General features: G+C 59.3%; 183 protein-coding genes, 3 tRNA genes, 6 pseudogenes and 2 riboswitches (2 of these 194 only partly in view). Of the genes and pseudogenes, 79 read left to right on the plus strand and 113 right to left on the minus strand.

Annotation, left to right across the window (positions count from 1 at the left end):
- Positions 1–2,093: the 5' portion of an OsmC domain/YcaO domain-containing protein gene (locus JFT91_RS19940; protein WP_201233590.1), read on the minus strand. The gene continues 112 nt to the left of window position 1, outside the view; the window shows 2,093 of its 2,205 coding nt (coding positions 1–2,093); the start codon lies at positions 2,091–2,093; its stop codon lies off the left edge, out of view.
- A 298-nt stretch (positions 2,094–2,391) separates the two neighbouring features.
- On the opposite strand from JFT91_RS19940, the gene JFT91_RS19945 reads away from it, so the two are divergent.
- The gene (locus tag JFT91_RS19945) at positions 2,392–5,037 is read left to right on the plus strand and encodes a bifunctional diguanylate cyclase/phosphodiesterase (protein WP_201233591.1); all 2,646 of its coding nucleotides are present in this window, start codon (positions 2,392–2,394) and stop codon (positions 5,035–5,037) included.
- 30 nt (positions 5,038–5,067) lie between these two features.
- Here the strand turns inward: JFT91_RS19945 and JFT91_RS19950 are convergent, their stop codons facing one another.
- Positions 5,068–5,283: a hypothetical protein gene (locus JFT91_RS19950; protein ID WP_201233592.1), complete on the minus strand. Its 216-nt coding sequence runs from the start codon at positions 5,281–5,283 to the stop codon at positions 5,068–5,070.
- A gap of 165 nt (positions 5,284–5,448) precedes the next feature.
- On the opposite strand from JFT91_RS19950, the pseudogene JFT91_RS19955 reads away from it, so the two are divergent.
- The 4 genes and pseudogenes from JFT91_RS19955 (at position 5,449) to JFT91_RS29720 (ending at position 9,524) form a co-directional block, all read left to right on the plus strand.
- Positions 5,449–6,272, plus strand: a pseudogene (locus JFT91_RS19955) (suppressor of fused domain protein).
- Positions 6,273–6,433: 161 nt separating this feature from the next.
- Positions 6,434–8,560 (plus strand): TonB-dependent receptor family protein, encoded by a 2,127-nt coding sequence (locus JFT91_RS19960; RefSeq protein WP_201204263.1) that lies wholly within the window; start codon positions 6,434–6,436, stop codon positions 8,558–8,560.
- Between the two features lie 164 nt (positions 8,561–8,724).
- A pseudogene (locus JFT91_RS29715) lies at positions 8,725–9,044 on the plus strand (SseB family protein); the annotation flags it as partial.
- A gap of 159 nt (positions 9,045–9,203) precedes the next feature.
- The gene (locus tag JFT91_RS29720) at positions 9,204–9,524 is read left to right on the plus strand and encodes an enhanced serine sensitivity protein SseB C-terminal domain-containing protein (protein ID WP_242489339.1); all 321 of its coding nucleotides are present in this window, start codon (positions 9,204–9,206) and stop codon (positions 9,522–9,524) included.
- Between the two features lie 36 nt (positions 9,525–9,560).
- On the opposite strand, the gene JFT91_RS19970 is transcribed toward JFT91_RS29720, so the two are convergent.
- From JFT91_RS19970 to JFT91_RS20010, 9 genes are all read right to left on the minus strand, one after another.
- Positions 9,561–9,956, minus strand: coding sequence for a GFA family protein (locus tag JFT91_RS19970; RefSeq protein ID WP_201233593.1), 396 nt, complete (start codon positions 9,954–9,956; stop codon positions 9,561–9,563).
- 266 nt (positions 9,957–10,222) lie between these two features.
- A tRNA-Leu gene (locus JFT91_RS19975) sits at positions 10,223–10,309 on the minus strand.
- 196 nt (positions 10,310–10,505) lie between these two features.
- A tRNA-Cys gene (locus JFT91_RS19980) sits at positions 10,506–10,579 on the minus strand.
- Positions 10,580–10,625: 46 nt separating this feature from the next.
- Positions 10,626–10,701 (minus strand) — tRNA-Gly (locus JFT91_RS19985).
- A gap of 60 nt (positions 10,702–10,761) precedes the next feature.
- Positions 10,762–11,322: a CDP-diacylglycerol--glycerol-3-phosphate 3-phosphatidyltransferase gene (gene pgsA, locus JFT91_RS19990; protein WP_008080159.1), complete on the minus strand. Its 561-nt coding sequence runs from the start codon at positions 11,320–11,322 to the stop codon at positions 10,762–10,764.
- 32 nt (positions 11,323–11,354) lie between these two features.
- Positions 11,355–13,178: an excinuclease ABC subunit UvrC gene (uvrC, locus tag JFT91_RS19995; RefSeq protein WP_201226020.1), complete on the minus strand. Its 1,824-nt coding sequence runs from the start codon at positions 13,176–13,178 to the stop codon at positions 11,355–11,357.
- Between the two features lie 2 nt (positions 13,179–13,180).
- Positions 13,181–13,822, minus strand: coding sequence for a response regulator transcription factor GacA (gacA, locus tag JFT91_RS20000; protein ID WP_024012761.1), 642 nt, complete (start codon positions 13,820–13,822; stop codon positions 13,181–13,183).
- A 127-nt stretch (positions 13,823–13,949) separates the two neighbouring features.
- Positions 13,950–14,393 (minus strand): GNAT family N-acetyltransferase, encoded by a 444-nt coding sequence (locus JFT91_RS20005; protein ID WP_201233594.1) that lies wholly within the window; start codon positions 14,391–14,393, stop codon positions 13,950–13,952.
- Positions 14,394–15,152, minus strand: coding sequence for a carbon-nitrogen hydrolase family protein (locus tag JFT91_RS20010; RefSeq protein WP_201233595.1), 759 nt, complete (start codon positions 15,150–15,152; stop codon positions 14,394–14,396).
- A 613-nt stretch (positions 15,153–15,765) separates the two neighbouring features.
- Here JFT91_RS20010 and JFT91_RS20015 point away from each other — a divergent pair.
- On the plus strand, positions 15,766–16,842 hold the full coding sequence (locus JFT91_RS20015) for a 3-deoxy-7-phosphoheptulonate synthase (protein WP_201233596.1): 1,077 nt from the start codon (positions 15,766–15,768) through the stop codon (positions 16,840–16,842).
- A gap of 55 nt (positions 16,843–16,897) precedes the next feature.
- On the opposite strand, the gene JFT91_RS20020 is transcribed toward JFT91_RS20015, so the two are convergent.
- On the minus strand, positions 16,898–17,977 hold the full coding sequence (locus tag JFT91_RS20020; RefSeq protein WP_201233597.1) for a hypothetical protein: 1,080 nt from the start codon (positions 17,975–17,977) through the stop codon (positions 16,898–16,900).
- Between the two features lie 231 nt (positions 17,978–18,208).
- On the opposite strand from JFT91_RS20020, the gene JFT91_RS20025 reads away from it, so the two are divergent.
- From JFT91_RS20025 to JFT91_RS20070, 10 genes are all read left to right on the plus strand, one after another.
- Complete coding sequence (locus tag JFT91_RS20025) at positions 18,209–19,180, plus strand: esterase/lipase family protein (RefSeq protein WP_518524888.1); 972 nt, start codon at positions 18,209–18,211, stop codon at positions 19,178–19,180.
- A gap of 96 nt (positions 19,181–19,276) precedes the next feature.
- Entirely contained in the window at positions 19,277–19,558 is a 282-nt protein-coding gene (locus tag JFT91_RS20030; protein ID WP_201148009.1) for a peptidylprolyl isomerase, read from the plus strand.
- A 135-nt stretch (positions 19,559–19,693) separates the two neighbouring features.
- Positions 19,694–21,562, plus strand: a complete 1,869-nt coding sequence (locus JFT91_RS20035; protein WP_201233599.1) for an extracellular solute-binding protein — start codon at positions 19,694–19,696, stop codon at positions 21,560–21,562.
- Entirely contained in the window at positions 21,562–22,623 is a 1,062-nt protein-coding gene (locus tag JFT91_RS20040; protein ID WP_003225430.1) for a microcin C ABC transporter permease YejB, read from the plus strand. Before JFT91_RS20035 ends, JFT91_RS20040 begins: the two co-directional genes overlap by 1 nt.
- The gene (locus JFT91_RS20045) at positions 22,623–23,645 is read left to right on the plus strand and encodes an ABC transporter permease (protein ID WP_201226027.1); all 1,023 of its coding nucleotides are present in this window, start codon (positions 22,623–22,625) and stop codon (positions 23,643–23,645) included. Before JFT91_RS20040 ends, JFT91_RS20045 begins: the two co-directional genes overlap by 1 nt.
- A gap of 13 nt (positions 23,646–23,658) precedes the next feature.
- On the plus strand, positions 23,659–25,233 hold the full coding sequence (locus JFT91_RS20050; RefSeq protein ID WP_201233600.1) for an ABC transporter ATP-binding protein: 1,575 nt from the start codon (positions 23,659–23,661) through the stop codon (positions 25,231–25,233).
- Positions 25,234–25,374: 141 nt separating this feature from the next.
- The gene (locus tag JFT91_RS20055) at positions 25,375–26,790 is read left to right on the plus strand and encodes a sigma-54 interaction domain-containing protein (protein WP_201233601.1); all 1,416 of its coding nucleotides are present in this window, start codon (positions 25,375–25,377) and stop codon (positions 26,788–26,790) included.
- A gap of 296 nt (positions 26,791–27,086) precedes the next feature.
- Positions 27,087–28,478, plus strand: coding sequence for a GntP family permease (locus tag JFT91_RS20060; protein WP_201233602.1), 1,392 nt, complete (start codon positions 27,087–27,089; stop codon positions 28,476–28,478).
- Between the two features lie 7 nt (positions 28,479–28,485).
- On the plus strand, positions 28,486–29,259 hold the full coding sequence (gene hbdH, locus JFT91_RS20065; RefSeq protein WP_201233603.1) for a 3-hydroxybutyrate dehydrogenase: 774 nt from the start codon (positions 28,486–28,488) through the stop codon (positions 29,257–29,259).
- A gap of 77 nt (positions 29,260–29,336) precedes the next feature.
- Positions 29,337–31,292: an acetoacetate--CoA ligase gene (locus JFT91_RS20070; protein ID WP_201233604.1), complete on the plus strand. Its 1,956-nt coding sequence runs from the start codon at positions 29,337–29,339 to the stop codon at positions 31,290–31,292.
- A 52-nt stretch (positions 31,293–31,344) separates the two neighbouring features.
- On the opposite strand, the gene JFT91_RS20075 is transcribed toward JFT91_RS20070, so the two are convergent.
- From JFT91_RS20075 to JFT91_RS20085, 3 genes are all read right to left on the minus strand, one after another.
- Entirely contained in the window at positions 31,345–34,698 is a 3,354-nt protein-coding gene (locus tag JFT91_RS20075) for a hypothetical protein (protein ID WP_201233605.1), read from the minus strand.
- A 110-nt stretch (positions 34,699–34,808) separates the two neighbouring features.
- A complete protein-coding gene (locus JFT91_RS20080; RefSeq protein WP_201233606.1) occupies positions 34,809–35,111 on the minus strand; it encodes a hypothetical protein in 303 nt (100 codons plus the stop codon).
- 136 nt (positions 35,112–35,247) lie between these two features.
- The gene (locus JFT91_RS20085) at positions 35,248–36,357 is read right to left on the minus strand and encodes a PilT/PilU family type 4a pilus ATPase (protein WP_201233607.1); all 1,110 of its coding nucleotides are present in this window, start codon (positions 36,355–36,357) and stop codon (positions 35,248–35,250) included.
- A 132-nt stretch (positions 36,358–36,489) separates the two neighbouring features.
- On the opposite strand from JFT91_RS20085, the gene JFT91_RS20090 reads away from it, so the two are divergent.
- Complete coding sequence (locus tag JFT91_RS20090; protein WP_201233608.1) at positions 36,490–39,027, plus strand: PAS domain-containing hybrid sensor histidine kinase/response regulator; 2,538 nt, start codon at positions 36,490–36,492, stop codon at positions 39,025–39,027.
- 52 nt (positions 39,028–39,079) lie between these two features.
- On the plus strand, positions 39,080–39,355 hold the full coding sequence (locus JFT91_RS20095; RefSeq protein ID WP_007912322.1) for a peptidylprolyl isomerase: 276 nt from the start codon (positions 39,080–39,082) through the stop codon (positions 39,353–39,355).
- A gap of 107 nt (positions 39,356–39,462) precedes the next feature.
- Here the strand turns inward: JFT91_RS20095 and JFT91_RS20100 are convergent, their stop codons facing one another.
- The 8 genes from JFT91_RS20100 to JFT91_RS20135 all read right to left on the minus strand — a co-directional run bounded on the left by JFT91_RS20100 (position 39,463) and on the right by JFT91_RS20135 (position 46,168).
- A complete protein-coding gene (locus JFT91_RS20100; RefSeq protein ID WP_201233609.1) occupies positions 39,463–40,398 on the minus strand; it encodes a sugar kinase in 936 nt (311 codons plus the stop codon).
- Between the two features lie 154 nt (positions 40,399–40,552).
- The gene (locus tag JFT91_RS20105) at positions 40,553–41,767 is read right to left on the minus strand and encodes an amino acid deaminase (RefSeq protein WP_201233610.1); all 1,215 of its coding nucleotides are present in this window, start codon (positions 41,765–41,767) and stop codon (positions 40,553–40,555) included.
- Positions 41,768–41,806: 39 nt separating this feature from the next.
- Entirely contained in the window at positions 41,807–42,571 is a 765-nt protein-coding gene (locus tag JFT91_RS20110; RefSeq protein WP_201226037.1) for an IclR family transcriptional regulator, read from the minus strand.
- 148 nt (positions 42,572–42,719) lie between these two features.
- Positions 42,720–43,109 (minus strand): RidA family protein, encoded by a 390-nt coding sequence (locus JFT91_RS20115; RefSeq protein WP_201233611.1) that lies wholly within the window; start codon positions 43,107–43,109, stop codon positions 42,720–42,722.
- Between the two features lie 30 nt (positions 43,110–43,139).
- A complete protein-coding gene (locus tag JFT91_RS20120) occupies positions 43,140–43,937 on the minus strand; it encodes an amino acid ABC transporter ATP-binding protein (protein ID WP_201226039.1) in 798 nt (265 codons plus the stop codon).
- Positions 43,934–44,596 (minus strand): amino acid ABC transporter permease, encoded by a 663-nt coding sequence (locus JFT91_RS20125; protein ID WP_201233612.1) that lies wholly within the window; start codon positions 44,594–44,596, stop codon positions 43,934–43,936. The genes JFT91_RS20120 and JFT91_RS20125 overlap by 4 nt, the downstream gene beginning before the upstream one ends.
- A 9-nt stretch (positions 44,597–44,605) precedes the next feature.
- Positions 44,606–45,268: an amino acid ABC transporter permease gene (locus JFT91_RS20130; protein WP_059405928.1), complete on the minus strand. Its 663-nt coding sequence runs from the start codon at positions 45,266–45,268 to the stop codon at positions 44,606–44,608.
- A 51-nt stretch (positions 45,269–45,319) separates the two neighbouring features.
- A complete protein-coding gene (locus JFT91_RS20135) occupies positions 45,320–46,168 on the minus strand; it encodes a transporter substrate-binding protein (protein ID WP_201226041.1) in 849 nt (282 codons plus the stop codon).
- Positions 46,169–46,510: 342 nt separating this feature from the next.
- Here JFT91_RS20135 and JFT91_RS20140 point away from each other — a divergent pair, with 342 nt between their 5' ends.
- The gene (locus JFT91_RS20140) at positions 46,511–46,939 is read left to right on the plus strand and encodes a thioredoxin family protein (protein WP_201233613.1); all 429 of its coding nucleotides are present in this window, start codon (positions 46,511–46,513) and stop codon (positions 46,937–46,939) included.
- Positions 46,940–47,050: 111 nt separating this feature from the next.
- On the opposite strand, the gene JFT91_RS20145 is transcribed toward JFT91_RS20140, so the two are convergent.
- The 6 genes from JFT91_RS20145 to cobW form a co-directional block, all read right to left on the minus strand.
- Positions 47,051–48,610 carry a TerC family protein gene (locus JFT91_RS20145; protein WP_201233614.1) on the minus strand — a complete coding sequence of 520 codons (1,560 nt, stop codon included), beginning with the start codon at positions 48,608–48,610 and terminating at the stop codon, positions 47,051–47,053.
- A gap of 384 nt (positions 48,611–48,994) precedes the next feature.
- Positions 48,995–50,641 (minus strand): phospholipase D-like domain-containing protein, encoded by a 1,647-nt coding sequence (locus tag JFT91_RS20150; RefSeq protein WP_201233615.1) that lies wholly within the window; start codon positions 50,639–50,641, stop codon positions 48,995–48,997.
- A 200-nt stretch (positions 50,642–50,841) separates the two neighbouring features.
- Positions 50,842–51,444, minus strand: a complete 603-nt coding sequence (locus tag JFT91_RS20155; protein ID WP_518524889.1) for a vWA domain-containing protein — start codon at positions 51,442–51,444, stop codon at positions 50,842–50,844.
- 53 nt (positions 51,445–51,497) lie between these two features.
- Entirely contained in the window at positions 51,498–52,502 is a 1,005-nt protein-coding gene (locus JFT91_RS20160) for a magnesium chelatase ATPase subunit I (RefSeq protein WP_201233616.1), read from the minus strand.
- 233 nt (positions 52,503–52,735) lie between these two features.
- Positions 52,736–56,584 (minus strand): cobaltochelatase subunit CobN, encoded by a 3,849-nt coding sequence (gene cobN / locus JFT91_RS20165; RefSeq protein ID WP_201233617.1) that lies wholly within the window; start codon positions 56,582–56,584, stop codon positions 52,736–52,738.
- A 3-nt stretch (positions 56,585–56,587) separates the two neighbouring features.
- Positions 56,588–57,667, minus strand: coding sequence for a cobalamin biosynthesis protein CobW (gene cobW, locus JFT91_RS20170; protein ID WP_242489324.1), 1,080 nt, complete (start codon positions 57,665–57,667; stop codon positions 56,588–56,590).
- Positions 57,668–57,766: 99 nt separating this feature from the next.
- A riboswitch (cobalamin riboswitch) is annotated at positions 57,767–57,978 on the minus strand.
- A 2,428-nt stretch (positions 57,979–60,406) separates the two neighbouring features.
- Positions 60,407–60,627: riboswitch (cobalamin riboswitch) on the plus strand.
- 124 nt (positions 60,628–60,751) lie between these two features.
- On the opposite strand from cobW, the gene JFT91_RS20175 reads away from it, so the two are divergent.
- The 4 genes from JFT91_RS20175 to cobM all read left to right on the plus strand — a co-directional run bounded on the left by JFT91_RS20175 (position 60,752) and on the right by cobM (position 62,900).
- A complete protein-coding gene (locus JFT91_RS20175; RefSeq protein ID WP_201233619.1) occupies positions 60,752–60,949 on the plus strand; it encodes a CbtB domain-containing protein in 198 nt (65 codons plus the stop codon).
- A gap of 11 nt (positions 60,950–60,960) precedes the next feature.
- Positions 60,961–61,662, plus strand: coding sequence for a CbtA family protein (locus JFT91_RS20180; protein ID WP_201225420.1), 702 nt, complete (start codon positions 60,961–60,963; stop codon positions 61,660–61,662).
- The gene (locus tag JFT91_RS20185; RefSeq protein WP_201233620.1) at positions 61,659–62,072 is read left to right on the plus strand and encodes a cobalamin biosynthesis protein; all 414 of its coding nucleotides are present in this window, start codon (positions 61,659–61,661) and stop codon (positions 62,070–62,072) included. The genes JFT91_RS20180 and JFT91_RS20185 overlap by 4 nt, the downstream gene beginning before the upstream one ends.
- 81 nt (positions 62,073–62,153) lie before the next feature.
- Positions 62,154–62,900 (plus strand): precorrin-4 C(11)-methyltransferase, encoded by a 747-nt coding sequence (cobM, locus tag JFT91_RS20190; protein WP_201225416.1) that lies wholly within the window; start codon positions 62,154–62,156, stop codon positions 62,898–62,900.
- Between the two features lie 209 nt (positions 62,901–63,109).
- On the opposite strand, the gene nfuA is transcribed toward cobM, so the two are convergent.
- The 3 genes from nfuA to JFT91_RS20205 form a co-directional block, all read right to left on the minus strand.
- On the minus strand, positions 63,110–63,694 hold the full coding sequence (nfuA, locus tag JFT91_RS20195) for a Fe-S biogenesis protein NfuA (protein WP_007912592.1): 585 nt from the start codon (positions 63,692–63,694) through the stop codon (positions 63,110–63,112).
- A 57-nt stretch (positions 63,695–63,751) separates the two neighbouring features.
- Entirely contained in the window at positions 63,752–64,774 is a 1,023-nt protein-coding gene (locus JFT91_RS20200; protein WP_201225414.1) for an acyltransferase family protein, read from the minus strand.
- A gap of 183 nt (positions 64,775–64,957) precedes the next feature.
- A complete protein-coding gene (locus JFT91_RS20205; protein WP_201233621.1) occupies positions 64,958–67,240 on the minus strand; it encodes a fatty acid cis/trans isomerase in 2,283 nt (760 codons plus the stop codon).
- 156 nt (positions 67,241–67,396) lie between these two features.
- On the opposite strand from JFT91_RS20205, the gene metH reads away from it, so the two are divergent.
- Positions 67,397–71,107 carry a methionine synthase gene (gene metH / locus JFT91_RS20210; protein ID WP_201233622.1) on the plus strand — a complete coding sequence of 1,237 codons (3,711 nt, stop codon included), beginning with the start codon at positions 67,397–67,399 and terminating at the stop codon, positions 71,105–71,107.
- A gap of 53 nt (positions 71,108–71,160) precedes the next feature.
- Here metH and JFT91_RS29725 read toward each other — a convergent pair whose 3' ends face one another.
- Genes JFT91_RS29725 through JFT91_RS29735 form a run of 3 tightly spaced genes read right to left on the minus strand, consistent with a single transcriptional unit; the run spans position 71,161 to position 78,409 of the window.
- Positions 71,161–75,729, minus strand: a complete 4,569-nt coding sequence (locus JFT91_RS29725; protein WP_242489340.1) for an NEL-type E3 ubiquitin ligase domain-containing protein — start codon at positions 75,727–75,729, stop codon at positions 71,161–71,163.
- Complete coding sequence (locus JFT91_RS29730) at positions 75,615–77,660, minus strand: DUF6543 domain-containing protein (protein WP_242489325.1); 2,046 nt, start codon at positions 77,658–77,660, stop codon at positions 75,615–75,617. The genes JFT91_RS29725 and JFT91_RS29730 overlap by 115 nt, the downstream gene beginning before the upstream one ends.
- Positions 77,657–78,409, minus strand: coding sequence for a dermonecrotic toxin domain-containing protein (locus JFT91_RS29735; protein WP_242489326.1), 753 nt, complete (start codon positions 78,407–78,409; stop codon positions 77,657–77,659). Before JFT91_RS29735 ends, JFT91_RS29730 begins: the two co-directional genes overlap by 4 nt.
- A 172-nt stretch (positions 78,410–78,581) precedes the next feature.
- On the opposite strand from JFT91_RS29735, the gene JFT91_RS20220 reads away from it, so the two are divergent.
- Complete coding sequence (locus JFT91_RS20220) at positions 78,582–78,800, plus strand: DUF2970 domain-containing protein (RefSeq protein WP_016983294.1); 219 nt, start codon at positions 78,582–78,584, stop codon at positions 78,798–78,800.
- A 6-nt stretch (positions 78,801–78,806) separates the two neighbouring features.
- Here the strand turns inward: JFT91_RS20220 and JFT91_RS20225 are convergent, their stop codons facing one another.
- The gene (locus tag JFT91_RS20225; protein WP_201233623.1) at positions 78,807–79,880 is read right to left on the minus strand and encodes an ABC transporter substrate-binding protein; all 1,074 of its coding nucleotides are present in this window, start codon (positions 79,878–79,880) and stop codon (positions 78,807–78,809) included.
- Between the two features lie 524 nt (positions 79,881–80,404).
- On the opposite strand from JFT91_RS20225, the gene JFT91_RS20230 reads away from it, so the two are divergent.
- Both JFT91_RS20230 and JFT91_RS20235 read left to right on the plus strand, forming a co-directional pair.
- Positions 80,405–82,063, plus strand: a complete 1,659-nt coding sequence (locus JFT91_RS20230; protein WP_201233624.1) for a nitrite/sulfite reductase — start codon at positions 80,405–80,407, stop codon at positions 82,061–82,063.
- Positions 82,047–82,541, plus strand: a complete 495-nt coding sequence (locus JFT91_RS20235; RefSeq protein WP_008080464.1) for a DUF934 domain-containing protein — start codon at positions 82,047–82,049, stop codon at positions 82,539–82,541. The genes JFT91_RS20230 and JFT91_RS20235 overlap by 17 nt, the downstream gene beginning before the upstream one ends.
- A gap of 64 nt (positions 82,542–82,605) precedes the next feature.
- Here the strand turns inward: JFT91_RS20235 and JFT91_RS20240 are convergent, their stop codons facing one another.
- Both JFT91_RS20240 and sohB read right to left on the minus strand, forming a co-directional pair.
- On the minus strand, positions 82,606–86,544 hold the full coding sequence (locus JFT91_RS20240) for a dermonecrotic toxin domain-containing protein (RefSeq protein WP_201233625.1): 3,939 nt from the start codon (positions 86,542–86,544) through the stop codon (positions 82,606–82,608).
- Between the two features lie 179 nt (positions 86,545–86,723).
- The gene (gene sohB, locus JFT91_RS20245; RefSeq protein WP_201233626.1) at positions 86,724–87,755 is read right to left on the minus strand and encodes a protease SohB; all 1,032 of its coding nucleotides are present in this window, start codon (positions 87,753–87,755) and stop codon (positions 86,724–86,726) included.
- A gap of 204 nt (positions 87,756–87,959) precedes the next feature.
- Here sohB and JFT91_RS20250 point away from each other — a divergent pair, with 204 nt between their 5' ends.
- The gene (locus tag JFT91_RS20250; RefSeq protein ID WP_201233627.1) at positions 87,960–88,670 is read left to right on the plus strand and encodes a histidine phosphatase family protein; all 711 of its coding nucleotides are present in this window, start codon (positions 87,960–87,962) and stop codon (positions 88,668–88,670) included.
- Between the two features lie 64 nt (positions 88,671–88,734).
- Positions 88,735–89,049, plus strand: coding sequence for an SCP2 sterol-binding domain-containing protein (locus JFT91_RS20255; protein ID WP_047598615.1), 315 nt, complete (start codon positions 88,735–88,737; stop codon positions 89,047–89,049).
- Between the two features lie 56 nt (positions 89,050–89,105).
- Here the strand turns inward: JFT91_RS20255 and JFT91_RS20260 are convergent, their stop codons facing one another.
- From JFT91_RS20260 to JFT91_RS20320, 13 genes are all read right to left on the minus strand, one after another.
- A complete protein-coding gene (locus JFT91_RS20260) occupies positions 89,106–89,471 on the minus strand; it encodes a hypothetical protein (RefSeq protein ID WP_201233628.1) in 366 nt (121 codons plus the stop codon).
- Positions 89,472–89,690: 219 nt separating this feature from the next.
- Complete coding sequence (locus JFT91_RS20265) at positions 89,691–90,743, minus strand: hypothetical protein (RefSeq protein ID WP_201233629.1); 1,053 nt, start codon at positions 90,741–90,743, stop codon at positions 89,691–89,693.
- Positions 90,744–90,755: 12 nt separating this feature from the next.
- Positions 90,756–91,283, minus strand: a complete 528-nt coding sequence (locus JFT91_RS20270) for a PAAR domain-containing protein (protein WP_201203231.1) — start codon at positions 91,281–91,283, stop codon at positions 90,756–90,758.
- Positions 91,284–91,326: 43 nt separating this feature from the next.
- The gene (locus JFT91_RS20275; RefSeq protein WP_201233630.1) at positions 91,327–92,946 is read right to left on the minus strand and encodes an ABC transporter ATP-binding protein; all 1,620 of its coding nucleotides are present in this window, start codon (positions 92,944–92,946) and stop codon (positions 91,327–91,329) included.
- Position 92,947: 1 nt separating this feature from the next.
- Positions 92,948–93,970: an ABC transporter permease gene (locus JFT91_RS20280; RefSeq protein WP_201233631.1), complete on the minus strand. Its 1,023-nt coding sequence runs from the start codon at positions 93,968–93,970 to the stop codon at positions 92,948–92,950.
- On the minus strand, positions 93,970–95,031 hold the full coding sequence (locus JFT91_RS20285) for a microcin C ABC transporter permease YejB (RefSeq protein ID WP_201233632.1): 1,062 nt from the start codon (positions 95,029–95,031) through the stop codon (positions 93,970–93,972). The genes JFT91_RS20280 and JFT91_RS20285 overlap by 1 nt, the downstream gene beginning before the upstream one ends.
- Positions 95,018–96,859 (minus strand): extracellular solute-binding protein, encoded by a 1,842-nt coding sequence (locus tag JFT91_RS20290; protein ID WP_201233633.1) that lies wholly within the window; start codon positions 96,857–96,859, stop codon positions 95,018–95,020. Before JFT91_RS20290 ends, JFT91_RS20285 begins: the two co-directional genes overlap by 14 nt.
- A 316-nt stretch (positions 96,860–97,175) precedes the next feature.
- Positions 97,176–99,830: a TonB-dependent receptor gene (locus tag JFT91_RS20295; RefSeq protein ID WP_201233634.1), complete on the minus strand. Its 2,655-nt coding sequence runs from the start codon at positions 99,828–99,830 to the stop codon at positions 97,176–97,178.
- A gap of 132 nt (positions 99,831–99,962) precedes the next feature.
- On the minus strand, positions 99,963–100,451 hold the full coding sequence (locus tag JFT91_RS20300; protein WP_201203223.1) for an RES family NAD+ phosphorylase: 489 nt from the start codon (positions 100,449–100,451) through the stop codon (positions 99,963–99,965).
- The gene (locus JFT91_RS20305) at positions 100,448–100,924 is read right to left on the minus strand and encodes an MbcA/ParS/Xre antitoxin family protein (protein ID WP_201205251.1); all 477 of its coding nucleotides are present in this window, start codon (positions 100,922–100,924) and stop codon (positions 100,448–100,450) included. Before JFT91_RS20305 ends, JFT91_RS20300 begins: the two co-directional genes overlap by 4 nt.
- A gap of 270 nt (positions 100,925–101,194) precedes the next feature.
- Positions 101,195–104,119, minus strand: a complete 2,925-nt coding sequence (locus JFT91_RS20310) for a TonB-dependent receptor (RefSeq protein WP_201233635.1) — start codon at positions 104,117–104,119, stop codon at positions 101,195–101,197.
- Between the two features lie 203 nt (positions 104,120–104,322).
- On the minus strand, positions 104,323–105,273 hold the full coding sequence (locus tag JFT91_RS20315; RefSeq protein WP_201233636.1) for a FecR domain-containing protein: 951 nt from the start codon (positions 105,271–105,273) through the stop codon (positions 104,323–104,325).
- On the minus strand, positions 105,270–105,776 hold the full coding sequence (locus JFT91_RS20320) for a sigma-70 family RNA polymerase sigma factor (RefSeq protein ID WP_201225371.1): 507 nt from the start codon (positions 105,774–105,776) through the stop codon (positions 105,270–105,272). Before JFT91_RS20320 ends, JFT91_RS20315 begins: the two co-directional genes overlap by 4 nt.
- A 296-nt stretch (positions 105,777–106,072) precedes the next feature.
- Here JFT91_RS20320 and JFT91_RS20325 point away from each other — a divergent pair, with 296 nt between their 5' ends.
- The 4 genes from JFT91_RS20325 (at position 106,073) to JFT91_RS20340 (ending at position 111,161) form a co-directional block, all read left to right on the plus strand.
- Entirely contained in the window at positions 106,073–107,791 is a 1,719-nt protein-coding gene (locus tag JFT91_RS20325; RefSeq protein WP_201233637.1) for a hydrogenase maturation protein, read from the plus strand.
- A gap of 175 nt (positions 107,792–107,966) precedes the next feature.
- Positions 107,967–108,830, plus strand: a complete 864-nt coding sequence (locus JFT91_RS20330; RefSeq protein ID WP_201225367.1) for a LysR family transcriptional regulator — start codon at positions 107,967–107,969, stop codon at positions 108,828–108,830.
- A 112-nt stretch (positions 108,831–108,942) separates the two neighbouring features.
- Complete coding sequence (locus JFT91_RS20335) at positions 108,943–110,088, plus strand: SRPBCC family protein (RefSeq protein WP_201233638.1); 1,146 nt, start codon at positions 108,943–108,945, stop codon at positions 110,086–110,088.
- Positions 110,085–111,161, plus strand: coding sequence for an SMP-30/gluconolactonase/LRE family protein (locus tag JFT91_RS20340; protein ID WP_201233639.1), 1,077 nt, complete (start codon positions 110,085–110,087; stop codon positions 111,159–111,161). The genes JFT91_RS20335 and JFT91_RS20340 overlap by 4 nt, the downstream gene beginning before the upstream one ends.
- A gap of 133 nt (positions 111,162–111,294) precedes the next feature.
- Here JFT91_RS20340 and JFT91_RS20345 read toward each other — a convergent pair whose 3' ends face one another.
- Both JFT91_RS20345 and JFT91_RS20350 read right to left on the minus strand, forming a co-directional pair.
- Positions 111,295–111,459: a hypothetical protein gene (locus tag JFT91_RS20345; protein WP_201203212.1), complete on the minus strand. Its 165-nt coding sequence runs from the start codon at positions 111,457–111,459 to the stop codon at positions 111,295–111,297.
- A gap of 109 nt (positions 111,460–111,568) precedes the next feature.
- On the minus strand, positions 111,569–111,811 hold the full coding sequence (locus JFT91_RS20350) for an HP1242/YdcH family protein (RefSeq protein ID WP_077573170.1): 243 nt from the start codon (positions 111,809–111,811) through the stop codon (positions 111,569–111,571).
- Here JFT91_RS20350 and JFT91_RS20355 point away from each other — a divergent pair.
- Positions 111,810–111,965 carry a hypothetical protein gene (locus JFT91_RS20355; RefSeq protein WP_201233640.1) on the plus strand — a complete coding sequence of 52 codons (156 nt, stop codon included), beginning with the start codon at positions 111,810–111,812 and terminating at the stop codon, positions 111,963–111,965. The genes JFT91_RS20350 and JFT91_RS20355 overlap by 2 nt on opposite strands.
- 52 nt (positions 111,966–112,017) lie before the next feature.
- Positions 112,018–112,539 (plus strand): DUF4142 domain-containing protein, encoded by a 522-nt coding sequence (locus tag JFT91_RS20360; RefSeq protein WP_201225359.1) that lies wholly within the window; start codon positions 112,018–112,020, stop codon positions 112,537–112,539.
- 57 nt (positions 112,540–112,596) lie between these two features.
- Here JFT91_RS20360 and JFT91_RS20365 read toward each other — a convergent pair whose 3' ends face one another.
- Positions 112,597–112,851, minus strand: coding sequence for a hypothetical protein (locus JFT91_RS20365; RefSeq protein ID WP_201233641.1), 255 nt, complete (start codon positions 112,849–112,851; stop codon positions 112,597–112,599).
- A gap of 253 nt (positions 112,852–113,104) precedes the next feature.
- Here JFT91_RS20365 and JFT91_RS20370 point away from each other — a divergent pair, with 253 nt between their 5' ends.
- The 6 genes from JFT91_RS20370 to JFT91_RS20395 are packed head-to-tail and all read left to right on the plus strand — an operon-like array spanning position 113,105 to position 118,532.
- Complete coding sequence (locus tag JFT91_RS20370; protein WP_201203207.1) at positions 113,105–113,956, plus strand: STAS domain-containing protein; 852 nt, start codon at positions 113,105–113,107, stop codon at positions 113,954–113,956.
- A gap of 4 nt (positions 113,957–113,960) precedes the next feature.
- A complete protein-coding gene (locus JFT91_RS20375) occupies positions 113,961–114,323 on the plus strand; it encodes an STAS domain-containing protein (protein WP_025112567.1) in 363 nt (120 codons plus the stop codon).
- Positions 114,320–114,724, plus strand: coding sequence for an anti-sigma regulatory factor (locus JFT91_RS20380; protein WP_201203206.1), 405 nt, complete (start codon positions 114,320–114,322; stop codon positions 114,722–114,724). Before JFT91_RS20375 ends, JFT91_RS20380 begins: the two co-directional genes overlap by 4 nt.
- Entirely contained in the window at positions 114,721–115,731 is a 1,011-nt protein-coding gene (locus tag JFT91_RS20385) for an ATP-binding protein (protein WP_201205247.1), read from the plus strand. The genes JFT91_RS20380 and JFT91_RS20385 overlap by 4 nt, the downstream gene beginning before the upstream one ends.
- Entirely contained in the window at positions 115,724–116,599 is an 876-nt protein-coding gene (locus tag JFT91_RS20390) for a sensor histidine kinase (protein ID WP_201203205.1), read from the plus strand. Before JFT91_RS20385 ends, JFT91_RS20390 begins: the two co-directional genes overlap by 8 nt.
- Positions 116,589–118,532: a PAS domain-containing hybrid sensor histidine kinase/response regulator gene (locus tag JFT91_RS20395; protein ID WP_201233642.1), complete on the plus strand. Its 1,944-nt coding sequence runs from the start codon at positions 116,589–116,591 to the stop codon at positions 118,530–118,532. The genes JFT91_RS20390 and JFT91_RS20395 overlap by 11 nt, the downstream gene beginning before the upstream one ends.
- Before the next feature lie 167 nt (positions 118,533–118,699).
- Here the strand turns inward: JFT91_RS20395 and JFT91_RS20400 are convergent, their stop codons facing one another.
- The 3 genes from JFT91_RS20400 to JFT91_RS20410 form a co-directional block, all read right to left on the minus strand.
- A complete protein-coding gene (locus JFT91_RS20400) occupies positions 118,700–121,333 on the minus strand; it encodes an excinuclease ABC subunit UvrA (RefSeq protein ID WP_201225353.1) in 2,634 nt (877 codons plus the stop codon).
- Between the two features lie 228 nt (positions 121,334–121,561).
- A complete protein-coding gene (locus JFT91_RS20405; RefSeq protein WP_201233643.1) occupies positions 121,562–123,673 on the minus strand; it encodes a hybrid sensor histidine kinase/response regulator in 2,112 nt (703 codons plus the stop codon).
- A gap of 134 nt (positions 123,674–123,807) precedes the next feature.
- A complete protein-coding gene (locus JFT91_RS20410) occupies positions 123,808–124,497 on the minus strand; it encodes a GntR family transcriptional regulator (protein WP_201203200.1) in 690 nt (229 codons plus the stop codon).
- A 139-nt stretch (positions 124,498–124,636) separates the two neighbouring features.
- Between JFT91_RS20410 and JFT91_RS20415 the strand changes: the two genes are divergently transcribed.
- From JFT91_RS20415 to JFT91_RS20445, 7 genes are all read left to right on the plus strand, one after another.
- Positions 124,637–125,722 carry an ABC transporter ATP-binding protein gene (locus JFT91_RS20415; protein ID WP_201203199.1) on the plus strand — a complete coding sequence of 362 codons (1,086 nt, stop codon included), beginning with the start codon at positions 124,637–124,639 and terminating at the stop codon, positions 125,720–125,722.
- A gap of 1 nt (position 125,723) precedes the next feature.
- Positions 125,724–126,641: an ABC transporter permease gene (locus tag JFT91_RS20420; protein ID WP_201233644.1), complete on the plus strand. Its 918-nt coding sequence runs from the start codon at positions 125,724–125,726 to the stop codon at positions 126,639–126,641.
- Positions 126,638–127,426: an ABC transporter permease gene (locus JFT91_RS20425; RefSeq protein WP_201203197.1), complete on the plus strand. Its 789-nt coding sequence runs from the start codon at positions 126,638–126,640 to the stop codon at positions 127,424–127,426. Before JFT91_RS20420 ends, JFT91_RS20425 begins: the two co-directional genes overlap by 4 nt.
- A 15-nt stretch (positions 127,427–127,441) precedes the next feature.
- On the plus strand, positions 127,442–128,494 hold the full coding sequence (locus JFT91_RS20430) for an extracellular solute-binding protein (RefSeq protein ID WP_201203195.1): 1,053 nt from the start codon (positions 127,442–127,444) through the stop codon (positions 128,492–128,494).
- Between the two features lie 153 nt (positions 128,495–128,647).
- Positions 128,648–129,844: an amidohydrolase family protein gene (locus tag JFT91_RS20435; RefSeq protein WP_201233645.1), complete on the plus strand. Its 1,197-nt coding sequence runs from the start codon at positions 128,648–128,650 to the stop codon at positions 129,842–129,844.
- Positions 129,841–131,328, plus strand: a complete 1,488-nt coding sequence (locus JFT91_RS20440) for a chlorohydrolase family protein (protein ID WP_201203193.1) — start codon at positions 129,841–129,843, stop codon at positions 131,326–131,328. Before JFT91_RS20435 ends, JFT91_RS20440 begins: the two co-directional genes overlap by 4 nt.
- A gap of 11 nt (positions 131,329–131,339) precedes the next feature.
- Positions 131,340–132,002, plus strand: coding sequence for a flavin reductase family protein (locus JFT91_RS20445; protein WP_201233646.1), 663 nt, complete (start codon positions 131,340–131,342; stop codon positions 132,000–132,002).
- Between the two features lie 99 nt (positions 132,003–132,101).
- On the opposite strand, the gene JFT91_RS20450 is transcribed toward JFT91_RS20445, so the two are convergent.
- The 8 genes from JFT91_RS20450 to JFT91_RS20485 all read right to left on the minus strand — a co-directional run bounded on the left by JFT91_RS20450 (position 132,102) and on the right by JFT91_RS20485 (position 140,899).
- Complete coding sequence (locus JFT91_RS20450) at positions 132,102–132,761, minus strand: DUF799 domain-containing protein (protein ID WP_201225328.1); 660 nt, start codon at positions 132,759–132,761, stop codon at positions 132,102–132,104.
- Positions 132,758–133,126, minus strand: coding sequence for a DUF4810 domain-containing protein (locus JFT91_RS20455; protein ID WP_201225326.1), 369 nt, complete (start codon positions 133,124–133,126; stop codon positions 132,758–132,760). The genes JFT91_RS20450 and JFT91_RS20455 overlap by 4 nt, the downstream gene beginning before the upstream one ends.
- Positions 133,127–133,155: 29 nt before the next feature.
- Positions 133,156–133,842, minus strand: coding sequence for a CsgG/HfaB family protein (locus tag JFT91_RS20460; protein WP_201234025.1), 687 nt, complete (start codon positions 133,840–133,842; stop codon positions 133,156–133,158).
- A 254-nt stretch (positions 133,843–134,096) separates the two neighbouring features.
- Complete coding sequence (locus tag JFT91_RS20465; protein WP_201233647.1) at positions 134,097–137,174, minus strand: error-prone DNA polymerase; 3,078 nt, start codon at positions 137,172–137,174, stop codon at positions 134,097–134,099.
- On the minus strand, positions 137,171–138,586 hold the full coding sequence (locus JFT91_RS20470) for a Y-family DNA polymerase (protein ID WP_201225322.1): 1,416 nt from the start codon (positions 138,584–138,586) through the stop codon (positions 137,171–137,173). Before JFT91_RS20470 ends, JFT91_RS20465 begins: the two co-directional genes overlap by 4 nt.
- Before the next feature lie 7 nt (positions 138,587–138,593).
- The gene (gene imuA, locus JFT91_RS20475) at positions 138,594–139,211 is read right to left on the minus strand and encodes a translesion DNA synthesis-associated protein ImuA (protein WP_053120911.1); all 618 of its coding nucleotides are present in this window, start codon (positions 139,209–139,211) and stop codon (positions 138,594–138,596) included.
- Entirely contained in the window at positions 139,211–139,828 is a 618-nt protein-coding gene (gene lexA, locus JFT91_RS20480; RefSeq protein WP_201233648.1) for a transcriptional repressor LexA, read from the minus strand. The genes imuA and lexA overlap by 1 nt, the downstream gene beginning before the upstream one ends.
- Before the next feature lie 153 nt (positions 139,829–139,981).
- Positions 139,982–140,899 (minus strand): LysR family transcriptional regulator, encoded by a 918-nt coding sequence (locus tag JFT91_RS20485; RefSeq protein ID WP_201233649.1) that lies wholly within the window; start codon positions 140,897–140,899, stop codon positions 139,982–139,984.
- A gap of 103 nt (positions 140,900–141,002) precedes the next feature.
- On the opposite strand from JFT91_RS20485, the gene JFT91_RS20490 reads away from it, so the two are divergent.
- From JFT91_RS20490 to JFT91_RS20500, 3 genes are all read left to right on the plus strand, one after another.
- Complete coding sequence (locus JFT91_RS20490; protein WP_201233650.1) at positions 141,003–142,745, plus strand: amidohydrolase; 1,743 nt, start codon at positions 141,003–141,005, stop codon at positions 142,743–142,745.
- Positions 142,746–142,890: 145 nt separating this feature from the next.
- Entirely contained in the window at positions 142,891–143,628 is a 738-nt protein-coding gene (locus JFT91_RS20495; RefSeq protein ID WP_201233651.1) for a TorF family putative porin, read from the plus strand.
- Between the two features lie 211 nt (positions 143,629–143,839).
- Positions 143,840–145,498, plus strand: coding sequence for a phosphoethanolamine transferase (locus JFT91_RS20500; RefSeq protein WP_201233652.1), 1,659 nt, complete (start codon positions 143,840–143,842; stop codon positions 145,496–145,498).
- A 131-nt stretch (positions 145,499–145,629) separates the two neighbouring features.
- Here the strand turns inward: JFT91_RS20500 and JFT91_RS20505 are convergent, their stop codons facing one another.
- The 11 genes from JFT91_RS20505 to JFT91_RS20555 all read right to left on the minus strand — a co-directional run bounded on the left by JFT91_RS20505 (position 145,630) and on the right by JFT91_RS20555 (position 156,387).
- Positions 145,630–145,908, minus strand: a complete 279-nt coding sequence (locus JFT91_RS20505; protein WP_201233653.1) for a DUF971 domain-containing protein — start codon at positions 145,906–145,908, stop codon at positions 145,630–145,632.
- Positions 145,905–146,867: a HEAT repeat domain-containing protein gene (locus tag JFT91_RS20510; RefSeq protein WP_201233654.1), complete on the minus strand. Its 963-nt coding sequence runs from the start codon at positions 146,865–146,867 to the stop codon at positions 145,905–145,907. Before JFT91_RS20510 ends, JFT91_RS20505 begins: the two co-directional genes overlap by 4 nt.
- A complete protein-coding gene (locus JFT91_RS20515) occupies positions 146,864–147,712 on the minus strand; it encodes an ABC transporter ATP-binding protein (RefSeq protein ID WP_201233655.1) in 849 nt (282 codons plus the stop codon). The genes JFT91_RS20510 and JFT91_RS20515 overlap by 4 nt, the downstream gene beginning before the upstream one ends.
- Positions 147,712–148,494 carry an ABC transporter permease gene (locus JFT91_RS20520; RefSeq protein ID WP_518524882.1) on the minus strand — a complete coding sequence of 261 codons (783 nt, stop codon included), beginning with the start codon at positions 148,492–148,494 and terminating at the stop codon, positions 147,712–147,714. Before JFT91_RS20520 ends, JFT91_RS20515 begins: the two co-directional genes overlap by 1 nt.
- Before the next feature lie 136 nt (positions 148,495–148,630).
- Complete coding sequence (locus JFT91_RS20525) at positions 148,631–150,034, minus strand: ABC transporter substrate-binding protein (RefSeq protein ID WP_201233656.1); 1,404 nt, start codon at positions 150,032–150,034, stop codon at positions 148,631–148,633.
- Between the two features lie 252 nt (positions 150,035–150,286).
- On the minus strand, positions 150,287–150,532 hold the full coding sequence (locus JFT91_RS20530) for a 4Fe-4S dicluster domain-containing protein (protein WP_003225615.1): 246 nt from the start codon (positions 150,530–150,532) through the stop codon (positions 150,287–150,289).
- A 27-nt stretch (positions 150,533–150,559) separates the two neighbouring features.
- Complete coding sequence (locus JFT91_RS20535; RefSeq protein ID WP_201233657.1) at positions 150,560–152,290, minus strand: fumarate reductase/succinate dehydrogenase flavoprotein subunit; 1,731 nt, start codon at positions 152,288–152,290, stop codon at positions 150,560–150,562.
- Positions 152,287–153,039, minus strand: a complete 753-nt coding sequence (locus JFT91_RS20540; protein WP_201225301.1) for a GntR family transcriptional regulator — start codon at positions 153,037–153,039, stop codon at positions 152,287–152,289. Before JFT91_RS20540 ends, JFT91_RS20535 begins: the two co-directional genes overlap by 4 nt.
- A gap of 210 nt (positions 153,040–153,249) precedes the next feature.
- Complete coding sequence (locus tag JFT91_RS20545) at positions 153,250–154,218, minus strand: Gfo/Idh/MocA family protein (RefSeq protein ID WP_201233658.1); 969 nt, start codon at positions 154,216–154,218, stop codon at positions 153,250–153,252.
- Between the two features lie 10 nt (positions 154,219–154,228).
- Positions 154,229–155,116 carry a Dyp-type peroxidase gene (locus JFT91_RS20550; RefSeq protein ID WP_201225297.1) on the minus strand — a complete coding sequence of 296 codons (888 nt, stop codon included), beginning with the start codon at positions 155,114–155,116 and terminating at the stop codon, positions 154,229–154,231.
- Positions 155,117–155,346: 230 nt separating this feature from the next.
- On the minus strand, positions 155,347–156,387 hold the full coding sequence (locus tag JFT91_RS20555) for an AraC family transcriptional regulator (protein ID WP_201233659.1): 1,041 nt from the start codon (positions 156,385–156,387) through the stop codon (positions 155,347–155,349).
- 210 nt (positions 156,388–156,597) lie between these two features.
- Here JFT91_RS20555 and JFT91_RS20560 point away from each other — a divergent pair, with 210 nt between their 5' ends.
- The 3 genes from JFT91_RS20560 to JFT91_RS20570 all read left to right on the plus strand — a co-directional run bounded on the left by JFT91_RS20560 (position 156,598) and on the right by JFT91_RS20570 (position 158,262).
- Positions 156,598–157,545 carry a SphA family protein gene (locus JFT91_RS20560; protein WP_201233660.1) on the plus strand — a complete coding sequence of 316 codons (948 nt, stop codon included), beginning with the start codon at positions 156,598–156,600 and terminating at the stop codon, positions 157,543–157,545.
- Positions 157,546–157,811: 266 nt separating this feature from the next.
- Positions 157,812–158,003 (plus strand): type II toxin-antitoxin system RelB family antitoxin, encoded by a 192-nt coding sequence (gene relB / locus JFT91_RS20565; protein ID WP_201233661.1) that lies wholly within the window; start codon positions 157,812–157,814, stop codon positions 158,001–158,003.
- Entirely contained in the window at positions 157,993–158,262 is a 270-nt protein-coding gene (locus JFT91_RS20570; RefSeq protein WP_201233662.1) for a type II toxin-antitoxin system RelE/ParE family toxin, read from the plus strand. The genes relB and JFT91_RS20570 overlap by 11 nt, the downstream gene beginning before the upstream one ends.
- Positions 158,263–158,331: 69 nt before the next feature.
- Here the strand turns inward: JFT91_RS20570 and JFT91_RS20575 are convergent, their stop codons facing one another.
- The 11 genes from JFT91_RS20575 to gspG all read right to left on the minus strand — a co-directional run bounded on the left by JFT91_RS20575 (position 158,332) and on the right by gspG (position 182,965).
- Positions 158,332–170,829 (minus strand): filamentous hemagglutinin family protein, encoded by a 12,498-nt coding sequence (locus JFT91_RS20575; protein ID WP_201233663.1) that lies wholly within the window; start codon positions 170,827–170,829, stop codon positions 158,332–158,334.
- A 223-nt stretch (positions 170,830–171,052) separates the two neighbouring features.
- Complete coding sequence (locus tag JFT91_RS20580) at positions 171,053–172,165, minus strand: substrate-binding domain-containing protein (protein WP_201233664.1); 1,113 nt, start codon at positions 172,163–172,165, stop codon at positions 171,053–171,055.
- Between the two features lie 95 nt (positions 172,166–172,260).
- The gene (locus JFT91_RS20585; protein ID WP_201203142.1) at positions 172,261–173,373 is read right to left on the minus strand and encodes a substrate-binding domain-containing protein; all 1,113 of its coding nucleotides are present in this window, start codon (positions 173,371–173,373) and stop codon (positions 172,261–172,263) included.
- A 470-nt stretch (positions 173,374–173,843) separates the two neighbouring features.
- Positions 173,844–175,055, minus strand: a complete 1,212-nt coding sequence (gene gspF, locus JFT91_RS20590) for a type II secretion system inner membrane protein GspF (protein ID WP_201233665.1) — start codon at positions 175,053–175,055, stop codon at positions 173,844–173,846.
- On the minus strand, positions 175,055–176,461 hold the full coding sequence (gspE, locus tag JFT91_RS20595) for a type II secretion system ATPase GspE (protein ID WP_201233666.1): 1,407 nt from the start codon (positions 176,459–176,461) through the stop codon (positions 175,055–175,057). Before gspE ends, gspF begins: the two co-directional genes overlap by 1 nt.
- Positions 176,462–176,681: 220 nt before the next feature.
- Positions 176,682–177,059 (minus strand): hypothetical protein, encoded by a 378-nt coding sequence (locus JFT91_RS20600; RefSeq protein ID WP_201233667.1) that lies wholly within the window; start codon positions 177,057–177,059, stop codon positions 176,682–176,684.
- Between the two features lie 370 nt (positions 177,060–177,429).
- Positions 177,430–179,814: a type II secretion system secretin GspD gene (gene gspD, locus JFT91_RS20605; RefSeq protein WP_201233668.1), complete on the minus strand. Its 2,385-nt coding sequence runs from the start codon at positions 179,812–179,814 to the stop codon at positions 177,430–177,432.
- On the minus strand, positions 179,811–180,359 hold the full coding sequence (locus JFT91_RS20610; protein WP_201233669.1) for a type II secretion system protein M: 549 nt from the start codon (positions 180,357–180,359) through the stop codon (positions 179,811–179,813). Before JFT91_RS20610 ends, gspD begins: the two co-directional genes overlap by 4 nt.
- Positions 180,352–181,542, minus strand: a complete 1,191-nt coding sequence (gene gspL, locus JFT91_RS20615) for a type II secretion system protein GspL (protein WP_201233670.1) — start codon at positions 181,540–181,542, stop codon at positions 180,352–180,354. Before gspL ends, JFT91_RS20610 begins: the two co-directional genes overlap by 8 nt.
- The gene (gene gspK, locus JFT91_RS20620) at positions 181,539–182,498 is read right to left on the minus strand and encodes a type II secretion system minor pseudopilin GspK (RefSeq protein WP_201233671.1); all 960 of its coding nucleotides are present in this window, start codon (positions 182,496–182,498) and stop codon (positions 181,539–181,541) included. Before gspK ends, gspL begins: the two co-directional genes overlap by 4 nt.
- An 8-nt stretch (positions 182,499–182,506) precedes the next feature.
- Positions 182,507–182,965 carry a type II secretion system major pseudopilin GspG gene (gspG, locus tag JFT91_RS20625; RefSeq protein WP_201203124.1) on the minus strand — a complete coding sequence of 153 codons (459 nt, stop codon included), beginning with the start codon at positions 182,963–182,965 and terminating at the stop codon, positions 182,507–182,509.
- A gap of 147 nt (positions 182,966–183,112) precedes the next feature.
- Here gspG and gspI point away from each other — a divergent pair, with 147 nt between their 5' ends.
- The gene (gspI, locus tag JFT91_RS20630) at positions 183,113–183,487 is read left to right on the plus strand and encodes a type II secretion system minor pseudopilin GspI (protein ID WP_201233672.1); all 375 of its coding nucleotides are present in this window, start codon (positions 183,113–183,115) and stop codon (positions 183,485–183,487) included.
- 305 nt (positions 183,488–183,792) lie between these two features.
- Here the strand turns inward: gspI and JFT91_RS20635 are convergent, their stop codons facing one another.
- Entirely contained in the window at positions 183,793–184,317 is a 525-nt protein-coding gene (locus JFT91_RS20635) for a phospholipase D family nuclease (protein WP_201203112.1), read from the minus strand.
- A 326-nt stretch (positions 184,318–184,643) separates the two neighbouring features.
- Here JFT91_RS20635 and JFT91_RS20640 point away from each other — a divergent pair, with 326 nt between their 5' ends.
- Positions 184,644–185,300 (plus strand): cupin domain-containing protein, encoded by a 657-nt coding sequence (locus JFT91_RS20640; RefSeq protein WP_242487270.1) that lies wholly within the window; start codon positions 184,644–184,646, stop codon positions 185,298–185,300.
- On the opposite strand, the gene gcvA is transcribed toward JFT91_RS20640, so the two are convergent.
- A complete protein-coding gene (gene gcvA, locus JFT91_RS20645; protein ID WP_201203111.1) occupies positions 185,280–186,203 on the minus strand; it encodes a transcriptional regulator GcvA in 924 nt (307 codons plus the stop codon). The two genes, JFT91_RS20640 and gcvA, sit on opposite strands and share 21 nt — an antisense overlap.
- A 166-nt stretch (positions 186,204–186,369) precedes the next feature.
- Here gcvA and JFT91_RS20650 point away from each other — a divergent pair, with 166 nt between their 5' ends.
- The 3 genes from JFT91_RS20650 (at position 186,370) to JFT91_RS20660 (ending at position 188,664) form a co-directional block, all read left to right on the plus strand.
- On the plus strand, positions 186,370–187,143 hold the full coding sequence (locus JFT91_RS20650; RefSeq protein ID WP_201203109.1) for an SDR family NAD(P)-dependent oxidoreductase: 774 nt from the start codon (positions 186,370–186,372) through the stop codon (positions 187,141–187,143).
- A gap of 13 nt (positions 187,144–187,156) precedes the next feature.
- A complete protein-coding gene (locus tag JFT91_RS20655; protein ID WP_201205237.1) occupies positions 187,157–187,498 on the plus strand; it encodes a carboxymuconolactone decarboxylase family protein in 342 nt (113 codons plus the stop codon).
- A gap of 77 nt (positions 187,499–187,575) precedes the next feature.
- On the plus strand, positions 187,576–188,664 hold the full coding sequence (locus tag JFT91_RS20660; RefSeq protein ID WP_201233673.1) for a flavin monoamine oxidase family protein: 1,089 nt from the start codon (positions 187,576–187,578) through the stop codon (positions 188,662–188,664).
- Positions 188,665–188,714: 50 nt separating this feature from the next.
- Here the strand turns inward: JFT91_RS20660 and JFT91_RS20665 are convergent, their stop codons facing one another.
- Together JFT91_RS20665 and JFT91_RS20670 are read right to left on the minus strand one after the other, a co-directional pair.
- On the minus strand, positions 188,715–189,218 hold the full coding sequence (locus JFT91_RS20665; RefSeq protein ID WP_201233674.1) for a hypothetical protein: 504 nt from the start codon (positions 189,216–189,218) through the stop codon (positions 188,715–188,717).
- A 221-nt stretch (positions 189,219–189,439) separates the two neighbouring features.
- Positions 189,440–189,795, minus strand: a pseudogene (locus JFT91_RS20670) (DUF6124 family protein).
- A 543-nt stretch (positions 189,796–190,338) separates the two neighbouring features.
- Here JFT91_RS20670 and JFT91_RS20675 point away from each other — a divergent pair.
- A complete protein-coding gene (locus tag JFT91_RS20675) occupies positions 190,339–190,821 on the plus strand; it encodes a GNAT family N-acetyltransferase (protein ID WP_201233675.1) in 483 nt (160 codons plus the stop codon).
- Between the two features lie 268 nt (positions 190,822–191,089).
- The gene (locus JFT91_RS20680; RefSeq protein ID WP_201233676.1) at positions 191,090–191,479 is read left to right on the plus strand and encodes a hypothetical protein; all 390 of its coding nucleotides are present in this window, start codon (positions 191,090–191,092) and stop codon (positions 191,477–191,479) included.
- A 160-nt stretch (positions 191,480–191,639) separates the two neighbouring features.
- Here the strand turns inward: JFT91_RS20680 and JFT91_RS20685 are convergent, their stop codons facing one another.
- The 4 genes and pseudogenes from JFT91_RS20685 to JFT91_RS20695 form a co-directional block, all read right to left on the minus strand.
- On the minus strand, positions 191,640–191,999 hold the full coding sequence (locus tag JFT91_RS20685; protein WP_201233677.1) for a DUF6124 family protein: 360 nt from the start codon (positions 191,997–191,999) through the stop codon (positions 191,640–191,642).
- A gap of 471 nt (positions 192,000–192,470) precedes the next feature.
- Positions 192,471–192,746 (minus strand): annotated as a pseudogene (locus JFT91_RS30285) (hypothetical protein).
- The gene (locus JFT91_RS20690) at positions 192,743–193,465 is read right to left on the minus strand and encodes a peptidoglycan recognition protein family protein (RefSeq protein WP_201233678.1); all 723 of its coding nucleotides are present in this window, start codon (positions 193,463–193,465) and stop codon (positions 192,743–192,745) included. Before JFT91_RS20690 ends, JFT91_RS30285 begins: the two are co-directional and overlap by 4 nt.
- Positions 193,465–194,004, minus strand: a complete 540-nt coding sequence (locus tag JFT91_RS20695) for a PAAR domain-containing protein (RefSeq protein ID WP_201233679.1) — start codon at positions 194,002–194,004, stop codon at positions 193,465–193,467. The genes JFT91_RS20690 and JFT91_RS20695 overlap by 1 nt, the downstream gene beginning before the upstream one ends.
- A gap of 164 nt (positions 194,005–194,168) precedes the next feature.
- Between JFT91_RS20695 and JFT91_RS30005 the strand changes: the two genes are divergently transcribed.
- From JFT91_RS30005 to JFT91_RS20710, 4 genes are all read left to right on the plus strand, one after another.
- Positions 194,169–195,188, plus strand: a complete 1,020-nt coding sequence (locus JFT91_RS30005) for a hypothetical protein (RefSeq protein ID WP_347340321.1) — start codon at positions 194,169–194,171, stop codon at positions 195,186–195,188.
- 114 nt (positions 195,189–195,302) lie between these two features.
- Positions 195,303–196,766 carry an AAA family ATPase gene (locus tag JFT91_RS30010; protein WP_347340322.1) on the plus strand — a complete coding sequence of 488 codons (1,464 nt, stop codon included), beginning with the start codon at positions 195,303–195,305 and terminating at the stop codon, positions 196,764–196,766.
- Between the two features lie 338 nt (positions 196,767–197,104).
- Positions 197,105–197,632, plus strand: a complete 528-nt coding sequence (locus JFT91_RS20705; RefSeq protein WP_201233680.1) for a hypothetical protein — start codon at positions 197,105–197,107, stop codon at positions 197,630–197,632.
- 113 nt (positions 197,633–197,745) lie between these two features.
- The gene (locus tag JFT91_RS20710) at positions 197,746–198,096 is read left to right on the plus strand and encodes a hypothetical protein (protein ID WP_201233681.1); all 351 of its coding nucleotides are present in this window, start codon (positions 197,746–197,748) and stop codon (positions 198,094–198,096) included.
- Positions 198,097–198,257: 161 nt separating this feature from the next.
- On the opposite strand, the pseudogene JFT91_RS20715 reads toward JFT91_RS20710, so the two are convergent.
- Positions 198,258–198,688 (minus strand): annotated as a pseudogene (locus JFT91_RS20715) (type II secretion system protein N).
- Between the two features lie 120 nt (positions 198,689–198,808).
- Here JFT91_RS20715 and JFT91_RS20720 point away from each other — a divergent pair.
- Positions 198,809–199,255 (plus strand): GspH/FimT family pseudopilin, encoded by a 447-nt coding sequence (locus JFT91_RS20720; RefSeq protein WP_201203081.1) that lies wholly within the window; start codon positions 198,809–198,811, stop codon positions 199,253–199,255.
- Positions 199,252–199,860 (plus strand): type II secretion system protein GspJ, encoded by a 609-nt coding sequence (locus tag JFT91_RS20725; RefSeq protein ID WP_201233682.1) that lies wholly within the window; start codon positions 199,252–199,254, stop codon positions 199,858–199,860. The genes JFT91_RS20720 and JFT91_RS20725 overlap by 4 nt, the downstream gene beginning before the upstream one ends.
- A gap of 202 nt (positions 199,861–200,062) precedes the next feature.
- Here the strand turns inward: JFT91_RS20725 and JFT91_RS20730 are convergent, their stop codons facing one another.
- The 10 genes from JFT91_RS20730 to JFT91_RS20765 all read right to left on the minus strand — a co-directional run bounded on the left by JFT91_RS20730 (position 200,063) and on the right by JFT91_RS20765 (position 209,468).
- The gene (locus JFT91_RS20730; RefSeq protein ID WP_201233683.1) at positions 200,063–201,583 is read right to left on the minus strand and encodes an S-type pyocin domain-containing protein; all 1,521 of its coding nucleotides are present in this window, start codon (positions 201,581–201,583) and stop codon (positions 200,063–200,065) included.
- A gap of 101 nt (positions 201,584–201,684) precedes the next feature.
- Positions 201,685–201,963, minus strand: a complete 279-nt coding sequence (locus JFT91_RS20735; protein WP_207196955.1) for a bacteriocin immunity protein — start codon at positions 201,961–201,963, stop codon at positions 201,685–201,687.
- A 4-nt stretch (positions 201,964–201,967) separates the two neighbouring features.
- The gene (locus tag JFT91_RS30290) at positions 201,968–202,102 is read right to left on the minus strand and encodes a pyocin-S2/colicin E7-DNase domain-containing protein (RefSeq protein ID WP_518524883.1); all 135 of its coding nucleotides are present in this window, start codon (positions 202,100–202,102) and stop codon (positions 201,968–201,970) included.
- Positions 202,053–202,397: a pyocin-S2/colicin E7-DNase domain-containing protein gene (locus JFT91_RS20740; RefSeq protein WP_347340323.1), complete on the minus strand. Its 345-nt coding sequence runs from the start codon at positions 202,395–202,397 to the stop codon at positions 202,053–202,055. The genes JFT91_RS30290 and JFT91_RS20740 overlap by 50 nt, the downstream gene beginning before the upstream one ends.
- A gap of 150 nt (positions 202,398–202,547) precedes the next feature.
- Positions 202,548–203,024: a DUF6392 family protein gene (locus tag JFT91_RS20745; RefSeq protein ID WP_201233684.1), complete on the minus strand. Its 477-nt coding sequence runs from the start codon at positions 203,022–203,024 to the stop codon at positions 202,548–202,550.
- A complete protein-coding gene (locus JFT91_RS29740) occupies positions 203,024–203,356 on the minus strand; it encodes a hypothetical protein (RefSeq protein ID WP_242489327.1) in 333 nt (110 codons plus the stop codon). The genes JFT91_RS20745 and JFT91_RS29740 overlap by 1 nt, the downstream gene beginning before the upstream one ends.
- Before the next feature lie 23 nt (positions 203,357–203,379).
- Positions 203,380–205,605 (minus strand): pyocin-S2/colicin E7-DNase domain-containing protein, encoded by a 2,226-nt coding sequence (locus JFT91_RS20750; RefSeq protein WP_242489328.1) that lies wholly within the window; start codon positions 205,603–205,605, stop codon positions 203,380–203,382.
- A gap of 1,679 nt (positions 205,606–207,284) precedes the next feature.
- Positions 207,285–208,223 (minus strand): FecR family protein, encoded by a 939-nt coding sequence (locus JFT91_RS20755; RefSeq protein ID WP_201203072.1) that lies wholly within the window; start codon positions 208,221–208,223, stop codon positions 207,285–207,287.
- Between the two features lie 31 nt (positions 208,224–208,254).
- Positions 208,255–208,806, minus strand: coding sequence for an RNA polymerase sigma factor (locus tag JFT91_RS20760; RefSeq protein ID WP_201203071.1), 552 nt, complete (start codon positions 208,804–208,806; stop codon positions 208,255–208,257).
- Positions 208,803–209,468, minus strand: coding sequence for an STN domain-containing protein (locus tag JFT91_RS20765; protein WP_201203070.1), 666 nt, complete (start codon positions 209,466–209,468; stop codon positions 208,803–208,805). Before JFT91_RS20765 ends, JFT91_RS20760 begins: the two co-directional genes overlap by 4 nt.
- Before the next feature lie 207 nt (positions 209,469–209,675).
- Between JFT91_RS20765 and JFT91_RS20770 the strand changes: the two genes are divergently transcribed.
- The gene (locus JFT91_RS20770) at positions 209,676–209,990 is read left to right on the plus strand and encodes a hypothetical protein (protein WP_201203069.1); all 315 of its coding nucleotides are present in this window, start codon (positions 209,676–209,678) and stop codon (positions 209,988–209,990) included.
- Between the two features lie 256 nt (positions 209,991–210,246).
- On the opposite strand, the gene JFT91_RS20775 is transcribed toward JFT91_RS20770, so the two are convergent.
- Complete coding sequence (locus JFT91_RS20775; protein ID WP_201233685.1) at positions 210,247–210,687, minus strand: carboxymuconolactone decarboxylase family protein; 441 nt, start codon at positions 210,685–210,687, stop codon at positions 210,247–210,249.
- A 310-nt stretch (positions 210,688–210,997) separates the two neighbouring features.
- On the opposite strand from JFT91_RS20775, the gene pdxR reads away from it, so the two are divergent.
- The 4 genes from pdxR (at position 210,998) to JFT91_RS20795 (ending at position 214,404) form a co-directional block, all read left to right on the plus strand.
- A complete protein-coding gene (pdxR, locus tag JFT91_RS20780) occupies positions 210,998–212,431 on the plus strand; it encodes a MocR-like pyridoxine biosynthesis transcription factor PdxR (protein WP_201233686.1) in 1,434 nt (477 codons plus the stop codon).
- Between the two features lie 123 nt (positions 212,432–212,554).
- Positions 212,555–212,848, plus strand: a complete 294-nt coding sequence (locus JFT91_RS20785; protein WP_201233687.1) for a putative quinol monooxygenase — start codon at positions 212,555–212,557, stop codon at positions 212,846–212,848.
- A gap of 209 nt (positions 212,849–213,057) precedes the next feature.
- Positions 213,058–213,462 carry a cupin domain-containing protein gene (locus JFT91_RS20790; protein WP_201233688.1) on the plus strand — a complete coding sequence of 135 codons (405 nt, stop codon included), beginning with the start codon at positions 213,058–213,060 and terminating at the stop codon, positions 213,460–213,462.
- Positions 213,463–213,690: 228 nt separating this feature from the next.
- The gene (locus JFT91_RS20795) at positions 213,691–214,404 is read left to right on the plus strand and encodes an ATPase (protein ID WP_201233689.1); all 714 of its coding nucleotides are present in this window, start codon (positions 213,691–213,693) and stop codon (positions 214,402–214,404) included.
- Positions 214,405–214,574: 170 nt separating this feature from the next.
- Here the strand turns inward: JFT91_RS20795 and JFT91_RS20800 are convergent, their stop codons facing one another.
- Complete coding sequence (locus tag JFT91_RS20800) at positions 214,575–219,470, minus strand: NAD-glutamate dehydrogenase (RefSeq protein ID WP_201233690.1); 4,896 nt, start codon at positions 219,468–219,470, stop codon at positions 214,575–214,577.
- A 504-nt stretch (positions 219,471–219,974) separates the two neighbouring features.
- Between JFT91_RS20800 and JFT91_RS20805 the strand changes: the two genes are divergently transcribed.
- The 7 genes from JFT91_RS20805 (at position 219,975) to JFT91_RS20835 (ending at position 227,437) form a co-directional block, all read left to right on the plus strand.
- Positions 219,975–220,328 (plus strand): hypothetical protein, encoded by a 354-nt coding sequence (locus tag JFT91_RS20805; protein WP_201233691.1) that lies wholly within the window; start codon positions 219,975–219,977, stop codon positions 220,326–220,328.
- Between the two features lie 269 nt (positions 220,329–220,597).
- The gene (locus tag JFT91_RS20810) at positions 220,598–221,557 is read left to right on the plus strand and encodes an AAA family ATPase (RefSeq protein ID WP_003218556.1); all 960 of its coding nucleotides are present in this window, start codon (positions 220,598–220,600) and stop codon (positions 221,555–221,557) included.
- Positions 221,558–221,562: 5 nt separating this feature from the next.
- On the plus strand, positions 221,563–222,507 hold the full coding sequence (locus JFT91_RS20815) for a DUF58 domain-containing protein (RefSeq protein WP_201226708.1): 945 nt from the start codon (positions 221,563–221,565) through the stop codon (positions 222,505–222,507).
- Positions 222,504–223,001 (plus strand): DUF4381 domain-containing protein, encoded by a 498-nt coding sequence (locus JFT91_RS20820; RefSeq protein ID WP_064119837.1) that lies wholly within the window; start codon positions 222,504–222,506, stop codon positions 222,999–223,001. The genes JFT91_RS20815 and JFT91_RS20820 overlap by 4 nt, the downstream gene beginning before the upstream one ends.
- Positions 222,994–224,073, plus strand: a complete 1,080-nt coding sequence (locus JFT91_RS20825; protein ID WP_201226709.1) for a vWA domain-containing protein — start codon at positions 222,994–222,996, stop codon at positions 224,071–224,073. Before JFT91_RS20820 ends, JFT91_RS20825 begins: the two co-directional genes overlap by 8 nt.
- Positions 224,070–225,803, plus strand: coding sequence for a tetratricopeptide repeat protein (locus JFT91_RS20830; protein ID WP_201233692.1), 1,734 nt, complete (start codon positions 224,070–224,072; stop codon positions 225,801–225,803). The genes JFT91_RS20825 and JFT91_RS20830 overlap by 4 nt, the downstream gene beginning before the upstream one ends.
- Positions 225,800–227,437 carry a BatD family protein gene (locus tag JFT91_RS20835; protein WP_201226711.1) on the plus strand — a complete coding sequence of 546 codons (1,638 nt, stop codon included), beginning with the start codon at positions 225,800–225,802 and terminating at the stop codon, positions 227,435–227,437. Before JFT91_RS20830 ends, JFT91_RS20835 begins: the two co-directional genes overlap by 4 nt.
- A gap of 94 nt (positions 227,438–227,531) precedes the next feature.
- Here the strand turns inward: JFT91_RS20835 and JFT91_RS20840 are convergent, their stop codons facing one another.
- The 5 genes and pseudogenes from JFT91_RS20840 to JFT91_RS20860 all read right to left on the minus strand — a co-directional run.
- Entirely contained in the window at positions 227,532–227,756 is a 225-nt protein-coding gene (locus JFT91_RS20840) for a hypothetical protein (protein ID WP_201203045.1), read from the minus strand.
- A gap of 75 nt (positions 227,757–227,831) precedes the next feature.
- Positions 227,832–228,170 carry a hypothetical protein gene (locus tag JFT91_RS20845; protein ID WP_201233693.1) on the minus strand — a complete coding sequence of 113 codons (339 nt, stop codon included), beginning with the start codon at positions 228,168–228,170 and terminating at the stop codon, positions 227,832–227,834.
- Positions 228,171–228,273: 103 nt separating this feature from the next.
- Positions 228,274–229,512, minus strand: a complete 1,239-nt coding sequence (locus JFT91_RS20850) for an IS4 family transposase (protein WP_201233694.1) — start codon at positions 229,510–229,512, stop codon at positions 228,274–228,276.
- Positions 229,513–229,635: 123 nt separating this feature from the next.
- Positions 229,636–230,094 (minus strand): hypothetical protein, encoded by a 459-nt coding sequence (locus JFT91_RS20855; RefSeq protein WP_201233695.1) that lies wholly within the window; start codon positions 230,092–230,094, stop codon positions 229,636–229,638.
- Positions 230,094–230,686 (minus strand): annotated as a pseudogene (locus tag JFT91_RS20860) (DUF637 domain-containing protein); its annotated part runs 8,563 nt beyond the window's last position; the annotation flags it as partial. The gene JFT91_RS20855 and the pseudogene JFT91_RS20860, both read right to left, overlap by 1 nt.

The raw sequence follows: 230,686 nt of genomic DNA on the forward strand, positions 1-230,686 counted from the left end.
CCGTAGAAGCGTACGCTGCCGTTGACCGAACCAATCGCTGCGTCCATGCGCTCGTTGCCGAACATGCGGCGGAAGTTGGCTTCGTAGTCTTCCAACTGCAGATCGTCGTCCAGTTCCATCTCCAGCACCACGTTCACCGCTTGATAGAACAAGCCGCGCTCGACGGTGTTGTCGTTGTATTGCAGAAACGCTTCAACCAGATCCTTGGCCTCATCAAACTTCTGCAGCGCGAGGTAGATCAGCAGGCGCAGTTCCAGAATAGTCAGCTTGCCCCACGGCGTGTTGTCATCGAATTCGATGCCGATCAGCGTGGTGATCTCGGTGTAATCGTCCTGCTCGCTTTTTTCCAGGCCTTGGGCGAGGTTGCGCAGACCGACCTTGCTGAGGTTATGCAGGTTGAGGATGTCGGCGCGAAATTGCAGGGCTTTGTTGGTGTTGTCCCAGATCAGATCTTCGACCGGGTAGATCTCCGAGTAATCCGGCACCAGAATCCGGCAGGCCTTGGCACCGATGTGCTCGTAGACCGCCATGTAGACTTCTTTGCCCATGTCTTCGAGGATGCCGAACAGGGTGGCGGCTTCCTCGGCATTGGAGTTTTCGCCTTGGCCGGAGAAGTCCCACTCGACGAATTCGAAATCCGCTGCAGCGCTGAAGAAACGCCACGACACGACACCGCTGGAATCGATGAAGTGCTCGACAAAGTTGTTCGGCTCGGTCACTGCCTGACCGGAGAAGGTCGGCTGCGGCAAGTCGTTCAAACCTTCGAAACTGCGGCCCTGCAACAACTCGGTGAGGCTGCGCTCCAGTGCCACTTCCAGGCTCGGGTGTGCGCCGAACGAGGCGAATACGCCGCCAGTGCGCGGGTTCATCAGGGTCACGCACATCACCGGAAATTCACCGCCCAGCGATGCGTCCTTGACCAGCACCGGGAAGCCCTGTTCTTCCAGGCCCTTGATGCCGGCGAGGATGCTCGGGTATTTCTCCAGCACTGCTTGCGGCACGTCTGGCAGCGCCATTTCACCTTCGAGGATTTCGCGTTTGACCGCACGCTCGAAGATCTCCGACAGGCACTGTACCTGCGCTTCGGCGAGCGTGTTACCGGCGCTCATGCCGTTGCTGAGGTAGAGGTTTTCGATCAGGTTTGACGGGAAATACACCACTTCATTGTCCGACTGGCGCACAAACGGCAGCGAGCAGATGCCCCGCTGGGTGTTGCCGGAGTTGGTGTCGAACAGGTTCGAACCGCGCAACTCGCCGTCGCGGTTGTAAATCTTCAGGGTGTACTCGTCGAGAATTTCGCTCGGCAGTTCGTCTTTTGGCCCCGGTTTGAACCACTTCTCGTTCGGGTAATGCACGAACTCGGCATTGGCGATCTCTTCGCCCCAGAACTGGTCGTTGTAGAAAAAGTTGCAGTTCAGGCGCTCGATGAACTCACCCAGCGCCGAGGCCAGCGCGCCTTCTTTGGTCGCGCCCTTGCCGTTGGTGAAGCACATGGGCGAATGCGCATCACGGATGTGCAGCGACCAGACGTTGGGCACGATGTTGCGCCACGAAGCGATTTCGATCTTCATCCCCAGGTCGGCCAAAATGCCCGACATGTTGGCGATGGTCTGCTCCAGCGGCAGGTCCTTGCCCGCAATGAAAGTGCCAGCGTCCGAACCGGCAACCGGCATCAACAAAGCCTGAGCATCGGCATCGAGGTTTTCGACTTCTTCGATGATGAACTCAGGGCCGGTCTGCACGACCTTCTTCACCGTGCAGCGATCGATCGAACGCAGAATGCCCTGGCGATCCTTGTCGGAGATGTCCGCTGGCAACTCGACCTGGATCTTGAAGATCTGGTTGTAGCGGTTTTCCGGGTCGACGATGTTGTTCTGCGAAAGGCGAATGTTTTCCGTGGGGATGTTGCGCGTGTCGCAGTACAACTTCACAAAGTAAGCCGCACACAACGCCGACGACGCCAGAAAGTAGTCGAACGGCCCCGGTGCCGAACCATCGCCCTTGTAGCGAATGGGCTGATCGGCGATCACCGTGAAGTCGTCGAACTTGGCTTCAAGTCGAAGGTTGTCGAGAAAATTGACCTTGATTTCCATGCGGGATTACCAGAATACGGCTAAACGAATGGGCGCCATTATCCGGTTTTTGCGCGGGAAGTCTTGCCCTTTCGGGATTGGCCGCTGATCGGCGATGCTGGGGCCAAGGGCCGCAGATCCATGCCCGCAGCGAGTTTTGCGGGTCAGTCGTCACTTGTTGCAAACACGCCAAGGCAAAGACTCGAAGGGTTCACTACGCTTCTACAGATTCGGATCAGTGCAATGGCGAAAAAGAATCTGAACATTGCGCCCGCGCCGTGGTTCTAGATTCAGAAGACAGCGGATCAAGGACGAGCACATGGATCTTTCCAGCTATGCAGCCCCGCTTCCACCGCGCCAGAACGCCGTCACCCGCCGCCTCGCCTTCGCGGTCGGTGCGCTATTTGTCAGCGGTGTGATTGCCGCAACGGTGGCCTTGCTCGGTATTGCCGAACGCCTCGACAACGACGAAATCAACAAAACCCGCTTTTACTCCGCTCGCGCGCTGGAAAACCGCATCACTGCCTCGAAAAACTACATCACCAGCTACGCCTACTGGACCACCGCCTACGAGCATTTGAGCGGTCAGGTCGATACTGACTGGGCCTACACCGAGCAGAACGTCGGCAAGACCCTGTTCACCACCGACGGTTATGACGGCGTCTTCGTGCTGAACCGCGAAGGCACCCGCTATGGTGTGGTGCGCGGGCAAATGGTCGATGCCGAGCTGTCCGCGTTTGTTCAGGTGAGCGCCAGCGCGTTGCTCGATCAAGTGCTGGGGCAAGCTGACCTGACCAAACCGGTCAGCCGTTATTCACTGTTCGAGGGTTGGCCGGCGCGGGTGTCGGCGGCGGCGATCATTCCCAACGATGAGCGGCCCCTCGGCGATCCGCAAAAAACCTCGGTGCTGGTATTTGTCGACAAACTCACGCCGACCAAGCTGCGCCTGATCGGCAGCGGTTACGGCTTGAACAACCTGAGCCTGGCACTGGACGAGACGCTCGACCCGCAACGACCTCGTGTGCCGCTGGACAACACCGGTTACAGCCTGATCGCTGATCTGGAGCGGCCCGGGCAACATTTATTGTGGTCATTGCTGCCGCCACTGGGCGCAACGATAGTGGTACTGATGCTGCTGACCGCGTACTTCTTCCGCCACGCTTTGCGTTCATCGCAGTACGTCGACCAGAGTTTTGCCGTCATGCAAACCGCCAATCAAGCATTGGAACACGCCAACCGTGACATCGAGGCGAGCGAAGAACGCTTTCGCGCGGTGGCCGAAGCCGCGTCGGACTGGATCTGGGAGGTCGATCGCGCCCTCGCGCTGACCTACCTCTCGGCGCGCTTCAGCGAAGTGACCGGTTACCCGCAAACCCTGTGGCTGGGACAAGACATCGGCCAGTTGCTGTTTTGCGACACCACGCCACTGGAACTGTGGTTGAGGAATCTCATCGAGGAAGACAGCGCCAGTGATTTACGCTGCACCTACCGTGACCACGCCGGCCAGCAACGCCATTGTCGACTGTCGGCCCGGCCGATTTATCAACAGCACGCGGTCATCGGCTATCGCGGCACGGCCAGCGACATTACCGACGAAGTCGCCGCCCACGCACAAATCCAGCACCTGTCGATGCACGACGCACTGACCGGCCTGCCCAACCGCAACAAGCTCGCACGCTATCTGGATGACGCGCTGCTGCTCAATGAACACGCGCCGGGACTGTCGCTGTTGATGATCGATCTGGACAATTTCAAACCGATCAACGATTCGCTCGGTCATCCGGCCGGCGACGCGGTGCTGCAGGAAGTCGCCGTGCGCCTGCGTGAATGCACCCGCGAACATGACCTCGTCGCCCGGCTGGGCGGTGACGAATTTGTCGTGGTGCTCAACGGCATGGACAGCCGCCACGAGATCGACAAGTTCTGCACCCGCCTGATCGGCAGCCTGCACCAGCCGATCGTCTTCGAGCATCATCCGCTGCACGTCGGCGCCAGCATCGGCATCGCCCTCAGCCGTCGCCACGGTTACGTGCCCAGTGAACTGATCCGCTACGCCGACATCGCGCTGTATCAAGCCAAATCCGAGGGCAAAAACACCTGGTGCTATTTCGAAGCGCACATGAGCGACCAGATCCAGACGCGCCGGCAAATGGAAGACGACCTGCGCCATGCGCTTCAGCACGACGAATTCGTCCTGCACTATCAGCCGCGCTACAAGGTTGATGGCAAGCAGATTGTCTCGGTCGAAGCGCTGGTACGCTGGCAACATCCGAGCAAGGGCCTGCTCGGCCCGGACCTGTTTATTGCGCTGGCGGAGCAGACCGACCTGATTGTCCCGCTGGGCCACTGGGTATTACGCGAAGCCTGCGAAACAGCGCTGGCCTGGCCGGAAGACATACTGCTGTCGGTCAATCTGTCCCCCGCGCAGTTTGCCGCCAGCGACGTGGTCGAGGAAGTCCGCGAAGTGTTGATCCAGACCCGCTTCCCGGCCAGTCGACTGGAACTGGAGATCACCGAAAACGTCATGCTCAACGATACCGACGGCGCCCTGACCACCATGAATGCCCTGAAAGAACTGGGCGTGCGCCTGAACATGGATGACTTCGGCACCGGTTATTCATCCCTCGGCTACTTGCGTGCCTATCCGTTCGACGGGATCAAGATCGACAAGCGCTTTATCGCCTCGATCAGCAGCGGCACCAATGACCGCGCGGTGGTGCAAGCGATCATCGGGCTGGGCAAAGCCATGGGCCTGACCGTCACCGCCGAAGGTGTAGAGACCGAGGAACAACTGGCAATTCTCGGCAAGGATCAGTGCAACGAAGTGCAGGGATACTTCATGAGCCGGCCGATCGACAAAACGGCGTTCGCGCACCTGTTGCACACGTCGAGAAGCGCGCAGCCGAAAAAGCCAAAACCGAAAAAAGACCGCTCCCGTAGCGGCCTTAATCTGGAGGGGTTGTAGTGCTGATCAAGCTGTATGTTCATGGGTTTTTCAGCGAAGTGTCTGATCCGCCTCGCCCCGGAACACACTACCGGCATCGCGCACCAGCTGGCGCCACTCAGCGCTGGTGATTAGCCCCTGCTCTTCCATTTCGTCAGCGGCTTTGAGCAACTCGTCATATTGCTCTTCCGGATCCAGGCGCATCTGCGGTTGGGTTGCCAGTTTGCGCCATGCCGCCAGTGATTGTTTTTTTTGCTGATCAAACATAGGGTTTTCTCGTGAAGGACTCCCCTTGGTAGAAAGACGTGCACACACGGAGGTTCAGCGCAGTCGACGGGTGGAGTCTGCACCTGCGATCTTCCTCCCGCATCCGACGCTCTGTATGATTCGGCACCCACTCGATGCTGCACGCCAGACCCGCAAGGAACGCGCATGAAGTTCTTCAAAAAGCTGTTCAATTCAGCAAAAAAAACCCCCTCCAAGCCCCGGAACAGCCCGAAGAACTTATCGAGTCGTTCGGATATGACGACCTGAGCGAGGCCGAGAAAGCCAACATGGCCGAGCGAGAAGCCAGCCAGAAAGCCCTGGACCGGCATTGGAATGCTGTCGGCACCAGCGAAAAAGACGTCCTTGGCTACATGATCAGTCCGAGTTTCATGGGCGGTCCCGACTGGCCATCGACCCGGCAAGCCTACCGCGTGGTACGTCGTGGTGACTCGATCATCCTCGCCACCGAAGGCATGTCAGACCCGTTCGATGGCGCCGAAGGTCTGGGCAATGGTTTCGAGATGGAACTGTTCATCGAAACATCGGACATCCCCAATCATGCACTCGGCGCGCCGGGTGACGTTGACCCGTTCAGACGCAGTTGGGCATTCGAGCTGTTGAAGCACCTCGCGGCCGAGGTCGCGCACGCTGGCGGGCTCATCCATCGGCTGGAGAAATACGGTTCGATGTCTTACGAAATCCCGGGATTCAGCAAATCGGATTACATGAGCGAGCAACTGCCCGCGCATTTCGTCACCGCCGACGACATGACCGGCATGGTGATTGGCGCCCCCGAACCGGACTTCCCGACCCGAATCGATGACATGCCCTTGTCACCGGTCAAACTGGTCTGCGTGACATTGATTACCGCCGCCGAACTCGAATACATCCGTACCGGTGGGCAAAATGCGCGCAATGATCTGGTCGCGCGCTTGAAAGACGCAGGTGTCGGGCATATCAGCCGGCTCAATCGCGCCAGTGTGGTGTGACAGGGGCATTGCTCAGCCGCGAGAGAACGTTTGCCGCCGTGCAGTGAGTTGACTGCGCCCCTCGGTATTAGCGGTATAAAAGCAAAATTGCCATGTGTTTCCTTCGTTCTTTGTTACGTCGCACTGTTCATTGCCCGCCCCTTGTTTGCTGGAGTTTCCCCATGCCGTCGCCCAAATCCCTGCCTACCGCCCTGCTGGGCCTGGCCCTCGCCTGCCCGGCGATGGCCGAGACTCAAGGTCTGGAGCTTGGGCAAGTATTGATTTCGGCCGATGACCGCAGTGGTTCCGATGCAAGCATTGAAGAAGCCAAGGCCCGGCTCGAACAGGTGCCCGGCGGCACCAACCTGGTCGACATGCGCAAACCCTTGCAGGGCCGTGTCGCCAGTAACCAGGACGTATTGGCCTATCAGGCGGGCGTCTATGCGCAGTCGGCGGGCAACGAAGGCGTGAAGATTTCCATCCGTGGCTCGGGCATCAACCGCGCGCCCGGCGCCCACGCGTCGGGGCTGTACGCGATGCTCGACGGCTTGCCCCTGACCGGCCCCGGCGGCACGCCGTACGAATTGCTCGAACCGTTGTGGGTCGATCACGTTGAAGTGCTGCGTGGTGCCAACGGCTTCGACCGTGGTTCGCTGGCGCTGGGCGGCGCCATCGATTACGTCAGCCACACCGGCTACAACGCGCCGAAACTGCAAGTACGCTACGCCACCGGCAGCCACGGTTATCAGCAACGTCAGGTCAGTTCCGGGCAAGTGCTCGGTGACTTCGACTACTACGTATCGCTGACCGATTCCAACGCCGACGGTTATCAGGATCACACTGCCAGCGAGAGCAAAGGCCTGATCGCCAACTTCGGTTATCGCTTCAACCCGAACCTGGAAACCCGCTTTTATATCCGCTACCGCGAGACCGACAACGACCTCGCCGGCCGCGTGACCAAGCACTCCATCGAACACGACCCACGGGCAGCCAATCCGTCCTACGTTTCGCGCGACGACAGCCGCAAGCAACCGGGCAGCACCTTCATCGGCAACAAAACCACCTTCTACATCGACGACGATTCGAGCATCCAGACTGGCCTCGTTTACCACGACTACCCGATGGATTTGCGTGAAGGCCCGAACCGTTTGAAGGTCGCTTACACCGACGTCAGCGGCACCTTCGACTACAAACGCCGCGACACTGTTTTCGGCATGGAAAGCCGCAGCAACGTCGGTCTGCGCGTGACCAAACACCTGCCCAACGATGGCGCCAGCGAATTGGTGCGCATCCCCACCGGCAACACCGCGGGTTACGCGCCCGGCACGCACATGCGCAACTTCACCTATCAAGGTTCGGACACCGTTCTGCACTTTGGCAACGACCTGGAAATCGCCAATGATCTGTGGCTGACCACCGGCCTCGCCGCTATCTACACCCGCCGCGAGAGCGACGTCACCTACCCGCAAAGCGGCGGCAAAACCAGCATGAACGACTGGGACTACGCGCCGCGACTCGGTCTGCGCTACCAGATCAACCCGGATCTACAGGTTTTCGGCAACCTCAGCCGATCGGTCGAAGCACCGCATCCGTGGTCGCTGATCTACAGCTCCAACGTGCGCTTCCCGGCCGCCAGTGGCCCGGCGAGCGGCACCCAGAAAGACCCGATCAAACTGCAAAACCAGACCGCGACCACCCTCGAACTCGGTGGCCGTGGCGACAGCGCCATCGGCGAATGGAGCCTGGCCTGGTACTACGCGCAAGTGCGCCATGAACTGCTCTCGGTACTGCCGGACGCCAACGCCACCACGCCCTACGAGCTGAACGCCAGCCCGACCGTGCACCAAGGCGTCGAGGCCAGCCTCAACAGCAAACTCTGGTCCGCCGCCGACGGCCGCCAACTGAGCCTGCGCCAAGCCTACACCTTCAGCGATTTCCACTACCGCGACGACGAGCGCTTCGGCGACAACCGCCTCCCCGGCCTGCCGATGCATTACTACCAGGGCGAATTGCGCTACGACTGGCCGCAGGGATTCTTTGCGGCAGTCAATACGCAACTGGTGTCCAAAGTTGCCGTGGACTACGCCGACAGCTACTACGCCGATCCCTACGCACTGTTCGGCGCAACGCTGGGCTATAACGCGCCAAAGGGCGACTGGCAAACGTGGTTGGACATGCGCAACCTGACCAACAAACACTATGCGGCGACGGTCACGCCGGGGTATGACGACAAGGGCCTCGACGCGGCGCGGTCAACGCCGGGTGAAGGCATGGGCGTGTATGTCGGGGTATCGTGGAGTTTGTTGTGAGGTCACCGGAGTCATGGGCGGTAATACGCACTTTGCACGGAGTAAAAGATTGCTTGAGCAGTAAAGGCCTGATGGCTTCCTGGCCATTCAGATCGTGCTGAGTACCGTCCGGCCTGACATTATAAAAAACCATCACAGTCGAGAATTCATGGCGGAGTAGACGAATGGACATCACGCATCACCAGCAGGAAAACCCACTGGAGCAATCGCTCAGACTGGCCGCCGACGAGCCTGCCCATCGGCCTGAGTTCTTCCGGACCTTGCTGAGCTCTGCGGTTTACGTTCTCGGCTCGACTGGCACTGTGGACGGCGCAGTGGATCTGGAGTCGGGCAGCAAAGTCAGCATCGCGCATTGGGAAAAACCGGACGGGACTTCTGTGATTCCGTTTTTTCATCACTGCAGACGCTTCAGAAGTCGATAGACAGCGAGGAGTCCTACATCGAGCTGCCAGCCAGATCCTTGTTCGAAATGACACAAGGCGCCCACCTCTTCCTGAATCCGAAATCGCCTTATGGAAAAGAGTTCTTCCCGGAAGAAGTGCGAAATCTGCTGTCCGATCAAGTTGGCCAAAAGGCGACAGTCCGCACAGTAGAAAAAGAAACCCAAGTGCTGCTCGGGCAACCGGCCCAGTACCCGTCGAAGATGGTGCAGTCACTGACGCAATTACTGGGCAGACATCGCAACGTAACGCGCGCGTTTCTTGCGCTGATGCACGACACGTCGGTTGACGAAAAACCGCATCTGATCGTGGGGATCGAGGCTGACGGTGATATTGAACGGGTCTTGCGCGAGGCAGGCAATGTCGCGGGAGATACCGCCCCTGACGGTGAGCCGGTAGACCTCTTTCGCGTGTCTGCGAACGAATCAGGACTTAGTGCTTATTTCCTTAAAGAGACGACACCGTTCTATGAACGCAAACAAGCGAGCAAGTGGCGTTCGATCTTTGGTTTTGGCAAAGACTGATGGAGCCCGCGCAGCCTGGCCCCGGTAAAGTCACCGTTACCGGCCGGGCTGCCACTGTGAATACCTGGGGAGCCCTTCCCCGTCCAGCCAGGCGACGTCATGCTCGGTCCAGATGTGGTACTCAGCTCTGGCGCGAGGATCTTCGTCCAACGTGGCAACTCGTAAGATCATTGCGGCTGAGCCAACTCGCTCAGCCGCGAGATGCGATCCGCAGTGGGAGCAGAAGTGTCGGATCTTCCCCGGAGATGATTCGAAAGCCCTTAGCGCGGCAAGCCCCTGAGTCCACCTGAAGTGTTTTCTCAGAACTCCCGCTGTGGAGACATACGCCGCCGCATGGGTCTTGCGGCAAGTCGTGCAATGACAATGGCTGATTGGCATATCGATGCTGTCGATCTCGTAACCTACAGTTCCACAGGCGCAGCTTCCTTTCATTCATCCTCCCGGTTTTGTCACAGCTTGAACGCAGGTCGGCATCGTACGCCAAAGCGCGCGAGTCAATACAGCCGGTAAATGAAAGGCGGAATCCAGCGGTGACATCATTCAGGCCAGAGACCAACCTGGACATATCAGCGTGATGATGGCCGAACGATATGTTCGCAATTGCAAGGACAAGAAAGCGATGCCAACGAAAAGAATTCGTGGACCGAAAACAAACAAGGGTTTGCATCAGCTTTCGCCCGCAAACCCTTGATTTTAGATGGTGCCCGAAGCCGGAATCGAACCGGCACGCCCTTACGAGCGGGGGATTTTAAGTCCCATGCGTCTACCAGTTTCGCCATTCGGGCGGTAGCGCGGTGTTGCTCTCTTCAGCCGTCGAGTCGCGATCCTCAAAGGATGGCAGGCTTGAGCAGCAGAGCGGGAAATATATACATCAGTTCCCGGTGAAGCAAGTTCGCAATGGCCGTTTTCAAGACTAAATCTTGCAGCGCACTGAAAATAAAAAAGCTCCGTAAATCATGGATCTACGGAGCTTGTTTATAGTGGAGGCCGAGGTCGGAATCGAACCGGCGTAGGTGGATTTGCAATCCACTGCATAACCATTTTGCTACTCGGCCTCAAAACGTTTGTTATCAGTAGCACAACAACAAACGCGTTTTAACTTGGAGCGGGAAACGAGACTCGAACTCGCGACCCCGACCTTGGCAAGGTCGTGCTCTACCAACTGAGCTATTCCCGCTTGGTGATGCGCATTTTATAGAATTAAGAAGCTCCGTCAACCCCTTGATTCAAAAAAGTTTTATTTCTTTTCAACATCGGTCTTCAGATGCGGCCAGGCGGCGCGAAGGTATTGAACCATCGACCACAAAGTCAGGCCCGCAGACACCATCAGCAAGGCATAACCCAGAACAACCCAGAAACTGAAATCCCTCGGGTTGGCCAGCAGAATCACCAGCGCGAGCATTTGCGCGGCGGTTTTCCATTTACCCAGGTTGGACACCGCGACGTGGGCACGGGCGCCGAGTTCGGCCATCCACTCACGTAATGCTGACACAACAATCTCGCGACCGATGATCACCGCTGCGGGCAGCGTGAGCCAGAGATTACCGTGCTCTTGCACCAGTAGCACCAACGCTACTGCCACCATTAGCTTGTCGGCGACCGGATCAAGGAACGCGCCGAACGGCGTGCTCTGCTCCAGGCGGCGGGCCAGATAACCATCCAGCCAGTCCGTTGCAGCCGCAAAGGCAAACACCGAGGCGGAGGCCATGTAACTCCACTGGTAAGGCAGATAAAACAGCAAAATGAAGATCGGGATGAGCAGGACGCGTAGAACGGTAATCAGATTAGGGATATTCATCGGCACAACTGGCTACGAGGTGAGGGGGCATTCTACTCGCTATGCAGGTTCGCATAAATCGACTCTGCGAGCTTTTTACTGATCCCCGGGGCTTTGGCGATCTCTTCGATGCTTGCACGAGTCAGTTCCTGCAATCCACCAAAATGTTTCAACAAGTCGCGACGTCGCGTCGGCCCTACTCCCGCAACGCCTTCCAGCGTTGAGGTGCGACGGGTTTTGCCACGGCGCGCACGGTGTCCAGTAATTGCAAAACGGTGGGCCTCGTCACGGATCTGCTGAATCAGGTGCAGCGCCGGCGAATCACCACGCAGGGTAAATTCGTGAGCCGCATCATTCAGATACAAAGTTTCAAATCCTGCCTTTCGAGTCGCGCCCTTCGCTACACCGAGCAAAATCAGATCTGGCACGGCCAGTTCGTTGAGCACGTCACGCGCCATCGACAGCTGGCCCTTGCCACCGTCCACCAGGAGAATATCGGGCAACTTGCCCTCGCCGTCCTTCAGTTTGCTGAATCGTCGAGTCAGGGCCTGGTGCATGGCGGCATAGTCGTCACCTGCCGTGACACCTTCGATGTTGTATCGGCGGTAATCCGATTTGATCGCACCTTCCGGGCCGAATACTACGCAGGATGCAACCGTCGCCTCACCACTGGAGTGACTGATGTCGTAACACTCCAGGCGCTGCGGTGGCTCATCCAGATTAAGCACTTCGGCCAATGCCTCGAAGCGTGCAGCGGTGTGTTGACGATTGGCCAAGCGCGCGCCCAATGCCTGTTCGGCGTTGGTCACAGCCAATTGCTGCCATCGCGCTCGGGTACCGCGAACCCGGTGGCTGATGACCAGTTCACGTCCACGCAGCTCATTAATCGCCTCGATCAGCGTCGGAAAGTCTTCGTGCACCACGTTGACGATAAGCTCGCTCGGCAAATCGCGTTCCGGGCTGCTGATGAAGTACTGGCCGAGAAACGCCGCCATGACTTCAGAAACGTCCTCTTCAATTCCCACTTGCGGGAAGAAGTTCTTGCTACCCAGCACACGCCCGCCACGGACACTGATCAAATGCACACAAGCGCCGCCCGGGTTGACGAATGCCGCAATGACATCGATGTCGCCCGTACCACCTTCCATACTCTGTTGATCCTGCACACGGCGCAGCAATGCGATCTGATCGCGCAACTCGGCGGCGCGCTCGAACTCAAGGTTGATCGCCGCCTCTTCCATTGCCGTGGACAGTTCATTGGTTAGCGCATGACTGCGTCCCTCGAGGAACATTACCGAGTGACGCACATCTTCGGCATAGACCTCAGGTTCCACCAGGCCAACACAGGGCGCCTTGCAGCGTTTGATCTGGTATTGAAGGCACGGACGAGTCCTGTTCTTGTAATAACTGTCCTCACACTGGCGAACGAAGAATGTCTTTTGCAGCAGACTGAGACTTTCGCGTATGGCCCCGGCGCTCGGATATGGGCCAAAGTACTTACCTTTGGCTTTCTTCGCGCCGCGATGGATGCTCAGACGTGGGAACTGGCCGTCAGACAGAAACACGTAGGGATAGGACTTATCGTCGCGCAACAGAATGTTGTACGGCGGACGCCACTCCTTGATCAGCGTCTGCTCAAGCAGGAGCGCCTCGGTCTCATTCGCCGTAATGGTCGTTTCGACCTGCGCTATGCGCCCAACCAGCGCAGCGGTTTTCGGCGCCAGCCCGGTCTTGCGAAAATAACTGGCCAGACGCTTTTTAAGATTCTTGGCCTTGCCGACATAGAGTAGACGCGCATCGCTGTCGAACATGCGATAGACGCCAGGACGCCCGCTGACGGTCGACAGAAAAGCACCAGAATCAAATGTTTCAGTCATGATCAGGCGCTGGCATCGACCATGCCGTGGCGAACCGCTAACAGCGTCAACTCGACATCGCTACTGATCGAAAGCTTTTCGAAAATACGGTAGCGGTAGGTGTTCACGGTTTTCGGTGACAGGCACAACTTGTCGGAAATGATCTGGACCTTCTGACAGCCGACAATCATCAAAGCGATCTGAATTTCCCGCTCGGACAAGGCATCGAACGGCGAATCGTTGGTAGGCTGAAAGGACTTGATCGCCAACTGCTGAGCGATCTGTGGGCTGATATAGCGCTGGCCAGCGAATACCAGGCGAATGGCCTGCACCATCTCCGGCAATCCTGCACCCTTGGTCAGATAGCCCGCGGCGCCAGCCTGCAACAACCTTGTAGGGAAGGGATCTTCCTCACAAACCGTGACGGCAACGACCTTGATATCCGGATGACTGCGCAACAGCTTGCGCGTCGCTTCCAGGCCGCCAATGCCAGGCATTTTGACGTCCATCAGGACAACGTCGGGTTTCAACTCACGGGCCTTGATCAGGGACTCTTCCCCGGACTCGGCCTGGCCGACCACTTGCAAGCCATCAATATCGGCCAGCATACGTGTAATGCCTGTACGAACGAGATCATGGTCATCGACCACTAGCACCCTAATCAAGCAGACACCTCGCGATATGGTCTTATTGGGATGCCGGACACCTTAGCAAAAAGAGCCAGACAGACCTAGCGGAAAGCCGCATTTAAAAAGTTTCAATTCATCTTTCAGAGCTTGCCGGCCGTGGGTTTCAGAGCACAGGCGTTCTCAAATCAAGCTGCATGCGCAAGAAACACTCGTCCTTACCTTGAACCTGTAGTCCTTTTCTCTGATACAAATTTTTAGCCGGATTATTTTCGAACACAGTGAGTCGCAGCGCCGGACGACGCTCCTTGCGGGTTATTTCAATAACCTGATCAATTGTCCAGGAACCGGCCCCCTGCCCCCGAAAGGCTTCAGCCACTTGTAATTCTCGGATATACAAAGCTCGCGCATCGCGGCTAAGGCTGAAAAACCCTATCTTCACATCATCACGCAATATCAGCCAGTTCTCGCGGCCCGACCAGGCTATGTCGAACGCTTCGTCCTGCCACAACAAATCATGCTGAATGTAGTAACGCAGCATGTTTTGACAGGTGAGATTGCGTGAAAATGTCAGATTCTCTGACGTCGCCTGCCGCAACTGGAATGTCATTCAGTCCACCATCACAGGAACGACCCGCCCCTGCCACGCTCCGGCGTCGCGTTGGGCAACCAGCAAAAGGTCACCCGCCCCCGGCGCAGAAACGATCAATGAACCGCTTTCGGACCATATCGCGCTGCGCCCTGCCGACTGGCATCCGCCGGTAAGACCTGCGTGGTTGGCCATCAACACAGCCATCGTGTGTTGCCGCGCATAACCCTGAAGCAGCGCGGTGTCTGCCGTGTATCCTTTTTCGCTGATCAATACGCCTGCTGCGTACAGGTCAACCCCTTGTTCAGCCGCCACTGCCGCATGACTGGCGTGGGAAAAATCGGCGCAGACCGCCAGCGCGACCCTGTGATTGCCGATGTCCAGGATCGGCCCTCCGAGCCCCGAAGCGAAAACAAGCTCCTCGCCCGAATGCAGATGCTGTTTGCTGTACACCCCGAGCGAACCCTCGGCCCCCAGGACCAGAGCACCAATCAACACTCCAGGATGATTTTTCAACCGAACAGGCATGCCGACGACAGTCGTTACCCCGAACTCACGGGCGACATCGCGCAGCGGTTGAAGGACTGCGTCTTGCGGGTCGATGGCCAGTGCGGCGGCTACTTCGCCTTCATAGCCGGTCAGCGACAACTCCGGGAACACCACAAGTTCAACGCCCTGCTCCGCTGCCACCTTTATAAAACGCTTGTGGCGAACGATATTGCCGGCCAGATCACCGGCAACGGATATCGATTGAGCAGCGGCAATGGTCAACGTCGACATGATGCGTCCCTAGTCTTAGGCAAAACAGCGAGTGTGTCACAGCGCTCACAACACTCAAGCGATAGGTAAATTCCTCAGCGCTCGATAGCATTTTCTGATTGCTGTCGCGTATCGGCGTCGAGTAAGCTCGGCGCATTCAACGGAGACAGACCATGTTCAATGCACTTTCACAGCTTCATACCGCCAGCGCCCTGCGCTCGGTTGTGGCTGCGCGCATGAATGACGTTTGCACTCCTGCCAGCTTTTATTTTGGGTATTGGTTTAGCCACTAGCGCGCCTGATACCCAAAAGGCGCCCATAACACGGGTCGCCACCAGAGAATTCTCAACCCCCGGTCGGCCTCCCGACCGGGGGTTTTGTTTTTTCAGGCCCAAACTTTCAGCAACACTCCAGACAATTTGAGGGATCACCCAATGAACTACGCCACTTATTACCGTTACGACAGCTTTACCGCTTGGCGATTTACCAGCCTCCGCTCGGGACAGCCTGCCGCCTCCGATCGGTCACCCACAGGTGGCAAGCACACACACCTAGCCAATACGGCCAATTGTCGAACACCCCAGTAGGGCGGAGTGAGCGGGAAGCACCCGCCATCAGCCCAGGAAGACCGAATATGAACTCCTCCGTTTCTGCTCTGCCACTGTCATCCCTCGATTGCGCCAACGAAACGCTGACGCTGCGTCTGCCCACTTCGTTGCAGCTCAAGCAGCAGTTGCCTCTGAGCAATGCCCTGACATTGCAAGTCGCTGCTCATCGCCAAGCAGTTCGCGCAATTCTCGATGGCGAAGACCCGCGCTTGCTGGTAATCGTCGGTCCTTGCTCGATCCATGACCCTCAGTCCGCCCTCGAATATGCCAGCAAACTGGCTCGACTTGCCGACGAAGTCAGCGATGAAATGTTGCTGGTCATGCGTGCCTATGTCGAAAAACCGCGAACAACTGTTGGCTGGAAAGGCCTCGCTTACGATCCCCACCTTGACGGCAGTGATGACATGGCCGCAGGCCTTACGCTTTCCCGTGAACTGATGCTCGGAATGATTCACCTTGGCCTGCCGGTTGCCACCGAACTGCTGCAACCTATGGCCGCCGGCTACTTCGATGACCTGTTGAGCTGGGTCGCCATCGGCGCCCGTACGACCGAGTCGCAGATACACCGCGAGATGGCCAGCGGATTGAACATGCCGGTCGGCTTCAAAAACGGCACCGACGGCGGCGCGGCCATTGCTGTCGACGCGATGTGCTCCGCAGCCCATTCGCATCGACATTTCGGGGTCGATAGCCAGGGCCATCCTGCGATCATTCAGACGTCCGGCAACCCAGACACTCATCTGGTCCTGCGCGGCGGCCACCAAGGCCCAAACTACGATCAGTTCAGTGTCGAAAAAATCAACGTCGAGTTGGCCCGCCTGAAAATCCCGGGCCGGATCATGGTTGATTGCAGTCATGCCAATAGTGGCAAGGACCCGCTGCGTCAACCAGCAGTGTTCAATGATGTGCTCGAGCAACGCCTGCAAGGCAATCCATCGCTGATCGGCATGATGCTGGAGTCGCACCTGTTCGAAGGTTGCCAACCATTGAAGCCATCACTGCAATACGGCGTATCCATCACGGATGGCTGCCTGGGCTTCAGCGCAACGGAGCAACTTCTGCTCAAGGCGGCGCAACGTCTTGGCGCGCGTACCAGAGACTGATCGCAGTGCCCACCCTCCGGCTCAAAAGAAAACCGGAGGATGGGCCAGGTTCAACCTACGCCTCTACCCGCACCTGTGTCGCCGCAGACACCTGACTGACATCGTCCAACCGCTCTACCGTGTAGGAAACACGTACGGTCGATCCCTGGTGCTCGTGCCAGAAGCGCTGAGGGACGATAAAAATCAGCGGTTTCCCTGCGGTTTCCCGAGTGATGTCGCGATCATCCCTGTGGCTGAAGAAATCACCGTCACACTTGAGGTAGACCAACTCACCCTCCTGCGTCCGGGCATTGCCGATCACCACGGTTACGCCATCAATTGAATCTTCTGCTACCAGCACGCCATCTTCAGCCTCAAGCACATCGGGAGCGGCCAGCTCACTCTGCAAGAACGGGGCGATGAGGACTCTCGCAGACTCGGACTCGCGAACCGCACCATTCGCTTGCTCGACTCGGTAGCGAACCGTCACCTCGCCATCGAGGTGCGCGACGACGTACTCGGCAGGTACCCAGAATGACAGGACTTCTGCGACAGCAAAGGTCTCGACCTTCAGCCGATCGCTGAACGATAACGGCGATGCCTCTCCCGACCACATCAACGACACCTGGTCACCTACGGCCATTTTGCCGTACGGCTGGAGCGTGATGAGTACACCTTTCACCACCCGCGCCGGATCCAGCGTCCCGCCGACTGCACCTTCGATTTGCGGAGCAAGCAACTGCGCACGCGTATCTCCCACAGTCAATTGCAGGGGCGCAGACAATACGGGCTCGGCCAGACCCGCGCTGGCAAGCGTCCAGTAGATATCCAGAGCGCCGCCGTCCAAAGCGGCAACGTGCATGCCTTTGATCACGAAAATGACGTCTTTGCCAACCTGAGCCTCGCTGACATAGCGAACCTTTTCATGCTGGTAAACGAAGCCCTCGATATCCAGGCCCTCCCAGCTCAGCAACAACCGATCGCCACACGCCATATTCGTATAAGGGGCAATACGAACAACCACCTGGCTCAGCGCAGGATCGAGCACATCGCCTTCCAGTGAGTCGAGTGTCGCGGCAGGCAACAACTGTTGGGTTGTAGAAGGACTGACAGGGTGGCGCATTCGGTAGCAAAACTCGATTTCATGCGTGTTCATTCGTGGCTCCACTCCTTGGACAAAACGCTGCCTCATGACGGCGTCGACAACCCACATTGAACGCGATTGGTGGTGCATTCGATATCAGCCCGATACGCCGGAGACATGGCGCAAAGGCTACGAGCGCAGTAGGCAACCAACGCAAAATCGACTCGCTTCAGGCGGAAGACGGCTAGAACTTCCGATTCGGACTTCACATGTATCCGAAAATTCATACAACCCCTAGTCCATATTCAACGGGCAAGTGAAGCCTCTTCGTACTTCTTCAGCGGGACGGGTGTTTTAGAGTGGCAAACAGATTCCACCGAGAACTCCTGCAAGAAGGTAAATGACATGCAACGGAATGCCACAACGCACTACCCGATCTTGCTGGTACATGGTCTGTTCGGATTCGAGCGTATCGGCCAGTTCGAGCTCTTCCACAAGGTCCGAGAGGCACTCGTAACGACTGGCAACCGCGTGTTTGTGCCGCACCTTTCTGCGGCCCATGACAATGAAGTACGCGGTGAGCAGTTATTGTTGCAAATCGATAGAGTCCTCAAAGGCACAGGAGCTGGCAAAGTCAACCTTATCGGCCACAGCCAAGGTGCACTCGCCGCACGTTATGCTGCTGCGCTTGCACCACACAGGGTTGCGTCAGTGACATCGGTCAGCGGTCCGAACCAGGGTTCTGAACTGGCCGACACCCTGCGCAAGGCGCTGGTGCCCGACCGATTGCCGGAAGTTGTGGCGCAAAACGTGGCGACGCTGTTCGCTGATTTCATTTCTCTGCTCAGCGGAGGGGGCACACTGCCGCAGAACGCATTGGCGGCACTCAATGCATTGACAACCGAGGGGGTGGGCGCCTTCAACGACAGGTTTCCTCAAGGTCTTCCTCCCACGTGGGGCGGGCAAGGCGCCGCACAGGTCAATGGTGTGCGCTATTACTCCTGGAGCGGCGTCCTGCCGGCAACACACCTGCCATCATTCGACCCGATTCAAAATGCCTGCCAGGCGCTTTCGCAATATTTCATGACCGAAGGAGATCAGAATGACGGCTTCGTCGGGCGCTTCAGCTCGCATTTAGGCCAAGTGATCCGTTCCGACTATCCGCTGGACCACCTGAGCACTTTGCGCCGCAGTGCCAGCACCGTCGCCAGCCTGCTCGACCCCATTGCGCTTTACGTCGAACATGCCGCTCGCCTGCGCGCAGTGAATCTCTGAACAGGCTGCTGACAAACGAACGGAACTTTGCCGAGAAATCGCCCACTGAATCCGGTAGGCTCCGCATTTTACTGAAATAGATTGGAGAGTTTCCTCATGGCTAAAGCCACTGCCCGCCACATCCTGGTTGCAAGCGAAGACAAGTGCAACGAACTCAAGTCACAGATCGAAGGCGGCGCTGACTTCGCTGAAGTCGCCAAAGCCAACTCCACCTGCCCGTCCAGCCGTCAGGGCGGCGACCTGGGCTCGTTCGGTCCTGGCCAGATGGTCAAGGAATTCGACACCGTGGTTTTCAGCGCGCCGATCAACGTCGTGCAAGGCCCGGTGAAAACCCAGTTCGGTTATCACCTGCTGGAAGTCACCAGCCGTCAGGACTGATCCCTCGTCCGGTTTGCTGTGCAACGGCCCGCCCTTTGGTGGGCCGTTGTGTTTGAGTTACACGATTGGGCTGGCGACTGACGCGCCTCTCGCGTACAAATTGCGCATATCGATCACCCGGCTTTAAGGCTGACAATGCGACTGGCTTTTTCCACATTGATGTTCACTGCCGTGGCTCTGCTGTTGAGCGCCGCTGGTGTGAACGCCGCACCGCAACATGCGTTGACCGTCTACGGCGAACCCGCCAAATACCCGGCCGGCTTCAGCCACTTCGACTACACCAATCCGCAGGCCCCGAAAGGCGGGACAATGCGCCGCTCGGCGGTCGAAATCGGTCACTTCGATCACATGCTGCCGTACATCGACAAAGGCATCGGCGTCACCCAGATCGACGGCATGCTCTATTCCCCTTTGGCCCAGCGTTCGATGGACGAGCCTTACACCGTCTACGGCCTGGTCGCACAACAGATGGAGCGCTCGGAAGACGGTTTGTCCTTGCGGTTCTACATCAACCCCAAAGCGCGTTTCGCCGATGGCAAACCGATTACCGCCGAAGACGTGCGTTACACCTATGATCTATTGATGACCCAGGGCAGCCTGCGTTATCGCACCCAGTTCGCCGATGTCAAAGGCGTTGAAGTGGAAGCACCGCTGACGGTGCGTTTCGATTTCAAAAGCAATGAAAACCGCACCTTGCCGCTGGACATCGCCACCCTGCCGGTATTTCCCGAGCATTGGTGGAAGAGCCGTGATTTCGCCGGCGGTGGCGGCTATGAACCCCCGCTGGGCAGCGGCCCGTATCGTGTCGGCAAGGTCGACTCCGGGCGCAGCATCACCTTTGAACGCAATCCCGACTGGTGGGGCAAGGACCTGCCGGTCAGTCGCGGACTCTATAACTTCGACCATTTCAGCATCGAGTACTTCGGCGACACCGATGTAGCCCGCCAGGTGCTGCGCGGCGGCGCCTATGATTACAACCGTGAGTTCTCTGCCACCGGCTACTCCATCGGTTACGACAGCCCGGCCCTGAGTGACGGGCGCCTGCAAAAGGCCCACCTGGCCACCGAGGCACCGCAGTCGGCGCAGGGCTTCGTGTTTAATCTGCAACAACCGGTGTTTCAGGACCGCCGCGTGCGACAGGCGCTGGCCATGCTCTGGGATTTCGAGTGGAGCAACCGGCAGATGATGCGCAACATGTACATCCGCCAGCAGAGCTACTTTTCCAACTCCGAGCTGGCGGCGCGGCAACTTCCCGATGCGGCAGAGCTGAAAATCCTCGAACCCTTGCGCGGACAGGTTCCCGACGAGGTCTTCACTCAGGTCTTCCAAGCCCCGAAAACCGATGGCAGCGGCCTGATTCGCGACAAGCAGTTGCAGGCCCTCGCACTGCTTGAGCAGGCCGGCTGGAAACCCGATGGCGATCAACTGGTGAACGCCGCCGGAAAGCCGCTGAGTTTCACCTTTCTGGTCAGCCAGAACGGCATGGATCGTTTGCTGTTGCCTTACAAGCGCACGCTGAAACAGATCGGCATCGACCTCAATATTCGTCGCATCGACTCCTCGCAATACGTCAATCGACTCATGAGCCGTGACTACGACATGATCGTCACCGGTTATCCCGTCACGACGTCTCCGGGCGGTGAGCTGCTCAACTACTTCGGATCGATTTCGGCCAATGATCCCGGTGCCAACAACTACATGGTGCTGAAAAATCCGGCGGTCGATACCTTGATCAACGGTTTGATCCGCGCCTCGACCCAGAGCGACATGCTGCATTACGCGCATGCGCTGGATCGGGTGCTGCAATGGAACTTCTACTGGATTCCCAACTATTACCCACCGGGGACTTCCACGGTCTGGTGGAACCGTTTCGGCATACCGGCGGTACAAGCGAGCAACGATGAAGCCATCGAGAGCTGGTGGGAGATCAGCAGCACGCCGCTGACCAACCAACAGATGACTGCCGAAAAAATCGCTCGCGGCAGACCTGGAGGCGCGCACTGATGTGGGCTTACATACTGCGGCGTCTGCTGCTGATCATTCCGACGCTGGTAATCATCCTGCTGGTCAATTTCGTGATCATCCAGGCCGCGCCCGGCGGGCCGGTCGAACAGGCCATCGCTCATTTGCAAGGCATTGGCGGCGCCAGTGTCGGCGGCAGTTCCAGCGAGACCATGAGCAGCACCTCGCGCGCCAGCCGTGGCCTCGATCCGCAACTGATCAAGGACATCGAAAAACAGTACGGTTTCGACAAACCGGCGCACGAACGCTTGTGGCTGATGCTCAAGAACTACGCGCAGCTGGATTTCGGCAAAAGCTTTTTCCGCGGTGCGACGGTCACTGACCTGATCCTCGAAAAAATGCCGGTGACCATCTCCCTCGGGCTCTGGGCGACGCTGATCACTTATCTGGTGTCGATTCCCTTGGGCATCCGCAAAGCCGTACACCACGGCAGCCATTTCGATATCTGGAGCAGCACCGCGATCATCATCGGCTACGCCATGCCGGCGTTTCTGTTTGCGATGTTCCTGATCGTGGTGTTTGCCGGTGGCACATCCCTGAACTGGTTCCCGGTGCGCGGTTTGGTGTCGGACAACTTCGAATCGTTGTCGACGTTGGGCAAGATCGCCGACTACTTCTGGCATTTGGTGCTGCCCGTGACGGCGCTGGTGATCGGCGGATTTGCTACCTTGACCATCCTCACCAAAAACTCGTTCCTCAATGAAATAACTCGCCAGTACGTGGTCACCGCCAGAGCCAAAGGCCTGAGCGAGCGCCGCGTGCTGTACGGGCATGTGTTTCGCAACGCGATGCTGCTGGTGGTATCGGGGATTCCCCAGGCATTCATCAGCGTGTTCTTTGCCGGGTCCCTGCTCATTGAGGTGATCTTCTCGCTCGACGGCCTCGGTCGCATGAGCTACGAAGCGGCCGTGTCGCGGGACTACCCGGTGGTGTTCGGTTCGCTGTTCATCTTCACCCTGTTCGGACTCTTGATAAAACTGATCGGTGACCTTTGCTACACACTGGTCGATCCGCGCATCGACTTCGCCGCGAGGAACGCCTGATGTTCAAGCTCTCGCCCCTGGGCCGTCGTCGTTTCGAACGTTTCAAGAAAAACCGCCGCGGCTGGTGGTCGTTGTGGCTGTTTATCGGCCTGTTTCTGCTAAGCCTCGGAGGCGAACTGATCGCCAACGACAAGCCGTGGGTGGTCAGCTATCAGGGCCAATGGTATTTCCCGGTGCTCAAGCGATACACCGAGCAGGAGTTTGGCGGGCAATTGCCGTTTCAGGCTGATTACCGCAGCGACTATGTGCAGAACCTGATCCGCAAGGACGGTGGCTGGCTGTTGTTCCCGCCGATTCCGTTCAGTGACGACACACCCAACTACGACCTCAATCAACCGGCCCCGAGCCCGCCGTCATCGGTCAATTGGCTGGGCACCGACGATCAGGCGCGGGATGTATTGGCACGGGTGATTTTCGGCGCCCGGGTGTCGATTCTGTTTGCGTTGATGCTGACCTTTGTCAGTGCCTTGATCGGCATCGCCGCCGGCGCCCTGCAAGGTTATTACGGTGGCTGGGTCGACCTGATCGGACAACGCTTGCTGGAAGTCTGGAGCGGCTTGCCGGTGCTCTACCTGCTGATCATTCTCTCGGGGTTCGTCGAACCGAATTTCTGGTGGTTGCTCGGGATCATGGCGCTGTTCTCGTGGCTCGCACTGGTGGACGTGGTGCGCGCCGAGTTCTTGCGCGGCCGCAACCTGGAATACGTAAAAGCCGCGCGGGCGCTGGGTTTGAGCGACCGCAAAGTGATTGTCCGGCACATACTGCCCAACGCCATGAACGCGACGCTGAGCTACCTGCCGTTCATTCTGACCGGGGCGATTTCCACCCTGACAGCGCTGGATTTCCTCGGCTTCGGCATGCCCGCCGGCAGCGCGTCCCTGGGCGAGCTGATCGGTCAGGGCAAACAAAACCTGCAAGCACCGTGGCTCGGGTTGACGGCGTTCTTCACCCTGGCGCTGATTCTTTCCTTGCTGGTGTTCATTGGCGAAGCACTGCGCGATGCCTTTGATCCACGCTCCTGACGCGGTTAATGACATGACGGACAACCTGATCGAAATCCGCGACCTCAACGTCGCCTTCCACGGCCAAAGCGCAGTGCGCAACCTGTGCCTGGACATTCGCCCCGGCGAGTGCCTGGCGCTGGTCGGCGAATCGGGCTCGGGCAAATCGGTGACGGCTCATTCGATCCTGCAACTGCTTCCCGAGGGCGATGCGCAAACCACCGGCAGCATCCGTTATCGCGGCCAGGAGCTGGTCGGCTCGGACCCAAAGGTCTTGCGCGAGTTACGCGGCAACCGTATCGCGATGATCTTTCAGGAGCCGATGACCTCGCTCAACCCGCTGCACACCATTGCAAAGCAGATCGGCGAAACCCTGCTGGTGCACCGTGGAATGGGCGGCAAAGCCGCGCAACAGCGCATCCTCGAACTGCTCGAACTGGTCGGCATCCAAAAACCCGAAGAACGGCTCAAAGCCTATCCGCATCAACTCTCCGGCGGGCAGCGGCAACGGGTGATGATCGCCATGGCCCTCGCGTGCGAACCGGAATTGCTGATTGCCGATGAGCCGACCACTGCACTCGATGTGACCGTGCAGCGCAAGATCCTGCTGCTGCTCAAATCCCTGCAGCAACGCCTTGGCATGTCGTTGCTGCTGATCAGCCACGACCTCAATCTGGTGCGCAGCATCGCCCAACGGGTCTGCGTGATGAAGGCCGGAGAAATCGTCGAACAGGCGCCGTGCGAAACGCTGTTTACTGCGCCGAAGCACCCTTACAGCTGCGTCTTGCTCAATGCCGAACCGGACGGCGAAGCCCTGCCCCGGGACGAGCGCGAGAACGTGCTGGAGGTTGATGATCTGCGGGTCGAGTTTGTCGTCGGTGGCGGGCTGTTTCAGCGCAAGCAGTACCTGCGCGCGGTCGATGGCATCAGCCTGAACATCCAGCGTGGCAAGACCCTGGGCATCGTCGGCGAATCCGGCTCGGGCAAATCCACACTGGGGCAGGCGATCCTGCGTTTGCTCGACTCCGAAGGCAGTATTCGCTTCCAGGGCCAGGCCCTCGACGGTCTGGATCAGAAACAGCTGCGGCCATGGCGCCGACAGATGCAGGTGGTTTTCCAGGATCCTTTCGGCAGCCTCAGCCCACGGATGTCAGTGGCGCAGATCATCAGCGAGGGCCTGGAGGTACATTGCCAGTCCACCGCCGAGGAATGCGACGAGCAAGTCATCCGCGTGCTCGAGGAAGTCGGCCTCGACCCGCAGAGCCGCCACCGCTACCCCCACGAGTTCTCCGGTGGTCAGCGTCAACGCATTGCCATCGCCAGAGCACTGGTGCTGAAACCGGCGCTGATTCTGCTCGACGAGCCGACCTCGGCACTCGATCGCACTGTGCAGAAACAAGTGGTGGCCCTGCTCCGCCAGCTTCAGGAAAAACACGGCCTGACCTACCTGTTCATCAGCCACGACCTGGCAGTGGTGCGCGCCCTCGCCCACGACATGATCGTGATCAAGGATGGCAAAGTGGTCGAACGCGGTGCCAGCCATGAGGTGTTTGATACGCCGCAGCATCCGTACACTAAAGAGCTGTTGGCGGCGGCGCATCCGGGGTAAGCATCCTCTCGCGCCTGCCTTGGGATCGAGTCGCCTCTATCGCGGGCAGGCTCGCGCCTTCAGGGAATGCATTTCAAATGCAGGATTGAGCCTGCTCGCGATGAGGCCGGCATTGGCAACACACCATCAGGATCTGCCGTCATGAACACCACCGAAAGCCTCAAGGACTACCAACGCGTTCGCACGCTGGCGATCCGTTCGTTGTTCGAGATCATTGAGCAATCGAGCGAAGGCACGGTCATTGTTGATCGTGACGCCAATATCGTCTGGATGAACGAGCGTTACGCGCGGCGTTTTGGTCTGCAATCGGCGGAAGGCGCCATCGGCAAGCCCTGCGAAAGCGTGATTCCCGGCAGTCTGTTACGTGACGTCGTACGCACGGGGCGGCCGATTTTGCTGGACATGCAAGACACGCCAAAAGAGCCGCTGGTGGTGATGCGCCTGCCGATTCATGACGACGCCGGCAGCGTGATTGGCGCCATTGGTTTTGCCCTGTTCGATGAGTTGCGCACATTGTCGCCCATGCTCAAACGTTACTTGAGCATGCAGGAAGAACTGGCCTCGACCCGCTCCCTGCTGCGCGCGCGGCAGACCAAATACAATTTCGCTCATTTCATCGGCACCAGCGCGGCCAGCCTGGAAGTCAAACGCCGCGCCCGGCGCAGCGCCAGTGCTGAGTCACCGGTGTTGTTGCTCGGCGAAACCGGCACCGGCAAGGAGTTGCTCGCCCAAGCGATTCACAGCGCGTCGCCACGGGCGCACAAGGCGTTTGTCAGCATCAATAGTGCGGCGATTCCAGAGGCGTTGCTGGAGGCAGAGTTTTTCGGCACGGCGCCCGGCGCCTTCACCGGCGCTGACCGCAAGGGTCGCACCGGCAAATTGCAGATCGCTCAGGGCGGCACGTTGTTTCTCGACGAGATCGGCGACATGCCGCTGCCGCTGCAAAGCAAACTGCTGCGGGTGCTGCAGGAAAAGGAATTCGAACCGGTCGGTTCCAATGAGGTGATTCAGAGTGACGTGCGGGTGATCGCCGCCACCTCCACGGATTTGCAAGCGGCGATCAAGCGTGGCGAGTTCCGCGCCGACTTGTACTACCGCCTCAATGTGCTGCCGATCCAGGTGCCGCCATTGCGTGAACGTCTTGATGATCTGCCGGCGCTCAGCGAAGCCATTCTGGAAGAGCTGCGCAGTCAGCATGAATTGCACCGCGATGCGCTGGAACTGCTCGGACAGCACGCGTGGCCGGGGAACATCCGCGAGCTGCGCAACGTGCTGGAGCGAGCGGCGTTGCTCAGTGATGACTTGATGCTCAGTGAACAGGACATTGCTGCGGCCATCGGTACGTTTACGCCGGTTGAGCGTGCGTCGACGCCGATGCTTGAGCCGCTGACTAACGAGACATTTGCGCAGGCGCGCGAGCGTTTTGACCGACAACTGATTCAGTCCACCCTCGTGCAATGCGCGGGCAAGGTACCGGAGGCTGCGGCTCGACTGGGACTGGGGCGCTCGACGCTGTACAAGAAAATGCTGACGTTGGGGATTGCAGAGTCTCAATAACGAGACTTTATCTCCATATATAGATAGACACACAGGAGTGCTTCGCACTCATCGCGAGCAGGCTCACTCCTACAGTTTGACGGGTGTACACCTCACCCTTGTAGGAGTGAGCCTGCTCGCGATGATGCCAAATCGATCAACGCAATCTCAAAACAGAGATGAATAACGCGTTCGCGACTCAAGAACCCACATAAACTTCTTATATTTCAATCACTTACATATTTGGCACAGATCTGGCTTTACCCGCTCCCAGACCCGTTTCAACCACAAAAATAACAATCCCTGGAGAACACACCATGAGTGTGATCATTGCTTTGGCAGCCCTCGCGCTGCTGATGCTCGCCGCCTACCGCGGCTACAGCGTTATCCTTTTCGCCCCGATCGCCGCCCTCGGCGCTGTCCTGCTCACTGACCCTTCTGCCGTCGCCCCTGCGTTCACCGGGGTGTTCATGGAGAAAATGGTCGGTTTCATCAAACTGTATTTTCCGGTGTTCCTGCTCGGCGCTGTGTTCGGCAAGTTGATCGAGCTGTCGGGTTTCTCGCGTTCGATTGTCGCTGCTGCCATTCGCCTGCTTGGCACCCGCCAGGCGATGCTGGTGATCGTGCTGGTCTGCGCCCTGCTCACTTACGGCGGCGTGTCACTGTTTGTTGTGGTGTTTGCGGTGTATCCGTTTGCGGCGGAGATGTTCCGTCAGAGCAATATTCCCAAGCGCCTGATCCCCGCGACCATCGCCCTCGGCGCGTTTTCGTTCACCATGGACGCCCTGCCCGGCACGCCGCAAATCCAGAACATCATCCCCAGTACCTTCTTCAACACCACCGCATGGGCGGCGCCGTGGCTGGGTGTGATCGGCACGATTTTCGTGTTCTGCGCCGGCATGCTGTTCCTTCAGCGTCAGCGCAACAAGGCGCAACGGGCCGGCGAAGGGTATGGCACCGAACTGCGCAACGAGCCGGAAACCGCTGAAGACCTCAAGCTGCCAAACCCATGGATCGCCCTGTCGCCGTTGCTGGCGGTGGGCATCATGAATCTGCTGTTCACTCAATGGATTCCGCAGTGGTATGGCAAAACCCACAGCCTCGCGCTGCCCGGCATGGCGACACCGGTCACCACCGAAATCGCCAAATTGACCGCAATCTGGGCCGTTCAAGCGGCGTTGCTGATCGGCATTCTGATGGTGTTGGCGTTCGGCTTTAAAGCGATCCGCAGCAAACTCGCAGAAGGCAGTAAAAGCGCCGTCAGCGGCGCGCTGTTGGCGGCGATGAATACAGCCTCGGAATACGGTTTCGGCGCGGTGATCGCTTCGCTGCCGGGCTTTCTGGTGCTGGCCGACTGGCTTAAACAGATCCCCAATCCGTTGGTCAACGAAGCAATCACCGTGACCTTGCTGGCCGGTATCACCGGTTCGGCTTCGGGCGGCATGAGCATTGCGCTGGCGGCGATGTCCGAGCAGTTCATCAGCGCCGCGCACGCCGCCAACATTCCGCTGGAAGTCCTCCACCGCGTGGCCGCGATGGCCAGTGGCGGCATGGACACCCTGCCGCACAACGGCGCCGTTATCACCCTGCTGGCGGTCACTGGCCTGACGCACCGCGAAGCCTATAAAGACATTTTCTGTATTACGCTGATCAAGACCCTGGCGGTTTTCGTAGTGATCGGCACTTTTTACGCCACTGGCATTGTGTGAGGTATTGATGACGACTCTTTCAGGCAAGACTGCACTGGTTACCGGTTCCACCAGCGGCATCGGCCTCGGCATTGCGCTGAGTCTGGCCAAGGCTGGCGCCAATCTGATTCTCAACGGTTTCGGCGATGCCTCCAAAGTCATCGCCGACGTCAGCCAGTTTGGCGGCAAGGTCGGCCATCACCCGGCCGACGTCAGCGACCCGGCCCAAATCGCCGACATGATCGCCTACGCCGAGCGCGAATTCGGTGGCGTCGACATTCTGGTCAACAACGCCGGCATTCAACATGTCGCCGCCGTGGAGGAATTCCCCGTCGAGCGTTGGGATTCGATCATCGCCATCAACCTCTCCTCGGTATTTCACGGCACTCGTCTGAGCCTTCCGGGCATGCGCAGCAAGGGCTGGGGGCGGATCATCAACATCGCCTCGGTGCATGGGCAGGTCGGTTCGACGGGCAAGGCTGCCTACGTGGCGGCCAAGCACGGGGTGATCGGTTTGACCAAAGTGGTCGGCCTGGAAACCGCGACCAGCAATGTGACCTGCAACGCGATCTGTCCGGGTTGGGTGTTGACGCCGCTGGTGCAGAAACAGATCGATGATCGCGCGGCCAATGGCGTCGATCAGCAGCAGGCGCAACATGATTTGCTGGCAGAAAAACAGCCGTCGCTGGAATTCGTCACGCCGCAGCACTTGGGCGAACTGGTGTTGTTCCTGTGCAGCGAGGCTGGCAGCCAGGTGCGGGGCGCGGCGTGGAATATCGATGGTGGGTGGTTGGCGCAGTAGTCCACCGGCAGTCCGCGTCATCGTTCATCGCGGGCAAGCCACGCGATTGGATCTGAAGATAAAACAAGAGGCAAACAATGTCCGACATCCTTTGGCAACCCGAGGCCAACCGTATCGCCCAGTCGCGCCTGGATACTTTCCGGCGCGCCATCAACGAGCGCCACGGGCTCGACCTGGCCAGTTACGACGAACTCCACACCTGGAGCGTCGAACAGCGTGAAGCCTTCTGGCAGGCGATCGTCGATCAATTCGACATCCGCTTTCACAGCCAACCCGACGCGGTGCTGCGCGAGGGCTTACAAATGCCCAGCGCCGAATGGTTTTCCGGCGCTACCCTGAATTTTGCCGAACACCTGCTGCGCCGCCGCGACGATGCCGTGGCGGTGGTCGCCGTCGCGGAAAACGGCCAGCGCGAGCAACTGACCTGGGCCGAACTGGCGCAACACGTCGCCGGCTTCCAGAACAGTTTGCAAGCAGCCGGCGTCGGCCTCGGCGATCGGGTGGCAGCGTGCATGCCCAACACTTGGCAAACGTTGGTGGCGATGCTCGCGACCACCAGCCTCGGCGCTATCTGGTCCTGTTCGTCGCCAGACTTTGGCACCCATGGCGTGATTGACCGTTTCGGCCAGATCGAGCCGAAGGTGTTGATCACCTGCGCCGGCTATCGCTATGCCGGCAAAGAGATTGACCAGACCGGCAAACTCAACGAAATCCTCCAACAACTGCCCTCTCTGCGGCAGTTGATCATCGTCCCCTACGCCCGTGCACAAGCGCGCAGCGAGGATTACCGAACCAGCGCCAACGTCACGCTATGGAACGACTTTTATCAGCCCGGCGACGAGCCGCGGTTCATCCCGGTACCGTTTGATCACCCGCTCTACGTGCTGTATTCCAGCGGCACCACCGGTGTGCCGAAATGCATCGTTCACAGCACCGGCGGCGTGTTGTTGCAGCATGTGAAAGAACACGGCTTGCACGTCGATCTGGGCCCCGGCGACCGCTTGTTTTATTACACGACGTGCGGCTGGATGATGTGGAACTGGCTGGTTTCGGCGCTGGCGGTGGGCAGCGCGGTGGTGTTTTACGACGGCTCACCGTTTCATCCTTGCAATCGGCGCCTGCTGGAGTTGATCGACGATGAGCGCATCAGCGTGTTCGGCACCAGTCCCAAGTTTCTCGCGACACTTGAAAGCAGTGGCGTCATACCGCGCGCGGAGCACGACCTGAGCAGCCTCAAGACGTTGCTCTGCACCGGCTCGGCGCTGTCGCCGCAGAGTTACGATTTTGTCTACCGCGACTTCAAGGCAGACGTCTGCCTCAGCTCGATGTCTGGTGGTACCGACATCGTGTCCTGCTTCGTCAACGGTAATCCGCTGTTGCCGGTACGGCGCGGTGAAATCATGGGCAAGAGCCTGGGCATGGCGGTTGAAGTGTGGAATGACGACGGGCGGCCGGTGATCGGCGAAAAAGGTGAGTTGGTGTGTACCCGGCACTTCCCGGCGATGCCGATTGGCCTGTGGAACGACGCGGACGGCGCAAAGTTGCGCCAATCCTATTTCAGTCTGTTTCCCGGTGTCTGGGCGCAAGGCGATTACGCCGAACAACTGGCCCACGGCGGGATGCTCATTCACGGCCGCTCCGATGCCGTGCTCAACCCCGGCGGCGTGCGCATCGGTACGGCGGAGATCTATCGCCAGGTTGAAAAAGTCCCGCAAGTGCTGGACAGCGTGGCCATCGGGCAGCAATGGCAGGATGACGTCCGCGTGGTTTTGTTTGTCCGCCTCGAAGACGATGTCGAACTGGATGAAGCGCTGCAACAGCAGATTCGACAGGTCATTCGGGACAACACCACGCCACGGCATGTGCCGGCGCGGATCGTTGCGGTGAATGACATCCCGCGGACCATCAGCGGCAAGGTTGTCGAACTGGCAGTGCGCAATGTCGTGCATGGCGAGCGAGTAAAAAACACCGATGCACTGGCCAATCCTGAAGCGCTGGAGCAGTTTCGGGATCGGCTGGAGCTGAGCAACTGATCCTGGCGGAGGCGGTGAATCTGACCAGAAGCACTGGCGACAGCGCTGCTCGTCAGAAGAGTTTGTTCAACGTGATGAGTACCGGTTCGACAATCGCTTTTCCGTTGCTGGCAGCGAGTGCGGCATTGATTGTCGTCATGTTCTGGTCGTACGTGACTTTGTCTGTACTCAGCTGACTGAGCAAAGAAGTGGCCACTGCGAGGGAGTCGGCGTTTTCAAAAGCCTTGGACGACTCATGACAGGCCGTGCTCGCCTCTGTCACCGGCAGGCGACCGGACGCAAGATTCAGCAATACAGCCACATCCAGTTGCTGCCCGTTGTCGCTTTTAAGTTGTGTGTCGCTGGCGTAGCCGACATCGGCGGTTTGCGCGCTGGCATGAAACAGCTCATGGATCAGGTCGTCTGCCACCACGTCATGGTTGAAACCCAGACTGACAAAATGTTTATTCAGGTTTTTTGTGTAGATTTCAACAAATGCTATTCCAGACGCGTCGCTGGAACTCGCCTTCTTCCAGCGCTTGTAACTGTCGACATCGAAGGATGCAAGCACGGCAGTATCCTTGAGTGCATCGAGAGCGATATTACTCAGTGAAAAACCGGCAAAGTCGAAGCGAACCAGACGCAGATATTTCACCAGACGATCATTGGCAACCGCCGATGTGTCGCCGAATAATGTCTTCATCACCAGATCACGATCGCGCTTGAAGTCATGTCTGGTGAATGTATCGATGGCGTTATCGATTTTCGCTCGAGCCCGAGGCAGACTTTTTTCGATGAAGTTACGCGTATAACCGACCGGCAATGTCTTGGGTGAGTACGACAACTGCAAGGGCGCTTGATAAGCAAATCCGTCCAGTGGTTTACCCCACAGATTGCCGCGACGGTTCAACGCATACCATTTGTTGTTATCACGTGCGGCCAAAACGGCAGTCGCCTGGCCGACAGTAGCACGCGGTTTCCAGTTACCCAGCCCCATATGCGCGTTATTGGTGACGTCGGTCAACGCATAGGATTGACGGCGGCCGCTGAGCCTATGCAACTGCGTGTTGGCCTTGGCAATGATCTCATGGGTATTCTTGTTGAATCTCAGCAGGCCCTTGTGCACCAGTTTCCCACCTGCTTGCAGACCCGAGGGCACACCATCAAGCGGGTTGAAAAGGGAAATGGCTGAGGTGAACGCCAACTTGGTGAATTGCGCGGCTTTCGACGTCCTGGAGATAGCCTTGGCCGAAATGCTCAACGCTTTGGTGCTGGCACCCACTACGGTTCCAACCAGACCGATACCATCCATTAAACAGCCATAAACCCCGTCTACAACCTTGTCATGCTCACCGGATGCAATGTCCTCGATGCATCTCTTGAACGGCACGACCAAGTCGATGAAGTACGTCAGCAATCGATCCCCCTCCAATATGGAGAGTTCCAAGTCCGTTGGTATGCGAACCAACTCACTGAGTTCTTGTGCATTGAAGAACGGTCGATGTCTGAAAACGAATCCGGCGAGGTCCTCGACATTCGGATCGTTGAAGGTTTGATAAAAACCGTGCTTTGGAGCATAAGATTGTCGCGGTTTTGGCTGCGTTCCCAGTTTATCGAGGATTGCCATGCTGGAGGTAATCGAAGTATTTTCAGCCGTCGCATGGGTATAGCGCTTCACATCGAGTGGCAGGCTTTGCGTAGCAGTGACCTCCTGTTGATCTTTCACATCGCCGTGGAAAAACAACCTTTCGGAATCTTGCAACTTCCGCTCTCGAGTGATGAAAGCACCCAAGGCGTCGTTTTTCCGAATTTCTCCGCGCGAAGTGAATAGTTCATAGCAGAGGAGCGTGTTTTCGCGCATCGCACACATGACAACGCCAAAACGTCCCGTTGCAGCATCTCTGCTCTGTTGTGTTTCTCTTGGGAAATCATACGTAAATGGGCCTCCGGCACGATACGTACGGGTATAAACAGCGGATTCACGCACCGTGAAAAAGTGTACGTTTGTATTTAAAAAGACTTGCAGATCAGCCTCCGGCATCTGCGCTATGGCAAGTTTGACGGTGGACAACATGGCATTGTTCAGATCATCAAGATGTAGCTCCAACTGACGATCCAGTTCTTCGTCACAGGATTTAAGTTGCAGCAGTTTCGGGTAGCGCGTGTAGAGGCTGACACCAGACGGGTTGTAATTGATCGCCGGCCGGGGCACCCCGTTTGTTACCAGGCGTACTGTGCGCCTGTCCCACTTAGCCGTGACCAAATCGCCCGATTGATGCAGATCGACCATGGACATGACCTGCTGCCCTCCCTTCTCGGAGAGTGCCTTTTCGTCCAGCGTATCGCAGCCCGGTGCTGCTACTTTAAGTGCCTTACGGGCAATGTTCGCCCTGCTGGGTAACGGCGTGGAAAAAGTTCGAGCAATGTGTGCAAACATCTCAGCGTGCTTTTCGAATTCATCAAGCGCACGTCGTGTGCTGGCCTCCTCAGCCTGAGCAAGTTCAGTGCTTGTGACAATCTGGTTGAGCAGCGCCCAATCGACGATCGGGTCGATCATCGCCAGATCTTTTAGATGCTTCTGCGCTTCACTGACCGGCTCCAGTTCGGCATAAGTCATGATCTGCGCATAGTTCAGCACTCGAGATGAGCCAGCCTTCACCGCCTCTACGAGCACGACGCCCCGACAAAAATTGACCCATGCAATTGAGCCCATGGTCACAGATGTGGGAATTTCCGGTACCAGGAACTCCGGTGCCGTCCGTGACAGTAGTAAATGCGCTACCAAGGGGGTCAACTGAGGATCTACCCAGTGTTTGGCGCGCAGATGCGCTGTCAGTTCTTCAAGAACAACTGAAGGGTGCCTGTCAACGTGGGTTGACGCATTCAGATCAAAGCCCTCAACCATCTTACGCTGACGGATGTGACCAATTGACGGATCCAGATTGAGTAACATGGCTGTCATCAATAACTGCGCGAGAGTGTTTTCAGACGCAACCTGCCCCTCTTTTATACCGAACCAGCCCAGTTCATCCAGGTATTTCCTGGCGAGAATCTGAGGAACAGGCTCGTTCACAAATGCGGACACTATCCGGGCAGCACTTTCATGCGATACAGCGGGCTGTCCTGTGACGTTGTGCAAAGCAACCAGCAGTTTTCTTGCTGGCATAAGTTTTGTAGTCGCTTTACGAATTTCCGAAAACTGCTCTTCCCCTAATCCAACCAACGTAGGGTCATCCGTCTGAAAATGGTCCCAGTAATTTCCGGGCTCACTCACTTGAGGATCAAAGTTGAACAAGGCCAGCAGATTCCTGACGTCGGCCTTGTTTTTCGGCAGATTTATCTCATGGAAGGTAAACCACTGATCGAGTGTAATATCCAGATCAGGCCATACATATCCACCCGTTGCCCTGGCTATGTCAGCAATCATGTCTAGTGCAGAGTGTAGTTCTTCATAAACATAAAGAGAGCTGATAGAAACCAGGTCTACCCAACCGTCAACGGCACGGGCTTCAAATGCCCCATCAGATGTGACGCGTATCAGACCGTTATGGTTGTACGCTCCTGCGCGAAAAACTCCTTTTTTATAGCGCCATGTTCGAGCATCTGTTTAAACAAAAGCCTGCCGGGATTATAAATTTCGTGAAGTGACGACCCCTCCTGCAACTCCACCTCATGCGCGTACCAATCGATCACCTGATCGTCAGAGTATTCAGTTAATGCATTTTCCAGTTCTGCCAGAACCTTAAGGCGCTCGACGGCATCTGCGTCAGACCTGCGCTGCCATTCGGCAAGAATAATCGGTGACGACCGGAAGGCTTTATTTCTCGTCGCAAAACTCATCGCAGAACCTCATCAAGTTAATTTTGCTGAACACTTCAGCTCGATGACGTTCTACTTTCCCTGATTAAACACGTCTATTTAAAAAATATTAAACAGTATTGCCACCGCCATAACTACAACCAACTAAAACACTCAATCAATCCATCAAACCCCACTCTCCAACTGAGGAATCCTGGGGACCCTTACTATCTCCAACCAACTTCAAGCGCAACTTCAGATTATTCACCGAATCGGCATTTTTCAACGCTTCATCTTCAGTAATTACACCCTCCATCACCAATGCGAACAAGGCTGCATCAAATGTCTGCATTCCCAGCAGCGTGGATTTTTCCATTATCGGTTTAAGCTCGTCGAACTCAGACCGTCGTATCAGATCGACGACGGTCGGCGTACCCAACAATACCTCCACGGCAGCCCTTCGTTTGCCATCAACCGTCTGCACAAGTCTCTGCGAGATACATGCTTTCAAGTTGTTGCCCAGCGCATGCAGCAACGGCGGCCGGCGCTCTTCGGGAAACATATTGATAATGCGATCGAGCGCCTGATGGGCGTTGTTGGCATGCAGGGTCGACAGCACGAGGTGCCCGGTTTCGGCGAACGCCAGGGCGTGCTCCATGGTTTCGCGGTCGCGGATCTCGCCGATCAGCACCACGTCCGGCGCCTGACGCAGGGTGTTCTTCAATGCGGCGTGGAAGCTTCGGGTGTCGACGCCGACTTCACGCTGGTTGATGATCGAGCGCTGGTGCCGATGGATGTACTCGACCGGGTCTTCAATGGTGATGATATGGCCGCTGCTGTGGCGATTGCGATGGTCGATCAGCGCCGCCAGCGAGGTAGACTTGCCGGAATCGGTGGCACCGACGAACAGAATCAGGCCCTGCTTGAGCATCACGCTTTCGAGCAGCACCGGCGGCAGCCTGAGGTCATCGAAACGCGGGATATCGAGCTTGACGTTGCGGATCACGATCGATACATCGTTGCGTTGTTTGAAGATGTTCACCCGGAAGCGCCCGATACCGGTACGCGAGATCGCCAGGTTCATTTCCAGATCCCGGTCGAACTCCTTGTGCTGCTCGGCGTCCATCAGAAACGCGGCGATGGCCGCCACCTCACCGGGCTTGAACGCCCGCTCGCTCAACGGCGTCAGCACGCCGTCGAAACGGGCGCTGGGTGGCGCCCCCGTCGATAGAAACAGATCCGAGCCGTGCTGACTGGCCAGACGAATTAACAGCGCGTCGATTTCCATGGCAAAAAGCACCTGCAAGGCATTCAATTGGCAAACATGGCTCACTGTCGTGACACAACGAGCTTTTAAGCGTCTATCGTCCTGCAAGCATAGTAGACGCCGCCCCACCGACTTACGCCCAGGATACAAGTGATGAACGCTGCACCCACCAACGACGATGCCACGGCACTGATTGCCCGCACAGACTGGAGCAACAGCCCGCTCGGTGAGGCCGGTACCTGGCCGCAGAGCCTGCGTACGGCGGTGGACATCGTGCTTCACTCGCCGATGCCAATGCTGCTGTTGTGGGGGCCGCACCTGACGCAGATCTATAACAATGGCTTTGCGATGCTCGCCGGCAGCAAGCATCCGCACGCTTTCGGACAGCCGGCGCACCTGATATGGCCAGAACTTCGCGACTTCACTGACCCGATTTACAGCGCCGTCCTACAAGGCCAAGTGCGCACCTACAGCGAACGGCGCTTTACCCTGCAACGTGATGGGAAAGAATCCGACTTCTGGCTGGACCTGACCTACAGCCCGATCCGCGACGAAACCGCGCAAGTGGCTGGCATTCTGGTCACGGCCATCGAAACCAACGAACGGCGACGCATCGCGCTGGAGCTGCAACAACGCTCCGATGAAAGCCTCAGGGTTCAGCGCGAAACCGAAGAGCGCCTGCAATTGGCACTGGCGGCCACCGACGCCGTCGGCACCTGGGATTGGGACATCGGCGAAGACCGTTTCATCGCTGACGCGCATTTTGCCCAGTTGCATGGCATCGATCCGGCGCAGGCTGGCCAGTTGCCGATCAGCGATTATTTACAGGCTGTGCATCCTGAAGACCGAGCGCTGATCGCACGCAGCATCAAGCACTGCATCACCCATGGCACGGAATACGCCGAGGAATATCGCCTGCTGCAAACCGATGGCGAGATACGCTGGGTGTTTGCCCGCGGGCGTTGTTACAAGGACCACCATGGCCGGCCGGTACGCTTTCTCGGCGCGGCACTCGACCTGACCGAGCGCAAACATACTGAACAGGCATTGCGCCAAAGCCAGACGGAATTGCAGCTGATCATCAACGCCATGCCGATCCTCATCAGTTACGTCGACCATGAGGAGCGTTTCCGTCTGAACAACGCGGCATACCTGGAGTGGTATGGGCTGACGCCGCAGGAACTCTATGGCCGCACGATTCGCGAAGTGATCGGTGAAGAGGCCTACTTTCTGCGCTCGCCGTTTATCGAAGAGGCACTGGCCGGTCGCCCCTGCTCGTTCAGCCTGTCCACACCACACCGCGATGGCAGCAACCGCCACGCACTGATGAATTACCTGCCGCGCCACGGCGCCGACGGTGCGGTCAATGGTTTCTACATTTTTGTGATCGATGAAAGCGAACGCAGAAAAACCGAAGAAGCGCTGCGCAATCTCAATGAAACCCTTGAGGAACGCGTCACCGCGCGCACCGAGCAATTGGCGCAGGCCAATCAGCGCCTGCAGAACGAGATGTTCGAACGCGAGCGCGCCGAAGACGCCCTGCGCCATGCGCAGAAAATGGAGGCGGTCGGCCAGCTCACCGGCGGCATCGCCCATGACTTCAACAACATGCTCACCGGGATCATCGGCAGTCTTGACCTGATGCAGCGCTACATCGCCAACGGTCGCGCCAGCGAAATCGGTCGCTTTACTGAAGCAGCCGTGGCCTCGGCCAATCGCGCGGCAGCGCTGACCCATCGTCTGCTGGCGTTTTCCCGACGTCAGTCGCTGGACCGCAAACAGCTCAACGTCAACGAACTCATTCATTCGCTGGAAGACCTGATCCGCCGCACCAAAGGCGATCCGATCGACCTCAGACTGCGCCTGGCCGATGACCTGTGGCCGGTCAGCACCGACGTCAGTCAACTGGAAAACGCTCTGCTCAATCTGGTGATCAACGCCCGCGACGCCATGCCTGAGGGTGGCGAGTTACTGATCGAAACCGCCAACGTCTACCTCGACGGCAGTGACATCACGACGCTGGAACCGGTCAAGGCCGGCGATTACCTGATGCTCGCGGTCAGCGACAACGGCACGGGCATGACGCCGTCCGTCAAGGCCAAGGCGTTCGATCCATTTTTCACCACCAAACCCATCGGCCAGGGCACCGGCCTGGGTCTGTCGATGATCTATGGATTTGCCCAGCAATCGGGTGGCCATGTAAGCCTCGACAGTCTGCCGGGGCAAGGCACCAGCGTGCGCCTGTACTTGCCACGTTTGTATGGCATCGAAGCTGAACGCCCGACTGTTGTAGCCATTGAGCAGACGTCGTCGACTGCAACGGGTGAAACCGTGTTGGTGGTCGAGGACGATCCGGCGGTGCGCATGCTGGTGCTCGACCTGCTCAAGGAGCTGGGCTATCAGGGTCACGAAGCTGAAGACGCCAAGACCGCCCTGCCGTTACTGGAATCCGGGCTACGGGTCGACCTGCTGGTAACGGATGTTGGCTTGCCGGGCATGAATGGCCGGCAACTGGCGGAAATCGCCCGCCAGCATCGCCCGGGTCTGAAGGTGTTGTTCATGACCGGTTACGCGCAGAAAGCCGCTGAGCGCCAGGGTTTTCTCGAGGATGGCATGGACATGGTCGCGAAACCGTTTTCGATTGAACTGCTGGCCAGCAAGATCCGTACGATGATCAGCCAAAACCCGTGACTTGAGGCATAATCGCGCGCCCCGCCGTCACCCCGTTATCAGGTACCGCAAGATGAAAGCCCAAGCCCGCCACATTCTGGTGAAAACCGCCGAAGAGGCCGAACAACTCAAACAGCGCATCGCCAAGGGTGAAGCCTTTGATGTGTTGGCCAAGAAATTTTCAACCTGCCCGTCCGGCAAGCGCGGCGGTGATCTGGGTGAAGTGCGGCCGGGGCAAATGGTCGGAGCGATTGATGCGGTGATCTTCAAGAAACCACTGCGCACGGTGCATGGGCCGATCAAGAGCAAGTTTGGTTATCACCTGGTGCAGGTGTTTTACCGGGATTGACTTGACTCACTTCCCTGTAGGAGCTGCCGAAGGCTGCGATCTTTTGATCTTGCTGTTTAAAAGATCAAAAGATCGCAGCCTTCGGCAACTCCTACAGGGGTTGTGGTTCAAGGGTGGGGAATCAGAGCGCCGGGAACCTGAATCACCTGGCTGGCCAAAAGATGCCCCGCCTCGGCCGCTTCACCGGGACTCGCGCCCAGCAAGCGACTCGCCAGATACGCCGCGCTAAACGAATCCCCCGCCGCCGTGGTATCCACTACCTTCTCGACTCTCTGCGCCGGCACTTCAAAAGCCTCGCCATCACAACGAATCAAGCACGCCTCGGCGCCCCGTTTCAATACCACTTCCGGCGTGCCGATTTGCGCATACGCGGCGAACACCGCCTCGCAATCGGAAAACTGAAACAGCGCCTGCTCGTCATCCACCGTCAGCAATGCCAGATCAACGTGCGGCAAGACGCTGCGATAGGCCGCCCGCGCCTCCTCCAGCGATGCCCACAGGCGCGGCCGATAGTTGTTGTCGAAGACGATGCGCGCATTGCGCTTGCGCGCTTCGATCAAGGTCTGGATCAGCTTTTCCCGACCTGTGACGCCCAGCACCGCAAGGGTGATGCCGCTGAAATACAGCACGTCGTAATCCGGCAATGCCGCCAGAATCGGTTCGGCCGCCGGGGTGGTGAAACAATCACGCACCGCGGCTTCGTTGCGCCAATAGAGAAAGCGCCGTTCGCCAGCGGCATCGGTCTGAATGCAGTACAGGCCCGGCAAGCGCCCGGGCAGGCGTTGCACTTGTTGCAGGCCAATGCCTTCGGCAGCCCAGTTTGCGCACATGGCGTCGCTGAAACTGTCGTCGCCCAACGCGGTGACGTAGTCGACTTGCGCTCTGTCGCCCAAGGCGCGGGACAGGTACACGGCGGTATTGAGGGTATCGCCGCCGAAGCTTTGTTGCAGGCTGCCGTCGGCGCGTTGCTGGAGTTCGATCATGCATTCGCCGATCAGGGCGATGCGCGGGGTGTTGGGGCCCAATGGGCTCAGGCTGGTCATCTTGTGGTGTCTCTGCTGATTCGATGGTGTCTGGTCTGGCCTCATCGCTGGCAAGCCAGCTCCCACGTTTTTTTGGTGTACACAACATTTGTGAACGCCCGAAGAACCTGTGGGAGCTGGCTTGCCAGCGATGGCCATTACACGATTTCGAGACTTAGAAACAGGTTTCCATGCTTTCGATCACCGACAACTGCTCGTCCACCAGCAATCCCACACGCCACTTGTCGAACGTCAGGCACGGGTGCGAAGTCCCGAAGGAAATGATGTCGCCTACGCGCAACTCAATCCCCGGCGCCACGGTCATGAACGCGTGCTGGTCCATCACCGCCGTGACCTTGCATGCGCCGACATCCTCGCCGACTGCCGGCACGGCTCCAGCCTTGTAACGCAGCAACGGCACCGGCAACCCGGCGTCGTACGCCACGTCGCGCTTGCCGAGGGCGATCACGGCAAACCCCGGTTCCGGCAGCGACTGCACGTGCGCCCAGACTTCCAGCGCCGGGCGCAAACCTTCGTGCAGATCGCTGCGGCGATCGAGCACGCAGCATTGCGCGTCTTTGTAGATGCCATGGTCGTGCGCCACATAGCTGCCGGGACGCAGCACGCTGAGGAAACGTCCGCCGGCATTCTGTGCCTCGAACGATTCGGCGATCAGGTCGTACCAGGCCGAGCCCGAGGCGGTGATGATCGGTTTGGCGATGGCAAACGCGCCGCTGTCCTGCAGTTGCACCGCCAGGCGCACCAGCGACGCGGCGAATTCACGAATGCCGCTGACGGCGTGATCGCCGTGAATCACACCCTCGTAACCTTCAATGCCAGTCAGGGCCAGCGCCGGTTGCGCGTTGATCGCTTTGGCCAGCGCAATGACCTCCTGCTCACTGCGGCAACCGCAACGGCCGCCGACCACGCCGTATTCGATCATCACATTGAGTTTTACCCCGCGCGAAGCGAAGTAGGCCCCGAGATCGGCGACATTGTCCGGGTGATCGACCATGCAATAAAAGTCGAACGACGGGTCGGCCAGCAGATCGGCGATCAACGCCATGTTCGGCGTGCCGACCAACTGGTTGGCCATCAGTACCCGACGTACGCCGTGCGCATAGGCCGCGCGCGTCTGCGTGGCGCTGGCAAGGGTGATGCCCCACGCGCCGGCGTCGAGCTGACGCTTGAACAGGGCTGGCGTCATGCTGGTTTTGCCATGGGGCGCGAGTTCCGCGCCGCTGTCGCTGACAAATGTCTGCATCCAGCGAATGTTGTGCTCCAGCGCCTCGCGATGCAGCACCAGCGCCGGCAGGCTGACGTCACGCACCAGTTGCGCGCCGATGGCTGCATTGCCCTTTTCCACAGCAGTATTGATGGCAGTCGTCATGCTCGAATTCCTCACAGTCGCGGCCGCAGGCAGCCGCTTTTATTCGTTGATTCGCCGGGCGAGGCTGTTGGCACTCTCGATCAGTACCCGGCGATAGTCGTGATAATTGTTCTTCGCATCAGCCCGTGGGGCGACGATGCACAAAGTGCAAATGGCCACGCCGTTGCGGTCTTTGACCGGGGCGGCGAAGCAATGGGTGAAGGTGTCGGCGACACTGTCGAAGGAGAAGAACCCATCGATCCCGGCCTGACGGATTTCACCGAGAAACGTCTCCAGCGGCAGGCGTTCACCACCGGGCAAAATGAAGTCGTCGGTGTCGATCAGATCGACAATCTGCTGATCGCTCAAATGCGCGAGCAACAGCCGACCGGAAGCCGTCCACGGGATCGGTGCGTTCTCGCCGATATCGGAAGAAATACGGAAATGCCGTTCGCCCTCCTTCATCAACGCCACGGTGTATTTGCGCCCGTTGAGCAAGCACATCTGCGCAGTCTCGCGGGTCTGGCTGACGATCTCCTGCAAGGCGTGATCGGCCTCGCGACTGAGGTCGAAATGGCGCAGATGCGCCTGGCCGAGGAAGTACAACTGACGGCCGAGATAGACGTGACCGTCCTTGCCTACCGGCTCCAGAATCCGCCGTTCCACGAGGGACGCGACCAGTTCGTAGACCGTGGATTTCGGGCTGCCGATGCCGTTGGCGATATCGTTCGGACGCAGCGGCTGGCCGATTTCCTTGAGGAAATCGAGGATATCGAACGCCCGGTCCAGACCGCGAGCCCGGCGTTTGATGGTGTCTTCGGTCATGTCAGTGGATTCCCATTCAAAGTCGCCGGGAGTTTACCGAGAGTATTGCGTCGGTTGGTAGGCCGCTTTCGCGAGCAGGCTCGCTCCCACAGGGGATTGCCTTTCAAATGTGGGAGCGAGCCTGCTCGCGAAGAAGCCAGCACAGATTTCAAGTCTTTTTCTTGTAGGCGATGCAGTCGATCTCGACCTTGCAATCAACCATCATGCTCGCCTGCACACAGGCGCGCGCCGGGGCGTGCTCCGGTTTGAAGTACTCACCGAAGACCTTATTGAAACTGCTGAAATCCCGTGGGTCGTCCAGCCACACGCCTGCACGAACGACATCTTCCAGGCCATAACCGGCTTCTTCGAGAATCGCGATCAGGTTCTTCATGGTCTGGTGGGTCTGCTCGACGATACCGCCAACGATAATCTCGCCATTCACCGCCGGCACCTGGCCGGAAACGTGTAGCCAGCCATCCGCTTCAACAGCGCGAGCGAATGGACGTGGCTGGCCACCAGCGGCGGTGCTGCCGGTGCCGTAACGGGTAATGCTCATGGGTACTTCTCCTGATTACAAAACGAAAGGCTAAAACCGCGTGCTCTTGAGAAACTCAGCCAGCCGCGGTGATTGCGGGCGCTCGAACAAGTCCTTGGGAGGCCCCTGCTCTTCGATCCGCCCTTGATTCATGAAAACAATTTTGTCCGAAACCTCGAAGGCAAAACGCATCTCGTGGGTCACCAGCAACATGGTCATGCCGTCCTCGGCCAGGCCCTTGATCACGTTGAGCACTTCGCCAACCAGTTCCGGGTCAAGGGCCGAGGTGACTTCGTCGAACAGCATCAGGCTCGGGTTCATCGCGATGGCCCGGGCAATCGCCACGCGCTGTTGCTGACCGCCGGACAACTGACCGGGAAAGTGATTTCGCCGCTCCAGCAAACCGACCCGCTCCAGCCATTTTTCGGCGAGCACCACAGCCTCGTCCTTGTGCATTTTCTTGACCTTGAGCAGGCCAAGGGTGACGTTCTGCAACGCCGTCAGATGCGGGAACAGGTTGAACTGCTGGAACGCCATGCCGGTCATCGCACGATGGCGAGCGATGATTTTTTCCGCGTGGCGCACGCGTTTGCCGTTGACCTCGTCATAACCGATGGATTCGCCGTCGAGCAGAATCTGCCCGCCCTGGAATTCTTCGAGCATGTTCACGCAGCGCAATAGCGTGGTCTTGCCCGAGCCGCTGGAGCCGATCAGCGTCACGACGTTGCCGCGCTGCATGCTCAGATCGACACCCTTGAGCACTTCGACCGCACCGTATTGCTTGTGCAGGCCACGGATGTCCAGCAATGGCTGGGCGTTTGGAGCGTTGGAAACTTGAGCGTCAGTCATGGCAAGGCCACCCGCTTTTCAATGTGCCGGCCGAGTAACTCGATGCCGTAGTTGATGACGAAGAACAGAAAACCGGCGAACAGATAGAACTGCAACGTCATGAAGTTGCGGGCGATGATCTGTTGGGTACTGAGCAGCAATTCAGCGACGCCGATCACCGAAAGCAGGGTCGAAGCCTTGACGATTTCGGTGGACGAGTTGACCCAGGTCGGCAGGATCTGCCGGAGTGCCTGAGGCAACAGCACGTAGCCGAGCGATTGATAAAACGTCAGGCCGATGGCCTTGCCGGCTTCCATTTGCCCACGAGGCAAGGCTTGCAAGGCACCGCGCACAATCTCGGCGACATGGGAGCCGCAGAACAGCGTCAAGCCCAAAGCACCGGCCTGAAACGCGCTGATCTGCCAACCGAGTGCCGGCGCCATATAGAAGCAGGCCAGCACCAGTACAAACACTGGCGTGCCGCGAATGATGTCGACGTAAAAACGGAACGGCGCGCGCATCCAGAACTTGCCGTAGGTGAGTACCAGACCGGTCACCACGCCGAGCACCGTGCCGAGCAAAATCGCCAGCGCCGAGACTTGCACACTGGTCAAAAAGCCCTGCCAAAGCGGCTCGCGTGCTACCCATAATTCATGCAACCAACTGGGAGATTCGTACATCACAGCCTCCTATCGGCGGATCGCCAGACGCTGCTCGAGGTAACGCAGCAGCATGGCAATGAGGTAACAGGCCGCGACATACAACGCCGTGGTCACCAGCCAGGTTTCGATCACCCGGTAGCTCTCGACGTTGATCTTGCGCGCGTAATAGGTCAGCTCCGGCACCGCAATCGCAGCGGCCAGCGAAGTGTCCTTGAACAGTGAGATGAAGTTGTTCGACAGCGCCGGCAAAACGTTGCGCAACATCACCGGCACGGTGACGTAGGCCTTGACCTGCCATTCGCCCAAGCCGATGGCCAGCCCCGCTTCGCGCTGGCCTTTGGGAATGCTCAGCAAACCACCACGGAACACTTCGGTCAGGTAAGCCCCGGCATACAGCGACAACGTGATGATGAACGAGGGAATCTTGTCCAGCCGGATCCCCAGGCTCGGCAACGCAAAGTAGATCAACAGAATCAACACCAGAATCGGCGTGTTACGAATCACCGTGACGTACACCGAAGCCAGCACCCGCAAGGCGCGATGCTTTGAAAGCAAAGCGAACGCCATCAGCAGGCCGATCACGCAGCCGATGGCGATCGACACCAACGCCAGTTCAAGACCCAGACCGAGCCCCGCCAGCAAGGTGTCAAAATCGCGCCATACGGCAGCAAAGTTCAACTGATAGTTCATGGTCAGCAGTACCTTGAGCGGGGCGACATGGATCGCCCCACTCTCACGGGATCATTTGAATTCGACAGGGAAACCGATCGCTGGCGATGGCAAGTCAACGCCAAACCACTGTTTGAACGACGCCGCGTAAGTCGGGAATTCAACGCCCGTCATCGCCTCATGCAACGCTGTGTTGACGAAATTCAGCCAGTCCTGATCGCCACGTTTCACCGCACAGGCGTAGGTTTGCGGGCTCCACGCATAGGTCGGGCTGCGGTAGCGGCCAGGGTTCTGCACCATCAGGTATTTGACCGAGGACTGGTCGGTAGCAGCGGCGTCGGCGCGGCCGGAGTTCACTGCCTGATACATCAGGTCGACGCTGTCGTACTGGTCGACTTTGGCTTTGGGCAGTGCCTGGTGCACCAGCTCTTCGGCGTAGACGTTTTGCAGCACCGCCACGGTGACGCTGTCGCCGGCGGCTTGCAGGTCTTCGATTTCCTTGTACTTGCTGTTGTTCGGCAGCAGCAGGCCAACACCTTCGCGGTAGTACGGCAGGGTGAACGCAACTTGCTGTGCACGGCTGGCAGTGACGGTGATGAACTGGCAGCTCATGTCGACCTTGTCGGTGAGCAGGTTGGGAATTCGCGCGTCAGACGACTGCACCACGAACTCGACCTTGGTCGGGTCGTTGAACAGACCTTTGGCGACGATCCGCGCGATGTCGATATCAAAGCCCTGCAACTTGCCATCCGCGCCCTGGAAGTGCCACGGCGCATTGGTGCTGCCGGTGCCCACGATCAATTTGCCACGGGCCAGCACACTGTCGAGCTTGCTGTCGGCGGCCTGGGCCATACCCATGACAGCGGAAGAAGCCGCAAGAACAAAAACACACGCTTTGAACAAAGAAGGACGGCGATGCATGGCAAGCACTCCAGGATTTGTGTTTATTCCGCTATACCGGAACACGGTTTGTTACTACGGAATAGACAGCAGAAAGTGTGCCACAGGATCCGCAAGGGATCTGCAAGGAATTGAAATGTTTTTTGAATCAAGGGGATGAAAAAAAGGATCAATGACGTTGTTACGGCTTTTAGCAAGAGACCCCGCTACCGTTGGCTACACACGCCGGGTATTCGCGCCACATTTCGGAGCAACTGACACAAAACAACGCACAGTGCACCTGTCAACTCTGACAGTAGGCGCGCAACTCAGACTCGCTTAACTTGAGTACATTCGCAGCCGGATCTGAAAAGGGAGATTTCCATGAGCGTGAATGCAGCTCTCTCCGAATTGGCGCCCACTTACCGCAAAGCCCTGAAAACCTGGCGCCCGGTAATCCTTTATTTCGCCAATGACCACTGCTCCGCGTGCGAATGGGCAGGGCCGATTTTCCGCGAGATAGCCGAGCCTTACCGGCATCGCGCCAACATCTACATGCTCAACACCAGCGCGTCGCCCCGCCATCCGCAGGTGACCGGCACGCCGACCGTGCTGTTCTACAAGGACGGTAGACTGGTGAAGAAACTCAAGGGGATTGGCACTGAAGAAACCCTGGCGGTGGATTTTGTCCGACACATCGGCAGAACCAAGGCCCCGACGGTGCAGCGAAAGCAACAACATGACCTGAGCTGGCTTCGGCGCACATTGCGCAACCTCTGCACCGTCCCTCGTGCGCGCCGACAACTTTGCTAAGTCTCTAATCCCCTGTAGGAGCTGCCGCAGGCTGCGATCTTTTGACTTTGATTTTTAAAATCAAGATCAAAAGATCGCAGCCTGCGGCAGCTCCTACAGGGGAGTTGTGGGTTAGGCGGTATCGCGGGTCAGCAACACCCGCGTCACTCGCCGTTCTTCAACAGCTTTGACGGTCATTTGCCAGCCTGCATATTCCAGACGATCACCCACCATCGGCAGCCGATCCAGCAAGCTCATCACCAGGCCGGCCAGCGTTTGATAGTCCTCGGTCGGCTCTGCACCAAACCCGGTGCGCTGGCGCACGCGCATCAGGTTCAATGCTCCGCTGACCATGAACCCACCCTGCTCCTCGACCACGTCCGGGCCTTCGACTTCACTGGCGTCGGGCAGCTCGCCGGCAATCGACTCCAGAATGTCGGTCATGGTCAATACGCCGACAAAATCGCCAAACTCATTGACCACAAACGCGATGTGCGTCGATGCCGCACGCATTTGCTCCAGTGCATTGAGGATCGAGTAACTGTCGAGCAGATTGATCGTCTTGCGTGCCAAATGCTCCAGATCCGGCTCTTCGCCCGCCAGATATTCCTTGAGCAACTCCTTCTTGTGCACGAAGCCCAGCGGTTCATCCACCGCACCGTTGCGAATAAGCGGCAGACGCGAATAGGACGAATGCATCAGTTTGGTACGAATGGTCTCGGCATCGTCGGCCAGATCGATGGTGTCGACATCGGCACGCACGGTCATCAGGGCGCGGATCGGGCGCTCTGCCAGTTGTAAGACGCCGCTGATCATCACCCGCTCGCGACGGTCGAACAGTTCCGCACTCGGCGCATCACCATCATCCAGCAGATCGGAAATCTCCTCGCCAACCTCCTCCACCGCCAACTTGCGACCGCCGAGCAAGCGCATCACCGCATGGGCCGTGCGCTCGCGCATCGGCCGCAGGCCCTGCATCGAGCGTTTGCGACGGGCCCGGGCGATCTGGTTGAACACCTCGATCAGGATCGAGAAACCGATGGCCGCATACAGATAACCCTTCGGAATGTGGAAGCCCAGGCCTTCAGCGGTCAGGGCAAAACCGATCATCATCAGGAAGCCCAGACACAGCATGATCACCGTCGGGTGTGCGTTGACAAAGCGCGTCAGCGGCTTGCTCGCAACAATCATCAGACCGATGGAGATGATCACCGCGATCATCATCACCGCCAGTTCATCAACCATGCCCACTGCGGTAATGACCGCGTCCAGCGAGAACACCGCGTCGAGCACCACAATCTGCGCCACGATCGGCCAGAACATGGCATATGCGGTGTTTGTCGAACGCTCGCCAATATGGCCTTCCAGGCGTTCGTGCAATTCCATGGTGGCCTTGAACAGCAGGAACACACCACCGAACAGCATGATCAGATCACGGCCGGAGAAGCTTTTGTCGAATACCTCGAACAATGGCTGCGTGAGCGTGACCAGCCAGGAAATACTCGCCAACAAGCCCAAGCGCATGATCAGCGCCAGGGAAAGGCCAATGATTCGCGCACGGTCGCGCTGATGCGGGGGCAGTTTGTCCGCCAGAATTGCGATGAACACCAGGTTGTCGATGCCCAGCACCAACTCCAGCACGATCAATGTCAACAGGCCTAACCAGGCCGTGGGATCCGCTAACCATTCCATAAACGTCTCGATCTCTATTCAGTAAATTCAGACTGCCAGATACGGCAAAGCACAACGCGCAAGCTCTGTGGCTGCGTTGTCCAAAACAGTCGGGGGTCGAAATACTGGATGTTGCGAGTGCGTCAAGACTGCGCCGTGGCGCCTGGAAACCGGATAACTGGGAGGCTCCGAGAGGGTGTTCATGTAGATCCTGAAGGAAAAATGGCCTTCGAGAATACAGGCTGTAGCGACTTTTCCTACAGCGCGAAATCATTTCAAAATCTGTAACAACCTCGCCATCCTCCCTGTAGGAGCTGCCGCAGGCTGCGATCTTTTGACTTTTTTAGAAGCAAGATCAACAGATCGCAGCCTGCGGCAGCTCCTACAAGGAAGTAAGTGAGTCATTCAGCGGCCGGCAAAGCGTAGGCGGGACAGCTCGCGCAGATCGCCTTCGACGTAGTAATCATTGGTCCAGCTGTCATCCACCGCCAACGGACTGACCTGCTTCAACGCCAGTTTTTTCGCGAAATAACGAAAGCGGTAATGCTCATAAAACCGTAGCAGCTCCAGACCATAACGATCGGCCAGATCGGTATCGCCACGAATGATCAGGTAGTTCTCGTCGTTACCGTTGCTGGCCGAAACGCTGAGGTTGTGACTGCCGCTGATGATGGTCGGGGCGTCCGTGGTGAAGTCGGTGACCACGGCTTTGGTGTGCACCAGCAAATTGCCTTTCTGGCCTTTCATGTTTTCGCGCAACCAGCCTTCCAGACCGGTGTTGAGCAACGCCGTTGCCGCGAATTCGGCCGTGCGGTCGGCGTGGAATCCGGTGATGCTACTGGCCGTGTTTTGCAGGCCGTAACGCAAGATGTCGTCGTGCGGCTGTCCGAGCAAGGCGTTGAGGATCGCCTCGGGCAAGGTAAACGCGGTGACAAACAAGACGTCCTTGCGTGCCGCCTCAATGATCTCGACGAACTCGCGCAAATCACCGCCGCCGGTACGTGGCGAGAACCCGGCAAACAGTGGCTGCGCAGGGTCCATCGGGTTGTGTTCGGTGATCCAGTCGCGGGTCTTGCCGACGTCATCGGGCAGCGCCCAGATCTGCTCGAAGACTTGCAGGTAACTGGCCGCCATCGCCTTCTTGTCCAGTACATGCACGACATTGGCCTGGCGATAAACGCCGTTCGCGGTGAAGTTGGTACTGCCGCACAACACGGCCTGGGGCTGGCGTTGGCCCGCCGCATCGAGTCGACTGAGAACGATGTATTTGTTGTGAAAGATGTTGTGCGTGATGCGCCCGCGCTTGTTCGACGCGGGCAGTTTGGCCAGGCTCGCCTCGTTGAGCGTGGTGTCTTCATCATCGGGCCGGGCGTGGTACAAAACGCGAATCTGCACGCCGCGCTCGAAGGCCGCATTCACGGCGTCGACGATGGCTTGCAACTGATATTCATAAATGGCGATGTCCAGCGCCCATTGCCCATCGACCGCGCGCTCGATAAACCCCAGCAAACGTCCGAGCAAGCCGTTCTCCAGCCATTGTCTCGCGGCATCGGGCCAAGCTTCGATGGGCATGTTTTTGTTGGCGCTGATCTGCGCATCGAGTTCGGGAAATTTGCGCTGGAACGCCTGACTGGCGGCCACGGCGCGGTTGAAGATCACGTTTTGATCGGCCGGATGACCGTCGTCGCTGGTGACGGTCAGTTCGAGGAATTCACCCAGTTGCGGAGCATCCGGCGTGCCATAAGCGAGGTGGACGCGGTAGTGAATCGTCATCCCTGGATTGACCGCGTAATCGGCCCAGCGGAATTTCTGCAGTGGGGCCTTATCGCTGGGCGTGGCGTGAAACTGCGGGAACGTATGGGTTTTACCGGGGAAGGTCAGGCTGTTGAAGAGAAACAGCCACGGCTTGTCGCCTTGCTGTTTTTCGATGGCGAATCCGAGCAGGCCTTTGCGCCGGGGTTCGGCCAGATCCATCGCCAGCAGCACGCCATTGGTGCCTGCGTAGGCTTTGACGCGGAAGTCGTCTTGAGGGTTCTTGACCAGAATACGCATCGCTCACTCCTTGTGATTGGGCTGGAGTGCAGCATAGAGCAGTGATGCAAATTGTGGTCAATAGACCCGAATCCGCGTGGATCCCATCGCGGGCAAGCCCGGCTCCCACAGTTCCCGAGGTGGGCACAATGCCTGGTTCAGCAGAAAAACCTGTGGGAGCGGGCTTGCCCACGATGAGGCCCGGTCAAACGACATCAGGATCAAAGGTCGTCGATGTGCCGATAATCCGCTGCCAATGCCCCCGCCAGATCCCTCGCCCGACCCAGCCGAATCGGCCCGCGCTCGATATCGATCAACAGTCCCGGACAGTCGAGCAGCGGCAAGCCTGACCACGCTTTCAAGCGCCCGTCCGTCACCACCAGCAAACGTTGCTGCTCGGCGGGCAAGCGTTTGCGCCGCGCCGTCAGCCATTGCTGTGCCTGCGCCAGCGCCGCCACTAACGGCGTGCCACCGCCCGCGCCCAAGGCATCGAGCCATGCGCGTAAGCCACTGGAAGCCTTCAGGCCCTGCACCTGCCACTTCGGCGCGGTACCGCTGGCCGTCAACAGCGCCAACCGCGCGCGCTGGCGGTAAGCGTCATCGAACAATTGCGCGAGCAGGCCTTTGGCATCACTCAACGCCTGATGGCGACGCGTGGAGGCCGAGGCATCGACGACCACCAGCCACAGTTCATGCGGGCTGCGCGTACGCCATTGCAACAGCAGGTCCGCGCGGGTTTGCGGGCGGCCATTGAGCAGCGTTCCCGGCCAGTTCACGGTGCCGCTGCGAGCGGCATGGCGTTTGCCTTGGCGGCCGTTATCCAGACGTCCGGCGCGGGGTCTGGCATTCGCCCCCGCAGCGGATCGGGGGCGAATGCCTAAGGCTTTTTTGCTGGCCAGCTCGGCACTTCACGCCGCGCGCCCGTGGCGATTGACGGTGCCGGCAGGTCGCCCCACTGGCCCTGCCCTTCACTCGGGCCGGCCGCAGCGTTAGCTGGAGATTGCGCAGGTTGTTGAGGGCTCGAAGCGGTTTGTTCGCGACGACGATGGCGCAGGGCAAATTCGGCGACAGCATCAATATCCTCTTCGGCGATGGCCGCAGCGCCACGCCATGCCGCGTGAGCGCGAGCAGCGCGCAGCCACACCAGATCGGCACGCAAGCCATCGACGCCGGCGGCGAAACAACGCTCGGTGATGTGCGCCAGCGCCGCGTCGTCCAGCGCAATGTCGTTCAACTTACGGCGAGCGCCTTCGCAACGCTCACGCAGGGCTTGCTGTTGCGTTTCCCATTGCGCACAGAACGCTTGCGGGTCGCTGTCGAAATTCAGCCGCCGGCGAATGATCTGGCCACGATCGGCGGGTGCAGTGTGGCCGCTGAGGGCGACATTCAGACCGAAACGATCGAGCAACTGCGGGCGCAACTCGCCCTCTTCCGGGTTCATCGTGCCGATCAGCACGAACTTCGCCGAATGGCGGTGGGAAATGCCGTCACGCTCGATCAGGTTGGTGCCACTGGCGGCGACATCCAGCAGCAGATCGACCAGATGATCGGGCAGCAAATTGACTTCATCGACATAGAGCACGCCGCCGTCGGCCTTCGCCAGAACGCCGGGGGAAAACTGCGCACGCCCGGCGCTCAGGGCCGCGTCGAGGTCGAGGGTGCCGACCAGGCGTTCTTCGGTAGCGCCCAACGGCAAGGTGACGAACTGGCCGCTGGCGAGCACGTCGGCCAAGCCCCGCGCCAACGTCGATTTGGCCATGCCGCGTGGGCCTTCGATGAGTACGCCGCCGATTTTCGGGTCGATGGCGGTGAGGCACAGGGCGAGTTTCAAGTCATCGGCGCCGACCACGGCGGAGAGCGGGAAATGTGGGGTGTCGGTCATTTGGGTTTTCTCTTTCGTGGTCTCTGGTGTACCTGGGTGTTGTGGGGTGACCGTTGGGGTGGCCCTCACCCTAGCCCTCTCCCGGAGGGAGAGGGAACTGACCGAGGTGTTCTCTCGAATTACACCGACCTGAAATATCCAGTCGAACTCAAGTTTTGAAAAGCACCGAGATCGGCTCCCTTTCCCCCTCTCCCCCTGGGGAGAGGGCTGGGGTGAGGGTAGCTTTTGATCCGCTACATATCTTCCTCTATATCCAGCAGCAGATTCTCCAGCGCTTCTTTATAAGCCCCCGGTTCCTGCCACATGCCCCGCTGTTGCGCTTCGAGCATGCGCTCGGTCATGTCGCGCAGTGCATGCGGGTTATGCTCGCGGACGAAATCCCGAGTCGCCGGGTCAAGCAAGTAAGCATCGGCCAACAACGCGTACTGATGGTCGTCGATCAATTGCGTCGTCGCATCAAACGCGAACAGGTTGTCGACGGTCGCGGCCATCTCGAACGCGCCTTTATAGCCGTGGCGTTTGACCCCGTCGATCCATTTCGGATTGGCCGCCCGTGAGCGGATTACCCGGTTCAGTTCTTCTTTCAACGTGCGAATCTTCGGCAGATCCGGCTGGCTGTGATCGCCGTGATAACTGGCCGCTGCTTCGCCGCGCAGGGTTTCCACGGCCGCGAGCATGCCGCCCTGGAACTGGTAGTAGTCGTTGGAATCGAGCAAGTCGTGTTCGCGATTATCCTGATTCTGCAGCACCGCTTGCACCTGGCTGAGGCGTTGGACGAATTGCTCGCGCGCGGCCGAACCCTCGTCGGCGCCGCCATAGGCGTAAGCGCCCCAGTTCAGATAAACCTCGGCGAGGTCCTCGCGGGACTGCCACAAACGGCCATCGATGGCGCCCTGCACGCCTGCTCCGTAGGCACCGGGCTTGGCACCGAAAATCCGCCAACCGGCCTGACGTCGCGCGGTTTCTTCATCGAGGCCCGATTGCAGCAAGGCTTCGCGTTCGGCGCGCACTTTCGCGGCCAATGGATTGAGATCGTCGGGCTCGTCGAGCGCAGCAACTGCTTGCACGGCAGCATCGAACAGGCGAATCAGATTGGCAAAGGCATCACGGAAAAATCCTGAGACCCGCAGCGTGACATCGACACGCGGACGGTCCAACAGGCTCAGCGGCAAAATCTCGAAATCGTCGACACGCTGACTGCCCGTGGCCCAGACAGGACGCACGCCCATCAGTGCCATGGCCTGGGCGATGTCGTCACCGCCGGTACGCATGGTCGCGGTGCCCCACACCGATAAACCGAGCTGACGCAAATGATCACCATGATCCTGCATATGCCGCTCGAGAATCAGCGTCGCTGACTGGAAACCGATGCGCCACGCGGTGGTGGTCGGCAGGTTGCGCACGTCCACCGAATAGAAGTTACGTCCGGTCGGCAATACGTCGAGACGACCCCGGCTGGGCGCGCCACTCGGGCCGGCCGGGACGAAACGCCCGCTCAAGGCATCGAGCAGGCCGCGCATTTCGGCGGGGCCGCAGGCGTCGAGACGTGGGGCGACGACTTCGCGCAGAGACTGGATGATCAGATTTACATCAGCCCACCCCGGCCCCTGTAGGAGCGAGCCTGCTCGCGAAAGCGGTGGGTCAGGTAAATGGGTAGCGGCTGACAGGACGCCTTCGCGAGCAGGCTCGCTCCCACTCGGGGTTTGTAGTGTTTGGGAAATCAGGGTCGTGGCAAACAGTTCGAGGCGTTCGCGGGTGTCGCCGGCGGTGCGCCAAGACTCGTTGCTTTGTGATTGCAGCGCTTCGGGGCGTGGGCCTGTCCATGGATCAGCCAGCGCACAGTCGAGTGGATCGAAGCCGAGCGCGAAGGCTTTGGCGAGGGCTCGCAATAGACTCGATTGCGCGCCTTTGCCATCGCCCCGTGGAATGCGTAGCAACGCCAGCAAGGTATCGATGCGCAAACGCCCGGTCGGCGATTCGCCGAAAATGTGCAAGCCATCGCGGATCTGCGACTCCTTCAAATCACACAGATACGTATCGAGCCGCGGCAGCCAGATCGCCGCATCGGCGTCGCTGTCGAGCGCCGCGTCGAGTTGCAGTTCTCGGTCGATCTGCGTGTCACGCACCAGCTGCAGAATGTCTTTCTGTAACTCGCGGGCGCGGCGTGGATCGAGCAACTGTGCTTCGTAATACTCGTCAGCCAGCAGCTCCAGATTGCGCAACGGGCCATAGGTTTCGGCGCGGGTCAGCGGCGGCATCAAGTGGTCGATGATCACCGCTTGCGTACGCCGTTTGGCCTGAGCGCCCTCGCCCGGGTCGTTGACGATAAATGGATAGATATTCGGCAACGGCCCGAGCAGCGCATCCGGCCAGCAGTTTTCCGAGAGCCCGACGCCCTTGCCAGGCAACCATTCCAGATTGCCGTGCTTGCCGACGTGAATCACGCCGTGGGCGCTGTAGGTGTTGCGCAACCAGAAGTAAAACGCCAGATAAGCGTGCGGAGGCACCAAATCCGGGTCGTGATAGACCGCGCTCGGGTCAACCTGATAACCGCGCGCCGGTTGAATGCCGACGAAGGTCAGGCCAAAGCGCAAACCGGCGATCATCATCCGCCCGTCGCGGCACATCGGATCGCTTTGCGGTGGCCCCCAACGCTCGACCACCGCCGCGCGATTGGCCTCGGGCAGCTCATTGAACATCGTCATGTAGGCGTCCATCGCCAGGCTTTGCTGGCAGGGACGCAGGTCAATGGTGTCGAGATCGTTGCTGACGCCACCGAGCAATTGCTGGATCAACTCGGTGCCGCTGCTCGGCAGTTCTGCCGTGATCGGATAACCCTCAACCTGCAATGCGCGCAGGATGTTCAGCGCCGCCGCTGGCGTATCGAGGCCGACACCGTTACCGATACGCCCATCGCGAGTCGGGTAGTTGGCGAGGATCAGCGCAATACGTTTCTCGGCATTCGGTACCCGCGCCAGATCGATCCAGCGCCGCGCCAGTTCGGCGACGAAATCCATGCGCTCGGGTTGCGCCCGATAGCAGACCACATCGGACTGACTGCGCTCGCTGCGCCAGGCCAGATCCTTGAAGCTGATCGGCCGGCTGATGATCCGCCCGTCGAGTTCCGGCAGCGCAATGTGCATCGCCAGATCCCGAGGGCCGAGGCCTTGCTCGCTGTCGCGCCAACCGGGTTCGTTGTCCTGGGCACAGATCGCTTGAATGACCGGGATATTGCGGCGAAACGGCCGCAGGTGTGGCGCTTCGGGGCTCGACTGGGCGAACCCGGTGGTGTTGAGAATCACCCCCGCCTCAACTTCGTCCAGCCAATCCTCGACCACCGAGAGGCAGCCGGGTTCTTTCAGACTGGCCACCGCAATGGGCAGCGGGTTAAGTCCCGCCGCCTGCAAGCGCTGGCAGAAAACATCAATAAACGCGGTGTTCGCCGCTTGCAGGTGCGAGCGGTAAAACAACACCGCCGCGACCGGTTGCTCGGGCAGCCAATCGGCTTGCCAGTCACTCAGTGCGGCGGCGGTTTTGTTCGGGTGAAAAATCGCGGTGCGCGGCAAGGCTTGCGGCTCGCCCCAGACGTAATCGCGAGCGAGCCAACGGCTGGCGAGGCAGCGGAAAAAATCCAGCGCATTGCCCATGCCGCCCTGACGCAAGAACTGCCACAGCCGATCACGATCCTCGGCGCCGACGGTGCTCAAGTCACTGAGTTCCGGGTCGGGGCGATCATCGCCCGGCACCAGAATCACCTGCACGCCGCGCTCGGCCAGCTCGATCAAACGTTCGACGCCATAGCGCCAATAAGCGATGCCGCCGTGCAGCGAGATCAGAATGACTTTCGCGTGGCGCAGCACTTCGTCGACGTACAGATCGACCGAGGCGTGATTCTGCACCTGCATGGGATTAGCCAGACGCAGGCTCGGATAATCCTCGGGCAATTGCTGCGCGGCCTCGGCGAGCAGCGCCAGGCTGGAGTCGCCGCTGCACAGGATCACCAACTCGGCGGGGGTTTGGCCAAGGTCGGCAATGTTGTCATCCGAAACGAAACCGCCGGGCTGGGTCCTGAGCAGGTGCATGGTTTAAACGCTGAGCGCGGCGCGCAGTTGCGCTTCGAGTTGCGCGGCGTCGAGCTCCTGACCGATCAACACCAGACGCGTGACGCGCGCCTCATCGGCGCCCCACTGACGGTCGAAATGCTTGTCGAAACGCGTGCCCACGCCCTGAATCAGCAGGCGCATCGGTTTGTTCGGGATTGCTGCAAAACCTTTGACACGGAGGATGCCGTGCTTGACCACCAATTGCGTCAGCGCGTCGAGCAGCAAGCTTTCGTCGGCCTGTGGCAGTTCGATGGAAATCGAATCGAAGGCGTCGTGATCATGGTCATCGTGATCGTCATCGTCATCGCCTTCACCGTGGTGATGATCGTGATGGCTGTGGCGACTGTCGATGTGTTCTTCCGAACCGGCGCCGAGGCCGATCAACACGTCCAGCGGCACGCGACCGTTGCTCGCTTCGATGATTTTCACCGCTGGCGGCAGTTCTTCGGCGACTTCGAGGCGTACGCGAGCGAGGTCTTCCGGGCTGGTCTGGTCGGCCTTGTTGAGGATCACCAGGTCGGCGCTGGCCAGTTGGTCGGCGAACAGCTCGTGCAGTGGCGATTCGTGGTCGAGGTTCGGGTCCAGTTTGCGCTGGGCGTCGACCTGATCCGGGAACGCGGCGAAGGTGCCCGCGGCTACGGCCGGGCTGTCGACCACAGTGATCACTGCGTCGACGGTGCAGGCGCTGCGGATTTCCGGCCACTGGAACGCTTGCACCAGTGGTTTTGGCAGGGCCAGGCCCGAGGTTTCGATGAGGATATGGTCAAGGTCGCCGCGACGGGCAACCAGTTCGCGCATTACCGGGAAGAACTCTTCCTGGACGGTGCAGCACAGGCAGCCGTTGGCCAGTTCGTAGACGCGACCGGTGGCTTCTTCTTCGGTGCAGCCGATGGTGCATTGCTTGAGGATTTCACCGTCGATGCCCAGTTCGCCAAATTCGTTGACGATCACCGCGATGCGACGGCCCTGAGCGTTGTCGAGCATGTGGCGCAACAGTGTGGTTTTGCCCGAGCCGAGGAAGCCGGTGACGATGGTGACGGGGAGTTTGGCCAGTGTTTTCATCGGTATGCCCTTTGGCAAGCGGCGGGCATACGGGACGAGAACCGGCAACGCGCGTGCGCGCCGGAAGCGTTCGCCACCGGATCACCCCGCCCGGTTGTAGTGAGAATCTGTGACGAGGCAGGTCTCCTGGCTGACGGCGTTCAGGGCTTGGGCCTGGCATTCGTTGCGCCTTCCCGCTGGCTCATCGATTGAGCTGGCAGTGGCGTGGCAACGAACATCACCGTTCACAGTTGCGGGGGCAGCCGCGGCATTGACCGCGTTCCCTTCTTAGCTTCGGCATCGGCCGAAGAACCTCGAATGCGCAAGGCTACGCATCGGGTGGTGACCGGTCAATGTTTGGATTGGGGGCATATCCGTTGCTGCGGGAGCTGCCGCTGGCGGTTTCGCTCTTACAGCGACTCACTTTTCCAAACGCCGAAAAGTAAGCAAAAGGCTTTGCCCCTGGCGTACGGCACTTCACTGAGGCTCAGTGTTCCCTCGCTACGGTGTCCATCCGGGGGCATCGCCTACGGTTGGCTGCGCTGCACCTCCTCTCGATGTGTTTGGCTTCGCCAAACGGCGCTGCGCGCCTAACCCCCGGATGGACACCTACGCTCGGCCTGCCGAAGGGGCTGAAGGGCAAAAGCCAAAGCAGATCAAAAGATCGCAGCCTGACTTTTCCCCTGTAGGAGCTGCCGAAGGCTGCGATCTTTTGATTTTGTTGTTTTTTTGGGGGGTGGGATTGAGGTTTGGGGGCATATCCGTTGCTGCGGTTATGGCTGCTTAGGGTTTCGCTCTTACAGCGAGTCACCTTTTCCAGACGCCGAAAAGGTAACCCAAAAGGCTTGGCCCCGGCGTACGGCACTTCGCTTGGGCTCAGTGTTCCCTCGCTACGGTGTCCATCCGGGGGCATCGCCTACGGTTGGCTGCGCTGCACCTCCTCTCGATGTGTTTGGCTTCGCCAAACGGCGCTGCGCGCCTAACCCCCGGATGGACACCTACGCTCGGCCTGCCGAAGGGGCTGAAGGGCAAAAGCCAAAGCAGATCAAAAGATCGCAGCCTGACTTTTCCCCTGTAGGAGCTGCCGAAGGCTGCGATCTTTTGATTTTGTTGTTTTTTTGGGGGGTGGGATTGAGGTTTGGGGGCATATCCGTTGCTGCGGTTATGGCTGCTTAGGGTTTCGCTCTTACAGCGAGTCACCTTTTCCAGACGCCGAAAAGGTAACCCAAAAGGCTTGGCCCCGGCGTACGGCACTTCGCTTGGGCTCAGTGTTCCCTCGCTACGGTGTCTATCCGGGGGCATCGCCTACGGTTTGCTGCGCTGCACCTCCTCTCGATGTGTTTGGCTTCGCCAAACGGCACTGCGCGCCTAACCCCCGGATGAACACCTCCGCTCGGCCTGCCGAAGTGGCTGAAGGGCAAAAGCCAAAGCAGATCAAAAGATCGCAGCCTGACTTTTCCCCTGTAGGAGCTGCCGCAGGCTGCGATCTTTTGATCTTGTCTTTTTTTGGGGGGGCGCTGGGTACATATCCGTTGCTGCGGTAACGGCTGCTCAGGGTTTCGCTCTTACAGCGAGTCACCTTTTCCAGACGCCGAAAAGGTAACCCAAAAGGCTTGGCCCCGGCGTACGGCACTTCGCTTGGGCTCAGTGTTCCCTCGCTACGGCGCCCATCCGGGGGCATCGCCTACGGTTTGCTGCGCTGCACCTCCTCTCGATGTGTGCGGCTACGCCGCACGGCGCTGCGCGCCTAACCCCCGGATGAACACCTTCGCTCGGCCTGCCGAAGGGGCTGAAGATCAAGAGCCAAAGCAGATCAAAAGAACGCAGCATGACTTATCCCCTGTAGGAGCTGCCGAAGGCTGCGATCTTTTGATTTTGTTGTTTGGGGGGCTGGGATTGGGGGCATATCCGTTGCTGCGGGTGATGTTTCTGGCGGTTTCGCTCTTACAGCGAGTCACCTTTTCCAGACGCCGAAAAGGTAACCCAAAAGGCTTGGCCCCGGCGTACGGCACTTCGCTTGGGCTCAGTGTTCCCTCGCTACGGTGTCCATCCGGGGGCATCGCCTACGGTTGGCTGCGCTGCACCTCCTCTCGATGTGTTTGGCTTCGCCAAACGGCGCTGCGCGCCTAACCCCCGGATGAACACCTCCGCTCGGCCTGCCGAAGGGGCTGAAGAGCAACAGCAAAGCTAAAGCCAAAGCGGATCAAAAGATCGCAGCCTTCGGCAGCTCCTACAGGGAATGAGTACAGCTGCCAGAGCTTGGTCGGCTGTCAGGCCGTTTTCGGGAGCGAGCCCCCTCCCACAGTTTGAGCCAGGTTCACCCGCGAGAGCTTGGTCGGCTGTCAGGCCGCCATCGCTGGCAAGCCAGCTCCCACAAAAAACAAGCACACCCCAAACGCGGCCATGCCGCCCCACTCAACACAATGAGCGTTAGCTCGAGTACCGCTCTTGATCTAGAAGGCCCGTCGGAAGGCTGAGTGGAGGGATTGATCCGGGGGTGGTAGCGCAGCGACCGTTTGGCGCAGCCAAATGCATCGAGAGGAGGTGCAGCGCAGCAAACCGTAGGCGATGCGCCCGGATCGATCCCGCAGCGAAGGAACCCGAGCCACAGCGAGGGCCGTACGTCAGGGTAAAGCCTTTTGGGTTACCTTTTCGGCGTTTGGAAAAGGTGACTCGCCGTCAGGGCGAAACCCTAAGCAGTCGTTACCGCAGCAACGGATCTGCCCCCCCCCAATTGACTCAAATCCCCCCTCATGCTCTCCTACACAACTTGTTACGGGTGCCCTTCACAGGGTGAAACGGGAAACCGGTGAATCATGTGCTTTACTCAAGCCCATGTCAGTCCGGTGCTGCCCCCGCAACGGTAAGCGAGCGAAGCGTCAGATCCACTGTGCCAGAAGGCATGGGAAGGTGATGCTTGCAGGTCGGCCAGACGCCAACCCCTCGCGAGCCCGGAGACCGGCCCGCAACACACAGCCCGCACTTTGTGCGTGGCTGAACATAACAAACCCGCGGTGGGCGGGCGCTGTTCGAACCTCTGCGAGCCAGACCCGCAGGGGTTTTCATGCGCTCGATTCACCCGCTGACACTCCAGAGGGAAGCGCCATGTCGATCATCAGCAGCACCGGCAGCAACACGGACAAAATCACCAGCACCGCCACACTGAGCCAACGCCTTGGCGCTGCCATCTTCGCGTCGATCCTCGGCGCCAGTCTGGTCTACTTCGCCGGTTTCTCGCACATCGAAGCGGTGCACAACGCCGCCCACGATACCCGCCACAGCGCCGCGTTCCCGTGCCACTGAGACCTGCCGACATGATCAAGCGAATTGCCCAAACCGCAGGTTTCACCGGCCTGTTGGCCGCCCTGCTCCTCACGCTGCTGCAAAGTTTCTGGGTGTCGCCGCTGATTCTGCAGGCCGAGACCTTCGAGAAATCCGAACCCGTGGCTGAAGTTCACGAACACGCCGCCGGCGCCGCTGCGCACACTCATGATGCCGAAGCCTGGGAGCCGGAAAACGGCTGGCAGCGCGTGGTTTCGACCACGGGCGGCAATCTGGTGGTGGCCGTTGGTTTCGCTCTGATGCTCGCGGGTCTCTACACCCTGCGCGCACCGACCAAAACCTCGCAAGGTCTGCTCTGGGGCCTGGCCGGTTATGCGACTTTCGTTCTGGCGCCGACTCTGGGCCTGCCGCCGGAATTGCCGGGCACCGCTGCCGCTGACCTGGCGTCGCGACAGATGTGGTGGATCGGCACGGCCGCCTCAACCGCTGTCGGCCTGTCGTTGATTGCGTTCAGCCGTCACTGGCTGATGAAAATCCTCGGCGTGGCGATTCTTGCCGTCCCGCATGTGATCGGCGCACCGCAGCCGGAAGTGCATTCGATGCTCGCTCCAGAAGCATTGGAAGCTCAGTTCAAAATCGCTTCGCAGTTGACCAACGTGGCGTTCTGGCTGGCCTTGGGCCTGATCAGCGCCTGGTTGTTCCGCCGCAAAAGCGACGGTCAATACCACGCATGACCAATGACAGCACAGCGCCGACCTTTGTGGTCGGCCTGGGCTGCCAGCGCGGCTGCCCCGCCAGCACGTTGCGCGCGTTACTCGACCAGGCTTTGCAGGCGCACCGCATCGAGCTGGAAGCAGTCAAGGCTTTGGCCAGCATCGACCTGAAGCGCGATGAACCCGGTTTGCAGGAACTCGCCACGCAACTGGCCCTGCCCTTGCTGTACTTCAGCAGCGAAGAATTGGCCAGTTACCAGCAACGACTCAGCCATCATTCGCAAATCGCTTTCGAGCGCACCGGTTGTTATGGCGTTGCCGAGAGTGCTGCACTGGCACTCGCTGAACAGTTGATCCGGGCACCGGCAAAACTGCTGATTTCCCGGCAAAAATACGCTCAAGCGACCTTGGCATTGGCCGGCGCTGCATAAAACCCCGATAATCCCCGCCATTGATCATGAGCAATCTTCATCTGAAGCATTGCCCTGCCCCGTTTTTCACAGGATTTCTTGATGACCGTCTACTTCATCGGCGCCGGCCCCGGCGACCCGGAATTGATCACTGTCAAAGGCCAACGGTTGATCCGCAGTTGCCCGGTGATCATCTATGCAGGCTCGCTGGTGCCGGCGGCGGTACTGGACGGTCATCAGGCTGAAACCGTGGTCAACAGCGCTGAATTGCATCTGGAACAGATCATCGAACTGATCAAAACCGCGCACGCCAAAGGCCAGCATGTGGCAAGGGTACATTCAGGGGATCCGAGTCTGTATGGCGCAATTGGCGAGCAGATTCGTTACTTGCGCGAGCTGAATATTCCGTTCGAAATCATCCCCGGCGTAACAGCCACAGCGGCGTGTGCTGCGCTGTTGGGTGCTGAACTGACCCTGCCGGACGTCTCGCAAAGCGTGATTCTGACCCGTTATGCAGACAAGACCCCGATGCCCGCAGGAGAAGAACTGGGCAATCTGGCGCAGCATGGCGCGACCATGGCGATTCATCTGGGGGTCAACCATCTGCAGAAGATTCTGGCGGAGCTGCTGCCGCATTACGGCGCGGACTGCCCGATCGCGGTGATTCACCGGGCGACGTGGCCGGATCAGGATTGGGTGGTCGGGACGCTGGAAGATATTGCCGAGAAGGTTGAGGCCAAGGGTTTTCGGCGGACGGCGTTGATACTGGTGGGACGAGTGCTGGGGAGTGAGGTTTTCAGTGAGTCATCGCTGTATCGCGCCGGGCATGCTCACCTTTACAGACCGTGAATCAAATGACTTTTGTGGCTGGATACAAACCCTGTGGCGAGGGGATTCATCCCCGTTGGGTCGCGAAGCGGCCCCAAAAATCCGGGGCCTGCTGCGCAGTCCAACGGGGATAAATCCCCTCGCCACAAAATAGGCAGACACACATAAATCGCAGGCGTAAAAAACGGCACTCACGGGGTGCCGTTTTTCTTGTCCGCAGCGAACACCACTTAGTAGTAGGCGTTTTCTTTCTGCGTGTGGTCGGTCACGTCGCGAACGCCCTTCAACTCGGGAATGCGCTCGAGCAAGGTGCGCTCGATGCCTTCCTTCAGGGTCACGTCGGCCTGGCCGCAGCCTTGGCAACCGCCACCGAATTGCAGAACGGCGATGCCGTCTTCAACCACATCGATCAGGCTGACCTGACCGCCGTGGCTGGCCAGCCCCGGGTTGATTTCGGTTTGCAGGTAGTAGTTGATGCGCTCGTTTACCGGGCTGTCGGCGTTGACCATCGGCACTTTGGCGTTGGGCGCCTTGATGGTCAGTTGGCCGCCCATGCGGTCGGTCGCGTAATCGACAACGGCGTCGTCAAGAAAGGCTTCGCTGAAGTGATCGATATAAGCGGTGAAGCTTTTCAGCCCCAGCGCGGTGTCTTCAGGTTTTTCTTCGCCCGGCTTGCAGTAGGCAATGCAGGTTTCGGCGTACTGGGTGCCAGGCTGGGTGATGAAGACGCGGATGCCGATGCCTGGGGTGTTCTGCTTGGAGAGCAGATCGGCCAGGTAATCGTGGGCGGCGTCGGTAATGGTAATAGCGGTCATGGAAACTCCTCGCAGGCTTGGGCGCAGTTTACGCCAATCGTTGCGCCGGACAAAGTCCTAGTATTTTTGTCGGGAAAGATTCTCGTCAGGCTCGCCGTCGATCCGAGCCTTGAGCCAACGGTAGCTGCGTTTTTCCACCCATTCGTAGCTCAGCCATGAACCGCCTGCTATCGCCAATGCGCACGCGACAAACATCAGATACGGGTTGATGCCATAGCGCCGGGCAAGAAAACCGCCCGTCGACAACACCAGCACGTGCATCAGGTACACCGAGTAGGAGCAATCACCGAGCAACTTGAGCAACCGACTGCGCTCGACGTAACGCTCCAGCGCCATGCACGACATCACCAGCACCGCACTCGGTACCCCCCAATTGAGCAGCCTCGGCGCCGGCGCCAAGTGATAAATCGTCAACAATGCCGCGACGATGCCCGCCAGGGGCAGCCATAGACCGGCGCCGATCCAGCCCCGACGATGGAGCATGCCGATGCCGATCCCCAGCAGAAACTCATAAACGATGTCCGAGCGATAGAACTCGCTGATCCAGCCAAACCCTGTCCACGCCTGACTCACGGCAAACAGCAGCGCCGCGACCACCAGCAGGCGCACCTGCAAACGAAACAGCAGGGCCCAGGCAAATAGCACGTAGAAGAGCATTTCGTAATTGAGCGTCCAGCCGACATTCAGCGTCGGGTAAATCCCATAGCCGCCGGGGTTTTCAGTCGGGATAAACAGCAAGGACAGCAGCAGATGGTTCCAATCCACCGTCTGATCCGGCAACAACGGTTGGGCAAACACTACCAGCAACGCCATCAGCACGGTGTACAGCCAATACGCCGGGACGATGCGAAACAATCGGTACAACAGAAATCGCGCCGGCGGCAGCGGTTTATTCTCGGTGGAAAGGAAAATCACCAGGCCACTGATGACGAAGAAGATGTCCACGCCCACCGCACCTTTGTCGATGAACAACTGGCCGATCGGCCCACGTGCTTCGAAATTGAAGAAAATCTGCATGAAGTGATGGCAGACCACTGTCCACGCGGCCAGCGCACGCAGGGCCTGCACTGAAATCAACATTACTCACTCCTGACCCAGTCTCTCAAAGCACCGCCGATCCCTTGTAGGAGTGAGCCTGCTCGCGATGGCGGTGGCAACCTCAACATCTCTAGTGCCTGATACTCCGCTATCGCGAGCAGGCTCACTCCTACAGGGGTTTTGCGGTGTTACTGAAGGTTGGGACAGCAGGCCGGCAGCAAATGATCAAAGATTCTCGTAGCGGTTCATGTCCAGCACGCCCTCTTCCACCGGGTCGGTTTCGTGCAGGTACTGGCTCAGATCGTGGAAATACAACCAGAACTGCGGATGGCTGCGGCGGATACCCCAGCGTTCGACGATTTTTTCGAAACGATTGGCATCCTTGGCGTTTTCCATCGCATCGACAAACGCCGGCACCTGATCGGCCGGGATGTTGAAGATGAAGTTCGGATAGCTGCTAAGCACGCCCGGATAGATAGTCAACGTGTCCAGCCCCGGTTGATAGCGCAGCGACTCCCCCGTCAAAAACGCCACGTTGCTGTGCGCGCGATTGCGCAGCAGGCTGTAGACCTCGCGTTTGCCGCTGGCCGTTTCAATGCGCAGCATGGTTGCTTCCGGCAACTGGTCAATCACCTTCAAACCGGCAGCGGGCCGTGCTGTAAGGCGACTCAACGCCTGTTCGGCATTTTGCAACGCCGGGTCGATATTCGGCCGTGAGCAATAGGCATTGTCGCAACGGTTGATCGGATCGGGACGCGCATTCAGATCGCCGTAACGCGCCAGCAACTGCATGGCGAAATCGTATTTCGGATCTTTTTCGTCGAGTTTCAGCGCGGTCGGTTTGTCGTCATCAATGGCCTCGTAATCCAGCCACATCTTGAACTGGCCGCTGCTCTGGTACCAATCGTCGAGGTAGTCCTCGCGCGAATCGGCCGGCATCAGGCGCAGGAAGTTCTGCTCGGCGCCGTTGCGGATCAGGTCGAAATACAGGCGAGTCTGCGCCTGATGGGAGACGTTGCCGAACACGTCGAAGTTGACCGCCAACTGGTAATAGGTGCGTTCAAGCAAGGGATAGTCGAACAACCACATCGTCTGCGGCACTTCGCCGATCAGGCCCTTGGTCACCGAAGCACTGTCGAAGTGGCGGAAGATGCTCAGTAGCGCGTTGTCGTTGCCGGCCCACAGCGTCGACCAGCTCGGCGCTGGTTGATCGGCGTAACTGTCGCGGCGCAGGGCCTCGTATTCATTACGCTTGTCGCGGTAGTTGTGCCACAGGGTCAACACGCTGCCGACATCATCGTTCTGCCCCGGCATCGCCAGTAACGGCGTGGCCTGGCCGCGATAGTTCGGGTCGGTGATGTACAGGTCGTGATCCGGGGCCTGGAACAGCGCCCAGAAGTTGTCGCGGATCACGTCGGTCGCGATCTGCCCACGGCACACCGGGCCGCGAATGAAGGTGCGGACGAAATATTCGGCGTTATCGAGCATGAACTGGTAACGCGCCTGCGCCGGAATGGCCTCGAACGTAGCAAACGGGTTGGCGCGGCTGTTCGGCCCGTAACCCGGCAACGCGTTGACCTGCCAGTTACCGCTGTAGAACAGGCTTTTGACCCGCGCCATTTTCGCCGCGCTCAGCGGATAGGTGATGTGGGTTTTATGCACGATCACCCCTTGCACCGGCCACAAGCGGTAATACACCTGAGTGCCCGGATCATCGTTGGGGCGGCGAGTAGCGATCAGGTCGATGGGTTGACCGGTCGGCGTGCGCGAACGCACCCATTGGAAGAAATGCCCAGGCTCGCCATCCTTGAAATAGATGTGCGCGAGGAACAGGTGCTCGAACAGCCAACGGCCGACCAGACTCTGGCGAGCGCCAGGACTGTTGAGCAGGTTTTCCCACTGGACGATTTGCAGCGCTTCTTGTGCGCTCGGCGCCAAACCTTGTTCGTCAATCGGCGCACCGGAAGCGAGCCAGCGCTGCAAGGTCTGGTATTGCTGATCGGTCAGGCCGGTCACGGCCAGCGGCATGCCTTCCTTCGGATGAGCACCGGCGTAGCCGTCAAACTCGGCGGGCATCGCGCATTGATTCGCGCGATTCAAACCCAGAACGATTTCTTCAGGCAGTTTGGCATTCGGCTGCAACGGGGTTCTATGGCCCAGCTCCAGCATCCGTGCCATCAACGCCGCCTGGCTGCCCTGCGCGTCGAGTACGGAATAGAAGTCCTTTTGCTGCCAGGCGCGTTTGCCGAAGGCGTCGTAAAACAGTCGGGTGGTCGGCGCCGCTTGCGTGCGTTCGCCGTCGTAGACCGGCATCTTGCTGGCGCCACGGGCCGCGCCTTCGCCGCTGCCAAGGTTGAGCTGGCAGGCAGAGTCGTAGCACGCATGGCAGGCCACACACTTCTCGGTGAAGATCGGCTGGATATCACGGGTGTAGGAAATCAGGGGCTCTTGCGCAACGGCGCCCCAGCTTAAAAACAGCAAAACAATGCTGATGACGCGGTACGACATGTGCCTGATCCCGACCCTGAAGAAAAACGCCGCGATTCTACAGTATGACGCTCGTACCAACATGAACGATATTCATGCAAAACCTCCACATGCTCTAAAACCGCACAGGTTTGTTATGATCCCGCTCCTTCGTAATGGTCTTTCCGAGTAGTCCAAATGTCCGATCGCAGCGTCCGTCTTCAAGCTCTCAAGCAAGCCCTCAAAGAGCGCATCCTGATACTCGACGGCGGCATGGGCACGATGATCCAGAGCTACAAGCTCGAAGAGCAGGATTATCGCGGCAAACGCTTCGCGGACTGGCCGAGTGACGTCAAGGGCAACAACGACCTGTTGGTGATCACCCGTCCGGACGTGATTGGCGGTATCGAGAAAGCCTACCTGGATGCCGGTGCCGACATCCTCGAAACCAACACCTTCAACGCCACACGCATTTCCATGGCCGACTACGGCATGGAAGAGCTGGCCTACGAGTTAAACGTAGAAGGCGCACGCCTGGCGCGCAAGGTCGCTGACGCCAAGACCGCCGAGAACCCGGACAAGCCGCGCTTTGTTGCCGGCGTGCTCGGCCCGACCAGCCGCACGTGCTCGCTGTCGCCAGACGTCAACAACCCGGGCTATCGCAACGTCACCTTTGATGAGCTGGTGGAGAACTACACCGAAGCCACCAAAGGCCTGATCGAGGGCGGCGCCGACCTGATCCTGATCGAAACCATTTTCGACACCCTTAACGCCAAAGCGGCCATTTTTGCCGTGCAAGGTGTGTTCGAAGAGCTGCACATCGAACTGCCGATCATGATTTCCGGGACCATCACCGACGCCTCCGGCCGTACCTTGTCGGGCCAGACCACCGAAGCGTTCTGGAACTCGGTGGCGCACGCCAAGCCAATCTCGGTCGGCCTCAACTGCGCGCTCGGCGCCAGTGAATTGCGTCCGTACCTGGAAGAGCTGTCGAACAAGGCCAGCACCCACGTTTCCGCGCACCCGAATGCCGGCCTGCCGAACGAATTCGGCGAGTACGACGAACTGCCATCGGAAACCGCCAAGGTTATCGAAGAATTCGCCCAGAGCGGTTTCTTGAACATCGTCGGCGGCTGCTGCGGCACCACGCCGGGCCACATCGAGGCCATCGCCAAAGCCGTCGCCGGTTACGCGCCGCGTCAGATTCCGGACATTCCCAAGGCGTGCCGCCTGTCGGGCCTGGAACCATTCACCATCGATCGCAGCTCGCTGTTCGTCAACGTCGGCGAGCGCACCAACATCACCGGTTCCGCCAAGTTCGCCCGTCTGATCCGTGAAGACAACTACACCGAAGCGCTGGAAGTCGCCCTGCAACAGGTCGAGGCCGGCGCGCAGGTGATTGACATCAACATGGACGAAGGGATGCTCGATTCGAAGAAGGCCATGGTGACCTTCCTCAATCTGATCGCCGGTGAGCCGGATATCTCCCGTGTACCGATCATGATTGACTCGTCGAAATGGGAAGTCATCGAAGCCGGCCTCAAGTGCATTCAGGGCAAGGGCATCGTCAACTCGATCAGCATGAAAGAAGGCGTCGAGCAGTTCATCCATCACGCCAAACTGTGCAAGCGCTATGGTGCTGCGGTGGTGGTGATGGCGTTCGACGAAGCCGGCCAGGCCGACACCGAAGCGCGCAAGAAAGAAATCTGCAAACGCTCCTACGACATTCTGGTCAACGAAGTCGGCTTCCCGCCGGAAGACATTATTTTCGACCCGAACATCTTCGCCGTCGCCACCGGCATCGAAGAACACAACAACTACGCTGTGGACTTCATCAATGCCTGCGCCTACATCCGCGATGAACTGCCGTACGCGCTGACCTCCGGCGGCGTATCCAACGTGTCGTTCTCATTCCGTGGCAACAACCCGGTGCGTGAAGCGATCCACTCGGTGTTCCTGCTGTATGCGATCCGTGCGGGCCTGACCATGGGCATCGTCAACGCCGGTCAACTGGAGATCTACGACCAGATCCCGGTCGAACTGCGCGACGCCGTCGAAGACGTGGTGCTCAACCGCACGCCAAACGGCACCGACGCCCTCCTCGCCATCGCCGACAAGTACAAGGGCGACGGCAGCGTCAAGGAAGCCGAGACCGAAGAGTGGCGCAGCTGGGAGGTCAACAAGCGTCTGGAGCATGCGCTGGTCAAAGGCATTACCACACACATCGTTGAAGACACCGAAGAATCGCGTCAGTCCTTCGCCCGCCCGATCGAAGTGATCGAAGGCCCGCTGATGTCCGGCATGAACATCGTCGGCGACCTGTTCGGCGCCGGCAAAATGTTCCTGCCACAGGTGGTGAAATCCGCCCGTGTGATGAAGCAGGCCGTGGCGCACTTGATCCCGTTCATCGAACTGGAAAAAGGCGACAAGCCGGAAGCCAAGGGCAAGATCCTCATGGCCACGGTGAAAGGTGACGTACACGACATCGGCAAGAACATCGTTGGCGTTGTGCTGGGCTGTAACGGCTACGACATCGTCGACCTCGGCGTGATGGTGCCGGCAGAGAAAATCCTGCAAGTGGCCAAAGAGCAGAAATGCGACATCATCGGGCTGTCTGGCCTGATCACGCCTTCGCTGGATGAGATGGTTCATGTTGCCCGTGAAATGCAGCGTCAGGACTTCCACCTGCCGTTGATGATCGGAGGCGCGACCACCTCCAAAGCGCACACCGCGGTGAAGATCGAACCGAAGTACAGCAACGACGCGGTGGTCTACGTGACCGATGCCTCGCGTGCGGTCGGCGTGGCAACCCAGTTGCTGTCGAAAGAGTTGAAGGCCGGTTTCGTCGAGAAAACCCGACTGGAATACGTCGACGTGCGTGAGCGCACCGCCAACCGCAGCGCGCGTACCGAACGGTTGAGCTACGCAGCGGCCATCGCCAAGAAACCACAGTTCGACTGGGCGACTTACGCGCCAGTCAAACCGACTTTCACCGGCAGCAAGGTCCTCGACAACATCGACCTCAAGGTCTTGGCCGAATACATCGACTGGACGCCGTTCTTTATCTCCTGGGACCTGGCCGGCAAATTCCCGCGCATCCTCGGAGACGAAGTGGTCGGTGAAGCCGCCACCTCGCTGTACAAGGATGCGCAGGAAATGCTCGCCAAACTGATCGACGAGAAGTTGATCAGCGCCCGCGCCGTGTTCGGTTTCTGGCCGGCCAATCAAGTGCATGACGACGATATCGAGCTGTACGGCGATGATGGCCAGCCATTGGCCAAGCTGCATCACCTGCGCCAGCAGATCATCAAGACCGACGGCAAACCGAACTTCTCGCTGGCCGATTTCGTCGCGCCGAAAGACAGTGAAGTCACCGACTACGTCGGTGGTTTCATCACCACCGCCGGCATCGGCGCCGAAGAAGTTGCCAAGGCCTATCAGGACGCTGGCGACGATTACAATTCGATCATGGTCAAAGCCCTGGCCGACCGCTTGGCCGAAGCCTGTGCCGAATGGCTGCACCAGCAGGTACGTAAAGAACACTGGGGATATGCCAAGGACGAGACCCTCGACAACGAGGCGCTGATCAAAGAGCAATACAGCGGCATCCGCCCTGCTCCGGGTTACCCGGCGTGCCCGGATCACACCGAGAAAGCGGCGCTGTTCGCCCTCCTTGATCCTGAAGCGGAAGAAATGCGCGCCGGCCGCAGCGGTGTGTTCCTCACCGAGCACTACGCGATGTTCCCGGCCGCCGCGGTCAGCGGCTGGTATTTTGCGCATCCGCAGGCGCAGTACTTCGCCGTGGGCAAGATCGACAAGGATCAGGTCTCCAGCTACACCTCGCGTAAAGGTCAGGAATTGAGCGTGACCGAGCGCTGGCTCGCGCCGAACCTGGGTTACGACAACTGAGACCCGGCTCGGGCATGAGCGCAGCGTGCGCCCATGCCCGGTCATTCACCCCCTCATTGGCGATGTGACGGGCCCGGTTGTGGTGAGGACGGGCCAGGCAGCTCCGCCCCCTCTGTCGGGACCAGCGCCCGCATCTCCAGGCGAGACAGCTCCAGCAGATTGCCGGTGCTGGCAGCAGCCAACTCGACCTCCAGTTTGTGCAACGCCTTCGTGTATTGCTCCAGCGCGGGCCCTTCGGTTCTGTCGGGATGCGCCTCCTCGACCTCCCCCAGGCGTGTGGAAGCGTTACGCTCAACAACTTCAAATGCGTCGGGATGGCGCTCGCGCAGATAACGCACCCAGTAATCACGCGAAATCAGATCGTTGATAAACACATCGCCGGCCTCATCGGCGAGCACTGACGCGCGTGCGCTGGCGAGTTGTTGGCCGCGAATGGGTCGGCCGTACATCATGTGCTCGGGTTGCCCCGGCAACTCCAGCCCATCGGGCCAACCCGAGGTCATGCCGATACGATATTCCAGACGCACTTCTGCCCTGTCCTGTCCGCGCCCGGCGCGCTCTGCCAGACGGTCGACCCGGCCCAGGCGAAACAGTCGGCGCGACAGATCAAGCAAGGCGCGGCCACGCTGTTCCGGGCGCTGGCGCGGTATATCGCGCAACGTGTTGTATTCATAGACCCGGCTTTCCAGTTCGCTGAATGACAGGATGCGTCCGTCGGCACAAGCGCCGTGGGTCTCGGCATTGATGAACAGCAGTTGCCGAAGTTCGGTGTTTTCCGTGGCGGCCTGGATGACACGCCATACGCGGTGAGTCAGGTCAGCGCGCGACAATCGGAAATCACTGGTATCGCGCAGCGTCGTCAGCAAGTGAAAAAAGGCCTGGCGATTGTCTTCCTGGGCGAGTTGCATCCAGAGGGTAGTTCTGCTGGATCGCACATCAGCCCGGGTATCCACGAGCCAGGGCTGCAAGGCTGAATCGGACACCTCAAACGAGGGATTGAGCAGGGTTTCGATGGGCTCGACATTGGCATGAGTATCGTCGCCGCCGTCGCTGCCTCCATCGCTGTCGCCCGCTGAATCGATGTCAGATTCGAAATCACTGTCCGAGTCGCTCACGATCGCGCGGATGCGCAAATCGAGTTCCTCAGGCGAGATGCCCATCACCGCAACGTCGCCGTGCCGAGCGCTGTAATTGCGCATTTGCTCAAGGCTTATGAGCGACAACTGATAGGTGTCGGTGAGCTGCGTGCCGCCAACCAGTGATTCATGAGTGCCGTCCATCAGGCGCTCCGGAATAACCCTGAAATCGTTGCCACTGAGGTTCAAGGTCCGCAAGTTCAGCGCCTCCAGCAGCCCTTCCGGCCACTGCACCAGACCGTTGTAAGCCAGATTCAGGGTCTCGATGCGGCTGAAGCTGCGGGCATCGAATTGATTGATATGGTTATGACTCATATCCAGCCAGCGCAATTGATCACGCCCGGGCAGCCGGTACAACGATTGCGCGTCCAAAAACTGATTGCCGTTGAGCTCCAGGCGTTGCAGCCGACCCATGCTGTGCACCGCCTCCGGCAGCGCGCTCAGTTCATTGCCATTGAGCACCAACGTGTCCAGCTGCGCGAAGGCACGCAAAAAGCCATTGGAACCCTGCGCGGTGATTCGCGAGCCCGTCAGATTCAGTGTTCGTACATGGGTGAATTCAGCTGTCAGTGACGGTAGATCGCCGGTCCGCGGCCCCATCAGGTTGAGCACTTGCCCGGCGTCCGGAGTCAGCGCCGTGAGCCCGTCCTGCCAGCATTCGCGAATGCTCAGGGCCGCGAATCCACGTCCATCGGCGCTGACCACCGCATGGGTCGAATGGGTTTCGCGGGTAAATATCCAGCCATTGAGTTGACGCGTCAGTGACTCGCTGGTCTGCTGCCATTCGTCGAGACGGTTGCTGATCTGGCCGTCGCTCATGCCCGCGCTGCGCAGTCGCGAAATGCATTGTTCGGCCTCCGCTGGCGAAATGACCTGATTCAGATTCTGCAGACGTTCCGCCAACCCTGAGGCCTGTGCGCCGGTACTCGCCCTTCGGGGCAACGGCAACAGATACTCGGCGATGGACCTGGCCGTCTCAATCGGAGGAAAGTCTGCTGGCACCGGCTCCAGCGCAAACCGCTGCAGCGTCCCCACGGGCAAACCTCTGACGTTTTCAACGCGCAGCTGCGCCTCGCTCAGCGCCGTTTGGCCGGCGGGACTGAGTGTATTCCCTGTCAGGTTAATCTTGAGCAGCGCGTGGTTGTCGGCCAGAAACGATGGCGGCAGCGAATCGATGGCATTGTCGCGCAGGTCGGCCCACTCAAGCTGCGGCAAATGCTCGGCGCCGGCGGGCCAGGCCTGAAGTTCAGTGGCGCGCAGATTCAGCGCCTTGAGGCGTGTCATTGCGGTGACGTCCAGCACCGTCAGCGGATTCTGGCTGGCATTCAGGAACTCAAGACTGGACAAGTGGCTGAACTGGCTCTGTACGTGCGGCGTGACGGCAATGCGGTTTTGCGAGATATCAAGACGGCTCAATTGCGGCAAGTCGCCTGGCGCGAAAGGCAGTTCGCTGAAGCCATTGCCACTGATTTCCAGGGTCTGCGTGCCAGCGAATGCCCGAATGAAATTGCCCACCTGCTCGACCGGCGCATCCAGCCAGCCCAGCCGTAGCGTCGTTACATCGGAAAAAATTCCCGCCGGCAACGGCGGCAGCTCGCTGAGCTTTTCATAGCCCAGCAGTTGCGACATCTGCGCACCCGATGCGGGCAGTTCGAACAGGGTGACTTTGTCATTCAAGCCATAGCGGGCACGCACGGCGACGCGCCAGTGGTTCTCCAGTGCCCGCAGTACGCTGGCGTTGGGTTCTTGGGTCCAGCGCAACACGCGCTGTGCCGTGCGCAGTTCTGCCGAAGTGCCGGGCTGATAGAACTGGCGAAAGATCCCGGCGTGTTCGGCACGCAACGCTTCTATAGCGGCGAGCCTCGTCGCGGGCGTCTCCCAGAGCGTAAGAATCCGCTCAGGCAAGGGGTTGATCAGTCCGGCCTCACCGGTCAAAAAACCCAACTCTCCGTAGCAGAAGCCGCGCACCATCAGCGGCAGGTCAACCAGATGCCCCAACGGCCCGGAGTAACTCCTGACGTACTCGTACGCGGGTTTGAAAGCATCATGGGTGAACTTCGACCAATCCAGCGACAGTCCCGCCCAGAGTTTTTCATGTCCGTTGTAGAGTGCCTGCGGAATGACATTGATCGAGGTGTTGGTCAGGTCCAGACGCTCCAGTTGTGGGAGTTGCTGCGCATAGGCAGGCCACTGCGTCATGGCCGGCGCATCGATCGTGAGGGTCTTCAATTGCGTGAGCGGCGCCAGATCAAGGTTGTGCACGGCGGTGGGATCGACTCCGTCGCACTCAATGTGCAACGCCTCAAGGGACGTAAGTCCCTGTAGTCGTGTCGGGAAATCGCCGGCCAGCTTGTACGCATGGGATCTGAATCGCAGGCTCTTCAACGAGTGCATCGCGCTGACCGAGCGCGGCACGGTCGTCAGCGGCTGTGCACCGGCCGTGTAGGTGTCGAGAAAGTTGCCGCGTTCGCCCAGCGAGAGTTTTTCCACGTTGGCAAAGTGCGCCAGAAAATCCTCGGCATTGGCATCCGTCAGCCCGCGCCCGCCCACGGACAACTCGCGTACATGGCTGAAATCGGTGGTCAACCTCGGCAGCGGTTCGAGACTGCTGATCTCCAAACGATCCGCACCGGGTACTTCCGCTGACAACGGCGCCCGTCGCCAACTGTCCTTGAGCGCTTGCGCAGTCAGGCTCTTGCGCTCATACGTGGCCTGCCCATCGGAGCCTGCCGGCACACCGCGAAGCGGACGCTCCGGTGCGGGCCCCAGCCATCGTTCAAGCGAGGTATTCAGCGCATCCCACTCGCGCTGGCGGTTCTGCAACAGGTTGAAAATGTCCTTGTCGGTTTTGCCGGTTTGCAACTGCCGGAGGATGAAGCCGTTGGCCTGCTGATCGGTCAGTTGCGGATACACATCGCGCACGCGCACGGTCAAGTGCGGATTCATGCCCGGGCCACGACCACTGGCGTAGTAGCCCAACAGCTTTTCGTTGACCCGTGTTGGCGGTTTGAACCAGGCGGCCTGCGGCTCCAGCAGGGTCACTGCCTCACTGCGATGCTGATCAGCATGCTCGATAATGCTGCGGCGTAACTCGGCACTCTGGCTGACCTCAGGCACCCAGAGACTGCGACGGGCGTCATCGGGCAAGGCGTGCATGATCGAAGCATAGAAATTGTCGCCGACGTCTGGCTGGCTGTTAAGGGCTTCTCCTCGCTCATCGAAGGCCTGAAAACGCTGGCCCTTTTTGATCAGGTATTTTTTGTCGCGGGCGCTCTCGCTGCCAACGCTGTCGAGCAACGCGCCGCGTTCGTTGCCCTGGCGAACTTCGAGGCGAACGGTGTCAGGCCAGCCCCGCAGGTTCTGCAGGGTGTTCAACGCCAGGCGCCGGCTATCGGCAGTGGCGATATTTTCACTGCGCAGTCCCGCGTAAGCGCGGGTCTGACGTCCCTGTTGCACAAACCAGCGCGCCTCCTCGACCAGACGCAACGGCATGCCTCGGTTCGCGTTAATCCGTTCAATCTCGTCAGGCCTGGCGTGCGCAAGGACCTCCTCGGCCGCGGCATCGCTGAGCCCCGGACAGATTTTTGCAAAAACCTGACACGCGTGTCGACCGGCGAAGCCCCGCGATAAATACTGTCGAAAATCGCTGGCTGGCGGGCCCGGGCGTAATCGGCAATCTGCTGACTGAACTCATTGGGACGAGCCTGTGGTACGCGTGCGCCGCCCTCACCGAGCAGTCGGTTGATTTCAGGCTCATCCATTTGGGCGAGAATGCGTGCCGTCAGATCGCCACGCAGAACGTCGGCCCGACTCACCTTGATCGGCGCCCTGACGAGCGCACCGCGCCCCTGACGCTTGGCACCATAGGTGACCGATTCGCCGGTCAGGCGGTCCTCATTGAAGATCTGCAACTCACGATTGGCCGGCCAGCGCGGCATTTCCGTCACCAGCGGCAATGCGTGCAGGTACAGCGGGTCAACCGCTTGGTTGCCGCGTAGTTGCGCTATGACCCGTGCCGAATCCGTATCGGCCTTGAACAGACGCATGGCGTCCTGCAACTCGGGTGGCGGCGCCGCGTTATCCAGATGCATTTTGCGCAGCGCGCTATCGCTGACCCCGCTGACATCGGCAACCCTGAGCAACTGCGCGTCGGAGAACCCTTCGGTGGCATGCCCCATGCGCCGCAACAAGGTCAACCGGTCCCATTGCAGAGGACGCTCCAGCGTATGCCGCCAGGCACCTCGGCCATTGTGTTCAAGCACGGGCTGGTAAGCCTCCGGATCAGAGGGATGGCGGATGCGCCATTTGCCCAGTGATTCATCGAAGAACTGTTGGTAGGCCTGACCGCCCTGGCGAAAATAGGCGTTTGCGTCGAGCAGATGCTGCCCGGACAGATTCGCACCGGTGCTGGCCTCCAGGGCCACCGGCGAAGCATAAGCACGCAGATCCGCTTTCCACAGCCGGGTTTTGCCATTGGGCAATGTCACTGGGTGCAGATCTTCCAGCACTGCGGGTGCTTTGGCCGCCTGAAACTTGCGTACCCCGGCACCCACCCCGGCCATCAGCGCAATCTGCACGAGGTTTTCAGCCACATCCACCAGATGATCCTTGGCCGCCCGGCGATCACCCTCTCCCCACTCGACCGCACCCTCAAGGGTTTCGTACAACAACTGCCCGGCCATCACCACCATCATCACTTCGCCCAGCACCGGCACGAACATCGACACCAGGTTCAGGCCCAGCAGACCGATTTGCATCAGGTGGGCCAGTTTCGCCTCTCGGGCCTTGGCGTCGACCTCTTGGGTCGGCACCGCATGACTGCGCGCATCGGCCAGTACCTTGGCGCAATGTTGCTGGTAGAGGTATTCCCAAAGATCCTCGTTTTCCGCCCAGATGCCTCGCCCCTTGCGCATGAGTGTCGAGGGTGCGAGATACGGGTCCGGTGCCGGTTCCAGTTTCGCCGCAATCTCCGGTGGCAACTCCTTGATACGGGTGAATGCCGGGGTGGGCATTACCGCGTCGATAATCGTGCGCCAGGGCGAGCGCCACGGATCGCTCGGGGAGTCGGCGGCCTTCTGCGTGAACTGGCTGAAATAGTACGGACGCTGGTCGTAGGGAACGAACTGGCTGAAAAAGCGTTGGTGCGGCGTCGGCTCTGCGCCGGTCAGTGTGGCGCTTCTTGCGGTGAACTGGCGCTTGAACTCCTGCTTCATCTGCGAACCGCCGTAGCGCTTGAGCGGATGCTCGGGATCGTTGGGAACGTAGAGAATCACTTCGTCGCTGTAGCGATATTTTTCGCAGATCGAGAAGGCCACGCAGCCGGCCATGCGCTTTTTCATCAAGCCCAAGTCTTCGAACCAGACTTGCTTGTTGCCCATCCACGGATGCCTTTCGCCGTTGATCACCGAGACGATCATGCTGTAGTCCGCAGGTTCGATGTCTTTTTCAGCAGCGCCAGTTCGGCGGCAGCGCGCATGGCTGCCTTCTGACTGGCGATGAACGGTTCGCGGAGTGCGGTGGGCGCCGTCGTGGCGTGCGGATAAAAGAAGCCCTTCAGGTACGCCTGGTATTGCTTGCCGATGTCCAGGCTGCGGCACAACGTCAGAAACTGGCTGACGCTCAGGTTGACCGCCACCGCTTCGTAAGTGCCCGGCAAAGTGGTTTGCACAACGAACCCGGAAGTCGCGTGATAGGCCCCCGGCTGGCATTCGTAAGCTTCGAAATTGTGCAGCGTGGCGTCGAGCATCGATAGTTTTAGCACTTCGAACGACGATACTTCGATCTCGAAAATGCTGATTTCCAAGGGGCGCCTCAGGCACAGCAAGGTCTTGTCGACATCCACTTGCAGCTGGAATTGGTCTTTAAGGGCCTTGATCAACAGAGGCCGGGCGAAGGCATCGACGTCCTGAAACGCCGCCATGCTTTTGTCCAGCCGGTTCTGCGCATCAAGACTGGCCACGAGGCTTGCATTCAACGCCTCGCGCTGGTCAGCCCGGGCGTTCCGATACCACAGTGGCAACGTTGTATGAATGTCCTTGAACGCCTGGCGTCTTTGCGCCGAAGCGTCGGTCAACCATTGCGGGATGGATTGTTCGAGGAAGTCACCGTGCAGGCTTTGGGTGGTCGCCGGCGGCACAGTTGGCGCAGTGGATGAGATTACGGTCATGGTCGCTCCTTTTTGGTGGAGCCAAGAGCAGACCATCTCGGGCACGGGCATCTGCGGTAGATAGATCTCGCGCGATGAGTGGATACCTGTCGACTGTATGGGCGTGCAGCGGCAGGCCATCCAGTGGCAAGTTGGCTATGCTCATCTGGACAACTGACGTTACGAGGGATTTATGGACGATCCAGTCGACAACAAACCGCCGACCTTCTGGCAGATGCTGCACAGCGTCATGGCGGCGGCGTTCGGGGTTCAAAGCGGCAAGAACCGGGCAAGGGATTTCACCCATGGCAAGCCCAGCCATTTCGTGATGCTGGGCATTCTGTTCACGGCGGTGTTCGCGCTGACGCTGTTTGCGATTGTCAAACTGGTGCTGCATTTCGCCGGTGTGTGACGGGTTTCAGCGCATCAGCGTTTGCAGGGTGAACGGATAGCGATACGTCGCTGGACGGCCCTTGGCCGACAGCTTGCGAAAGCTCACGCCATAATTCGGCGACTTGCCCAAGGCAAGCATTTGCTGTGCATGGGGTTTGTCGACCAATTGCAGCAACGGCAGCATGCGATCGCGCCCGCCGTAGTGCTTCAAGTCGACGCCTTGCTGATCGTCATGCAACTCGACCAAAGCCCAGCCCCCCAGCGTAAAGTGCCCGCCAACCAGCGCGCTGAGACGTCCGTCAAGCAAAGCCTGCAATGCCGCCGGGGATGTGTTTACCGCACTGAACAACGCATCTTTACCCGGGACCTTGCCCGTCTCGGCGTATGCGCGGATTGCGCCAAACGCCATTTCATCGTTGGCCGACCACACCAGGGACACCTTTGGATAGCGGCCGAACAGTTGCTTCGCCTGTTCATAGGCGCGGTCTTGCGTCCAGCCGCTGTAAACCAATTGTCGCAGTCGCACCTCTGGATGTTCGGTCAGGGCGCGCTGCATGCCGTGCTCGCGCAACTGCGCCGATGGCGTGACCTTGAGCCCCGAGAACGCGAGCATTTCAATCTGCTCGCCGTTTTCCAGCGGCGGGTGCAGACGAATCAGTTCCTTCATCATCAAGTACCCGCCCTCCTCGTCGTTCGGCACCAGACTGCCGATCAGGTCTCGACGTTCGCCAACCAGGGCCTGCTGATCAACGGTCAGCGCAGCGTTGACCATAAACAGCTTTACCCCGCTGTTCTGGGCCAGGCGCAGAATTTGCGGTGCAACGTATTGTTCGTTGACGAAAATCAGGTACTGCGGCCGATTCGGCCCCTGCAATGCCAGGCGTGCCTGAGCCAGCGTCAATTCCGGCTGGCGCTGCGAGTAGAGGATTTTCAGATCGATACCCAGATCCCGGGCTGCTGCTTGCATGAATTGCGAATAACTGACCCAAAACGCTTCCTGGGTCGAACCCGGATTGAGGAACAGCACCGATTCGGCCCGCGCAGCGGACCCGAAAGCCACGCCGAACAGCAGCAGGCCAAGGTGGAAAATCTTCAACATGAGTCATCCGGGCCCGAGGAAAAATGGCCGCGCATTATAGCCATCGAATCAGCGGCTAATGACGCTTGATCCCGTTTTTGTCCGACAATCCATCGGAAACGGGCCCGGATGGGTCGTTTACTGATGACTGACCCAGAATACCGCTGTCCCCACTACCAGAATTATCAGGAACAAAATGGCCCACGCATCGACGCTACTGTCGCTTTTTCTTGCCTTGGTCGGATTGCTCATTGCATCGCCTCTTGTCGGTTTTATCGGTGATTGCAGAAAGACTCGACCACAGTTAAGACGATGATTGTCCGCACGACAAATGTGGATTAGCTGACAGTCGTTCTCGTTAGGCGTTTTGGTTCTTTACATATACTCAAACATCACTTTTGCGCATAACTGCAAACGGGTATATTGCCCCGGCTCCGTTAGGGAGAGCGCGGCCGTGCGCGCAGAATTGCAGAGGCACAATCGGACTCCAGCAAGCGAAAACGCAGTGCTACTCCGAATGGCCCAAGCCTGAGAACAGGACTTATATGTACGTATACGACGAGTACGATCAGCGGATCATCGAGGACCGCGTCAAGCAGTTCCGTGATCAGACCCGACGCTATCTGGCAGGTGAGCTGAGCGAAGAAGAATTCCGCCCCCTGCGCCTGCAAAATGGCCTCTACATCCAGCGCTTTGCGCCGATGTTGCGTGTGGCGGTGCCTTACGGCCAGCTGACGTCGCGCCAGATGCGCATGATGGCCAAGATTGCCCGCGACTACGACAAGGGCTACGCCCACATCAGTACCCGGCAGAACGTGCAGTTCAACTGGCCGGCGGTGGAAGACATCCCGGACATCCTCGCTGAACTGGCCACCGTGCAAATGCACGCGATCCAGACCAGCGGCAACTGCCTGCGCAACGTCACCACCGACCAGTTCGCCGGTGTCGCTGCCGACGAGGTGATCGACCCGCGCCCATGGTGCGAGATCGTCCGTCAGTGGACTACGTTCCACCCGGAATTCGCCTACCTGCCGCGTAAATTCAAAATCGCCGTCAACGGATCGACCGCTGACCGTGCGGCCATTGAAGTCCACGACATTGGTCTGGAACCGGTGCACAACGCCGCTGGCGAACTGGGTTTCCGTGTGTTGGTCGGCGGTGGCCTCGGCCGTACGCCGGTGGTCGGTGCGTTCATCAACGAATTCCTGCCATGGCAGGATCTGTTGAGTTACCTCGACGCCATCCTGCGCGTGTACAACCGCTATGGCCGTCGTGACAACAAATACAAGGCGCGGATCAAAATCCTCGTCAAAGCCCTCACGCCTGAAGTGTTCGCGCAGAAAGTCGATGCGGAAATGGAGCACCTGCGCGGTGGCCAGACCACATTGACCGAGGCCGAATTGCAGCGTGTGGCCAAGCACTTCGTCGATCCGGACTACAAGGCGCTGGACAACCAGACCGCCCAACTGGCCGATCTGGACAAAGAGCACGCGGGTTTTGCTCGCTGGCGTACCCGCAATACCCTGGCCCACAAAAAGCCGGGTTACGTTGCCGTGACCCTGTCGCTGAAACCGACCGGCGTTGCGCCGGGCGACATCACCGACAAGCAACTCGATGCCGTCGCCGATCTGGCCGACCGCTACAGCTTCGGTCAACTGCGTACTTCCCACGAGCAGAACATCATTCTTGCCGACGTCGAGCAAAGCCAGTTGTTCACCCTGTGGGGCGAACTGCGTGAAGGTGGTTTCGCTACGCCGAACATTGGTCTGCTGACTGACATCATCTGCTGCCCTGGCGGCGATTTCTGCTCGCTGGCCAACGCCAAGTCGATCCCGATCGCCGAATCGATCCAGCGCCGTTTCGACGACCTCGACTACCTGTTCGACATCGGCGAGCTGGACCTGAACATCTCCGGGTGCATGAACGCCTGTGGTCACCACCACGTCGGCCATATCGGTATTCTCGGGGTGGACAAGAAAGGTGAAGAGTTCTACCAGGTGTCCCTCGGTGGCAGCGCCAGCCGTGATGCGAGCTTGGGCAAGATTCTCGGCCCCTCCTTCGCTCAGGAAGTCATGCCTGACGTGATCTCGAAGCTGATCGACGTGTACGTCGAACAACGTACTGAAGACGAGCGCTTCATCGACACCTATCAGCGTATTGGCATCGACCTCTTCAAGGAACGCGTCTATGCAGCGAATCATTAAGAACAACGAAGTCGTCGACGAAACCTGGCACCTGCTGCCAAAGGACTTCAACATCGACGAGATCAGCAACTGCGACGATTTGATCGTTCCATTGCAACTGTGGCGCGAACATAGCCGCATGCTCAAAGCTCGCGACGGCGGTCTGGGGGTCTGGCTGGACGCCGACGAAGAAGCCGAAGAAATCGGAGAAGACGTCGCGGAGTTCCAGGTGATTGCCCTGAACTTCCCCGCGTTCACTGACGGCCGTAACTACTCCAATGCCCGTCTGCTGCGTGACCGTTACGGTTTCAAAGGCGAACTGCGAGCGATTGGCGACGTGCTGCGCGATCAGTTGTTCTACATGCACCGCTGCGGTTTCGACGCTTTTGCCGTGCGCCCGGATAAAGATCCGTACGAAGCCCTTGAAGGTCTCAAGGATTTCTCGGTGACCTATCAGGCCGCCACTGACGAGCCGCTGCCGCTGTTCCGTCGTCGTTGATAATCAAGCCTTGAACCCGTGTCGACGGGCTCAAGGCTTGTCACTTCCCTCCCTCTTCACTTGATCATTCGCCTGTCACGGGAAATGGCCTGCCCATGGCTGCCCAGTCCCTGAACAACTTCGCGCGGTTTTCCAGAACCTGAAAGAGCGCCATGGGGTTGTCTGCATCATCCGCAGCGGCTTCGACGTTTTGACTCAATCGACGCCAGAGATCGGGTGATGCATCCGCCTCGCTCAACAGCCGCCAGACCCGGGCTTGCAGCTCCGAATAGATGACGCGAAATTCCGGCGTCAGGCTGACCCCGTCAAGCGTGCGCAAGAAACGTCTGCCAACCGGTTTGGCGGCCAGGCGCTGCCAGATCGCCAAACGGGCATTGCTCAGTTGCTGCTCCGTATTGCGCAGCCAGACACCGGCTTCTCCATGCAAAGGGCCCGGGGCGCCCAGCCAAACGTTGAAACCACAACGCCGCCGATGCGCGCCAAGGCGTAACAAGGTGTCCTCATCTGTCAGCGGATTGCCCCACAACTGTACGCGCCCTGGGGCCACAGCCTGCGCGAGCACTGCCCGTGGAACCCGGGCAATCTGGTTGCCACGCAGATCCAGCGACGTCAGATAAGGCTCGTCGCGAATCCCGACCGGGCACGTGCTGATACCGGTGTTGCGCAGATTCACTTCCCGCAGATTGTTCATGCCTTGCAACATCGGCGGGACGCCCAGCGGGTTCTCACTCAAGTCCAGCACTTGCAGATTGGTCAGGCTGCCCAGTTGCGCAGCGGTGTTCTCTCGCAGGACCAGATGGGTCGCGCGCAGATCCAGCTTCGTCAGTTGAACAAGCGACGGGATCACCGAGGGCAGCGCGCTGTGCAGCACGCCCATGGCATCGGCCACCCGCAGATCGACACTTTCCAGATTCAGCGTTCGCAAATGGGGGAAAGACTCAAGAAAGCCGTTCAGGCTCTCGCGCTCGACCACATGGAAGCCGCGCAAGGACAGTTCGATTACCTCATTGAAGCGGGTACTTACCTGCGGCAAACGGTGAAAATCCTCGAATTCCAGGTTCAGCTTGTAGCCCGTCAACGCGCCGTCTACGTGAAGGCGATTTTCCGCAGACGGACGCTTCTGCCAGATTTCGAGCAGTTCCTCGGCCAGTTCCCGGCGACACTCTCGTTCGTAAGCCAGCGTGTGTTGCAACAGGTTGACGTTGTACGCCTCGATTTGCCCGGGCGTCATGCCGGCGGCATCTTCATCGTCTGCGTCCATGAACTCGATATCCATGTCATCGACATCGGTCAGACTCTGTTCGATCCAGCCATTCAGATCCATGACCAACACCTGCAACTGCTCCTTGAGTTGGTCGAGGCGCAACTGCGCATTGGCACCCGCCTGCAACAGCCATGCATCGACCTCCGCATCGCTGAAACCGGGATAAACATCCCTGACCTGCAAACGCATCATTGCGTGGGTCAGCGCCGCTGATTGCGCAGTGTCGGGAAAACCGCCCCCGCGCAAACCCTGCATTTCGAAGGGCAACCCCATGTCCATTCTGCCGAGCCCCGCTGCCAACGCTGAGCGCGACAACGCCAGATCCCGCAACTTGAACTTGAGTTCGTCAGCCACGTTCAGCGCGGGTAACTGCAGGGCCGAGCGCTCGTCGGGGGTCAGCACTTGGGCAATCGCCTCGAAAATATCCGCATGACCCACGGTGCCTGGAGCGGCGTCAACGGACTGATAGCGCGTGCCGATTTTTATCAAGTGGCGACACGTCGCGGCATCCAGCGCACCGGTGCGGTCCAGCACGCGACCAAGCGCAGAGCCGTCGCGAATTTCCAGTCGCAGGTCTTGCGGCCATCCGGGGAGATTTTTCAGTGAATGCAGTACCAGTGTGTCCGAATCGGCGTGGCTGACCGATTGCAGATAAAGGCTTTCGTGAGCGCGAACCAAGCGGACATGCTCCTGATACTGTCGCGCCTTGCTGTCGAGATTCTTGAACAGCACCCTGGCACGAGCCGTATCAAGCGTATCCGCGAGATCGATGCCATAGCGATCAAGCATCTGTTCCACGGCGTTTTTCGGCAGTCCGGGGTATTGCTGCTGAAACAGCCGCACCCAGGCATCTTCTGAACGCTGGAGTGCCTGATAGCGGTCGTCGAACCATGCGGCTCGGCGGGCCTGCAACGCCTCTTGAACGGCGCTGTCCTTTGGGAGGGTTTTCGCGTCGAACTGCATTGAGTGCAAAGCTTGCGTCACGTCCTGATCGATCTGGAACCGACTGATAATGTCGGCCAGCATGGGATCGGGCTGGCGGCCGCTGCGAATCATGCGCAGCACATCGTCATCGACGGCGCTGACCTTGCCAATCTGTAGCAGTATCTCGTCGCTGAAGTTCTCCACCGTGGGGCCAATGCCCCGCAACAGGCTCAGGCGGCTCTGCGGCTCGACTGGCACCGCAGGCGTATCCACAGCGGGAAGCTTTTCTGAAGGTGCCACCGTCGGTTCATCTTCCAGTCTTGTGACGAGCGTCGCTTCACGGCTTTCATTCTTTAAACTGCCGAGTGCGCCGGCCAACGGCAAGGCGTTGAGCAAACCGAAGACCGTGCGGCTCACACCATCGGCGCGCTCACTTGCCGTTTCACCGTCAATGGCCTGATCCAGACCATACGCCGCGTCGATCAGGCCGGCCAGGGCCAGGATCCCTTCACCACCCGGGAAAAACAATGCCAAGGGCGCGAAGCGATTGAGCCACTGCACCACCGGCTCGACAACCGCACTGAGGCTGTCGCGGTTGACCTGACCATCGTCACGAATGCTCGAGACGCTGTCCCCGGCCACCTGCTTCATCGCAGCCACCAACTGTGCAAACGGATCGACGCCAGCGAGCATGCGTTCAAAATCGATGTAGTCGCGCGGATCCCAGTAGCCGTCGTTGTTGAAGAATCCGGCCTCCTTCGTCAGTCGGTGCATCGCCGGATAGATCGCCATCCCCTCAAGCGCAGTCAGGACGCCCGCATGAAAGGTGCCATCCTCGCGGTCATCCTTCTGAAAATGCTCCGAGAGGGCCTTCTTGGTCGAGTCCGCTTTGCCTTGGGTGACGATCCATTCCTGCAAGGCATGTTCATCGGCGAACTCATGCAAGGGCGAAGAGTTGCCCGGGATATACAGCAGCAGGATGGAAGCCGAGCGCTGGCGAAAACACCAGATGTCCGTCGCGGTATAGCGATACAGCTTCAGACGACTCGCTTCGAACCCTGGCGGGATTCGGGTCGGCGCTTGCAGTTGTATGAGGGTCAGGCTTTTCCAGGTTTGCAGGGCAGGCAACGCTGCCGCTTGCAGGGCAAGCGCAAGGCCCTGAACCGACAGACTACCCTCACGATGTTGCAGGTGGGCCGCCATGACAAATGCAGCCTTCACCGAGGTTCTCAATGGATAAGGTGCCGCCGCGCCGATGACCGAGTCCGACGGCCAGGATTGATCGAGATAGGTCTGATAAAGGTCTGCCAGCATCAGGTCCCAGACCCACTTCTTGAATTCGGCGGGCCGCAGTTGAATCTGCGTACCCGGCCCATAGGTCTGTGGAACCGTTGCGCGATAAATGCCTTCATACGTGTCGTGATTGCCGCTGCCGGTCGTGGCGAATTCATCCACGTTGTCGACAATTCGCACTGTTGGCCCCAGATCGGGTGGCTGATACAGCCCGAACGCAGTTTCGCCAATACGCCCGTCACCCGTGGCCTGGTAATTGCCAAGCAACGCATTGATCAGGGTTTGCGAGTTTTTCACGCGTCCCTGATGGATGCCTTTTCTGGCAGGGTGCCCACGGTAGTTGTAATCCAGCGTGACCAGTAATGCGCTATGCGGATCAATCGCGGTGCCCCACTTCTTTATGATCAGGGCGCCACCAAACTGTGCCGGGGTTTGGGGCAGCGCTATGTCCACCGCGGCCTGGAGTTCGCCCGGTAATTTGGCGGCGGAAGTGAACGGCGCGTCTTGGGCTGAGTCAGTCATGTGCATTCCATTGCAACAGATTGGAAATACCAGACTACCCGGCCCCCAAGCACGAGTCAGTCGGACTGATCGGCAGGATGCCTAGGACGTTTCGCTGCTGTGACGGGAAAAATGCCTGACGGCAGACAAAAAAACCGCGGAAGTCCGCGGTTTTTTGTCTGCCGGTGACGAGCGCCGGATTACCAGAAACGTTGCTGGGTCAAACGGCTCCACCAGCTCAACAGTACGCGGTCCACCGAACCGCTGGCGGCCATGCCGATGCGCTCCTGCAGGCTTTTGCGCTCGGAGTAATGCAGGTGATAAACCTCGAATTTCTTCGCGCGGTCGGCCAGGTATTCGTCGCTGGTCTTCAGTTCGTCTACCAGTTGTTTGTCGAGCGCGGCGACACCGAGCCAGACTTCACCGGTGGCGACTTCATCGATCGCCAGTTGCGGGCGATAACGGGCGACGAAGTTCTTGAACAACTGATGGGTAATGTCCAGGTCTTCCTGGAACTTCTCGCGGCCCTTCTCGGTGTTCTCGCCAAACACGGTCAGGGTGCGTTTGTATTCGCCGGCAGTCAGCACTTCGAAATCGATGTCGTGCTTCTTCAGCAAGCGGTTGACGTTGGGCAACTGGGCGACCACACCGATGGAGCCGAGAATCGCGAACGGCGCGCTGATGATCTTCTGCCCAATGCACGCCATCATGTAGCCGCCGCTGGCAGCAACCTTGTCGATGCACACGGTCAGAGGCACACCGGCTTCACGGATGCGTGCCAGTTGCGAGGACGCCAGGCCGTAGCTGTGGACCATGCCGCCACCGCTTTCCAGACGCAGTACCACTTCGTCCTTCGGTGTGGCGAGGGTCAGTAGCGCGGTAATTTCATGGCGCAGGCTCTCGGTGGCCGAGGCCTTGATGTCGCCGTCGAAATCCAGCACGAACACCCGTGCTTTCGCTTCGGGCTTGTTCTTCTGCTTCTTCTCGCTTTTTTCGGACTTGGCCTGGCCTTTGCGCAGGGCCTTGAGCTGATCCTTGTCGAGCAGGGTTTGCTCGAGACGCTCGCGCAAGCCTTTATAAAAATCATTGAGTTTGCTGACCTGCAACTGACCGGCCGATTTGCGCCGGCCCTTGCTGCGCAATGCGGCAAAACTGGCAAGCACCACCAGAATGGCGATCACCAGGGTCACGGTCTTGGCCAGGAAGCTGGCGTATTCGGTAAAAAACTCCACAGAGGCTCCTTAAAACAATGCGTGGATGTGAAGCACACGCGGGATGGTTCCAGCATACCCATGCGCCGGCTCGGCGGCCAGCCGTGAAACCTCTGGCAACACGCCTGTAACGGGCATTTCAAACAAGCGTATGTTTTTTCATTGACAGCTCTCCGTCATCCTCATAACCTCGCCAAACCTTCAACGTACCGGGATGACGCGGACGTGGGCAGCATCTATCTGATTCGACATGGCCAGGCCTCCTTTGGTGCAGACGACTATGACGTCCTGTCGCCGATCGGTGTGCGCCAGGCAGAAATACTCGGCCAGCACCTCGCTGAGCTGGGGATCAGCTTTGATCGCTGCATCGCCGGTGACCTGCGTCGCCAGCAACACACAGCCACCAGCGCACTGGAGCAATTCAGTGCCAAAGGCCTTGCGGTGCCGAACCTGGAAACCGATTCCGCGTTCAATGAGTTCGATGCCGACGCGGTCATCCGCGCCCTGCTCCCGCCCATGCTGGAGGACGAACCGGAAGCCCTCGAGATCCTGCGCAACGCTGCGCAAAACCGTGGCGAATTCCAGCGTATTTTTGCCCTGATCATCGAACGCTGGCTGGCCGGCACTCACGACACACCAGGGCTGGAAAGCTGGCTGGGCTTCGTCGAACGGGTTCAAGGCGGTTTGCATCGAATCCTCGAACAGGCTGAAAAGAATCAGAAAATCGCCGTGTTCACCTCCGGTGGCACCATCACTGCCCTGCTCCACCTCATTACACAAATGCCTGCCAAACAGGCTTTTGAATTGAATTGGCAAATCGTCAACACCTCGCTCAACCAGCTGAAGTTCCGCGGTCGCGAGGTGGCTTTGGCTACCTTCAACAGTCACGCTCATTTGCAACTGCTGAAGGCCCCGGAACTCATCACTTTCCGCTGAGTCCGGATAACTGTGACCCTGGCTGTAATCACCCAGCTCTCATTACCCAAGAAAGGATCGAACCATGACCTCCGTAGCTGATGCCGTACAAGCAATGAAAGCCAAGTTCAACCCAGCCGCCGCTGCCGGTCTGGACCTGGTCTTCGGTTTCCGCATCGACGAGACCAAGAACTTCTCGCTGATCGTCAAGGACAGCACCTGCGAGCTGAAAGAAGGCGAGAACCCGGACGCCCAGGTCACGCTGGTGATGGACGGCGAAACCCTGGAAGGCATCGTCGACGGTTCGACCGACGGCATGCAGGCGTTCATGGGCGGCAAACTGCGCGCTGAAGGCGACATGATGCTGGCGATGAAACTGTCCGAGCTGTTCCCTTCGTAAGACTGCCGTTCGCTTACAAACAAATCCCGCCATTGGCGGGATTTGTCGTTTCAGGGTCACTGGATGCCGTCAGCGTCCAGCTCCTTGAAGACCTGCCGATCGGCGATCTGGGTCTGACTGTCGGGGTACATTAACTGGACGCTGCCACCGGGGATGATTTCACCGGTTTGCGCATCACGGGCGAAGGTGATGACATACCGCTCACCCTGGTACTTCAGGTAAATGTTGTAATAATCCTGCGGCTGGTCCGGCGCTGCAAAAGCGCTGTAGCGATAGCGGGTGCGTGGCACCAGCATTGGCCACTCCTTTTGCAGCAACTCGCCACTCACTTCGGGGTCCGCTGACTCCAGGGCAACAATCGCCGTCGCGACCAGTTCATCGTTGTCGCTTGGTTTGAAAGGCAATGGTCTGTTACGAAGCATGGTTACAGCGCTTTTTTTCCATCGACAACATCACGGCGGTACATTCCGTTACGAAACCACTTGGAGGCATCAAAGCGGTTTTCTTCCGGACTCCAGTCGCCGTAATACATATCACTTTCTCGCTCATCGCATCTTCCCTTGTGTGCAGATATAGACCCATCGCACTAAAAACCAGCAAAAAGGCCGCTATGACACCCACGCGCTTGTGAAAATTAACAGTCATGGCTGTGCCGGTTGCCCTTTTTTAAACTTCAGTTGCTGCTTCGGTGGGCCCAAAGGCGTATTGCCTGACCGCACCTTTCCGACAGCCCCATAATCGTCCAGCGGATAGCTCATGTTCTTTTCATTTTTCGTGCGGCTCTGGGCATGCATCAACAGCTTTTTGTCGTTTTCGGTCGCCAGCGCCGGCGGCTGGACCGGGGCTGTTTCGCCCGGCAGCTCCAAGGTGTCGTCCTTCTTCGACAATCTGTATTCAGCGAGACGCCGTTCGTAGCCAGCCTTCTTGATCCTGAATGCAGATTTGGCTCGATCGTCCGACGCTACGCGCGCCTTCGCCCCCTCCAGACCATCACGATCTGCATCGCTGCCATACGTTTGGTCGTAAAGGCTGCGCCGCGGGTAAGCATGAATAGTTGCCCCGGTGGAATCAGCAAGTTTCTGTGCAAGACTGAGTTCGTAATGCTCCTGGCCTTCACTGACCAGCGCAGTCTCGTCCACCCCCAAACCGGTTCGGCACGCGTAAGAAAAAATATTGGCGCCCAAGGCAAAGGCATCAGGCTGCAACTGACTGGCCTGCGCAGGTCCAAAGCGGTAGCTGGCGTCCTTGCCTTCGATTTCGTAACCGAACTCGATATTGAACACCACGCCGTGGGCAAAGATATCAAGCTGTTTGATCTCGCGCTTTTCTTCTACCCGCTTGTTTATGAAAGCAACCAGTTCGGCGGCTGAATCAATCTCAAGGTATTCGGCTTTGTAGGTATTAACGACAAGTTCTTTAAGCGTGGCGCGCATTTTGGGGTCGTATTCCGCGACAAACAGCAGAAAGAAGGTCTTGTCCGCGGCCCCCTTTTTAACGTTCGAATAGTCTCTCAACTGGCCGACACCTTGGTTGATGAAACTCATCTTGTTACCGTAATTTCCGCGAATCTCCGTCCAGCGACTAATGTGGTAAGAGCCAACCACCGTTACATAATCGTACTTGAGCGAGCCCTTCACCTGCGTCGTCGCGTGTTGATCGCTCGTCTCGCCCTGTTTCTTGTCCGGTGTCGCCACGTTGAACCTTCCTTAGTAAGCGATGCCCAGTGCATCCAGGTGAGCGGCGGCTTCCTTGCCCCATTGCACGACAATGGACGTCGGGTCGGCGGTGAACACCCGTGCAGCGTTGCCGTGGTTGTCGGTATGGCCGACAAGGCGTTGGCCGTCACCGGTTTCGATGCAAAAGAGCATGTCGGGAATGGCTTCGCCGGTGGTTTCGTCCACCAGTTGGAAACGTTCGCTGTGTTTGGGTACCGTCACGATCGGAATGAACGGTGCGGCGCCGGCCTGAGTGCCGACGAAGACGTCGCCAGAGCCGGTGATGATCATGCCGCCGTGGGCGGTGGCACTGCCGAGAAAGGCAATGGGTTGGCCATTGATCAGGATATTGCCGATGCCTTCGCTGACCGCATCGCCGCAAGCCGTGGCGTCGCCGACGCGCAGCACCGGCATGCCGTTGATGTTCACGTTGGGTGAACCGGCGGTGCTGGCATTGGTGCCGTGGCCGGTTACCGGGCAGGCGTTGAGATCACTGAGTCGGGCGGCAGGTTTTGCCATCATCTACATCCTTGTGAGAGCCAAGCCGCGAAATGTACCGGATCTAGACCAGGGATAAAAGTCTGTCCTTGGCTGTCAGGGGCAAATCCGGCGCAGCGAACGAGGCTGCCAGCAACTCTCGCGTATAAGGATGGCGCGCCTGACGAAACAGCTCATCCGTCGCGCCACGCTCCACCACCTCGCCATCCTTCATTACGATCAAGTCATGCGCCAGCGCCCGCACCACCGCCAGATCGTGGCTGATGAACAGGTAGGTCAAGCCGTGTTCCTCCTGCAATCGCCGCAACAAACCAACGATCTGTTTTTGCACCGTACGATCGAGTGCCGAGGTCGGTTCATCCAGCAGGATCAGGTCCGGTTTGAGCACCAGTGCGCGGGCGATGGCGATGCGTTGTCGCTGACCACCGGAAAACTCATGGGGATAGCGATGGCGCGTTGCCGGATCGAGGCCGACTTCGCGTAGCACGGCAATCACTGCCTGCTCCCGCTCGTCAGCGTTCAGATCACTGTGCACGCGTAATCCTTCGGCGATAATCTGCTCCACGCAAAGACGCGGGCTGAGGCTGCCGAACGGATCCTGAAACACCACTTGCAGGCGTTTGCGCAGTGGCCGCAGTTGCTTGCCGCTCAGTTGCTCCAGCGCCTCGCCCTGAAAGCGAATCTGGCCCTCGGCTTCGATCAGGCGCAGGATCGCCTGCCCCAATGTGGATTTGCCAGAACCCGATTCGCCGACAATCCCCAAGGTCTTGCCGCGCTGTAGATTCAGGCCAATCCCCTTCACCGCGTGCAGATAAGTCCTCGGCCGCAGCCAGCCTCCGCCGAGCCGGAAGCGCACGTTGAGATCACTCACCTGCAACAGATCTTCTGTCGCATCGCGACAAAGCGCCGTGCCGCCCGGTTCGGCATTGAGCAATTCAATGCTGTAAGGATGCTGCGGCGCACTGAACAGCTGTTCGCAAGGCGCCTGCTCGACAATCAGTCCACCGCGCATCACTGCCACGCGCTGAGCGATATTGCGCACCAGATTAAGGTCATGACTGATGATCAACAGCGCCATGCCCAATCGCTGCTGCAGTTCTTTGAGCAGCAAAAGAATCTTGCGCTGCACGGTCACGTCCAGCGCTGTGGTCGGTTCATCAGCGATCAACAACTGCGGTTCGCAGGCCAGCGCCATGGCAATCATCACCCGTTGCCGCTGGCCGCCCGATAGCTGATGCGGATAAGCCTTCAGCCGTTCGCGCGGGCGCTGAATGCCGACCAGTTCCAGCAGTTCAAGAATACGTGCGCGGGCGGCCGCGCCGGCCAGGCCCTTGTGCAGCGCAAGGCTTTCACCCAACTGCCGTTCGATAGTGTGCAGCGGGTTCAACGAGCTCATCGGCTCCTGAAAAATCATCGCGATACGATTGCCGCGCAGTTGCCGCAGATACCGCTCATGCACGCCCAGCAACTCCTCACCGGCGTAACGAATACTGCCGTCGATGCGCGTGATGGTCGGGTCGAGCAGTTGCAGGATGCTGTGCGCCGTCACCGATTTGCCGGAACCGGACTCGCCCACCAGCGCCAGGCATTCACCGGGACGCACGTCGAGATCAATGCCGTGCACCACTTCGTGTCCGTTGAAGGCGATTCGCAGATCGCGAACTTCGATCAGCTTCTGGTTCATTTCAAGCCCTCGGATCAAAGGCATCACGGCACGCTTCGCCAATGAACACCAACAGAGAAAGGATCAACGCCAACGCGAAAAACGCCGTCAGTCCAAGCCACGGCGCTTGCAGATTGTTCTTGCCCTGCCCGATCAGTTCGCCCAGCGAAGCACTGCCGGCGGGCATGCCGAAGCCGAGGAAATCCAGCGCCGACAGGGTGGCAATTGCCCCGGTCAGAATGAACGGCAGATAGGTCAGGGTCGCGCTCATGGCATTGGGCAGAATGTGCCGGACGATCACTTGCGCATCGCCAACGCCCAATGCCCGTGCGGCTTTCACATATTCCAGGCCACGACTGCGCAAGAATTCCGCGCGGACGACGTCGACCAGACTCAGCCAGGAAAACAACGCCATGATCCCCAGCAGCCACCAGAAATTCGGCTCGACGAACCCCGACAGAATGATCAGCAAATACAGCACTGGCAGACCCGACCACACCTCCAGCAAGCGCTGCCCGAGCAGGTCAACCCAACCGCCGTAGTAACCTTGCAACGCTCCGGCCGCGATACCGATCAGCGCACTGACCGCCGTCAGCACCAAGGCAAACAACAGCGACACGCGCGTGCCGAAAATCACCCGTGCCAAAACATCCCGCGCCTGATCGTCGGTGCCCAGCCAGTTCTGCTCGGTCGGCGGGTTCGGCGCCGGTTCAGTCAGGTCGTAATTGACCGTGTCGAAACCGAACGGAATCGGCGCAAACCACATCCGCCCGCCCTGCCCCTCGATCAACTGGCGCACCTGAGCGCTGCGATAGTCCGGCTGAAACGGCAGTTCACCGCCGAAATCCTGTTCGCTGTAGCGCTTCAACGCCGGGAAATACCATTCACCGTGAAACGTCACCAGCAACGGTTTGTCATTGGCCACCAGCTCGCCACCGAGGCTCAGGCCGAACAACGCGAGAAACAGCCACAACGACCACCAGCCACGCCGATGCGCCTTGAACCGCGCCCAGCGACGCTGGCCGATTGGAGTTAACGTCAGCATCAGGCAGCCCTCGAGGTGAAGTCGATTCGCGGGTCGACCAGCGTGTAACACAGGTCGCCGAGCAGTTTTATCAATAGCCCGAACAACGTGAAGATGAACAGTGAACCGAACACCACCGGGTAGTCCCGCGACACCGCTGCTTCGTAACTGAGCCGGCCGAGGCCATCCAGTGAGAAGATCACTTCGATCAGCAGTGAACCGCCGAAAAACACCGTGACCAGCGCTTGCGGCAGGCCGGCGACCACCAGCAGCATCGCGTTGCGAAACACATGTCCGTACAACACCTGCCGCTCGTTCAGCCCCTTCGCCCGCGCTGTCACCACGTACAGCCGTGAGATTTCATTGAGAAAGCTGTTCTTGGTCAGAATCGTCAGCGTGGCGAACCCGCCAATCACCAGCGCTGTGACCGGCAGCACCAGGTGCCAGAAATAGTCGGCAACCTTGCCCCACAGCGACAGTTCGGCGAAGTTGTCCGAAACCAGCCCGCGCACCGGAAACCAATCCAGCGCCGTGCCGCCAGCGAACACCACAATCAGCAACAGCGCGAACAGAAAACCCGGCATCGCGTAACCGATGATGATCGCCGCGCTGCTCCAGACATCGAACGCCGAGCCGTTGTGCACGGCCTTGCGAATGCCCAGCGGAATCGACACCAGATACGTGATCAGCGTTGCCCATAATCCCAGCGACAACGTCACCGGGAGCTTTTGCCAGATCAGTTCGGTGACGCTGGCACCGCGAAAGAAGCTCTGGCCGAAATCCAGTCGCGCGTAACTTTTCAACATCAGCCACAAGCGCTCACTGGCAGGTTTATCGAAGCCGTACTGACGCTCGATGTCGGCCACCAGTTTCGGGTCCAGGCCACGGGTGGCGCGGGATTCACCGCCGATGGACTCGACATGGCTGGCGCCCACGCCGCCAACCCCGATGCCCTGCAAGCGCGCAATGGCTTGCTCCACCGGGCCACCGGGCGCGGCCTGGACGATGACGAAGTTGACCAGCAGAATCGCCAGTAACGTCGGCACGATCAGCAGCAGACGCCGCAGGCTATAACCCCACATGGCTGTACTCCTTTTGCAGCTGGGTCGAGGTCAGTGCGGTCGGGCTGATTTCCCACCAGGTGTCGAGACCGGCGTCGTACAGCGGCGCAATGGCCGGACGGCCGAAACGGTTCCACCACACGGTGGAAATGCCTGGCGGGTAGTAGTTGGGAATCCAGTAATAGCCCCACTGCAATACGCGATCCAACGCATGGGCGTGACGCAACAGACTTTCGCGGTTGTCGGCCTGTACCAGCCCTTCGAGCAACGCATCGACGGCCGGATCACGCAATACCATGTAGTTGTTCGAACCGGGGTCATCAGCGCCCTCGGCACCGAAGTAATTGAACATCTCGCGCCCCGGCGCCTGACTCACCGGATAAGCAGCGACGATCATGTCGTAGTCGCGATTGCGCACGCGATTGGTGTATTGCGCGGTGTCGACCTGGCGGATATCGAAGCCGATACCAATCTGTGCGAGGTTGCGCTTGAACGGCAGCAACAATCGCTCGAAGCCTTTCTGGCCGTTGAGAAAGGTGAATTGCAGCGGCTCGCCATTGGCATTCACCAACTGATCGCCGCGAGGTTTCCAGCCTGCCGCTTCGAGCAGTTTCAAGGCTCGCAGCTGCTCGGCGCGTATGTTGCCGCTGCCATCGGTTTTTGGCGCCTGGAACACCTCGGTGAAGACTTCGTCGGGAATCTGCCCACGCAACGGCTCAAGGATCTTCAGCTCTTCGGCATCCGGCAATGCGCTGGCTGCCAGCGCGCTGTGGGAGAAGTAGCTACGCTGACGCAAATACAGGCTGCGCATCATCTGCCGGTTGGTCCACTCGAAATCCCAGAGCATGGCGATGGCCTGACGCACACGGCGATCCTGAAACAGCGGTTTTTGCAGGTTGAAGACAAAACCCTGCGCGCCCTGGGCAGCGCCCGGCGCCAGGTGCTCGCGCAGCAATTTGCCTTGCTCCAGCGCGGCGCCGGCATAGCCAATGGTGTAACTGGTCGCTGAAAATTCGCGGTTGTAATCGAAGCCACCGGCCTTCAATACCTGACGCGCAACATCAGTGTCGGCGAAGAACTCCACGCTCAGATGATCGAAGTTGTAGAGCCCGCGGGTGATCGGCAGGTCCTTCGCCCACCAGTCCTGAACCCGCTGAAATTTCACGCTGCGCCCGGCGTCCACCGCGCTGATCCGATAAGGACCGCTGCCCGGAGGGATCTCGAAACCACCGCCTTCAGCGAAGTCGCGGCCGCGCCACCAATGCTCGGGCAGTACCGGCAATGTCGCTAGGTCCAGTGGCAAAGTGCGGCTGTCGGTGCTTTTAAAATTGAAGCGCACTTGGGTCGGCGACTCGACAATGACTTCGCCAACATCGCGAAACTGCTGGCGGTATTTCAGGCTGCCTTGGGTGATGAAGAGGTTGAACGTGTAACGAACGTCTTCGGCAGTAATCGCCGTGCCATCGTCAAAACGCGCGTTGGGGTTGAGGTAAAAACGCAGCCAGCGGCGATTGCTGTCCAGCTCGATTTTTTGCGCCACCAGGCCGTAGACACTGTAGGGCTCGTCTTTGCTGCGATAAGCCAGCGGCGCATACAGCCAGCCGTCAACGTCGGCAACACCGGTGCCTTTGTCGGTATAGGGAATCAGGTGATCGAACGGGCCGCTTTCCAGCGAAGAACGCCGCAGGCTGCCGCCCTTGGGTGCGTTGGGGTTGGCGTAGGCCAGATGCTGGAAATCGGCGGCGTACTTGGGGGCTTCGCCATAGACGGTGAGTGCCGGTTGCGGCGCGGCCCATGTCGTTGGGCTCAGTAACAGGCAAAGGCCCAGAAGGTGATGTCTGCAAAGCATTTGGCAGATCCTTTTTACACGGTGCGGCTAATGGCCTCTTCGCTGGCAGGCCAGCTCCCACAGGGATTCGCGTGCACCAGAAAACCTGTGGGAGCTGGCTTGCCAGCGATGAGGCCCTAACAGTCACTACACAATCTGCCTACCTGTGATGTGCAACAGGTCGGCCATTTTTATAGGGCAGGCTTTAGATCAATAAGTGACTAAAACTCTGCCCGACTGTGAATACCGATCCCCTGTAGGAGCTGCCGCAGGCTGCGATCTTTTGATCTTGCAAGATCAAAAGATCGCAGCCTGCGGCAGCTCCTACAGGGTTTGTTTAGAATTTGTAGGCAACCCGCGTGTACAGCGTTCGCCCAAACGGATCGCCATATTTCGGGTCGTAGCCGCTCTGGAACGTGTAGGTCTGGTTGCTGAATGGCGGCTCGCGGTCGAACAGGTTTTTCGCGCCGAGGGTCACGCTCAGGGTCTTGCGCCAGGTGTAGGTACCGGCCAGATCCCAGACGTTGTACGAGCCGACGTAATCGTGGGTGTCACGGTCGGAATCGTGATAACCGCTGGTATAGCGGTTGGTCAGCGCCACACCGTACGGGCCGTAGTTCCAGCTGCCGGTCAGGCTGTGACGCCAGCGGGCCACGGCACCGGCCGAGGCGAAATCGCCGCCACGGAAGTCGCCGAGCTTGTCGATGTAGTCACCCTTTTGTTGCTGCTGATAGTCGTACCGGGTGACATATGTGCCTTGCAGACCGATGCCGAAATTACCGTACGGGGTGCTGGGCAAACGGTAATCGAAGCTGACATCGACGCCATTGGTCTTGATCTTGCCAAGGTTGGCCAGGCCGGTAACGACATGGTCGATGGAACCGTCAGGCTTGCGGATCAGCCGTTCCGGGTACAGTTCCGGGTTCTCGAAGACTGCCGATTCCGGGAACTCGGCGATCTGGTTGGCGATGTCGATCCACCAGAAATCCAGGCCGGTGGTCAGACGCTCGAACGGCTGATAGACAAACCCCAGGGTGACGTTGCGCGCGGTTTCCGGACTCAGGTCAGTGTTGCCGCCGGTGCTGCGATTGAACTGCTGCGCGCAGTCGCGATTGGCAATACCGCCGTTACTCGGATTACCACCGGCGCACAAGCGCGGATCGTTGTAATTGGCATTGGTGAATGTGGTGAAATTCGGGTTGTACAGCTCATACAACGACGGCGCGCGGAAACCTTCACTGTAGGCACCACGCACCACCAGTTCCTTGAACGGCTGGAAGCGGAACGAATATTTCGGGTTGGTGGTACTGCCGAAATCGCTGTACTTGTCGTGGCGCACGGCGGCGGACAACTCCAGGCTGTCGAGCACCGGTACGTTGACCTCGGCGTACTCGGCCGAGACGCTGCGATCCCCGGCGACGCTGCCGTTCGGGTCGACGCCAAGGCTCTGCACGTCGCCGGCAAACGGCGCGAAATCCTGATGGAAGTCTTCCTTGCGATACTCGCCGCCCAGCGCCAGTGCAGAAGGGCCCGCGCCGAACCAGTCACCAATCTCGCGGCTGATGCGCCCATCGATGGCCTTCACCCGCCCTACCGCCGTGGCGTAATCGCCATCCACCGCGTTGGCGGCCAATAACGCCGAACCGGCTGCGGTCTGCGGCCCGAACGGATTGATTACACCGTTGGCAATGCCTGCGCTGACCGCCCGATCATTGACGTAACCGCTCTCGATGCTGTTGACCACTTTGTTCTGGTTGTAGGAAGCACCGAGGTTGTAATCCCAGCCGACCAGCGTGCCGTCGAAACTCAGCAGCAAGCGCTGGCCGGTGTTGTCGTCTTCATGCTGACGCGCGCCGACGGCCGTTTCACGCCAGTTCACGTCGACTGGCTGCGTCGGGTCAAGGGCGAAGCCGCTTGGCCCCGGTGTGATGCCGTTGCCCGGATAAAACGTAGTGCCCGGATTGACCTGATTGCCCATCAAGGTGCCAGGGCCGATCTGCGTGCGGTTCTCGTTGCGTGCCCAGAAATATTCGAGGCTGACATTGTGATCGTCCGACAGCTTGCCGGTGGCTTTGGCGAACGCCGAGGTCTTTTCGGTTTCCGGCACCAGATCGAGATAATTCCACAGGCTCTGACGGCAGATGCCGTTGCGCGACAACAGTCCCGGCGCGTTGCAGCCGGAACCGGCCAGTGGGTTGGTTGCATTACTGCCCTGACTCCAGTTGGCCGGCGATGCAGTGCCGGAGGTGTAATCGAGCCCGCGAGTGGGCTGGTAGTTGTAGGTATAGGCGCGGTCATCGGCAGCCAGTCGTTGCTGTTTGTCGTAACTGACCACGCCAAACACATTGAAGCGGTCGTCCTGCAAATCGCCGATCCCCCAACTGCCACTGAAATTGCGGCTTTCGCCACCGCCCGAATGCGTCGGTGAGTCGTAGTTGCTGCTGATCTGGCCTTCGGTGAGGCTGGTCTTGGTGATGAAGTTGATCACCCCGCCGATCGCATCGGTGCCGTACAACGCCGAAGCACCGTCACGCAGCACTTCTACGCGGTCAATGGCGGCGAACGGGATGGTGTTGAGGTCGACCCCGGAGCCATTGATCGCGTTGGTGGCGTTGTTACTCAAACGCCGGCCGTTGAGCAGCACCAATGTCTTGTTCGGGCCGATGCCGCGTAAATCCGCGTAAGAAGCACCGCCGCTGCTCGACCCCACCGATCGCCCGGAGCCGACAGAAGACTGGTTGGCGGAAATACGGCTGACCAGCTCCTCCGTGGTCGAAACGCCCTGCTCGCGCAGTTCTTCGACGCGCAGGATGGTGACCGGCACTGCGGTTTCGGCATCGACCCGGCGGATCGCCGTGCCCGTGACTTCAACCCGTTGCAGTTGGGTCGTCGGTTCGGTTGCCGTGCTGTCAGCGGCCATGGCCGGCAGCGTGTTGATAGCCAGCAGCAAGGCCAGGCTCAATGGTGATTTGACCGGTGAAAACTGAATCATGAACAGCCATCCCTGCGTTTTGGTTTATGCAGGGATGTGCGATGGCGCAGGGGGATTTATAGGGCGCGGTTTAGACCGTTGGGTGATGAGGTTATGCAAAAAATGCAAGCGCGTGCATCAGACCAACGCCGCCTATCGCAGCAGCCGGGTATCCAGGCCAAACCGTTCCTGAGAGATCATCTGGAACTGCCCTTCTGCCAGCTCGCAGCTCACCAGTAGGTTCCACGAATGCCGAGTTGCCACCGAGGGGATCAGCACAAACGGATGCTCGGCCAGTAAATCGTCGGCAAACCGCTGTTGATTGGGCGACGGCCACGTGGGACTCAACCAATAAGGATTCGGCACCTCTTCGGGCTGAACGACTTTGACCTGTGCATCGCTGATGACCTCAAAGCACGTCAGTACATAAGGTTCTGTGTCCAGTACAGCAAAACTGCGATTGGCTGCCACCTCCAGAATGGCAGAGGACGGGTCGACCGATGCATAAACGACTCGTCGGCCGGGTGTGTTCCATCGGCCTCCCTTCAGCTTTGAACCCATCCCGCTGTCCCACTTGGATCCGTAGACCTCCCGGTCCAGCCGCCACGCATACCAATGCCCGTCCCAAGGCAAAGGATTCATGGGTAACCTCCGTACATGATCTGACACAAGTATTGCTCGACCATCTGGAAACCCAGTGGATGTCGGGTCAATTCCAACGGCACGTGGCCGTTAAGGTAAGGGGTGGGCTTCTGCATCCATACCTCCGCCTGTAACAGCCCTCCGAACGCCCGAGTGGCCATCTCCAACACCACCGCATATTGGTAGGCGACGACACTCTGCTGTGCGTCAAGCCGTACCGGTTTGCTTTCCTGCATGAGCCGGCGCACGGTTCTTACCGACTTGCCGGTTATGCGTCTGACCATGTCTTCGCGCAGGTACAGCTCGCAAGTTGAAAGCATGTTGACGACATCGCTTAGCTCAAAGCCCTCGTCGGTCAGGCGGATGATCAGCAAGGCATCGTCACCGATGTTCTGGCCGTTCACGAGCAGGTCGACAGGTTTGCCCTCAACCTTCTTCAGCCCCGTCAGCCGGGGCGCTTTGAGTGTGGGCATCGCGACATCCTCCGTGGGGCATCTGGCGCGATCGTCGATCCAGAATTTGCGCAGGGAATAAGCAGGCTTTTCATGCTCAAGGTGTGGGGTTCGCATCTTTCATCCTTTTTCTGGGCTCCGAGCGTCCAAGCTGCTCAGCGACTTCAATGTCATGACTGATCCTATAGACCGCGCTTCCGACGACCAACCTGAAATAGTCGTCGGAAATATCCCCCACATTGCACAAACCGCTCCCGTTTCCGTAGGACGTCAACGACGTACTTTCACCTTTTAACTGCCGAAGTGATAACTCACATCCAGCCACCACTGGCGCCCGTAAGGGTCGTAATTGCCGGTCGGGTAATAGGGCCAGCCCGCCGAATCATCATGTTTGACTTGATTGAGCACGTTGTTGACCGTCAGGCCGACACTCGCCCGATCATTCAATTTGTAGCGCGCACTGGCGTTGAACACTGTCCATGGCGACAGACGCCCGTCACCGGCGCCATTGGTCACCGACCCATAACGAATGCCCATCAGCGTCGCCGTGGCCTTTTGATAGTCCCAGGTCAGGCTGGCGTTGACCTTGCTGCGCCAGTCGTAATTGGTGCGCGAGGTGCGCCAGTCCTGGGTCGGCGCCTCGTCCGACTCCTTGTAGTAGTGGGACAACACCAGGGTGTAACCCAACGCCGAACTGAACGCGCCGTACTGCCCCGCGCCCCAGCGGATGTTGCTCTTGAAGTCCAGGCCGCTGACCCGTTCGCTGGCAGCGTTGATTGCGTTGACCCGCACACGCTGTAACTGATTGGGGTCGATGGCCGCATTGCCGGCATTACGGTCGACACGCGCCAGGGTCGATTGGCAATTGGCCGAGTTGATGTCCTGTGTGCCATTACGGCATTCATTCTCTTGTTGCAACAGGCGGTTTTCGTCAACGGTGGTCAGCAGGTCATCGATCTCGACGCGCCAGAAGTCGGTGGAAAAATCGAAATTGCGCGACGGCGACCAGACAAAACCGTAGGTCCACGATTTGCCCCGTTCGGACTCCAGATCCGTCGTGCCGCTTTGCGTGTAATCGACCCGCCCGCGATCACAGGCGCCCTCCACGCCTTGGCTGCAACCGTAATAGTCGACCTGTGCCGGGTAGTAGCCGTTGCTGTCGGACTGGTAGATGTAATTGAGGTCGGGGGCGCGAAAACTGGTGCCGTAGCTGCCGCGCAATAACAGGCTGGTGACGGGCCGCCATTCCTGCCCCAGGTTGTAGGTTTTCTGTTGTTCGGTGCGGCCGCTGAATTTGTATTGATCCCAACGCCCCGCCGCTGTCGCCAGCACGGTGTCGGTGACCGGAATGCTGAACTCGCCGCCCGCCGCGTAACGCTTGCGCGAGCCACCGGAACTTTGCGCCGGACTCGCGCCGTAAAAGGTGCCGTCGTTGAGGCCGTCATCCGGGTCGACGCGGTATTCCTGTTTCCCGGCCTCCAGCACACCGGCGAATCCAACGGGGCCGGCCGGCAGATCAAACAGATCGCCGTTCACCGAAGCGTTGTAGCTGGTCGACACCGATTTGCTGCTCTGGGTCAGGTTGCCGCGAAACTGTTGCCACTCCTCGGGCGTCAGTGGCCGATCGAGGCGCGAAGCGTCCGGGGCAAACACTGGATAGCCACCGCTGACACCCAACTGCGGGCCCAGGTAGAACCCCTGAATCGATGACAGCGGCGAGTAACGGGTGGTTCTGACGCTGCGATATTCCGAGCGATTGGCCGCCAGATCATAGTTCCAGCCTGTGTCGGCAATCTTGTCCGAGAGACCGAGAGTGCCGGTCCATGAGGTGTCGCGCCACTTGCTGTTATTACTGGTGCGTCCACCGATTTCCTCTTCGCCGAAGCGACGATACCAGCGCTCCAGGTTGCCGCTGTTCTGGTTGATGAAATCCGGCGAGGTGAAGGTCGGGCCACGGGTGTTGTTCTGAATGTGGTCGAGGCCATACATCAAATCGGCGAATACCTGGCCGCTGTCGCTGAAGTGCCAGGTGCCGCGCGTGTAACCGTCGTAGTTTTCCTTTTGGGTTTGCACGGTCCAGTAATCGTTGTACGTCTGATCGGTGCGACAGCGGCCGGCGCTGTTGTACAGCTTGTTATCGAACGTACCTTGATAGGCGCCGCATCCCGGGCCCAGATAACGGTTGTTGGTCAGGTCGCGGCGATAACCGACGTCTGCCAACGGCGCGCCGCTTTGCATGAAACCGCGGTCATCGGCCCAGATCGGATCGCGGTTGGTCAGCTCCAGCCCGAACAAGCCGTCGAAGTCGCCCCAACTGCCGCCGCCACTGATCTGCAAGCGCTGGTTGTCGCCGCCACCGCGCTCGCTGGTACCGCCCTTGAGGTTGACGTCAACGCCATTGATCTTGTCCTTGAGGATGATGTTGACCACGCCGGCAATCGCGTCCGAACCATAAATGGCCGACGCGCCGCTGCTGAGGATTTCGATGCGTTCGATGACCGCCGAGGGAATGTTCGCCAGGTTGGTGAAGTTGACCTTGCCGTCGTAAGGGGTCGGGTAATCCGCCACGCGGCGACCGTTGATCAGCACCAGCGTGTGGTTGGGGCCGAGACCGCGCAGGTTCAATGCGCTGGCCGCTGGCTGCCAGGTATTGCCGTAATCTTCGCCTTGGGTCATCCCGGTGTTTTGCGTTTGGGTGGCCAGGGCGTCGTAGACGTTCTTGTAGCCGCGCGCTTCCATTTCTTCATGGGTGATGACGTTGACCGGCGTGGCGCCATCGCTCTGCGCGCGGGCAATCCGCGAGCCGGTCACGGTGACTTTTTCCATGCGGTAATCGGCATCGGTGACCGGTGCCACCGGGGTGACTTTCGCTGACACAGGCGAGACCTTGTCGGCTGCGCGAACACTCAAACCCTGAGCGCTTTGTTCGACCTGCAAGCCGCTGCCGAGCAAAGCTTTCTCCACCGCCTGGCGGCCACCCAAGGCGCCGCGCACCGCACCACTGCGCTTGCCTTGCACAAGGTTCTGACTGAACGAGATCGGCACGCCGGTCTGCCGCGAGATGTCCAGCAGCACTTCATCGAGCGGGCCACTGGCGACGTCGAAAGTGAACACGGCAGCGGCAGGCTCTTGCGCAAAAACCGGCAATGGGCTGAAGCCCATCGTCAATGCGGCGGCGAGGGTCAGTCGAGGTAATTGTTGTTTGAGTAAGAACATCGAGGGGCTTCCCTGTTGAAGGCGTCTGCAGGGAATGAGCAGCGGACCGGCGCTTTTTATAGGGCGGCGATTAGGCCAAGCAGTCATATCCCTATAACCGGAATTCCTCCCGGTAGGAGCTGCCGCAGGCTGCGATCTCTTAATGTTGTTTTTTAAAATCAAAGGATCGCAGCCTGCGGCAGCGCCTACCGGGGCTTACAGGTTCAGCTCGGGCGAGGTTCGATACTGATCCAGTAGGGGTTGTGCCAAAGAATGCGGATCGGTAACGAACGCTCCAGTAACTGCAACGTGCGGTCACTGTCGTCGAGTGGATAGAGGCCGCTCAAGCGCAAATCAGCCACTTCAGGGCTGACATGCACAATGCCCCGCCGGTAACGACGCAGGCTGTCAATCACCTCACTGAGCGGTTGGTCGCGAACCTCCAGCCGACCTTGCGTCCAGGCACTTTCGTGACCGTTGCTGCGTTGCAATGACAGGATGCCGAGATCGTTGAACAGCAGACTCTCGCCCGCCTCGACCACTTGCCGCGCACCGCTGGCGGTGACCACTTCGACCTGCGAATGCAACATCACCAATCGTGTGAACTCGTCGCTCTGCTGCACGAGGAATTTCGTCCCGAGCGCGCGCATTCGACCGTGTTCGGTCTCGACCACGAAGGGCCGTGACGGATCCTTCGCGACATCCACCCACAACTCGCCACTGCGCAAGGCCAGCAACCGCTGAGTGTGATCGAACAGCGGCACCACCCGACTGCGCGCATTGAGGGTCAACGCACTGCCATCCTCCAGGGTGAAATCACGCCGCTCGCCCATACCGGTCGCCAACTCTCCCGCCTCGGGCAGCCAGCCATAACGGCGCCCGAGCAGCCCGCCCAGCAGCGCCACGCCCAGCACACTCAAACTGCCGCTGATAAACCTGCGACGACTTGAAGGGGCGTTGAGGCTGTGCAGCAGGCTATGGCGTGGCACGCCGCGCAAATTCGGATTACGCAGCAAATTCAGGCCGCCGCCCATTTGCTCGATGATCTGCTGATGGCGTGGATCGGCCACACGCCAAGCCTCGAAAGCCGCACGCTCAGCGAGGCTGATGTCGCCCGACTGCAACAGCGCCATCCATTGCGCGGCTTCATCGATCACCGCTTCGTCCGGCCTCATGCCTGCATCGCCTGATAGCAGCGTTTGAACGCCTCAACCATGTATTGCTGCACGCGACTGGTGGAGACGCCGAGGCGTTGGCCAATCTCGCTGTAAGTCAAACCGTCGAGTTGATGGTAGAGAAACGCCGCTTTGGCTTTGGCTGACAGGCCATTGAGCAGGCGATCGACCGCCAGCAACGCTTCGATGACCAGTGCGCGTTCTTCCGGTGACGGATGCACCGGCTCCGGCGCCAGCGCCAGGCTTTCAAGATAGGCGCGCTCAAGGTCCTGGCGGCGCCAGCCTTCGTACACCAGCCGCCGGGCGATGGTGGTCAACAGCGCCCGTGGCTCGCGAATCGCCGTCGGGTCCGGCAGCGCCAACACCCGCAGGAAGGTTTCCGATGCAATGTCCTGCGCACTGTGCGGGCAGCCCAGCGTGCGGCCAACGGCAGCGCACAGCCAGCGATAGTCCTTTTGGAACATCTGCCCGATGATCTGGTAATGCGGGTTGTGTCCACCCATGCCTTGCTCCCTCAAACGGGTCCCACCCGCTGCGAAAAACCATCGTTCTGCCGGGATCGTCCGGCTCTGATCAGGCGCGACTGTGCAATAGCGATGCACACATTTGAAGTAATAAAAAAACATCACAAGCAAACTTTTAAGAATAAAGCGCTTCGTCGCCGCATAAACATTGGCTGACAGAACCTTGACCCGGATCACTGCCTCACGCTGAGCAGTGATTAATCTCCCCTCTCCATCGAAGGCCAGGGAAGGCTCACCGGGAGCCTGCGGCTGATCTCAATCAAGGAAGAACCCTCATGCGTCCCCTCAACATCATTCTGCTGGCGTCAGCCTTCAACGGCCTGACTCAACGTGCCTGGCTGGAGTTGCGCCAGGCCGGGCATTCGCCCAGCGTCGTGCTGTTTACCGATGAACACTCGGTGTGCGAACAGATCGAAAACAGCGACGCGGATCTGGTGATCTGCCCGTTTCTCAAGGATCGCGTACCGCAAGCGCTGTGGCGCAATACGCAGCGGCCAGTGGTGATCATCCATCCCGGCATCGTCGGCGATCGTGGCGCCAGTGCGCTGGACTGGGCCATCACCAACGAACTGCCGAGCTGGGGCGTGACCGCACTGCAGGCAGTGGAAGAAATGGATGCCGGGCCGGTGTGGGCGACGTGCGAATTCAACCTGCCGGCGGGCCTGCGCAAGTCCGAGCTGTACAACGGCCGGGTCAGCGATGCGGCGATGCTGTGCATTCGCGAGGTGCTGGAAAAATTCGTCGACGGTTTTGCCCCAGTGCCGTTGGATTACAGCAATCCCGCTGTGCGCGGGCGTTTGCAGCCGAACATGAAACAGGTCGATCGCAGCTTCACCTGGCACGATTGCGCGCGCTTCATCAAACGTTGCATTGATGCGGCGGATGGCCAACCCGGCGTGCTGGCGAGTCTGGCAGGTGGTCAGTACTACGTGTACGACGCGCACTTGGATTCGCGCACCGGCATGCCCGGCGAAATCATCGCGGTGCATGACGATGCGGTGCTGGTGGCGACCGGAGATCACAGCGTGTGGATCGGTTCCCTGCGGCGCAAACCGCAGCCGGGTGAGGAAACCTTCAAGCAACCGGCGCGGCACGTGCTGGCCGGGCAACTGGCGGAGGTGCCACACCTGGATTGGTCAATCGCCAGTCAGCCGTTCAGCGATGAGGCCTATCAGCCGATCAGCTATCGGGAGTCCGGGCATGTCGGTGAGCTGACCTTCGAGTTCTACAACGGCGCAATGAGCACCGAGCAATGCCAGCGCATGGTCGACGCACTGCGCTGGGCCAAGGCGCGAGACACCCGGGTGCTGTTGATCAAGGGCGGCCGCGGCAGTTTTTCCAATGGTGTGCATCTGAACGTGATTCAGGCCGCGCAGGATCCGGGCGCTGAGGCCTGGGCGAATATTCAGGCGATCGACGATGTCTGTGCAGAGTTGCTCAGCGCGAGGCAACTGGTGGTCAGCGGCGTGACCGGCAATGCCGGGGCCGGTGGGGTGATGCTCGCGCTGGCGGCCGACATCGTGTTTGCGCGCGCCGATATCGTGCTCAATCCGCACTACAAGAGCATGGGCCTGTATGGCTCGGAATACTGGACTTACAGCTTGCCTCGCGCGGTAGGCCCGGCCATGGCTGAGCAATTGACCCAGGCGTGTTTGCCGGTCAGCGCCAGCCAGGCGCTGCAACTGGGCATGGTCCAGGAAATCGGTCCACGCTGCCCCGACGAGTTTTCCTTGTGGCTGCTGCAACGGGCCAATGGCGTGTTGAACGATCCGACGTATGCCGCCGTGCGTGAACGCAAATCGCGGGTTGATCACGCGCTGATCCAGCAATGCCGCGAAACCGAGCTGCAAGAGATGCAGGAAGACATGCTCCACAACCGACATCAGTTCGCCGAGAAGTGCAGCCACTTCGTCTACAAACGCAAGGTTTGTGGCACTCCGGCGCGATTGATCGAGGATTGGACACGGGTACAGGAAATCGAACTGACTGACTGATCTTCGGCGTTTACGATGCCCCTATCGCTGGCAAGCCAGCTCCCACAGTTTCCGTGGCGTACCCAAGTTCTATGTACACTGCAAAACCTGTGGGAGCCTGGCTTGCCAGCGATGAACGATGACGCGGTATCCGGCGGGCACTTACAATGCGCTCACCTCAAACACCGGCCCGCCCATGGACATCGACCTCGCCCGAACCTTTCTGGAAATTGTCCGCCACGGCAGTCTCGCCGCTGCCGCGCAAAAGCTGTTCGTCACACAAACGGCCATCACCGCCCGGGTGCAAAAACTCGAAAGCCAATTGGGCAGCACGCTGTTCGTGCGCAACCGCGCCGGGGCGAAGCTGACGCCCAATGGCGAAGCCTTCGTGGTCTATGCCAATCAACTGGTGCAGACCTGGGAGGCCGCGCGCCGCGACCTGCCGCTGCCCGAGGGTTATCACAACGTGCTGCACATCGGTGGCGAAGTCAGCCTGTGCAATCCGCTGATGCTCAGTTGGGCCGCCGAACTGCGCGAAAAAATCCCCGGTCATGCGCTGCGCATGGAAATCCGCGATGGCGAAAATCTGCTGCGCCAACTGGAACTGGGTGTACTCGATGCAGCGCTGGTTTACCAGCCGGAATACTGGCCGGGTTTGCAGGTCGAACAAGTGCTGGAAGAAAAACTGATTCTGGTGCGTACGCCTGACCGTCCGGATCCCTACGTCTACATCGACTGGGGCCCGGACTTCCGTCGCCAACACGATGCCGCCCTGCCGGAAAAAGCCAAAGCCGCGCTGAGCTTCAACCTCGGCCCGCTGGCCCTGCAATACATCCTGGAAAACGGTGGCAGCGGCTACTTCCGCACCCGCGTCGTGCGCACCTACCTTGAAACCGGCGCGCTGGAACCGGTGACCAAAGCCCCGGAATTCAGCTATCCGACCTATCTGGTCTATTCGCGTGATCGCGACTCGGCGACCCTGCAACATGCCTTCAACCTGCTGCGCGAAGTGATCCATACCGATGACGACTGGTCGCAACGCTGGAATCCGCTGAGCTGAAGCTGCCGGTTTACACCGGAGCATGGCGCATGTGACCTCAAGGTCGCGCCTGCACAAATCGCCGGATCGGCTAATCTGCCGGGTAGAACAACCATACCCACAGGTGAACGCAGTGAGGCAGACCACCGAGGCATTTCGCAGCCGCTACCGTGCGGCCATCCATCCGCTGTACAACCCGTGGCTGCATGGCGCTTTCGTGCTGCTGTTCGGCGTGCTGGCCATGGGTGCATTCTGGAGCAGCGTGCAACAGGTGCGACCGCTGGAGTGGCTGACGGTGCCGCTGACCCTGCTGCTGTTCAACTTCGGCGTGTACATGGTCCATCGCCATCTCGGCCACCACAAAAAAACCTTCGCGAAAATGTTCTACGCCCGCCACGCGGGTGATCATCACAGCTTCTTCACTCCCGGCCACATGACCTTCGACAGCGCCCGCGACTGGCGAGTGATTCTGTTCCCGGCGTGGCTGATCGTGATTCATACACTGGTCATCACCCTGCCCTTGTGGTGGTTATTCGCGCAGCTGAACAGCAACGTTGCCGGGCTGTTCGGCGGCTGCATGGTGCTCGGTTATCTGGCATACGAAGTGTTTCATGCCTTTGAGCATTTGCCCCCGAGCAATCCATTGACGCGCCTGCCGTGGATTCGCCAGATGCGCCGACTGCACGAATTGCATCACCGTCGCGAGCGTATGCAAGAGCGCAACTTCAACATCGTTTTGCCACTGATGGATTACCTGTTCGGCACCCTCTACTGGGAGCCGGAAGCCGACCCTTTGCGCTATTCGAGAATGCCCATGACCCGTATGCAGCACCACATCGACATCCCTGGCGAGCCGATTGCCGTGCTCGCCTACGCCGCCAGTGTCAGCCGCTGGCCGGAATGGCACCCGTCCTCACTGAAGATCGACGGCGCGCAAGGTCCACTGCATGCCGGCTCACGCTTCGAAGAAGAGATTCATGCCGGCGGTCGTCAGGGACACTTGCGCTGGGAGGTCACCGAATACTTGCCAGGCCGGCGCTGGTGCGCGCGGGCACAAGGCGACCATGGCCTGTCGCTGCTGCTGACGTATGAATGCTCGGGCGACACGCTCGGCACGCGATTTGTCCGCACCCTCGACTATCACTTCGAGGGCTTGGGCATGCGCATTGCCAATCAGTTATTGCTCAAGCGACGGATTGATCGCGAATCGGCCGCTTCAATGCTGGCGCTGCGCGACAGGGCAGCGCAATCCATTGCATCAGCGAGTGCCAGCGCATGAAGCTGCGGCGTCTGTTGCTGCTGCTGATCATCCTCGTCATCGCTTTTTTACTGCTGATGCCCACCAGGGTCGAGCCGGTGGCCTGGAAACCGCAGGCAGCACCATCGCTTGAGAGCGGCACCTACGCCGAGAACCAGAAGCTCAAAGGCGCGGTACGGGTCGGCCCGAACGACATCGAAGGCCCGGAGGCGCTGCTGCTGGAAGGCGACTTTCTGATCACCGGGCTGCATGACGGTCGACTGCTGCGCACCAGCCTCGACGGCAAGGAACGCCAGGTACTTGCCGACACGGGCGGACGGCCGCTGGGCTTGGCCCGTCACCCGAACGGTTTGCTGGTGATCGCCGACGGAGTCAAGGGTTTGCTCTCACTCGACGCGCAAGGACGCCTGATCCCTCTGACCAATGCAGCCAATGGCCTGGCCTTCGGTTTCACCGATGACGTGGCCATCGACGAATCCGGGCATTACGCTTATTTCAGCGACGCCACCAGTCGCTGGGGTTACGGCCACGACGGCGAGGCGATTATCGAACACGGCGGCGACGGGCGTTTGCTGCGCTATGACTTCCAGACCGGCAAGACCAGCGTATTGCTCGACAAACTGGAGTTCGCCAATGGTGTGACCCTCGGTCCCGATGATGCCTATGTGCTGGTCAACGAAACCGGTGCCTACCGCATCAGCCGCTTCTGGCTGACCGGGCCCAAGGCGGGCACCCACGACCTGTTCATCGACAACCTGCCTGGACTGCCAGACAACCTCGCGTTCAATGGCAGCGACCGCTTCTGGGTGGCGCTGTATGCGCCGCGCAATGCCTTGCTCGATGGCACCGCCGGGCATCCGTTCGTACGCAAGATGATTGTCCGGGCGCTGACCGTGCTGCCGAAACCGGTGGAAAAGCGCGGGTTTGCGCTGGGGCTGGATTTGCAGGGCAAGGTGATCGCCAATTTGCAGGATGCCAGTAGCGGGAATTATTCGCCGATTACCACGGTTCGCGAATATGGCGACTGGTTGTATTTCGGCTCGTTGAAGGCGACGCATATGGCGCGGTTGCCGTTGGCTGAAGCCTTGAAGTGAGGCTGGTGTTTTGGTGTCGGATTAACTGACGCCATCGCTGGCAAGCCAGCTCCCACAGGTACTGGATCGTTCGCACTATCTGTTAACGACAAAGATCCTTGTAGGAGCTGAGCTTGCTCGCGAAAGCGGTCTGTCAGTTGCTGGACTTGTCGAATTTTTCCGGATCTTCGTCTTCCGGCAAATCCTCATCCGGCTCATCAGGATGGGCCGTGGTGTGCGCCGGGCTATTGGGTTCAGGATGCGTCGGAACCGGGTCAAAAGCGCCCTGCTCTTCACTGGGGAATTTGGGATCGTTCATAAGGCACCTCGCAAAAAGTCAGTGATTGCAGACTCTGAACATTGGAGGTGCCAGTGGTTGACGTCGTTCCAGTCAATTCACCACCGAGCGTCGATGGTGCGACTGGCGGTCAGGATCGGGCCTGTAATTGCTCGACGATCTTGTCTTTGACTTGCAAGCGTTTCTCTTTGAGTTTTTTCAGCGTGTCGTCGCTGGGTGCATCCGAGGTCGCCGTCTCGGCCTTGACTACCTCGGCATCCGCTTGGGAATACTTGTTGATCAGTGCGTCCAGATGTGGATCCGCGGTGCGTTTTTGCTGGATCTCTTCCTTCGTCAGTTTCAAATCCTGTAACAAGTCATGGGTCACCGGCATGGAACACCTCCGTCAATTGATCGGCTGGTCAACGCGACCGATTGCGCTGGCCAGTGATCAGAATGGCCTTGGTCAGGTCATTCTGTCGACCACCTGTCAGACCAGCGGTGCCCGTTCGTCGCCCTGTCGCAAATGCGATAAAACCTTTGCTTGAAGCTTTCCCTCCATTGAGTAACACCGACAATAACCTGCGTGGAGATACACCAATGGACGGATTCAACCTGCGTCACCTAGTGCTGGCTGTCGCTTTGAGCACCGGCATGGGCAGCGCGTTCGCTGCCACTTCCAATACCTTCGTCGACAATGCCGCTGCGGGTGGCATCGCCGAAATCGAAACCAGTCGCCTGGCACTGGAAAAGAGTTCATCGGCTGACATCAAAGAATTCGCCAACATGATGATCACCGATCACGGCAAGGCCAACGATGAGCTGGCGAGCATTGCCCAGTCCAACGACATCAAGGTTCCGGACACGACAACCCTGGTCAAGCAGGCCAAGGAAAAAATCCTCGACATGCGCGATGAATCTTTCGATGCGGCCTACGCCAATAATCAGGTCAAGGCCCACGAAGAGACCATCGAGCTGTTCAAGAAAGAAGCCAACACCGTGACTGACGACAAGGTCAAAGGCGCCACCGAACTGAAAGCCTTTGCACAGAAAATGCTCCCGGCGCTGGAAAAACACCTCGCCGCCGCGAAAGAACTGCAAGCCAAACATCCAAGCAAATAACCGCCGTAAAAAATCAGGCCGCATCCCGTGGATGCGGCCTGTTCATGTCTGAAACGATTAACCGCCGTCAGTATCGATATCGGCATCCGTTTCCTCACCCGGCTTCGCACGATCTGGCTGCGGTTCGAAGCCCGGACTGAATTCATTATCGTTGTCCGTATTTTTGCTCTTCTGATCCACTGCAGGATCGGCACTTTGTGCCTGATCGCCCTCGCCTTGTTGCTGCGTGGGTGCGGGTTGCCCAGGGACTTGTGGGTCGATCGCCGGGTCATTACGATTGATTGGCTCCGCGGATTGGTTTTGCTCGTTCATAAGCACCTCGTAGGTCAAAGCGGGCGCGACCGAAACCCGCCGGGCCTTGAAGATTCGAAGCCTGCGGGTGGGCAATCGTTCAAAAGATCGCTGCAAACGGCCACGCCGACTAGAGTTACCGGGAAGTTCTTTGCGCCAAATCAAAAATATCCGCGTCGGAACGAACAACTATTTCAAACGGCAAATGTCACTGACAGCGCGCCGATCATTTTTTCTGAAATCGGCCCCCATTTCGCTACGGAGCAACAGGCACATGGCAGCACTGCAGAACAGCACACTCGATGCGATGAAGAACAAACAAAACCAACTGCTGGGCGAATGGATCAATGGCCTGGAAGCCAGCGGCGCCACCCGCAACCTGAAAGACCACGATGTGCGGCAGCAGACTGGCGAGTTCCTGCAACTGGTGGTCAGCGGTCTGGAGAATGACAACGGCAACAACATCAACGCACCGGGCTGGGAAAGCACCCGCCAGTTTCTTGAAAAACTCTCCCACAGCCGCGCCATGCTGGGTCAGGATTCGCAGCAGACCGCCAGCTTCATCTTCGCCCTTAAAGGCCCGCTGTTCGCCTTGCTCCAGGCGCATTACCACGACCAACCGGCGCTGCTCGCCGAACAGCTCTGGGAAATCTCCGAACTGCTCGACGCCCTCGGCCTGCACACCATCCGTACCTTCCAGAAATCCCGCGAAGCGGTGATCAAGCGTCAACAGGAAGAGCTGCTGGAACTGTCGACACCAGTGGTCAAGCTGTGGGACGGCGTTCTGGCGCTGCCGATGATCGGTACGCTGGACTCGCAACGCACCCAAGTGGTGATGGAATCGCTGCTGCAACGCATCGTCGACACCGGTTCGGAAATTGCCATTATCGACATCACTGGCGTGCCCACCGTTGACACCCTCGTCGCCCAGCACCTGCTGAAAACCGTCACGGCCATCCGCCTGATGGGCGCCGATTGCATCATCAGCGGCGTGCGCCCGCAGATCGCACAAACCATCGTCCACCTCGGGCTTGACCTGCAAGGCGTGGTGACCAAGGCCAATCTGGCCGACGCGCTGAAACTCGCGCTGACACGCCTGGGCATCAGCCTCGGCAAAGCGGTCTGAGCCGATGGAACGTATCCCGATTCTGCAAATGGGCGACTTTCTGCTGGTGACCATTCAGGTCGACATGCATGATCAGCTCGCCCTGACCCTTCAGGATGATTTGTCCGAGCGCATCAGCAAAACCTCGGCGCGCGGGGTCTTGATCGACATCTCGGCGCTGGACATGGTCGACTCGTTCATCGGCCGGATGATCGGCACGATTTCCGGTCTGTCGAAAATCATGGATGCCGAAACCATGCTGGTCGGCATGCAACCGGCCGTGGCGATCACGCTGGTCGAGCTGGGCCTGACGTTGCCGGGCGTCAGCACGGCATTGAACGTCGAGCGCGGCATGAAACTGCTGCAGGAACGAGTACGCCAGCAATGAGCGTGCGCAGCAGCGGTACTCAAGCGATCAACATCGAACAGGACGTGGTGCTGGCGCGTCAGACCGCGCGCAAACTGTGTACCGAGTGCGGCATGCGTCTGATCGATCTGACCAAACTGGTGACCGCCGTCAGCGAGCTGGCGCGCAACACCATGGTTTACGGCGGTGGCGGTGACATGGACTGGCAGATCCTCGATGAAAACGGCCGGGTCGGGCTGCGCCTGACCTTCCGTGATGAAGGCCCCGGCATACCTGACATCAAACTGGCGATGACCGACGGTTGGACCTCCGGCAGTGGTATGGGCCTTGGCCTGACCGGCGCGAAACGGCTGGTCGACGAGTTCGAACTGGAAACCGAACCCGGCAAAGGCACTCGCATAACGATTACCCGATGGACATGAATATCAGCGGGTCATTGACCCAAGTACTGCTGATCGAAGACAGCAGCCAGATCGGCTATGCCCGACGCACCGCGCAACGCCTCGCCGAACAACATGGTTTTGGTGAAAGTGACGCCGGCCGCGTGGCATTGGTGGCCACGGAACTGGCGAGCAACGTGCTCAAGCATGCTGGCCGTGGCGAACTGCACCTGCGCCTGTTGCCGCGTCAGGGTGATGCCGGCATCGAGTTGCTGGCGGTCGATCGTGCGCAAGGTTTTGACCTTGATGCGTGCCTGACCGACGGTTTTTCCACCGGCGGCACGCAGGGCATCGGCCTCGGCGCCGTGGCACGCCAGGCCAACATCTTTGATGTGTATGCCGACCACCGCGGCGCCGTGCTGCTCGCCCGTCTGTATCCGCGCAACGACCGTCAGCCGGACCTGCCCTACGGCGTCAGTCAGCATTCACTGCACAACGATCCGGCCTGCGGTGACGTCTGGCATCTGGCCTACCATCGCGGCGACATCTGCGCGCTGATCATCGACGGGCTCGGACACGGTGAAGAAGCCGAGCGCGCTGCCCGGGCCGGCGAGCGCGCCTTTGCCGAGGCGCCGTTCAGCGCACCGGTGACACTGATGGAAGACATGCACCGCGATATGATCGGCAGTCGGGGCGGCGCCGTGGCGTTTGCGCAGTTTCACGTCGATCGCGCCAGCCTGACGTTTGCCGGTGTCGGCAACATCGGCGCCAGCCTGATCGCTGCCGACAAGTCCCGTGGTCTGGCCTCACATCCAGGGATCGTTGGCGGTCAATACCGAAAAGCCCAGCCCTTTGACTATGCTCACGTGAACGGACATCTATTGATCATGTACAGCGACGGCTTGCAGTCCCGTTGGAACCTTCAAGACTACCCCGGCCTGGTGCACCGCCATCCCGCCGTGATAGCCAGCGTCCTGCACCGCGATTTCTCGCGCGGACGCGACGATGTAACGGTGCTGGTCGTTGCCCTGGAGGCCGCCCATGGCTGAGTCGCCCATCTTGAGCAATGCCGAACAGGCTGCGCTCATCGCGCAGTTGCAGAGCGAATCCGCCGCCCTGCGCGAAGAACTCGACGAGACCAATCAGGGCGTGCTGGCCTTGTACGCCGAACTCGACACCCAGGCAGAGGAATTGCGCCAGGCTTCCGATTTGAAAAGCCGCTTCCTCTCCTACATGAGCCATGAGTTCCGCACGCCGCTGGGGTCGATCCTGAGCATCAACAGCCTGCTTGCCGATGAACTCGACGGCCCGCTCAGCCCCGAGCAGCACAAGCAGGTGGCATTCGTCAGCACTGCCGCTCGCGAGCTGAGCGACATGGTCGATGACTTGCTCGATCTGGCGAAAATCGAGGCCGGACGCATCAGCATTTCCCCGGCATGGTTCGACATGTTCGACCTGTTCTCCGCCCTGCGCGGGATGTTCCGGCCGATCGTCGATGCGACGGCGGTCGATCTGATCTTCGAAGAACCGAACGGCCTGCCGCGCCTGTACACCGATGACAAAAAACTCGCACAGATCCTGCGCAACTTCATTTCCAACTCGCTGAAGTTCACCACCCGTGGCGAAGTGCGGGTTTCGGCGCGACTGGAAGGCGCCGACAAAGTGCGCTTTGCCGTCAGCGACACCGGAATCGGTATCGCTCCCGAGCTACATGGCGCATTGTTCGAAGACTTTTCCCAGGTCGACTCACCCTTGCAGAAACGCCTGCGTGGCACCGGCCTGGGTCTGTCGCTGTGTAAGCGTTTCGCAGCCCTGTTGGGCGGTGAGGTCGGGGTGGAAAGCGCGCCGGGGGTCGGTTCGACCTTTTTCGTGATCATTCCGCTGGCGATCGCTCTGGAGAACGTCGATGAAACGTGACATCCGCCTGTTGATCGTCGATGACAACGTCGCCACTCGCTACGCCCTGCGCCGGCGGCTGGAGCGTCACGGCTATGAAGTGCTGGAGGCTGGCACCGGCACTGAAGGGCTGGCGCTGATCGAAAGTGAGCCGCTGGATGCGCTTATCCTCGACGTCAACCTGCCGGACATGAGCGGGTTCGACATCGTGCGTATTCTGCGCGCCGACACGCGCACGGCGTTGCTGCCGGTGATCCATGTGTCTGCCGCGTCGATCCAGACCGGCGACATCATCACTGGCCTGGACGCGGGCGCCGATGCCTATCTGATTCATCCGGTTGATCCGGACGTGCTGCTGGCGACACTGCGCACGTTGTTGCGCGTACGCGACACGGAAAACGCGTTGCGCGAGAGCGAGGCGCGCTTTCGCGAGATTTTCGTCAACGTTTCGGCACCTATCGCGGTGCTCGATGCGAATCTGAAGGTGCATGAGTGCAACCACGCTTTTGCCCAGCTGATTCTTGATAATCGCAACCCGCAAACCCTGAATGAATGCTTTGCCGACGATCAAAGCGCAATCCTCAATGAGCTGCGCCTGCGACTGGTCGACGGCGAGCGCTGGAAAGGCACGCTGAACATGCGTGTCCAAGGGGAGATTCGCGAAACCGAGTGGCAGATTTCACCGTATCGCACGCCAGAGCTGAGCCTGGTGTTCGTCGAGGACGTTACCGAACACCGTCACCGCGAACGCTCGCACCTGGCGCGGCTGGACGACACCACCACGCAACTGGCCAAGGAAGTCGCCGAGCGCGTGCGGGCCGAGGCGCAGCTGCTGCAAGTGCAGAAAATGGATGCGCTGGGCAAACTCACCGGCGGCATCGCTCACGACTTCAACAATCTGCTGACGGGCATCATCACCAGCCTGGAGTTGATCCAGAAACGGATCGCCGACGCGCGTCTGGATAAAGTGCAGTTTTACACCGAAGCCGCGCTGAACTCGGCCATGAGTGCCGCGTCGCTTACCCACCGGCTGTTGGCCTTTGCCCGTCAGCAACCGCTGGACACGCGGCCGGTGGACATTAACGAGCAGGTGCGTTCGCTGGAGGAATTGCTGGTACGAACCATCGGTGAGCGGATCAACCTCAAGCTTGAGTTGACCAACAAACCGGCGATCGCTCTGGTTGACCCGGTGCAACTGGAAAGCGCGGTGCTGAACCTGGTGATCAACGCCCGTGATGCCTTGCCCACGGGTGGCAACATCTGGGTCAACACCTACGCCGCTTACTCGCACGGAGATCCGAACCTGGCCGATGGTGCGTATGTCGCATTGTCGGTGCGCGATGACGGTACCGGGATCGAGCACAACGTGATCGATAAGGTGTTCGATCCGTTTTTCACCACCAAACCCCTGGGTCAGGGCACCGGATTGGGGCTGTCGACAATCTATGGTTTCGCCCGGCAATCGGGTGGCGATGCACACATTCGCAGCGTGGCTCGGCGCGGCACGGAAGTGACGATCATGTTGCCGGCCACCAGCGATCCGACGGGGGCGGATGTCCCTGCACCCGTCGTCAATCCCCAAGGCACCGGCGAACACGTGCTGATTGTCGAGGACATGCCGTCGGTGCGGATGTTTGTCACGGAAGTGCTGGAGGACGCTGGCTACCACTGTACCCAGGCGGCGGATATCGAAACGGCGCTGGAGCGATTGCAGAATGATCCGTCGATCAACCTGCTGCTGACCGATGTGGGTTTGCCGCGCATGAGCGGGCGTGAGTTGGCGGACGTTGCGCGGGGTTGGCGTGAGGCTCTGCCGATTCTGTTCATGACCGGCTATGCGGAAACGGCGATCAATCGTCAGGTATTTCTCGGCAGCGGCATGGACATGCTGGTCAAGCCGTTTCAAATCAGCGAACTGCTCGACAAGGTCCGCCGTACCCTCGACGGCGCCTGACCCACGCTATCGCTGGCAAGCCAGCTCCCACAGGTTTTGCGGTGTACTCAAAAATCAGTACACCCCAATCACTGTAGGAGCTGCGGCACGCTGCGATCTTTTGATCTTGCCTTTTCGGATCAAGATCAAAAGATCGCAGCGTGCCGCAGCTCCTACAGGGAGGTGTGCTATCGGCTCAATGCACGAGCCAGAAACGGCGCAGTCTTGCTCTTTTTGTTCGTGGCGACTTTTTGCGGCGTGCCCGCCACGACAATCTTGCCGCCCTGATCCCCCGCCCCCGGCCCGATGTCGATCACCCAGTCGCTCTGCGCGACCACGCGCATCTCATGCTCGACCACGATCACGGTATGCCCCGCTGTCACCAGCGTATCCAACTGTTCCAGCAACCGATCGACATCACGCGGATGCAGCCCGGTGGTCGGTTCATCGAGCACATACAAAGTCGCGCCGCGCTGATTGCGCTGCAACTCGGTGGCCAGTTTGATCCGCTGCGCTTCGCCACCGGACAACTCTGTCGCCGGTTGCCCGAGACGCAGGTAACCGAGACCGATGTCGCGCAACACCTCCAGTGAACGACGAATCCCCGGTTGCTCGGCGAACACCGTCACCGCCTCATCGACAGTCAATTGCAGCACCTGCGCGATGCTCAAGCCTTGCCAGAGGATCGCCAGCGTCTGCGGGTTGTATCGCGCGCCATGACAGGTCGGGCACGGTGCATACACGCTGGGCATGAACAACAATTCAACACTGACAAAACCCTCACCCTCGCACGTGGCGCAACGGCCCTTGGCGACGTTGAAGGAAAACTGCCCGGCGTCATACCCGGCGGCCTGCGCTTCGGCAGTGGCGGCGAACAGTTTGCGCACGTTGTCGAACAACCCCGTGTAGGTCGCCAGATTGGAGCGCGGCGTGCGGCCGATGGGCTTCTGATCGACTTGCACCAACCGTTTGATCGACTCCAGCCCCGCCGTGACCTGGCCGCTGCTGACCTGCGGAGCGTCGTCTTCGAGGCTGAGTTCTTCCGGTTCGCTCTCTGTGGTCGGGCGCCCCAGTCGCGCACCAACCAGTTCCAGCAAGGCCTGACTGACCAGGCTCGACTTGCCGGAACCGGACACTCCAGTGACCGACGTAAAGCAACCCAAAGGAAACTCCGCACTGAGGTTATTCAGGTTATTGCGAGTGATGCCGTCGAGTTTCAGCCACGCTGTCGGCTTGCGCGCTGTACGGGTTTGCCGCTGGGTTTCGGCAAACAGATAGGCGCGCGTCTGCGACTGTTCGATCTCCGCCAATCCCGCCGGAGGGCCGCTGTACAACACGTGTCCGCCCTTCTCTCCGGCTGCCGGCCCGACATCAATCAACCAGTCGGCGCGGCGCATGGTCTCCAGATCATGCTCGACCACAAACAACGTGTTGCCGTCAGCCTTCAACCGTTGCAAAGCTTCGAACAGCGCTTCGCCATCGGCCGGGTGCAAACCGGCGGACGGCTCATCCAGCACATAGATCACACCAAACAACTGCGAGCCCAATTGCGTCGCCAGCCTCAAGCGCTGCAACTCACCGGACGACAGCGTCGGTGTGCTCCGCTCCAGCGCCAGATAACCGAGCCCAAGGTCGGTCAGCGTACTGACCCGCTCCAGCAGATCCTCGGCAATGCGCTGCGCGGCCAGGCGTTTTTCCAGCGACAGGTTTGGCGTATGGCGCACATCCGGCGCGCTGCCGTGGCCACTCGCACCCTGCGCCACTCGTTGCTGGCGAGCTTCGCGGGTTTGCACGTGGCTAAGGGTTTCTCCGACTTCGTCGGCGTGCTCCAGATAACTGGCGGCGGCCACCGGTCTCAGCACTTCAGCGACTTGCAGCAAAGGCATCTGCGACAGCTCACCGATGTCATAACCGGCAAAGGTCACCGACAACGCTTCGCGCTTCAGGCGCTTGCCGTCACATAACGGGCAAGGACTGCCGAGCATGAACTGCGAAACGCGCTTCTTCATCAGCGCACTTTGCGAGTGACTGAAGGTGTGCAGGATGTAGCGGCGAGCGCCGCTGAACGTGCCCTGATAACTCGGCTCCATCTTGCGTTTGAGGGCGACGCGGGTTTCTTCCGGGGTCAGCCCGGCGTACACCGGCACGGTCGGGGTTTCTTCGGTGAAGAGAATCCAGTCGCGCTGTTTTTTCGGCAGCTTTTTCCATGGGATATCGACGTCGATGCCCAGGGTCACGAGGATGTCGCGCAGGTTTTGCCCCTGCCAGGCCAGCGGCCAGGACGCCACGGCGCGTTGGCGAATGGTCAGGTTCGGATCGGGCACCATCAGCGCTTCGGTGACCTCATACACGCGACCAAGACCATGACATTCCGGGCAGGCGCCCTGTGGCGTGTTGGGCGAGAAGTCTTCGGCGTACAGCATCGGCTGCCCCGGCGGATAACTGCCGGCGCGCGAATAGAGCATGCGGATCAGGCTCGACAACGTGGTCACGCTGCCCACCGACGAACGCGTGCTCGGCGTGCCGCGCTGCTGCTGGAGCGCCACGGCAGGCGGCAGGCCTTCGATGGAGTCAACGTCCGGCACGCCGACCTGATCGATCAATCGCCGCGCGTACGGCGCCACTGACTCGAAATAACGCCGTTGCGCTTCGGCATACAAGGTCGAGAACGCCAGCGAGGATTTGCCCGAGCCGGACACGCCAGTGAACACCACCAGCGAATCGCGAGGGATGTCGACGTCGACGTTCTTCAGGTTATGTTCACGGGCGCCACGCACCCGGACCATGCCGGTAGGCGCTTGGGAATTACGCTTGGAAGTCATTGGCGGGCCTTGATTGGAAAACAAAAAAACTTCTATGACTAATGAGACCTCATCGATTACAGAGTTCACCGTGGCGAGGGGATTCATCCCCGTTCGGCTGCGCAGCAGTCGTAAAACCTGAGAATGCGGTTCAACTGGAAGAATGCTGGGGAGCGCTGCGCACTCCAACGGGGATAAATCCCCTCGCCACAAGTAATCACCTGCCCCTGAAAACACTTCTGTCGCAGGTCAGGCACCGAGCACCGATCGAATCATCTGCAACATCGCCTCGGGGCTATAGGGTTTGCCGAGCAAATGCGTGTCGGGGCTCAGTTGATGATTGCGCGAAATAATGTCGCGGGTATGCCCGGAGGTGAACAGCACCGCCACCGGCGGCGATTGCACCTTGGCCCAGGCAAACAGGTCTGAGCTTTTGATCAGCCCCGGCATGACCACGTCGGTGAAAATAAGATCGACTTCAATGCCTTCGAGCAGCATTTGCATCGCCACGTCGCCATTGCCCGCCGTCAACACGTGGTAACCCTCCTCGCGCAGCAATTCAACCGCCGAGGCACGCACCGCATCGTTGTCCTCGACCACCAGAATCGTCTCGTGGCCACCGGCCTGTTGCCGTTGCGGATTGGGCGATTCATCAAGGACCGGGCGCAAGCTGCGCGGAAAGTACAACTGCACCCGCGTGCCCTCGCCGACCTGACTGTCGATCTCGACGTGGCCACCGCTCTGCTTGACGAAACCGAAGACCATGCTCAGGCCCAGGCCAGTGCCTTGGCCGTCGGCTTTGGTGGTGAAAAACGGTTCGAACACCTGTTCCAGAATCTGCGGCGGGATGCCAGCACCGCTATCACTGACCGCAACCCGGACAAACTCGCCGGGAACAAGACCTTTACCCACACAGAATTCGGGGTCGAGTCGCACGTTGGATGCGCTGAGGCTGATGGTGCCCTCGCCTTTCATTGCATCCCGGGCGTTGATCGCCAGGTTGAGAATGGCGTTTTCCAGCTGATTGCGGTCGACGTTGATATGCCACGGCGTTTGCGGTAACTGCACATCGATCTGAATGGTTTCACCCAACGCCCGTTGCAGTAATTCGCCCACACCTTCGAAGATCTGCTGCGGATTGCACACCGCCGGGGACAACGGTTGGCGCCGAGCAAAAGCGAGCAATTGCGACGATAGCTTGGCGCCCCGCTCGACCGCCGCCAACGAGGCACTGACGCGGCGCTGCACGTTGGGATTATCCGGCTCATGCCGGGCCAGCAAATGCAGATTGCCGGCGATCACTTGCAACAGGTTATTGAAGTCATGGGCAACGCCGCCAGTCAGGCCGCCGATGGCTTCAAGCTTCTGCGATTGCCGCAACTGCTCTTCCGCCGCCAACCGCGCCTCGACTTCATTGGCCACACGCTGCTCAAGGTTGCGGGTGAATTTGAGCAGCGACTCTTCGGCGTTTTTGCGCTCGTTAATATCGATCAGCACGCCGGGGAAGCGGAACGGCTCACCCCGCTCGTTGAACTCGCAACCGCCGCTGGCCAGCACCCAGAGATAAGTACCGTCCGAGCGCAACACGCGGTATTCGGCGTTGTACGGTTCGCCGGTCTGCACCGAGTGGCCGACCCGTTCATTCACCCACGCCAAGTCATCGGGATGAATCTGCGACTCGGTGTAGGCCTGCGGCAGATTGCCCAGATCCTGCCCCGGCGGATAGTGGAATGTCCGGGCAAAACGCTCATCGCCGGACAGCACATTGTTCTTCACATCCCAGACAAACGAGCCGAGCAAGGCGCCGGCATTCAGCGCCAGACGCACCCGTTCGTTATCGGCGCGATAGGCATTTTCGGCCTCTTGGCGCAGGCGTTCGGAGCGCATGAATTCAGTGGTTTCGACGACAATCGCCATCACCCCGGACGGTATTCCTTCATCGTTGGCCACCGGGCTGTAATAAAGATCCATCCAAACGTCTTCGGGAACGCCATCGCGCAGCAGTATCAGCGCCTTGTTGCGATACGACAAAGTACCGCCTGCCAGGCAGGTATCGACCACGTTGCGGTTAAAATCCGCAACCTCGGGCCAGCCCAGTTCGACCGGTGAGCCCAGCAGAAATGGGTGCCGGCCACCGGCAAACTTTGAATAGCTGTCGTTGTAGATCATGTAGCCGGCCCGGCCCCAGAGCATCACCATCGGCAACGGCGAGGCCAGCATCAGTTGCACTGTGCTGCACAGGCTCGCCGGCCACATGGCCAACGGACCCAACTCGGTGAGGCTCCAGTCGAACGCTCGAATGCGTTCGGCCATCTCGCCTTTCCAGCCGTCACAACCGTGGCTATCGGATAAAAACTGCATCGACTGACTCGGTGTCCTGTGCTGATTGCCCGATGAATCGCGACGCCAAAACGACGCGACGCCCGTCTGTTTCGAGCGTCTGTCGTCGTATTGGTTTCATATGAAGTAAGCCGATTTTAATCCCTGACCGGAGCTCAGACGCCGATCAGATGCTTGAGCGGATGGTAGCCAGTTTTCATCTTGGCGGCGACGTCGAGAATGGCTTTTTCGATGCCATTGAGGTGCATGCAAGTCAATTCGATCGCGGCGCTCTGATTTCCCGCTTCGATGTACTCGATCAGTCGCAGGTGTTCGTCATCGCGGCAAGCTTCGTGGCTGTCGTCATCCAGCGCCGCAACGTACAGCGACGCGCGGGAAATCAGCTTCTGGAACCAGTCCAGCAGCACCGGATTGTTGAGGCTGCGTGCCAGTTTGATGTGGAACTCGCCGAGCAGATGAATCAGCCGTTCGTGGTCACCGGCGGCGTGGGCTTCATCTTCCAGCAGCAGGTGCTCGCGCAAGTCCTGCATCGCCGCTGTGTCCTTGCGCCGGCACAGTTCGGTGACGATGCCGATCTCGATCAGACGGCGGGTTTCGAACAGCGAACGGATTTCTTCATTGCTCGGCAGCGACACCGACGCACCTTTATTGGGCTCGGTAGTGACCAGTCCGTCGGCCTCCAATTGCTTCAGCGCGGCGCGAACCGATGTGCGGCTGACATTAAATAACTCGGCCAGCGAGGCCTCGCCCAGCTTCATCCCCGGACGCAGCGAACGCTTGCTGATCGCCTCGTAAACCCCTTGGTAGACGCGGTCGACCGTGGTTTCCAGTTTCTTCTCGGTCATTGAAAAACTCCTTTAGGTGCTGGCAACGCTGCCCTGGCGAATGAACAGCCGGAAAAAGGGGGTTGCACACGCAGATTAATCCGGGTATTTCTAAATTGCATTCAGATATTGCATACAATAAATAGAGGATTGCACCATTATGGGTCAACCAATAGCAATTGAAGTGCGCAACGTCTCCAAACGGTACTCTGACGATCCTGGCCTCGCGCCGGCCCTCGACAATGTTTCGGTAAACATCGCCGACAACGAGTTCTTCACCCTGCTCGGCCCTTCCGGCTGCGGCAAAACCACTCTGCTACGCACCATCGCCGGCTTCGAACACGTCAGTGAAGGCGAGATTCGTCTGGCCGGCGAGCCGGTCAATGACCTGCCGCCGTTCAAACGCCGGGTCAACACGGTATTCCAGAGTTACGCGCTGTTTCCGCACATGAGTGTGGCGCAGAATATCGCCTTCGGGCTTGAGATGCAGGGTCTTGATCGCAAGTTGATCCCGGATCGGCTCAACGAGATGCTCGCGCTGGTGCAAATGGAGCATCTGGCCAATCGCAAACCTTCGGAGTTGTCCGGTGGCCAACAGCAACGCGTGGCGCTGGCCCGGGCCTTGGCGCCGAAACCGAAAGTGCTGTTGCTGGATGAGCCGCTATCGGCGCTCGACCTCAAGCTGCGCAAGGAAATGCAGGTCGAACTCAAGCGCGTACAGAAAGAAGCCGGCATCACCTTCATCTTTGTCACCCACGATCAGGAAGAAGCGCTGACGCTGTCCGATCGCATCGCCGTGATGTCGGCCGGCAAGATCTTGCAGATTGGCACCCCGACCGATATCTACGAGCATCCAAAACACCGCTTTGTCGCGCAGTTTATCGGCGATATCAACTTCCTTCCCGGCCACCTGAAACACGGCGAGCACAACGAAAAGCTCTTCGTGCCCAACGGCATGCCAGTGGAGATTGCCTGCCAGCCGCAGGGTTTCGACGGCAGCAGCGTGCAACTGGCGTTTCGGCCCGAGCGTTCGCAACTGGTCGACGCCAGCCAGCCACATCACCTGCGTGGCGTCATCGAAGCGGTGCTCTATGTCGGCACCGCAACGCTGTACCAGTGCCGCTTGAACAATGACATCAAAGTGCTGCTGCGCGAAAACAACGAAGGCCTGAACCGTGGCCGCGCGGTCGGTGAACGCGTCGCCGTGCATCTGCCGCCGCACGCCTGCCTGTTGATGGAGGCCTGAGATGAGCGTCAGCAGCACTTCCCCCGCTCTCAACCGGGCGCTGTTGCTCAGCCCGGTGGTGTTGACCTTGCTCGCCCTGATCGCCATTCCGCTGGGGATCATGGGTTACATCAGCCTGTTGCCGCGCAACACCTACGGTGGCGTCGACTGGCAGGCGCAATGGCAACTGCAAAGCTACGTGCAACTGTTTTTCCAGGAAGGTTTTGATGGCGAACTCGAACTGAACTGGGTCTACGCGCAAGCGCTGTTGCGTTCGGTGCTGCAGGCCGGTGGCACGACCGTACTGTGCTTTCTGTTCGGTTTTCCGGTGGCGTTATGGATGTCGAGCCTGACCCCGCGTCGACGCAATCTGATGGTGTTGCTCATCACCATTCCGTTCTGGACCAACCTGCTGATCCGCAACTACGCGTGGCTGATCATCCTGCGCGAACACGGTTGGGTCGCACAGAGTCTTAACGCGCTGTTGCCGAGTGCCGGCGGCATCACCCTGCTCTACAACGATTTCGCGGTGAGCGTCGGCCTGGTCTACAGCTTTCTGCCGTTCATGATCCTGCCGATCTACTCGACCCTGGAAAAACTCGACTGGCGTCTGGTCGAAGCCGCCTACGACCTCGGCGCCAACCGCTGGCACGCCTTGCGGCGGATCATCCTGCCGCTGTCGATGCCGGGCGTGATTGCCGGTGCGCTGCTGGTGTTCGTGCCGAGTCTGGGCGCCTTCATCACCCCGGCGATTCTCGGCGGAGGCAAGACGCTGATGATCGGCAATCTGATCCAGCAGCAGTTCGGCACCGCGCGCAACTGGCCGCTGGGCAGTTCGCTGTCGTTCCTGTTGCTGGCGATTCTGCTGGTGTCGCTGGTGCTCTACGCGCTGTACAGCCGCCATATGTCGAAGACCCTAAATCGGGGAGCCAAAGCATGATTTCTCTGCACCTGAAAAAACTTCCGGCAACCCGTGAAATCAGCCTGCTGATTCTGGCTTATCTGTATCTGCCGATCTTTGTGTTGATCGCCTACAGCTTCAACGCCAACCGCTCGGCGACGGTGTGGACCGAGTTCTCCTTTGCCTGGTACGGACGGATTCTGGCCAACCCGTCGATTCAGACCGCGGCGCTGAATTCGATCATCGTCGCAACCATCGCCACGGTGTGCGCCACGGCGATTGCGCTGCTGGCGGCGCTGGCGACCTATCGACCTTTCTACGGACAGAAAATGGTCGAGGGCGGGATCAATCTGCCGCTGATCCTGCCGGAGATCGTCACCGCGGTGGCCACCCTGCTGCTGTTCATGGCGTTGGGCATCAAGCTCGGGTTGCTGACAGTGATCGTTGCGCACATTGGCTTCTGTATTCCCTTCGCTTATCTACCGATTCGGGCGCGGCTCAACGATCTGGACAAGAGCCTGCTGGAAGCGGCGAACGATCTGTACGCCGATCCGTGGCAGGTGTTTCGTCGCGTGACCTTGCCACTGCTGTGGCCCGCGGTGTTGTCCGGTGCGGTGCTGGCGTTCGTGGTCAGCCTCGACGATTTCATCATGACTTTCTTCGTCGCCGGCCCCGGTTCGACGACGTTGCCGGTGTACATCTTCTCGGCGATCAAGGCCGGCGTGACGCCGGAGATCAACGCGATTTCGACACTGATGCTGGTGATTTCCATCGTGCTGGTGGTCCTGGCCTTCTGGCTGGGTCAACGCGGTAAACAACAATAAATCTGGAGCGCTCTCATGAAGATGAAAAGCATGCGTTTGGCTGTATCCGGTCTGGCCCTGAGTTGTTTCACCGCGTTTGGCGCTCATGCCGCCGAACCGAAAGAGCTGTTTTTCTACAACTGGACCGACTATTACCCGGTCGATCTGCTGGCCAAGTTCGAAAAGGAAACCGGCATCAAGGTGACCATGGATGGTTACGACAGCAACGAAACCCTGCTCGCCAAATTGCAGGCCGGCGGCGCCGCGTATGACGTGATCGTACCGTCGCAATCCATCATGCAGACGCTGATCAAACAGGATCTGCTGATGGAAATCGACACGCCGACCCTGAGCAACTTTCAGTACGTCAAAGGGCCGTTCCGCGATCCGGGCTTCGACCCCGGCCGCAAGTTCTCGGCGCCGTATTTGTGGGGCACCACCGGGTTTTCCTATGACAGTGCGCGGGTGCCGGGCGGCAAGCTGGATGATTCATGGAAAGAGTTCTTCGAACCGCGCAAAGAGCTGCAAGGCCAGCTCGCCGCGCTGGATACGTCGAGCAGCGTGATCAATGCCGCCAGCCATTACCTGAACGTCGACGAATGCAGCGAAAACCCGCAGGACGCCAAGCGCATCCTTGAATTGCTGCAAAAACAGAAGCCGTTCTTGAAGATGTACAGCTCCGACAACACTGTCGACCGCATGGCTTCCGGCGAGGTGATCATGATGCAGAACTGGAACGGTTCTACCGCGCGGGCCACCTTGCAGAAAAGCACGATCAAGTACGTGTATCCGCGTGAAGGCGTGGCGATGTTCCAGGACAACTTTGCCGTGCCGAAAAGCGCACCGCATCCGGGCAACGCGAAGATCTTCATCGACTGGATGATGAAACCGGAAAACGCGGCAGCCGTGTCCAACGCCATTGCCTACGCCAACGGCATTCAGAGCGATCAGTTGCTTGACCCGAAATGGAAGGTCATGGACGCGATCAACATGCCCGAGGAATACGCCTCGCGCCTGCGCCCCGAGAAGGAATGCAGCAACAAGGCGCGCGAGCTGCAGGATCGGATCTGGTCGAAGCTCAAGGGTTGAGTGCCTGATTTGAAACCGAGATGCGGCCTTCGCGAGCAAGCTTTGCTCCTACAAAGGTTATGTGTGATCAAACCATTCCTTGTAGGAGCCGAGCTTGCTCGCGAAGAGGCCCGCCCGGCCAACACATAATTTGAAGACCTGAATGAGGTTTGTATGACCCAGCCACACTGGCTCCGCAACGTGCGCCCCTACGGCGCCCCCGCCGAAGACCTGCTGATCGAAAACGGCCGGTTCACTCAACGCCGCCCGGCCAACAATGCACCGCTGGGCGCCACCGACATCGACGGCCACAACCAACTCCTCACCCCTGCCCTGGTCGAAAGCCACGTCCACCTCGACAAAACCCTCTACGGCCAACCCTGGCGTCCGAACAGCGCCGGCCCGACGCTCAAGGACTACATCAGCAACGAACGCCGCATTCTGCGCGAAGTAAAAGCCCCCATAGCCGAACGCGCCGGCGCGCTGCTGGAAAACTGCATCGCGCGCGGCTCACTGACGATGCGTTGCCACGTCGACATCGATCCGGAATTCGGCCTGCGTCACGTCGAAGCCATGCAGCAATTGCGTGAGCGCTACAAAGACCTGATTGATCTGCAACTGGTGGTGTTTCCGCAAACCGGTTTGATCAGCCGCCCCGGCACCGCCGAATTGATGCGCGAAGCCATGGCGCTGGGCGTAGAGAACGTCGGCGGGCTCGACCCGTGCGGCATCGATAACGACCCGATTGCACAACTGGATTTCGTCTTCAAACTGGCGGCTGAGTTTGGTCGTGGCGTGGATATTCACCTGCACGACAAGGGTGAACTGGGCCTGTGGCAGATCGCGCTGATTGCCGATTACACCGAGCGTTTCAGCCTGCAAAACCGCGTGATGATCAGCCACGCCTATTGCCTGGGCATGTTGCCGTGGAGTCAGGTAAAACCGGTCGCCGAACGTTTGGCGGCGCTGGGGATTTCGCTGATGAGTTCGGCGCCGGCCGACACCGCCGTGCCACCGTTTCTGCAGTTGCGTGGAGCTGGGGTGAATGTCTGCCTGGGTTCCGACGGCATTCGTGATGCGTGGTCGCCGATGGGCAATGGCGACATGCTCGAACGCGCGATGTTGCTGGCGTTTCGATTCGATCTGGGCAAGGACGATGAGCTGGCGGCAGCATTTGAGGCCGCCACGGCCAATGGGGCGCGGGCCTTGGGGATTGAGGGTTACGGGTTGGCGATTGGCCGGCCGGCGGACTTTTTGCTGATGCCGGTCGAGACCTTGGGTGAGGCGGTGGTGTCGCGTCCGCTGCGTCAGGTCTATCGCGGTGGCGCACTGATCGCCGAGGGTGGCCGCCTGTTGAGCAGCCGTCTGTGAAACGCATCGGCCTGCGCGCCAGTTGCGTGGTCGGTTTCGACGGCTCCCGGCATGTGCTGTGGCGCGACGGCGAAGTGGTGTTCGCTGGGTCGCGCATCGAGTTCGTCGGACGGGGTTATACGGGGCCGGTGGATCAGTGGATCGATTACGGCAATGCGTTGATCGGCCCGGGTTTTATCGATCTCGATGCGCTGGGCGATCTCGACTCCACAGTGTTGACCCTGGATAACGGCGACGAACGCAGCATGGGGCGCATGTGGTCTTCCGAGTATCTGGCCGCTGGCCCACGTGAGACTTACAGCCTGCAAGAAGAGGTATTCAAATACCGCTATGCCTTTACCCAGTTGATCCGCAACGGCATCACCACAGCGATGCCGATCACCTCGATGTACTACCGCGAGTGGGCGGAAACTTACGACGAGTTTGCCGCCGTTGCCGATGTGGCAGGCGAGCTGGGGCTGCGCACTTACCTCGGTCCTTGCTACATGAGCGGCATGAGTTACTGGCAGGCCGACGGCAGCCTCGCCCATCACTGGGAAGAGGCGCGCGGGCTGGCCGGACTGGATGCGGCTGAACGCTTCTTCAAGGATTTCGATGGCGCGCATGGCGGTTTGATTCGCGGCGCGCTGCTGCCGGATCGCATCCAGACCTGCACCCCGGCGCTGCTGCAACGCACCGCCGCGCTGAGCCGCGAACTGAACGCGCCGATGCGCCTGCATTGCTGTCAGACGCCTGGCGAAGTGGCGATGGTCGAGCAATTGCGCGGCACATCACCGCTGGGTTGGTTGCAGCAGCTGGACTTGCTCACGCCGCGCAGCCTGTTACCGCACGGCATCTACACCACGGGCGATGACGACTTGCAGCGGGTCATCGATGGCGGCGCGAGTCTGGTGCATTGCCCGCTGGTGTTCGCCCGCGATGGCGAGGCGCTGAATGCCTTCGGACGTTATCGGGCCAAGGGCATTAACTTTGCCCTCGGTACGGATACCTGGCCGGCCGATCTGCTGGAAAACATGCGCCACGGTTTGCACATCGCGCGGTTGATGGAGGGTGGTTCGGCGCTGACCAGTAGTCTCGACCTCTACAACGCCGCCACCCTTGGCGGTGCGCGGGCGCTGGGTCGTGATGACCTCGGACGTCTGGCGCCCGGTGCCAAGGCCGACATCACTGTGTTCAACCTGCGCGGTCTGCACTTGGGGCCCTTGTTCGATCCGCTGAAAAACCTGCTGTTGGCCGGGCGTGGCGACGACTGCATCGCCAGTTACATCGACGGTCGCTGCGTGATGCACGACGGTCAGGTCAACGGTGTCGACTACCCCGCCCTGCAACGCCAGGCGCAACGCCAATACGAAAAACTGATGCGCAGCCACAGCGAGCGAGCCTTTGCCCGACCGGACTGGAAAAGCCTGTTCCAGCCGGCCATTCCGTTCGCCGATGACTACAGCGCCGACGCGCCATTGAGCGCAATCGATCCACTTTCCTAGAGAGTTCTGCCATGCACAGTTTCGATTTCAGCCAGCTCAGCCCACGGGAAAAATACAAAATCCTGATCGGCAGTGTGGTGCCCCGGCCGATCGCCCTGGTTACTACCATCGATGGCGAGGGCCGGGTCAACGCCGCGCCGTTCAGCTTCTTCAATGCGCTGTCGGCGGATCCACCGATTCTGGCGCTGGGCGTGGAGAATTACGGCGATCAGAGCCCGAAGGACACCACGCGCAACATTCAGTTGAATCAGGAATTCACCGTGAACATCGTCAGCGATGCGCTGGTGGAAGCAATGAATGTGTGTGCCGTGCCGTTTGCACCGGGGTTCGATGAATTGACGGCGGCGGGACTGACGGCGATTGCCGGCACCACCGTCAAATGCCCACGCATCGGTGAAGCACCGGTGGCACTGGAGTGTCGGCGGATGATGGCGCTGAACATCGGTCAGTCGCGAGAGATTATTTTTGGTGAGGTCTTGATGGCGCACGTGCGCGATGAGTTGATCGACCCGAAAACCTTGTACATCGATCAGCTGGGGCTGGATGCCATCGGGCGCATGGGCGGCCATGGTTATGCGCGCACCCGCGATTACTTCGACCTGCCGACCCGCTCGTTGCAAGCGTGGACGGAAGCGCCGGGCGGTGGCGAACGGTTCTGGCCAGAGTCAAAATAAACACTAACAGCAAAAGATCGCAGCCTTCGGCAGCTCCTACAGGTATTCGCACTCCAAATTTAGGAGCTGCCGAAGGCTGCGATCTTTTGATCTTTGCTGTTAATCCGTGCCGTACTTCGGCGAACGCGGGCCGTACAGCAGGCCTGCCGGATGCCCCGCCGAGAGCAGGCGATTGCTCGCTACGCCGGCAATCGGATAACCGGCGTCGGTCGAACTGTTGATGATCTGCTTCACCGCCGCAGTAATCAGCATGCCGACCAGACCACCGCCACCGTTGTTGCCGCCCTCTTCGCTCGACGCTCGCGCCGAACCGGTCCACAGCGTGGTGCCGCTTTTCAGGTCAACCAGTTTCGCGGTCGCCGTCACCGCCGTTTCGCTGCTGATCACCATGTAACGCGTACCGTACTCGGTCACGGTGATATACAGCGCTGCATCGGCACCGAAGATTTCCTTCAGCTTGTTGGCCGGTGCCTGATGGATGTCGTCCGGGGTGGTCAGGCCATTCTGGCGGAAAGTTTCGTCCACCAGCGCAATCGGCAACACGTAGTAACCAGCCTCGGCCAGTGGAAACGTCACTTGCGACAGCAGGCTGTACGACGCCTTCACGTCCGGCGACGTATTCAGTGGCGGCAGCACCAGAATGGTCTTTGGCCGAGCCTGTTTGTACGCGGAATAGTCAACGGACTTGGGCGCGACGCAGCCGCCGAGTACGGTCAAAGCCAGTGCCGCAGTCAATAACTTGAGGGTTCGCGAGATCATTTGGCATCTCCGGTCTTGGCATTTTTAAGCAGAAAATCCATGTACGGGCCGGACTCGGGGAACAGCGCTTTCTCGGTGCGGAACTGCTGCACCATCTGATCGTCCTTGCCCATGCTCAGGTACAGCAGGCCAAGGTGCGCGTGGTAACCCGGCGGCACGGCTTTGCCGGTGGAGCGGATCTTTTGCAGGTCGCGTTCAAGCACTTCGGCCTGGGCTTCTTTCGGCTCTTCGCCTTTGAAGTATTCGTAGACCTGTGGTTGGTAGTCTTCCCACTGGTACAGGGTTTTCGGGCCGGCACAACCGGCCAGCAAGGCGCTGGCAGCCAGCGTCAGCGCCATTAACGAGCGCGACAAAGTCAGATTCATTGGGTGTTGCTCCATGCAATGGGCGTCGATCAGTTGCCCGGCTTCCAGGCACCGGCGTTCATGCCATCAACCAGACGATTGATCGCCTCGCGCATGGCCAGATCGAGGACTTTGCCGTTAAGGGTCGAGTCGTAGGCCGCAGTACCGCCGAAGCCGATGATTTCGCGGTTGGACAAGGCGTACTCGCCCGCACCCTGGGTCGAATAGACCACTTCGGAGGTGCTGATATTGACGATGTTCAGGTTGACCTTGGCATAGGCGATCTGGGTCTTGCCACGGCCGAGAATGCCGAACAATTGGTGATCGCCAATCTCTTTGCGGCCGAACTCGGTGACGTCACCGGTCACAACGTAATCAGCCCCCTTCAAGCGCTGGGCCTGGCCCTTGATCGCCGCTTCCTGCTGGATTTCGCCCATGTTGTCGCGATCCAGCACGCTGAAGCGGTTGGTCTGCTGCAAGTGGGTAATCAGAATGGTCTTGGCCTGACCGCCGAGACGGTCGACGCCATCGGAGAAGATCCCGCGCATGTAGCTGGAGCGGTTGTCGAACTTGCCCACGGCCATTGGCACACGCACGCCGGTCCAGACTTGAGTGGCGCTTTCAACCTTGGCCACCGGCAGCGCGCGGGAGCTTTCGGTGGCGCAACCGGACAACGTGCCGGCGATTGTGCCGAGCACGGCAATCGCAACGCCTGAAACCAACATCCGGGAGATCATTCTCACTGAGTATTCCTTTTGAAAAACAGGGGTATCCCGGCACGGCAACGTGGTGGGGAGCGGAAAAGGGGCGGCATTATGACAAAGTGCCATCATTGAAGACAGGTTTTTTTGGCGTCAGCGAATTGGCTATTCGAACATACGCAAAACCTTGTAGGAGTGAGCCTGCTCGCGATAGCAGTATGTCAGTCACTTTGATGCTGTCTGACACACCGCTATCGCGAGCAGGCTCACTCCTACAGGGGGCGTGTTGATCAGTGGAAATCGCGGCTCTGTACCCGGATGCCATTGAGCAGCGGGCTCAGGTCGCTCAGGCGTCCGGCGATCAAGTGGCGCACTTCGCCTGAGCGCTCCCAGCGGCCATCGACCTTGAGTAGCTGCGAGCCCACCAGCACCTGGCGCTGACGCTCGGCCAGGTCGCGCCAGACCACCACGTTGACGTTGCCGAATTCGTCTTCGAGGGTCACGAACGTCACGCCACTGGCGGTGCCCGGTCGTTGCCGGCCCGTGACCAGACCGGCAATGCTCACCGGCCGCCCGTGTTCAAAGTCGAGCAACTCCTGCGAACTGCGGCAGCGGCGCGCCTTCAATTCGCCCCGCAACAACGCCAGCGGATGTGGGCCCAACGTGGTGCCCACCGTTGTGTAATCGGCGTGCAGATCTTCGCCGACGCTAGGTTTTGGCAACACCACATCAGGCTCTTCCTGACTCGGCAATCCGGCAAACAATCCCAATTGTTTCTGCACTCCGGCGACTTCCCAGCGTGCCCGGTGACGATGACCGGCCAAGCCGCGCAACGCTCCGGAATCCGCCAGCAACGCTTGCGCCCGGCTGTCGAGTGCGGCGCGCTCGCCCAGATCGGCAACATCGGCAAACGCCCCACGCTCGCGCGCCGCTTCGATACGCCGGGCGTCGTCCTCGCGAAAACCCTTGATCATGCGCAGGCCCATACGAATCGCCGGTTGCGCCGCCGTGGTGGTTTCCAGGCTGCAATCCCAGTCGCTGGCGCGCACGTCCACCGGGCGAATCTGCAACTGATGCCGACGCGCGTCCTGCAGAATCTGGTCGGGACTGTAGAAGCCCATTGGCCAGCTGTTGATCAGCGCACAGGCGAACGCCGCCGGTTCGTGGCACTTGAGCCAGCAACTGGCGTAGGTCAACAAGGCAAAACTGGCGGCGTGGGACTCAGGAAAGCCGTAGCTGCCGAAGCCCTTGATCTGCTCGAAAATCTGCGCGGCGAACTCTTCCGTGTAGCCGTTTTTCTTCATGCCAGCGGCGAGGCGCGCCTTGTGCGGTTCCAGACCACCGTGGCGTTTCCATGCGGCCATCGAACGGCGCAACTGGTCGGCCTCGCCGGGGCTGTAGTCTGCCGCGACGATGGCGATCTGCATCACCTGTTCCTGAAACAGCGGTACGCCGAGGGTTCTTTCCAGCACCACCTTAAGTTCTGGCGACGGATAGGTCTCCTCTTCTTCCTTGTTCCGACGCCGCAGATACGGATGGACCATCCCGCCCTGAATCGGCCCCGGGCGGACGATGGCCACTTCGATCACCAGGTCGTAGAACTTCGCCGGCTTCAAGCGCGGCAGCATCGACATCTGTGCGCGGGATTCAATCTGGAACACGCCGATGGTGTCGGCGCGGCTGATCATCTCGTAGGTCGGTTTGTCTTCGGCCGGGATGTTCGCCAGGCTCAGGTCCAGATTGCGGTGACGACGCAGCAAGTCGAAGCAGCGGCGAATCGCGCTGAGCATGCCCAGCGCGAGGATATCCACTTTGAGCAGGCCGACCGCATCGAGGTCGTCCTTGTCCCACTGAATGATCGTGCGATCGGCCATCGCCGCGTTCTCAACCGGCACCAGCGTGTCCAGCGGCTGCTCGGAAATCACGAAGCCGCCGGGGTGTTGCGACAAATGCCGAGGGAAGCCGATCAGTTGCCCGGTCAGGCTCAGCACCCGGCGCAGCACCGGGCTGTCAGGGTCAAATCCACCTTCGAGCAATCGCGCCAGCGGCGGTGTTTCATCGCTCCAGTGGCCGCAGCAATCGGCCAGCGCATTGATCTGATCCGGGGGCAGGCCCAGCGCCTTGGCCACATCGCGTACCGCGCCGGCGGCGTGATAGGTGCTGACCACCGCCGTCAGCGCCGCACGACGGCGGCCATAACGGCGAAACACGTATTGCAGAACCTCTTCGCGGCGCTCGTGCTCAAAATCGACGTCGATGTCCGGCGGCTCGTTACGCTCCTTCGACATGAAGCGCTCGAAGAGCAGCGTGGTGCGATCCGGGTCGATTTCGGTAATGCCCAGGGCAAAACACACCGCCGAGTTGGCCGCCGAACCACGGCCCTGACAGAGGATTTTTTGCTCACGGGCGAAACGCACCACGTCATGCACGGTGAGGAAGTAGCTTTCGTAGCCGAGTTCGGCGATCAGTTGCAGCTCATCGTCGATCTGCTTGAGCACTTTGGCTTGCGGGCCTTTGGGCCAGCGCCAGGCAATGCCTTCTTCGGTCAGATGGCGCAGCCAGGAACTGGCGCTGTGCCCCTCGGGCACCAGTTCCTTGGGATATTGATAACGTAATTCACTCAGATCGAAGGTGCAGCGCCGGGCCAGATTCACCGACTCTTCCAGCAAGGCCGCCGGATACAGTTCACGCAACACTTCGAGGCTGCGCAAATGCCGCTCGCCATTGGGATGCAGGCGCAATCCCGCCTCGGCCACCGGCACGTGATGACGGATCGCCGTCATGGTGTCCTGCAAGGCGCGCCGGCCACGGGCGTGCATGTGCACATCGCCGCTGGCTACCGCTGTCATTCCCAGCTCAGCAGCCAGACTCAACAACGCCGCCAACCGTCGCTGATCGTCCTGCCCGCAATGCAATTGCACCGCCAGCCACAGTTGCTCGCCGAAGGTCTGCTTCAGCCAGCGGCCCTCTTGCACCTGATCCACCGAATCAGGCACCCACAGCACCAACAAGCCCGACAGCGGTTCGTCGAAGTCCTCGCGCAGTACCTGATACTGGCCTTTCTGCGTGCGTCGGCGGGCACGAGTGATCAACCCGCACAGCGCCTGGTAGCCGGCAAGATTCTCCACCAGCAGCACCAGTTTCGGGCCGTTTTCGATACGTACTTCGCTGCCGATGATCAGTGGCAGTTCAACCGATTTTGCCGCTTGCCAGGCCCGAACAATCCCGGCCAGCGTGCACTCATCGGTGATCGCCAGCGCCTGATAACCGTGTTTTTTCGCGCGCTGAAACAGCTCAAGAGCACTGGACGCACCGCGCTGAAAACTGAAATTCGACAGGCAGTGCAGTTCGGCATAGCCAGCGTTCATGCAAACCAGCCCTGCAGCCACAACGGACCGCCCTCGCCTACCGCGCGATAGGCCCAGCCCTGCTGACCGGCGCGGTTCTGGATCAGGTAGTAATCGCGGCGCACATCGTCGCCGTCCCACCAGCCCGACTCGATGCGCTCCGGGCCCATGAGGATTCGCGCCGAACCTTGCGGCACGCTTTGCGGTTCACCGAGCAACCAGCCCGGACGCTGGACACTCGGCAAGCCTGCGCAACGTTGTTTATCGACACCGTTCTGCCACGCGCACTCCGGCCGATGATCGGCCTGGAATCGCAGCCCTTGCACCGCATCATCGCCCAACCGTGCGCGCAGGCGCTCGCGTAACTGCTCCCACGGCAAGGTCTGCTGCGGACGGTCGTCGAACAGCTCCTGAAACTGCGGCACGAAACTCGGCAAATCCTCGGCGCGCAAGCGAAAGCCGCGCACCGGCGCTTCAACTTGCACTTGCTCCAGCCGTCCACGCGCCAGCTCAAAGAGCATCGCCGGGTCACGTTCGGCGCTGAGCAGGCCGACTTTGATTACGCTGTCCGGTAGCCCTGCGTGCTCCAGATGAAGGTCGAAACGCTGCACGCCGCTGTCACGCCCACAAAGGAATGCCGACAGATCGCCGGTCAAACGGCGTAACGGAAACAACAGTGCCTGATGGGATTGCACGTCGAAATTCAGTTCGATGCGTACATCGAAGCGATCGGGCGGCAGGTAAAACTCCAGCGCCAATGGCCGCGCACCGAACAAGGTGTCGAGGTGCTTGAGCATCTGCGCTTCGAAACGCCGGGCCAGCGCCTGACGCGGCAGGTTCTGCAACTGGCTGAGGTTGCGCAGGCCCATGCGCGACAACGCCGTGGCCACGCCCGGTTCCAGCCCGACACGGTCGACGGGCAATTGGCCGAGGTGATGCTGCAAGGCTTCGCCGTCCGGCACCACCAAACCGTCATAAGCGTTGGCCAACACTCGCGCCGCTACTGGATTCGGTGCGGCGACGATGCGATGGCGGAAGCCCAGATCGGTCAGTTCCTTGCGCAACCGTGCTTCGAACTGCGCCCAGGAACCGAACAGGCCCAGGCTCGACTCGATCTCGAACACTACGGTGCGCGGGTAATGCACGCTGACCTGCGCGCTGAAACCGTAGGCCCACGCGGCGAGAAACTGCTGCCAGTGTTCGACCTCGGCGGCCTCGTAATCAGCGGTGACAAAACCTTTGCTCATGGCCTGGGCGGCGGTCATCGACTGGCCGGGACGCAAACCGAGTTTGCGCGCCGCCGGATTCACTGCTTGCAGCACCCGCCGCTGGGCCGGGCCACTGAGCAGCACCAACGGTTCATCGGGATCGGGACGCTGTCGCAGCACGGCGTCGAGGGCCAATTGCGGGAACAGAATACACACCCAGCGCATGGCGGCCTCAGTGACCCACGGCAAAGGCAATCGGCGCCGTGCGCGCGAGTCCGCCACGGCACTTGAGGACGCGTAATTGCGCAGGTTTGGCGTCGATGGCAATGCGCAGCGCGGCGGGCGACGGGTTGACCGCTTCGCTCAACGGGCGCCAGGCAAACGCCAGGGTCTGGCCGGTTTCCGCCGCCACCTGCAAGCGCCGCAACGCGCGATCATCGGCCTTGTGCGGCCAGCACAGCACCGCGCCGCAACTGCCCGAACGCAGGCATTGTTCCGCCGCCCACAACGCATCGCGCTCACTGGCCTGAATCACCGACAACTGACGCAGGTCGACCCCGGCGTTCTCCCACGCTTGCGGGTACGGCACGAACGGCGGCGCCACCAGCACGATGCGCTCGCCCGCTGCCGACAGCCGCGCCAGCGTCGGCCAGACCAATTGCAGCTCGCCGACCCCGGGGCCGGCCAACAGGATTTCGCTCAATGCCGCTTCCGGCCAGCCACCGCTGGGCAGTGCCGCGTCCAGCGCGGCGTGCCCGGTGGGTTGTGGGCTGGCAGCCGGTGGCGCAGGCCGGCCCTTCCAGACCTGGCCGCCATTGAACAGCGTATCCAACGCAACGACGGCGCCCATCAGCCTTGCCTCACCAGACCGCAGAACACCCCTTCGATGGCCAGATCCTGATCGTCGCTCACGACAATCGGCTGATACGCCGGGTTGCGCGGCAACAGCCGCACTTCATCGCCGAGCCGTTCGAAACGTTTGATAGTGACTTCACCGTCGAGCCGCGCGACAACGATCTGGCCGTTGAGCGCTTCGGGATTGCGCCGCACGCCGACCAGATCGCCGTCGAGAATGCCGTCCTCGATCATTGAGTCGCCCTGCACCCGCAGCATGTAATCGGGCGTGCGCGAGAACAGCGTCGGGTCGAGCAGCAAGCGGCTATGGATGTCGGCATCGGCGCCAATCGGCGCACCCGCAGCGACGCGGCCGAGCACGGGAATGTCGAGCAACTCCGGGCGCGCCGGTTGCCCAAGCAAACGAATGCCTCGGGCCTGATGCGGATTGACTTCGATAAACCCGGCTTCGGTAAGCGCCAGCACATGCTTGCGCGCCACGCTGCGCGAAGCAAAACCAAAAGCCTCGCTGATTTCAGCGAGGCTTGGGGGCTGACCGTGCTCGGCGATGCGATCGCGGATAAAAGTCAGAATGGCGGTACGGCGGGGAGTGAGGTTGGTCATGGAGTACATTTGTACTCCTGTAGGATTTTCCTGACAAGCACCGCAGGTCAGGATCCGCGTAAATCCATGTAGGAGCTGCCGAAGGCTGCGATCTTTTGATCTTGCCTTTAAAAAAACATTAAAAGATCGCAGCCTGCGGCAGCTCCTACAGGGGATTTGGCGTCAGTTGAGGTGGCGTTCGGCGAGGAACCCGGCGATGTAATCGATGAACGCCACGACTTTGGCCGTGGCCCGCCGATGGCTCGGGTACACCGCGAGAATGTGCGGGCCGAAGGTATCCGGGTCGATCTCGTAATCAGCCATGACCCGCACCAGTCGCCCGTCGGCGATGTACGGCGCAGCGCTCCACAGTGGCGTGTGCAGCAAACCGCGCCCGGCCAGAGCGCTGGCCAGCAACAGATCGTAATTGTCGCTGCGCAACCGCGGCGTCGCCGGTTGAGGAAGGCTAAGGCGCTGACTGTCGCGCTCGGCCCACCAGAATTCGCGGCTGAGCAACGGGTGCTGATAGAGCAGCCATTCATGCTGTTCAAGGGTTTGTGGATTGACTGGCAAGCCCTTGCGCGCCAGGTACTCCGTGCTGCCGCACAGGGCCAGGCGATTGCTGCCCACCACCCGCGCAATCAGCCCCGGCAAGTCATCGTGGCCTTCACGCAAGGCCAGGTCATAACCACTTTCGAGCAGATTGACGAACGCATCACACAGATCCACTTGCAGGCTGATCTGCGGGTATTGCTGCAAAAAACCGTCACACACCTGATCGAGAAACGCCCGTCCATAGGCCAGCGGCGCAGTGATTTTCAGGCTGCCGCGCAAGCCATGCTGCAACTGCTCGATTTCTTCGCTGGCCTCGTCCAGCCGCTGCAACACCAGCCGCGCAGTTTCCAGATACACCCGGCCAATCTCGGTCAGCAAAATCCGCCGCGTGCTGCGCTCGAACAGCCGCGCGCCGAGTTCAGACTCCAGATGGTTGACCGCTTTGGTCAGGGCCGAGGGGGTCTTGCCCAATTGCTCGGCGGCGCGGCTGAAACTGCCGAGCTGCGCGGTGACCACGAACATTTTCAATGCGCCCAACTTGTCCATGCTTTTTCCATTCAGGCAAAAATGTTTTTCGTGCGGGAGGCGTTCTGTCAGCCGCTGCCAGCCACTAATCTCGCCATCAGACGCAATAACAAGGAAATCTTCAATGAAAAGATTCATCCCGAAGCTGTTGGTTGTCGCTGTAAGTTTTGCCTCGATGGAAGCCATGGCCGCGCCTGATCTGATCCTGCTCAATGGCAAGATTTTCACCGCCGACCGTGCGCAACCCAAGGTTCAGGCACTGGCCGTGGAAAACGGCAAGGTGCTGAAAGTCGGCACAGATGCGCAGATCAAAGCCTTGATCGAACCCGGCACCCAAGTCATCGACCTCAAGGGCAAAGCCCTGATGCCCGGCCTGATCGACAGCCATTCCCACGCGATTTTCGGTGGACTGGAAATGGTGTCGGCCAACATGGAGGACGAAGTCGTCGCCCTCGATGAGCTGGAAAAACGCCTGCGCGGCTGGCGCGACGACGGCAAAGCCAAACACGGCGATGTGCTGAGCATTGCCGGCATGAGTTCGGCTTATTGGGCACAGGCTGAAGCGCTGGGCAAAACCTTCAACAACGGCGAATGGGCGAGCGTGCCGGTGGTGTTCATCGGCAGCGACCACCACACCGCGTGGGCCAACAATGTGATGCTCAAACGCGCCGGCATTGATGCAGCATTGCTGAAGACCCTGCCCGACGCAGAAAAGGACACCCTCGGCAAACTGGCCAGTGGCGAGCCCAACGGCTTCGTGGTCGATGCCGGTTGGGATCGCGTCGCCTCGAAAATGCCGGTGCCAAGCCCCGCCGACATGTTGAACGCCGCCAAATCAGCGGTGCGCTACAACAACAGCCTCGGCATCACCGCGTGGATGGACCCGGCCGCCAACGCCGCGCCGGGCGAAGCCGTTTTCGCGCTAAAGCCCACCGAAAAAACCGTCGGCGTGCTGCCGGCCTATAAAGCCCTGTCGGAAAGCGGCGACATGAGTGTGCACGTCGCCGCACTGCTGGTGGCCAACCCGAAAAGCGTGCCCGCCGACCTCGATACGCTGGACAAGGTGCGTCAGCAATTTCAGGGCATTGCCAATCTGACCTTGCCCGGCATCAAGATCTTCGCCGACGGCGTGATCGAGTTCCCGGCACAGAGCGCGGCGATGATCGACCCATACAGCAACTCGCACAAACAGGGTGAATTACTGATCGATCCGCAGCATTTCGGCGAACTGGTCAGTGCCATTGATCAGCGTGGTTGGCTGGTGCATATCCATGCGATTGGCGACCGCGCAGTGCGTGAATCGCTGAACGGCATCGAACAGGCGCGCAAGGATCGCCAGAGCGGCATTACCCACTCGATCACCCACCTGCAAATGGTCAACCCGAAAGAGTTCGCGCGCTTCAAGCCGCTCAATGTGATCGCTTCGATGCAGTTGCTCTGGGCCAGCGCCGACGACTACACCACCGACATGATCAAACCGTACGTCAGCGCCCTAGCCTTTCGCTATCAATACCCGGCGCATTCGTTGCTCAAACAGGGCGCGACGATTGCCGGCGCCAGTGACTGGCCGGTGTCTTCGCCGAATCCCTTCAATGCCATGGCCCAGGCCATCACCCGCGTCGGCCCGCTGGGCGTGCTCAATGCCGACGAGCGTCTGGACCGTGAAACCATGTTCTACGCCTACACCGTCAACGCGGCGCGAACCATCGGCCTGGAGAAACAGATCGGCTCGCTGACACCGGGCAAGCAGGCAGACTTCATCGTGCTTGATCGTGATGTGTTCAGCGTCGACAACAAAGCCCTGCATGACACCAAAGTTTTGCAAACCTGGTTCGGCGGCCGTCAGGTCTATACCGCGGCTCAATAACACCACCGTTTTCCCTGTAGGAGCTGCCGCAGGCTGCGATCTTTTGATCTTGGTTTTTAAAATCAAAGGCAAAAGATCGCAGCCTGCGGCAGCTCCTACAGGTTTTCAGCCTGCCCCTCTAATAATCACAACATCGGGACTTCACATGAAAGCCTTGCCCCTGTTCGCCCTGAGTTTCTTGAGCGTGCTGCCCTTGAGCAGCCAAGCGATCCCTTTGAACGACGACTTTGCGCTGCTGGTGGATCTGACCCTGGCCAGCGATTACCGCACTCGCGGCATCTCGCAGACCCAGAATGATCCCGCCGTGCAGGCCGGTCTGACCCTCGCTCACAGCAGCGGCCTGTACCTCGGCGCTTGGAGCTCGAACGTCGATTTCGGCGGCGGCCTGAAAACCCGTCAGGAAGTCGACTACTACACCGGTTGGCTGTGGCAGGCGACCGAGGATGTCAGCCTCGATCTGGGTTACATCAAATATGCCTACCCCAAGGAAAGCCAGTTCAACCAGAGCGAGGTCTACGGGATTCTCGGGGTTTATGGCGTGAAACTGGCGGCGTATTACTCCAGTGATGCGCCGGGGATCGATAGCAAACAGAACTCGCTGTACAGCTACGTCAGCTATGAAACCGAGCTGCCTTACGAATCAGGGCTGAAGTTGCGTTACGGCAATATGGACTTCAAGGATCCGCACTTGTACTCGGCGTCAGGCAGCGCCGAAGAGTCGTACCGCGAATGGGAGGTCAAACTCACTCACAATCTGGCCGGTGTGGTGTTGGGCCTGAGCTACATCGACACCGATCTGTCGCAAAGCCAGTGCCTGAGCAATTGGGGCTTCAAGGACGTCTGCACCGCCACCGTGGTCGCCAGCGTCAGCAAATCCTTCTGACCCAGACCTAATCTGATCCTGTAGGAGCTGCCGAAGGCTGCGATCTCTTGATCTTGCTGTTAAAAAACAACATCAAAAGATCGCAGCCTTCGGCAGCTCCTACAGGGGGTGGGTATTTGTTACGGGATGTTTACGGAATTTTTACCAATGTTCTTCTACAGTTACACGCGTAACCGTGTGTGTTTTCTATTTGCGTAGAGGAAGAACAAGAATGGCTTTGGGCAACGGACTGCGTTTACCGTCCATCACATCTACCCGACTGGTGCTGCTGTTTTCCCTGGCACTGGTGGCGTTATACAACTTGGCGACCTGGAAGGCGCTAGGGACGCTGATCACCCTGCAAGGCCCGCACAAAGTGGCGTTTTTCGCTTCTTTCGGGCTGTTTCTATGGGCCGCCATCACGCTGCTGCTGACCCTGGTGTCGTTTCGCTGGACGCTGAAACCGGCGCTCAGCGTGGTCGCCCTGCTCTCGGCCTGCGCCGCCTATTTCATGAACGAATACGGGATCACCATCGACACGGTGATGATTCAGAACGTTTTCGAAACCAACCCATCTGAAACCACCGCGCTGTTCAACGGCAAACTGCTGGCCTACGTGCTGCTGCTCGGTGTACTGCCAGCCGCGCTGATCTGGCGTTGGCCGGTGCGCTATCGGCCGTTCTTTCGCGGGCTGCTCAACAAGATTCTGGTGATCGTCGCCTGCGTGCTGGTGATCGGCGCTTCGGTAGGCGCGTTCTATTCGACGTACGCGCCGATTTTCCGCGAAGAAGACAAGCTCACCCACTTCATCAACCCGACCAACTACATCTACGCGATCAGCAAATACACCAAGCAACGCCTGGGCATCAAAAAGCACTTCGTGGTGCAAGCCATCGGCGAAGACGCGGTGATGAGCGCCAAGGCTGCGAACCGCGAGAAAAAATCGCTGATGGTCTTCGTGGTCGGTGAAACCGCGCGTGCCGATCATTTTTCGCTGAACGGTTATGCGCGCGAGACCAATCCTGAACTGAGCAAACTGGACATCCTCAATTTCACCCAAGTGCACTCCTGCGGCACGTCGACGGCGGTGTCGGTACCGTGCATGTTCTCGATGTTCCCGCGCGAGGATTACAGCGACAAGAAAGGCAAGACCTACGAAGGCCTGCTCGACATTCTCCAGCGTGCCGGCGTGCAGGTGCTTTGGCTGGACAACAACAGCGACTGCAAAGGCACCTGCCTGCGCGTGCCGCACCGTGACATCGCGAAGAATCAGCCGGGGCCGTTCTGCGATGGCAACAACTGCCTCGACGAAGCTTTGCTGGCCGACCTGCAAAGCTACATCGACAGCCTCAAGGGCCACGCGATCATCGTCCTGCACGCCGACGGCAGCCACGGCCCCGAGTACTACGAGCGCTATCCGCAAGACATGGAACGTTTCAAACCGATCTGCCACACCAACCAGTTGGGCAGTTGCAGCCGTGATGAACTGGTCAACGTGTACGACAACACCATTCTGTATACCGACCATTTCCTCGCCAAGGTGGTTGAACTGCTCAAGCGCAATCAGGATTCGCTGGATACCTCGATGGTGTATGTCTCCGACCACGGCGAATCATTGGGCGAGAACGGCCTGTATCTGCATGCGGCGCCGTATGCGCTGGCGCCTGAAGCGCAAACCCATGTGCCGATGGTGATGTGGTTTGGCAATGGCACGTTGGCGAGTGAAGGGATTGATCGCGGTTGTCTGCAAGGCAAGACCGGGCAGGCGGATCTGAGCCATGACAATCTGTTTCATTCGGTGCTCGGCCTGTTTGAAGTCAAGACGTCGCTGTATCAGCCGGGGCTGGATATCTTCCATGGCTGCCGACCTTCCATGACGGCTGCGCAATAACCCGGATATTGCGCAGTTGCCCTTGTAGGAGTGAGCCTGCTCGCGATAGCGGTGTGTCATACAACAATGATGTTGGCAGACACACCGCCTTCGCGAGCAAGCTCTGCTCCTACAAGGGAGTGGTGGTGAATCTAAGAATTGAGGTTTTCCAGGTAGGCCCACGGGTAGATCCCGCGTTGGTGGCCGTCGCTGAACACCAGTTGCACGCCGTAGCCCTGGGGGTTGAGTTCGATCAGGCGGATGCGGTCATCGACCATTGGCGTCAAGCCGCGCAGGCGCAACGCGCGGCATTGCGAACACGGGCATTGGCGGCGCAATTCGGCGTGATCGAGTTGTTGTTCGCGACCGTCAGGCCAGCTTAAACGCAGCATACGTTCGCTCTGCGAATTCCCCACCGACCGCGGGTTCATTGCAACTGACTCAGGGCAATGCGCACGGCTTTGCGCACTTCCGGGTCGCCGTCATCCTGCGCAGCCTGCAATGCGGCCACAGCGCCGCGATCATTCAGTTCACCCAAGGCCAGTGCGGCTTCCTTGCGCAGGTTGCTGATGCGATGGCCGAGGGTGTCAATCAAGGCGTCCAGCGCCGGAGCGAAACGCAAACGCCCGAGGCTGCGAGTGGCGCGCAAGCGGACTTGCCAGTAGTCGTCGCCCAGTGCTTCGATCAAGGCCGGGCCAGCGTCGATGTGGCCAACTTTGCCCAAGGTTGTCGCGGCTTCTTCGCGCACTTGCCAGGCGTCGTCCTGCAAGGCCTGGCGCAGAGCCGGCAGGACTTCGGCGCTGGAGGCCAACCCCAAAGCGCCGGTGGCGGCGCGACGTACTTCGGTGTCGGGGTCATCGCTGGCCAATCGGGCTAATGCCGGTAACGCGTCAAGTTGTTTGAGCCAGCCCAGCACACCGACGGCTTCGCGACGAACGCTGGCGTCGGCGTCGTTCAGCGCTGCGACGGCCGCTGGTGCGGCATTGGCGAAACGCAATTCACGCAAGGCGCGGAACGCGGCTATACGCACGCCGACGTCAGCGTGGTCGGTCCAAGGCAAAATGACTCGCCCCGCCGCTTCGGTCTTGAGAAGGCTCAAGCTCTGCGCGGCGGCGGATTGCACGGCAGGCGCCGAATCGGTCAGTGCCTCACACAACGCTTGAACGACCGGTTGCTCCTCCCAGGCCTCCAGCAACCGCGCGGCTTCAGCGCGGACTTCTTCAGCAGGATCCAGGCTTAGGCGATCCACCAGCCAGAGCAGGCCATCGGGCTCTTCCAGATCGGCCAGATCAATCAGCGCAATGCGCCGCACGCCAGCATCTTCAGCAGTCAGGCGCGGTTGCAGGGCGAGGATGTCAGGGTTTTCGGTCACAGCAAAAATAGAGGTCATAAGGCAAATCGCGGTAAAGGATTTTCGGGAGGCAAGCCGAGCGGATTAAGGCGCGGCAGCGGTCGGTCATCGTCGTGGCGCAGCAGGTCGAGGCAGTGGCGCTTGAGTCGGGAGAATTCATGGCTGGTGACCAATTCGCTGGTGCGTGGTCGGGCGAAATCCAGGCGCAAGTCTTCGATGATTCGCCCCGGCCGTGCGCTCATCACCAGCAATCGGTCGGCAAGGAACAGCGCTTCGTCGATGTCGTGGGTGACGAAGACCACGGTGGTGCGGATGCGCGTCCAGATGTCCAGCAGCAGCTCTTGCATGTTCAGACGGGTCAGCGCATCCAGCGCGCCGAACGGCTCGTCCATCAACAACAGGCGCGGGCGATTGACCAGCACACGGGCGATTTCGACACGTTGCTGCATGCCGCCGGACAGCTGATCCGGCCAGCGCTCTGCAAAGCCTTCGAGGCCGACCAGTTTGAGAATGTCATCGGCAGCGCGATGGCGCTCAGCCTTGCCGATGCCGCGCATTTTCAGGCCGAAAGCGACGTTCTCGCGCACCGTGCGCCACGGAAACAGCGTGTGATGCTGGAACACCATGCCGCGCTGCGGTGATGGGCCTGACACTTCACTGCCATCGACTTTCAGGCTACCGGCATGGGCGTTGAGATGCCCGGCCAAGGCGCCGAGCAAGGTCGATTTGCCGCAACCGGACGGGCCGAGAATGCACACAAACTGGCCTGGCTCGATCTGGCAGTCGAGGCCTTGCACGGCTTCGAAGGCTTGCAGCCCTTCGCCAAGAACAATGGATAACTGGCGGATATCGATCCGTCCTTCCGGGGTTTGCATCACGCTCATCAGGCTTTTCCTCGCGGTCGATGCCAAGGCGTGAACAACCCGCCCAGGCGTTTGATCAGCAAACTGCTGCCCATGCCCAGCACACCGATCAAGAGCATGCCGACGACGATGTCGGCATAGTTTTGAATGGTGTAGGACTCCCAGGTGTAGTAACCGATGCCGAACTGGCCGGAGATCATTTCCGCGGTGACCAGACAGAACCACGACGTGCCCATGCCGATCGCCAGACCGGTGATGATGCTCGGCGCGGCGCCGGGCAGGATCACTTCCAGCAGGATCGCCCGGCGCCCTGCTCCGAGGCTTTTCGCTGAGGCAATCAGGCGTGGGTCGACGCCTTCGACGCCGTGCACGGTGTTGAGCAGAATCGGGAACAGCGCGCCGGTGAAGGTGATGAACACCATCGACAGTTCGGACGACGGGAACATCAGGATCGCCAGCGGAATCCACGCCACGGCGGGGATTGGGCGCAGGACTTCCAGGGGTGGCAACAGCAGGTCTTCAGCCCACTTCGAGCGGCCGATGGCCAGGCCCAGGGCGATGCCGATGACCAGTGCCGCGAGGTAGCCGGCGAAGACGCGGCTGAGGCTGGCGGTCAGGTGTTGCAGGAGCTTGCCGGAGTCGCCCAGGCCTAGCGCCGCTTCGATCACCGCGATGGGTGTCGGCACGTTGGCGAAGGTGACGAGGCCGAGGTTCCAGTGATGGCTGGCGGCGAGTTGCCAGAACAGCAGGCAGAGCAGTAGCGAGGCGGCTCGCGGGACCCAGCGCAAATAGGATCGGTACACAGTAATTCCTCTTAAACCCAAATCCCTGTAGGAGTGAGCCTGCTCGCGATAGCGGTATGCCAGTTGTTGCTGTGTTGTCTGACACACCGTTTCGCGAGCAGGCTCACTCCTACAGGGGAACGCGGCGTAATTGGGGTTAGCGCACGGCCACGGCTTGGGTGGTGGCGTCGGTGAAGTCGAAGACTTTGCCGCCCTGCGCCGCTGCAAATTGCTGCGCCTGGCCCTTGAGCAGGAACGCACTCAAGCGACCCTTGGCATCGCTGGCAAACCACGCCTGATCGGCCAATAACTTGATCCCACTGTCACTGGCCTGCGCATACACCGCACGGATGTTTTTGCCTTCCTGCTTCAACGCAGCCAACGCAGTGAATGCTTCTTCCGCCGAGGCGTATTGGCGCACCTTGCTCTCACCGCGCACCCAGATTTCGGCGACGTGGCTGAAATCGGTGATCGCTTTACCAGTCGCGGCATCCGTGGTTTTCAACGGCGTCTGCGCGTAGTTGCCCAACTGCGCCGTGTAATCCAGATTCGACGCTTTGAACGCCGCACGGATGTATTGATCGTCGATGAAGGTATTCAGATCGAGGCCTCGGTCGGCCTTCTTCAGCAGCTTCAACGTGTCGATGGCGGTGCCGACCGCCTGACGATATTCCGGCTTCCAACTCAAGTCGCGGGTCTGCACGCCAAGCGGGCCGTGGAACAGGTAGTTGACCTCGGCATCGACGCCGGTGACTTTGGCGATCAGCTCGCTGTACTTCTCTGGCTCGGCGGCGAGCAGTTGATTGGCCTCGATACTCGCCCGCAAATAAGCAACGACGATCTCCGGGTACTTCTTCGCATACGCCTGATCCACCAGCGCACCATGGAACGTCGGCGCATTGGCCTGGGCGCCGTCGTAGATCTTGCGAGCAAAACCACGGCTCGGGAACAGTTCGGCGAACGGCACGAAATCGGCGTGAGCGTCGATCTTGCCGGCCTGTAATGCCGAGCCGGCGACCTCCGGCGGCTGGGCGATGATGTTCACATCTTTCAGCGGATCCCAGCCCTGCGCCGCCACCGCACGCAGCAACATGCCGTGTGCCGTGGAGGCGAACGGCACGGAGATGGTCTTGCCCTTGAGTTCGCTCAGCGACTGCACGCCCGACGCGCTCGGCACGACGATGCCGTTGCCGCTGCCCTTGATGCTGCCCGACAGCACACTGATGAACAGGCTGTGTTTGCCGGCAGTTTCGAACGCCACACCGTTGAACGCACCGGGGAAGTCGGCCATGGCACCGAAGTCGAGTTTGCCGGCGACCATCTCGTTGGTCAGCGGCGCGCCGCTGGTGAAGTTCTTCCACTGCACATCGTATTTGGCGTCTTTGTAGGCGCCGTCGTGGGGCAGGTATTTGTCGAGCAGACCGAGTTCACGAATCAGCAAACCGCCTGCGGCGCAGTTGATGGTGGTGTCCTGGGTGCCGATGGCGATGCGGATGGTTTCGGCTGAGGCCGACAAGGTAAATGAGGCCAGTACCAGACCGGCGATTGCTGCACGCAACATGGTTGTTTCCCCTCGAATCGTTTATTTGAGTTCGTCTCCGCCGCGATCAGGGCGCGGTGGGAAACGAGGGGTGTTCGATGAATCCAGCGTCCGGGGTTCACCGGATGGCTTTGGGTTGTCTGGGCCGGCCTCATCGCTGGCAAGCCAGCTCCCACAGGGTTTTCGGGTGTTTGCAAGATCTATGTCCGAACAAAAATCCCTGTGGGAGCTGCGGTGCGACGATTCGACTTGCCAGCGATGGCGTCCTGTCAGTCAACGCAGGAGATAAGGAATGTCGACTTTCACGGCACCCGTCGGGCAATCCTTTTCGCACGGCATGCAGTACCAGCATTCATCAAACGCCATGTAAGCCTTTTGCGTCGCTGGGTTGATCGCCAGCAGGTCCATCGGGCAGACGTCAACGCACACGGTGCAGCCCTTTTCGGCGATGCATTTGTCCTCGTCCACGGTGACGGGGGCATTGGAGCGGAAGAAGATTTCCTGGGCTTGATAGGCCATGGTTCGGACTCTCTTTTCAGTGATGCATCACGCGGCAAAGGCACCGACTCGCAAGCGGTCGTAGGCCTGCATTTCTTCGGCATCGAGCGGGATGATGTAAGGCTCGACGGCTTTCTTGAAACTGGTCATCTGGCCGTCATCGCCCTTCTTCAGGTGGCAATGGCAGAACCACTCGCTGTCGTTGCGCTGCGGGTGATCGACGCGATAGTGGTACAAACCCCAGCGGCTTTCGGCGCGGAACAATGAGGCGCGAGCAGCCATTTCGGCGCAATCGCGGATCACGCTGGTTTCCATCGCGCGCATCAGTTCGTGGGCGTTGTTGGCCCTCATCTGCTCGAGGTCGCGCTCGATGTCGCTGAAACGTTGCAGGCCGATCTGCATCTTCTTGGTGACTTTCGGCGGTTGCAGGTAATCGTTGACGAAGCGCCGAAGCTTGTACTCGACCTGTGCGGGCGGCAGACCGTTTTCACGATCCAATGGCGCGTAGACTCGGGCCTTTTCCTTTTCGATCTGCTCGGCATCCAGCGCAGAAAACTCGCGCCCGGCGACAAAGTCCGCAGCGTTGTGCCCGGCGAACCAACCATAGGTGAACGCGCCAAGCATGTAGTTGTGCGGCACGGCGGCCATGTCACCGGCCGAGTACAAGCCTTTCACCGAGGTCTCGGCACGCTCGTTGACCCACACACCGGACGCCGAATGACCACTGCAAAACCCGATTTCGGAGATGTGCATCTCGACCATTTGCGTGCGGTAATCGGTGCCGCGATTGGCGTGAAACTGGCCACGGCTCGGGCGTTCGTTGCTGTGCAGAATCTCCTCGATGTTTTGAATGGTTTCCTCGGCCAGATGATCGAGTTTGAGAAACACCGGACCGTTGCCGCTTTCCAGCTCCTGATGAAACTCCCACATCATCTGCCCGCTCCAGTAGTCGCACTCGATGAAGCGTTCGCCCTTGTTGTTGGCGGTATAGCCGCCCAAGGGACCGGTGACGTAAGCGCAGGCCGGGCCGTTGTAATCCTTGATCAACGGGTTGATCTGGAAGCATTCGAGGTTCGCCAGTTCGGCCCCGGCGTGATAGGCCATCGCGTAACCATCGCCAGCGTTGGTCGGGTTTTCGTAGGTGCCCATCAGGTAACCCGACGACGGCAGACCGAGACGCCCGGCCGCGCCGCACGCGAGGATCACTGCTTTAGCCTTGATCACATGGAAGTCAGCGGTGCGGCAATCGAAGCCCATCACGCCATTGACGGTGCCCTCCTCGTCGGTCAGCAAACGCGTGCACACCAGGCGATTGGTGATGTTGACCCGAGCGCGTTTCAACTGGCGATAAAGGACTTTCTTGATGTCGTGCCCTTCCGGCATTGGCAGCACGTAGGCGCCCATGTGGTGGACTTTTTTCACCGCGTAATCGCCGGTTTCGTCCTTTTCGAACTTCACGCCCCAGCGGTCGAGTTGCTCAATGGTTTCGAAACTATGCGTGGCGTAGGCGTACACCGCCGCCTGATTGACGATGCCGTCGTTGGCGATGGTGATTTCCTTGGTGTACTGCTCCGGCGTCGAGTGGCCGGGAATGATCGCGTTGTTCAGGCCATCCATGCCCATGCTGATCGCGCCGCTGCGTTTGACGTTGGCCTTGTCGACCAGCAACACGCGCAAGTCGCGGTTCTTTTCCTTGGCCTTGATCGCGGCCATCGGGCCGGCAGTGCCACCGCCGATAACGACGATGTCGTATTCCTGTTCGAGAACGTTGCGGGTCATGCCTGCGCTCCTTTTTGCCGGTCGATTCGCAGGCGGTACTGAAAGGCGTCGCCACGGTAGTAAAGGTGTTCGAAGTCCAGCGGTTGGCCGTTGGCGTCGTGGGTCAGACGCTCGATGCGCATGATCGGCGAGCCGGCCTCGACGTTCAGCGCCTGGGTCAGGTCGCTGTCGGCCAGCACCGCGTCGATCGCCAGATCGGCGTGGCCGAGGGCAATGCCGCAGTCGTTTTCGAGAATCAGGAAGATGTCGCGGGTGACCAGATCAGCCTTCTCCAGGCGCTCGCCGACGGCTTTGGGCAGGTAGGTGATTTCCAGCGAGATCGGCTCGCGGTTGATCAGCCGTACGCGCTTGATCTGCGCCACGGTCTCGCCTTCCGCGACTTGCAAACGCTCGGCGACGCGTTTATCGGCGGGGATGAATTTGAAACTGCGCAGGCGGTTGATCACCTCATAACCGCGCCCGGTCATCGACTCGGCAAGGCCTTGCAGGCTGCTGACGTTTTGAAAGGTTTTCGGCTTGGCAACGAAAGTGCCTTTGCCGTGGATCTTGAAGATCAGACCTTCCTTTTGCAGATCACCGAGCGCCTGGCGCACGGTGATGCGGCTGACTTTGAACAGCGCACCCAGTTCACTTTCGGAAGGCATCTGGCTGTCTTGCGGGTATTCACCGTCCAGAATGCGCGCACGGAGGACGTCGCGCAGTTGAGTGTGCAAAGGAACGCTGCTTAGGGAGAGAACGTTATCGGTCATCACGGGATCACTTGTTATAACGAGTTATGACGTGATCTTAGAGACGTTATGACAAGTTTGAGAAATACCGAATGGGCATAACCTTAGATGCTTCACAGGTTTGCTCTTTGTAGGAGTGAGCCTGCTCGCGATAGCGGAGTGTCAGTCAACGATTTTTTACCTGATATACCGCTATCGCGAGCAGGCTCACTCCTACAGGGGGATTGTGAGCTACTGGCGTTTGAGGATCTGGTCCATGACCCAATCGGTCTTGAGGGCTTGTTCGGCTACGGCCGGGTGTTGTGAATCACCGCGAATGTGCGCGTTCATGCCAAGGACGTGATGCCACTGGATGTGTTCGTGATGAGGGATTTCCAGACTGATCTGTTCGTCGGCGTGCGACTGCACGGGATGCTCATCGAACACCGAAAAACTGATCCGCCCGAGGCTGCCGATGATTTCGACCCGATCCTCACGCCGATCCGCGACAAAGCTCCAGCAACCCATGCCCAGCGCCCCGGAGGCGAACCGCCAACTGGCGCTGACGGCGTCTTCCGCTGCATACAAACCGGCCTGACGCGCCGTGAATCCAGCCACCTCAACGATGTCGCCAAGCAGGTACTGGAACAAGTCAAAGCCATGGCTGGCCAGGTCGGCGAAGTAACCGCCACCGGCCACTGCAGGATCGGTGCGCCAGTTATCGCGGCCATCGAGATCCGCCGGCGACGGCGCCTTGGTCAACGTCCAGCTCAAGTGGCGGACGTCACCAATACGCCCCTCCTCCAACCATTGCCGCACCTGCGCAAATCGCGGCAACGAACGGCGGTAGTAGGAAACGAACAGGTGCAGGCCTGCGTCGGCAAACGCCTGCTGCATCTCGCGGCTTTGCCCGGCGTTGAGCGCCATGGGTTTTTCCACGCAGCAATGTTTGCCGGCAGCGGCGACTTTCAGGCTGTAAGCGTGGTGGCTGTCGGGGGGCGTGGCGATGTACACCGCGTCCACTTCGGGATCGTTGATCAGCGCATCGACGTCGGTGTAGACCCGAGCGATACCGTGGCGCGCGGCGTAATCGCTCACCGCGTCAAGACGTCGGCCCATCACCGCCACCAGCGCCGAACCGGGCACCTTGTAGAAGGCCGGCCCACTCTTGCGCTCGGCGACGCTGCCACACCCGATCATGCCCCAGCGCACCACGTTCATGTCGACTCCTTTAACCGATGCGCAACGCGCGCAGATCGAGGTGACCATCCTTCAGCGGCGGGCACCAGTAGTAGCCGCCAGTGATCGGCCGGCTGATGCGATACAAACCGTCGGTGATGCCGTCTTCCAGACCGCTCATACGCCGCAGTTGCGCTTCGAAGGCATCCAGCGAGAAGCCAAACGCGAGGAACATCAGGCCAGCGCGATCACCTTCGATCCACGGCATCGAACGGCGCACGACGAACGCTTCCGGCGCAAAGCTTTCCTGCGCGGTGCGTTTGACGTGGGCAGAAACCGGGGCGTCGTCGATCTCTTCGTTGTCGCTGAGGCGACGGCCCATGATGTTGTCTTTGTCGTCGGCGGACAGTTTGTGGAAACCCTTGAGGTCATGCTGCCACTGCTGAATCGCGGCGAAGCTGCCGCCGACCATGCCATCAGTGCCGGCACTTTGCAGGGCGGCCGCTATGGCGGCTTCGTCGTGCGGGTTTTCGGTGCCATCTTCATAGCCGGTCAGGTCGTGGCCGTCCTTGTGGCGGAAGGCTTCCTGCATGTCCACCAGACGCAACGCCGGGGCCAATGCGGCTTCGAGGGCGTTGCAACGGTTGAGCAGGTCGCCACGGTCGACGCCGTGCAGCCAGACCCACAGCGCGTGCTGGGTCGATGGGTTCTCGACGCCAACGCCGGTCATGGCCGGGAAGCTGCGCAGGCCTTCGATCTGGACGTTGAGGGCCTTGGCCAGGGATTCACCGAAACCGACCACCGCCGACTTGCCATCCACCTGATTGATCAGGTTATCGATCGCCTGAGGCAGGGCTTCTACCGACTCAAGGGCGAAAAACAGGTGGCGTGCTTGAGCAGGAACGGGGGTGGCGAGAATGCCCGGCTGGTAGTAACTCATGTGAACTCCTTGAAAAAGTGCGCGGAGTTTACCTGTGGCCGGAGGATTTGTGTGGTTGAAACGCTGATGTACTAAGCACGAAGTTCCCTTGTGGCGAGGGGATTTATCCCCGATCGGCGGCGCAGCCGTCGCAAAACAGGTATATGCCGTCTTCCAGAAAACCGCGCTTGCAGGTTTTTGGGGCCGCTTCGCAACCCATCGGGGATGAATCCCCTCGCCACAGGGTTCATCTAAACCGTTGTGCTGCTCTCAACCCGCCACGCACTCGGGCTCATGCCCGTCCAGCGCTTGAATGCCCGGCGAAAACTGCGCACATCGCTGTAGCCGACTTCTTCAGTAATCCGCTCGATCGGCATATCGGGGTTGGCCAGCAGACTTAGCGTGCGCGCCTGGCGCACTTGCTCCAGCAAGGCTTCAAAGGTCAGCGAATGCTCAGTCAGGCGCCGACGCAAAGTGCGGCTGCTCATGTTCAAATCACCGGCAATCTTTTCGATATGGCTGCCCCGGCTCAGATCCCGGGCAATCGCCCGTTCCACCGCCTGAATCAGATCAAGCTTCTGATGCACCTGCGCCGCTTCCAGCTCCAGCAAAGCGACCGCCTGACGCAGCGCCAGTGAATGGTGATTGGGCAGATTCACGTCCAGCCATTGCACATCAATCAGCATGCGATTGTGCAGGCAACCGAAGCGCACGTCGGGCCCCAGCAGGCGATGGTATTCACTGAGGTAATCCGGCGCGGCATGCATGAATTCAACGGCAATCGGCTTGAAATCGGTCCCCGCCAACGCGCGACCATACACCAGCAAACTAGCGAAAAATTCCTCGACCGCGAACACCTGCACATCGGCGAACGGCAAGCGGCATTCGGCATCGAGATGCACCTGCTCGCCGACCACGTCGACGCTGGACACCACAATCCCGCCCGACGTGTGCTGATGGCGAATCCCTAGGGCAAAGGCATCGCGCAAGGTCTTGCACAGCGACAGAACATGGCCGAGCAGCCCCAGCGTGCCGAGTACATTCTGCGCGCCGACCCACAGGCCCAGGCCCTGATTGGGCAGCCCCTTGAGCGCACGCTGAATCATCGCCACGGCCTGGCGATAGGAAATCCGTTGCGCCGGATCCTGCAAATCTTCGAGGGTAAACCCCAGGCCACGGCACAGGCTTTCGGGGTCGATACCTTTGTTCTGTGCGACTTCGGCGAGGGTCTGCAGGAGGAACGGCGACACCAGCGCCAATTCAAAGGTCGGGTCTTGGACTTTTACGTTCATGGGGGCTGACATTCCGGATCACGCTTGATTGTTATTTTTGTAACCGGTTATGTCGAAGGAAGTTAGCACAGGGTTGGCCGACTGTCCGCAGAAGTCCCCCTAACTGTCCGCCAATACCCTGCCCCGCCGGGTGCCAAGCGCTTATTTCTATAGTGCCGGGCGTGCCATGTGCCGGCGTTGCGCCAAAACACAATAATAATGAGGACGGATATGCACCCGAACTGCGCGACATTGCCCCTGCGCCTGGCCCTGACTTTGCTGGGCTGTACCGCGACCTTGCCGGCACTGGCCACCGAAGCCGGCGTCGACAACATTGGCCCCGGCACCGACGGCTTCTTCATGCTGCCGCTGGACGTCAACAGCCTTCCGGAGAACATGGTCGCGTTCAATCTCTACTACAACCATTACAAGTCGACAAAGCTCAACATCAGTTCGCTCGGCGGCAAGGTGCCGAATGTCGAGATCGAGTCCACGGCGGTGATTCCGCGCCTCGACTACCTGAGCCCGGTGCGCGTCTTCGGCGGACGGCTGGCCGGCTACATCGCCCAGCCGTGGTTGAAGCAGGAAGTCTCGGTGTTCGGCCTCAGTGACACTCGCGAAGGCATGGGCGACACCACCGTTGCGCCGATCATTCTGTGGGACATGGGCAAGAACCTGACCCTCGGCGCCGCCCTGGAAATCACCGTGCCGACCGGCGAATACAGCGTCGATCGGCTGGCCAACACCAGTAACAATTTCTACACCTACAAACCGCTGTTCTCGTTCACCTGGCTGCCGACCGAACGCACCGAAGTCTCGATGAAGACCACCTACAGCTTCAACGAGAAGAACAAGGACACCGATTACAAGTCCGGGCAGATCTTCCATTTCGATTATTCGGCCAGCTACAAGATCACCGACGACGTGATGCTCGGGCTCAATGGCTACTACCTCAAGCAGACCACCGACGACAAACAGTTCGGCCACACCGTGCAGTTTGCCGGGCAGGACGTGGACGATGGCGTGCGCGGTCAGGTGTTTGCGATTGGCCCGGCGCTGCACTTCACCTTCCTCAAATACGCCAGCGCGGAGATTCGCTGGGCCAAGGAATTCGACGTCGAAAACCGCCCCGAAGGCGAAATGCTCTGGGCCAAAGTCAGCATCCCCTACGCCTTCTAACCTCCGCGGCCCCCTGTAGGAGCTGCCGCAGGCTGCGATCTTTTGATTGTGTTTTTGAGAAGCAAGATCAAAAGATCGCAGCCTGCGGCAGCTCCTACAGGCGGTTATGACCGAGCCTACAAAGCCGATTGGAATTCCTCGTTGAGGGAAAGAAGCGTCTGACATCTTTTGCGCCAGCGCTTCGGGATACTGGCCCCCTCGTCTTGCCAGTGACGACAGCGAGCCACATCCTCCTTAGACTGCTGAGATTGATCACGGAGATCACTATGAGCCTATTACTTTCCCCGTTTTACTCTGACTTCGAATCCGAAGAAGAGGCCGAGAGCTACGATCGCTGGTTTCGTGCCAAGGTGCAAGCCTCGATTGATGACCCGCGTCCCAGCATTCCGCACGATCAGGTGATGGCCGAGATGCGTGCCCTCATCGAATTGAAACTCAACAAACTCAGTGCTGGTTGACTGGCGACCCGAAGCTCGCACTGCACTCTGGCAAATTCTCAATTACATCGCTGACCGTAACGCTGTTGCGGCCAGCCAACTGCACGCAGCCATCGAGGTTGCTACCTCGGCCCTTCCGGAACATCCCTACCTTTATCGATTCGGACGAGCACCCAGCACCAGGGAAATCGTCGTCCACCCAAACTATGTGGTGGTGTACCGGATTACCAATCGGATCGAGATCCTGAACGTTTTGCATGCCCGACAAGAGTATCCATGAGCGCTCTTGATCAATGCGCGCAAAAAAGGGCGGCCAAACGGCCGCCCAAACGTACTACACGAGAGTCTTTTACAACGTCAGCTGCCCGCGTTCCTCCTCGGTCAACTGCTGCTTCGCCTGTTCATCCAGCGCCCCTGCCCCCAACACTTGCACCGGGCTGTTCGGGTTGTACCCCGGGGCCGGTGCGCGGCTGGCGCCATCGCGGGACGGTGCGAGTTGTTCGTTGCCGAAGCTGAGCACCTGCACGGTGAAGACCGAGGACTGATTCTGCCGCGACGCCGCTTGCTGCTGACGGGCGACGTCTTCTGCCGCCTGGGTCGCCGACGACGCGGCGGAGCTGGCCGAAGTAATCGCCCCGGTATTCACCGCCGAAACCACCGGCACACCTGTCGCCTTGCCCTGCACCGAGATGTTGGCGGCGTTGACCACCGTCAGCGCAGCGATGTTGACGTTGCCCGAGACGCGAATCCCCGCCTCGCCCGCATCGATGGTGCCCAGCGGCGCGATCAGGTCGATGTCGCCCGGCGCCACTTCGGCAATCGGGTTGAGCGTGGCGATACCGGCACCGGTGCTCGGCACCGATGGCGACAGGGTCACGTTGCCCCAGGTGTCGTACGCGCGTTTCGGCGGGGTGTAGACCACGGTGGTTTTCGAACCGCGACCGGCGTTGATGTCGCCCTCGGCCGACCAGCCGAGAATCGAGCCGCCGAAGGTGGTCATGATCCGGCTCTGCCCGAGCAGGATGCTGCCCTCGGAGTAGAGCTGAATGTTGCCCGAGCCTTGGGTGATGATCCCCGCCGTCGACGGCGGCGCCGCACCTTCGATGCCGAACACCTGACCACCGCCGGGCGTGAGCATCTGGATATCGCCGCCGAACAACGTCTTGACCCCGGCACCGCCGTACAGCGTGATGTCGCCGTCATAGCGGATCGGATTGCCGGCCACATCGGTGGTCGGGAACAGCGCGGCAATGGCGTTGCGACCGCGCAAATAACTGCCTTTGCGCGGGCCATCGACATCGTTGTATTCCAGGCCACCGGCACGCAGTTCGGCGAAGTACACCTGACGGGCGAAGATCGCCTGCTCGGTACTTGGCAACGCGGCGTAGAACGCTTGCGCCTGTTCGGCGTTACCGCTGAAGCCGTAGCCCAAGGTCAGCCAGCTCTGCAGCTCGTCGAGGTAGGTCTTGACCACTTTGCCCGGTTGCGCGCTCAACGACGTCTCTGCGTTGGCAAGATTTTTCGCATTCAGATAGCGAGCAATGAACCGGGAGTAATCCGGCCCTTGCGCCCCCACACCCGCCTGCAATACCACGCTGGCGCCCGGTTGTTTATCGCCGGCCACCAACGAGCCAAGGCTGGTGATGCTGGCGCGGTCCTCCATCAGGATATTGCGCCCGGCATTGATATCGAGGACGCCCGGCCCGGCAATATCGAAGCTGCTGTAAAGAATGTCGCGGCCTGCCGACACCCGCGATACGTCTCGCGGGTCGTTATGCACGAAAAGGTTGCCGGTGGAAAAAATGTCCTCCTTGCCGCTACTCATTTCCACTTTCGGCACGGCCGCAGGCTGCCCCAGACTAGTCCCGGAAGCAACGATGTCGCGTCCGGCGATCATCCACACAGGCCCAGCCGCTTCGTACCAGGTGCGTCCGGAAGTGGAAAAACTCAACGTTTCGCCACTGCGAACGCCCACCAGGTCCCCCGTCAGCGCATAGAATCGCGCCGGCCCCTGTACGTCGTTCAATCCCGAGTAGCTGTTGGGACCAAAGGCAAACAGCGGATATCGCACGTTGCCCTCTGGCGCCACGCCATCGTCACTGTAGTTGGTGCGCAGCGGTTTGCTAGCGTTGCTGTTGGCGTAGGCATTGAATGCCGGGTTGAACGGGGTAGCCATGGCCATCGGACTGGCCCCCGACTGGTTGATCGCATAGCCACCGGCGTAGATAGAGTCCCCTGCCAGCAGTTCAAGCTGTCCCGACTTCGACGGTGCCAGAAGCAGTGAGTAACCTTGCAGCGGGTAGTTGTTTACGCCAGTGAACGTCGCGGATGGCCCCGCATAAATGGACCCCTGGCCCGCCACCGCGCGCAGAATCGATGGATAGACAAACCGGCCATCGGTAGGAGACGTATTGCGGCCCCTGATCAGGTCGTTGGATGGGCTGAACTCGGATAACTGTGTGCCCGGCGTCAGGTTCCCGCCAGCCGAGAACAGATCGATTGCCGTGTGGTCAGTCCACAATGAAAAGCCACTCAGGATGCCGCCCTGCTGAACGCTTGCGTCGGCCGCCATGATCGGGCTGGCGTTCATCAGACGCACCCGACCGGGATCGGCCGCACCGCCCAACACCAGGTCGCCCCGGGTGCTGAGGCTCATGCCCGAGTCACCAGGAATCAGCACCAGACCACCGGAAGCGTTGCTGGCGGTCGAGGTGAAAGGATCCAGCGGTCGGGTTTCACGGACATCATGCGACTGTGAAATGGCACCGTATTGCAGATTGATGCCGCCCAGCGCCCCGCCCGTCAATTGCGCCGCCCCGCGCAAATTGATCAGCGCGCCTTGCAGGTCGTGCCTCGGCGGCTGAGTCCCGTTATCCCCGGCCCGCGCTTGCAGCGATGGGTTGAGTGCGCCGCCGATGCGAATGTCCATATCACCGCCGCCGGTCATCTGCACGCTGCCATCGCTGGCGACACGACCCGTGCTGCCCACGGCAACGATGAGGCCTTGGCTGCGCGGATAATTGTCGGCATCGCCCAACGGTTTGAGCATACCGGCGTCACCTCCGGCACGCAGGCTGATATTACCGCCGCCCAAGGTGCCGAAACCGGTGAAGCCCACCAGGTACGGTTCGGTATTGCCCTCGGATGTCATCAACTGAGTGGCGTAACTGCCGAAGTTGATCCACCAGGCTGTGGGCACATCCGGGTTGCCGGTGCCTTGGCGCCACAGCCAATTACCCACTGACGCGCTGGCAATCTGCTCGCGGAAACCGCCACCCGACGATAGCTCCTTCTTGCCTACTGAATCGGCGGAAACCGAGCCCCCGGCGTTGATCGTCAGGTTGCCGCCCATCTGCGGATACCAGGCTTGATACAAGCTGTCCGCGCCACCGTTGACCCATTTCTCATAGTCAGCACCCGACGTGCCCAGCACCGAATTGCTGTCCGAGAGATGCCCGCGTTTCTGGTTGTAGAGCGGATCAACGTTGGCTGACTGGGTGCCTGCGGTATATACGCCGAACGGCGAGTCCATGCTCAAGTTGCCAGCGGCGATCAGGTCGAGATCGCCGGTACCGGTGCGCAGGACGCTGAACATCTGCGTATGGGCCTTGGCAGTTTTTCCAGGATTATTGCCGATGCACAGGTCCGGATAGATGTCACAAAGGACTTGATACTCCTCGGTGACCGGTTCGTAGTCAGGTGCCTGACCGTTCCCCGGTGCCCAGACCCAGCGTGCCATCGGTACACAGAGTCCCGGAACCTGGTCACATACCCCCAGTTGGTCATCGGGCACCGGGTAATACGCCGGAAGGTCATAGGGATTATCCGCGGCCCAGACAAGTTGACCGGCGCTCTGTGTGATCGTCACACCGTAATGAGCGTCAGCCAGTCGCAAGTTGCCATCCGCTGTCACCGGTTTCAAGGCACGACTGTCGGCAGCACCAAGATCCGCCCCCGCCACCACGCGCATCGACCACGACGCACTGCCCGCCGGCAGCATGCTGGCCACCGCCCAGTTCTTGCCCTGCTGGTCGCCAGTGAACGGCCGCAGTTCGATCAGTGAAGTGCCGTCGGCCAGTTTCACGTCGGTCATGGAAGGAATCAGCGATCCGCGCAGCAACGCCAGCGAACCACTCAGCCTGACCCCGGAAACGCTTTGCAGGTCGGCGTTGTAAACCCCCGGCAACGGCACGCCTTTGGGCCAGTTCATGGCTTGCAGGCTCGTCGCCTTGTTCAGACGGATACCGGCACCCAAACGGCTGTTGGCCGGCACCGTCACACTGTCACCGAGCAACGTTCCCGCCGCGTACAGCAGGTTGCCATTGGCATCATGGATGGCCCCGGCCAACACCGTGCCGGCGCTAAAGGTATACGCCTCTGCCAACACTGCCTGAGTCGGCAGCAACGTGCCGCTGGCCAACACCGCGCCCTGAATTGTCACGTCGTAATTGAGCGTGACGCCGACCGGGAACTGTGTCCCTTCAGCCAGCGAAACACCGCTGCCCGGCACGATCAGATCACCACCGAACGGCTGCACACCGGCAATCAATTTCCAGCCGGCGTCATCCTGAGTTTCCGGCGGCGGCGCGAAACCGTCGTTGATGCTGCCGTAAATATCGAGGTTGCCACCGGCGCGGATGACCAGGCTACCGGCCTCACCAGAGCCATACACCGACGGGTTCAAGCGGGTGTGCGGATTGAGGCTGGCGTAGCGATAACCGGACAAGTCCAGATCGCCCTCCACCACCAGGTCGCCGTCAGCCGTCTTGCTGGCGATTTCCACACCCGGGCGCAGATGGAACGCGTCGGCGTAAGTGGCGTTGTTCAGCCCGGCGAGTTTGCGTTGCAGCAGATCGCTGTTGCCCAGCGCGGCGTTGATAAAGGTGTTGCTGTCACCGTGAATGCGCTCGAGCATGGCTTGATCGATCACTTGATACGGTCGGCCACTGACCGCTTGATCGACGCCATCACGGGCATCGGTGTAGCGGCGTGTACCGTTGAGGCCAATGGAGCGAGCGCCCTGAATGGTCAACGCACCGCTGGCGTCGATGGCGATGTCATTACTGCCCAGACGCGGCGCGTTCAGCTCCAGCGTGCCGCGCAGCATTCCATCGTGTTGCCCGGCAAGGAAACCGGGCACCGCATCGGTGCCGTGACGCAGGTCGATCCGCGCGCCGGACGCCAGCGTGAGTACACCCTCACCGGAATTGAGTTCCACCGTGGCGCGGTTCGGCGCATCGATGATCTTGCCGTAGCTGTCGACGCGCAGGACTCGACCATGAGCGTCGAGCAGGCTGTTGCCGGCCAGCGCCAGAGCATTTTTTGCCGACAGACGAATGTTGCCGACGCGCTCGCCACTGGCATCGACCAAACCGGTCACGGTCAGGCTGCCGTTGTCCACCGAGACATTGATGTCACCGGCCTTGAGGCCATCGCCGATCACAAGATTGCCTTGCTTGAGCTGCAAGCTGCGGCTGCCGAACACCTGTCCGGCGTTCAGGCGCTGATTAAGCGCGGCGAACTGCGCGGTGGCATCTGCGCCCAGATTTTGCGCGCGAATGTCCACGCCCCCGGCCTTGTATGGCACCAGCGTGCCGCCGGCATCGTAATAACCGCTGCTGCCGCCGAGGATTTCACCCTGCAAATCGACGGTTCCGGCCGCGTCGGCCAACGCAATGGCGCTGAGGTTACCGGCCTGATTGCTCTTCGCCGACAGGTCAATCCGCGAGCCCGCCGCTTGACGGATATTGCCGTTGGCGCTGTACAGCGACACGTCGCCGCCCCAGCTGTATTTGTTCACATCGTTGAACGGCAGCGTACGCCCGGCCATGTCCAGCACCGCAGCGCTGCCCAGGGTCAAATCGCCTTCGGACTTGACCGTCAGCTTGCCGCTGGCCAGGGTGATACGGCTATCGAGCACGATGTTGCGAGCCTCAAGGTTCAACTCGGCACCCAGGGCGTCCGCCGCCCCTGCAGCCCCGCCACCGCTGAGCGTCAGATTGTTGCCAGCCTTGAGCACACTCACCGACGCCGCTTCACCGGTGAGCAACGGCGTACGCAGATTCAGGTTGCCGCCGCTGTAGCTGTAACCCTTGAGCGGATCGTAAGCGCCCTGCTCCTGATACACCGCCAGGTTGCCTTTGTGGTTGGCGGTGATGCGGTCGCTGGCCGTCAGGTTGACGTTGGCAAAACCCAGCGCCAGACGATTGTTCTGATCCAGGCCGCTCGCCTGCGGCATCGGGCCGAAACCCAACTCGATGCGTTGCGCCTGAATGTCCAGCGTGCCGCTGCCCGTACCGGCGCCAGCGGTGATCACGCCGCCAGGACTTTGCGTGGCGCCGTTCCAGATCAAATTGGCGGTGCGGATGCTCGCCACATCACTGGCATCGCCCGAGCCATAAATCGCCGGGGTGACCAGCAGCAGATTCTGCAGTTTGCTCTGGCCAGTCTGCGGATCGAGGGTGTCGAGGCTCACGCTGCCGTAGAAATTGAAAGCATCGCGAGTGGTCAGGCTTAAGGTTTCCAGCGCCGGTGCGCCGTACTGCGTATCGCCCCGCAACAGTCGATTGAGCACGTTCTGGTTCAGCATCAACCCCGCCGGTACGCGACTGCCTGCCGCTGCCAGCGCCTCGGCACTGCCGGCGTTGACCGAGCCGACCGAAAGCGCGAGCTGACGCGTGCCGAAGCGCACCGCTTCGTCGAGTTCGAATTGATTATCCGTGGCGGCCGTCAGACTGCCATTCGAATAAAGGATTGCCGGATTGCTGCACACAGCCGTTGTGCAGACACCAATGCGGATGCTGCCGCCGCCGGAAATGCCGCTGGCCGCTTTCGGCGCCAGAACGTGGGTCCAGCCGTTGGAAGCGAGCAACAGGCTGGATTGGTCAGGCTGATAGAAAAAGCCCGCCGTTGAGTCGTAGGCCACATCGCCCCGTCCCAGTGTGTTGATTCCCGCCCCCGCCTCGACCGTGATGCCACCAAGAGTCGAGGTGGTGCGCAAGAGCACTTCCGGTGCGGACAGGATCGCCCCTTCACGCAAAACAATGTCTTGGCTGGTGCCAACGAAACCAATGATGTTGGCCGCGTTGTTGTACTGGACCTTCGGCATCGCACCGATGCTCAGACGTCCGGCATTGAGATTGTTGAGCGTGTCGGCGTAGACCGACACGCCATTGAAGTCAGGGGTTGGCGTATGCCCTGCGCCGAGGATTTCAAAGTTCGCGCCGGCATTGCCCCCGCGCAGCACAGCGGTGCCGATCGAGCCTCCCTCGGCGGCCTTGAACAACGCCTGCCCGTTGAACAGCAAAGCAATGTCTTGTTCGCCACCGGCGTTCAGACGCAAATCCAGCGTCTTGCCATCCATGGGTGCCAGCGCACGCGGCACGCCCCGACGTGCGGCATCGCTGTAAATGAATTGGGCCAGGCTGGTTTCGTTGTATTGCGAGTAGCGGCGCAACACATCGGCAGAGGTCAGAATCACCTGGCTGGCGAGGCTGTCACGCAAACCGGTATTGGCAATCGACATCTGCCCGCTGCTGGTCCAGGAGCCATTGCGCAGTTGCAGCGCGCGCGTCGTGCCGCTCGGGATCGCCTGACCGTTGACTTCAACGCGAAACGCCCCCGGCAACAGGGCAAAGCTGGAGGGCAACAAGGTGTAGGTGCCTGCGGCCAGCCCGGGCACGCCCGTGCCAAGGGTGATCTGCTGGCCGACACGCGGATCCACTGCAGCGGCTCCTGCCACCACCGGCGCATAAACGCTCTGATTGCCCGGCACGATGGCGTAGACCGGATTGCTCGCAAGCCCTGGCAAGCTGAAGGTGCCGTCGGCGGCGTTGCGTACCAACGGATTGAGACGGGCATCGGTGGAGCCGCCACGCCCGGACACGAAACCGGCACCGCGAAGGTCACCGCCACCGGACAGATCAAGGGTCGCACCACTTTGTACATCGATGTATTGCGAGTTGACGACCACGCCATTGGTGTCGCCGGTGATGCCATTCAAGACGACAGACTTGTCGTTGTAGCGATAGTCGATGTCATCGGTGGTGCCGCCGTAAGGCATGAGCAACCCGGCGGCGCTGACCGACGTCACGCTGCCCGGCAACAGGCGCACCTCATGTGTGGTGGTCAGGACATCGTCACCCAGGGTGATCAGGCCCAACGGTGCACGGATGACCCCGCCCTGCTCAATGGTGCCCGCGGTCAGGTTCAAACTGCCGAATACCGAGTAAGGCACCGCCGCAGGTGCCGTGCCGCGACCGCTGATCCGCAGGGTGTGTTCGTTCGCCCGATCGGCGCCCTGATAGCCGGCGCGCACTTCGGCCTGGACGCCCGTGGCCGGGTAGATTTGCGCCGCACCGAGATTCAAGTCACCCGGAGTCCACAGCCGGGTTCTTTCGGCACGGTCATTGGGCGCGAGAAAACGCAGGTCACCGCTGCTGTCGAGCGACACCAGGCCGAATGCCCGGCGACTGTATGCAACGGCAGGCCCTTGCTGTTGCAAGATCGCACCCTGCGTACCGAACGACAGCCCGTTGCCCACATCCAGCAGGTTCGCCGATGTATTAAACGTAGCCTGCGACAATCGGTTCGTGGGGTTGAGGGTCACCCGTGGCCGCGTCATGGTGACGGCATCGAAATAAGTACCGACACCGGACAGGCGCAGGTACGGCGCGCGCAAATCGATACGTGCTACATCACTGGAATTTTCTGCCAGCGAGAGCGCCCCGGCATACAGATTGAGGCTCTGGTTCATGTGCAGATTGACGTCACCGTCAAACGACAACAAGCCGTTGCTCAGCAGGCTCAGGTTGTCGAAACCGCCGGCCATCAACTCATCCGCACTCAGGCGCGTCTGTCCGTAACGCAAACTGTCGGCGCCCTCGCCCGGTCGCAGAGTGGCGGACAGCCGAGTGTCCCCCGGGCCCTGGCCGATAATGACTTCCCTCGGCGCGCGCACCGCATTGCTTGCCGAGTCCATGTACAAAGGGGCCTCAAGCGCCAGCTCCAGACGCCCACCGGCAGCGCCGACACCTCCGGCCGCCGCACGCAAGCTGCCCTCCGCGAACACGCCGTTATAGGAACTCAAGCTGATGCGCCCGCCATCCGTTGCAACGCGGGTCGGCCCCTGACCGGCGATATCGACAACAGCTTCGCTGCCGGACGCATCGAGTCGAGCCCCCTGACGAACGATGACATAGGCATCGGCCGCTGTGGCCGTCGCCAGTTTCACGTCTATTTCGCCGCCGATGATGATGCTGCCGCCCTTGCCGACCTGACCGTACGTGCGCCCCAGGGCATCAATGGCCGTATTGGCGCGTCCGGCGACATCCAGTACGGCCTGCTCGCCGATCCAGATCGAACGGTTGTGCGCATTCGGATCCGCCACTTGATTGGAGGTGCCCGGGTTGATCGAGCCGAACTGTTGCTGACGAATATCAATCGTCCCGCCCCAGGCATTCAGTTCACCTTCGACGGTGATCTGCCCGGCACCGCGCAGCTTGATGCTCTGCCCCGGATCAACACTGATGCGCGAACCACGGCCCAGGGTCAACGTGCTATTGGCGGCATCGATCAAACCGATCAGGCTGGCGCCGCCCTGCAACGTCAGGCTGGCGCCGGCGCGTTGGGTCAGCAGGCCCTTGGTCGGGTTTTCCTGGAACAGCGTCGGCGTCCACAACTCGAGCGCCGCCCGTGGGTCGACAGCACTGACCTGATTCGGCGCGGCATCACCAAATCGGTACACCGGCAGGGTGATGTCAATCGCGGTGCCTTCGGCAACATCCAGCCCGCTCAGTCCGATCAGGTTGTAAGCGGAAAAGCCCTTGCTGAACAGATCACCGGACAGTTGCAGGGTGTTGTCGGCCAATGCCTGGTCGGTCTGGCCAACGAGGATCTTGTTGGCCTGCACCGTCAGCGTGCCGCCGCCCGTGACACCGTAGCCACGCAGTTCACCCGCAAGGTCGAGGTGGGTTTTACCGGGCGCCGAAATCGCACTGGATTCCAGCGTCAAGTCACCACCCTTGCCGCCACGGATCTTGCCGTTGGCCAGCACAGCGCCGCCGGAGGAAACATCGAGCAGACTGCCCGCGCCGATATCGATATCACCACTGCTGCGGATCGACAGCAGACCGCCATTCAAGTACGCAAGACTGGCGCCGTCGTCCGGGTTGGTGCGCAGATTGCTCCACACGCCACGCGTATCAAGTCGCACACCGTCGGCCACTTTTACCTGCGTCGCCTTATCGGCCTTCGCCGTGAGCCGAGTGTCAGCGGTGTCGCTACTGAGGAACTGATTCAACACGTTGCCCAGGCGCAGGCTACCGCCACGCGCGGTCAGGTCGGCGCCGATCTGCACGTCCGGGGAGTACAGGGTGATGTCGCCACCGCTATCGACCGTCAGCGCACCGTCAACAATAACCTGATCTCTGGCCGCGACCTTGAGCGCACCGAGCCGGAAGCCATTGAGTTGATCGTTATCGAGATACAACTTGCCCTTGCGCGCATCGGACACCGCACCGGTCAGGTCCAGATCACTGCCAGCAAGCGGACGTTCGCCGCCAATTTGCACCTGCTCCAGCGTCGGGTTTAGCGTGTACAACAGGCCGCTTGCGGCGGCGACCCAGGTCGGGTCATAACTGCCGACGATCAACTGTGCGCGGCGCGCCAGTGCGGTCTGGCTCTGTTCATAGCCATCGAGCACCGGTTTCGGTGCCTGATTCTGCCGCTCGCCCTGATACACCTCGCCAATCATCTGCCCGTCGAGCACGGCGTTGGCCGTGGCGACCACCAACTGCCCGGCGTCACGGCCGACGGTGTAACCCGACTCGAAGCGTGAGCGCGGCGCGATCAACGGGTTGTAGAAGTAACTGGTCTGGCCCCAGCGTTCGCTGTTGTCCTCATAGCCTTTGTACAGACCGGTGTAGAGCAGATCGCCCGGCGCGCGCGAGACTTCGTAAAGTTTGCCATCCGCACCGCGCAGCCAGCTCTGCCGAATCTCGCCGCTCTGCACATCCAGCGTGCCGCCGGACAGATTGATCAGCGACCCTTTTTCCGTGACCACATCGTTGCCGGCAAAACTCACCGTGCCGCCCTGGGCCATCCACTCGCCAACGCTATGGCCTTGCGTGCCGAGATAACCGCCAACTTCGAGCAAACCGCCTGCCGTGTACCAGCGATCGGTGGCATAACCGTTGGTGCCTGCCGGCACGTACACCAGCTCGCGCACATCGACCCAGATGTCATTGCTGTTGAGCGCGCCTTTCTCGCGGTTCACAGAAGCATCGCGCTGCTCGTTGCCTTGCACGTTGATCTTGATGCTGTTGTTTTCCATCGCCACTTTGACGCCGAGGGCACCGGACACATCGATCATCGCGCCGTCACGCACCACGCTGCGACGTTGTGCACTGACCGCCACCTGGCCGCCAGTGGCCAAGGTGATCGAGCCGTTCTGGAACTCGACCGTGCCGCCGCTCTGCAGCTCGATGCGTGACTGGTCGCCACGGATCCGGTTGTTCGCGCTGACATTGGTCAGGCTCGCGTCGCGCTGGCTGTCGAGGGCGCTGAGATCACTGCTGTCGAGCATGATGGCCGTGGCGCTGCCCTGCCCCAGCGTGACGCTGCCGTTGCTGTCGGTGCTCGGGTTGGTCAGGTGAATCGTGCCGCGCGTGGCCACCGACGTGCTCGCGAGCAACACACCGTTCTGCACCACTTCATGACCGGTCAGGGTGATGTCGCCGGTGGCGGACTGGATCAAACCGTTGTTGGTGACCTTGCCTGCCACGGCGCCGGCCTTGAAACCGGGAATGACTTCGTTACCGAAGGTGGTGGACAGCGCATTACTCTCGGTGCCCGAACCTTTGCGAATGTAGAAACGGTCACCGGCAGCCAGCACGGTCTGGCCCTTGGCGGTATTGATGCTGCCGTCGTTCTGTACTTCATTGCCGAGCAGCAAGGCGTAGCCGCCAGCATCGGTTGAAGTCGCCGGTTTGTGGGTTTCAATCGACGCTCCGCGTTCCACCAATACCTTGCCGGCGGCATCGGTGAACGTTGGCTGCGTGCCGGTGCTGTCGAAGTACAGACCACGGTCGCGGAACTGGATATCGGTGATATTCGCCGCTGCCGCCACCAGATTGCGCACGTTGACCTGACTGCTGCCGCTGAACACGATACCGTTGCGGTTAATCAGCATCACCGTGCCGTCGCCCTTGATCTGGCCCTGAATCTGACTGGCCCGCGCGCTCGGGTCATTGACCCGGTTAAGCACCGCCCAGTTCGACTGCTGGGCGAACTCGACCGTGGTGTTGCGCCCGACGTTGAAGGTTTCCCAGTTGAGAATTGCCTTGTCGGCGGTCTGCTCGATCTTCACAGTGGTCTTGCCATCAGCCTGGGTCTGTTGCGGACCCTTGGCGTTCTGCCAACCCTGAGCCAGGCTGTTATCGACCTTCAAACCACCCTCGCCCAAACCGTCCGGCACAAACTGCACCATGCCCAACGCGGCAGCACGTCCGGCCGCCTGCGCCGCTTGTTGTGCGGCAATCGCGGCAACGGTGTTGTTCAACGTCTGGATCGAGCGCTGCAACTGCTGATTGGCCTTCTGTTGTTGAGCCAGCGGCGGCGTCATCCCCGGTAATCCGCCCACGCTCGGCCGTGCTGCTGCAGCTTGCTGCGCGGCGCCCTTGGCGGCAAACCAGCTCGAACTGAACGCCGTCTGCGCCTGCGCACTGCCCGCCACCAGACACAACGCCACGGCGTGAGCCAACGGCTTGAGCAGCCACAGCGTCGGCTCCATGGCTTCACGCTTGGAGGACAGAACATGGGTACGACGACGGGATGGGCGAGCGAGCATCACTACGAGATCCTTTTTGATTGCCACACTTTGGTTGCCAAAGATGCCGCAGGTCTGCAAAAACCTGCTGTTACGACATAGGCTGTTGGCGAAGGCCGCGACCGAACGGATGTCACACAAACTTCATGTTCGAGGAGTAGTCGGGCAATCCGCACAACCGAATGCCGGGCGAATAACATGGCGGTCCCAGAAAGGGCCGCCATTGCGTTTCAATATTTGTCGTTTAGAGGGGACGGCCAATGCCGTTGCAAACGCTGGGGTTGTTGATATCGAGGTTATTGCCAGTGGTGTTAGTGACGAAGTTGGCAATGACCGCATTCTTCCAGGCATACGACATTGCAATGAATTTATGGGCCTGAGTCGCGACGTTGTTGCCGGGAATACTGTAGTGAGCCGCCAGAAAGGCCTTAACTTGCGCTGCAACCGCAGGATCTTTATAGCATTGGCCGAAGATGAAATTGGTGAACCCCGCCAGTTTGTAACCTTGCGTCGGATTGGCTACCACAGGCGACCACTTGGCCGGATTATCGACATCAGAGATTTTCGACGGTGGACTTGAATACGCCAACGCCGCCAGGACATAAGGATTGGTTGGCTGGATACCATTGATGCGAGCAACAACCGCGTTGCTACTTGCATCAACGTTGTCCGGACCGGCATAACCGATGGAACCATCGACAGCGTTCACGGCCTGCACAACATCCTGGTCATATTCCACCGCTACCCAATTTACGGGTACTGAGGAATTGGGTATGCGTGCGACAGTGAATCGTGCATCGGTCACAAATTGCGTCGGGCAGATCGAGTTCAAATGGCGGGTCAGGATTTCCGTAGCGCCACTCGCCTCCTTCCGGAACACAATACGAATAGGAGTGGTGTCCGAGGTGCCCAATAGAGAACCCCATGTGGTTTTTTTACCCGAAAACACATCACACAGCTGATTATCGAACAGGTTCAGAGCAGTCTGGCCGGTCTTTCTGTAGGGGATAGCCACGGACGTGATAACCGACGGTAGCTGGATCAATGGACCGTATGAAGCCCCATACTGGGTGGTATAGGTCGAGAGTTCCGAGTCAGTCAGAGTGGAGTCGCTGGCCGCAAAATGCACCGTCCCGGTTTGACTCAGCCGCATGGGATCGTTAGTCAGAAAAGCCTGTTTCCCGTAACCGCTACCCGCTGCGGCGTAGTTGAAGGTGGCCGGCAATATGCTGTCCACCGAACCGCTGTAAAGTTTCGCCGGGATGGTTGCCCCGCCACCCTTCATCGTCACCGCCATCGCCTGACTCGAAACCAATGCCGCCGATACCAGTGCAGCGATTCGAATACATCTGAACATGCTCAATCTCCTTACCGAACGCCCCCTCAAACGGGAGCCAAAAAAATGGCAGCCCCGAAGGGCCGCCATCTACACATCAGACTGAAACAACTGACTTACAAAGGACGACCGATGGTGTTGCACACGGTGGTGTTGTTGATGTTCAGGTTGTTGCCCGAGGTGTTGGTGATGAAGTTGGCGGTTACAGCGGTTTTCCAGGCGGTAGGTACGGCAACGAATTTGTGCGCCTGAGTCGCGGTGTTGTTGCCCGGGTTGCTGTAGTGGGTGGTCAGGAAGGCTTTGACGTCAGCGGCCACGGCTGCATCCTTGTAGCACTGGCCGAAGATGAAGTTGGTGTAGGCAGCCAGTTTGTAACCGGAAGTCGGGTTAGCCACCACTGGTGACCATTTCGACGGATCGGCTGCGTCGGTTGCAGACGACGGAGGAGCAACCGAAGACAGCGCCAGTGTCACGTTTGGCGAGGTTGGCTGAACACCGTTTACGCGAGCAACCACCGCGTTGCTGGTGGCGTCAACACCGTCCGGACCGACATAACCGATAGAACCGTCAACAGCGTTCACGGTAGTGGCGACTTCGGAAGTGTTGGCGACGCCGACCCAGTTCGACGGCAGTGCCGAACCGGCTGGCAGACGAGCGTTGGTGAAGGTGGAGTTGGTAGCAAACTGGGTCGGGCAGACCGAGTTCAAGTGACGGCTGAGGATTTCCGAAGTGCCGCTGGAAACGTTGCGATAAACAACGCGGATCGGGGTGGTGTCGGCAGTGCCAAGCAACTGACCCCAAGTGGTTTTAGCGCCGGAGAAGGCATCGCACAGCTGAGCGCTGGTCAGGTTCAGTGCAGTCTGACCGGCTTTCTTGTACGGAATGGCAACCGAAGTGGCCACCGAAGGCAGTTGAATCAGCGGGCCGTACGAAGCGCCGTAAGTGGTGGTGTAGGTGTTGAGTTCCGCAGCGCTGAGGATCGAGTCGCTACCCGCGAAGTGCACAGTGCCGGTGGTGCTGAAGCCGGCTGGATTGTTGGTCAGGAAGGCAGTCTTGCCACCGCCGCTACCGATGGCAGCGTAGGAGAAGTTGGCTGGCAGGATGCTGTCGGCAGAACCTTTGTACAGAGCGGCTGGCAGAGTTGCACCACCACCGGTAACGGCCATGGCTTGAGCGGAAGCCAGAGCGGCAACGGTCAGGGAAGCTGCGATCAGAGTGCGCTTGAACATGAAGAATCTCCTTTTCAACTGGTTTTGGGAACACAGGGTTTCGGATGGCTTGCATGACACTGGGAGGACTCAACTGGCCCTCGCTAGCGTTGGCCTTGGTTAAGTCGCACTGAGAAATTCGCAGTTTCCGGTGACAGATAAAGGAAAAAACCTCGGGAGGTGCGGGGTGTTTCTGAAGGGATTTTCTCGGGTGTTTGTCGGCTGCTGCGCAGCGTCTGGATCGAGGGTTTGGCTGAATCGGGCTGGAGGCGTTGGCGGGTGGTTGCAGATGACAGAAAGGAGAACCCGAGGATGGCTTGATCAGGGGTCGGGTGATGCTGAAGCCTCTGAAAAAAGATTGGATTATTTGTTGCTCTGACTGGCCTCATCGCGAGCAGGCTCGCTCCCACATTTGAAATGCATTCCCCTGTGGGAGCGAGCCTGCTCGCGATGAGGCCGGCCCAGACACCATCAATATTTCAGAAACACCCCTACTGGACCAGTTGATTGATCTCAATGATCGGCAACAGCACCGCCATCACAATCACCAGCACCACCCCGCCCATCACCACAATCATCAGCGGTTCCAGCAGCGCCGTCATGCCCATCGCCCGCCGCTCGATATCACGGGACAACGTCTGCGCTGCACGCTCCAGCATCGGTGGCAGCGAACCGGTTTTCTCGCCACTGGCGATCAAATGAATCAGCACCGGCGGAAACACGTTTTCCACGCGCAACGCTGCCGCCAGGTTCACACCCTCACGCACCTTGGCCGTGGCCTCAGTGACGCTCAGGCTTAGACGATCGTTGGACAGTGTCTGCCGCGCCGCTTCCAGTGCCCTTAATAACGGCACCCCGGCGCCGCCGAGAATCGCCAGCGTCGAGGCGAAACGGGCGGTGTTCAGGCCGAGGATGAAACGCCCGAATAACGGCAGCTTCAGCACCCGGTGATGCCAACTCAAACGCGCCGCCGGATTGCGCAGATACAGGCGCCAGCTCCAGAACCTCCCAGTCATGAACGCGGCGCACAACCAGCCCCAACTGCGGATGAAATCGCTGGCATTGAGCATCGCCAGGGTCAGCCCCGGCAGATCCTGCCGCGCCTGGGAAAACGCGCTGACCACCTGCGGCACCACGTAACTGAGCAAGAAAATCACGATGCCGATCGACACCAGTCCGACCACACCCGGATAGATAAACGCGGTGAGAATCTTGCCGCGCAGATTGTTGCGCTCCTCGATGTAATCGGCGAGTCGCTCCATCACCTGCGCCAGATCGCCGGACTCCTCGCCCGCCGCAATCAGCGCGCGGTAGATCTCGGGAAAATCCCGTGGTCGCGACGCCAGCGATTCCGCCAGACGCATGCCGCTGCGCACGTCGGCACGCACGGCGCTTAGGGTGTGGGCGATGTGTTTTTTTTCGGCCTGCTCGACCGTGGCACTCAATGCGGCCTCCAGCGGCAGACTGGCGCCGAGCAGGCTCGCCAGTTGCCGCGTGGCCCACGCCAGATCGTTGTCCGAGAGTTTGGCGCTGAACAATCCACCGCCGCCGTGCTGGGCGACGTTGCTTTCCTTTTGCACCATGAGTGCCGTCAGGCCGCGCCCGCGCAACGCACTGAACGCAGCGGTTTGACTGTCGGCTTCCAGATGCCCGGATTCGATTTTTCCGGTCGCGTCGGCAGCTTCAAAACGATAGCGATTCATCAGGCGTCCCGTGTCACGCGCAGGATTTCTTCGGGGGCGGTGGCGCCGCTGCGAATCCAGCGCTCACCGTCCTCACGCAGGCTGAACATCCCGGCTTTCGCGGCTGATGCGCGCAAGGCCTGCTCCCCTGCCCCTTGGTGAATCAGGGTGCGGATGTCGTCGTCGATGCAGAACAATTCGTGAATGCCGGTGCGGCCGCTGTAGCCGGTTTGATTACATGCCGCGCAACCGACCGGGCGCCATGTCCCCGGTGTCGCCGGGTCTTCCTGTTTGCACTGATTGCACAGGCGCCGTACCAAGCGTTGCGCGAGAACGCCGAGCATTGATGAGGCCAGCAGAAACGGCTCGACGCCCATGTCGATCAAGCGGTTAACCGCCGACACCGCGTCGTTGGTGTGCAAGGTCGCCAGCACCAAGTGACCGGTCAGCGAGGCTTGCACCGCGATTTGCGCGGTTTCGAGATCGCGGATTTCGCCGATCATGATGATGTCCGGGTCTTGCCGCAGAATCGCTCGCAGCGCCAGGGCGAAGGTCATGTCGATCTTGGCGTTGACCTGAATCTGGCTGATACCCGGCAAGTCGTATTCCACCGGATCCTCGACGGTGAGGATGTTGCTGGTACTCGCATCGAGCCGCGCCAGTGCGGCGTAGAGGCTGGTGGTTTTGCCGCTGCCCGTCGGCCCGGTAACCAGCACGATACCGTGGGGCTGGCGGATCAGGTGATCGAGTTTCGCCAGCACCTGCGCATCCATGCCGAGGGTTTCCAGGTGCAGACGCCCGGCCTGTTTGTCGAGCAGACGCATCACCACCCTTTCGCCATGCCCGGTCGGCACAGTTGAAACGCGGATATCGATTGGCCGCCCGGCCACGCGCAAGGCGATTCGACCGTCCTGCGGCAGGCGTTTTTCGGCGATGTCGAGCTGCGCCATGATCTTGATCCGCGACACCAGCGCACCGTGCAGCGCCTTGCGCGGCGAGACCACGTCGCGCAGCGTGCCGTCGACGCGGTAGCGCACCACCGAATGGGTTTCGAAGGGTTCGATATGAATGTCACTGGCCTCATCACGCGCCGCTTGGGTCAGCAAGGCGTTGATCATGCGAATCACCGGCGCGCCGTCCTGGGTGTCGAGCAGGTCGGTGATTTCCGGCATGTCTTGCATCAGGCGGTCGAGGTCGACTTCGTTTTCCGCCGCACCCACCACCGCCGCCGCGCTGCCGGTGTCGGCGTAAGCGCTGGCGAGCAAGCCATCCAGTTCGTCATCGCGCACGCGCTGTATCGTGGTCGCGCCAAACTGACGCCGCGCCTCGCTGATCGACCAGCCCGGCGTCGACGGGCACACCGTCAACACCCCATCGCACAACAAAATCCGCTGCGCCTTGGCCCAGGCGTAAGGCAACGCACTCATCTTTCGCAGTCCCCCGAGTTCTCTGTGGCAATGAGATTTCCTGTGGCAGTGCAATTCCCTGTGGCGAGGGGATTTATCCCCGCTCGGCTGCGCAGCAGTCGTAAACCCAAAACACTCGGTATGCCTGGAGAAATGGGGTCGCAGGTTTTGGGGCTGCTTCGCTGCCCAACGGGGATAAATCCCCTCGCCACAGGGGTATCACTCACATTGAGGGGCTGATTCAAAAGCGTGTGCTCCCTTCAATTGGAACCGCTTTGATGGTTGCTCGCGGCCCCGAAGTCGATCTTTTGCTTTGGCTTTTCTCTATGCCGCTGAAGAGCAGGATCAAAAGATCGCAGCCTTTGGCAGCTCCTACAGGTGCGGTGTTGCGCCTGATCCTTGTGGCAATGCGATACAAAGGAACACCGAGATTTCCTGTAGCAATGCAATTCCCTGTGGCGAGGGGATTTATCCCCGCTCGGCTGCGCAGCAGTCGTAAACCCTGAACACGCGGTATGCCAGTAAAATCCGGGTGGCAGGTTTTAGGGCTGCTGCGCAACCCAACGGGGATAAATCCCCTCACCACAAAGGCATCACTCACATTGAGGGGCTGATTCAAAAGCGTGTGCTCCCTTCAATTGGAACCGCTTTGATGGTTACTCGCGGCCCCGAAGTCGATCTTTTGCTTTGGCTTTTCTCTATGCCGCTGAAGAGCAGGATCAAAAGATCGCAGCCTTTGGCAGCTCCTACAGGTGCGGTGTTGCGCCTGATCCTTGTGGCAATGCGATACAAAGGAACACCGAGATTTCCTGTGGCAATGAGATTTCCTGTGGCGAGGGGATTTATCCCCGCTCGGCTGCGCAGCAGTCGTAAACCCAAAACACTCGGTATGCCTGGAGAAATGGGGTTGCAGGTTTTGGGGCTGCTTCGCTGCCCAACGGGGATAAATCCCCTCGCCACAGGTGTATCACTCCGATGCAGAACCGGTTTCATAATGAGGACCCCGGCTGGATCGGCACCGCTTTGATCGTGGCGCGTGGCCCCGAGGATGGCACCACCGCCGGCACACCCTGCGCAGCACTCGGCAATTGCGGCGCCTGCATGTCCGGCATCGCCCAGCTGCGTTCCGGCTGCAAACCACCTTGGGCGCGGCGCATGAAGTCATAGCGGTTAAGGGTAATGCTGCGCCCCGCCTCGCTGTCGCGAATGATGTACGGGCGCAGAAACACCATCAAATTGGTCTTGGTGATCGCCCGGCGCTCGTTGCGAAACAGCGCGCCGATCCCCGGAATGCTGCCCAGCCACGGCACCGCATCGTTGCTCTGGCTGTAACCGTCCTGCAGCAAACCGCCGAGCACCATGATCTGGCCGTCATCGAGCAGGATGCTGGTATCAATCGCCCGCTTGTTGGTCACAATCCCCGCCGACGTCGAACTGGCCGACGCACGCTCGTCAATGCTGCTGACTTCCTGATAGATATCGAGCTTCACCGTGCCACCCTCGGAAATCTGCGGGCGCACATTGAGCTTCAAACCGACCTCTTCACGGGTCACCGTCTGGAACGGATTATTGCTGGTGCCCCCGCCGCCAGTCACATAACTGCCGCTGACAAACGGGATGGTCTGGCCCACAAAAATACTCGCCGCCTCGTTGTCCAGCGTCAGCAGATTAGGCGTCGACAACACATTGGTGCCGCCCTTGCTCTTCAAGGCCCGGGCCAGCACTTTCAGGTCGAGGATCTTGCCGATACCGGGAATGTCGACGGTGCCGTTGACGTAGCCCAGGTTCAAACCCTGCGGCAACACGTCGAGGCTGGTTTTACCATTCAGATTGATCCCCGAGCCGCCGAGATTCGCCCCGCCGATCACACCTTTGCCGCCCAGATTACCGGTCTGCCATTGCACGCCGAATTCGCTGGCATCGTCCTCGCCGACCTCGACGATCAGGCTTTCAATCACCACTTGCGCGCGACGCTGATCGAGCAAATCGATGACTTCGCGCAGGTTGCGATACAACGGCTCCGGCGCGGAAATCAGCAAGGTGTTGGTGGTCGCGTCGGCCTGAATGGTCACACCGCCAGCGCTGAAGGCAACGTTCTGTTCGCTACTCTGAGCGCCGCCGCTGCCGGTGGTGCCGCCACTGCCCTGCGCGTAACTACCACCAGTGCTGCCGCTGCCGGACGTGGTCGAAGTTGTGCCGCTGGTTTGCGTGCCGCTCTGGCCACTTTGCCCACTGGAGCCGCTGGTGTTGCTGCCCATCGCACTGAGCACCGAACGCGCATTGTCGCTGCTGCCGCTATCACTCTCACCCGTGAGCAAACCACGCAACGCCTGCGCCAGTTTCGCCGCCTGCGCGTTACGCAGATAAACCACATGCAGATTGCTCGGATTGCTCTGCGCGTTATCGAGTTTGTAGATCAGATTTCGCGCCAGCTCCGTGCGCTCCGGACTGCCCGCACGAATGATGATGGTGTTGGAACGCGGATCACCAATTACCGCAATTTTCTGCGTCGGATCATTGCCCGGCGCATCCAGCAAATCCGCCACCATCGGCGCAATGTCGGCAGCAATACCGTTCTGGATCTGCACCACATCCGTGTCGATCGCACTCGGCGAATCAATGCTCGCGATCAACTGCGCCACGCGGGTCAGGTTCTCCGCGTAATCGGTGATAACGATGGTGTTATTGCCCGGATACGCGTTGATCGGATTGTTCGGCGAAACGATCGGCCGCAGCACCGGAATCAGGTTCACCGCATTCTCGTATTGCAGGCGGAACGTGCGCGTGAGCATGCCGTTGCCCGCCGGCTTATCGGCGCTGTAAATCGGCCCACCCAGCAACTTCGCATCCGCCTCCGGCACCACCTGCGCCACACCGCCGACATCGACCACGCTGAAACCCTGCATGCGCAACGCCGCCAGCAACATGTCGTAAGCCTGCCGCGCCGGCACCTGACCTTCCGAGACCAGCGTCAACGTGCCCTTCACCCGAGGGTCGACCAAAAACTGCTGACCGGTCGAACGCGACAACGCCCGCACCACCGCTTGAATATCGGCGTCGACAAAATTCAGCGTCACCGGTTGATCGCCCAAAGGATTGCTCGGCAACGCAATGCCCGACGCCGCCACGCCGCTGCGCGCACTTTTGCTGATGTTGTGCAATTGCTTCGGCGCAGGTCGCGCCTGCGCCTGAGCCCGCTCGCGGTCGAGCACCGCGTCGCCGCTGCGCTGAGTGTTAGCCAGCGGACGTCCCAGTTCACTGTCGACCAGCAGCGGCGGCTGGTTCTGCGGCGTGGTGGTGTTGCTGCACGCGCTTAACGCCAACAACAGAAACGGCGCGGCCGTACGTACACAATTGGAACCTGACCACTTCATGAAGCTTCCTTAGCGCCCTGCGCCTGATCCATGCGAACGGTTCCCGACAGAGTGCCGGCAGTGATCTCGGTCGAGGTGTTGTCTGCGCGTTGCAGACGGGCCTCGACCACTTGCAGAGAAAGTTGTCCCGGCGTGCTCAGCAACCAGTCGAGCAGCGCATCCGCCGGCGCGGCATTGAAGCTCAATTGCCAGGCGCCGCCGTCTGCGGCTTGCAACTGGAAATGCCCGCCCAGACCGCTGGCCTGCAAAGTCTGCTCAAGCGACTGGCCGACGCTCTGCCCTTCCGGGCGCACGCTGACCTCGCGCAACAGCACTTCCAGTGCCTCGGTCTGCGCCCGCAGCTTGGGCGTTTCGCTCTGCCAATAACTGATTTTCTTCAGCGGCGGCTGGATCAGTGCGACCCACAGCAGCAAGCCGAAAAGCGCGATCGCCATTGCACTGACCATGCGTTTTTCACGCAATGCCAACGGCTGCCAGCGCGCCTGTAACTGGCGGGTGAACTGCTGCCAACGAGCGCGATAAACCGCCAGCGCTGCCTTAATCATCGTCTGCCTCGCTGCTGTCTTCGCTTTCGGTGGAGGTGCTTTCGCTGGCGCTGCTGTCGCCGCCCGGGCGTAGGGTCCAGCCCTCGTCGTCGGCGGTGACGCTGATACCGGCCTGCGCCAAGGTGCTTTGCCACTCCTGATCATTACCGCCACGACGGGCGTCGCTGAGCAGACTCAGTTGCAAAGTGCCGTCGACAAATGCCAGCCGCTCGACACTGCCGGCCATCGACGGCATGCCGCTGCCGGCCTGCAACACCAAGCGATTGAAAGTCTGCGCCGGATCATCCGCCGCGCCCTTCTGCCGCGCCGCCAGTTGCTGACGGGCCTGTTGCAACGGGTTGAGAATCACCGGCAACTTGGGGAAGGCCTGTTTGACCCGCAGGTTCATCTGGGATTTCAGTTGCTGACCCTGCCCGGCTTCGCGGGCGGCATACAGGTTCAAACCGATCACCCACACCGCCACGGCCAGCGCCGAAAACCCAAGCGCCCGGCCCCAACCACGATGCTCGGTGTTTTGCGTTTGCACCGCTCCATGCAGCCCCCAACCGGGTAACGGCCCAGTCCAGCGCTGCGCATCGGTCATCGGCAGTTCGGCGCCCGGCGGCGGTTGCTCACCGATCCAGTGCAAAGTCACACCCGGTTCCCACACAACACCGTCGAGGCCGTCATCGAACAACGGCTGCACCCGCGCGGCTTGCACGCTGTCGCGCAGCAACAGATGCCCGTCCTGCACGCAAGCGACGGTGCCGGGCAGCACCGGCAAACGGTACGGCGCCGGGTAGAGACCGCGCAGGTTCAGCCCAGCGCTTTTCAGCAACTGACCAAAGCGCAACAACGACTGCCGAGGCGCCCAGGCGATCTGCACCTGCCCGGCCTCGTCCCGCGAACTGTGCGCGATGTGCATCTCGCTGCTGTCGCCGAGCATCAGGGCCTGCGCCGCACATTGCACCGCCGCGACAATCTTGTTCGCAGGCAACGGCGGCAAATCGAGACTCGCCAACAGGCTGTCGGCCGGGTGCAGAAAGCACACCAGCGGTGGCAGTTTCGACTGCTGACTCAACTGACTCAAACTGAGGCGTTCTTCCCGCGTGACCTGGCCCTGTCGATCCAGCCAGGCGCAGTGCAATTCACTGTGCAAATCCAGCTCCGCCAAGGGCGGCAACGCAATCCTCAACTGGCTCATACGCCCACCCGCGACCAGATCACTTGCGGCAACCGGTCCTGGCTGCGATGCAATAACGCCTCAAGACTGACCCGGCGCTGATCGCGTCGCGCCTCGCCGCGCAGGCGAAACCAGTCACTGGTGATGCCAACCTTGACGCTGGTCAGCTCCAGTTGCGGCATGCGCAAGCGGTTAACGAAATCGCCACGGTTGATAAACCAGCGCCCGGCATCGCGCTCGGCGATCAGCGTATTGGCACGCTCCAGCGACAGCCCCGGCACATAAGCCGCCAACACCGGCGCGGTGGCGGTATTGCCGTTGAGCCAAGTGGTCGCGGGGATCACCGTCAGGTACGGCGCCAGTTTGCCGATCAGCGCCTCATTAACGCCGTCGACACTGCGCAAATCATCGATGCTGCGCAGCATCGGCAGCGTCGGATTCTGCGGTTTGCGCGAGGCGTTTGGCGAGGTGGTGCGACCACTGTCGAAGCCGCTTTTCGGCGCCTCGGCAATCTGCGGATTCAGCAGTCGCGGGTAGGACGCAATCACCCGCTGACTGATGCGCTGACTCAACCCGGCGCTGACTCCTATCAACTCGCACAAGCGCTGAAAAGCCGCGACCTGCGCCTCGTCGACTCGCTCGTTGGCCACCAGATTGCGCAGGTTGAACTTGCCCTGCTCGTCTTCCAGTCGGCCTTCAAATCCCTGGGCAGTCAGACGTTGCGCCCATGGCTGATCGAGCCGGGTCAACGGGTCACGCTCGCGCGCATCCCAGAGCAACTGACGGCTGATTTCCAGACCGCCCTGCACCACCCAACGCCCTTGCACGCGCTGCTGATCGGCTTCCAGCGCACGGGTCGACACGCTCTGGCGCGTCAGCATGCCCGCCGCAATCACCGCCACCACGGCCGCAATCAACAACGCACTGATAATCGCCATGCCCTGTTGCTTCGCCCCATCAGGCGAACGGCTGTTCATGGCCGGCCTTACAGCTGCCAGGAACCGATATCGGCATTCACGCCGTCGCCGTCAGGCTGACCGTCGGCACCGAGGGAAAAGATGTCGATCTCGCCGTTGGCGCCGGGGTTGAGGTACTGATAAGGACGACCCCACGGATCGTTCGGCAGACGTTCCAGATACGAACGCCAGTTGCTGTTCTTCGCATCCGCCGGCCGCTCCACCAGCACTTTCAGGCCCTGACTCTGGTTCGGGTAAGTGCCGTGATCGAGGCGATACAGCTTCAAGGCCTGCATCAAACCACCAATGTCCTGCTTCGCCGCCGTCGCCCGCGCCTGATCCGGCCGGTCGAGCACCTTGGGCACCACCATCGCCGCCAGAATCCCGAGAATCACCACGACCACCATGATCTCGATCAGGGTAAAACCCTGCTGACCACGCGGCTTGCGCAACGGTTGATGAAGCGATTTGAAAGGTGCGATATCCATCTCGACATTCCCTGGCTTGATTCGATTCGACGCGCAGTGTTGCAAGAAGATATGTCAGGGATGTTGAAAATCCTCGGGTGTTTTCGTCGTCAAGCCGTCAAGGACGGGGGTTAGCGTCGAGGGCTGGGTTTTGGCTTTAGGCCTTTTATGCGTGCGCGTTCGCGGGAGCAAGGTTTTACATTGATTGAGGTGCTGGTGGCGCTGGCGATTATTGCCGTGGCCATGTCGGCGGCCGTGCGCGTGGCGGGGTTGATGACGCAAAGCAGCGGGCTGTTGCGGGATCGATCTGTTGCGATGCTGGCGGCGCAAAGCCGAATGGCCGAGTTGCGGTTGGAAGGTAAATTGCCGATGGGCATGAAAGCGCAAGACTGCGATCAGGGGCGGTTGTTGCTGCGTTGCGAACAGGTAATCGCAGCGGCAGAGAATGGGCGATTGCTGAAGATCGGCATTCAAGTATTCGACCGCAACCAGGATACGCCACCACTGGCAAAACTCGAAACCCTACTAACCCGCCCCCTGTAGGAGCTGCCGCAGGCTGCGATCTTTTGATCTTGGTTTTTAAAAATCAACGTCAAAAGATCGCAGCCTGCGGCAGCTCCTACAGGTTTTGTGGTGTTTGCAGATTTTGCACTCACTGCAAAACCCTGTGGGAGCGGGCTTGCCCGCGAAGGCGCCAGAACAGACACCCAATCAATCACCAGGTGATTCCGACAACCGATTCACCGCCAGCTCTCCCTATAACTGAACACGGCAATCGCTCGAACAATGGCTTCCGCCCGCCCGATGAGTGACCAACCAGCCATCCCTGCCAGACATTCATATGCCGATCAGCGTTGCGGATAAGGCACACCCAGCTCCCAACGTGATTGCCAATGCGCGATGTATTGACGCGAAACCTCCGGCATATCTCGAATCACCACCACGTTTTCCGAGTTGACGGTTTCGGCGGACGGCGCGAAATTGAACGAACCGGTTTCGACCGTATTCCCGTCAACAATGATGGTTTTGTCGTGATGGAGATGGAAATGCTCATTGGTGCGCAGTTCCACGCCATTCAAAACCACAAGGTCCATCGCCGCCTTACTGGACTTGCCCAGATTTCGCTTTTTATCGACCACTATGCGCACCTCCACCCCACGCTTCTCCGCATCAATCAAAGCCTGCACGATATCGGGAGCCTGGAACGCATAGGCGAGCATCTGAATGCTGTGCTGCGCAGACCCGATGGTTTCCAAAACCAGCTTTCGCGCAGAGCCTTCCGGAGAAAAACCGACCTGAACATTTGGTTCGGCATGGGATGTAGTCGCAATACCGAGCAAGATCGCCAGCGCGGCGCATTGCAATCCAGTCATGTTTGAAGACCTTGAGTTGAACAGGCGGGACGCTTTAGTTGCAGGATGTCAGTCCGTGTGAACGATAACATGGCCATTATTCGCGGCAACCCGGTAGCGCCGTGGACAAGTTTTTCTTTCTCCATCGCGAGGAATATCTGCCTCGTCTCATCACTCGATACGCGCCACTCTTGGGGCATCTTCCATCCCCGAAAAGGTCAAGCAACATGCTCAACGGTAAATCTGCGCTGATTACGGGTGGCTCGTCAGGCATTGGCCTCGCCACAGCACGATTGATGCTCGTAGCGGAGATCGTGGTTGATGGCGGTCGGGCGGAGCTTTGAATCTTGCGACTGAATACTGATCTGACACGCCGCACCCTCGTTCATGGCGCACTGCTGCCGTGGGTCGCATCCCCGGCTGCGGGCGTCCAGCGGCGCATGCTTTATCGCGACGGGGAAGAAAAAGCCCGGGCGACCTCATTGGTTCGCTATGCAGCGGGGAGCACCTTCCGCCCGCATAGTCATCCCGGGGGTGAAGAATTTCTGGTGCTTGAAGGGATCTTTCAAGATGAACGCGGCGACTACCCCGCTGGCACCTACGTGCGCAATCCTCCCGGCAGCAGCCACGCACCGGCATCAACCACGGGTTGCGTGATTTTTGTAAGGCTGCAGCAATTCGAAAAAGATGATGGGCGCGAGTGCGTCGTCTGTCCCGACCAGCATCAAACGCACTCTGACACCCGAACGCTCTTCAGTGGCCACGACGAACACGTGAACCTGCATGACTGTCCGGCAGGCACACTGCTGGAACTCCCCAACGAAGCCGGTATCGAGTTACTGATATTGTCCGGCTCTGCGATTGAAAACGGTGACCTGCTCCAGCCTTTATCCTGGCTTCGACTGCCGCCGGGCATTGCGTTACGGGCAATGATCGGAAATGCCGGCGCTCGTATCTGGATCAAACGCAGGCGCGCCACAGATTCAGTCGCCGAGCTTTCCTGAAGCTTGCGCAAGCAGCCATTCGCGGAAGGCTTTTATCTTCGCCAGATCCGCCACTTCGGGCCGATGAACGATGTAATAAGCGAACGCCAGCGGACAGCTTGCTTCGCCAAAGGGACGGACCAGCCGCCCTGCCTCCAGGTCATCCCGCAGCATGACACTGCGCCCAAGCGCCAGGCCCTGCCCGTCAATCGCCGCCTGCAGCACGGCGGCAGAATTGTTGATGCGCAGCCCATGTTCGGCATTGATAGCGGAATGTCCCGAGGCGTCGAGCCATGTCCGCCACGTCGGATAATCGGGATCGGCAACCATCGACAAGTCGTGGATCAACGTCGCTTCGGCGAGTTTGCTGGCTGACAGTCGTCCCTGTTCAAGCAACGGATAAGTCGGCGCACAGACCGGGTACATCTCTTCGTCCATCAGCTTGATCGCCGTCAGCCCCGGCCAACGTCCGGTGCCATAACGCACGCCGATGTCCACGCCTTCGGCAACAAAATCCACAGGCCTGAGATTGGTGTCCAACAGGACATCGATCTGAGGGTGCGCCAACTGAAAACGTTCGATGCGGGGCAACAGCCATTTGGCAGCAAACGCCGGGCTCACCGCCACCGTCAATCCACTGCTGAGCGAACCTTCCTTCAACCGCGCCAACCCCATGCGCAGGTAATCGAATCCCTCCCGGATATCGGGCAATGCCTCCCGAGCAACGTCGGTCGGAACCAGCCGCGCAGAACCGCTGGAGGCCCGATTGAACAACGCGACCCCCAGCCATGACTCCAGCGTACGCACCTGCTGCCCCACTGCTGCCGACGTCACGTGCAGCTCAGTGGCAGCAGCCGAGAAACTTTGATGCCGGGCGGCTGCTTCAAATGCCCGGAGAGCGTTGAGATACATCGGCGTATTCATGGGTTAAAGATTTTCTTTAATGGATGAAAAAGAATTCTGGTTTGTGCGACACCTGTCCGAAGCGAAGAATAGCAGCCAAGGCCAACGCTCATAAGGGCAATTCATAGACAGCCCCAATGAATGGCACAAACGCTCCTATCTTACTCAGCCACAGGACATCCTCAACATGAAAAGATTTTCTTCCAAAGTTGCTATCGTCACCGGTGGTGGTTCAGGTATCGGTAAAGAAGTCGCACAGCGCCTGGTTGCCGAAGGCGCGAGTGTGGTGATCACCGGTCGCGATGCAGCCAAACTCGACAAAGCCGCAGCCCAGATCGACCCTACCGGCAAGCACGTACGCGTCCTGGCTGCGGACATTGCCAAACCCGCCTCTGCCAAAGCGCTGGTGGCGCTTGCGACTGCCGAGTTCGGCGGAGTGGACATTCTGATCAACAACGCTGGCGTGTTTAATCCGAAACCCTTCCTGGAGTTGGACGAGGATGAATACGACGGTTTCATCGATATCATCCTCAAGGGCAAGTTCTTCATGGCCCAGGCAGCGGCCAAGGCGATGCAACTGCGTGGCGGCGGCGTCATCGTGCAAACCGGTTCCTTGTGGGCACTGCAAGCCATCGGCGCCACCCCTTCTGCGGCCTACTCAGCGGCCAATGCGGGCGTGCATGCACTGACCCGAAACCTGGCCATTGAACTGGCCTCCTCCAACATTCGCATCAACACCGTTGCGCCAGCCGTGGTTGAAACGCCGGTGTACAACACCTTCATGGACAGCGAACAGGTCAAGGCCGTACTGCCGACTTTCAACGCATTCCATCCGCTGGGGCGCAATGGCCAGCCAGCCGATGTCGCAGAAGCGATTCTGTTCCTGGCGTCCGAGCAAGCGTCCTGGATCACCGGTACCGTCCTGCCTGTCGACGGCGGCGTAACTGCCGGCCGCATTTGAGGAGCGCATCATGATGCTGGACTGGAATGACTATCGCGAAAATCTGCTGAACCGCGTCGGCGATCTTGCCAAGCTTTCACCGGATACCGTTCGTGGCCTTCAAGTGATGGACGGCGCAGGTGCAAAAACCGGGCATCTGGACGCCAAGACGCATGAGTTGATCGCGTTAGCCGTAGCCATCACTACACGCTGCGATGGCTGCATCGCCGTCCACACCAAAGCAGCGGCCAGGCACGGCGCTACCCGTGAAGAAATCGCCGAAGCACTGGGCGTGGCCATCGCACTCAATGCCGGCGCAGCGGTGACCTATTCAGCTCGGGTTCTCGACGCCTATGCAGCGCTCGAAAACAACTGATCGTTAATCCCGAAGCCCCCCGCACGCCCGAAAACACTCCGGGCGTGCGGGTTTCGGCATGTCCCCGGAGCATCACCATGAACAACCTGAGGGTAGCGATTATCGGAGGCGGCTTGAGCGGGCTATACACGGCCCGTTTGTTGACGCAGATGAACATCGCTTTCGTATTATTCGAAGCCCGCGAGCGGCTGGGCGGACGCATCCTCTCAACGCCCGGCAACGGCCCCGCCCATGACCTCGGTCCTGCGTGGTGGTGGTCTGATTTTCAGCCTCGCATGGCGGCACTCATATTGGCGCTGGGACTTACCGTTTTCCCCCAGTACAGCGATGGCGCGACATTGCTGGAAAAGTCCGCGCATGAAACGGCCAAACGCGTCCGCGGGTACACATCAGGCAATCCCTCGATGCGCATCCAGGGCGGCGTCTCGCAACTGACACAAGCCCTCGCCGCACACATTGCCCCTGAGCGAGTCGCCTTGAATGCCCGAATCAGCGGCATGCGGTTGTCAGGCTCCGGCATCACGCTACACACAGACGCTGGGCAAGGGGTGAGCGAGCAATCCTTCACTCACGTCATCAGCGCTGTGCCGTTACGCCTGCTTGCGCAAGACATCCACTTCGAACCCTGGCTGTCACCAGCGATTATCCAACGCTGGTCCGGGACACCGACATGGATGGCTCCCCATGCCAAGTACGTCGCCCTTTACGACCGCCCTTTCTGGCGCGACGAGGGGCTCTGCGGAACGGCGCAAAGTCATGTCGGACCGATGGTCGAAATCCATGACGCCTCCGATGCCAGTGCGAGCGCCGCACTGTTTGGATTTGTCGGTATCCCGGCAACAGAACGCCTGGCAATGGGCGAGGCCGCGCTGTTGGAACAATGCCGCCTTCAGCTGGTTCGCCTCTTCGGCGGACAAGCTGCCACACCTGTTGCGCACTACATCAAAGACTGGGCCGCCGACCGACTGACCGCCTCCCCCGCTGATCTCGAAACCAGACAGCGCCATTTCGCCACGGGTTACAGCAGGCCAGATCAGGATGCCTGGTTCAAGCGGTTACTGGTGTCAGGGACCGAGGCATCCATTGAGCACAACGGTTACATGGAAGGTGCACTCGATGCCGCCGAATCAGCGGTAGAACGGCTGCGGATGTTAGTTGATCAGTGAACCTGTCGCGCTACCTGTTCCCGGAAAAGATCATCAGCTGCGCCAGCCAACTATCCTTCAAAGTCGCAATGTATCTGCATGCTCTCTGTCGGGTTGCGGTGAATCTTGAAGCCGCACTGCACCAGCGCAGCCTTAACCTCTTCGAGAACGCTGAGATGTTCAGCCGCCCTGGTGTGTTGAAGGTTCGGCGATGTAAATACGCCCAACGGCAAAAATCGCAGTCTCCTGCCATTCAGAATGATGGAAACATCGACATGAGAGCCATCCACGTCATGCCCGTTGGAGCCGAATATATCGTTCACTTCGTCTTTTCGGCCTGGGTAGCAAGCGCAAAACAACCGGATGCCCAGCCACCTCGACAGGAACCTGAATACCCCCAACTGACTACTTTTATTTTCATATCCCCGAACGAGCAGTAGTTGAACTGACGGGGGAAGCTTCGACTGGGCTTCAATCAGTTTAAGGAAGACATTTTGTTCAATGATTACTTCAGAGGATGGCCAGCGAGGCTTGACCTTCAAGCCCTGATTCTCGCCCTTGAGAAGGGTCAACATAGCGTTCGAGCTCTACTTTTAACTATCTGATTTCCCAAAATTTAGCATGAGCAAGCGCTCCCTGCGCCTACAGACAAATATCGCGGCCAAGCCAACCCCCACAGGTTTCAGTATCCGGACACAATACCCATGACCAACCCAAAACCCTGTAGGAGTGAGCCTGCTCGCGAAGGCGCCAGAACGAACACCCAATCAATCACTGGGTAATCCCGACACCCACATCAATCCGCCAATTGCAGATTATCCAGCGCCCGATTCACCGCCAGCTCCCCAAGCATGATCAACTGCGCAATCCCCAACAACGCCCGCCGCTGCGACGCCGGCAACAGACTTGCGACGTTCTGCGCAATGGAGCCGAAGCAAGTGTTTCGCTGGCATCGATCAGCAGTTCTTCGTTTTTGTTGTCCGCAGTCACGGCATACATCCCGCGGATTCTACGTGGGGGCGGCGTGGACCCGGGCGGACAAAGGTAATGATCGAGCGCGCGGTCGGCGGCTTCGTGGAGTTTTTTTGAATCGAGGGATTCGTAGGGGGAAACCGAGTCGGTTTCGGGCGGGTTGGGTGTTGGTTTGATCATGGTGAAGCTCCTTGATGACTGGAGCCGCCACCGTTCGCGGTCAAACAAACAGGGTGGCAGCTGTACGCGGGTTGACCGACCGGACATCAAGGAATCCGGCACACCCGAAGGTGTCCCACGCACAGCCACCGCGACATGATTTCAGACAATGCCTGAACACGTGCAGAACGCTGGCGCGCCTTGATATTGGGCGGACGGTCAAATCCGATCACTGATTCGTCAGTGACCGCACCACAATAGAACCCGCCCCCAAAGCGCACAAGCCGGCGGATTCTGGCGTAGCTGTAGGCAAAGGCGCAAGGATGTGTAGCCTGAGATAGTGTTTGGAGATGTCTTTTTAAACGTTGGTGTTTATCGGAATCCTCATTGCGTCTCGGATCCCACGACAGAGCCGTCCCTTGCCACAACAGACGCAAGCTTCAGGCGAACGCATCCCCCTGAAGCTGATATGGAGCCATCGCCTCCATTGCACCGAGGCAATAGTGGTTATGCGAATTCTGTTCTCTGCATAATGACTGACCGGCCATGTTTAGGGTGCTTGTTATGCCAGCCTCCACTGATCAAAACTCCGCTGTCGTTTTATGCGCAGCGTCCAATAACGACCTGGAAGATCTGGTAGCCATCAGGATTGAGGCCATGCGCGAGAGCCTTGAACGGCTTGGACGATTTAACCCGGATCGTGCGCGCGAACGATTTCTTGGTGGGTTCGACGCTAACAGCACACGCCGCATAGAAGTATCAGGTGATCTGGTCGGTTTTGTCGTAATCAAAGACCAGCAGAGCGAGCTTCTGCTTGACCACTTGTATGTGATACCCAGTGCTCAAGGAGCAGGAATCGGCTCTGAAGTGCTTACCCGGATTTTCAGAGAGGCTGATGAAATCGGGCGTCCCATCAAGGTGGGTGCTCTCAAGGAAAGCGCTTCAAATCGTTTTTACACTCGCCATGGCTTCGTGTTCGTCGAAAGCGGTGAATTCGATAATTATTATGTCCGGGCTAGCGGTAATGCTGTTGATTTGGGCGACTAGGTAATCTTGATACGGTGCACCGTCAGAGGTTGCACCGTTGGATGGGCATCTGCATTCGAAGGGGACGGATCTATTTTTCAAAAATAAATCTGTTCCCTTTTCCTCCTGCAGGAGCTGCCAGCCCAGATCCCAAAGGTTTCAGCGCCGGACACAACATTCCTGACCAACACAAAACCCTGTGGGAGCGGGCTTGCCCGCGAAGGCGCCAGAATGAACACCCAATGTCCGGAATTTTTGTCGAGCTAAAATCGGCCATAGGAAATGTCAAATGAAGGCCTCAACCCTCGCACTTGTCGCACTTTATTGCATGGGTATCAGCGCAACGTTTGCCGATGGCTCACAGGCGCCAAACGACAAGCGCGGGCCAGCAGGCATCGTCGTCGGTGAGCGTTTGGCTGCGGCCAAATCCAAGCTAGTCAAACAAGGCTGGAAGCCGACGCGGATGCATACCAGCGACGGCTATGAATACAGTGGTGTGGAGAAGGAGCTGGCTGCACGAAAGTTCTTCGAACTGGATAGCTGCTCGTTCGATAGCTCGCGCTGCATCTTGTACTACTCGAAGAAAGGAACTTGCCTACGCGTCGATACGATAGGTGAGCAATTCAATGACATGAGGCTTACGCGATGGACCCACGAATGTCCCGATTCGCCTCAATAACCAAATGAAAACGGCGCAGGACAGTAACCGGCCCGCTCCCACAGGTTTCAGCGCCGAACACGATACCCGTGACCACCACAAAACCCTGTAGGAGTGAGCCTGCTCGCGAAGGCGTCAGAACGGACACCCAATCAATCACTGGGTGATCCCGACACCCGCATCAATCCGCCAATTGCAGATTATCCAGCGCCCGATTCACCGCCAACTCCCCGAGCATTATCAACTGCGCAATCCCCAACAACGCCCGACGCTGCGACGCCGGCAACAGGCTGGCGACGTTCTGCGCGATGATTTGGGCCGAAGCAAGTGTCTCACTGGCATCAATCAGCAATTCTTCGTTTTTGTTATCCGCCGTCACGGCATACATCCCGCGGATTCTACGTGGGGGCGGCGTGGACCCGGGCGGACAAAGGTAATGGTCGAGGGCGCGGTCGGCGGCTTCGTGGAGTTTTCTGGAATCGAGGGATTCGTAGGGGGAAACCGAGTCGATTTCGGGCGGGTTAGGTGTTGGTTTGATCATGGTGAAGCTCCTATTAGAGTGGAGCCGCCATAACTGTCGCTAAACAGAAAGGTGGCGGCTGTACGCAGGTTAGCGAACCGGTTATAGGCACCCGGCAGACCCAAGGGTCTCCCGCATACAGCCACCATAGCGGAGTCGCAGCAGTTGAATCTGCGACAAAGCATGGAACGCTGATGCACCTATTTATAAGTCGAGTCGCTAAACCCGATCGCTGATTCACCAGCGACCGCACCACAATAGAACCCGCCTCCAAGGCGCACAAGCCGGCGGATTCTGGCGTAGCTGTAGGCAAAGGCGCAAGGATTTGTAGCCTGGGAGAGTGACTGGAAATGTCTTTTTAAACATTGACGTTTATCGGGACTCTCATCGCGTCTCGGATCCCACGACAGATCCGCCCCCTCGCCCCAACAGATAAAAGAAAATGGCCGAGATTACCAGTCGTAACTGACAGTCACAGCCATATAAATAGTGCTATTTCTTCCAGCACATATCGACGTCATCCTGAGCGCTCTGTAACGATGCCTAACCGGTACCAGCAGTAATCCACCCCCGCTCCTCCGCCGTCAGGCGCTCTACCTTCCTGATCTATCCATCATTGACGTGCATGTTGTAGAACTTCATCTGAAACGTCGGGTGCTTCTTGATGAAGACAATCGTCGCGATATCACCATCCTCAAGGGCTCCGTAGTAGCAGACGTGGAGCATGGCGACTACTGCGAGGATTGCTACGATTAGAAGCTTTTTCATTGCTGTGGCGCCGGCGGTGGAAGCAGTTGGGTTTTAGCTCTGATGTTTCTGACCAGCTCCATTCCAATATTGCCGGGACATATTTTCCCTTCAGAGCCTTGCCCTGGATATTCCCTGTGGCCTCCAAAATTCTTGATAACGAACACGCTTTTTAGCGCGTCGATAAGGTGCATCAGTGCAATGATTTGATCTTCGGGTATTACGTTTGTAGTGCTGTAACCAACGCTATCGAAAACCACGCGTCCTATGGCGACCAAATCTCCACCTTCTTCCGGTGTAGTCAGGTTCTCCAACAAGACGATGCCAATCAGCCCTGTGTTGTATTTCAGGACACTTGAGCCTTGCAGTCGAATGTCACGTCCCTCAAATATCTGCCCTTTGCAATCAATTCCGTAGTGGTAGCCGATATCGTCGTACTTTTGGCTTAGGTGTCCTTTCTGAATTTCCTGCATCTGCTCCGCACCCGGTGTGCAGTTGTGACTGCGTCCCGCATGGTGCAAAGCGATCATCGTGTAGTCCCAATCCACCACCATGTCCTTCTTGCCGTCCAACGCTTTCCAGGACGAGCGCTCAACGAACGTGGCTTTTAATTCCCGAACTCGGTTAATAATCGCCTCTCGAGTAGCCGCTCGATCATTCACAGCGACCGGTATCGGGCACATGAACTCGCCTGGCTTTATCTCCTGAGCAGTCGCTTGTGTCGCAAAATTGGTTGCCATTATTTTTTCTCCGATAGCTCATGAAGCATCCGGGCGGGAGCATTGAATTTGATGTGAAGTGAAATCTGGGCATTGGGTGTCGGCGTTTTGATGTGCGCGATGCCATCAGCATCGGTGACGCCTGTGGTCTCGACACCATTGACCGTCGCAACATAGTCTCGAAAGGCCAAGGGCTTACCCGTCTCACTGTCGGTAACACTGAACGACTGCCCGAATCGTTTCTGAATGGCGAGAGGTAAAGGAGGAATGAAGGGTGCTGGGGTATGCGAATCCCCGATGATTACTGTCCCCGAACCACCAATCACAACGTCGCCGTGTGAACCTGTGGTATCGATCAGAGCAGCGTTTTTGCCATTGATGAACACCGTAGCGGAAACACCCGAAACCAGAGCACTTCCACAGGTACAGGTATCTCCTTTACGGGCGGCAGCGAGGCCGTCGAAGAACACGTCGGGAGATCCTGAGGCGATGGCCTTCGGGCCATGCCCGGGAATTGGGCAGGAGGTTGGATCAGTGATTCGTGCGGCAGGCTTTGCCATGTGCTTGACTCCCTGTCAGCGGATTGAACGAGTGCGGACTGTACCAGAAACCTTTTTGAACGTTGATCCGAGGAGTTGTACCCTTTTTATCTCGTTGATAGTGGCGAAAAGCTACACCTCAACTATCTTTCCGAACTGCACCTCGACAGATACGGAGAGCAGGAATGTCTGATCTAGCGAATGAAGCAGTCGGGTTAAATGACTTTGAAAAGTGGCTGAATGAACGGAGTAGTTGGCTTCAGACAGCCGCCAAACAGCTTATCGACAATAAACGATTGCCTAATGAGGGCGAGTTTGCAGAGCTGGTTCGACTCTGTAAGTTGGAGGCAGCGAAGCAGAATGATCCTGGTTTCCTGAAGGTGGTTGCTGGTGCATTTTCGGCTGGAGCAGTGCAGCGGGTTGTGCGGGTGGAAGAAGTAACCCAAGTCGTCGGTGTTAACGCGATTAAACCTGGTGCATCTCTACCATTCGGAACGAGCAGTTTGACTGTGATCTATGGGCAAAATGGGTCGGGAAAGAGCGGTTTTGCTCGCCTGCTCAAACAGCTCTGCGGCTCTCGCTCACGGGATGAGATTCGCCCAAATGCATTTAGCAATGAAGAACATGTTTGCAGTGCTCAATGCCGTATTACGATTGATGGCAACTCCAGAGATATCAACTGGCATCCAGGTGCAGAGCCACATGCAATGCTTAAGTATGCCCAAGTATTCGATTCGAAAGCCGCGACTCAGTACATGGGGCGGACTGAATCAAGCTACGAGCCAAGTAGTATGCGGTTTATCTCCATGCTCATTCAGATTTCGGGCATGGTTTCTGATGAGTTGGGAAGGGAAAAGGGAAAGCTCGTTAGTGCTCTTCCACAGTTCCCAATTGATCTCTCCGAAACCGTTGAGAAGGTTTGGTTCTCCTCTCTCAAAGCCTCTGTTTCTGCTGAGAAAATCGAGGCCTATTGCCAATATGGAAAAGATTTTGACGAAGAAAGGATCAGGGCTGAAGCTCTTCTCGCGGAAAAAGACATTGCAGGGCGCTTGGCTGTAATTGGTAAGGAAGGTATTGCCACCGAAAGCATCAAGCAGGCAATGAAGCTCTTGAAAGAAGGTCTCAGGGATGAGAAGGCTGATGAATTGTCGAGAGCGAAAGTTTCGGCGAATGCGACGAGAAAGGCGGCTAACGAAATTGCGTAGCAGACATTCGCGAAGGCACCTCTCCAAGGCGTTGGAGAAGTGGCCTGGAAACTCATGTGGGACCAGGCGTGCAATTATTCAATTACTCATGCGTACCATGGTCATGAGTTTCCCGTGACTGCAGACGGTGCCTACTGCGTACTGTGCCAGCAGGAGCTAACTGCTGCAGGTGCTGCTCGGCTCAAAAGCTTCGAGGCTTTTGTTAACGCCGGTCTTGAGACCACAGCAAAAACTGCGGAAGCTGCCAGTGCAGCACTAATCGCGAAGGTGACTCAGATACCTTCGATTGAAGACTGGATTGCGCACCTCGCCCAGTTGCAGTTCGACGAAGCCACTGCCCGCTCTTGCTATGAGTCATTGAAGGCTAGGCGAGCACAGTTTGTGCAGTGCGCTGACGCGGCAGATATTCCTTCATTCAATTGGGCTCCTATTGATCAAGCGCTGGAAAAACGAGCTGCTGAATTACTTGCTGAGAAGACCAGCCTCACCCAGCTACAGCAAGATGGACACCGGCAACAGGTCGAGAAGCGGGTGAAGCAACTCCAAGCGCTCCAGTGGCTGTCCCAGAACAAACCAGCGATTTTAGCTGAGCGTGTGCGACTAGTAGCTATTGATCTATTGGAGAAAGCTACAAAGCTAACGGCCACTAATTCGTTAACAACTAAACGTACCGAACTTGGGCGTACCGAGCTTGACGCTGGATATCAGGCCCGCTTTGATGCGGAGTTAAAGGCCCTTGGTGGACGTCGACTGCCTGTTGTTCCGCAGAGCAAGGCTCAAGGAAAAGGAGTTATCACGTTTGGGCTCACTCTCGTCGGTGCTCGGGCTGGTGTCACTCCTGACGCAGTACTCAGTGAAGGCGAGACCCGCATTGTTGCATTGGCGGCATTCCTAGCCGATACAACTGGTTCGAACCAGCTTGCCCCCTTCATCTTTGACGACCCAATTTCGTCTTTAGATCAGGACTTTGAAGAGAGGGTTGTTTCACGGCTTGTCGAATTGGCGAAGACCCGACAGGTCATAATCTTCACTCATCGCCTCTCATTGATTGCACTCGTTGAGGCGGTAATCAAGAAACACGGTGAGAACCCTGCTAACGAGAAAATCACCCACTCCGTGCAGTCGCTTCGTCGATTGGATAAGGTTTCGGGGATTCTGGCCCAACACAGTCTGCGGGACGCCAAACCCGATAAGGCGCTGAATGCGGTTAGGGATCACGTCATTCCGAAACTCAGAAAACATCAGGCCGATGCTGACGCCGACGGTTATGACCTTACCGTGAAGAGTGCCTGTAGTGATTTTCGGATCATCTTGGAACGAACAGTGGAACTCATCCTCTTGAACGACGTGGTTATTCGTTTCAGACGGGATGTAATGACAAAAGGGAAATTGAGAGGCGTTGCTAAGGTGATTGCAGAAGACTGCGATCTTATCGACCGGTTGATGACAAAGTACTCCGTATACGAGCACTCCCAGGCAGATGAGCTGCCTCAGATTCCGGTCGAACTCGATGAATTCGAACGGGATGTATTGGAACTCATTGCATGGATCGACGAGTTTAAAGGTCGAGCCTTTTGATTCTCTAGAAAATAGTCCGTCGCCTTTGAATCGCTGTCTCCGGCGATGGTGAACAACCCCGCCCCCTGAACAACGACGGGCAAGCGCGTGATAAGTGTAGCGACGTTGAAAGACCCAGAAAAAATAGTGAACAGAAAGGCAAAGCAGATCATCACGATCAAAGCCGGCGATTGCTCTAGCTTTGCCTTTAGGAAGGACATCTCACTACCAGCTCAGAATGCTCGCTGCTCTGACTGGGATGGATCATTTAGCTTCAACCAGTGCCACCGCGGGGAGCTTTTACATCATGGTGGCGTCGATTTCTGGCTACAGCACCATGACAGATAGGAGAGGTTCAAATGTCCAACGAATACTCGGTCTATTGCCGAGAAGGTACCTACTACGTTCGCGACTTAAAAGGCAATCGCTGGACCGTGCAGGAAAGGTATGGAACCAGGGAACTTAGCGATGGCTCGCCCGTCAATCCGCACGAAGAAATCTTGAAGGAAAATGACCGATCGATCGCCCGTGTCATCCCCAGGACGGGTGGCGCCCCTACCTACGGACGCTTTTCCAATGACAAGAATGCCTCATCCGGAAAAATTGCCAAACGCAAGTTTCGAGGTCTCAATCACGGGCTGATGAACTTCGCGCTGCTGCAAGGTCGATGGGCTTGGCTTATGCCCTACGAAGGAAAGAAACAACCGCCGCTGCACGACCTGAGCCATGGATTCGTCGGTAAACGTATACACACTGAAAAAATGAAAGCTGCGACATTGGAAGAAGTAGGCAAGGAGTTATCTGCAACGCAGTACGCCCGCATGGGGGCATGCTCACCATCAATAAGGGACATTCAGCAATTTGTTACGAGTGGTGCCATCTGGTAGGTCATGGGCTCCTTGGCAAAGACATTTCGAGCAACATTGTAGCTGCAACCGCTTTCCAAAACTCGGAGCAGCTGATTCTCGAAACCGTCCTACATGACTACCGGATGGAGAAGATGACGTTGAAAGTCGAAGCGAAACTAGCATACGGCTGGAAACATCTAGCTGAATTCATCTGGTTCAGAGTAATGCTGGGCAACGACACCATCTACTCACGAACCATGGACGCTAGACGGGCCACCAAGCCTGACTTCAACGAGTACACCGAAGTTTCAACAGATATGCGGCGTCAACTCAACCGTGCACTCAAAAAGCATTACCCATGCGACAACATGACCATGGACACCTTCGAGGCCATCAGTGCCAAGTTGGGGATCGTTGACCCGTCACAATCCACCGGCCTCTGGAAGTCTCTTATGGAGACATTCCGCGGTGAGGACGAACTAGCTGCAGACTTGGTGAGCTGAATACTTCGGAGGGGCAACTGGAAAAATCAGACTGTACGGAACCCGCTGTCGACTGCCCATTCTTGAACCTACGTATACATACAGACGCGAATCAAACTACAAGTCTGCCGCTATGGGTCGAAAGCAACCTCTCGTGACTGGTAGCTATTGGCCCCTGAAAGTCACGGCCTCACCAACCTCGGCAAAACCACCCCCTCCGCCAACCTCTCCACCCCCAACCGCACCCTCTCCCCACCCTGCTCAATCACCACCCCATCCCCCTCCACCGCCAACAACTTCACCCCAGGCCCAACCTTCTCCCCCTGCAAAAACTCCTCGGCGGCCCATCATTCAAACTCAGTATCGCCACCGCCCCCCGACTCCCCGCCATCACCCCGCTCACTTTGATATCCATCGGCGCCGTTTGATTGGAAAACCACTGCAACGCCGGGCTATCACTACGCGCCGCCAGCAATTGCGGGGCCGCTGCCGGGGTGTGTGATTCGGCGGAGGTCAGCAGCAGCGACGACCATGTCGCCACGCCGACCAGCGCTGCGAGCAGCGCGAGGGCCTGGACCATTTGGGGTGGGGAAACGCGTGCGGTGAATCTCATGGGTTGAATCTCCTTTTTATCCCTGCTGTCAGCCTACGCGGCAATTCTCTCCGTTTTATTTCACACGCCTTACATGTTGGCCGTGCACGATGGCGCAGGACGCAAAGGAGCGCGCGCGCGATGAACAGGCAAGAGGGTTTTACGCTGATCGAGCTGATGGTGGTGCTGGTGATCATCGGCATCGCCAGTGCGGCGATCAGCCTGAGTATCAAGCCGGATCCGTTGCAGTTGCTGCGCAAGGATGCCGAGCGTGTGGCGCAGTTGCTGCAGGTCGCGCAGGCGGAGGCGCGCGCGGATGGCCGGCCGATTGTGTGGGTGAGTGATGCCAAGGGGTTTCGGTTTAGTCGGCGCAGTGACAGTGGCAAGGGGTTTGATCATTTCGCTGAGGATCCGCAGTTGCGGCCGCGTGCCTGGCAGAGTCCGAAAATGGAGGTGCGGGTGGAGCCGAAGCAGGGGGTTGTGCTGAACGCTGAGTGGATCAATCCGCCGCTGCAATTGACGTTGTCGGATGGGTTGAATCGGTTGAGTGTGCTGCGCGATGGCGCGGGCCGGATCAGTCTGCAATGAAGCGCCAGCAGGGGTTTACGCTGATTGAGGTGATGGTCGCGATTCTGTTGATGGCGGTGGTCAGTTTGATTGCGTGGCGCGGGCTGGACAGTGTCACGCGGGCGGACAGTCATTTGCAGGCGAGCAGTGAGCAAAGCGATAGCTTGTTGCGGGCGTTGAATCAGTTGCAGCGGGATGTGGATATGCGGGCGGGGATTGAGTTGACCGAGCCGAAGAAGGTTGGTGTGGATGATGAGCCGCCCACCGCCCCGCCCGCCCTTACTGTGCGTAGTAGCGACAGTCAGGGGTTTCGGTTGGACATTATTCGCACGGCGGCGGATCAACCGGGGGCTTTGCAGCGGGTGCGCTGGTGGGTCAAGGGCGACACGTTGTATCGGGCGGTGGCTGAGGCGCGGAGTCGGTATCCGTTGCCGGCGCCTGGGAATGGGGTTGCTGTTTTGAGTGATGTCAGTGATGTGCAGGTGCGGGTTTGGGAGGTGGATAAGGGGTGGCGGCAGTTGAGTGGGAATCGGCGGGAGGATCCGTTGGGGTTGGAGATTCGGTTGAGTCGGGAGACGGCGCAGGGGGTGGAGAAGTATCGGCAGGTGATTGGGCCGTTGGAGTGATGCTTATCCCTGCACATAGGATATTCCTGTAGGAGCTGCCGAAGGCTGCGATCTTTTGACTTTGTATTTTAAAGATCAAAAGATCGCAGCCTTCGGCAACTCCTACATTGGGATTGGGTGCGGTCAGTTGGGGATTGGTTGGCTAGCAGGTTGGCTCCCAATATCAGCTTCAGCAGCGTGAATATTCCAGATCCCCCTTAGCTTAACCCTCGAACATCACATACACAGGCTCCAGGTCTGAATGGGGAAATACCACAACATAGTCATCAAAAGTGACGTTGGCCGAGCCAGGAAATGACTCTATCAAAGGTGTGTGCGGTGACTGGAGACTGCTCATTCGATAATCGGCAATGGACGTCAGTGGCGAGGAATTCTGCAGTATTTCAGGCAGGCGCCAGATGATCGTGAATGGAGCGTTGCCATCAGCCGTGAAACTGTAAGTTTGCGAGGACTCGTTCCACGTTGCGGGTCGCACTCTTACACCTGGATTCAGCTCTGTGGCGCTGACAGGCGATATTGCCACCTGGTGCAGGCTTTTGATTTCCCTGATGCCTTGAAACAGTGTTCCGCTCGGCACGGCATAGTGGCCGCTGCTCATTCTGAAAGGGACATCGACGTTCCCTTTCGTCGCGGCAAGATATTGCCAATCCAGCCCCTCAACCACCAGAAACTCGGATAAAGGTACGCAAACTCCGTAACGACCCACCTCCGCGCGACTGCGAAACTCGAAACGCAATACGGCGGCATATTGAACTGGATCCCTCTGCACGCTAGAGGTGATTTGCCACGTGAACTCCGCGACGGCCGAACGAATGGATTTTTGCAGGTCCACGCGATGGGATTCCAAAGTGCGCGACAGTTCACCATCGATCAATACCGCCGGGCGTGCATTGACGGAAGCAAGCGGAGCAAACAGCTGCACAGGCGCCCGGGGCAGTCCTGCGTCCTGTCGATTGCGCAGCTCTACAAGTTTTGTCTGGGCCGTAGTCAACAGCATCTCGGCCTCTTCTTGAAGCCGCTTGAGTCGCTGGTTAATGGCATTCAGGCTCGCCACATACCGATCGTAGGTCGCGCCAAATTGCTGAGCAATGTTTTGCCACTGACCCCGCTCGGCCTGCGCGTAATTCACTTCCCGTTGCGCATTGTCTCGCTTGAACTGGACGCTCATTTTCCACAACTTGTAACCGTGAACAGCCAAACGGGTATCGAACTCGGCGATTTCTACACTGCGTAAATCCTTTTCAAACTCCGAAGCAGATATTTGAACATTCGAACGCTTGCGCAAATCGCCAATTCGTTGTTCGAGAAGAGTGAGCGCCGTTTCCGTAGCCCGCTGTGAGGTAGCCAGATCAGCACTGATTTTTTGACTATCAAGCAATTGCTGGGCAATGCGTTGCTGGGTTATTTGCGCCCAATTCATTGGTGCTGGACTGGCCGGAGGTGCAGGCGCAGCAAGCGAGGCCTGTCCCTTGAATGCAACGCGCCCCTGTTTACGGTGCCAGTCCTTGACGTAGTAAACGACAGAGCCAGCAGAGTTTGGATTAGGGTCGTCATCAGGGTGATAGAACAGCAAATCGGCGCCTTTGGGATGACCCGCTATCTGGTCAAAATGATTGATCAACCGATCATGATCGGCGTTTGGTAAATCGACAGCCCAGATTCTATCGACCAAGGCCTGGAACTCGGGTTCGGTGTAGTCCTTGAGGGTTGGTTTCAATTGCATGGTTTAAACTTCCTTGTTTTTGCGCAATGTTGCAATCCATTAACGGCACCCGCCCGATCGACCGCTGAGCGGGCGCCACTTAGTTCGTTATCGAGTGACCATCACTCCGTCTTGAAACCTGGCTTATTATTGCGTGCACGCCATTCTTTAACTTCTTTCAGAACTCCCTCTGGGCTGTCCTCTTGTCCCTCCTTGGGATAGAAAATTACGCCAGAGCGATCGGGGTGTTCGGTAATTTTCTCGAAGTGCTCCACCAGTTTGTCGGTGTATTGGCCCAATGCGTCGCCTTCCAGAGGGTTTGAGTAATCGAAAAACTCACGAACAAATAGTAAAAACTCGGATTCCGTATAGTCCTGAAGCCTATTCTTGAAGAGAATCATTGATTTATTCCTTATGTTTTTCGATATGCCGCTTCGCAGTCATAATCAGTAAATTCTCCATATCGCAAACAGCGCCTCCATTCGCGACTTCATGTTGATGATGGATCTCGAATTTTTTTCCTACCCCCAACTTGATCAAATGGAATCGGATAGGGTGCAGATCCTTTTGTCATTTCTTTCAAATTTGCATTGCTGAACTGCTTCCTCAGGTTTTGGTCGGTGGCAACAGCCCTCCAAAAAGCCTCCCTAAACCGGTGGAAATTGGAGAACTCCTTCCCTCTCAGTTGATCTGCAATCTGCTTCGGAATCGGCGCTCCGCTCGTGCGCGCCGCCTCCCCCAACCAAATCCCCGTCACCTCCTGCCCGACTCCCGTCGCCACCCCCGGATCATCCCGCCGATCCAGAAACAACCCATCCGGCGAAGGCAACTCCATATCCCTCGGGAACCCGGGAATACTCGCACCAACCTGCCCTTCATCGACAGCCGGAAACGTCTCGTTTGCCGGTAGGATCGGGATGAATAGACTGAGGAATTAAAGCCACAAATACGTAAGTAGCCACCGGCAACTTCGCACTTTGATAAGTTACTCTCGCCCTTTATCATTCAATGTAAAGACTAACGTTTTAACTTTCATATCAGCTGTATATTGTAATACGACCTTCAGACCGGGATAGATTTTCTGATCAAGCAGATAAGACTCCCAACCGCCTGTCTGCCCCATTGGCATTGGCATTTTTATCGGCCCTCTAGACTCAATGGGAACTCCAAAAATCGCATGAGCATCGGCTTGTGTCATAGCCAACTTGAAAGGCGCTGGAAGATCACCTTCATATCTGACAGTTAAGGGCATAGTCTTAATCAAGGTAATAAATAAGCTTTTCAGTTTTTTGGTATCGGCTAAAAACGTCAGTTCCACACCATTTTCAATCTCAAGATCTTGCAAATCACAATCCGGATAAAGCTCCACCAGAGGCTGCCCATCAAGTACTCCTTGTGCGACAAGAGATTCAAAAGTAAGCCCGACGCTTGCAATCAACTCACTAACTCTCAAAGACTTCATCAATACCACCCCTGTTCTTTATGAAGAATGTGTAAATTTTTGCGACCGACTTCAATTTCCGCCTCGACAAACCCCGCCTCCAATAATCCGTTTTTTATCGCATTAAAATTTTGGTTGACTGAACTCTCAATATCGAGAGCATCTCTCTCTTGTCTCGAAGAGGTATTACGCCCACCGTAGGTTTCACTGAATTTCTGATGCACATCAGACGGTATTGCAATACCAGGAGCCCGTTGAAGATAGTTTCGGCGTTCATGTGGACTCATTGTTGGAAAAAGGTTCCGCAGGTGTAAGTCAAGCGCCCTCCGCGAAGGAATATGGTCAATATCCAACCCATCCCCCCTGCTCCGTCCACTCAGTTCGTTATACGGCCCAACCTCCAGCGGCTCGACCGGCGGCCCGACGAACACCAGGTCCGGCGAAGGCAATTCCATATCCCCGGGAACCCGGGAATACTCGCACCAACCTGCCCTTCATCAACAGCCGGAAACGTCTCGTTTGCCGGTAGGATCGGGATGACAGGCTGGCCGGGATAAACCACGGGCGGCGACGGAGCAATCGGTTTGGTGGTTGATCCAAGCTGCTCCGTTCCCGGCGGGACAAGTGGCGTCCAGGTGCCGATTCCCACGGGAGGAACCGGCCAAGGCTGAATGCGTGGCAATACACCTCGACGACCATGAGCACTTTGTGGCGCGACAATGCTGATCCTGTCGAGGTTGAACGGGTTGGCGCCCGCCTCTGCGTTTTCCTGAAAACGCAGTTCGAATTCACGCCGTTCTCCGACCCAGGTGTTTTTCGGTGCGTAGGGCGCGAAGCCTTTTTCGACGCGTTTTTTGTTGACCTCATCGAACTGCTGGGTGAGTGCCGGTTGCTCGCCAAGGGTTCGCCATAATGCTTCGTCAAAGGATCGGAATGAGGTGACTTCCCGGCCGCGAAGTTGATCACCCAACTGGGTGGGTATTGCGGCGCCTGTCGTGCCTGTCGATTGCTTCCACCAATTGGCAGTGGCGGTCTGGCCGGTACCGGTGACAATGCCCGAACCCATGGGTGGCGGGCTGAAGGACAGGTACATCGGTGCCGAACCGAGCAGACAGACAATGCAATCCTGAATGCGTAGATCAGCGCCCGCTGGCAGGTTCTGCGTCAGCGGTGGCAGTAATGCAACACGGGCTTGGCTTGAAGCGGTGTGCGTAACGGGCGTGTCCGCCGTGAACTGCAAATGCCTGCTCGGAGAACCGGGCACTTGTGCGGTGTAGTTGCCGGTCTGGAGATCAAGTACCGCGTTGATGACCGGCACCTGTCTGCCGATCTCATTGCCAGTGGCGACCACAATCACTGCGGTCCCGTCGGCTACCGGCTCGGTTTTGAGGCGGTAGGGCATCTCGACCGAACCGCTTGAATCGGCGATCGATCGAAGTGCTTGCTCATCAGAAAGGCCGAGTGTCTGAACGGGAACGGCGACAGACTGGAACAATCGCCGCCTCTGCTCTGGCGTCAGTTCACCATTGCCCAGTGTCGGCGAGTACACAGCCGCGAAGATCAAGACCGTCGTTGGTTGAGGTACGAGCAAAGTGAGGGAAAGCTGACTGACCGCTTTTTGCACAGCGGTTTCAATAAGCTTGGCCACTCCCTCGGCCACCAACGAACCGGCTTGCGTCAAAAACGTCGCACCCGCCGCCAGCGGGGCAGTGAGTGTGTTGACCTGCTTGAGCCGGGTTACGCGGGCGTCTTCATCCACCTGCTGCTTGAACCGGACTCGGGCTTCACGCTGTTCTACGAACTTGCGCTGCGCTTCCCAAATGGCTTCCCTTTTGCGCCAGACCACCGTTTGCTCTGCGTGATGGCGGGCAAGCGCCGCTGATCTATCGCGCAGGGCATTGATTTGCGTCTCTAATAAACGCGCTTCATGAGCCGCGTTGTAGGCGTTCTCCCAAATCAGGTGACCGTCATTGAGCGCTTGGCCGAACTGGCCCAGCCGTGTCAGATAATCATTGGAGGTACGGGTCAGCGGATCGTGGCCATCGAAGGACCGGGCCAGTGCATTTTTTGCGTTGAGTTCGGCGGATTTGCGAGCGAGCAGTCCGTCTGTTTCACTTTTTTCACTGGTGATGGTGTAGAGCTGCCAGCGCTCGGTCTGGGTGGCTTGAGGCGGTCTTCTCGCGGCAAGAATTTCCTGTTCCAGCGCTGAGCCGAGTTGTTTGGCCTTTTGCGCGAATCGTTGATCGGCTTCAGCTCTGATCGCGTCATGGCGTCGCGCCAAGCCTGCCAGAAATTGCACAAGCGCCTGATGCCGCGCTTGCGCCTGAGCTTGCTCCTGAGCCTGCGCTGCAGCTGCCTGTGCTTGAGCGGCTTCGGCTTGCGCTCTGGCAAGCGCCTCGGCCTGCTGATTTGCCTGGGCCTGACGATGAGCCGCCAAAGCGCGTTTTCGAGCTTTCTGCTTTTTCTTGCTGGTGCCACCGAAACCGCCGGAAACACCGCCGCCACCACCAAAGCCGCTACCCGACCCTCCACCCGAAGCAGGTGGCCCGGATCGGATGACGACGCTACCTGACGATCCATCGTTGAATGTGTTTTGTGCCATACAGTCACTCCTTGTCTGTAGGGCACAGCGTGTCGATCAAGCGGTACTCAGGTGCGGTACATAGTTATTGCGAATGTAAAAAATCGGGTTACTGAGCCTGCTAGTGATGGCGCGGCGTCAGTCAGCTCTATGAGTGCCTGGTGGACCACTATCGCCAGCAGGGCTGGACACCACAGTGGGATTGGGTGAAGTCAGTTGGGGATTGGTTGGCTGTGAGGCCGCGTTCGCGAGCAGGCTCACTCCTACAATTGGATCGGGTACACCAGCAAGAGACTGGTCGGCTCTTACGCCGTCATCGCTGGCAAGCCAGCTCCCACAGGGATTGGGGGCAGGCAGTTGGGGATTGGTTGGCTGTGAGGGCGCCTTCGCGAGCAGGCTCACTCCTACAATGGGATCGTGTGCAGTCTGCTAGAGATTGGTTGTCTGGAAGGACGTCATCGCTGGCAAGCCAGGCTCCCACAGGGATTGGGTACAACCGGTGGGGATTGGTTGGCTGTGAGGCCGTCTTCGCGAGCAGGCTCGCTCCTACAGTTGGATCGGGTACACCTGCAAGAGACTGGTTGTCTGGCAGGCCGTCATCGCTGGCAGGCCAGCTCCCACAGAGATTGGGTGCAGACAGTTGGGGATTGGTTGGCTGTGAGGGCGTCTTCGCGAGCAGGCTCGCTCCTACAGTTGGATCGGGTATACCTGGAAGAGACTGGTTGTCTGGAAGGGGGTCATCGCTGGCAGGTCAGCTCCCACAGAGATTGGGGCAGGCAGTTGGGGATTGGTTGGCTGTGAGGGCGTCATCGCGAGCAGGCTCGCTCCTACAGTTGGATCGGGTATACCTGGAAGAGACTGGTTGTCTGGAAGGGGGTCATCGCTGGCAAGCCAGCTCCCACAGGGATTGCGGGCAGGCAGTTGGGGATTGGTTGGCTGTGAGGGCGTCATCGCGAGCAGGCTCACTCCTACAATGGGATCGTATGCAGTCTGCTAGAGATTGGTTGTCTGGCAGGCCGTCATCGCTGGCAAGCCAGGCTCCCACAGGGATTGGGTACAACCGGTGGAGATTGGTTGGCTGTGAGGGCGCCTTCGCGAGCAGGCTCACTCCTACAATGGGATCGTATGCAGTCTGCTAGAGATTGGTTGTCTGGAAGGACGTCATCGCTGGCAAGCCAGGCTCCCACAGAGATTGGGTACAACCGGTGGGGATTGGTTGGCTGTGAGGCCGTCTTCGCGAGCAGGCTCGCTCCTACAGTTGGATCGGGTACACCAGCAAGAGACCGGTCGGCTCGTAGGCCGCCATCGCTGGCAGGCCAGCTCCCACAGTTTTGATCTATATGAAACACGCGGCGAATGCCGCCCCACTCAAAGGATGAGCGTTAGCTCGGCTACAGCTCTTGATCTTGATCCACGGGCGACGTCGGAAGGCTGAGTGGAGGGATTCATCCGGGGGTGGGAGCGCAGCGACCGTTTGGCGCAGCCAAATGCATCGAGAGGAGGTGCAGCGAAGCAAACCGTAGGCGATGCGCCCGGATGGATCCCGTAGCGAAGGAACCCCGAGCCCCAGCGAGCGGGCCGCACGTAGGAGCAAAGCCTTTTGGGTTACCTTTTCGGCGTTTGGAAAAGGTGACCCGCCGTCAGGGCGGAACCCTAAGCAGCCGTTACCGCAGCAACGGATATGCACCCAGTCAAACCCACTAGCTCAAAACAACGACGCCACCCGGCAACTCGGTGCATTTGACGCCATAGGCATCCCGAATCAGCAATGCAACGCCAGCAAGTTGGTCAAGGCTGAAACGCGCCTGCACCCGCCGCTGCCCAAGCTCACGATTAAGCAACAGCAACATCCCCGGCCGATACCGGTTGATCTCATCGATCATCTGGCTCAGCGTAGCGCCGTTGAATACCAACACCTGCTGCCGCCAGTTCATCACCGCCGCCGTGTCGACACTCTGCACACTACCAACCTGCCGCATGTCATAGGTCACTTGCTGCCCCGGTTCAAGGCGCAGGCTTCGGCCTTCTACGTCGACTTCCACCGCGCCATCAAGACAGGTCACACAAACTTGCTGATCGGTATTACGCAAGTTGAAACGCGCCTGACTGGCCCGCAACCACCCTCCCCCAGCCTGCATCGCCAACGGCAACCGCGCGGTCTGCACTTCAACTTCACCACTGACCAGTTCAAAGCCCTGCACACCGTCAGACACTGCACGCTGATTGATCCGCGTCTGAGTGTTCAGCTCCAGGCTCACGCCCTGCGCCGGCTCGAAGCGACGCTGCTGGCCGACTTCAGTGATGTAATCCGCGCCCAGCCCTTCGAACCCACCGGGGATCGTCCCACGTACCAGCAAAAACGCCGCCGACGCAGCAATCGCCCCACCCAGAAAAGCACGACGACCAAACCCGCGAGGCGCCTGCAATCCTTCAGCAGCGGGTTGCAAGTTGTGCCACAAAACCTTGGCCTGCTCGAAAGCCTGCGCATGTTCGACGCTCTGGGCGCACCAATCGCGCAGGGCGCGGGCATCGGCCACGGTAGCGCGGCCGGAGGTCAGCAGGACCAGCCAGTCGCGGGCTTCGCTGTGCAGATTGTCGGCCGCCGATGGCTCGGCAGGTGTCAGTCGAAAGATGTTCAAACGCGCAGATTCTCAACGAATTGATCGGGCACTATTCAGAAGACGGTTTTCCGGCCCCGCGACCGAACCGCTGAAACACTTTTCTTTCCAGTTTCGCGGCGCAGAAGCCCAATGCGGCTTTGATTTCCTTCTCGACCATGCGCGTGGAAATGCCGAAACGCTGGGAAATCTCCAGGTGCGGCGCCTCCTCCAGACGCGCCGCAATGAAGATCTTGCGACGCCGCGCCGGTAGCTCGTACAAGGCGCTGAGCAACGATTGAACTTCCCTTTGCCCGCCGACCACCCGCGCCGGATCCAGGGCTTCGTCACCGATTTGCAGCAGTTCCTCGACTTCCTCGCCGGTGAGCAGGCGCGCATCGGCCTGACGCCGGTCGGCGGCGATGTTCAGGGCCATGCGATAGAGGTAGGCATTGGGCCGCAGAACGTTCGGCGGCGTCTCCATGCGGTCGACCCGCAGATAGGTTTCGTGCAGCACGTCGTTGGCCAGATCTTCCGAACCGAGACGCCTGCGCAGGCGCACCCGAAAGTCCTCGTAGGACGTCAGGAACAGTTGGACCATCGAACCTTGTCCGGTGTCTTTCATCCCCCGGAAACTCCTTCCCATTTGGTGCATTCCATGCGTTTTCCTGACGACTCCGGTAACAACAGCAACGTGACCGGCTGACGCAAGGCACTGGGCGTCGGCCGGTCGATTCTGAGCGTGCGAAAGCTTTCCACCAGCGCGTTGTCGCGCCGTACATCACCGGTCGAGGTGACCAACCGGTTGTGTTGCACCAACCCGTCACGACCGACCCACACTTGCAGTACCGCGCGATAGCTGCCGGGCCGGGTCAGCGGCGAGCGGCACAGGTTGCGTTCGATGGCCACTTGCACCGCCGTGGCGTAGCTGCGGTTGACGGCGACGCTTTCGGGCGTCTGTTTTTGCGGCGGCGCTGGTACGTCTTCGACCTGCGCCACTTGCAACGTGAACGCGTCGTCACGGGCATAACGCGCCATCAAACCACTGCCGCCGAGCAATCGACGCAGGGCATCGGCGGCGGTGTATTCACCGTCCACCGCCAACGAGCGACGACCGCGACTCAACTGGCTGTCGACCAGCACCGCAACGCCAGTGGCGTGGCTGTACTGATCCAGCGCGCGGGCCAGATCCTGTGCCGGAATGTGCAGCGTCATCCGCAGGTCCGCCGGCACCGCGTCGGCCATGGCGTGGCCCGCCGCACAGCCGAGCAGCCACCCCAGACACATCCGGCGTACAAGTCTCGTTGAACGCTGAAAACCGTCCCTGGAAATGCCTCGCTGCACGGCTGACGAATCCTTGGAAATCGTCATCCTGAGGGCTGTTTATGAATCTGGTGTGACGGGCGGTGCAAAAAAACCATCACGGGAATTGCGCAAGGCTTGCACTAGACTCAAGCCATAGCGCGGCCTCTCCGGGCCGGCCAGGAGGCGAGCATGAAAACACTGTGGCGATTGAGCCTTGGCGGGCTGTTGTTGATGGCGCTGTCGAGCACTTATGCCGAGCAGCCATTGGGCTGTGTGGAAGTGACGGTCGGCGGCTACAAGGCGCCGAATTACGACTGTTTGAGCCAGCAGATGGGCAACAACCCGGAAGGCGCTGCGGCGGCGGAGAAGAATCAGGAGGCGCTGAATGTGCCGGTTAATAAGCGGCCGCCGAATCAGGTTGGCTTGGCGACACCGGCGGCGACCAGTACGCGGATGGGCAACACCTTCGGCACCTCGGTGAAACCGCAACGGCCGGCGAATTGAGTGAATATCAAGATCGAAAGATCGCAGCCTGCGGCAGCTCCTACGGGGGATAAAAACGCGACATCCAACTGACTGAACATCCATTGTGGTGAGGGGATTTATCCCCGTTGGGTTGCGCAGCAGCCCCAAAACAATCCGACGCTGATCTGTCAGGTAGACCGAGTCCGCTGGATTGGCGACTGCTGCGCAGCCGAACGGGGATAAATCCCCTCGCCACAGGGAATAGCTCAATACCCCAAAACAGGGTATGCGTTGTTCAGTCGCTGGGGGTTTGGCGGAAGCTGACGGCCAGGCGGTTCCAGCTGTTGATGGTGGTGACGGCCATGGTCAGGTCGACCATTTCGCCTTCGTTGAATTGCTCGCGCGCGTGCTGATACACCTCATCTGGCACGCGGCTTTCCGCTAGCAACGTCACCGCCTCGGCCCAGGCCAGCGCCGCACGCTCGCGCGGGTTGAAGAAGTTGCTGTCGCGCCACACCGCGATCGCATACAAACGCCGATCGCTCTCCCCGGCTCGTCGTGCGTCGACCGAATGCATGTCGGTACAGAATGCGCAGCCGTTGAGTTGTGAGGCGCGGATCCTGATCAATTGCAGCAGCGGCTGCTCGATACTGAGGTTGGCGGTCAGCGCCTCCATGGCAATCATCGCTTTCATCGCCTTGGGCGAAGCGTTGTAGTAATCCAGGCGCAGGGACATGGCGGTTCTCGGTAGACGGAATAATGACTTCACCGTAAACGCCGAAAGCGATGCGTTACAGCCCCAATTGCACGGAAAACCGCTACACCACTGAATCCTGCCCTGCGCAGATCCCCTGTGGGAGCGAGCCTGCTCGCGAAGGCGTCAGGTCAGTCAGGCCATTTTTGAATGACACACCGCATTCGCGAGCAGGCTCGCTCCCACAGGGGTTAGTGACCAATTTGGAATTTTTCGGGTAGGCAACTATTGCCGGTCCCGCAACAGCGGTAATCTGGCGGGCACGCCTAATAGCCTCGGGAGCCTCGTCGGTATGGAACTTCATGTCGTGATCAACGGCCGCAAGGATCTTGCTGGTCAGTTGTATCAGCAGCTGCGCGGGGCCATCGAATCCGGGCGTCTGGCCGCTGGCACGCAATTGCCGCCCAGCCGTCTGCTCGCCGAGCAACTGGGTATTTCGCGCAAGACCATTTCCGACACCTACGCGCAGCTGACCTACGAAAACTTCCTCACCGGGGTCATCGGCAAAGGCACTTACGTCAACGCGCGCCCGGCGCAAATTCAGCGCAAACAGAGTCACACCGAACTGGCCAGTGCCGAGGTGATCGAGAGCTGGCGTAATCTGCCGGTATTTCTGCGCCATCCGACGCTGGAAGGCTCGCTGCGCTACGACTTTATCGGTGGGGCAACCAGCAAGGGCCAGTTTCCGCAGGATGACTGGCGCCGCTGCGTCGCTCATGCGATGCGGCAGATGGGCCAGTCCAAAGGCTTCTACAGTGTTGCCGAAGGCCTGCCGGCGCTGCGCAATGCGATTGCCCGGCATATCGCGTTTTCCCGGGGTATAAATTGCCAGGACGAAGACATCGTCGTGTGCAACGGCGCGCAACAGGCGCTGGACTTGATCACCCGTGTATTGATCCGCCCCGGCAGTCTGGTCGCCATGGAGGATCCGGGTTATCCGCCGGCACGCTTGCTGTTCGGCACGCACGGCGCCGAGGTGGTCGGTATTCCGGTGGATGCCGAGGGCATTCAGGTCGAACACATCCCCGATGGCACGCGCCTCATCTATGTCACGCCGTCGCACCAGTTCCCGCTGGGCATGCCAATGAGTCAGGCGCGCCGCGAAGCCCTGCTGGCTCGCGCCCACGAACTGGGCGCGATCATCATAGAGGACGATTACGACAGCGAGTTTCGCTACGAAGGGCGGCCTACCGATTCGCTGTTCAATCTCGACCAGCGCGGCATCGTCGCTTATGTCGGCACTTTTTCGAAAACCCTGTTGCCGGAGCTGCGCCTGGGTTACGCAATTCTGCCGCCGGCTATCCTTGAAGCGGTAATCCGCGCCAAGCAACTCACCGACCTGCACGCCTCCACCCTGCCGCAATGGGCGCTGGCCAAGTTCATCGCTGAAGGCTGCCTGCTCAAACATATCCGCCGCTGTCACGCGATTTATGCGCAGCGCCGCGAGCGGATTCTCGTGCGGATGGCCACCGATCTGGCGCCATGGCTGGACGCGGTGCCGGCCAGCGCCGGCTTCCACATGGCGGTGTTCTGCAAGATCCCCATCAATCTACCGCTAGTGATCGAACTGGCGAAAAAAGTCGAAGTCGGCCTGTACTCCATCAATGGTTTTTATCATCAGCAGCCCGCGAAAAACGGCCTGTACTTCGGCTTTGGCGCCATCGAAACCCTCGACATCGATATCGCTCTGGATCGCCTGCGCGACATTCTGCAACAAGTTGCCTGAATGATTGGTCTGGGCGATTAACCGCCGATTGGTTATTGGTGATCAGCAGGTGCAGGCCTATCCTGCACAGGCGTTATCCCTCAGTGAGCAGGATTCGTCCGGCCTGATTCAGGAGTGTGAGCAATGTCCAACGAAGTGATCAATACGGTCCAGGTGCAGGCTGCCGCCGGCCGCTCGGATGAACTGGGCAGGCAGCTGCAGAAGATCGTCGAGACTCTGCGCGAAACCCCGGGCTGCGATTCCTACCTGGTCGACCGCTGCCCCGAGGACAATCACCGCTGGACGGTCAGTGCGCGCTGGCAATCGGAAGCGGCGATGCAGGCGCATTTCAATCGGCCCGAGGCGCAGGGGTTTATTGACCTGATCGATAGCCGGCTGGCCAATAGCGTCGATTTCAATAGCTTCCCTATCGTCTGATCCGGCCTCTTCGCGAGCAGGCTCGCTCCCACATTGGAATGCAATCACCTGTGGGAGCGAGCCTGCTCGCGAAGGCGTTTTGCGCTACACCGATTGCCTTCCTGACTCACCACAGATTGGTCACCTGATCTTCCCGAATATTGGCCGTTTGAATGCCCCGTCCTGCGGACTACTGTGATTGCACCCCCAACCCTCACAGGTAACCCGCCATGAAACGCCTGCCCTTGCTCGCCTCTGCCCTCGCCCTGAGCCTTTGCGCCTCGGCCGCTTTCGCCCACGACCCGTCCGAAAAAGTCACCGTGCTGCAAGACCAGATGCTGAAAAACGCTCCCGGCAAAAAAGCCATGATGATCGAGGTCGACTACAAACCCGGTCAGTCCTCCATCGCCCACAAGCACGACGGCACTGCGATGGCCTATGTGCTCGAAGGTGAAGTGATTTCCCAGGTCAAGGGCGAACAGGCGATCACCTACAAGAAGGGCCAGTTCTGGTACGAGCCCGCCGGCTCCGAACATCTAGTGTCGAAGAATGCCAGCAAAATCAAACCCGCCAAATTGCTGGTGTTCATGGTGCTGTCCCCGGATGAGCAAGTGCTGATCCCGCTGAAAAACTGATGGATGTTTAATCAGCCATAAATAAAAAGGCGCAAATCATCGATTTGCGCCTTTTTATTTCTCGGCGCAATTAACCGAATCGGCTTACAGCAAATAAAACTATTCAACAGCAAACTTGACAGCAAATTGTCAGCTTGCTTACAGCCTCGCGGGTTTAGTCTGAATTAACGGTCAACAACGACCACCACTCAAACTTTCCGACTGATGTTGTTTCACGGGAGAAACACCATGAAACTTGCCTTTGCCAGTACCTTGGCGATATCGGTTCTAGCACTTTCCGCCTGCTCGGTGCCTACCGCACCGAAAGCAGTTTCGTCCCTCGACACGCTGTTCAGCCAACCGGTCGGCCGTAGCAGCGCCGCTCAGGTGAAAAGCGGCCCCGGCGTGTCTCTAGGCGTGGTCTACAGCCCAAGCACGCAGAGCAACCGCGAATACCTGCGTGACTATCAGGCCAATGCCGGCACCGGTTTCGGCCAGAGTCTGCTGGTGCAACCGATCCATGACGCCTACGTTGCCACGTCAAAACCAGACATGGCGGTGGATTGGGTCAACGCCTCGCTACAGCGTCAGTTCGGTTCAGTGACGGAGTATCCGGACATGCAAAGCCTGCGTGCGGCCAGACCGGACGTGGTGGCGATCGTCGACACCCACAGCCAATTGATCACCTCGCGCAGCTCCGATATCAAGGCCGATGTCAGTGCCGATTTTTATGATGCGCGGTTGAACTATATCGGTACGGCGAAAGGCTCGGACGCGAAAGAACTGACGCCGGTGTGGGCGGACTTCAAACGCTCGGAAGAGATTGTGGCTGATATTAATCAGCAGCAGGATGTGCAAGTTCGGGCGTTGCAGAAGTTTGACCAGTCGCTCAGTAATTTATTGACCAGGCCGACAGATAAAGTGTCGATACTTGATAATAAACAAGCCCCTAAGTTGTATTGAATGTAAGGACCTCATCGCTGGCAAGCCAGCTCCCACAAGGACCGAGTGCAACACAAAACCTGTGGGAGCTGGCTTGCCAGCGATGGGGCCAGAACAGGCAACACAAAAACCTCAGGCAGAAAAAAGCCCCGGCATCTCACGATACCGGGGCTTTTTCATTCTGCGCTTACTTAAGCCAGCTCAGGCTCGGCATTGGCAGTGACAGGTGCCACCACCGCTTGCCCACTCAAGGCCAGATCCAGCAGCTCACGGTTGGCCACCGCGTACATGGCGTAGTCCGTGCCGCTCGCCGCACGGATTTCCACCAGCATGGCGCGCCAGCGCGAGATCATGCCTTCGTGCTGTTCCATCCACAGCGCCAGACGTGCTTCCACGTCCAGAGTGCCGTCGCCCTGTTGCAGGACGGAGATGGTGATCGCACGTTGCTGCCAATCGACGTCGTCACGGAACGCTTCACGGGCCAGGGCTTGCCAGTTGTTTTCAACTGGCAGCGCGCTGATCTGTTGCAGGTACCAGGTGATGTCGAGCGCACTGCCCACGGCGAAGTAGGCTTTCGCCACTTCTGCAGGGTTCTGGCCAGTCACGTCGGAGGCTTCGATGATTGGCAGCAGGGTGTACAGGTGCGAGGTGCCCGCAACCATACGCGCCAGCAACTCCGGCACACCGGCTTCGACATACGCCTGATAACGCGCCTGCCAGTTTTCACGGATTTCGCCGCTGAGCAGTTCGTCGAGCTTCAGACCCAGCTCTTTCAGGTGCGGACCGAAGTGCGCGGTGTCACGGGCAGCGTTCTGCTCGTTGCGACGGGCACGCAGGAACCAGCGCGTAGCGCGACGGCCCAGACGCATCAACTCGTCCATCAGCTCCAGCTGGACGTCAGCGCTGACCTGGTAGTCCAGCGCTTCGATCTGACGGAACCAGTGCGGGAGGTGGAAGATGTCGCGCACGATCACATAAGCGCCCGCCACGTTCGCCGGGCTCATGCCAGTCGACTCTTTGAGTCGTTGAACGAAGGTGATGCCCATGTGGTTGACCAGGTCGTTGGCGATCTGGGTGCTGACGATCTCGCGCTTCAGGCGGTGACGACGCATGGCTTCGGAGAACTTGCTGACCAGGGTCGGCGGGAACGCCGTTTCCATGTCGCGGGTCAGGTAATCGTCGTCCGGCACCAAGGAACCCAGCAACTGCTCCTTGAGGTCGATCTTGCTGTACGAGATCAGTACCGACAGCTCAGGACGGGTCAAGCCATGGCCATCGGCGATGCGCTCGGCCAGTTGCTCTTCGGTCGGCAGGAACTCGATGGCGCGATCCAGCTTGCCGCGGCCTTCCAGATCGCCCATCAGACGCTTGTACTCAGCGATGCGCTCGTAGGCACGACGCGCCGCCAGGGACAGCGCCTGAGTCTGCTTGTAGTTGTTGCCCAGCACCAGACCACCGACTTCGTCGGTCATGCTCGCCAGCAACTGGTTGCGTTGCTTGTCGGTCATGTCGCCGGCCTGAACCACCTCGTTCAGCAGGATCTTGATGTTTACTTCGTGGTCGGAGCAGTCAACGCCACCGGCGTTGTCGATGAAGTCGGTGTTGGAACCGCCGCCATTCAGACCGAATTCAACACGACCCAGTTGGGTCATGCCGAGGTTACCGCCCTCGCCCACGACTTTGCAGCGCAGTTCGTTACCGTTCACGCGCAGTGCATCGTTGGCCTTGTCGCCAACATCGGCGTGGCTTTCAGTGCTGGCCTTGACGTAAGTACCGATACCGCCGTTCCACAGCAGATCCACCGGCGCCTTGAGCAAGGCGTTCAGCAGTTCGGTCGGGGTCAGCTTGTCGGCCTTGATGTCGAAGCGTTCTTTCATCTGCGCCGAGATAGCGATGCTCTTCGCGCTGCGCGAGAAGATACCGCCACCTTCAGACATGATGCTGGTGTCGTAATCGGTCCAGGCCGAACGCGGCAACTCGAACATACGCTGACGCTCGACGAAGCTGGTCGCCGGGTTCGGGTTTGGATCGATGAAGATGTGCAGGTGGTTGAAGGCAGCGACCAGTTGCAGCTTGTCGGACATCAATAGGCCGTTACCGAACACGTCACCGGCCATGTCGCCGACGCCCACTACGGTGATGCTGTCTTCCTGAACATTGATGCCGCGCTCGCGGAAGTGACGTTGTACGCCAACCCACGCGCCTTTGGCGGTAATGCCCATTTTCTTGTGGTCGTAACCCGCCGAACCACCGGAGGCAAACGCGTCACCCAGCCAGAAGCCGTAGTCGATGGCGATGCCGTTGGCGATGTCGGAGAAGGTTGCAGTGCCCTTGTCCGCTGCCACGACCAGGTACGGGTCATCGTCGTCATGACGCACGACGTTGACCGGCGGCACCAGTGCGCCGTCTTTCAGATTGTCGGTGATGTCCAGCAGACCGGAAATGAAGATGCGGTAGCAGGCGATGCCCTCGGCCGCGATCTCGTCACGGCTGCCGCCCAATGGCAGGCGACGCGGCAGGAAGCCGCCCTTCGCGCCCACTGGCACGATGACCGAGTTCTTCACTTGTTGAGCTTTTACCAGGCCGAGGACTTCGGTACGGAAGTCTTCTTCACGGTCGGACCAGCGCAGGCCACCACGGGCGACGTTACCGAAGCGCAGGTGTACGCCTTCAACGCGTGGCGAGTAGACGAAGATTTCAAACTTCGGCACTGGCTTCGGCAGTTCAGGGATCGCGTGCGGGTTGAACTTGAAGCTGAAGTACGACTTGTTCTGGCCGTTGGCATCAGTCTGGTAGAAGTTGGTACGCAGGGTCGCTTTGATCAGGTCAAGGTAACGACGCAGGATGCGGTCTTCGTTGAGCACCTGAACATCGTCCAGTGCGGTCAGAATCGCTTGTTCCAGACGCTGTTGCTTGTCTTCCAGATCGTCGTCGCTGAGTTTGCGCGCCAGATAGAAGCGAGTCTTGAACAACCGGGTCAGTTCGCGAGCGATGTCGGTGTGGTTGTTCAGGGTGCTGGCGATGTAACCCAGGTCGAAGCCCAGACGAATCTGCTTCAGATAACGCGCGTAAGCACGCAGCAGCGCGACGTCGCGCCATGGCAGACCGGCAGTCAGTACCAGACGGTTGAACGCATCGTTTTCGGCATCGCCGCTGACGATGTGAATGAACGCGTCCTGCAACGTGTCGTTGAGCTGCTGGATGTCGAGGTCCAGGCCTTCAGCGGCAGTGAACGCGAAGTCGTGAATCCAGAACTCGCGGCCATTGGTGTGACGCAGACGGTACGGGAACTCGCCCAGCACGCGCAGGCCGAGATTTTCCAGGATAGGCAGCACGTCGGACAGCGCCAGCGGCGTGTCGGCGTGATACAGCTTGCAATGCAACTCGCGTTGGCCAGAGACCTGACCCAGCGGCTGATAGAAGCTCATCACCAGCGGATTTTTTTCGTTGAGGCTCAGCAGGTGCTGCATGTCGACCACGGCCGAATGCGCGGCAAAACGCTCGCGGTAGCCAGCCGGGAAGCCTTTCGGGAAGTCAGCCAGCACGTTGGTGCCGTGGGCTTCGCCGAAGCTTTCGACGGTCAGTGCGGCGTAGTCGTCCTGCCAGCTGCGGCAGGCCTGAACGACTTCTTTTTCCAGCAGCAGCGGATCGATGTCGAGACGGTTTTTCGGGTCGACGCGCAGGATCAGCTGTACGCGAGCCAGCACGGACTCAGAGAAGAATGTCCAGAATTCGCAATCGGACGCCTTCAGGCGCTCCATCAGCACTTGCTGGATCTTCTGGCGAACTTCGGTGGAATAGATGTCGCGTGGCACATAGGCCAGGCAGTAGCAGAAGCGACCGTACGGGTCTTTGCGCAGGAACACGCGAATCTTGTTGCGTTCCTGGATCTGCACAATCGACATCACGGTGCTGAAGAGTTCGTCGACCGGGGTCTGGAACAGGTCATCACGCGGCAGCACTTCGAGGACCTGCGCCAGTTCCTTGCCCAGGTGAGCCTTGGACTGGAAGCCGGAACGGTGTTCGATTTCAGCGACCTTGCGGCGGATGAACGGGATGACCCGCACGCTCTCGCCATACACCGAAGAGGTGTACAGGCCCATGAAGCGGTGTTCCTTGATGACCTTGCCGTCGGCGTCGATCTCACGGATCGACACGTAGTCAGGGTAGGCCGGACGGTGCACGCGGCTTGGGTGCGCAGCCTTGGCGAACGACAGCAGGGTCGGTTCGCGCAGGTAGTTGACGGCGTAGTCTTCGATGCGCAGGTCATCGTAGGTCAGGCCGGTGCGCAGCAGCTTGGTCAGGCCGAGGAAGGAGTTCTGGTCGTACTCGATGTGGCCGCCATCGGCCTGATCGGTCACCACGAACTCTTCGTAGCCGAGGAAGGTGAAGTGGTTGCCCACCAGCCATTCCAGGAAGCTTTTGATTTCGTTCTTTTCGTCGGCATCGACGGCAAACGCGCTGTTGTCGAGCTGGGTGAGGATTTCCTGCACCTTGGCTTTCATCGGCTCGAAATCGGCGACCGCGACGCGGACTTCACCGAGAACCTGCTCTAGCTCTTTGCTCAGCACATTCAGTTCGGCCGCGTTGGCGCAGCGGTCGATTTCCAGGTACATCAGCGACTCTTGCAGAATGCCATCGCCCTGGGTGCCTTTCGGCAGAACTTCCAGCAGCTCGCCCTTGCTGCCACGACGTACGCTGAGCACGGTGGTTTGCAGGGTGTGGATGCTGTAGCCGCGGCGGTTCAGCTCGGTGCGGACCGAGTCGACCAGAAACGGCAGGTCATGGTGCAGGACTTCGACCGCGGTGTGGGTCGACTGCCAGCCATGACGTTCGTAATCGGGGTTGTAGACGCGCACTTGCGGTTGCGCGTGATCGAAGCGCTCAAGCAGGCGCCACGCAGAGAGAGTACAGCCAGCGAGGTCGGAGAGGCGACGTTGAGTCAGCTCGTCCAGAGAAATGATGCCGAAGAATTGTTCAGCGAACAGCGCCACTTGTGGCAGTGCCTGTTCACTGATGTGCTGCGCCAGTGCCGCTTGCAGTTGGTGCTGGAAGTCGGCTTTGCTGGCTGCGGTGAAGAACGCCATCTGTGGTACTCCGCTTAAGCTTGTTATTGATGGAAAGCGTCGCGTGCAACACCCCTTTCGGGGCTTGTGTCGCCCTGTTCCTGATTCTCGGGCAGAGGAAACAGGGGGACAGGTGGGTGAAGCTGGACGAGACACTCAGGTCACATTCACCTTCCATAGAATGGGCATCTGCAAAAACGACTGCCAGGGCTACCGACAATGCCTTTACGGGTGCTCATCCGTTGCGCAGCTTAATGGGTGCGACAATGTGTCTGCTTGCGGTGCTGCGACATATTCGGTCATTGGCACGTAAACGAGGGCTTTCGCACCGGTAAACACTAGCACTCGTGGCGCAAAACGCTGGTCTGAATCCCCGTTTTTACGGTACATGCGTGCCAGAAATGACCACTGACCCACGTCGTGTTCACGACACATCCTCTGACACTCTCACATGCAGAAATTCCCGAGGGCTGGCAGAATCGCGCCCATTAGCGACCAACACGCCCCTTGAGGCAGGAATTGACCATGCAAATGACCACCGCCCTACTGATCGTCAACCCGTGCGACGACGAAGAAGACAACATGGCCATGCTCTGCTGCCATAGCGACAAGGGCGACATGTTCCTGATGAGCCGCTATCCGGACGAGGATGAGTTGGAGATTACGCTGGATGGCGAGCCTTCTACGCTCGACGGCGTCAAGGTCACGTTGACTTCGACGCTGCTAAAGATCGAGATCGCGGCGGCGGATGCCGACGTGCTGAATGGCGATGATGTGCTGGAGATCAGCTTTAACCCGGATATGGTGGATATGGATGAGGTTGTCGAGACCCTGAAGAACATCCTTGATGGTACTGGCACCTTCATTAACGAAATTTGATGCCGGCCGGACTGGCCCCATCGCGAGCAGGCTCACTCCTACAGGTCGGTGTACGGCGATCCATTGTAGGAGTGAGCCTGCTCGCGATAGGGCCGGTACAGGCAACCAATCACTCCCCTGCTACAAAAATCCAACAATTCCCCCAGTCATTTCCCGCACTTTGCGCAAAATGCCGTTAGTCGCCACCCCCCGCGATGGATTAAAGTAACGCCCCCAGCCCCGGCGTTATCCGAACGCCGGTGGCCATCCCTTTCCAGGAACAGTCACCGATGGAACATCGTGAAGCGCTGCTGGCGCTGCGAACCTTTCTTTCAACGCAGATTCTCGGCCAGGAAAAACTCATCGAGCGTTTGCTCATCGCCTTGCTCGCCGACGGCCACATGCTGGTCGAGGGCGCGCCGGGTCTGGCCAAGACCAAAGCGATCAAAGAACTCGCCGAGGGCATCGAAGCCCAGTTCCATCGCATCCAGTTCACCCCCGACCTGTTGCCGGCCGACATTACCGGCACCGAGATCTATCGCCCGGAAACCGGCAGTTTCGTGTTCCAGCAAGGGCCGATTTTCCACAATCTGGTGCTGGCGGACGAAATCAACCGTGCGCCGGCCAAGGTGCAATCGGCGCTGCTCGAAGCCATGGCCGAGCGTCAGGTCAGTGTCGGCCGCAGCACGTACGAACTGTCACCGCTGTTTCTGGTGATGGCCACGCAGAACCCGATCGAGCAGGAAGGCACGTACCCGCTGCCGGAAGCGCAACTCGACCGCTTCCTGATGCACGTCAAAATCGGCTTCCCCGACGCCGCCGTCGAACGCCGCATCCTCCAGCAAGCACGTGGTGAAGCGCTGAACGGTGAGACCAAGCCGGAACGCCGCGTGAGCCAGCAGGCGATCTTCGCCGCGCGCAAGGAAATCCTCGGTCTGTACATGGCCGACGCCGTGGAGGAATACCTGGTGCAACTGGTCATGGCCACGCGCACGCCGGCCAAGTTCGACCCGGAAATGGCCGAGTGGATCGCCTATGGCGCCAGCCCGCGTGGCTCGATTGCCCTCGACCGCTGCGCCCGCGCCCATGCCTGGCTGGCCGGTCGCGACTTCGTCAGCCCGGAAGACATTCAAGCCGTGCTGTTCGATGTGTTGCGTCACCGCATCATTTTGTCGTTTGAAGCCGAAGCCGCCGGCATCGATCAGGATCGGGTGGTGCAGCGGATTCTCGACGTCGTAGCCGTCGCTTGACCCCCATGAACGCCCCCCTGCCGTCCGAACCGGGCATCCGCATCAGCCTCACCGACCTGATCGAGATGCGCCACCGTGTGCGTGAAGTGCAGCTGTTTTCCACGCCGAGTCAGCGCAGCCCGCTGATCGGCCTGCATCACTCGAAATTCCGTGGCCGTGGGGTCGACTTCGATCAGGTGCGGGTCTATCAGGCCGGCGACGACGTGCGCACCATCGACTGGCGCGTGACCGCGCGTACGCAAGAGCCGCACACCAAGCTGTTCCATGAAGAACGCGAACGGCCGATCTTCATCATGGTCGAGCAAAGCACGCGGCTGTTTTTCGGCTCGGGACTGATGTTCAAATCGGTGCTGGCAGCGCAAGTGGCGGCACTGATCGGCTGGGCGGCGCTCGGGCACAACGACCGCGTCGGCGGACTGGTGTTTGGCGACAACGAGCACTACGAAATCAAGCCACGACGCAGCAAACAGAGCCTGCTGCAACTGCTCAACCGGCTGGTGAAGGTCAATCAGTCGCTACACAGCGAGCGCGAACCGGATCGCGATGCGTTTGGCGTCGCCCTGCGCCGCGCCCGCGAAGTGCTTCGCCCCGGCAGCCTGGCCATCGTGATCTGCGACGAGCGCGCACTGTCCGACAGCGCCGAACAACAGCTGAGCCTGCTATCGCGTCACTGCGATCTGCTGATGCTGCCAATCTCTGATCCGCTGGATCACGCCCTGCCCGCTGCCGGGCTTTTGAGATTTGCCGAACGTGGCGCGCAGCTTGAAATCGACACGCTCAACTTTGACCTGCGCCAGACCTACCGCGCGCAAGCCGAAGCGCGAATCGCCCGCTGGGAACTGCTCGCGCAAAAGCTGCGCGTGCTGCTGATGCCGCTGAGCACGCAAAGCGAGATGGTCGAGCAGATGCGCGAGTTCCTCAATCCGCAGCGTCCGGGGAAAGGTCGATGAACGGCCTCGAACAACTGCAGCCGCTGATCTCGCCGCCACCGATTGCCTTCTGGCCACCGGCGCCGGGCTGGTGGCTGCTGCTGTTGTTATTGCCGCTGCTCGGTTTCGCCGCGTGGAAGCTGCGCCGTTTCATTCCCATGAAGAAACGCCCGATCGTGCGAGCCGAACAGCCACTCGACCCGGTGCGCATCGCCGCCCTCGCCGAACTGGCACAAATGCCCAAACCCTACGACGGCGCTCCGGCCGGCGCTTGGCTGCAACAACTCAACGGCCTGCTCAAACGTCTGTGCCGCAACCATTACCCGTACAGCCAGAGCCACACCCTCAACGGGCGTAAATGGCTGGCCTTCCTCGACAATCGCTGCCCGGCGGCCGGCCTGACGCGCTGGATGGTGTTGGTCGAAGGCGCCTACAAACCGGAATGCAAACTCGACGACAAAGCCATTGCCGGCCTGACTCAAGCCGTCGACACGTGGATTCGCAAACATGTTTGAGTTCGCCTGGCCGTGGATCTTTGTGCTGTTGCCGCTGCCGTGGGTGATGCGTCTGGTGCTGCCGGTGGCCGACAGCGGCGAGCCGGCGCTGAAGGTCAGCTTCCTCGCTGATCTGGAAGGTCTCGCCCGCCGCCGTGCCCGCGCCAATCTGCCGGCGTGGCGCCAACAAGCGCCGTTCATGCTTCTGTGGCTGTTGCTGCTGACCGCTGCTGCCCGCCCGCAATGGCTGGGTGAGCCATTACCGATTGCCGCCAGCGGTCGTGATTTGCTGGTGGCGGTAGACGTGTCCGGCTCGATGGATTTCCCCGACATGCAGTGGCAGGACGAAGACGTCAGCCGCCTCTCCCTCGTTCAGCATCTGCTTGGCGATTTCCTTGAAAGCCGCGATGGCGACCGGGTCGGTTTAATCCTGTTCGGCAGTCAGGCCTATCTGCAAGCACCGCTGACCTTCGACCGACGTACCGTGCGCGTCTGGCTCGACGAGGCGCGGATCGGTATCGCCGGCAAAAACACCGCTATCGGCGACGCCATTGGTCTGGCACTGAAACGCCTGCGCATGCGTCCGGCACAAAGCCGCGTGCTGATTCTGGTCACCGACGGCGCCAACAATGGCGGTGAGATCGATCCGTTGACCGCCGCCAGACTCGCGGCCAGCGAAGGCGTGAAAATCTACCCGATCGGCATCGGCGCCAACCCCGAGGACAGCGGCTCGACCGGCCTGCTTGGCGTCAATCCGAGCTTGGACCTCGACGAGCCTGCGTTGAAAGCCATCGCCGAGGTCACTGGCGGCCAGTATTTCCGTGCTCACGATGGCAAGGAACTGCAAGCCATCAAAGACACACTCGACCAGCTCGAACCAGTGACTCAACAACCGACTCAGGCGCGCCCGGCACAAGCCTTGTATCACTGGCCACTGGCACTGGCGCTGTGGTTGAGCCTGTTATTGGTCGCCCGTGAATTGTGGCCGGATAACCCGCTGCAACGCCTGTTCAGCAAGGAGCTTTATCTGCAAAGTCCGCTGCCTGACTGGCGCGAGCGTCTCAAGCGTTTGCGCCTGCGGAGGCGCCGATGATCGCGCTCTGGCCGCACTGGTTCCGTCCCTGGTGGTTGCTGTTATTGCCGCTGCTGGGCTGGTTGCTCTGGCAACTGTGGCACCGGCAAAAACGCGCCGGACGCTGGCAGATGATTCTGCCGCCGGCGTTTCACGCCACCCTGCTCAGCGGCGGTAACGGTCGCGACAGCAAACTGCCGTGGATCGCACTGGGCGCGGCGTGGCTGCTGACCATTCTGGCGCTACTCGGGCCGAGCTGGGAGCGCGTCGAACAGACCAGCCAGAAACCCGCCGATCCCTTGGTGGTAGTACTTGAACTGACCCCGGAGATGCTCGCCACCGACTCGCCACCGAGCCGATTGGAACAGGCGCGGCGCAAGCTGTTCGACCTGCTGCAGGCGCGCAGCGATGCGCAGACCGCCATCGTCGTCTACGCCGGCAGCGCGCACACCTTGGTGCCGCTGTCGGATGACCTGGCGACCAGTCGTAATCTGCTCGATGCACTCAAGCCATCGTTGATGCCGGAAAGCGGTCATCGCGCCGATCTGGCGGTGAGCAAAGCGCTGGCCCTGTTGAAACAGGGCGCACTGGGTCAGGGGCGGATTCTGCTGATCGGCTCGTCCTTGAACGAAGATGAACGTCAAGGCATTCGCCGTGCGCTCAGTGGCCAATCTGCGCAACTGCTGATGCTCGGCGTTGGCACCGCTGAAGGTGCGCCGATTGCCCAGGAGGACGGTAGCTTCCTCAAGGACGAGCAAGGCGCAATCCGTGTGCCGCAGCTCGACAGCCCTGGCTTGAGCGCTTTCCTCAACAGCGTCGGCGGTGAGTACCACCCGGCCCGACTCGACGAAGCGGATCTCGGTGCGCTTGGCCTGCTCAACGGGCCGCGCAGTTTGCGCGACGATGGCCAGACCGTACGCCTCGACACTTGGGCCGATCAAGGTTACTGGCTATTGTTGCCGCTGTTGTTGCTGGCGGCCTGTGCCGGACGTCGTGGCTGGTTGTTCTGCCTGCCGCTGCTGTTCTGCCTGCCGCAGCCGAGCTACGCTTTCGACTTTGAAGATTTGTGGCTGCGCCCGGACCAACAGGGCCTGCACTTGCTCAAGCAGAAACGCCCCGCTGAAGCGGCGCAACATTTTGAAGATCACCAGTGGCAAGGGGTGGCGTTGTACGAAGCCGGCGACTACAGTGGCGCCGCCCAGCGCTTCGCCGAGGGCAGCGATGCCCGCGCCCACTACAATCGTGGCAATGCATTGGCAAAAAGTGGTGAGCTGGAAGCCGCGATAGACGCCTACGAGCAGGCGCTGGAACTGCAACCGGATCTGCGCCCGGCGCAGACCAACAAGGCTCTGGTGGAAAATCTGCTGAAGCAGAAAAACGCGCCACCACCCGCCGAACCGGAAAGCAAACCGAACGAACAGAGTCTGCCGGGCGACGAAACACCGCCCGCGACTGCGCCGCCACCGGCAGTAAAAAGTGAAACGCAAAGCGACGCGCAACCGGCCGAGCCCGCCAGCGAGCCGCCGCCGACCAGCCCACCGCAGCCAGGTCCCAACGAAGTGCCGGGCAGCGATGAGGAAGAGCAGAACACCGCACCGACGCTGCATACCGGCGAGGACAACCTCGAAGGCGAGCAGCGCCAGGCATTGGAACAATGGCTAGGCAAGATCCCGGATGACCCGGGCGAACTGCTGCGACGCAAATTCTGGTACGAACAGCAACAACATCAGGATCAGGAAAACACTCGATGACCCGCTTCACCGCTCTGTTGCTGCCCCTGCTGATCTGCTCGGCCACCGCCCAGGCGGCCGAGCTGACCGCCAGCGTGGATCGCAGTCGCCTGAATTCCGGCGAGACGGTCGAGCTCACCCTCGAAACCAGTGATGTCACGCAGTTCGGCAAACCCGACCTGACACCGCTGGAACCGCTGTTCGAAGTGCGCGGCACGCGGCAGGTCAACCAGCTCAACACCCTCAATGGCGACAACCGCGCAACCACGCGCTGGATCATCACGCTGCTGCCCAAAGAGAATGGCAGCGTGGTGATTCCGCCGCTGCAAATGGGTGATGTGCAGAGCCAGCCGATCACTGTGCAAGTGGTCGAAAGCGACACCCGCGAAGACAAAAACAGCCTCGACCCGGTATTCATCGAAGTCAGCCTCGACCAGCCCAGCGTGTACGTGCAGGCCCAGGCAATCCTGACCCTGCGCATCTATCATTCGGTGTCGCTGTACGACGACAGCAGCCTGACCCCGCTGCAAATTGCCGATGCGCGCATTGAACAACTGGGCGATACCCGCACCTACGAGAAAGACATCAACGGTGTGCGTCACGGCGTGATCGAAATGCGCTACGCGATTTACCCGCAGCACAGTGGGTTGCTGACCATTACGCCGCAGACTTTCAGCGCGACACTGGTCGATACTCAGCCCGCTCAGGACGCAAGCGCGCAAGGTCCGAAACCGGGCAAGCTGATGCGTGTCAGTTCTTCAGAGATCCCGCTGACGGTCAAACCGAAACCCCTGACCTACCCCGCCGATGCCCCGTGGTTGCCGGCGCGCAGCCTGAGCCTCAGCGAAAGCTGGAACCCCGAGCCTGAGCATACTCAGGTCGGCGACTCGCTGACGCGCAGCCTGACACTCAAAGTCGAGGGCCTGGCCAGCTCGCAACTGCCGGCGCTGCCCGCCACCGACGTCAACGGCCTGCGCCGTTACCCCGATCAACCCGTGTTGACCAACCAAAGCAGCGACCGTGGCCTGATCGGCAGCCGCGAAGAACGCGAAGCGCTGGTGCCCAGCCGTAGCGGTGCAATCGAACTGCCGACGGTGGACGTGGTGTGGTGGAACACCTTCGAAGATCATCTGGAACACAGCAGCCTGCCGGCGCGCACCCTGCAAGTGGCGAACAACCCAAGCCTGCAAGTCGACACCCCGGCCGGCACCCTGCAACCGAGCGTCGTTGATAACGATGTGCTGTGGTGGTGGAAACTCAGCACCCTGATTCTGGCCTGCACCACCCTGCTCGGCTTTGGCCTGTGGTGGCGCGCACGCTGGCAACCGGCGGTGCATCGCGCCGCACAAACCGGCCCGAGCCCGCGCACGCTGCTGGATGACATCAAGCGTGCGAGCCAAGCCAACGACCCGCAAGCGACACGGCAGGCGCTGGATGCGTGGGCACGTCAACAGCCGGAAACCCTGGCGGACATGGCGGCGCGGTTTGTGCCCTTGTCGGATGCCCTCGACGGGCTCAACGGTGCGCTGTACAGCGAAACGGGGCAGCATTGGCAAGGTGAAGATTTGTGGCGAGCGATCCGCACGATTCCGACCGCTGAGCGCGTACACGACCCAGTGGGCGACAGTGGGTTGCCGCCGCTTTATCCGAAGTAAAAGCAAAAGATCGCAGCCTGCGGCAGCTAATCCCCTGTAGGAGCTGCCGCAGGCTACGATCTTTCGATTTTGCAATGTTTGACTTAATCGATCTTCATTCAATATTTGAAAAATAAGGGTCAACACCCTCACGGATCAATCGCTCCTGCAACTCAAACAAAAACTTAATAACCGCTTCCTCACCCGTGGCTGCGGTCAGCGCTTCCTGTTCCGAAATCTCATCCTCACGCATGACATCCACGTGATTACCCGCGTCGTACTTGATGAAATAACTTTCGTGGCGCCGGCAAATTTCCACATCGCGAAATTTGAAAAACACGTTATCCTCCTGGCTCATCCTGTACAGAACCACTTGCCGACTTCTGTTAAAGAAGGAGAAGCGTGCGGACAGTTTTCATGTCCGACTGGATAATCTCCAGCTATCGCCATCGACATCTGCCTCAAGCAGATTATCAACGCTGCACTTGCTGTAGGTCTGCGCCAGAATATCCAACATATCGCTCGTGTATGAATCTTCTTTCGACAGCTTCAGACCGCGACGATGTCCCTCCATATAAATGGCCGTCTGAAGAATTGCATTCGGCCCGGGCGCATCTTTGCGCAGCAGAAGTTCCAGATCATCCTGGGCATAGGCAAACGCTTGCTCGGGACGAAACCCAAGCTCATCCATTGCGTGAAAATAAAGCCCTTTAACCATTCCTCTGGCCTGATTGAACAAGCTTTCAACCCGCATTTTTGTTCTCCAGCGGTTTCTACCCGCAATAAGACCGGGACAGACCACGTGCATTATCAAATCAGTGTAAAACGGGGACAGACTCTGAGGGATCCCCACAAATCTACTCCAAGCTCTGTGCCTGATGATGCACCTCATCACGCAGAGCTTTCTCCAATCTTTCCCAGTCTTCGCTGCCTCCGAACTCTATGCATCTACGCCAATTTTCCCAGTCTTCGCTGCCTCCGAACTCTATGCATCTACGCCAATACTCCAGGCCCAGTCGCCACAATGAAAGCACGCGTTTTTCTCTGAGACTGTTGCTTTGATAGCGCCGCTCAAGGTTACTTTTTCGGGCCTGAAGTCCTGTTAAAAAGAGCAGGTAATTGGCCAGAGCGGCAATCAACAGCAGTATCTCAATACGATGCAGGCAATGGCTTCGGTGTAGATTCAGACCCAATCCCAAGTGCTCACTTTTCACATCCCTGAAGCCCTCTTCAATTTGCATACGGCGTTTGTAAACCGCCACAATCTTTGCCGGATTCCACTCGCCCTGAGCCAGGTTGCTGGCAAGCAACCAAGGTTCACGTTCGCGTCTGGCGGACTGTCGACTCAGTTTGTTTTTTGCAATTGAACCCGTGACGCGTTGGTGTTTGCGGCCCTTGGCGCAGTGCCGTACGCAGTACAAGTCGATGAAGTGTGGGGCGCTTCGCGTCATCTCCACACGACCAAGTGCCTTGGGTGAGGCGGCAGCCAAAGCATACAAATTCTTCACCGGTCGCCAGTCAGTTTGATCGCGACGATAAAGTTCGCGATTCCTTATCCGCGCGACGTAAAACCAGCCCTGCGCGGCGACAGCCTTCATCCACGGTCGCCGAAAACCCGCGTCGGTGACCAGAATCGGGACGCAGTCATCAGGTAGAAATTCGGCCAGCGTTTTGAGTAGGCGGTTTTGATACTTGGGACAGTTCTCGCGCTCATGAACGCTTTCATAAACAGGAAATGAGCGCCCCGCCAGAGGGATCGATGCTCTTAGCAAAAAGGCTGTGCCTGAAGCGTCAATTCGAGACCAGTCGACCAGGATCAAAGGATGCTTCAACGAACCCAGCAATGCCCGAAGCATTACCCAATAGAACAATGGACGTTCTGATCTCAAGTGTTGATTACCCAGCAACCGATCTACGCGCTTGATCGAATGCTTGGGGTAAGCGCGCCCCGTCATGAAACGACCAAGAGCGGTCAGCGTCAGGCGATGTCCATGCAGTAACGAACTGACACAACTCATCAGTGATGTCAGGCGGCGAGAATGGATAGAGGGCAGTGCTTGAGCGAGCGCTCTGTGTAAAAATCGGATGGCCTGCATGGGGTCGGTTTCTTGTATTTGTGTGGTGCAAATCAAGTTGCCGACTCATGCAGGTCTCTTCAATATTGCAACTTCTTGATTTTCTGTAAGAAAAATCGGGGATCCCTCAGGGCCTGTCCCCATTTACGTGTTCAATTCTGAGAATTTTTTACGAATATACTCAGTTAACCCAACCAAGTCTTCAAAGGCAATAGAGCCAAACTCAGGCTCATACTTGGCAAGATAGCTTTCAGAAGAGTGCCCTAAAGATTGGGCTTTAGTCTCTACTTCCTTAATATATGTGGGCTCAATTACCCAATTCATGCCAGAGGACGCATAACGCTCACAACCTATCAGCACCCAAGAAATCAAGCCATCATATGAACCAATCAGCTCATTCAAAATAGAGATAATATATTCATTTTCTTTTTCAAATCGAAAAGCTATATATGGAGGAAATCTCGAACGATCCTCTCTTTCAAAATGATCACGCATCCAGACCTCTGGATTACGCTGCCCATACTTTCTCCACTCAAGTGCATTCAAGTCATGAAGAATATTAAGCAGCTCACCTTCCGAGTCTAAAACTCTAGTCACGCCCATTACTTCAACCCCTTCAACTTATCAGAGATCGACACTCCGCCCGGGTTAATATTTTTAATATGCTGCTCCCAATCCCCTTTAGGAATAGGGTTGGACGATAGCCGTGGATCATAAACATATCGACCATCAGTATAGACCTGGTGATAAAACTGACCCGGCTCTTTAACTCCATTCTCATAAACATTTAAATCGCCAGCTCTCGCAGGGCGAACTTCAATAACCGCCCCTTTACCACCAGAAGCATCAAACAACTTGCTTGCAATATCTGAACAGTCTGTCCTGGAACAACTCACCATGTTTTTAATTTGCGGGCTCTCCATTGCATCAACAACAGACTTGCTCGGCGGAAACTCTGGGTTAACCGGACGGAATGGGCGATCCATTCCTGGAGGAATAACCTCGTCTACCTTTCCGGCAGCGCCACCAGTAGCTTTTTCACCACCCGCAAAATAATCCGGAGGCAAATCACAAGGCCCAGTGTTGTGTACCCAGGTCTTGAGCTCGCCAACGTAGAACGTATGCCCCACATCGACCGTCAGATTGTATGTTTTGCCCTCGGGCAGGTATAGCTCAAGCGATTCGACTTCGGACG

Origin of the sequence: Pseudomonas sp. TH08 (assembly GCF_016651275.1) — a bacterium.
Lineage (GTDB): Bacteria > Pseudomonadota > Gammaproteobacteria > Pseudomonadales > Pseudomonadaceae > Aquipseudomonas.

Excerpts from the sequence above, each read along its gene's own strand:
- JFT91_RS20655 (WP_201205237.1), top strand. The coding sequence starts at position 187,157 with ATGCTGGACTGGAATGACTATCGCGAAAATCTGCTGAACCGCGTCGGC.
- JFT91_RS20445 (WP_201233646.1), top strand. The coding sequence starts at position 131,340 with ATGCACAGTTTCGATTTCAGCCAGCTCAGCCCACGGGAAAAATACAAA.
- JFT91_RS20110 (WP_201226037.1), bottom strand. The coding sequence starts at position 42,571 with ATGACCGAAGACACCATCAAACGCCGGGCTCGCGGTCTGGACCGGGCG.
- JFT91_RS19950 (WP_201233592.1), bottom strand. The coding sequence starts at position 5,283 with ATGTTTGATCAGCAAAAAAAACAATCACTGGCGGCATGGCGCAAACTG.
- JFT91_RS20090 (WP_201233608.1), top strand. The coding sequence starts at position 36,490 with ATGAACGCTGCACCCACCAACGACGATGCCACGGCACTGATTGCCCGC.
- JFT91_RS20515 (WP_201233655.1), bottom strand. The coding sequence starts at position 147,712 with ATGAGCGTGATGCAAACCCCGGAAGGACGGATCGATATCCGCCAGTTA.
- JFT91_RS20470 (WP_201225322.1), bottom strand. The coding sequence starts at position 138,586 with ATGCGCTGGGTGTGTATTCTGTTCCCGCAATTGGCCCTCGACGCCGTG.
- JFT91_RS20585 (WP_201203142.1), bottom strand. The coding sequence starts at position 173,373 with ATGTTCAAGCGCACTCTGATCGCAGCTTCCCTGACCGTTGCCGCTCTG.
- JFT91_RS20795 (WP_201233689.1), top strand. The coding sequence starts at position 213,691 with ATGAAACTTGCCTTTGCCAGTACCTTGGCGATATCGGTTCTAGCACTT.
- JFT91_RS20485 (WP_201233649.1), bottom strand. The coding sequence starts at position 140,899 with ATGGACAAGTTGGGCGCATTGAAAATGTTCGTGGTCACCGCGCAGCTC.
- JFT91_RS20770 (WP_201203069.1), top strand. The coding sequence starts at position 209,676 with ATGAAAACACTGTGGCGATTGAGCCTTGGCGGGCTGTTGTTGATGGCG.
- JFT91_RS20855 (WP_201233695.1), bottom strand. The coding sequence starts at position 230,094 with ATGGGCGTGACTAGAGTTTTAGACTCGGAAGGTGAGCTGCTTAATATT.
- JFT91_RS20750 (WP_242489328.1), bottom strand. The coding sequence starts at position 205,605 with ATGGCACAAAACACATTCAACGATGGATCGTCAGGTAGCGTCGTCATC.
- JFT91_RS20020 (WP_201233597.1), bottom strand. The coding sequence starts at position 17,977 with ATGAACACGCATGAAATCGAGTTTTGCTACCGAATGCGCCACCCTGTC.
- JFT91_RS20835 (WP_201226711.1), top strand. The coding sequence starts at position 225,800 with ATGACCCGCTTCACCGCTCTGTTGCTGCCCCTGCTGATCTGCTCGGCC.
- JFT91_RS20095 (WP_007912322.1), top strand. The coding sequence starts at position 39,080 with ATGAAAGCCCAAGCCCGCCACATTCTGGTGAAAACCGCCGAAGAGGCC.
- gspK (WP_201233671.1), bottom strand. The coding sequence starts at position 182,498 with ATGAACAGCCGTTCGCCTGATGGGGCGAAGCAACAGGGCATGGCGATT.
- JFT91_RS20415 (WP_201203199.1), top strand. The coding sequence starts at position 124,637 with ATGGGTCAACCAATAGCAATTGAAGTGCGCAACGTCTCCAAACGGTAC.
- JFT91_RS20680 (WP_201233676.1), top strand. The coding sequence starts at position 191,090 with ATGAAGGCCTCAACCCTCGCACTTGTCGCACTTTATTGCATGGGTATC.
- JFT91_RS19970 (WP_201233593.1), bottom strand. The coding sequence starts at position 9,956 with ATGAAAGGAAGCTGCGCCTGTGGAACTGTAGGTTACGAGATCGACAGC.
- JFT91_RS20295 (WP_201233634.1), bottom strand. The coding sequence starts at position 99,830 with ATGATTCAGTTTTCACCGGTCAAATCACCATTGAGCCTGGCCTTGCTG.
- JFT91_RS20455 (WP_201225326.1), bottom strand. The coding sequence starts at position 133,126 with ATGAATCTGACTTTGTCGCGCTCGTTAATGGCGCTGACGCTGGCTGCC.
- JFT91_RS20005 (WP_201233594.1), bottom strand. The coding sequence starts at position 14,393 with ATGACATTCCAGTTGCGGCAGGCGACGTCAGAGAATCTGACATTTTCA.
- JFT91_RS20100 (WP_201233609.1), bottom strand. The coding sequence starts at position 40,398 with ATGACCAGCCTGAGCCCATTGGGCCCCAACACCCCGCGCATCGCCCTG.
- JFT91_RS20240 (WP_201233625.1), bottom strand. The coding sequence starts at position 86,544 with ATGACTGACTCAGCCCAAGACGCGCCGTTCACTTCCGCCGCCAAATTA.
- JFT91_RS20360 (WP_201225359.1), top strand. The coding sequence starts at position 112,018 with ATGGACGGATTCAACCTGCGTCACCTAGTGCTGGCTGTCGCTTTGAGC.
- JFT91_RS20685 (WP_201233677.1), bottom strand. The coding sequence starts at position 191,999 with ATGATCAAACCAACACCTAACCCGCCCGAAATCGACTCGGTTTCCCCC.
- JFT91_RS20695 (WP_201233679.1), bottom strand. The coding sequence starts at position 194,004 with ATGGCAAAGCCTGCCGCACGAATCACTGATCCAACCTCCTGCCCAATT.
- JFT91_RS20500 (WP_201233652.1), top strand. The coding sequence starts at position 143,840 with ATGGCTTTGGGCAACGGACTGCGTTTACCGTCCATCACATCTACCCGA.
- JFT91_RS20055 (WP_201233601.1), top strand. The coding sequence starts at position 25,375 with ATGAACACCACCGAAAGCCTCAAGGACTACCAACGCGTTCGCACGCTG.
- JFT91_RS20060 (WP_201233602.1), top strand. The coding sequence starts at position 27,087 with ATGAGTGTGATCATTGCTTTGGCAGCCCTCGCGCTGCTGATGCTCGCC.
- JFT91_RS20525 (WP_201233656.1), bottom strand. The coding sequence starts at position 150,034 with ATGTTGCGTGCAGCAATCGCCGGTCTGGTACTGGCCTCATTTACCTTG.
- JFT91_RS20390 (WP_201203205.1), top strand. The coding sequence starts at position 115,724 with ATGGCTGAGTCGCCCATCTTGAGCAATGCCGAACAGGCTGCGCTCATC.
- JFT91_RS20380 (WP_201203206.1), top strand. The coding sequence starts at position 114,320 with ATGAGCGTGCGCAGCAGCGGTACTCAAGCGATCAACATCGAACAGGAC.
- JFT91_RS20460 (WP_201234025.1), bottom strand. The coding sequence starts at position 133,842 with ATGATCTCCCGGATGTTGGTTTCAGGCGTTGCGATTGCCGTGCTCGGC.
- JFT91_RS20285 (WP_201233632.1), bottom strand. The coding sequence starts at position 95,031 with ATGTGGGGTTATAGCCTGCGGCGTCTGCTGCTGATCGTGCCGACGTTA.
- JFT91_RS20505 (WP_201233653.1), bottom strand. The coding sequence starts at position 145,908 with ATGAACCCGCGGTCGGTGGGGAATTCGCAGAGCGAACGTATGCTGCGT.
- JFT91_RS20560 (WP_201233660.1), top strand. The coding sequence starts at position 156,598 with ATGCACCCGAACTGCGCGACATTGCCCCTGCGCCTGGCCCTGACTTTG.
- JFT91_RS20315 (WP_201233636.1), bottom strand. The coding sequence starts at position 105,273 with ATGAGGCCGGACGAAGCGGTGATCGATGAAGCCGCGCAATGGATGGCG.
- cobN (WP_201233617.1), bottom strand. The coding sequence starts at position 56,584 with ATGCACCTGCTCAGGACCCAGCCCGGCGGTTTCGTTTCGGATGACAAC.
- JFT91_RS20395 (WP_201233642.1), top strand. The coding sequence starts at position 116,589 with ATGAAACGTGACATCCGCCTGTTGATCGTCGATGACAACGTCGCCACT.
- JFT91_RS20760 (WP_201203071.1), bottom strand. The coding sequence starts at position 208,806 with ATGAAAGACACCGGACAAGGTTCGATGGTCCAACTGTTCCTGACGTCC.
- JFT91_RS20050 (WP_201233600.1), top strand. The coding sequence starts at position 23,659 with ATGACGGACAACCTGATCGAAATCCGCGACCTCAACGTCGCCTTCCAC.
- JFT91_RS20130 (WP_059405928.1), bottom strand. The coding sequence starts at position 45,268 with ATGAACTATCAGTTGAACTTTGCTGCCGTATGGCGCGATTTTGACACC.
- JFT91_RS20365 (WP_201233641.1), bottom strand. The coding sequence starts at position 112,851 with ATGAACGAGCAAAACCAATCCGCGGAGCCAATCAATCGTAATGACCCG.
- JFT91_RS20555 (WP_201233659.1), bottom strand. The coding sequence starts at position 156,387 with ATGAACGTAAAAGTCCAAGACCCGACCTTTGAATTGGCGCTGGTGTCG.
- lexA (WP_201233648.1), bottom strand. The coding sequence starts at position 139,828 with ATGTACTCCATGACCAACCTCACTCCCCGCCGTACCGCCATTCTGACT.
- cobW (WP_242489324.1), bottom strand. The coding sequence starts at position 57,667 with ATGAAAACACTGGCCAAACTCCCCGTCACCATCGTCACCGGCTTCCTC.
- JFT91_RS20305 (WP_201205251.1), bottom strand. The coding sequence starts at position 100,924 with ATGCCCACACTCAAAGCGCCCCGGCTGACGGGGCTGAAGAAGGTTGAG.
- JFT91_RS20260 (WP_201233628.1), bottom strand. The coding sequence starts at position 89,471 with ATGCTTCGTAACAGACCATTGCCTTTCAAACCAAGCGACAACGATGAA.
- JFT91_RS19945 (WP_201233591.1), top strand. The coding sequence starts at position 2,392 with ATGGATCTTTCCAGCTATGCAGCCCCGCTTCCACCGCGCCAGAACGCC.
- JFT91_RS20745 (WP_201233684.1), bottom strand. The coding sequence starts at position 203,024 with ATGAAGTCTTTGAGAGTTAGTGAGTTGATTGCAAGCGTCGGGCTTACT.
- JFT91_RS20340 (WP_201233639.1), top strand. The coding sequence starts at position 110,085 with ATGAAGCTGCGGCGTCTGTTGCTGCTGCTGATCATCCTCGTCATCGCT.
- cobM (WP_201225416.1), top strand. The coding sequence starts at position 62,154 with ATGACCGTCTACTTCATCGGCGCCGGCCCCGGCGACCCGGAATTGATC.
- JFT91_RS20725 (WP_201233682.1), top strand. The coding sequence starts at position 199,252 with ATGAAGCGCCAGCAGGGGTTTACGCTGATTGAGGTGATGGTCGCGATT.
- JFT91_RS20510 (WP_201233654.1), bottom strand. The coding sequence starts at position 146,867 with ATGACCTCTATTTTTGCTGTGACCGAAAACCCTGACATCCTCGCCCTG.
- JFT91_RS20425 (WP_201203197.1), top strand. The coding sequence starts at position 126,638 with ATGATTTCTCTGCACCTGAAAAAACTTCCGGCAACCCGTGAAATCAGC.
- JFT91_RS20535 (WP_201233657.1), bottom strand. The coding sequence starts at position 152,290 with ATGACCCGCAACGTTCTCGAACAGGAATACGACATCGTCGTTATCGGC.
- JFT91_RS20345 (WP_201203212.1), bottom strand. The coding sequence starts at position 111,459 with ATGAACGATCCCAAATTCCCCAGTGAAGAGCAGGGCGCTTTTGACCCG.
- JFT91_RS20550 (WP_201225297.1), bottom strand. The coding sequence starts at position 155,116 with ATGAGTTACTACCAGCCGGGCATTCTCGCCACCCCCGTTCCTGCTCAA.
- JFT91_RS20385 (WP_201205247.1), top strand. The coding sequence starts at position 114,721 with ATGAATATCAGCGGGTCATTGACCCAAGTACTGCTGATCGAAGACAGC.
- relB (WP_201233661.1), top strand. The coding sequence starts at position 157,812 with ATGAGCCTATTACTTTCCCCGTTTTACTCTGACTTCGAATCCGAAGAA.
- JFT91_RS20430 (WP_201203195.1), top strand. The coding sequence starts at position 127,442 with ATGAAGATGAAAAGCATGCGTTTGGCTGTATCCGGTCTGGCCCTGAGT.
- JFT91_RS20405 (WP_201233643.1), bottom strand. The coding sequence starts at position 123,673 with ATGCAGTTTTTATCCGATAGCCACGGTTGTGACGGCTGGAAAGGCGAG.
- JFT91_RS20665 (WP_201233674.1), bottom strand. The coding sequence starts at position 189,218 with ATGTTGACCCTTCTCAAGGGCGAGAATCAGGGCTTGAAGGTCAAGCCT.
- pgsA (WP_008080159.1), bottom strand. The coding sequence starts at position 11,322 with ATGAATATCCCTAATCTGATTACCGTTCTACGCGTCCTGCTCATCCCG.
- JFT91_RS20105 (WP_201233610.1), bottom strand. The coding sequence starts at position 41,767 with ATGACGACTGCCATCAATACTGCTGTGGAAAAGGGCAATGCAGCCATC.
- JFT91_RS20010 (WP_201233595.1), bottom strand. The coding sequence starts at position 15,152 with ATGTCGACGTTGACCATTGCCGCTGCTCAATCGATATCCGTTGCCGGT.
- JFT91_RS20410 (WP_201203200.1), bottom strand. The coding sequence starts at position 124,497 with ATGACCGAGAAGAAACTGGAAACCACGGTCGACCGCGTCTACCAAGGG.
- JFT91_RS20280 (WP_201233631.1), bottom strand. The coding sequence starts at position 93,970 with ATGCTGACGTTAACTCCAATCGGCCAGCGTCGCTGGGCGCGGTTCAAG.
- JFT91_RS20310 (WP_201233635.1), bottom strand. The coding sequence starts at position 104,119 with ATGTTCTTACTCAAACAACAATTACCTCGACTGACCCTCGCCGCCGCA.
- JFT91_RS20845 (WP_201233693.1), bottom strand. The coding sequence starts at position 228,170 with ATGCGGGTTGAAAGCTTGTTCAATCAGGCCAGAGGAATGGTTAAAGGG.
- JFT91_RS20465 (WP_201233647.1), bottom strand. The coding sequence starts at position 137,174 with ATGAACGCTGGCTATGCCGAACTGCACTGCCTGTCGAATTTCAGTTTT.
- nfuA (WP_007912592.1), bottom strand. The coding sequence starts at position 63,694 with ATGACCGCTATTACCATTACCGACGCCGCCCACGATTACCTGGCCGAT.
- JFT91_RS20125 (WP_201233612.1), bottom strand. The coding sequence starts at position 44,596 with ATGTACGAATCTCCCAGTTGGTTGCATGAATTATGGGTAGCACGCGAG.
- JFT91_RS20140 (WP_201233613.1), top strand. The coding sequence starts at position 46,511 with ATGAGCGTGAATGCAGCTCTCTCCGAATTGGCGCCCACTTACCGCAAA.
- JFT91_RS20435 (WP_201233645.1), top strand. The coding sequence starts at position 128,648 with ATGACCCAGCCACACTGGCTCCGCAACGTGCGCCCCTACGGCGCCCCC.
- JFT91_RS20825 (WP_201226709.1), top strand. The coding sequence starts at position 222,994 with ATGTTTGAGTTCGCCTGGCCGTGGATCTTTGTGCTGTTGCCGCTGCCG.
- JFT91_RS20275 (WP_201233630.1), bottom strand. The coding sequence starts at position 92,946 with ATGAACCAGAAGCTGATCGAAGTTCGCGATCTGCGAATCGCCTTCAAC.
- JFT91_RS20070 (WP_201233604.1), top strand. The coding sequence starts at position 29,337 with ATGTCCGACATCCTTTGGCAACCCGAGGCCAACCGTATCGCCCAGTCG.
- JFT91_RS20735 (WP_207196955.1), bottom strand. The coding sequence starts at position 201,963 with ATGATTCTCTTCAAGAATAGGCTTCAGGACTATACGGAATCCGAGTTT.
- gspF (WP_201233665.1), bottom strand. The coding sequence starts at position 175,055 with ATGAATCGCTATCGTTTTGAAGCTGCCGACGCGACCGGAAAAATCGAA.
- JFT91_RS20495 (WP_201233651.1), top strand. The coding sequence starts at position 142,891 with ATGAAAGCCTTGCCCCTGTTCGCCCTGAGTTTCTTGAGCGTGCTGCCC.
- JFT91_RS19960 (WP_201204263.1), top strand. The coding sequence starts at position 6,434 with ATGCCGTCGCCCAAATCCCTGCCTACCGCCCTGCTGGGCCTGGCCCTC.
- JFT91_RS20325 (WP_201233637.1), top strand. The coding sequence starts at position 106,073 with ATGCGTCCCCTCAACATCATTCTGCTGGCGTCAGCCTTCAACGGCCTG.
- gspI (WP_201233672.1), top strand. The coding sequence starts at position 183,113 with ATGCGTGCGCGTTCGCGGGAGCAAGGTTTTACATTGATTGAGGTGCTG.
- JFT91_RS20085 (WP_201233607.1), bottom strand. The coding sequence starts at position 36,357 with ATGGAAATCGACGCGCTGTTAATTCGTCTGGCCAGTCAGCACGGCTCG.
- JFT91_RS20690 (WP_201233678.1), bottom strand. The coding sequence starts at position 193,465 with ATGGCAACCAATTTTGCGACACAAGCGACTGCTCAGGAGATAAAGCCA.
- JFT91_RS29735 (WP_242489326.1), bottom strand. The coding sequence starts at position 78,409 with ATGACCGTAATCTCATCCACTGCGCCAACTGTGCCGCCGGCGACCACC.
- pdxR (WP_201233686.1), top strand. The coding sequence starts at position 210,998 with ATGGAACTTCATGTCGTGATCAACGGCCGCAAGGATCTTGCTGGTCAG.
- JFT91_RS20450 (WP_201225328.1), bottom strand. The coding sequence starts at position 132,761 with ATGATCTCGCGAACCCTCAAGTTATTGACTGCGGCACTGGCTTTGACC.
- JFT91_RS20075 (WP_201233605.1), bottom strand. The coding sequence starts at position 34,698 with ATGATTGCTGACATAGCCAGGGCAACGGGTGGATATGTATGGCCTGAT.
- JFT91_RS20185 (WP_201233620.1), top strand. The coding sequence starts at position 61,659 with ATGACCAATGACAGCACAGCGCCGACCTTTGTGGTCGGCCTGGGCTGC.
- hbdH (WP_201233603.1), top strand. The coding sequence starts at position 28,486 with ATGACGACTCTTTCAGGCAAGACTGCACTGGTTACCGGTTCCACCAGC.
- JFT91_RS20045 (WP_201226027.1), top strand. The coding sequence starts at position 22,623 with ATGTTCAAGCTCTCGCCCCTGGGCCGTCGTCGTTTCGAACGTTTCAAG.
- imuA (WP_053120911.1), bottom strand. The coding sequence starts at position 139,211 with ATGGGCGCCGTCGTTGCGTTGGATACGCTGTTCAATGGCGGCCAGGTC.
- JFT91_RS20675 (WP_201233675.1), top strand. The coding sequence starts at position 190,339 with ATGCCAGCCTCCACTGATCAAAACTCCGCTGTCGTTTTATGCGCAGCG.
- JFT91_RS20205 (WP_201233621.1), bottom strand. The coding sequence starts at position 67,240 with ATGTCGTACCGCGTCATCAGCATTGTTTTGCTGTTTTTAAGCTGGGGC.
- JFT91_RS20330 (WP_201225367.1), top strand. The coding sequence starts at position 107,967 with ATGGACATCGACCTCGCCCGAACCTTTCTGGAAATTGTCCGCCACGGC.
- JFT91_RS20545 (WP_201233658.1), bottom strand. The coding sequence starts at position 154,218 with ATGAACGTGGTGCGCTGGGGCATGATCGGGTGTGGCAGCGTCGCCGAG.
- JFT91_RS20785 (WP_201233687.1), top strand. The coding sequence starts at position 212,555 with ATGTCCAACGAAGTGATCAATACGGTCCAGGTGCAGGCTGCCGCCGGC.
- JFT91_RS20080 (WP_201233606.1), bottom strand. The coding sequence starts at position 35,111 with ATGAGTTTTGCGACGAGAAATAAAGCCTTCCGGTCGTCACCGATTATT.
- JFT91_RS29720 (WP_242489339.1), top strand. The coding sequence starts at position 9,204 with ATGGTGCAGTCACTGACGCAATTACTGGGCAGACATCGCAACGTAACG.
- JFT91_RS20790 (WP_201233688.1), top strand. The coding sequence starts at position 213,058 with ATGAAACGCCTGCCCTTGCTCGCCTCTGCCCTCGCCCTGAGCCTTTGC.
- JFT91_RS20150 (WP_201233615.1), bottom strand. The coding sequence starts at position 50,641 with ATGCGTATTCTGGTCAAGAACCCTCAAGACGACTTCCGCGTCAAAGCC.
- JFT91_RS20120 (WP_201226039.1), bottom strand. The coding sequence starts at position 43,937 with ATGACTGACGCTCAAGTTTCCAACGCTCCAAACGCCCAGCCATTGCTG.
- JFT91_RS20490 (WP_201233650.1), top strand. The coding sequence starts at position 141,003 with ATGAAAAGATTCATCCCGAAGCTGTTGGTTGTCGCTGTAAGTTTTGCC.
- metH (WP_201233622.1), top strand. The coding sequence starts at position 67,397 with ATGTCCGATCGCAGCGTCCGTCTTCAAGCTCTCAAGCAAGCCCTCAAA.
- JFT91_RS20270 (WP_201203231.1), bottom strand. The coding sequence starts at position 91,283 with ATGGCAAAACCTGCCGCCCGACTCAGTGATCTCAACGCCTGCCCGGTA.
- JFT91_RS20225 (WP_201233623.1), bottom strand. The coding sequence starts at position 79,880 with ATGTTGAAGATTTTCCACCTTGGCCTGCTGCTGTTCGGCGTGGCTTTC.
- JFT91_RS20775 (WP_201233685.1), bottom strand. The coding sequence starts at position 210,687 with ATGTCCCTGCGCCTGGATTACTACAACGCTTCGCCCAAGGCGATGAAA.
- JFT91_RS20370 (WP_201203207.1), top strand. The coding sequence starts at position 113,105 with ATGGCAGCACTGCAGAACAGCACACTCGATGCGATGAAGAACAAACAA.
- JFT91_RS20235 (WP_008080464.1), top strand. The coding sequence starts at position 82,047 with ATGCAGCGAATCATTAAGAACAACGAAGTCGTCGACGAAACCTGGCAC.
- JFT91_RS20660 (WP_201233673.1), top strand. The coding sequence starts at position 187,576 with ATGAACAACCTGAGGGTAGCGATTATCGGAGGCGGCTTGAGCGGGCTA.
- JFT91_RS20805 (WP_201233691.1), top strand. The coding sequence starts at position 219,975 with ATGCAAATGACCACCGCCCTACTGATCGTCAACCCGTGCGACGACGAA.
- JFT91_RS20320 (WP_201225371.1), bottom strand. The coding sequence starts at position 105,776 with ATGGGTGGACACAACCCGCATTACCAGATCATCGGGCAGATGTTCCAA.
- JFT91_RS20135 (WP_201226041.1), bottom strand. The coding sequence starts at position 46,168 with ATGCATCGCCGTCCTTCTTTGTTCAAAGCGTGTGTTTTTGTTCTTGCG.
- JFT91_RS20350 (WP_077573170.1), bottom strand. The coding sequence starts at position 111,811 with ATGCCGGTGACCCATGACTTGTTACAGGATTTGAAACTGACGAAGGAA.
- JFT91_RS20820 (WP_064119837.1), top strand. The coding sequence starts at position 222,504 with ATGAACGGCCTCGAACAACTGCAGCCGCTGATCTCGCCGCCACCGATT.
- gspD (WP_201233668.1), bottom strand. The coding sequence starts at position 179,814 with ATGAAGTGGTCAGGTTCCAATTGTGTACGTACGGCCGCGCCGTTTCTG.
- uvrC (WP_201226020.1), bottom strand. The coding sequence starts at position 13,178 with ATGACTGAAACATTTGATTCTGGTGCTTTTCTGTCGACCGTCAGCGGG.
- gspG (WP_201203124.1), bottom strand. The coding sequence starts at position 182,965 with ATGGATATCGCACCTTTCAAATCGCTTCATCAACCGTTGCGCAAGCCG.
- JFT91_RS20580 (WP_201233664.1), bottom strand. The coding sequence starts at position 172,165 with ATGTTCAGATGTATTCGAATCGCTGCACTGGTATCGGCGGCATTGGTT.
- JFT91_RS20200 (WP_201225414.1), bottom strand. The coding sequence starts at position 64,774 with ATGTTGATTTCAGTGCAGGCCCTGCGTGCGCTGGCCGCGTGGACAGTG.
- JFT91_RS20850 (WP_201233694.1), bottom strand. The coding sequence starts at position 229,512 with ATGCAGGCCATCCGATTTTTACACAGAGCGCTCGCTCAAGCACTGCCC.
- JFT91_RS30005 (WP_347340321.1), top strand. The coding sequence starts at position 194,169 with ATGTCTGATCTAGCGAATGAAGCAGTCGGGTTAAATGACTTTGAAAAG.
- JFT91_RS20800 (WP_201233690.1), bottom strand. The coding sequence starts at position 219,470 with ATGGCGTTCTTCACCGCAGCCAGCAAAGCCGACTTCCAGCACCAACTG.
- JFT91_RS20575 (WP_201233663.1), bottom strand. The coding sequence starts at position 170,829 with ATGCTCGCTCGCCCATCCCGTCGTCGTACCCATGTTCTGTCCTCCAAG.
- JFT91_RS20160 (WP_201233616.1), bottom strand. The coding sequence starts at position 52,502 with ATGACCGACACCCCACATTTCCCGCTCTCCGCCGTGGTCGGCGCCGAT.
- JFT91_RS20815 (WP_201226708.1), top strand. The coding sequence starts at position 221,563 with ATGAACGCCCCCCTGCCGTCCGAACCGGGCATCCGCATCAGCCTCACC.
- JFT91_RS20530 (WP_003225615.1), bottom strand. The coding sequence starts at position 150,532 with ATGGCCTATCAAGCCCAGGAAATCTTCTTCCGCTCCAATGCCCCCGTC.
- gspL (WP_201233670.1), bottom strand. The coding sequence starts at position 181,542 with ATGAGCCAGTTGAGGATTGCGTTGCCGCCCTTGGCGGAGCTGGATTTG.
- gcvA (WP_201203111.1), bottom strand. The coding sequence starts at position 186,203 with ATGAATACGCCGATGTATCTCAACGCTCTCCGGGCATTTGAAGCAGCC.
- JFT91_RS20230 (WP_201233624.1), top strand. The coding sequence starts at position 80,405 with ATGTACGTATACGACGAGTACGATCAGCGGATCATCGAGGACCGCGTC.
- JFT91_RS20290 (WP_201233633.1), bottom strand. The coding sequence starts at position 96,859 with ATGCTTTGCAGACATCACCTTCTGGGCCTTTGCCTGTTACTGAGCCCA.
- JFT91_RS20740 (WP_347340323.1), bottom strand. The coding sequence starts at position 202,397 with ATGGAGTTGCCTTCGCCGGATGGGTTGTTTCTGGATCGGCGGGATGAT.
- JFT91_RS20220 (WP_016983294.1), top strand. The coding sequence starts at position 78,582 with ATGGACGATCCAGTCGACAACAAACCGCCGACCTTCTGGCAGATGCTG.
- JFT91_RS20255 (WP_047598615.1), top strand. The coding sequence starts at position 88,735 with ATGACCTCCGTAGCTGATGCCGTACAAGCAATGAAAGCCAAGTTCAAC.
- JFT91_RS20030 (WP_201148009.1), top strand. The coding sequence starts at position 19,277 with ATGGCTAAAGCCACTGCCCGCCACATCCTGGTTGCAAGCGAAGACAAG.
- JFT91_RS20830 (WP_201233692.1), top strand. The coding sequence starts at position 224,070 with ATGATCGCGCTCTGGCCGCACTGGTTCCGTCCCTGGTGGTTGCTGTTA.
- JFT91_RS20635 (WP_201203112.1), bottom strand. The coding sequence starts at position 184,317 with ATGACTGGATTGCAATGCGCCGCGCTGGCGATCTTGCTCGGTATTGCG.
- JFT91_RS20115 (WP_201233611.1), bottom strand. The coding sequence starts at position 43,109 with ATGAGCATTACCCGTTACGGCACCGGCAGCACCGCCGCTGGTGGCCAG.
- JFT91_RS20145 (WP_201233614.1), bottom strand. The coding sequence starts at position 48,610 with ATGGAATGGTTAGCGGATCCCACGGCCTGGTTAGGCCTGTTGACATTG.
- JFT91_RS20810 (WP_003218556.1), top strand. The coding sequence starts at position 220,598 with ATGGAACATCGTGAAGCGCTGCTGGCGCTGCGAACCTTTCTTTCAACG.
- JFT91_RS20355 (WP_201233640.1), top strand. The coding sequence starts at position 111,810 with ATGGAACACCTCCGTCAATTGATCGGCTGGTCAACGCGACCGATTGCG.
- JFT91_RS20730 (WP_201233683.1), bottom strand. The coding sequence starts at position 201,583 with ATGCAATTGAAACCAACCCTCAAGGACTACACCGAACCCGAGTTCCAG.
- JFT91_RS20015 (WP_201233596.1), top strand. The coding sequence starts at position 15,766 with ATGAACTCCTCCGTTTCTGCTCTGCCACTGTCATCCCTCGATTGCGCC.
- JFT91_RS20300 (WP_201203223.1), bottom strand. The coding sequence starts at position 100,451 with ATGAATCCTTTGCCTTGGGACGGGCATTGGTATGCGTGGCGGCTGGAC.
- JFT91_RS20175 (WP_201233619.1), top strand. The coding sequence starts at position 60,752 with ATGTCGATCATCAGCAGCACCGGCAGCAACACGGACAAAATCACCAGC.
- JFT91_RS20180 (WP_201225420.1), top strand. The coding sequence starts at position 60,961 with ATGATCAAGCGAATTGCCCAAACCGCAGGTTTCACCGGCCTGTTGGCC.
- JFT91_RS20705 (WP_201233680.1), top strand. The coding sequence starts at position 197,105 with ATGTCCAACGAATACTCGGTCTATTGCCGAGAAGGTACCTACTACGTT.
- JFT91_RS20035 (WP_201233599.1), top strand. The coding sequence starts at position 19,694 with ATGCGACTGGCTTTTTCCACATTGATGTTCACTGCCGTGGCTCTGCTG.
- JFT91_RS20400 (WP_201225353.1), bottom strand. The coding sequence starts at position 121,333 with ATGACTTCCAAGCGTAATTCCCAAGCGCCTACCGGCATGGTCCGGGTG.
- JFT91_RS20650 (WP_201203109.1), top strand. The coding sequence starts at position 186,370 with ATGAAAAGATTTTCTTCCAAAGTTGCTATCGTCACCGGTGGTGGTTCA.
- JFT91_RS20765 (WP_201203070.1), bottom strand. The coding sequence starts at position 209,468 with ATGTGTCTGGGGTGGCTGCTCGGCTGTGCGGCGGGCCACGCCATGGCC.
- JFT91_RS20420 (WP_201233644.1), top strand. The coding sequence starts at position 125,724 with ATGAGCGTCAGCAGCACTTCCCCCGCTCTCAACCGGGCGCTGTTGCTC.
- JFT91_RS20610 (WP_201233669.1), bottom strand. The coding sequence starts at position 180,359 with ATGATTAAGGCAGCGCTGGCGGTTTATCGCGCTCGTTGGCAGCAGTTC.
- gspE (WP_201233666.1), bottom strand. The coding sequence starts at position 176,461 with ATGAGTGCGTTGCCTTACGCCTGGGCCAAGGCGCAGCGGATTTTGTTG.
- JFT91_RS20040 (WP_003225430.1), top strand. The coding sequence starts at position 21,562 with ATGTGGGCTTACATACTGCGGCGTCTGCTGCTGATCATTCCGACGCTG.
- JFT91_RS20720 (WP_201203081.1), top strand. The coding sequence starts at position 198,809 with ATGAACAGGCAAGAGGGTTTTACGCTGATCGAGCTGATGGTGGTGCTG.
- JFT91_RS20375 (WP_025112567.1), top strand. The coding sequence starts at position 113,961 with ATGGAACGTATCCCGATTCTGCAAATGGGCGACTTTCTGCTGGTGACC.
- JFT91_RS20710 (WP_201233681.1), top strand. The coding sequence starts at position 197,746 with ATGACGTTGAAAGTCGAAGCGAAACTAGCATACGGCTGGAAACATCTA.
- JFT91_RS20540 (WP_201225301.1), bottom strand. The coding sequence starts at position 153,039 with ATGACCGATAACGTTCTCTCCCTAAGCAGCGTTCCTTTGCACACTCAA.
- JFT91_RS29730 (WP_242489325.1), bottom strand. The coding sequence starts at position 77,660 with ATGATCGTCTCGGTGATCAACGGCGAAAGGCATCCGTGGATGGGCAAC.